The sequence below is a fragment of the Rahnella sp. JUb53 genome, from assembly GCF_004346065.1.
Lineage (GTDB): Bacteria > Pseudomonadota > Gammaproteobacteria > Enterobacterales > Enterobacteriaceae > Rahnella > Rahnella variigena.
The window spans coordinates 230,687-461,372 of record NZ_SLYT01000001.1; the positions used below are offsets into that span (position 1 = coordinate 230,687).

Below are 230,686 nucleotides of genomic sequence, written 5' to 3' on the forward strand. Positions count from 1 at the left end.
ATCAGCCAACGTCCTGCGTGGTGTTCTGTAATACCAAGCGTGACTGTCAGGATGTTTGTGATGACCTGAAAGCGAAAGGCATCAGTGCGCTGGCGCTGAATGGCGATCTCGAACAGCGTGATCGCGATCGCGTGCTGGTGCGTTTCTCCAATGGCAGTTGCCGTGTGCTGGTAGCGACAGACGTGGCCGCGCGCGGGCTGGACATTAAACAGCTGGGACTTGTGATCAACTACGAGCTGTCTTTCGATCCGGAAGTTCACGTTCACCGCGTGGGTCGTACCGGCCGTGCAGGAACGAGCGGTCTGGCCGTCAGCCTGGTGACGCCGCAGGAAATGCCGCGTGTGACCGCGCTGGAAGATTATACCCGTCAGCGTTTCACCTGGCAGCCTGCTGCTCAGGCGCTGGCCGCAACGCCGGTGGCGCTGGATCCTGAAATGGCGACATTGTGTATTGATGGCGGCCGCAAAGCCAAAATCCGTCCCGGTGATATTCTCGGTGCGCTGACCGGCGATGCTGGGCTGACCGCTGCTGAAGTTGGTAAAATCGATATGTTCCCGGTTCACGCTTATGTGGCGATCCGCCAGAAAAGCGCGAAGAAAGCATTGCAGCGTTTGCAGGAAGGGAAAATCAAAGGCAAAAACTGTAAGGCCATCATTTTACGATAAAGGCTTTGCGCTGATAATTTTACGTTAACGGCTTATCTTTGAATTGAACGTCATATTGTTAATGTTGTGTTATTGCCTTGTTGAGGATTATATTATCTAACGCAAGCGATGACCTTGTAATTGGTGGGGCTATTATTTTTAAGGTCCACGGCTCCGGCAAGGTCAACTGGATGAACGACAAAGACTGGGAAGACGAACGATGAAAAAGGTAATCTTGGGCGTTGTGATGGCCGTTGCAGGAATGAGCAGCCTGAGCCAGGTCGCACAGGCTGATGAACCCGAAGTGAGAACGGCAACGGTGACACCGTGCGCCACGGCCACCAAAGATGACGTGGCCGCGCTGGTAAAACGTGATTTCCTCCAAAATCGTATTCCGCGCTGGGATGCGGATAAAAAAGTGCTCGGCACTCCCACGCCGGTCGCGTGGGTGGTGACCGACAGCATCAGCGGCAGTAATGCGAAATGGGATATCCCGCTGAAAGTGCGTGGTGATCACACCGATAAAACTTATCAGGTGACCCTTAACTGTCAGATTGGCGAAATCAGCTACAGCGCGCCGTTATAAGCACCGACTGCGTCCGTTAATTCCTTAGCGGACGCATTATTTCCCCGCATTGACGTCTCTTGGTTTCCCTGTCTAAACCTGTCACTCTTGTCAAACCGCAAAGAGGACAAAGAGATCCCGAGATGATGACACCTCCAAAGGCTGAAAAACGCCCGCAAACCCTGAGTATTCACGGTGATGACCGTGTCGATAATTATTACTGGCTGCGTGACGATGACCGCGCCGATCCTCAGGTTCTGGCCTATCTCACGGCTGAAAATGAATTTACAGAACAGGCCATGCAGCCACATCAGGCATTGCGTGAAACGCTGTACGGCGAAATGGTGGCGCGCATTGCGCAGCAGGATCATTCCGTTCCTTACGTGAAACACGGTTATCGTTATCAGACCCGTTATGAGCCGGGCAACGAATACGCCATCTATCTGCGCCAGCCTGCCGCCGGACAAGAAAACTGGAGCACGCTGATTGATGGCAATGAGCGCGCCAAAGACAGTGAGTTTTACACGCTGGGCGGTCTGGATATCAGCCCGGATAACAAACTCATGGCCGTGGCGGAAGACTTTCTTTCCCGCCGTCAGTACGATATCCGCATCAAAAAACTCGATGACGAAACCTGGACGGACGATCTGTTAAAAAACACCTCCGGCAGCAGCGAATGGGCTAACGATTCTCAGACGTTGTATTACGTGCGCAAACACAAGAAAACGTTGCTGCCGTATCAGGTTTATCGCCACGTGGTCGGCACGGATCCGAAAACCGACAAGCTGGTGTACGAAGAAAAAGACGACACGTTTTACGTCGGACTGGATAAAACCACGTCTGAAAAATACATTTTGATCCATCTCGACAGCACCACGACTTCCGAGATCCTGCTGCTGGATGCCGATGATCCGCAGGCCAAACCGCAGGTATTTCTTTCACGTCGTAAAGATCATGAATACGCCCTCGATCATTATCTTGGGCATTTCTACATTCGTTCCAATAAAGACGGCAAAAACTTCGGACTTTATAAGAGTGAAGATGGTGTGGAAGCCAGCTGGCAGACGCTTATTGCACCGCGCATCGAAGTGATGCTGGAAGGCTTCAGTCTGTTCCGTGACTGGCTGGTGGTGGAAGAACGTCACCAGGGGCTCACGCAGTTGCGCCAGATCCACTGGAAATCCGGTGAGGAAAAATCACTGGCGTTCGACGATCCGACGTATACCACCTGGCTGGCATACAATCCGGAACCGGATACGTCGTTACTGCGTTATGGCTATTCCTCGATGACCATGCCGAGCTCGTTGTTTGAACTGGATCTTGATACGCATGAACGTACCTTGCTTAAACAGCAGGAAGTGAAAGATTTCGATGCAGACAATTATCGCAGCGAACGTGTCTGGGTTACGGCGCGCGATGGTGTGAAAGTGCCGGTGTCGCTGGTTTATCGTCGTGAGTTGTTCAAGCTGAATGAAAATCCGCTGCTGGTGTACGGCTACGGTTCTTATGGCAGCAGCATGGATCCGGCGTTCAGCGGCAGTCGCCTGAGCTTGCTGGATCGCGGTTTTGTTTTTGCACTGGCGCATATCCGCGGCGGGGCAGAACTGGGTCAGCAATGGTACGACGACGGTAAGCTGTTCAATAAACTCAACACTTTCCATGATTTCATCGATGTGACCAAAGAGCTGGTGGCTGAAGGCTACGGCGATGCCGGACAGGTGTATGCGATGGGAGGGAGTGCGGGCGGCTTACTGATGGGCGCAATTATTAATCAGGCGCCGGAGTTGTATCACGGCATCGTGGCGCAGGTTCCGTTCGTTGATGTCGTGACAACTATGCTCGATGAGTCGATTCCGCTGACGACCGGTGAATACGACGAGTGGGGCAATCCGAACGACAAAGCCAGTTATGACTATATGCTGCAATACAGTCCGTACGATCAGGTCCGCGCGCAGGCCTATCCGCATATGCTGGTCACCACCGGTTTACATGATTCGCAGGTGCAATACTGGGAGCCGGCAAAATGGGTGGCGAAATTACGCGAGCTTAAAACCGATGATAACCAGTTGCTGATGCACACCGATATGGATTCCGGGCACGGTGGTAAATCCGGCCGCTTTAAAGCCTATGAAGATATCGCGCTGGAATACGCTTTTGTACTGGCGCTGGCGACGAAAAACTGAGTATCAGGCTTTTCCCCTAAATAATTCGAATTGCAGGCAGGCGGCAACTGAGCGAATCCCGATGAGCTGACATGGGTCAGTGATTCGGGTGAGTAAACGCCGCCAACGCACCTGCAATTTGAAGTATGACAGGGACATAAAAAAACCCGCTCTCGGCGGGTTTGATCTACGAAGTACATTGTTAAGCAGAAGCTTTCTTGGCTTTTTTATCAGCCTTTTTTTCGGCCGGCGTTTTCAATGGCTTTTTCTTCGCATTCTTTTTGCTATCCATTCCTTTACTCATAATTGCCTCTCTTAAAGCGGGTGGATTGGGTTGCTCACCTATTTACTGCTTAATTCAGGTCAGTTGCAAGCACCTTCGCGTTTCCCACAATACTTTACAGAGGAGTGACATTTCATCAGCTGGCATGTGAGGCAATCAAATTGCGTGATAAGTATGCGAACGGCATGCAAAACAACGGTTTTTGGAGATAACCACTTGTTGTAAGTGGGCCAATGCGCTGTTATTAAGATGTAAGCACATTTATCAATACACTGGCCGAATAGAACAGGAAATGTCATGCCAAAATTAAAAGGGTTGTATCCACCGCTGGAAGCTTATGCCAGTGGCATGCTTGATACGGGCGATGGTCACCAGATTTACTGGGAGCGCAGCGGAAACCCGGCGGGCAAACCGGCAGTATTTCTTCATGGTGGGCCTGGCGGCGGCTGTTCATCGGTTCACCGTCAGTTGTTCGATCCTAAAGATTATGACGTCATGCTGTTTGACCAGCGTGGCTGCGGACGCTCTAAACCTCACGCCAGTCTCGACAATAATACAACCTGGCATCTGGTCGATGATATTGAACGTTTGCGCAAAATGGCCGGTATCGATAAATGGCTGGTATTTGGTGGTTCGTGGGGCTCAACGCTGGCGCTGGCATACGCCCAGACTCACCCTGAGCACGTCAGCGAGATGGTACTGCGGGGCATTTTCACTCTGCGCAAACAGGAACTGACCTGGTATTACCAGGACGGCGCCTCCCGTTTCTTCCCTGAGAAATGGCAGCGTATTTTGTCGATCCTGTCGGAAGAAGAACGCAAAGACGTAATTGCTTCCTATCGCGCCCGTCTGACCTCCGATGACCGCGCTGTTCAGCTTGAAGCGGCTAAGATCTGGAGTTTGTGGGAAGGGGAGACCGTGACGTTGATGCCTGCGGAAGGAGCGGCATCATTTGGCGAAGATAATTTCGCGCTGGCTTTTGCCCGCATTGAAAATCACTACTTCACGTATATGGGCTTTTTAGAAACTGATGACCAGTTGCTGAAACATGTGGAACGCATCCGCCATATTCCGGCAGTGATTGTTCACGGCCGCTACGATATGGCCTGTCAGGTGCAAAACGCCTGGGATCTGGCGCAGGCCTGGCCGGAAGCAGAATTGCACATTATCGAAGGTGCAGGGCATTCTTTTGATGAGCCGGGCATTCTCGATCAGTTAATCCGCACCAACCAGCGTTTCGCCGCCCGGCGCTAACGTTTCCAGCTTTCCCGCTTACTTTTGCTTAGGCTCGTAAGGTAAGCGGGAGAACTTATGTGATTCCCCGCGATAAAACATCACCCGTTCACGAAAATAAGTGCGCAAATGCGCAGGCTGCTCGCGTTCTGCTATCTCCGCGACAACCGGCATGTTGTAGCGTTCTTTGAAAGCCACCGCTGAGGCGGCAAGATCGACGTTGATGCGATCCATTTCGTCTTTGCTGATTTCAGCCAGATTGATACTCATTGCTGCTTCCTGGTGATCCGTTTTGCCTCATTGTACCCGAGGCAGACGCTATCGTGAATGTTGTGATTTTACTTTTACACTATCCCTAAGAAGAGAATTGGCAGATTAATATTAAGAGTAAATAAGAACCATTCACAAATCTGAAGTGATAATTAACTTCAATAAGAACTCGCTAATTAATATCCTGAATAAGAATGATTCTTTTTAATATCCATCTATATGTTAATGATTATCATTGTTGTATATTTATAGAAATAAAATACTTCTATAAATCATAAGCTTAAATATATTTGTTATTTCTGTGAATATTAATGTGAATCGGGTGTTTTTATTTTGTATTGATGCGGGCATAATGCGGGTAATTAATTCAGCCCACCTGCCGTAATTTAAATCCGGAGCCGTACCATGCTTAAAAAAGAAATGATTGATCAGCTTAACGAACAGCTGAACCTCGAGTTTTATTCTGCCAATTTATATTTGCAGATGAGTGCATGGTGCAGCGATAAAGGCTACGAAGGTGCCGCCGCATTCCTGAAACAGCATTCAATGGAAGAAATGGATCACATGCATCGTCTGTTCAAATACGTCAGCGATACAGGTGCTCTGCCACTGCTGGGCGCCATTGCTGCTCCGCCGGTGTCTTTCGAATCGCTGACCGATTTGTTCAAGCAGACTTACGAACACGAACAACTGATCACTCAGAAAATCAACGAACTGGCAGATTTGTCCATGACGCTGAAAGATTATTCTTCCTTCAACTTCCTGCAATGGTACGTTGCAGAGCAGCATGAAGAAGAAACGTTGTTCAAATCTGTTCTGGATAAACTGGCTCTGGTAAGCAATACCGGCAACGGTTTGTTCTTCGTGGATAAAGATCTCAAAAATATGGTGGCCCAAGCTCCGGCTGGTTAATTTTCAGTTGTGTGAGCTTGCAAACAACGCAGAGTGCTTCGGCCTCTGCGTTTTTTATGTTTTTATGACAAACGTTTTAAGCGCGTTTGCGCTAAAGTGTCGGCGTTATAAATTCATCATCAAGCAAGCCAAGGAAATTATCGTGTTCAATAAAACCACTTCTCTTTGCCGTGCCCTGGCAGTCTCAGCCGTTTTGCTGAGCGGATTTATCTCACAGCAGGCTTCCGCTCATGCTCACCTCAAAACGGAAACTCCGGCGGCGGATGCGGTTCTTACAGCCAGTCCGACCGAATTATCGCTGGGTTTCAGTGAAGGTATCGAGCCAAATTTCAGTAAAATTAACCTGAAAGATGCCAGCCAGAAAACGGTGAAAACCGGGAAAATGACCCTGGCTGCGAACGATAATACGCAGGCCGTGCTGCCCCTTACCGATGCGCTTGCCGCCGGTAAATATGTCGTGACGTGGAATGTGGTTTCCGTTGATGGTCATAAAACAAACGGTCAGTACAGTTTCACTGTTAAATAAGCCATGAGCCTTACAGCACTTTTCGTCCTGTGCCGGTTCGTGCATTTTGTGTCACTGATGCAAATCTTCGGACTGAGCGTATTTTGCTCATTGCTGGCGCCTGACGGATTTTCAGCCATTTTACAGCGTAAAAATCAGACGCTGATGGTTTGGTCCGGGCTGCTTGCAGCAGTCACTTCTGTCGGAATGCTGGCTATTCAGGCAGCGCTGATGGGCAATGGCTGGGACGATATCCTCAACATTAACGTGTGGATACTGGTGTTAACCACCGCATTTGGCGAAGTCTGGAGCTGGCACTTATTACTGACCGCTGTGCTGTTACTGGTTCTGTTAATGGAGTGGATGCCCGGACGTCACGTCCTGCTGTTTCTGTGCTCGCTGGGTTTACTGATCACTCAGGCTTTGATTGGCCATGCGGCCATGCATCAGGGCTTACTGGGACTGGCACAGCGGACTAACCATGTGGTGCATTTGCTCAGCGCAGCCTACTGGTTCGGGTCTTTACTGCCTTTACTGACCTGCATGTTGTATGCCCGCGAGCCCTCTGCAAGACCCTACGCGATTGTGACGCTTATCCGTTTTTCTGTCTGGGGACATGCCGCGGTCTCGCTGGTGATCATCACCGGTGTCATCAATACCGCCATTGTTTTGCAGCGCTGGCCCACCGATATGACATCGCTTTATCAGTGTCTGCTGGTGGTCAAAGTGATACTGGTCGCGATGATGGCGGCAGTGGCTGTCTATAACCGTTACCGGCTGGTGCCCCTTATGGGTAAAGACCCGAAGAGGGCGCAGAGCCGTTTTATCACCATGACCTGGCTTGAATGGGGGCTGGCGCTTAGCGTTATATTGCTGGTGAGTTGGTTCGCGACACTTGCCCCGCGCTGAAACGGTCATCTGAAGATTACAAAGAATTTAATATCATCGAGGAAAAATCATGAGGAAAACACTGCTAGCCTGCGTGCTGCTTACCTTATCTGCCAGCAGTTTTGCCGCACCGCAACTGGAGACCATCAGCCGCCTGCAATACGGTAAGGACTGGGCCTTCACCCGTGAAGAAGTCATGCTGCAATGCCGTCCGGGCAATGCGCTGTATGTGATTAACGACAGTACGCTGGCGCAATATCCTCTGAATGACGTGGCAAAAGAGCAGGTTAAAAACCATCAGGTTCAGGCGGTGCCCCTGGAGAAAATCTGGCTGGATGACCCGCAGAATCCCGGACAAAAAATGAGTCTGGCACCTTTTATCGCCAAAGCTGAATCGCTCTGCTGAAGCGCCGTGCTGCCGGTAAATGGCTGATGTTAATCCCATGTTTTGCGTATGTTGTCACACAATGAAAATAATGCCTCATTGTTATTATCACTATGTTTCAAACTGGGTGGAAATTAGTCATCTGTCGTCTATTCTTTAAGTTGTACGGCTTAACCGCCTGCATTAATGCCAACTTTTAGCGCACGGCTCTCTCCCAAGAGCCATTTCCCTAGACCGAATATAGGAATCGTATTCGGTCTTTTTTTTGCCTGTTTTAAAATCAAAAAATTGCAATCCAAACAGTCAATTAGCCGATTTTCACTTACCTTCAGTACCACCAGTTTAGACTTTCTCACTCCACTGTAGCTATGATGTTTGCATACTCTATTTGTATGACCTGACAGGGCGAATTCTATGCTGATTTATAATGTTTTTGGTCGCCACCTTGCTGTTAAAAAGACTTCCGGTGGATGGCAAGTCTTCCGTGCGGATTTGGCAGAGAGAAAGTTCTCCAGACTTTATGACATCATCATTCCTGACGAGATGACCGAAGATGAAATTCCCGGCTGGCTGGGGGATATTTTTCATGAGGCGGCCAGTGAAAGGCATCCGGATGTCAGGCGGATGGAATAACCGGGCACGGCATTGCTGAATAGCGCTCTCAGATTTCAGTTTAAAAAAAAAGCCCGCTCGGGGCGGGCTGAAAGGGGTATTGCGAGGGTCTTACACACTATGAAGGACAGTTCACAGTGGACACAGGAGAAGAAACTTAGTCTTCGGGAATTAAAGTAACAAACTCAATGTCGATTTATGTCAAACCTTCGTAAGTTTATTTCCCTACTTGTAACTCTGTCAGAACATTATTTACTCAGGCGCTATACTCATAATATTACTCTCGATAAATCAAGGGACTGCTGCGGCACAACCGGGTAAGGAGCATTATGCGATATTGGGTTAGCCTGATTGTAATTTTAGCGGCAGCGTATTTCTGCGGTCCATGGGTAAGCCGCCATGTGCCTTCTGAATATAATCCTTTCACCCCGCTGGTTATCACTGACCCTCCGAATCTGATCACCCGGTACAAATTAAGAAAGCTGGATAATAATCCTCACGAATGTCTGGCCGCTCTTGAACGTGCTCAAACTGAAGGCGCTATTCAGTTCAGCAATGCAGGGAGTATGGGAGGAAAGTGTCCGCTGACTGATCCTGTTCGTGTTCGCGGTTTTGGGGATGTTGCACTCAGTTCGAGCTATCTGGCGAGCTGTCGCCTTGCCCTTAGCAGTGCGATGTTTGTCGGGCAGGTGGCGAAGCCTTTGGCTTCTCAGGAGTTAGGTTCACGGCTGGTAAAAATTGACCATCTGGGCAGTTATGCCTGCCGGAACGTTTACAATAAACCCGATGCACGGCTCAGTGAACATGCAACGGCTGAAGCTCTTGATATCGCAGGATTTGAGCTGGCGGATGGTCGCCATTTAACCGTGTTGAAGCAGTGGCCTCAGACGGGCATTGAAGCGCAGTATATTCATAGATTATTCACAGAGAGCTGTCCGTTTTTTGGAAACTCTATTGGTCCGGATTATAACGCAGCGCATGCGAATCACTTCCACTTAGGCATGCGCTGGTTCGGATTTTGCCGCTAAGCTGTTAGGTCGTTAATCTGCCAGATAACGCTCAACCAGTCGAGTCCAGTAGGCTGCGCCGAAGCTCAGACTCTCATCATTAAAGTCATAAGCCGGATTGTGCAAAACGGCGCTGTCCCCGTTACCCAAACGAAGGAAGCATCCCGGTTTTTGCTGCAGGAAATATGCAAAATCTTCACTGCCTGAAATGGGTGGCAGATTATCAATGACGTTGTCTTCACCCAGCAGTTCTTTTGCCACTTCGGTTGCAAACGCTGTTTCCTTGTCATGATTCACCAGCACCGGATAGCCGGGCACATATTGAATTTCTGCTCTTGCGCCGTATCCGGCTGCATGATTATCCACCAGCTGACAAATGCGCTGTTCGAGGGTTTTACGTACTTGCGGATCGAACGAGCGGACACTCATTTCCAGACGCGCTGTTTCCGGGATGACATTCGCCGCATGGCCTGAGTGCAATGAACCGATAGTGACCACTGCCGTTTCATTAGGGTCGATGTTGCGCGCAATGACCGACTGCAAGGCAACAACCAGACTGCCGGCAACCAGAATGGGGTCGACGGTCATGTGAGGGCGGGCGGCATGACCGCCTTTTCCATGGATAGTGATATTGACGGTGTCGCAGGCAGCCATAAACGGCCCTGATCGGAACATCATTTTCCCGACCGGATAGCCCGGGTGATTATGTAAGCCGTAAACGGCATCACAAGGGAATCGCTCAAAAAGTTGTTCAGCCAGCATGCGTTCAGCGCCGCTGTTGAAACCAATTTCTTCTGCAGGCTGGAAAATAAGATGTACGGTTCCAGAGAAGTTTTTGCTGCGCGCCAGCTGTTCGGCTGCACCAAGCAGCATCGTTGTGTGTCCGTCATGTCCGCACGCATGCATTTTGCCTGGATTCTGACTGGAGTAACTCACACCTGTTTGTTCAGTTATCGGCAAGGCGTCCATATCGGCACGAATACCGATACTGCGTGAACCGTTGCCAAGTGTCATTGTGCCGACGACGCCGAAGCCGCCAATGCCCGTTGCCACCTGATAGCCGAGAGATGCTAACCTTTCAGCCACGAGCGCAGCCGTTGCTGACTCTTCATTGGAGAGCTCCGGGTGTTGGTGCAAGTGTTGGCGAACTTTACGCAGCTCAGGAATAAGGTCGGCTACGTCAGCGATGGTGCAAAGTGATTTATTATTCATTTTTAGATATCTGTTTTTGCCTGAAAAAAATCCGGTGAACTGACCGGCGCCACGTCGTTACATCAGACAGAATGCAATGTGGAATCACCGCTTGCAATCAATTAATCAGGCCTGGAAAGAGGTTTTCAGATATGTGGAATGTTCAATTCAATAACGCTATGTAACTGATGTAACGAGCTAAAGTTTATTACGCGACGTTACGCAAGAATCAACTTTGACCGTGGACGGTATTCCCTGATGTCTGTAACTTCATCAGCTGCAAAACGTCGGATTGCGAGGTCTTAAGATCAGGCAAATGGTTTTCCATTCGCCTGAGCAAAATATTAAAAGAAATGAAGGCTTTTTTATAAGAAGGTGATCAGGCTGGCAGGTAGCTGATTGAATGCTCCAGAGAGTCGCATTTGGAATCGATGAGGACACTCCAGACACCTTTGTAGGGGATCCCTACATAAGCCGTATTCTGATCACTAACTGTCAAAATATCGCCGAAACCAGAGTGACGTCCTTTTCGCTCAACTTCACTTTCACACATCAGGTGTATGTGACATTTTTCTGAACAACGTATGACGACAGTGTCGCCACCAAACAGACTCAGTCTGGCTCGAACAATAGGCATGACTTTTCCCCAATTAGATAAAACACCTGAAATACGCTGTAACCGAACACTGCCAGGTTTTACGTCACCCAGACCGGGAGTGATATTGGTCACACAACGCTCATTTATCTATAAAACCAGACAAAAGCTGGGGAAATAATGACTTTAATCAAAAGTTATAAGAATCTTTCAGAGATTAATAATTCGCCATTTTTATGCCTGTAACCAAAAATGATCCTATTTTTAAGAAAGAAGTAAAAATGTAATTATGAGGTTAACGGAATGTGCTGAATCAAATCGGATGGTAACATCTGTAGGGTACCTTTCGGTGCAGTGATGAAGTGTATTCATTCGTTACAGAGTAATAAATTAGCTGCTTTTTCTTTCACAAGCTGACACCCTATAGGCGTATAACATGTGCGCGCGTTTGAAATTGATTATTATCGGATTTATTACCGTCTCACAGGCCCATTTTGCGGGTGATGAAGAAAAAGCGCGCGCAACACTTTCCTATTTTATCCAGTTATAAGGGCATCGGATGAATTGCTCCGAAAAATTTAAATACATCAGAAATTTCAGTGCGTTAACCCTGGTTCTGAATGCTTTTTTTACTATGCCGGCACATGCGGACGACGCGCAGTTACGGGCATGTGGCAATGCAAAAACCGCCAAAGACTGTCAGTTGCCTTTCCAGCAGGGGCTTTCGCCTGTTCAGGTCGGCCTTTCGCGTGAACCACAGTGGGGCTACGTGGATACCACCGGGCACATGGTCATCAAACCTGACTTCAGCGAAGCGCGGGGTTTTGTTAACGACCTGGCTGCGGTGAAAAAAGGCGACCAGTTCGGATATATCGATAAAAAAGGCCACTGGGTTATCGAGCCGCGCTTTACGCGTGCTACAGATTTTAACGCCCAAGGGACTGCGTTAGTGGTGACAGATAATCGTCTGGCGCTCATAGACAAAAAAGGCGCAGTGATTAAAACGCTGCCATTTGCCGTTGCACTCGACAGCCGTGGTTTTGCCGGCGGCCAGGCCCTGGCAAGTGTACAAACTCAGGTGTCACCTGCGTTGTGGAATGCCTCCACCGATCGCTCTCTTTCTTTACCTGATGATGTTATGGCGCTCGATTTGCCACAGTCAGGGTTAATCCCCGCCAAAAAACGTGATTCTTCAGAAGAAGGTTATTGGGGCTATCTCGATGAGAACGGTGACTGGGCGATAAACCCGATGGTGCTTAAAACGCGGGATGAACCACAACTTAATGGTGACGTAGTTGCGGTAAAAACCAAGAATCTTTGGTCATTTGTGGATCGTCAGGGTGTTGCGTTAAATAAAGAGCAATACAAATCTGTTCGACCGCTTGCTTCCGGCAGCTGGCTGGTGACGGGGAATGATAACAATAAACAGTTACTCAGCAGCAAGCTGGAGAAAGTGCAGGATATTCCTGCTGATCAGTCTGAAAACATTCTGGTCTGGGGAAAGGCAACATTGGGTACGGGTAGCAAAGGCATTGTTATCATCGGTGCGGATAATCAGATTGTTTCGCTGAAAGTGAATAAGCCGCAAGTGCTGCAGCAGGGAAATCATCTCTGGGTTATGCAAACTGAAGGCAAGGCGCCACAAGTCGCACAGATTTATGACAACAATGGTGTGGCGCTTCTCAATGATGCCACCCTTACTGCTCTCAAAGACTACCAACTACGGCCATTGGGCACAGTGGCGATCACAGATGATGTCACTGCACTGCCAGAAACAAACGGCGATGCGGCACACAGTCTCCCATGGGCGGTTCTGACCCCCGCGGATGCCAGCAAACCGCCTGCCATTCTTACCTCGCAAGGTAATGTTTTGTCTGATCCCCAATGGGCTTCAGTAGAAATCTCCGGTTCTCAGGCGCCGCTCATCATCCACACTCAAACTAAAAAAACGGGTGCTGTCGATGCTTCAGGTAAGTGGGTTATTCAGCCGGTGTATACCCAGATCACTCCGTTCGAGGGTGACTACACCTGGGCCGTAGAGAATGCCAATAATGCTGATGTTAAACATCTGATTGACCGAAACGGTAATGCAATCGAGGTACCGGCAGACATTCAGAAAAATGCTCAGCGTTTATCCTCAGGATTGATTTATTACACCGAGGGTGAAAAAGAAGCGCAGCGCTGGGGCTTGTGGGATATCGCGAGCAAAAGTATTAAGGCGGCACCACAGTTCACTGAAATCGATGCCTTCAATGAAGGTTATGCCCTGGCTAAAACGGATGAAGGATGGGGCGTTCTCAGCGCTAATGGCTCCTGGGCGATAGCCCCGGATGCGGAGCGAAGCGGTAAATTCCAATATATTGGTCAGGATGTGTTTACTCTTTCTGATAATGATCAGCCTGGAGAACGTGGTGCAATCGCCAGCCATTACAGTCTTTATAGTGCCCAAAGCGGGCTGGCGTTAGCGACGGATTTACTCGCCAGACCGCAAGCTGTCGGTCAGAACCATTGGCTGGTTCAACCTTCCGAAGGGGGCGTGGCCTTACTGGATAACGCCGGGCGTTCCCCTGTCAGTAAAGCCATTAATGCTTCATCGAGTTCTGTAGAAGGTGACTGGATTAAATTGAGTTTCGCGCCACATTACGGCGCGATTGACAGCCAGGGCCACTGGCAAATTCAGCCGCTTTACACGGCTGAATTTAATTTCATCGCACCTCTGAATCTAAGCCGTGCTGTCAGCGACGGGCGAACTATGCTGATAAGTGACCACGGCGCTTCGGCAGAGGGCTTCGAACAGGCGCAACCGCTTAATTCGATGATGCGTCTTGTCATGAATGATGACGAGAAAGGTGAAACCGTTCTGTATGACAACGACGGCAATGAAATCCAGCGCTTCGCCGGGCTTGACAGTCTGCAGGCCGACAAAGCCAGTTCAGGTGTTATTCCTATGCGTGATCAGAAAGGCCTTTATGGTTTTGTCGATCAGCAAGGCAAGAAGCTGATTGGTGCTTACTTCGATCAGGTGGGTGCGATGAGTAATAATTTTGCGACTGCCGTGAAAAAATCAACGTACGGAAACCTGCTGGGTTATATCAATACCACGGGCCGTTTCGCTGTTTTGCCTAAATTTGACTGGGCAACCGATTTTAGTGAGAAGCGTGCGTGGGCTGGTGGCAAGGGTGTGGTGAATTTGCTGAATGCCGACGGGAATGTACAGGCAAAAATTCAGGTGCGTTGTAATCAGCGCGTCATCGTGGATGCGAAAGGTGCTTATCTTTGGCCTGCTAAAGCACCCACTTGCGGTTCCGGGGGTAATTAATGATTGTCAGCAAACCTTTAAGGCTACGTCACGCACTCCGCTGCGCATTGAACACCGGTAGCACATTGGCCTTTTTGACGCTGACTGCCTCGGCTGTTGCGGCTGAACCTGTAATGGCTGAATCAGCACCGGGATGTTCGGCGCCATTGCCCGCTTCCAGAGCCGATATCCAGCTACGCGCTGCGCTGCCTTTAGTGCAAAATTTGTGTATCCGCGATGTGCGTGAAGGGCGTGCTGCCGTACTTTTATCCGCAGCTGACGCAACGGATGAGCGCTGGGGGTTTCTGGATAATCAGGGGCAGCTCGTTATCAAACCTGTTTTTGAGCAGGTCGGGGATTACCACTTCGGTGCCGCTGCCGCCATGCAGCAGGGAAAATGGGGCTATATCGATCTGACCGGCAACTGGATGATTCAGCCTTCCTTTGACAGCGTACAACCCTTTACAGAAGCCGGTCTGGCCGTTGTGAAGGTGGGCGGAAAATCCCAGATTATTGATCGTAAAGGTATTCAGGTCGGTAAAGCACTTGATGATTTGGTTGATGATGCTGTCCTGAGTAATGGCGTTCCTGCCCGCCTCAGCCTGACATTTAACAGCGTACTACTTTCACCAGACGGTGTACGCCATGTGGCGACGGACAAAATGGAAGTGGTTGAGCCGTTTGGTTCCGATGATCTGTTCATTGCGGTCGATGCCACAAAAGGCTATGGCATTGTGGATGGGAATCTGACCTGGCGTGTTCAGCCACAGTACACGTCCATCACCTTGGATCCCCGTAATCCTTCTGTCGCACTGGCGAAAAAAGCGGATGGAATGACTTTAATCCGCACTGACGGAAGTCAGGACGAGCAGAAATATCTTACTGTCAGCGAGGAAACTGGCGCCTTCTGGCTGGCGAAAACGGCCGATGGCGTCAAATTGCTGAATAATTCCGCCGCTGTGATTGCCACTTTCAATGAAGCCGGAGCGGCAGCACTTCGGGTTTCAGGGGATTATGTTTTAAATCCTGCCAGCAAAGACTCTCTGACTTTATATGTGCCGGGGCGAAAACAAGCCATTACGCTGCCTGCAGGCAGTGAGCCCTGGGAGCACAATACCGGTGAGTTCCTGATAACCACCAAAGGTGAGCAGAAAAAAGTGAATGCCATTGTTGCTCCTTCTGGCGGAGTCATTGGCGGGACTCAGAATGTTGGCTGGCTGGCGCAAATTTCCAGTGCTGAAGTTATCGAGCACCGTTTGTGGTTGCGCAATGATCAAGGTGATGTGGTGAATGTGGTTGATGCCACAGGCAAGGCATTGCTGAATCAGAAGAGTATCAGCACTCTGGAAGGCAGCCGTATCGAACCTCTGACTGCCAGTATTGATGCCCCTTCAGCTTCAGCGCCACAGGCACTTGCGCTGGTGCGCCCTGGTAATGCTGGCAGCAAAAATGGCGCGGGTTTCCTGCGCCCGGATGGCTCCCTTCAGCTTGAGACTAAATGGCAGGATATTGAACCTGCTGACATCAGCAATAACATCGGTCAGTTCATCGTGAGAACAGCCGATGGCACTGGCGTGGTGGATGTGCAGGGCAAGGTTATTATCCCGCTGACTGAAGATAATATTTCTCCTTTTGTGCAGGGTTACGCTCTGGACTATCTGAATGGAAAACTGACCGCACTTGATCACGCCGGTAAGCATTATGATTTGCCGAACGTGTTTGAGATTGAATCCCTCGGCAATGGCTGGTTCCGCTATCGTGAAACGGCAGCCGAGGGGGCGTTGTGGGGCATCTACGACGTCATCAGTCAGAAGACTGTCCTGCAACCGGCGTATCAGGATGTAGGCGATTACTCAGAGGGGCTGGCCGCATTCAAATCACCGGAGGGGCTGTGGGGGATACTCGACAGTCAGGGTAAAGTGGTTGTAACGCCGAAGTATGCTGAGGCCCGCCGCATTAACTCCGCCCTCTGGTTACTGACGCAACCTGCAACCGACGGACAATCTGAATCGTCTGTTCTGGCAGAAATCACAGGCAATGACGCGCAACCAAGAATTGCACCTGTCGCCGGACTCACCGTAAATCAGTTTAGTGACGGGCGTATTCTGGCTACTTCTGCGGCCGGTCAGTCCTGGCTTCTGGATGCTAAAGGTAATATTCAGCTTCATGAGCAGCAGACACGTATCAGTGCGCTCGGCGACTGGGTCAAATTATCGCGCCAGCCTCAGCAAGGATATCTGTCTGCGCAAGGCGAATGGCAAATTCAACCTGTGGGTGAAAGCCGGAGTTCTGCTTTTGTACGAGGGCGGGCCTTGCGCTCAACGCCAGCAGGCTATGAGCTAATTGATGACAAAGGTGTGCGCGTGGCAGCCATGCCGGAAGGGCAGTGGAGCATGCCGCCAGAGAGCGGCTGGTCTGTGTCCTATGATCCGCAGGACAACGAGCCTGCGACACGTTATGTCGATAATACCGGTAAACTGGTTCTCACGGTTCAGGGCCACGCCAGTCAGATGGTCGATGATCATGCCGTACTGACGCGTGCTGATGGGACAAAAACCTGGATTAACGGGCAGGGTAAACAGACTGATGGCGTCTCTTATGCTGATTTAGGTTTGCCTGTCGACGGGCTGGCATTCGCCAAAACTGACGGTAATTATGGTTATGTCGATGCGCAGGGCAACTTCGCGGTGGTGCCGGTGTTTAGCGCCGCGTCGCCGTTTGACAGCGGAGTGGCGGTCGTTTCCACACAGGCCATGTCGATGATGATCGACAAAACGGGTAAACCTCTGGCGCGTGTTGATAAGGAATGTGGTATTAGCGTCTTATACGGCGCCGGTAGCGCGCGTCAGTGGCCGGCGACAATGCCGGAAAACTGCAAACCTTAAGACACTTTTCCGGCTTGCAAAACCCGCTGCGGCGGGTTTTTTTGTGCTAATGTTTAACTGTAATGGCAGTGAACTATCTCAATTGAAAGGATAAATTATGATTCCGCAGATCCCACTCAAATACAGGGACGCAGAGCGCTGGTCGTTTGGTGATACTGAATCGTCAGCTGACGAACTGGCTAAGCGCGTTATTGCTGGCACAAAAACCGCCACCTGTTCAAATCTTGATGATGATCCTGAACCTGAGCCGGGCGAAATCTTTTTGGTAGTTGATGGCCGCAATAATCCGGTGTGTGCCGTGCAACTGACCGAAGTGAAACAAGTGCCTTTTGATCAGGTAACAGAACAACATGCCTGGGAAGAAGGAGAAGGTGACCGGACGCTGGCATACTGGCGCAAAGAGCACCAGCGTTTCTTTGAGGAATATGAAATGTTTGAACCGACTATGCCTCTGTTACTCATGAAGTTCCGGATGGTTGAAAAGTTCTAAACCCTTCCAGAGGCCTGATGCAGAAATCAGGCCTTTTCATTCGTCAGTGAAATGATCAACCTGATGTTTTCAGTGTTCGACCAGGAATACGTCATGTCCGTTAATCAGCCATCGTTTTCTGCTTCTTCCGCAGTCCCTTATTTTAACCAGTGGGAAGATCCTGACTGTGCGGCCGGGATTATTGCCGGAGATATCAAACTCAGTGATATCAGTTTGTGGCCTCAGTCCGGCGCATCAGATCAGCAGGAATTTATTGAGTGGGCAAACCATGTTTGCGGGATGTGTTGCCTGAAAATGGTGCTTGCCGCTGTTTCAGGCAAAGTAGTGCCTGTTTTGAAACTGACCTACCGCAGCTTGTCCTACGGGGCATATATTCGCGAGGGTGACAACATTAAGGGGCTGATATACGCGCCTTTTGTTGAATATGTCCGGCAGGAGTTGGGGCTTGAAGCTCAGGTAAAGGTAGATATCTCGGCACAAGAAATTGCCAGTCAACTGCAGGAACACCGGTTTTTTATGGCTTCGGTGCATCCTTCGGTTCGTATCCCGGACTCCACACCCCCGCACAAAGGCGGTCATCTGGTGCTGGTAACGCGAGCGGATGCTCAGACTGTGACCTTCCATAATCCTTCCGGTCACGATGTTTCTACCCAACAGGATGTCACGTTACCTGTGGAAACTTTCGCGCGCTTTTTTGCCGGGCGGGGTATTTCTCTGGTCAAAAAAACTCAACAGTGACTCACGCCGTCCGACCGCAAGCGGCGTGGCGAACTCAGTTCCGTTCGCCACGCTGTGTTACTCCAGTCGCATGATCCACTCATCTTTCTGTTCGTCGTACGTTTCTTTATACAACACAGAATGACGGCCATCGAGGACTGCCGGAACGCTGGTGTGGTCATCCCAGGCATCAAGCTGCATGCACAAATCAGGGTCTGATTTGCACGGAATATGCACCTTATCGCCGCCTTTTGCTTCAGGCGTTGAAAGATGTGCATCGTCAATTTCGTAACTGCCAATCCGGATAATCGATTTTCCCATCTGATACTCCTCGCCAGAGTGAAGTAAGCCATTTCAACAACATCAGGTATGACCAGTTGGTCTGCCTTATTTGAGAATAGTCGACAGCACAAAAAGCGCCACCCGAATTTTTGCGGATATTCTTTTTTATGGATGACGAGAAGAGGCAGGATTTTGAACCGGGTGTGGCGGTGTTAAAATGCCGGGAGCCGCCTTATGCTAAACGCAGCGGCTCGGAAAAGGATTAAAGCTGATTAAATCTTACTGACACAGGCATCGCGTTAATCTGGTTGCGGCCATTATTTTTGGACAGATACAAGGCCTCATCTGCGGCACTGACGATATCCGACTGATCTTCAATGCCTGGATCCTGGTCCGGCATATAAGTCGCAATCCCCTGACTGATGGTGACGCGGTTAAATTCGCTGAAGCTATGCTTGATGCCCAGCGATTCAATCGATTCCATAATGTGTTGTGCGACAATCCATGCGCCTTTCAGGTCAGTATCCGGCAGAATGGCAGCGAACTCTTCACCGCCAAAACGTGTCACGACGTCAGTGCTGCGTTTGAGTGATTTGCGCAAGGTGCGTGCGACTAAACGCAGGCAGGCATCGCCGGAAAGATGACCATAATGGTCGTTAAAGTGTTTGAAGTAGTCTATGTCGATCATCACCACGGTCAGCGGCGTGCGGTTCCGTTTGGCGCGCATGTATTCATGGCTTAGCACTTTTTTGAACTCGCGGCGGTTAGGCAGTTTGGTTAGTGAATCTGTGCGTGCCTGGATTTCCAACCGACGGTTGGCTTTGACCAGCTTCAGTTCCAGCAATTTGCGTTCATGAACGTCTTCGGCGGTACCGTACCAGCGTTGAATCGAGCCATCGGTGGCATAGCTGGCTGCTGCGCGGATACGCATCCAGTTCCAGCCACGATCTACGTGACAAAAGCGGACTTCAATATCCAGCGGCGCGCCTGTTTTCAGGCATTGTTCCCAGGTCTGAACGGCGGCGCGGCGGTCTTCCACATGCATACTCTGGATCCACTTGTCGGCCAGAATATCCTGCCGGGTCATGCCGGTTATCCGTTGAAAGCGTGAACTGACATCATTGAGCATCCCGCGCGGATCGGCTGTCCACGGGATTTGCGGGTTGAGCTCAACCATGTTGCGGTAATGCTCCTGGCTTTCGCGCAGGGCTCTTTCCATTCGTTTGAGGCTGGTAATGTCAGTCATCGCGACGGAAAGGCCATTCAGCTGATTCTGACCATCATAAGCCGCTTTAATACGCACGAAGAAAACCTGATTTTTTCCGGGAACGGAAAACTCACGATCGGGTGTTGTTTCGTTACGCTGGGCCAGTTCCAGCGCGTTATTCAGCAGAGGGGAAAGCCCTGGCAGGAAAACGCCGACTTTTCGGCCGATCGCTTCGTAGGGTTGCAGGCCGATAATAGTGGCCATTGCGTCATTGACCGTGACGTATCGCATCTGCAAATCAATGAAACACAGGCCAACCGGCGCATTGGAATAGATTGTTTCGAGCTGGAAGAGACGCTGACCCGGCGCCTGATCGAGGCTGGTCAGATTGCGATCAATCCCGCGATAGCCACGGAAATTCCCGTCATCATCAAAAAGCGGAACACCGCTGGTTTCGAGAATGACTTCAGTGCCGTCCGGGCGGATATTACGGTTCAGTAATCCACCGAAAGGGGCGCGACGCTCAACGATGGCAGCAAATTGCTCGCCAACGCGGCGGGCTTCATCCGGAGGCATAAAATCGAAAGGGGTTTTCCCTAATACTTTTTCAGGCGGAACGCCCAGGAACTCGATGCATTTGTTGGAGGAGAAAACATAACGCCCCTGCGCATCGACTTCCCAGATCCAGTCAGAATTGTTATCGATAATGTCTCGCAGGCTGGCCATTTGCTGTAAAAGCAGCCCATCTGCTGATTCGAGTTTCATTTCATCCGACATGATACTTCTCCGACTGGCAGGTCTTTACTCAACATCAGGCATTAAGATTTATATCTGAAAATGATATATCACTGACAATGTTATCTTGATGGCAATAATACATGCCACGATAGGATTATTCCTACTTATAATTCAATAAACCTTTCTTGATAATATAAGTCGCTATCCGATATATGAAGCATAAAATGCTCTGCTACTAATTGTTATATACACTTTGGCACCGTGATTTCACCTAAAAGTTCAGTTGCACAGTATTCACAGAAATGCCGTTATCAGGTGTTTTTGTCGGTATGAATGAAGGTTAAGCAGAATATTCTGCGCCGTCGGAATGCTCCTCTGGCACAGAAGATTGCGGGAAAGTTAAGTCTGATTAATCGTTCGGCAATGTCTGCGGACGTATCGCACCGTCTCTCACCAGTTCACGCGGCAGACTGTTTTTAATACGACTACCGATGCGTTTTGCCAATCCCAATGGCTGGCCAAGCCAGGTCACCAGACATTCATCAGCGGGTGGCGTGTCGTCCGGATAGATATCGACGCCACGGAACCAGCTTTGCGCCAGTTCATCATTTATCTCAAAGCGGTTTTTGGCATCTTTGACACTGAAAGCCACCACGGCTTCATGCTGCCAGCGAAATCCTTTCGGAAAACGCTCCGCCAGCCGCACGCCGATACGGGAAAAACGGACTTTGCTAAAAACAGGTTCCAGCACGGCAGGGAACAGCCAGATTTCTTTATCACGCTGCCATATTGTGTATTGTTTCTCAGGCCAGGAAAGCCCTGAAAGACCCGCAGCCTTGATAATTTCGGCGCTGTCCTGACGGGAAAGTGGCGAGAACGGGAAACGCCCCACTTTATATCCCGGGACTGGCAGACGCGGAACAGAATCGGTTTTACGAAAGCGCGCGACAAAGAAACCTTCGCTGTCATAAACCTGCGGAAATACGTGCAAATAGCCTTCCGGTGTGACGGCTTTACCGGCGTCTGTGAATAACTCAGCCAGCGACTCCACTTCAACCGCATCCCTGTAGGTATCGAGTAACCACTGACAGACCTGCTGGTTTTCCTGTGCGTTAAGGGTGCAGGTGGAGTAGACCAAAACACCGCCAGGTTTAAGCGCATGAAACGCGCTGTCGATCAGTTCACGCTGAGTCGAGGCAATTTCAGTCACGCTGTTTTCAGACCAGTTGCTCATGGCGTCAGGGTCTTTGCGGATAACGCCTTCGCCGGAGCAGGGCGCATCAAGCAGGATAGCGTCAAACGTTTCAGGCAGAGCAGCACCAAATACGCGTCCGTCAAAGTGAGTCAGCGCCGTATTACTGACGCCACAGCGGCTGATATTTGCGTGCAGCACTTTGACGCGGCTGGCGGAATATTCATTGGCAAGAATGCCACCCTGATTTTCCATCAGCGCCGCGATTTGCGTGGTTTTAGAGCCGGGTGCAGCAGCCACATCCATCACCAGAACCGGTTGGGTATCGTTGGCAAATAACGCCGTGACCGGCAACATGGAACTGGCTTCCTGAATATAGAAAAGGCCGGCCAGATGCGATAAGGCATTGCCCAGACGTGTATCGTCCAGGACGTTGCGGTTTATCCAGAAACCTTCCGCACACCAGGGCACAGGCTCCAAATCCCACTGATAATTGCCGGCAAGTTCAAGGAAATCCGTCACGCTTATTTTCAGGGTATTCACCCGCAGACTGGGGCGGAGAGGGCGCTGGCAGGCCGCAATAAAATCGTCCATGCTCAGTTCAGCGGGCATGACTGCGCGCGTGGCTTCCAGAAAAGCGGCGGGTAATTTATCAGTAAAAGTGCTGGCGGTAGTGAGCTTTGACAAAGGTGCGGTTCCAGAGCTGAAGAAGATTTTCTGCCGCGGAGTTTACCATATTTACCCGTGATGAGAGGGCTGCGCGCGTTGCCTGATAAAGAAAAGGCCACCCGAAGGTGGCCCTGATCAGCATAATGCCGGTTAATTTCTCGGGATTGCCGTTCCCCATTTCTGCCAGTCTTTTGGTGCTTCAGGATTGAGCAGGAAATGATTACCGTTGGCGGCTTTCGGCGCCAGTGGCGTGGTTGGCGGCGTTGCAAAGGCGATACCTCCGCGAATAAATTGCTGGAATGTGCCGCTTTTGAACACGCCACCGGTCAGACCGAATTGCAGGTCGTAACCAGAGGCCAGCCAGAACACGGAGTTTTCCCGCACCAGATATTGATATTTTTTACTGATACGAAGCGTCACATTCACCCGATCCGCCATGGCGCCCAGATAGAAGCCCGATACGGTACCGACTTCAATTCCGCGGAACAGCACCGGCGTGCCGATTTGCAATGAACCGACTTCGGCTGCATCGACCACGATACCCAGGCCATCCGTATAGCGCGAGTCGGTGATGGTGGAGTCCTGCAAATCAAAGTTGCGCGCTGGCGCGCCTTTGCCTGCTTCTACATTAATGTAGGGCTGGAGAAGCGTATCGAGATTGCTGACGCCACCGGCGGAAATTTCCGGTGAAACGATTGAGAACCGGGTGCCGCGACGGGCAAAGTTTTCAACGTATTCCGGATACAACACGGCTTTGGCGGAAACCTGATTCAGTTGCGGATCCAGTTTCAGCGACTCCACCTGACCGATGGTGATGCCCAGATAACGAATAGGCATGCCGGCGGAAAGCTTACTGGCATCATATGTATTCAGCGTTATCTGGCTGCCAACTGCGCGTGCCGAAGTTTCTGAATCATACAGAACACGCTTCGCCCCTTTGCTGGCGGTGACGCCATCAAGATTATCGAAGCTGATAGCGCCTTTAAGCGCGCGATCCAGCGGTGAGGCCTGAACGGTCAGCCCGCTGCCGTTGAGCTGTACTTTAGCGCCACCTTCTGCCCAGAAAATGGTCTTCTCTGTCAGCAGGTTGCGATATTGCGGCTGAATATAAACATCAACTTCAAATTCATTGGCTTTAGGACGGACATTGACTATCTGGCCTACCTGGAATTTCCGGTAAAGCACGACTGAACCTGTCTGAACATCAGGCAGGCTTTTAGCGGTCAGTGTCAGCGTGGCGCCCGGTTGCTCACCCTGAATGCCTTCGGCAGCTTTTTCGGCATTACTGTAAAGCGGATATTTTTGTGCAGGTGCGCCTTTGGTGCCTGGAATAATACGCACACCACCATCGACCCATTCCTGAGCGCTGGCACCAAGGACTTCCATACCATCGACACCCAGTTTCACATCAACCCGGCTGTTGACCACAAACTTGCTGTCTTTATGCAGCAAGTTTTTATATTCCGGCTTGATAGCAACATTAAACACAATGCCTTCATCTGTTAGCGTCCGGTCAATAATCGTACCGACGTTGAGGCCGTAAAGTTTAATGGGCTGTCCCGCATCAATACCGTAACTCTGCGGTGCAATCAGCTGAACTTTGAGTATGTCAGGGTTCTGCAACAATCGCTGATTACTGTCGAGCACCACAAAATGCTTTTGCGGCTCACCATCGCCGGGGATCAGTTCCAGCGTATTACCGGTCAGCAACTGGCTGAGATTGGCATTATTGAGGCTGATTTTCGGACTGTTCATTTCAATGCGCGTGCCGGTACGCATCATGTCGAGCACTGAAGGATCAACCGTCAGTTTACCGGTGACTTTATTATCCGGCTGTAATGTGATTTTGGTCAGCGTACCGACCTGTAAGCCCTGATACATCAGTGGTGTCTGGTCTTCGGATAGCCCGTTACCATCGGGTAAATCCAGATTGATTTCCACACCACGCTGGCTTTGCGCCAGATCCGGATAGAGCACGTATGACTGATCGGCTTTTGCCTGTTTCCCGTCATTCGGGGAATCCATAGCGATCGCGCCATTCACCAGTGCTGCCAGACTTTCCATCTGAACTTTCGCTCCGCTCAGACTCAAATCTGCCTTAAAGCCTGAAACGTTCCAGAAACGGGTATTTTCTTTGACCAGATTTGCAAAGCGTTTGTCGACCAGTACGTCGATCGTCACGCCTTCATTGCCACTTTCAATATCGTAATCATAAACCTTACCGACCGGAATTTTACGGTAATACACCAGCGAACCGGTGTTCAGTGAACCCAGATCTTTGGCATGCAGATGGACCATCAGTTCGCCGGTATTGAGACGGAATTTAGGCTGTGTATCGAGCGCCACAAAGTGGTCTTTCTCTTTTCCAGGCCCTGGCATCATGCCGATGTAGTTACCGCCCACCAGCGCATCAAGTCCTGAAACGCCCGCAAGTGACGCTTTCGGAGTGACCAGCCAGAACTGTGTGCCTTCACGCAGGGCATCAGACAAGTCACTTTTAATACTGACTTTCACCTGAATAGTGCGCAGGTCTTTCGTCAGGCTGATCGATTCCACCGTGCCAACTTCCACGCCCTGATAACGCACCGGCGTACGGCCAGCGACAATACCTGCCGCTGACTGGAAATCGATAGTCACAGTGTTTCCACGTTCCTGATAGTTGCTGTAAATCAACCATCCGGCGATCAGTAAAGCAATAAACGGCAGAAGCCAGAACGGCGAAATCCGGCGTCTGTGTTTAATACGTGCTTCAGTCGGTGTATTCGGCGTTTCCTGTTGCATGTGCATCCCAAATCAAGCGGCTATCAAGCCATTCAACGGCAAGAACGGTCAGAATTACGGCAGCGCCAAAGTAAAAGGCGGCCGGTCCCATCGTAAAAGACAAAAGCTGGTCTCGGTTAACCAGCGACATCATTAATGAAATAACAAACAAATCCAGCATCGACCAGCGTCCTATCCAGTGCACAAGACGGAAAAGGCGGATACGTGTTTTCAGTCCCTGAATCGCTTTGAAATGAATGCTGAGAAGCAGCGTCAGCATCACGATCACTTTTGTAAATGGCACCAGCACGCTGGCGATAAATACAATGGCGGCGATCGGTACGTTCCCCGATGTGGCGAGCGACACAACACCGGAAAATATAGTGTCCTTCAGCTGTTGCCCGTTGGCATAGATGATGGAAATGGGCAGTAAATTGGCCGGGATTAAAAAGACAATGGCGGCAATCAGAGCAGCCCAGGTTTTCTGCAAACTGTGCTTATAGCGCAGACGCATCGGAACATGGCAGCGCGGGCAGCGTCCGCGCTCATCCGGAATACCGGTAAATTTGCAGGCCAGACACAACCGCAATGAAGAGGGCAATCCTTTTGGCTGACGCTGCGGGTAAAACTCTTCCCATAACTGCTCGATGTTGAGATTTATCATGGTCAGCGTGACCATCAGCGTCATCATCAGATAGGCAGCAAGCGCAATACCGACGTTGATGTCGGCATATTCTTTAACTTTGATGCTGGCAACGGCCATTCCTACCAGATAAATATCCAGCATCACCCAGTCTTTGAGGCGATCGAGCATCAGCAGCACTGGTTTCAGATTCATCCCAAGCTTGCTGCCAAAATGCAGATAAAGAATGGAGACGGCGAGTGTCAGCGGCGCACCGATGGTACAAAAGGCCACCATGCTGGCGGTCACGGGATCACCCTGTTGCGACATCTGCCAGATACCTTCAAGCAAACTGGCGTCAATGCGTGTCCCCAGCAGACGAATGCTGATCAGCGGTTCGGTATACGCGAAAGGCATCAGCAATAATATGCTGATAGCCATCGTGATCAGTCGCGGCAGGGAACAAACCCTGCCTTTTTCAACTTTCGCGTTACAACGCGGACAATGAGCTGTCTGCGTGCGTTGCAGCGACGGAAGTGTGAAAAGCGTGTCACACTCGCTGCATCGCTGATAGCGAATCTGTGGTATCTGGGCTGAAATTGTGTGTATTTTCATAGTGCCTGAAATAGTAAAGAATACCTGTTGTTACAATTACGCATCCCGCGAAGGGGTCAGGCGAGGCCATCAGGCCAAGATCAGCCAGGTTTTTTTGACAAAATAACGTATTATGCGGTCGGCAAACAGTTATTGTAGGTGAGTCTTTTTGATGTCACACAGGATTAACCTTGTTCATATGGGCATTTAATGCTTATTTTATAGGGGTTAAGCACAACAGAATGGCTCAGTGCCCTTAGGTTATTATTGGTTACTACATGAATAAAGAAGCATTCTACACGGAATTAAAACGTGATTTGAGCGCGTTGATCGCCGGAGAAAACAATTTTATTGCGACTCTGTCGAATGCGAGTGCCTTACTTTTTGAACGTCTTGAAGGCGTTAACTGGGTAGGTTTTTATCTGATGGATGGCACAACGCTGGTGCTGGGACCATTCCAGGGTAAAATTGCCTGCGTGCGTATTCCGGTAGGAAAAGGTGTTTGCGGTACGGCAGTGGCGGAAAATACTGTGCAACGTGTGGGTGATGTTCATGCCTTCCCGGGCCATATCGCCTGTGACGCAGCAAGTAATGCCGAAATCGTTCTGCCAGTAACAGTAAATGGCAAAGTGATCGGCGTATTAGACATTGATAGCACCGTTTATCAACGCTTCGACGAAGCCGATGAACAGGGGCTGACAGAGTTAGTCAGCGGGCTTTGCCAGCATCTCGAAAACTGCGATGCTGAAAAATATGTCAATCTGATCGTAAGTTGATCGTCGGATAACGTGGCATTTAATAACGGCGTCATTATAATGACGCCTGTTCATGCCTGCGCCGGTTGGCAAACCCGTTGTAATCAGGAAATTTCATGGAAAATCAACCTAAGTTGAACAGTAGTAAAGAAGTCATCGCCTTTTTGGCTGAGCGGTTCCCGCTCTGTTTTACCGCCGAAGGCGAAGCACGCCCATTAAAGATCGGTATCTTTGCGGATTTGGTCGAGCGCGTGCAAGGTGAAGAGAATCTGAGCAAAACTCAGTTACGCTCTGCTCTGCGTCTGTATACCTCAAGCTGGCGCTATCTGTACGGCGTCAAAGTTGGCGCGGAACGCGTTGACCTTGATGGTAATTCATGTGGCGTTCTCGAAGAGCAGCACGTTGAACATGCCCGTAAACAGTTGGAAGAAGCAAAAGCCCGCGTTCAGGCACAACGTGCAGAACAACAGGCTAAACGTCGTGAAGCCGGTGAAACCACTGAGCCACGCCGTCCACGTCCGGCCGGTAAAAAACCCGCGCCGCGTCGTGAAAATGCGCCCGCTGCTGTAGCTGGTCAGGAAAATCGCAAACCACGTACACCTCGCCCACCGCGTGAGGAAAAACGTGAACCGCGTCAGGTGCCAGTAACAGACATTTCAAAACTGCAAATTGGCCAGGAAATCAAAGTCAGAGCAGGACAGAGTGCAATGGATGCAACCGTTTTGGAAATTGCCAAAGACGGTGTACGCGTTCAACTCTCTTCGGGTCTGGCGATGATCGTGCGCGCAGAACACTTGCAGTTCTGATACGGAGGCCAACTCAGGCATGAACAAATTTGTCAGATTAAGCGTTATTGCGGGTCTGTTAATGGCAGGAGCAGGGCTGGTGAACACCAGCTTTGCAGCGAACGAGAGTACACCGGTGACTCTCGCTCAACTCCCTAATTTAACTCAGGATCCTCAGGATGCAACGGTGAGCGAGCGTGTTACTGCTCGCTTTACCCGTTCACATTATCGTCAGTTCGACCTTAATGCAGATTTCTCAGCGAAAATCTTCGACCGTTACCTCAACATGCTCGATTATGGCCATAACGTATTAATGGCTTCCGATGTCGCACAGTTTACTGATAAACGTGCAACCTTGGGTGAGGAACTGAAAACCGGTCAGTTAACCACGCCATATGCTCTTTTCAATCTGGCTCAAAAACGCCGCTTTGAACGCTATGACTATGCGTTGAAAGTGCTTGAGCGCCCGATGGATTTCACGGGCAACGACACGATTGAACTTGATCGCACTAAAGCACCGTGGCCGAAAGACCGCGCTGAGCTGGACAAATTGTGGGATGCGAAAGTCAAATATGACGAGCTGAACCTCAAACTGACTGGCAAAAACGATCAGGAAATCCGTGACGTGCTCTCCAAGCGTTATCATTTTGCGATGAAACGCCTGACACAAAGTAACAGCGAAGATGTTTTCCAGCTGGTGATGAATGCCTTCGCGCATGAAATCGATCCGCACACCAACTATCTCTCGCCCCGCAGCACCGAGCAGTTTAATACCGAAATGAGCCTGTCTCTGGAAGGTATTGGTGCGGTATTGCAGGGCGACGACGATTACACAGTCATCAATTCGATGGTAGCTGGCGGCCCGGCGGCCAAAAGCAAAGCTATTGCAGTCGGTGACCGTATTGTCGGTGTAGGCCAGGTTCAGGCAGGAAAACAAACGCCAATTGTCGATGTGATTGGCTGGCGTCTTGATGACGTCGTCGCGCTCATCAAAGGGCCGAAAGGCAGCAAAGTCCGTCTGCAAATCTTGCCGGCCGGCAAGAATGCTAAAAACCACGTGATCACGCTGACTCGCGAGAAAATCCGTCTGGAAGACCGCGCAGTTAAAATGACCATTAAGAATGTTGGCGCTCAAAAAGTCGCTGTGATGGACATTCCTGGTTTCTACGTTGGCCTGACGGATGACGTAAAAGTTCAGTTGCAGAAAATGGCGAAGCAGAACGTCAACAGTCTGGTTATCGATCTCCGTACTAACGGCGGTGGTGCACTGACTGAAGCGGTTTCGTTGTCTGGTCTGTTTATTCCGAGTGGCCCGGTGGTTCAGGTTCGCGATAACAACGGCCGCATCCGTCAGGACAGCGATACCGATGGCGTCGTTTACTATAAAGGCCCGCTGGTGGTTCTGGTTGATCGCTTCAGTGCTTCTGCTTCCGAAATCTTTGCAGCCGCAATGCAGGATTACGGTCGTGCGCTGATTGTCGGTGAGCCAACCTTCGGTAAAGGTACCGTTCAGCAATACCGCTCGCTGAACCGTATTTATGACCAAATGCTGCGCCCGGAATGGCCTGCACTCGGTTCCGTGCAATACACTATCCAGAAGTTTTATCGTATCAACGGTGGCAGTACTCAGCGTAAAGGGGTGACCCCGGACATTCTGATGCCAACCGGTATTGAATCGATTGAAACCGGCGAGAAGTTCGAAGATAACGCACTTCCGTGGGATAGCATTAACGCGGCAACTTACACCAAATTAGGCGACATGAAACCGTTCCTGCCTGAATTGCTGAAAGACCATGAAGCCCGTATTGCGAAAGATCCAGAGTTCCAGTACATCCAGCAAGACATTGCCCATTACAAAGCGCTGAAAGACAAACGTAACATCGCCTCTCTGAATTACGCGCAGCGTGATAAAGAAGATAAAGAGGACGATGCCCTGCGTCTTAGCCGTCTGAATGAACGCTTCAAGCGTGAAGGTAAGAAGCCGCTTAAATCTCTCGACGATTTGCCGAAAGACTACGTTGCTCCGGATCCTTATCTCGATGAAGCTGACCATATTGCTGTTGATCTCGGCAAACTGGAAAAGGCTCAGGCCGACCAGACTGCTGCGAAATAAGCACGCAGTTGGACAAATAAGAAGCGCACTCCGGTGCGCTTTTTTTATGCGTGAATTATGAAAAATCTTCTAAATTTCAGGCTTGTCTGTGAAATAAAACGCTTCAAAATGTAAAGTATTGTGATTTTAGACCTTCAGAACGCACGGGCTCTTGAATCTTAGTAAGAAGCCCATAGGATCAGTACAGCCGGGTGTGCTATGTGCCGGTGGTTAAACTCTGCCAATAACAATGAAGTAACAATGAGGAAGTAAAATTTTATGATGCGTATAGCGTTGTTCCTGCTGACTAACCTGGCCGTTATGCTGGTATTCGGGCTGGTGCTTAGCCTGACTGGCATTCAGCACAGCAGCGTGCCGGGATTGATGATCATGGCCGGGCTGTTTGGCTTCGGTGGTGCAATTGTCTCGTTGCTGATGTCTAAATGGATGGCGTTACGCTCGGTGGGTGGTGAAGTTATCGAGCAACCTCGCAATGAAACTGAACGCTGGTTGATGGAAACCGTTCGTCGTCAGTCTCAGCAGGCGGGTATTGGTATGCCTCAGGTCGCGATTTATCACGCGCCAGATATTAATGCGTTCGCGACAGGCGCGCGCCGCGATGCCTCTCTGGTAGCTGTCAGCACCGGACTGCTGCAAAGCATGAGTCAGGATGAAGCCGAAGCGGTTATCGCCCACGAAATCAGCCACATTGCGAATGGCGATATGGTGACCATGACCCTGATCCAGGGTGTGGTGAACACCTTCGTTATCTTCATTTCACGTATTATCGCGCAGGTGGCTTCTGGTTTCCTTTCCGGCAACCGTGATGGCGAAGAGAGCAGTAACGGTAACCCGTTGATTTATTTCGCCGTGGCAACTGTGCTGGAACTGGTGTTCGGTATTCTGGCCAGCATTATCACCATGTGGTTCTCGCGTCACCGTGAATTCCATGCCGATGCGGGTTCTGCAAAACTGGTAGGTCGTGAGAAAATGATTGCTGCATTGCAGCGTCTGAAAACCAGCCATGAACCGCAGGAAGCGGGAAGCATGATGGCGTTCTGTATTAACGGTAAATCGAAATCATTCAGTGAGTTGTTTATGTCTCACCCGCCGCTGGATAAGCGTATTGAAGCATTGCGCAGCGGTGCATACATTAAATAAGACGCAAATAAGAAGCCAATAATCAGCCTCTGGCGATGATTGATTAATAGAAGCCCGGCCATTATAGCCGGGCTTTTTCATGCCTGAATTTTACAGCTTAGCGTTTTCTGCTTCACGCTGAGTGCTGGTTTTTTGCGTCATTCGCAGCAGACTGACCAGAGCGCCAGTGCCTGCGAGAGTTCCGGCGAGGATCAAAGAAGCGTGCGTACCGTGCTGAGGGAACAGGTTAAACATCAGTGCGACCATTGCCGCGCCGGTAGTTTGTCCCAGAAGGCGCGCTGTACCCAACAGGCCACTGGCTCCGCCACTGCGATTGCGCGGTGCTGAGCTGATAATTGTGTGGTTATTGGGTGACTGAAATAACCCGAAACCGGCTCCGCAGAGTAACATGCGCCAGATAATGTTCAGATGCGAAGGCTCGGGTGGCAGTAATGAAAGTGAAAACAATCCGAATGAAAAGACCACCAGACCAATTCCGCCCAGCATTCCCGGATGGAAACGCTCCACCAGACGGCCTGCAATCGGCGCCATCACCATCGTTGCCAGCGGCCACGGCGTCAGCAGAAGGCCGGTTTCAACTGAATTCAAACCCAATGTGTTTTGCAGGAAGAAGGGCAGGGAAACAAATGCCAGCATCTGTGCGCTGAAAGAGCACAGGGATGTCCCGAGCGACATACTGAAAATCGGAATACGCAGCAAATCAACCGGCAGCAGCGGGAAGGGTCTCGTCAGCTGACGGCGAACAAAGAACCAGCCAATGACCAGAAGGGCAATGACTTCGCCGAGGATCAGCATATGATTCATTCCTTGCGCAAACCCGCTGATGGCGCTGATCAGTAAACCAAAGGTCAGAGCGTTCATCACGCTGCTGGTAATATCAAAACGCTGCCCCTGACTGCGTGTCGAGTTCGCCGGAAGAAACTTCAGGCCCAGAATCAGAGCAACAATACCGATCGGCACGTTGATGGCAAACAGCCATTGCCAGGACGCGACAGAAAGGATGCCCGCAGCGATGGTCGGTCCGGCAGCAGCAGACACGGCCACAATCAGCGCATTGATGCCCACGCCGCGCCCTAAGAATCGCTGAGGATAAATAATCCGGATAAGCGCGGTGTTCACACTCATGATCGCGGCGGCGCCAAAACCTTGTAAAACGCGGGCGACCGTCAGTGTCAGCAGAGAATCTGAGAGGGCGCAAAAAAGTGAGGTGATACTAAACACCAACAGCCCGGTCTGATAAATGCGGCGGTAGCCGAAAATATCGCCAAGCGATGCCAGAGAAAGCAGCGAAATGGTAATCGCCAGCTGGTAGGCATTCACCACCCAGATTGACGTCGCCGGACTGGCATGGAAATCATTGGAAATTGTCGGGAGCGCGACGTTTGCGATCGCCCCGTCCAGCACAGAAACGGTGATCCCCAGCGCAATCGCCAGGATCGCGCCGTATCGTTGTGGAAGAGGTAAGCCATCAGTGGGTGTTGGAGTCATGAGTTCTGTCAGTGCGTAGTCATCAGTAAGGGGAATATTACTACGCTAATCAACTTAAAGTGACTATTGTCACATGATGAAATGAATTATTTATCTCTCCGCCGGGAATGAAACTGGCTTAACAGTTCTTACATTCTCAATCAATGGGTTGATTGCTTCTGTACAAGGCTTACCACTATAATAAAAACCACGTTCTATTTTTTTTGAAACAAAACCAACGCGAGCAGGTAACTCACCCTATGGCTATCGCAGATCTTGATAAGCAACCCGATTCCGTCTCATCTGTCCTGAAAGTTTTTGGTATTTTACAGGCGCTGGGCGAAGAACGTGAGATTGGTATTACTGAACTTTCTCAACGCGTTATGATGTCTAAAAGCACGGTATACCGTTTCCTTCAGACCATGAAGTCACTCGGCTATGTTGCACAGGAAGGTGAGTCGGAGAAATATTCACTGACTCTGAAATTGTTTGAACTTGGTGCTAAGGCACTGCAAAACGTCGATCTTATCCGCAGCGCTGATATTCAGATGCGCGAATTGTCCCGCCTGACCCGTGAAACTATTCACCTTGGCGCGCTGGATGAAGACGGCATCGTCTACATCCATAAAATTGATTCCATGTACAACCTGCGTATGCATTCACGCATTGGTCGCCGCAATCCCCTGCATACCACGGCGATTGGTAAAGTGCTGCTGGCATGGGGCGACAAAGCGGAAGTCAGTACGTTGTTGCAGGAAATTGAATTTACCCGCAGTACCGAAAATACCATCATGAATGCAGCCGATTTGCAGGCAGCATTGGTGCAGGTGCGTGAGCAAGGTTATGGCGAAGATAATGAAGAACAGGAACAAGGTCTGCGTTGTATCGCTGTTCCTGTTTTTGACCGCTTTGGCGTTGTGATTGCCGGGTTAAGCATTTCCTTCCCGACTATCCGTTTCTCTGAAGAAAGCAAAAGCCACTACGTCGAAATGCTGCATACCGCCGCGCGTAATATCTCTGAGCAGATTGGATTCCACGACTATCCGTTCTGAGTAAATGCGGAAATGTAGGCATAAAAAAACCGAAGCCAATGGCTTCGGTTTTTTGTTTTCCGCAATCTGAACTTAGCGGTGTGCCAGTTCTGCTGTTTCTTCTGAATTCATCACTTCTTTGTCGGTCTGTTTCAGTAACTGGCTGGTAATCGTACCGGCAGTCATTGATCCGCTGACGTTAAGCGCAGTACGCCCCATATCAATCAATGGCTCGACAGAGATAAGCAGTGCCACCAGCGTGACCGGCAGACCCATAGCAGGTAATACGATCAGCGCAGCAAAGGTCGCGCCGCCACCGACACCCGCCACACCGGCAGAGCTCAGTGTTACGATACCAACCAGCGTCGCAATCCATACTGGATCAAACGGGTTAATACCGACGGTTGGTGCAACCATCACGGCCAGCATTGTCGGGTACAGACCTGCGCATCCGTTCTGGCCGATAGTGGCACCAAAGGAAGCGGCAAAGCTTGCGATAGATTCCGGAATACCCAGACGACGCGTTTGCGCTTCAACACTCAGCGGAATGGTTGCCGCACTGGAACGACTGGTGAACGCGAAGGTCAGCACCGGCCAGACTTTACGGAAGAATTTCGCAGGATTCACGCCAGTGAAAGAAAGCAGTACGGCATGAACCACAAACATAATCCCCAGACCCAGATAAGACGCGACCACGAAGCTGCCGAGTTTAATGATGTCCTGAATGTTGGAACCGGCAACCACTTTGGTCATCAGCGCCAGAACACCGTACGGGGTCAGTTTCATGACCAGACGTACCAGTTTCATCACCCATGCCTGCAGGATATCGATGAAGACCAGAACACGAGGGCCTTTTTCTGCGTCATCTTTTACCAGCTGCAAGGCGGCAACACCCACGAAAGCAGCAAAGATAACGACGCTGATGATTGACGTCGGACTTGCGCCAGTCAGGTCAGCAAACGGGTTCTTAGGAATAAAGGAAAGGATTAACTGAGGCACGCTCAGGTCAGCCACTTTGCCTACATAGTTTGACTGAATCGCAGTCAGACGCGCGGTTTCCTGCGTACCTTGTACCAGACCCTCAGCGGTCAGACCAAACAGGCCGGTCACAAAGATACCCACCAGCGAGGCAATCAGCGTGGTGAAAAGCAGGGTACCGATGGTCAGGAAACTGATTTTGCCCAGCGAAGACGCGTTATGCAGTTTTGCTACCGCACTCAGAATCGAAACGAAGACCAGCGGCATGACAATCATTTGCAGCAACTGGACGTAGCCGTTACCGACAATGTTGAACCAGGTAATAGAGGTTTTCAGTACCGGATCGTCGGAACCGTAGATCAGCTGTAAAGCCAGACCAAACACAACACCCATGGCCAGACCGAGTAATACTTTTTTTGCCAGACTCCATTGCTTGTGGCGGGTTTGCGCCAGCAGCAACAGGAGAACAACGAAAACCACTACGTTAAGAACGAGCGGAAGATTCATACCGAACTCCAGACTTATAGTTTTGATATTTAAAACGGGTGTCCCCGACAGGGTTTGCACCATCCCAAAGCAATGGTGAGCAGAATATCAGTTTGGACACCTGAACATTTATATCCAAAAAGAATGCTTTATAACTTTTTGGGTTGATTCGTATCAAATATCGCCAAGTTGCGGGTGTTTTATGCCGGTCAGATGAACAATTTCAGGATGTGATTAAAAATATCAGGATTGATTGCACCAATGATGGGCGTCCAGTCGGGCCAGAACAGCGTTAACCCGACCAGCATCAGACACAACGTCCGTTCCAGCTGATTGCCTTTTTGACTGTTGATGATCGGCAGACGAAAGCGCCAGCGACATGGCCAAAGCAGGGGAACGCCAGCTGGCGTCAGCATATCCGCAAGAATGTGGCTCAGATAACCAATGATCATGGCGTGGAAAGCGTCTACCGGAATGACCCAGTCGTGCGGAAAATGCGTGCGCAAAAGGAAAATACCGCCCGCCACAGCCAGTAAACTGTGGGTAAAACCGCGGTGACCGAATGCCCGGGCGATTGGATGGGAAAGCCACTTCAGACGCTGACCTAGCACGGATTTCGGATGGTCGATGTCGGGCAATAAACAGGTAAGCAGGGACCCTGGAATAATATGCCACCAGTCGCCGTGCGCCAGCTCCGGAGAGAGCTGCGCCTTTTTGGCAAATACCGCACAGGCGATTGAGAAAATGAGATGGCCTTCCGCCGTCATGACGCGTCCGAACTGGATAACTGTTATTTTATCCAGTATAAGTGAAACTGTCACAATCTTGGAAGAGACACCCTGTAACTAATTGTCAACGGACTGATTAAAAAGAAAAAGGCGTATAAAAATACGCCTTTTGATTGTCACATTCTGAGCAGTTATCTCGCCAGCCAGCCGCCATCTACCGCAATCGTGTAACCGTTGACGTAATCGGAGGCTTTTGAGGCAAGAAACACTACCGGCCCCATGACATCTTCCGGTAAACCCCAGCGTCCGGCCGGGATCCTGTCGAGAATTTCTTTGCTGCGATCGCCATCGGCGCGAAGTTGCTCGGTGTTGTTGGTGGACATGTAACCCGGCGCAATGGCATTGACATTAACCTTATGCTTTGCCCATTCGTTAGCCATCAGCCGGGTAATCCCCATGACTGCGCTTTTAGATGCGGTATAGGAAGGAACGCGGATCCCGCCCTGATACGACAACATAGAGGCAATATTAATGATTTTGCCGCCATTGCCTTGTCTAATGAACTGCTTCGCTACAGCCTGAGACATAAAGAACAGCGTCTTACTGTTCACATTCATTACGTCGTCCCAGTTTTTCTCGCTGAACTCGATAGCATCTTCGCGGCGGATAATTCCAGCGTTATTGACCAGGATGTCGATATGGCCGAATTCAGAGACGGCTTTTTCGATAAGCTTCGGGATTTCTATAATACTGCTAAGGTCGGCGCGTAAATCGAGAAAGCGGCGGCCGGTGGCGATAATCTTTTGTTCTGTCTCTTCTGGCGCGGACTGGTTGATACCCACAATATCGCAACCCGCCTGAGCGAGACCCAACGCCATGCCCTGGCCAAGTCCGGTGTTACAACCGGTCACGATGGCGACTTTGCCGTTTAATTCAAACGAATCGAGGATCATATTCAGAGTCTCTTTTGCAACGGCATGTTCGCCATAAAAATTGAGTGGCTCCGCCTGCGGTGACAGAGCCAGAGAGTTAGCGCAGTTCGCTGACCTTGACGTGATCCATATCGTCGAATACCTGATTTTCTCCCACCATACCCCAGATGAAGGTGTAGTTTTTGGTCCCTACGCCCGCATGAATCGACCAGCTTGGGGAAATTACCGCCTGCTCGTTATGCACTAATAAATGACGGGTTTCCTGCGGCTGCCCCATCATGTGGAATACCGCAGTTTCCGCTTCCATGTTGAAGTAGAAATAGACTTCCATGCGGCGCTCGTGGGTGTGGCAAGGCATGGTATTCCACAGGCTACCTTCTTCAAGCTTGGTCAGTCCCATGGTCAGCTGGCAGGTTTCCAGTACGTCCGGCACGATAAATTTATTGATAGTGCGGCGGTTGCTGGTCGCTGCGTCGCCGATAGTTTGTGGTGAGGCTTCCGCCAGCGTGATCTTTTTGTTTGGAAAAGTGGTATGTGCAGGGGCGCTGTTATAGTAAAACTTGGCAGGTGTAGTCGCATTAACGCTACTGAATTCAACAAGTTTTGCTCCCTTGCCGACATACAGTGCTTCTTCATGACCAATTTCGTACGTCGTGCCATCAACCACAATAAGGCCTGGCCCGCCAATGTTGATCACGCCCAGTTCGCGACGTTCGAGGAAATAGCTCACGCCAAGTTGTTTGCCGACTTCATCGCCCACGGAAACCGTTTTTTCAGCAGGCATGACGCCGCCGACAATGATGCGGTCAATATGGCTGTAAGTCATGGTGTAGGCATTTTTTTCAAAGATTTTCTCGATGAGAAATTCGCGGCGTAATTCAGCGGTATCAAGCGTTTTTGCGTGGTCGCTGTGAATGCTTTGACGAACTTGCATGTCGGTGCCTCTCGTTGGATATCGGTGAAGGAGGACTTACCGGGCGAGTCTGACCGTTGCGTGGCAGTGACAGCGTACAGAAGCAGGAGAGCTCCCGGCTCGTCCTTGTTGCAGAAAGAATAGGTTCATTGGTATGCGAATTCAATAAAAATGAAATATCGTTTTATTTATTTTATGAGTCAGTTCAAGGTTTGCGAAATTAAACGCAGATTTGAAAATTGTGGCAGAGGGGGTAAGTAAAGAAGAAAGCTAAAACAGGAAGGGTGCGCAGCAACATGAGCGACTGCGCATAAATGTTAACTGATGTGTGTCACTCGTAATTCTTCAAGCGAAGAAAGTTTGACATCCGCCAGCGCCCAGCGGGGATCCGCGCTGTATTCATGGTCTGGCACAACAATCGAACGCATACGCGCGGCTTTGGTAGCGATCATGCCATTAAAGGAGTCTTCCAGCGTGACGCAGTTCAGCGGGTCGACCGCTAACTCGCCGGCAGCCAGCAGGTAAACTTCGGGATGGGGTTTGCTGTAAGGCAGTTTCTCGGCAGATACGCGAACCTGAAAATAGGATTGCAGATTGAACATTTCCAGCACGGTATCAAGCATGAATAAAGGTGACGCTGAGGCCAGGCCAATTTTCAGCCCCTGATCACGGCACAATTCCAGCGCGTGATTAACGCCAGGTAACAATGGCCGGGTTTGTTCTACCAGTTCAATGGTACGGGCAATGACCATTGAAGCGACTTCCTCCTGACCCGGCCCCTGCCACGGCAATACCTGATACCACATTCTGACAACCTGATCGATACGCAACCCAAGCGTGTCGGGCAGCAAATGTCGCTGAGAAATATCGACGCCAAGGCTGCTGAAAACGTCCAGTTCTGCCTGAACCCACAACCGTTCAGAATCAATTAACAGACCATCCATATCGAAAATTGCTGCATTAACAGGGCGGACATAAGCCATGAAAGCGGACTCCCTAACAGTGAATAGATCCTCACTTTAGCATTGGCTTTCGCGCGGACGAAATCCGTTCTACGGACAAATGGCATTGTTGCTGGCACTGAAGAGGTGCTAACTGATTAAAACATTGGGCGGAAAAACCTTTCTGTGGGTAAACTTAGCTATTGCTTAAGGTATCCTAACAAGGGGAATTCATGACGTACCAACAGGCCGGACGTGTGGCAGTGATTAAACGGATTGCAGGATGGATTATTTTTATCCCTGCGCTGCTTTCAACGCTGATCTCATTGCTAACCTTTATCAATGAGCATACTAAAACTGAGCAGGGCATCAACGCCGTTATGCTGGACTTTGTCCACGTGATGGTTGATATGATTAAGTTTAACACTTCATTTTTGAACGTTTTTTGGTACAACTCGCCGGTGCCGTCTCTCGGGCAGGGCGTGACAAGTGCGAATATCATGTTCTTCATCATCTACTGGCTTATCTTTGTGGGGCTGGCGCTTCAGGCATCCGGCGCAAGAATGTCCCGTCAGGTGAAACATGTTCGCGAGGGGATCCAGGATCAGCTTATCCTTGAGCAGGCGAAGGGCGCAGAAGGGCGGACTCGTCCTCAGATTGAAGAACGCATTGTGATACCCCGGCACACCATTTTGGTGCAGTATTTCCCGTTGTATATTTTGCCGATCATTATTGCAGTTATCGGATATTTCATTTTGAAATTATTAGGGTTAATTGCCGGATAGCTCATACAACATATTCATAACATTTCGTTGTTGAGTGATCGGTTGCCAACGATGTAAAATATTTAAATAAGGCCTGAATATTCACGTATTCAGGCCTTATTTTTTGACGCTAAAAGAGTGCTGCGTTAATTGATGTCATCGTGTAGCAGTCTGTCTACCGCGCGTTGAGCCACCACCAGATGTTGACCGCCGAATAAATTACTGCGGTTAAGTAAATAATATAACTGGTAGAGAGGCTGCCTTGAAATGAATCCGTCCGGTAAAGGCGTTTTACTCTGATAGCCATCATATAGCTGAGGTGGAACATTGGGATACAACGGCAACATGGCCAGATCACATTCTCTGTCGCCCCAGTAACAAGCTGGGTCGAAAATAACGGGACCATTATCAGATAACCCGCAGTTATGCGGCCATAAATCGCCATGTAATAGAGACGGCTGCGGCTGATGATTCTGTAAACGCGCATGTACTAATGCGGTGATATCTTCAATATTACCGAATGTCATGCCTTTCTCTGCCGCCAGTTGTAACTGCCAGCCAATCCGCTGCTCAGCAAAAAATGTGGCCCAACGCCGTTGCCAGCTATTAGGTTGCGGGAGTGTCGCGAGTTCATTATCGAAATCAAGACCAAATTGCAGCTGTTCACTCCATTGGTGCAAAGCGGCAAGTTGTTGCCCTAAAACATACGCATTGTGCGCATCCAGCGGTTTTTGCGGAATGTATTCAAGCAGAAGAAAGCTGTAATCACGGTCACTGCCCACTCCGTAAACTTCTGGTACCCGGACGGTCTGACTACGCGCAAGCAGGGCGAGTTGATCGGCTTCTGCGGCAAAAATAGGCAACATCTCGCGCGCATTGCATTTCACGAATACATCCCTGTCGCCATAGCTCAGCCGCCATGCCGGATGGATTTCACCTCCAGGCAGTTCAACACGTTCGCGGATTTCAGCACTGCCAAGGTGTTCACTCAACAAACGATTGACGGCTTGCCACATGGTATTACCCCTTCTGACTGGCCCGATAATTCATTAAGTTAGCGTTTTCTCTGTTTCAAAAACCCGATCCGGCGCACGGCTGAATCAGATGATGACGTTAATTTATGCAATTTACGATGTTGACGGAATGCGAGCGTAATCAATGAATCTGTTATTTTCAGAATATGTGACATAAAAGAGGTTTTATATGCAGAATTGTCTTATCGACATGTTCCTAACCCCCTTGTTTAACAAAACAATAATAATAATAGACTAAAAATATATTCAGGTGTGGAAAGAAGATGTATATGCTACATCTCGTCCCAGTCGCGAGAGAGATAACGTGAAACCAAACATTCTTTATTTGATGGCCGCGCTATTACTGGCGGGTTGCGCTAAAGAAACACCGGTTCAAACTACGCGTTTTTTGAATCCATCGCCGCCACCTCAGCGCGATACTTCATTAATGCACCCGGGGCCTTATGGTGATGTTATTCACCAGGCGGCAAATACTTACGGCGTCGACGAAACACTTGTTAAAGCAATCATTCAGGTCGAATCTGGATATAACCCAACCGTTGTCAGCAAATCGAATGCGATTGGGTTAATGCAGCTAAAGGCCTCAACGGCAGGACGCGATGCCTACCGGATGAAAGGACGTTACGGTCAGCCTACGCCACGTGATTTGAAAGATCCGGCAGTGAACATTGATCTGGGAACGGCGTATCTGAGTATCCTGCAGCAACAGCTGGCGGGCATTAACAACCCTGAAACCCGTCGTTACGCGACCACATTAGCCTATGTGAACGGGGCAGGGGCATTGCTTAGAACGTTTGCGAAAGATAAAACCTACGCCATTGCGAAGATTAATCTGATGTCGCCTGCTGAGTTTTCCCAGCATGTGCAGAAAAACCATCCTGCACCTCAGGCACCGCGTTATTTGTGGAAGGTGAACAACGCTTATCTTGCAATGCGATAAGCGTTGAAGTTACCGCCAGCAGTTCAGGCTGCCGGCGGTAATGTTTTGATGATTTCAAGGATCCCGTTAATCACAAACTGAACCCCCATACACACCAGTAAGAATCCCATCAGACGTGAAATCGCTTCAATCCCGCTCTTGCCGACCAGGCGCATAATCGCTCCTGAACTGCGCAGCGTTAACCATAAAATCAGTCCGACTAAAAAGAAAATAATCACCGGTGCAACGGTAATAACCCAGTGCGGGAAATCAGAATCCCGCACGGTAGATGCGCTGCTGATGATCATCGCAATCGTACCCGGGCCCGCCGTACTTGGCATCGCCAGCGGAACGAAGGCGATATTTGGCGATTCCTGTTTCCTCATTTCCTCGGTTTTATTCTCAATTAATACTCTTTCTTCCACATGGGGTTGTGGGAAAAGCATTCTGAAACCGATAAAAGTGACGATCAGACCCCCTGCAATTCGCAGGCCGGGAATAGAAATCCCAAACGTGTTCATAACCAGCTGCCCTGCGTAATACGCCACCATCATGATGATGAAGACATACACAGAGGCCATCAGCGATTGCTGGTTTCTTTCCTGCGTGGTCATTTTCCCTGAAAGGCCGAGCAACAGCGCCACGGTAGTCAGGGGATTTGCCAGCGGAAGGAGTACCACCAGGCCCAAACCTATTGCTTCAAATAACAGCCTGACTTCAGACATATGCTTCCCTTATCTCATGTTTCTCTGAATAGCTTATCTTGCAGGAGGGGATTACACGAAAAATATCCACATTAAGCAACACAGGTTGCTGGAAATTCGCACTTTACGGGTGTTAAACTCGTTGCCTGTTTTCACGTCGCATCCCGATACATTTACGTGATGTATTTCAGGGTGTCTATATTTGGCAAAGTAAAGCTGGATAGCGTGGATAACTACATGAAATTACACTCAAATATTTTTCTAGATGTGCTCTGTCGTGTGGGGCACCACTGTAGATTAAGGAATTAGCATGCCTGTCATTACTCTTCCTGATGGAAGCCAGCGCGTTTTTGATCGCCCCGTTTCTCCTCTTGATGTTGCGCTTGATATCGGTCCGGGTCTGGCGAAAGCCTGTATCGCGGGTCGCGTTAACGGCGAACTGGTTGATGCAACTGATTTGATTGAAACCGATGCACAACTGGCGATCATCACCGCTAAAGACGAAGCCGGTCTTGAAATCTTGCGCCACTCCTGTGCGCACCTTTTGGGTCATGCCATCAAGCAATTGTGGCCAGACACTAAAATGGCTATCGGTCCGGTTATCGATAATGGCTTCTACTACGACGTCGATTTAGATCGCACGTTGACTCAGGAAGACATCGAACTGCTTGAAAAGCGCATGCACGAACTGGCTGAAAAGAATTACGACGTTATTAAAAAGAAAGTCAGCTGGCAGGAAGCGCGCGATACCTTTGCAAGCCGTGGCGAAGAATACAAAGTGGCCATTCTGGATGAAAACATCAGTCATGATGATCGTCCGGGCTTGTACCACCATGAAGAATACGTCGATATGTGTCGTGGTCCGCACGTACCGAACATGCGTTTCTGCCATCATTTCAAACTGCAGAAAACATCCGGTGCTTACTGGCGTGGTAACAGCGACAACAAGATGCTGCAACGTATCTACGGCACCGCATGGGCAGATAAAAAGCAACTCAATGCCTATATTCAGCGTCTGGAAGAAGCCGGTAAACGAGACCACCGTAAAATTGGTAAGCAACTCGACCTGTATCACATGCAGGAAGAAGCGCCAGGTATGGTGTTCTGGCACAACGATGGCTGGACTATTTTCCGTGAGCTGGAAGCCTTCGTGCGCATGAAACTGAAGTCATACGATTATCAGGAAGTGAAAGGTCCGTTTATGATGGACCGCGTGCTGTGGGAAAAAACAGGTCACTGGGAAAACTACAAAGAAGCAATGTTCACTACTTCTTCTGAAAACCGTGAATACTGCATCAAACCTATGAACTGCCCGGGTCACGTTCAGATCTTTAACCAGGGTCTGAAATCCTACCGTGATCTGCCGCTGCGTATGGCGGAGTTCGGCAGCTGCCATCGTAATGAGCCGTCAGGTGCATTGCATGGTCTGATGCGCGTTCGTGGCTTCACTCAGGACGATGCCCACATCTTCTGTACTGAAGAGCAGGTACGTGATGAAGTGAACAGCTGTATCCGTATGGTTTACGACATGTACAGCACTTTTGGCTTCGAAAAGATTGTGGTGAAATTGTCCACTCGTCCTGAGAAGCGCATTGGTACTGACGAAATGTGGACTCGTGCTGAGGATGATCTGGCAGCTGCGCTGACTGAAAACGACATTCCGTTCGAATATCAGCCTGGTGAAGGGGCGTTCTACGGTCCGAAAATTGAATTTACCTTGCATGATTGTTTGGATCGTGCGTGGCAGTGTGGTACCGTGCAGCTCGACTTTTCATTACCTGGTCGCTTGAACGCCTCTTATATTGGCGAAAGCAACGACCGTCAGGTCCCGGTAATGATTCACCGTGCTATCCTGGGTTCAATGGAGCGTTTCATCGGTATTCTGACTGAAGAATACGCTGGCTTCTTCCCAACATGGATAGCTCCGGTCCAGGTAGTGATCATGAATATCACTGATTCACAAGCTACCTATGTCGAAGAATTAACTAAAAAACTGCAAGATGCAGGCATTCGCGTTAAAGCCGACTTGAGAAATGAGAAGATTGGCTTTAAAATTCGCGAACACACGCTACGCCGTGTTCCTTACATGTTAGTTTGTGGCGATAAAGAGGTCGAAGCAGGCAAAGTTGCTGTTCGTACCCGCCGCGGCAAAGACTTAGGAAGCATGGATGTTAGCGAAGTCGTTGACAAACTGCTGGCGGAAATCCGCAGCAGAAGTCTTCATCAACTGGAGGAATAAAGTATTAAAGGCGGAAAACGAGTTCAACCGGCGCGTCCTAATCGCATTAACAAAGAGATTCGCGCGCAAGAAGTTCGCCTCACAGGCGTCGATGGCGAGCAGATTGGTATTGTCAGTCTGAATGAAGCTCTTGAAAAAGCTGAGGAAGCGGGCGTCGATTTAGTAGAAATCAGTCCGAATGCCGAGCCGCCAGTTTGTCGAATCATGGATTACGGCAAATTCCTCTACGAGAAGAGCAAGTCGACTAAAGAGCAGAAAAAGAAACAAAAAGTTATTCAGGTTAAGGAAATCAAATTCCGACCTGGTACCGATGATGGCGACTATCAGGTCAAACTACGCAACCTGATTCGCTTTCTGGAAGATGGCGATAAAGCCAAAATCACCCTGCGTTTCCGTGGGCGTGAAATGGCGCACCAACAGATCGGTATGGAAGTGCTTAACCGCGTCCGTAAAGACCTGTGTGAAGATTCTGAACTGGCCGTTGTCGAATCCTTCCCTACGAAGATCGAAGGTCGTCAGATGATCATGGTGCTCGCACCTAAGAAGAAACAGTAAGGCTTCCAAGTAATCCTGCTGCGCGGTGTTCGCACCGCGCATGCTGGATTCGCCTTTCTGATTCATGTTAATAACAATGCGAAGTGGAATTTAAAATGCCAAAGATCAAAACAGTACGCGGCGCCGCTAAACGCTTCAAAAAAACCGCCAACGGTGGTTTTAAGCGTAAGCACGCAAACCTGCGTCATATTCTGACCAAAAAAGCTACTAAGCGTAAACGTCACTTGCGTCCAAAAGGCCTGGTATCCAAGAACGATTTGGGTCTGGTCTCTGCATGTCTGCCGTACGCATAAATACACTTTTTCATTTAGAATATAAAACTCAGGAGAGCATATGGCTCGCGTAAAACGTGGTGTGATTGCACGTGCACGTCACAAGAAAATCTTAAAACAGGCGAAAGGTTACTACGGTGCCCGTTCTCGCGTATATCGTGTTGCATTCCAGGCTGTTATCAAAGCTGGTCAATACGCTTACCGTGACCGTCGTCAAAAGAAACGTCAGTTCCGTCAGCTGTGGATCGCGCGTATCAACGCAGCAGCTCGTCAGAACGACATGTCTTACAGCAAATTCATTAACGGCTTGAAAAAAGCTTCTATTGAAATTGACCGTAAGATCTTGGCTGACATCGCAGTCTTCGACAAAGTGGTATTTGCCGCTCTGGTTGAGAAAGCGAAAGCAGCACTGGCGTAAGTCAGTTGAAAGAGGGAGCTTGCTCCCTCTTTTATATTTTGTGTTTAAAAACATTCTGTTTCGTTGTTTAATACCCTCTGTAGTGTCATCAGAACGTCAGCACAAAATTTACAACCGATAAGGTAACGCAAGCATGAATCCTGCTATTTTCCGTTTCTTTTTTTACTTTAGCGCCTGACTCAGGAAGGCTTTCGCGCGTAAGAGAAGAAACGAAAAGTAGCGCCTAAGCCTCCCTCGTGGAGGCTTTTTTGTATCTGTGCTTTATACACTAAGGTTCAGGGTCAAAATCGCGCCCCTGATTAATCACGGTTATTTTACATCGGGCCATATTGGCCAGAAGAAGAGGAAAGCAATGCCACATCTCGCAGAGCTGGTTGCCAATGCCAAGGCAGCCGTAGAGAGTGCTCAGGACATCGCCGCGCTGGATAACGTGCGTGTCGAATATCTGGGTAAGAAAGGCCACCTGACACTCCAGATGACAACACTCCGTGAATTACCTGCGGAAGAACGCCCGGCAGCGGGTGCGGTCATCAATGAAGCGAAAGCGCAGGTTCAGGAGGCCCTGAACGCGCGTAAAAATACGCTGGAGTCTGCTGAACTGAATGCGCGTCTGGCTGAAGAAACGATTGACGTTTCCCTGCCTGGTCGCCGCATCGAAAACGGTGGTCTGCACCCGGTGACCCGTACTATCGACCGCATTGAAACCTTCTTCGGTGAATTAGGCTTTACCGTGGAAACCGGCCCTGAAATCGAAGATGACTATCATAACTTCGATGCCCTGAATATTCCGGGACACCATCCGGCACGTGCTGATCACGATACATTCTGGTTTGATGCCAAGCGTTTGCTGCGCACACAGACTTCCGGTGTTCAGATCCGTACGATGAAAGATCAGCAGCCGCCGATTCGTATCATCGCGCCGGGCCGCGTATATCGTAACGATTACGACCAGACTCACACCCCGATGTTCCATCAGATGGAAGGCCTGATCGTTGATAAAGACATCAGCTTCTCCAACCTGAAAGGCACGCTGCACGATTTCCTGAACAACTTCTTTGAAGCTGATTTGCAGATCCGTTTCCGTCCTTCCTATTTCCCGTTCACAGAACCTTCTGCGGAAGTGGATGTAATGGGCAAAAATGGCAAGTGGCTGGAAGTGCTGGGTTGCGGCATGGTGCATCCGAATGTCCTGCGCAACGTCGGCATTGACCCAGAAGTGTATTCTGGTTTTGCCTTCGGAATGGGAATGGAACGTCTGACTATGTTGCGCTATGGCGTGACTGACCTGCGTGCATTTTTCGAAAATGATCTGCGTTTCCTCAAACAGTTTAAGTAAGGCGGGAATATCACATGAAATTCAGTGAACTCTGGTTGCGTGAGTGGGTAAACCCAGCCATCAGCAGCGAAGCATTATCAGACCAAATCACCATGGCTGGCCTTGAAGTCGATGGCGTTGATCCGGTTTCCGGCGCATTTAATGGCGTGGTTGTCGGCGAAGTTGTCGAATGTGGTCAGCACCCAAACGCAGACAAACTGCGTGTGACTAAAGTGAATGTCGGTGGCGATCGCCTGCTCGACATCGTTTGCGGCGCACCAAACTGCCGTCAGGGCCTTAAAGTTGCCGTCGCGACTGTCGGCGCGGTATTGCCGGGTGATTTCAAAATCAAAGCCGCCAAGCTGCGTGGCGAGCCTTCAGAAGGCATGTTGTGTTCTTTCTCTGAGCTGGGTATTTCGGAAGATCACGACGGTATCATTGAGCTGCCGCTTGATGCGCCAGTCGGGACTGATATCCGCGAATTCCTGAAGCTCGATGACACCATTATCGAAATCAGTGTGACGCCAAACCGTGCTGACTGTCTGGGTATCCTGGGCGTGGCACGTGATGTTGCGGTGATTAATCAGCTGCCGCTGGTCGAGCCGGAAATCAATCCGGTGAAAGCTAGCGTTGACGCCACAATCTCCATTGATGTGCAGGCGCCTCAGGCGTGTCCGCGTTATCTGGGCCGTGTGGTAAAAGGTATCAATGTTAAGGCCGCTACGCCGTTGTGGATGCGTGAAAAACTGCGCCGCTGCGGTATCCGTTCTATCGACGCCGTTGTGGATATCACCAACTTCGTGCTGCTGGAGCTCGGCCAGCCAATGCATGCGTTCGATCTGAATCGCATCAGCGGTGGCATTGTCGTGCGTATGGCGCAGAAAGACGAAGCATTAACGTTGCTTGATGGCACCAAAGCGAAACTGGCGGAAGACACGCTGGTCATCGCTGACCACCAGAAAGCGCTGGCGATGGCCGGTATCTTTGGTGGCGAACATTCCGGTGTGAATGATGAAACGCAGGATGTCCTGCTGGAATCTGCGTTCTTTGCTCCGCTGGCCATCACTGGCCGTGCACGCCGTCAGGGTCTGCACACAGACGCTTCACATCGCTATGAACGTGGTGTGGATCCAGAGCTGCAATTCAAAGCCATTGAGCGCGCAACTGCATTGCTGCTGAGCATTTGCGGTGGTGAAGCCGGTCCGGTCATCAACGCGACTTCAGAAGAGCATCTGCCAAAAGCGGCTACCATCACATTGCGTCGTGAAAAACTGGATCGTCTGATTGGCCACCATGTAGAAGATGCACAGGTAACCGATATTCTGACCCGTCTGGGCTGTCAGGTTGAGCATAAAGCCGACCACTGGGTGGCTGTCGCGCCAAGCTGGCGTTTCGATATGCAAATCGAAGAAGACCTGGTGGAAGAAGTGGCCCGTGTTTACGGCTACAACAACATTCCTGATGTGCCGGTGAAAGCCAGTCTGGTGATGACTAAACACCGTGAAGCGAATTTGTCGCTTAAACGTGTGAAAAATCTGCTGGTTGACCGTGGATTCCAGGAAGCGATCACCTACAGTTTTGTGGATCCAAAAGTTCAGGCTCTCCTGCACCCTGGTGAAGATGCGCTGATTTTGCCAAGCCCGATTTCGGTGGAAATGTCAGCAATGCGTCTTTCCCTGTGGTCTGGCCTGCTGACTGCGGTAGTAAATAACCAAAATCGTCAGCAAAGTCGCGTGCGTTTATTTGAAAGCGGCCTGCGCTTTGTCCCTGATACACAAGCCGATTTGGGTATCCGTCAGGACGTCATGCTGTCTGGTGTGATCTCGGGTACTAAAAATGAAGAGCATTGGGATCTGGCGCGTCAGACAGTTGACTACTACGATTTGAAAGGTGATCTTGAGGCTATTCTTGAGCTTACCGGCAAAATGAACGACGTACAGTTCAAGGTAGAAGCAAATCCTGCGCTGCATCCTGGGCAAAGCGCGGCGATTTATTTACGCGGCGAACGTATTGGTTTCATTGGTGTAGTACACCCTGAGCTGGAACGTAAACTCGATCTTAATGGTCGTACCGTGGTCTTCGAATTGTTATGGAACAAGGTCGCAGACCGCGTACTGCCTGATGCGAAAGAGATTTCTCGCTTCCCGGCGAACCGTCGTGACATCGCTGTGGTAGTGGCCGAAAACGTGCCCGCAGACGATATTTTGGCAGAGTGCAAGAAAGTTGGCGCAAATCAGGTAGTTGGCGTAAACTTGTTTGATGTGTACCGTGGCAAGGGCGTAGCTGAAGGTTACAAGAGCCTGGCTATCAGTCTGGTGTTGCAGGATACCGGCCGTACACTGGAAGAAGAGGAGATCGCCGCTACCGTTGCAAAATGTGTAGAGGCTCTAAAACAGCGATTCCAAGCATCCTTGAGGGATTGAACCTATGGCGCTTACTAAAGCTGAAATGTCAGAACACCTGTTTGAGAAGCTCGGGCTGAGCAAACGGGATGCCAAAGACCTTGTTGAGATATTTTTCGAAGAAGTACGTCGTGCTTTGGAAAATGGCGAGCAAGTAAAACTGTCTGGCTTTGGCAACTTTGATCTGCGTGACAAAAACCAACGTCCGGGACGTAACCCGAAAACCGGCGAAGATATTCCGATCACGGCGCGTCGTGTGGTGACTTTCCGTCCGGGACAGAAATTGAAAAGTCGTGTAGAGAATGCCACTCCGAAAGAATAAGTGAAAACATCAAAAAGGCCGCGAAAGCGGCCTTTTTTTTGGGCCGAATTTACGGTTCTCTGAAGGGAAATAATTTGCGTTAAATTGCGCAGGAAGTGAAAAGATTGCGTTAATGGGGTGGTTGTTTCAGGAATCGTCTGATAGATTAAATTTAACGCCAGGTCGAGGCGAAATAATATCTCCACCTTGCAGATTGTTAATTAAGGGCTGACTTTTTCATCAGTGCTGTTTTATTCGACTTTTTATGTGAGCCGCAATAAATACAATGGTTGCATAAAACAAAAAAGGGGCCGAAGCCCCTTGATGTTAAACACATTGGCAAATGTTTATATTCAGATTCGCAGTCAGTAAATAAACAAATGCAATGATGAAAATTCTTAATTAATATTAGCGCCAGTAATAATGTGGATGACCACCGCCATGGCCGCCACCGTGACCATATGGCCCCGGGAAGATACAGCCACTGAGGCTTACGACAACCAGAACAACACCAAACAAAGCGAGAATACGACGCATAAGAATGTCCTTTATTGGAATAAACAATTTTATTATAAATAAACGGCAGACGGATTATCGTCAGGCTTACGTTAAGATTTGTTAGTATCGTAATAAGAATTGAATAGTTAATAATCTTCATCCTGTTGATGTATTTCAAACAGGATATGTTTGTATTTTTATTGTAAGGTCACAGCAAGATATCCGAAAATACGCCGCACTCTTATATTCTCTGTCTTTCCTGCCTGATATAAAAAACACGTCATAAAAAATAAAGAAGGCGTGACTCTTATGAAAAAATCACTTTTATTGCTTTGTTGTGCACTGGCATTGCCTGTGATCGCGCAGGCAAATGTTTCTGTTGACGTTAACGTACCCGGCGTATCGGTTCATCTCGGGGATCAGGACCAGCGTGGCTATTACTGGGATGGTTACGACTGGCGTCCGCCGCAGTGGTGGCATGACCATCAGGGCCATCATTATGGTGAGCGCAATGAGCATGGTATGTACTGGCATGGCAACCGCTGGGATCCCAAACCGCCGCAGCGTGGTCATGGCAATCCGCCACACAATCCGCAACACGATCAGGGCCACCCGAACAACGGCAATCATCATGATAATGGTGATCACCATGATAATCGTGATCATCAGGGCGGGCAAAATGACAATCACGGGAAGGGTCAGCCGATCCCGCCAGATGGCCATCAGGGCCACTGATTCTCCCCTTCAATGAAGACTTTTCAGGCCGGTGCTTTGTCACCGGCTTTTTTGTTTCCTGTTTTTGTCATTATCCGGTTCACTCGCCAGAGCTAACTGACTAATATCGGTAGGATAGTCATCCACAGTGAGTCTCAGGAAACTGCCCTACATGCCCATTCCGCAGACCTATTCTGCTCTTGAACAACAACGTAAACGCCGTGACCGCCGCTGGCTGGTCGGGCTGAGCCTGTTGCTGGTAATAATCTGCGTATTCAGCCTGAGTGCGGGTGAAAACTGGTTATGGCCCAATCAGTGGCTGGGCAGTGAGGCGCGACTTTTTGTCTGGCAACTGCGGTTACCCCGGGCTATCGCGGTGATTCTAGTCGGCGCCAGTCTCGCGGTTGCTGGCGCAGTCATGCAGTCATTATTCGAAAACCCGCTCGCCGAACCCGGATTGCTCGGCGTTGCCAATGGTGCCGGTGTGGCGCTGGTATTGTGTGTCATGCTCGGCCACGGCATTTTACCTGTCTGGGTGATGAGTCTGGCGGCGATTGCAGGCGCACTGATTGTCACATTTTTCCTGTTAACGATTTCCCGTAAACGTTTGTTAACGAATGCCCGTATGCTGCTGGTGGGCGTAGCGATCGGTATCGTTTGCAGCGCTTTAATGACCTGGGCTATTTACTTCAGCAGTAATCTTGATTTGCGCCAGCTGATGTACTGGATGATGGGCGGGTTCGGCGGTGTCGACTGGAACCAGATCTGGCTGGCAATGCTGTTGTTGCCGGTATTATTGTGGCTGGTTTTTCAGGGCAACGCCCTTAATCTGCTGTCATTAGGTATCGTACAGGCGCAACAACTGGGGATATCTCTGACAACCTGGCGCTATGGGCTTGTTCTCGCAGTCGGCTGGATTGTCGGGCTGAGCGTGGCATTATCTGGCGTTATCGGCTTTATCGGGCTGGTTATCCCGCATATTCTGCGCCTTGCGGGTATCACCGATCAGCGCCGTTTACTGCCAGCCTGTGCGCTTGGTGGCGCCAGCGTGTTACTTCTCGCTGACGTGGTATCAAGAATTGGTCTGTATGCGGCTGAATTGCCCGTCGGCGTGGTTACCGCCACGCTGGGGGCTCCGGTCTTCATCTGGCTTCTGATCAGAGTCGGACAAATCCGCTGATTATTTACGGCGGGTCGTCTATGCTCTCCCTTTACCTACCTGCAACTATCAGGATAAAAACGATGAGTAATGACATTTTTGACATCTCCCTGAAAACCATTGATGGCGAAACCACAACGCTGGGTGCTTATAAAGGTTCTGTATTGCTGGTCGTTAACGTAGCGTCACAATGTGGCCTGACCAAACAATATGAAAGTCTGGAGAATATTTATCAGGCCTGGCAAGACCAGGGATTTGAGGTTCTGGGCTTCCCGTGTAATGAGTTTGGCGCGCAGGAACCGGGTACAGAAGAGGAAATCAAAACCTTCTGCACCACGAACTTTGGCGTGAAATTCCCTATGTTCAGCAAAATTAACGTCAATGGCGACAACCGCCACCCGCTGTATGCGGCGATGATTGCTGCCCGTCCTGCGGCGGTAAAACCAGAAGACAGTGCTTTCTACGAGCGTCTTGCGAGCAAAGGCCGTCAGCCTTTAAAACCCGATGACATCTTGTGGAACTTTGAGAAATTCCTGATCGGTCGCGATGGCACCGTTGTTCAGCGTTTCGCACCGGACATGACGCCGGAAGATCCTATTCTGATGGAAACTATTAAAGCAGCACTGGCAAAATAACTAAGTTATGGAAGCGCAGATGCTGGAATGTCGCGAAATTGCGGTTGAAGGGCGCCTTCAGGCGTTTAGTTCGCACATCACGCCCGGAAGCCGGATACATATTATCGGGCCGAACGGGGCAGGAAAGAGCACCTTACTGAACCGGCTGGCAGGCATGTCGGCCGGAAAAGGTGAGGTCAGTATCGACGGACAAAGGTTAGCTGAATTCTCAGGCCCGCGTCTGGCTCGTCTGCGCGCCTGGCTTTGCCAGCAACTGACACCGGCATCCCTGATGCCGGTTTTCCAATATCTGTCACTTCATCAGCCACAAAATTCCGATCCTGAAGTGCTGGAGCGCACAATTGCACGGTTGTCTGCTGCGCTGCATCTTGACGATAAACTTGCCCGTCCGGTCACACATCTTTCAGGTGGTGAATGGCAGCGGGTTCGCCTCGCGGCGGTCTTATTGCAGGTGTGGCCTGACGTTAATCCCGACAGCCGGCTTTTATTTCTCGACGAACCGATGAACAGTCTTGACGTGGCGCAGCAGCAGGCGCTGGATCAGTTGCTCACGGAATTCTGTGCAGCAGGGCGTTCAGTCGTGATAAGTGACCACGATCTTAATCATACTTTGCATTATGCACATGAGGTCTGGCTGATGTCGGCGGGTGAAGTCATTTCAGCGGGAAAATGTCCTGATGTCATGCAGCCGGAAACACTTTCTGCGGTTTATAAAGTGGTATTTCAGGGATATGAACTGGCTGGTCGACACTGGATAATGGCGGCGATGGCGTAACGTATTACTTAATCAATAGCCGGGTAACTATTTTATTATCAGCTGTTAGGTTTTTGAATGCCCATTTTCTGTTCATAAAAAGAACAGTGTTTTCTATTTCTAAATAAAGTTCATTTTTTAGTATTACATTAAATACAATTCAATGCATTGTTTTCAAGACGTTTTTTGGTATTAAGATAATTTCTTTTCTTCTGGTTTAGTTTCTATTTAGCTTCACAAAACTGGAAAATCCTTAAGGTTAAATTAAGATTAAACCGACATCATAAGATTCATAAATTCATGACAGTGTTTACCTGTTGTTAAATAAATGCGGTCTAAAGTTGGTATCAATTAATTACCTTTCGGGATAGCGTAATGGAAAACTTTTTGCCTTTCTCCCGTCCGTCTATGGGCGAAGAAGAGATTGCGGCTGTGGGGCAGGTTTTGCGCTCAGGGTGGATAACCACCGGACCGCAAACAAACCAGCTGGAACAGGATTTCTCTGCCGCTTTCGGTTGTAAACATGCTATCGCAGTCAGTTCCGCAACCGGTGGCATGCATGTTACGTTGATGGCGCTGGGCATAGGCCCCGGCGATGAAGTGATTACCCCTTCCCAGACCTGGGTTTCGACCATCAATATGATTGTTCTGCTGGGTGCAGAGCCGGTCATGATCGATGTTGACCCGGACACCCTGATGGTAAGCGCAGAAGCCATTGCTGCCGCCATCACGCCGAAAACCAAAGCGATTATCCCTGTGCATTACGCGGGCGCGCCTTTAGACCTTGACCCGATTTACGCTGTCGCCAACGAACACGGTATTCCTGTCGTAGAAGATGCCGCGCACGCGGCAGGTACCCGTTACCGTGACCGCTGGATTGGCGGGCAGGGAACGGCAATCTTCTCCTTCCACGCCATCAAAAATATGACCTGCGCCGAAGGTGGCCTGATAGCCACGGATGACGACGAGCTGGCGAATAAAGTCCGCGCGTTGAAATTCCACGGTCTGGCCGTTGATGCATTTGACCGTCAGGTACTGGGGCGCAAACCGCAGGCTGAGGTTGTCGAGCCCGGTTTTAAATACAATCTTTCCGATATTCACGCTTCTATTGCCGTCGTCCAGCTTAAACGCCTGCATGAGATCAATGCGCGCCGTACCGAACTGGCACAGCAATATCTGGATAAATTACAGGGCTCACCTTATTTGCCAATGAATGTACCGGCTTACCCGCACCTTCATGCGTGGCACTTATTCATGATCCGCGTGGATGAAGAACGTTGCGGTATCAGCCGTGACGCTCTGATGGAACGCCTGAAAGAGCAGGGGATCGGAACTGGTTTGCATTTCCGCGCCGCTCATACCCAAAAATATTACCGCGAGCGTTATCCGCATCTGAGCCTGCCAAACAGCGAATGGAATTCGGCACGTTTGTGCAGCCTGCCGCTGTTCCCTGATATGCAGGACAGTGATGTGGACCGTGTTGTCGCGGCTCTTTTTTCCCTTCTGGAGGCGCAGTAGTGGCGCAATACGAACCAATCCGTAAAGTCTCGGTGGTTATCCCGGTCTACAACGAAGAAGAAAGCTTGCCGGCATTGTTATCTCGTACGCAGGCAGCCTGTAAGCAATTAACCCAACAGTACGAAATAATTCTGGTGGATGACGGCAGTTCTGACAGCTCCGGTGACATGCTCGCTGCCGCTGCAGAACAACCGGACAGCCATGTTATTGCCGTTTTGCTCAACCGTAATTACGGCCAGCATTCCGCCATTATGGCCGGTTTTAGCCATGTGACAGGTGATCTGGTCATTACACTTGACGCTGACCTGCAAAATCCACCGGAAGAAATCCCGCGCCTGGTCGCCACGGCCGATGAAGGCTATGACGTTGTCGGCACCGTACGTGCAAACCGCCGCGATTCCTGGTTCCGTAAATCAGCCTCGAAAATGATCAACATGATGATCCAGCGCGCTACCGGCAAATCGATGGGCGATTACGGTTGCATGTTACGTGCCTACCGCCGCCACATTATCGAAGCCATGCTACATTGCCATGAGCGCAGTACCTTTATCCCGATTCTGGCAAACACCTTCGCGCGCAAAACGATTGAAATCCCGGTTCAGCATTCTGAGCGCGAATTCGGTGATTCCAAATACAGCCTGATGAAACTCATCAACCTGATGTATGACCTGATTACCTGCCTGACAACGACGCCGCTGAGAATGCTTAGCGTGGTGGGCAGTGCGATCGCCATTTTCGGTTTTGTGCTGGCGGTGTTTCTGATTTTAATGCGCCTCATCAACGGTCCTGCCTGGGCTGCGGATGGCGTATTTACGTTATTTGCATTGTTATTCATGTTTATCGGTGCGCAGTTTGTGGGCATGGGGTTACTCGGTGAATACATCGGGCGTATCTACAATGATGTCCGTGCGCGTCCCCGTTATTTTGTTCAAAAAGTCGTCGGCGTTCGTTCCGAAGATAACAGTCAGGAAGAAGAGTGATGAAAGCGATTGTATTTGCCTACCATGATATTGGTTGTGTTGGTTTACAGGCTCTGGTTGATGCCGGTTATGACGTACAGGCAGTCTTTACGCATACCGATGCCCCGAATGAAAACCAGTTCTTTTCATCTGTTGCCCGTCAGGGTGCTGAACTGAATCTGCCGGTTTATGCCCCGGAAGATGTTAACCATCCATTGTGGGTCGACCGCATCCGTGCTTTACAGCCTGATGTCATTTTCTCTTTCTACTATCGCAACATGCTGAGCGAAGAGATTTTATCTCTGGCGCCACGCGGCGGTTTTAATCTGCATGGTTCATTGCTGCCACGCTACCGTGGTCGCGCACCGGTTAACTGGGCGCTGCTGAATGGCGAAACCGAAACCGGCGTTACCCTGCATAAAATGGTTAAACGGCCTGATGCGGGTGATATCGTGGGGCAGCGTAAAGTCGCTATCGCCGCCGATGACACTGCACTGAAATTACACGCCAAAGTCCGTGATGCAGCTAAAGCGCTTCTGACAGATGTTCTGCCGGAAATGAAAGCCGGTAAGATCACGCTGACTCCGCAAGACGAGTCTCAGGCAAGCTACTTTGGACGTCGCACTGCTGCCGATGGTGAAATTCACTGGCATAAATCTGCCACTGAAATTAACAACCTGATCCGTGCTGTGACTGAACCTTACCCGGGTGCATTCTCTTATCTGGGTCAGCGTAAACTGACCGTCTGGCGCGCCCGTCCGCTGGATACTCAGCATGACAAACAACCGGGCACCGTACTTTCTTCTGATCCGCTGACTATCGCCTGTGGCGAAGGCGCACTGGAAATTCTGGCAGGGCAGAGTGAAAACGGCCTGTATGTTCAGGGTTCCCGTCTGGCGCTTGAACTGGGCATCATGCCGGATATGCGCGTGGCGACATTGCCAACCGCCGTTATGAAGCGTCGTACACGCGTGCTGATTCTGGGTGTGAACGGTTTCATCGGTAACCACCTGAGTGAACGCCTGCTGCGTGAAGACCGTTATGAAATTTATGGTCTGGATATCAGCTCTGACGCGGTCAGCCGCTTCATGGATAACCCGCATTTCCACTTCGTTGAAGGCGATATCAGCATCCATTCTGAGTGGATCGAATACCACATCAAAAAATGTGATGTCGTTCTGCCGCTGGTGGCTATCGCCACGCCAATTGAATACACCCGTAATCCGCTGCGTGTGTTCGAACTGGATTTCGAAGAAAACCTGAAAATCGTTCGCGACTGTGTGAAATACAAAAAACGCATCATCTTCCCGTCGACCTCTGAAGTTTACGGTATGTGTGATGACAAAGAATTCGATGAGGACCATTCCCGTCTGATCGTTGGCCCGATTAACAAACAGCGCTGGATTTACTCTGTTTCTAAACAGCTGCTGGACCGTGTTATCTGGGCATATGGCGCGAAAGAAGGTCTGAAATTCACACTGTTCCGTCCGTTTAACTGGATGGGACCACGTCTGGATAACCTGGATGCTGCGCGTATCGGCAGTTCCCGTGCGATCACTCAGCTGATCCTGAATCTGGTAGAAGGTTCACCGATCAAACTGGTCGATGGCGGCGAGCAGAAACGTTGCTTCACCGACATCAACGACGGTATCGAAGCGTTGTTCCGCATCATCGAGAACCGCGACAACTTGTGTGACGGTCAGATCATCAACATCGGTAACCCGACGAACGAAGCAAGCATCCGTCAGCTGGCAGAAATGCTACTGAAAAGCTTTGAGGCTCACCCGCTTCGCGCCCAGTTCCCGCCGTTTGCCGGTTTCAATCTGGTCGAAAGCAGCACTTACTACGGTAAAGGCTACCAGGACGTTGAGCACCGTACGCCGAGCATCAAAAATGCCCGTCGTCTGCTGGACTGGAAACCTGAAATTGGCATGGATAAAACCGTCGCCGACACGCTGGATTTCTTCCTGCGTTCTGTAAACACTGACGCTGACAAAGCCTGATACGGTGCCAGACATGAAGAAAGTGGGTCTGCGCATTGATGTGGATACCTGGAGCGGCACCCGGGAGGGTGTCCCTCAGCTTCTGCAAACCCTTGCAAAACATAAAATCACCGCCAGTTTCTTCTTCAGCGTTGGCCCGGATAACATGGGGCGCCACTTGTGGCGCCTGCTTAAACCGCGCTTTCTGTGGAAAATGCTGCGCTCTAACGCTGCCTCCCTTTATGGCTGGGATATCCTGCTGGCGGGTACCGCCTGGCCGGGTAAACCCATCGCCCGTGACCTCGGGTATCTGATGAAAGAAACCGCAAAACGGGGCCACGAAGTCGGACTGCACGCCTGGGACCATCAGGGCTGGCAGGCGAAAGTCGGTAAATGGTCTGAGAAACAGCTGGAAGAACAAATCCGGCTGGGGCTGGATGCACTGGAAAAAAGCCTGGGTCATGACGTCGAATGTTCGGCAGTGGCTGGCTGGCGCGCTGATGAACGCGTCATAGAAGTGAAAGAGCGTTTTCATTTCTATTACAACAGTGATTGTCGCGGAACCCATCCTTTCCTGCCGGTGCTGGAAAATGGAACCCCGGGAACCGTACAAATTCCGGTGACGCTGCCGACTTACGATGAAGTGGCGGGCGGCGAAATTACGGCGGATAACTTCAACGATTTTATTCTTGATGCTATCGCCAAGGATACCGGCGTGCCGGTGTATACCATCCACGCCGAAGTTGAAGGAATGTCGCTGGCAACGCAATTTGACGAGTTACTGACCCGTGCTGCTGCACAGGGTATCCGGTTTTGCGCGCTGGGCGAGTTACTGCCGCAAGATCTCAGTACGTTGCCAAAAGGCAAAGTGGTTCGCGCCAGTTTCCCCGGTCGGGAAGGTTGGTTAGGCTGTCAGCAAGAAGGTTTGTCCTGATGTCAAAAACAATTAAAGGCGTATGGAGCACCATGATCCTGGTGTTCTTCGCGCTCGTTTATCTTGTTCCTCTTAATACCCGCCTGTTATGGCAACCAGATGAAACCCGATATGCCGAAATCAGCCGCGAAATGCTTCAGCGCGGCGACTGGGTTGTGCCTCATCTTCTCGGATTGCGCTATTTTGAAAAACCGGTGGCAGGTTACTGGTTTAACAATATCAGCCAGATGATTTTCGGTGACAGCAACTTTGCGGTGCGTTTTGGTTCAGTATTCAGCACTATGCTGAGCGCCATTCTGGTGTTCTGGCTGGCAAATCTGATGTGGCGTAATCGTCAGACCGCTTACACTGCCGTGTTGATCTACCTTTCCACCTTGCTGGTGTTCAGTATCGGTACCTACAGCGTTCTTGATCCGATGATCACGCTTTGGATGACTGCGGCTATGGTAGCGACCTGGTTCTGCCTGCGGGTTTCGCGTACACCGCAAAAAGCCATGAGCTGGATAGCGCTTGGACTGGCCTGCGGTATGGGCTTTATGACCAAAGGGTTTCTGGCGCTGGCGCTGCCGGTGATTGCAGTTCTGCCGATTGTCTGGCGTGAAAAACGCTTCAAAACCCTGTTTGGCTGGGGACCGCTGGCGGTTCTCAGTGCTGTGGTTCTCAGCCTGCCGTGGGTGCTGGCGATTGCGCGGCATGAACCTGATTTCTGGAATTACTTCTTCTGGGTCGAGCATATTCAGCGATTTGCAGAATCGGATGCCCAACATAAAGCGCCGTTCTGGTTCTATTTGCCGGTGATCTGTCTGGGCGTTCTGCCGTGGCTCGGTCTGTTGCCGGGTGCGCTGCGCCAGGGCTGGACTCAGCGCGTCATGCGCCCGGAGCTGTTCTTCCTGCTGAGCTGGGCGATTATGCCGCTGATCTTCTTCAGCATCGCTAAAGGTAAACTGCCGACTTACATTCTGCCGTGCATAGCGCCGATTGCCTTGCTGATGGCCGATCATCTTGAACAAATCCGGCAGTCAGGGAAGTTACGCGCACTGAAAGCGAATGGCGTCATTAACATCATTTTTGGTGTTCTGATGGCAGTTGCTGTACTGGTGATATCCGGCATTCTGCCGTTCCACGTTAAAGCCGTCTTTACCCGTACGGAGTTACCCCGCGCTCTGATCGGTATTCTCTGTTTTGCCGTGTGGGCGCTGGCAGGGGCAATGTCACTGACCGATGTGAAAAAACGCTGGTACTGGGGCGCTATCTGTCCGCTGGTATTGGCGCTGCTGGTCGGGCAGGCTATGCCGCAGAAAATTATAGATTCAAAACAACCTCAGGACTTTTTACAGCAGCACAACGACCTGTTGCAGGACAGCCGTTTTATCCTGGCAGATAATGTCGGCGTAGCCACTGCGGTTGCCTGGTCGCTGAAGCGCAGTGATATCCTGATGTTTGATGAAAAAGGCGAGCTGCAATACGGATTAAGTTATCCTGATGCTAAAGATAACTTTATTGATGCGGCTGGCTTCCCGGCATGGCTGCAGAAAGCCCGTCAGGAAGGAAATGTTTCTGTGATCCTCAGACTTGACCGCAATGCGCATGTGAAATCAACAATGCCGGCTGCTGACCAAACAGTGAAGTTTGATCGTCAGGCGATACTGTTCTACAAAAAACTGCCATGACCGGATTCCTTCTGGTTTTGGCAGTTAGTGTGATCACCTGTGCCGGCCAGCTTTGTCAGAAGCAGGCCGCTCAGGTGTCCGCTGACGGTCTGGCGCGCGTTCTGCGCTGGCTTGGGCTAGCGGTGCTTTTGCTTGGCATCGGCATGCTCTTGTGGCTGCGGGTGTTACAACTGCTGCCGCTGAGTCTGGCGTATCCGATGCTCAGTCTGAATTTTGTTCTGATCACATTGTGTGCCCGCTGGTTTTTCCATGAATACGTCGACGGACGCCACTGGTGTGGCGTCGCGTTAATCATGTCAGGGATTGCACTGATGAGTGTCAGCTTATGAAAGGCTATTTGTGGGGCGGGGCCAGCGTCTTACTGGTAACAGCAGCGCAGTTGCTGATGAAATGGGGGATGGTGCAGATCCCGTGGATTGCTCTGTCTGCCATTGACACCTCGTTTATTCTTAGCCATTTAAGCGCACTGACTGCCGTGTTTTTGGGGTTATGCGGGTATGTATTATCGATGGGCTGCTGGTTCTTTGCCTTACGACATTTGCCGCTCAACCGCGCTTATACCTTACTGAGTCTGAGTTATGCGCTGGTGTATATCGCGGCGGTCACCTTGCCCTGGTTCAATGAAAGCATCAGCTTAACCAAAACACTGGGCGGTTTACTTATCTTGTCCGGTGTCTGCCTGATCCACAGTAAACCTGTCAAAAAGTCTCAATGAATTCATTCTGAAACGATAAAAATCATCACAAAAGATTGGATGACGGATAAAATAGCGCTAAATTCTATTAGTTCTTAGATAACGGCGACTTATCCGGCCCGCGCAAACCTTCGTGTTCCGGTGATGCCGTGACGCTATTGAGGAAGGAATGCACTATGCGCTGGTCATCCGTATCCATGTATTCCCTGCTGGCTGTTGCCGCGTTAATTCTTAACGGTTGCAGCAGCCACGCGCCACCGCCAAGTGGCCGGTTCGCTGATTCTATAACCGTGGTTGCCGAGCTCAATGATCAGCTTAGTCAATGGCACGGTGCGCCTTATCGCTATGGTGGTTTACAACCCAGCGGCGTGGATTGCTCGGGCTTTGTCTTTCGTACTTATCGCGATCGTTTTGGTGTGGTTTTGCCAAGAACGACGGCCGATCAAACGAAAATTGGCACAAAAGTTTCCCGTGATGAACTGCTTCCCGGCGATTTGGTTTTCTTTAAAACCGGCAGCGGGGAGAACGGCTTGCACGTCGGGATTTATGATACTGCAGATCAGTTTATTCACGCCTCAACCAGTCAGGGCGTCACGCGATCTTCGCTCGATAACATCTACTGGCGCAAAGTGTACTGGCAGGCTCGTCGTATCTGATACGGTATAAAACCCATTCCCCCTGATTTCACTGCGTATTTCATCCTGTTTTTTGCTGTTATTATCAGAGCAGACTCATTCAGGATGAATATGCGATGAAACCTCTCAGACTGTTACTTTCCGATTCTTATGATCCCTGGTTCAACCTTGCCGTAGAAGATTGCATTTTCCGCGAAATGACCACTCAGCGGGTGTTATTCCTCTGGCGTAATGCCGAAACCGTGGTGATCGGGCAGGCGCAAAATCCCTGGAAAGAATGTAATACCCGGAGAATGGAAGAAGACGGCATTCGCCTGGCGCGCCGCAGCAGCGGCGGTGGTGCGGTGTTTCATGATCTGGGCAATACCTGCTTTACGTTTATGGCGGGTAAACCGGAATATGATAAAAGTGTCTCGACCAACATTATCCTCAATGCCTTAAAACGTTTGGGGATAGATGCCAGCGCCTCCGGTCGCAACGATCTGGTGGTTCAGACCACGGAAGGGGAGCGGAAAATCTCGGGGTCAGCGTACCGTGAAACAGCAGATCGCGGGTTTCATCACGGTACTTTATTGCTCAATGCGGACCTGAGCCGTCTGGCAAACTATCTCAATCCTGATGTCAAAAAGCTGCAGGCGAAGGGAATTACGTCAGTGCGCTCAAGGGTGGCGAATCTCAGTGAATTTGTACCGGACATCAACCACGAGCAGATTTGCGAAGCCGTTATTGCCGCTTTCTTTGATTGGTACGGGGCAAGTGTGGAACCGGAAATCATCTCACCGGATGTCTTCCCTGATATTCCGGGCTTCGCGGAGCGATTTGCTAAACAAAGCAGCTGGGAATGGAATTTTGGCAAGGCACCAGCGTTCAGCCATCTGCTGAACGAGCGTTTTATCTGGGGCGGCGTGGATATTCACTTTGACGTTGAAAAAGGCAGTATCAGCCGGGCGCAGATTTTCACAGACAGCCTGCACCCTGCGCCGTTACTGGCCTTAGCCGATGCGCTGGTCGGTACGCGCTATCATGCGCAGGATGTGGGGCAAACGTGCCAGGAAATCATTGAGCAGAATCCCGCGATGCGGGCAGAACTGACCGAACTGCAATCCTGGCTGATGCGTTGTATTAAGTAGTTTTGAATCCCGGAGATGGCCCTTCTTGTGCGTTTCCGGGAAATATTTTAGCCACGGCTCAGCTTGTGTTGCAGGCTTCTTTTCACCATTAGCCATTCATGGTCAATGATGGAAAACACCACGGTGTCACGATAGCTGCCGTCAGCATTTTTGCTGTGATTGCGTAAGACGCCATCCTGTTTAGCCCCCAGGCGGGTAATTGCTGCACGTGATTTATGATTATGCCAGTGAGTCCTGAATTCGACGGCAATCGCCTGAAGTTGTTCAAACGCATACTCCAGCATCAGTGCCTTACATTCGGTATTCACAGAGGTTCGCTGGAAACGTTGCGCATACCAGGTAAACCCAATTTCCAGCCGGTGATTTTTCACATCGGCGTTGGAAAATCGCGTCGTGCCGATGACTTTCCGGGTTTCGTTATGGACAACAACGAACGGCAAAGCGCGTCCTGCCGCCTGTTCATTCAGGGCATCATCAATATACTTTCCAACCGTATCCGGGCGCGGGACTGAGGTAAACCACAGTTCCCATAATTCGCCATCGGCAGCGGCTTCAGCCAGTGCATTTGCATGGTCATGACGTAAGGGATGCAAACTGATTGTACGGCTTTTCAGAACCGTTTCTTTTAACCATAACGCGACTGACATTTTATAATAACCTCTGGTTTTTTACTGGATTAGAGGAGTGACAGAGTCTGGAGTAGAGACTTCAATTGCAGGCGGATGGCTTGCGCCATATCTCTTAAGACACTATAACCATTAACTAAAATAGTTGAATACGACTCCCCCCGGACAATAGCGCAATGTGTGACCGTTAATTTGTCTAAATATGTCTGATAGCACTCATGGTGCACGTTGCGTGTTTTCCCTGCTGACGATAAGATTAGTCTGAACCCCCTGTATTGACTGACATATCCCTCAAATTAGAAGGTGAGAAAGGGGAGTCACATCTTGCAACGCTTTATTACGCAGTTATCAGCACCCTGGTCGCTTTTTACTGACAACCGGGCTGGCTCTTTCTTGATATCAATTTCTCTGACGTTTCGGTTACGCCTCGGGGCTCCGGCATCTTTATGATCTGATTGATAGTCAAAAAGGTTATTAATCAATTAGCAGTGCCGTTGATGTTTTGGATAAAAATGAAAATACAATTCGATACGGCCTTTAACAGTAGCTATCTGTGTCAGCCGGTCTACACCATTGAAGGGAAATTGCTTGCCGTAGAATTAATTTGCCGCTTTTCCAGTGCAGACAGCAAGCTGGTTATGCCCACAGAACTGGTGTTAAACCTTCTCACACCACAGCAATTACTGCGTTTTCTCAATGAACAGCAAGTCTGGGCGGATCAGCATGCCCAATGGTTTAACGATAATCAGGTTATTTTGAATATCAGTGTTGAAGAAAAGCAGGTGGCTTTATTACTCGCGGATGAAAATCTCCGTGAGGCTTTTAAAGCACACCCCTTTATTCATCTCAATCTGAGTGAATCATTTCCGCAGCTTTCTCAGGGCAGAAACAACATTCAACTGGTTGCACTAAAACAAGATTTTACCCTGTGGCTGGAGAACTTTGGTTCCGGGAATATTACGATGGCGCCGATTTTCGATCATCTTTTTCAGTGGGTGAAACTGGATAAAAACCTCTTCTGGCAACTTTATGAAGGTGAACATTTTACGATCGTGATGCCGGCATTAATCCGCAATGTAAACCGTTTTTGCCGCAATATTGTGGTGGACGGGCTGGACAGTCAGGAGTATTTCGATGCATTGCATAAAAAGGATATAAAGGGCGTAAAAGGCCTGTTGTGGCCAGGCGTTGATCCCGCTGAGATGGACAGCCTGCTTAACCGGCCTGTTCAATTTCACTCATCGTCACTGCCGTCTTGATATTCAGGATCCCGGTCAGCACCTGCTGTATCGGGATTTTTCATCCCGGGCGTCGGTAATCTCCCTGCATTTACTCCGTGTTAATCACGACGGAGCAGACCTACACTAAAGAAAAGGGGGATTTATGCCACAATTCGAACACCATTATGCAGACCAACTGCCCGGTTTTTACACCGCGCTGCAACCGACGCCACTGAAAGGTGCGCGTCTGCTTTACCATAGCGAGTCGCTGGCACAAGAACTGGGGCTGGATGCATCTCTTTTCGGCGCTGACCACCGCGAATACTGGTGCGGTGAGAAAATCTTTCCGGGCATGCTGCCTTTGGCGCAGGTCTACAGCGGGCATCAGTTTGGTGTCTGGGCTGGGCAGCTGGGTGACGGGCGTGGCATTCTGCTCGGGGAACAGGTTTTGCCTGGCGGAAAGCGTTTTGACTGGCACCTGAAGGGCGCCGGACTGACGCCGTATTCGCGCATGGGTGATGGTCGCGCAGTATTACGGTCCGTCGTCCGTGAGTTTCTGGCTTCAGAAGCGCTGCATCATTTATCGATTCCAACCACCCGCGCATTGACGATTGCAACAAGCGATGAGCCTGTATTTCGCGAACAGCCGGAGCGCGGTGCGATGCTGGTCCGCGTGGCTGAAAGCCATATTCGTTTCGGGCATTTCGAGCATTTCTATTACCGTAAACAGCCGGAACAGGTGAAGCAACTGGCCGATTATGTCATTGCTCATCATTGGCCGGAATTGCTGGAAAGTGAACCAGTTGAATCTTTGCGTTATCAGCGCTGGTTTACGGAAGTAGTGGAACGCACCGCCAGTTTGATGGCGCAATGGCAAAGCGTTGGATTCGCTCACGGTGTGATGAATACCGACAATATGTCTATTCTCGGGCTGACTATCGATTATGGTCCGTTCGGCTTTCTGGATGATTATCATCCAGGTTACATCTGTAATCATTCTGACCATCAGGGGCGTTACAGCTACGATAATCAACCTGCCGTAGCCTACTGGAATTTGCACCGGTTGGCGCAGACGCTGTCCGGTCTGATGACTACGGAACAGTTACAGGCGGCGCTCGGTGAGTATGAACCGGCGCTGATGAAAACGTACGGTACACTGATGCGAGGAAAGCTGGGCTTCTTTACCGAGAATAAACAGGACAACGACCTGCTGACCGGTCTGCTGAGCCTGATGGCGAAAGAGGGCAGGGATTTCACCCAAACCTTCAGGTTGTTAAGTCATACTGAGCAACAACAGGCCCGCTCGCCGCTGCGGGATGAATTTATTGATCGTGAGGCTTTCGACAGCTGGTATCAGGCTTATCGCCAGCGCCTGCTGACGGAGGAAGTGGCTGACTCGACGCGCCAGGACGCGATGAAACAGTGTAATCCGAGAATTATTTTAAGGAATTATCTGGCGCAGCAGGCCATTGACCGTGCCGAAAAAGATGACATCAGTGCGCTGACTCAACTGCATCAGGCGTTGCGCGATCCATACAGTGACGCGCCGCAATATGACGCGATGGCGGCACTGCCGCCGGACTGGGGAAAGCATCTGGAAATATCCTGCTCGAGCTGACAAAAAAAGCCACAAAGCAACATGCCTTGTGGCTTTTCATTTCTGCAGGGCACTTACTGGCGCAGGAAAACCTGAGGCAACGCGGTGTCCGGATGCGGACAGACGTTTAAATCGGCCTGATACCAGCGACTCAGCGTTTCTTCGCTCAGCACCTGAGCCGGTGTCCCGCTGGCGACCACTTTCCCGCTGTGCAACAAAATAACCCGGTCGGCATACAATGCGGCAAGATTTAGATCGTGCAAGACACAGCATACGGCCAGCGGTGTCTGTTGGGTCAGATGACGTAACAGGCGCAGCGCATGTTGCTGATGATATAAATCGAGCGCTGAAGTCGGTTCATCGAGAAACAGCCAGCGCGGGGCAGGCTCAGGTTGCCACAGCTGGATTAATACCCGTGCCAGCTGAACGCGCTGTTGTTCACCGCCGGATAGCTGGCGATAGTCACGCTCCGCCAGATTCAGACAGTCTGTCTGCGCCATCACCTCTGCCAGCGCGCGCTGCATATTTTGCTGGCCGTGGGGCGAACGTCCAAGTGTCAGCACTTCGCGGACACTAAATCCGAAAGCCAGCGTACTGTTCTGGCGCATTACCGCACGTGTGCGTGCCAGTTCTTGTGGCTGCCAGTCGTTCAGCGGTTTGCCCATCATCGAACATTGTCCCGACTGGGGTGACAGATAACCGGTCAACATCCGCATCAGGGTCGATTTACCGGCACCGTTTGGCCCGATCAGCGCCACCATTTCGCCGCTTTCCAGACTCATCGAAACGTCATCAATCAAACGCCGGCCGTTGACAGAATACGTCAGGTTTTCAGCCATCATAGATGAGGAAATATCAGACATTGCGTGGCACTCCCGGACGCAGGATCAGCCAGAGAAAATACGGACCGCCGATCAAACTGGTCAGCAGTCCCACCGGCATTTCTGCGGGAGCAACCAGTGTACGCGCGAGCGTGTCCGCCAGTAATAACAGGCAGGCTCCGGCCATGGCAGAACCGGGCAACAGCCAGCGGTGATCGGCACCAATACGCATTCGTAAAAGGTGCGGGATAACCAGCCCGATAAAGCCGATAACCCCCGAAACCGCCACCGCCGCACCCACCAGCAATGCGCTCAGCAGCAACAACTGCAACTGGGTACGGCGGACATTCACGCCCAGATAATGCGCATCTTCCTCCCCCAGTTGCAGAATGTTCAGACGGCGTGCCATGAACAATGCGGCAATGCAGGCTGGCAGGATCAGCGAAGAAGCAACGGCCAGCGTTGGCCATTGTGCTTGTCCCAGACTGCCCATGCTCCAGAGCGAGAACTGACGCAACTGCTGATCATCACTGACATAAGTCAGCACGCCTACGGCTGCGCCGCACAGTGCATTGATGGCGATCCCCGCCAGTAATAAACGCGATAACCCGCCATGCCCGAAACGGCTCAGGGTGAAGACAATAGCTGAAATCGCCAGACTGCCGAAGAAGGCGCTGATCATATGGCTGTAGAGAGCCAGCAGCGGCGGCAGGGCAAGCGGCATGACAATCGTTAGTGCAACCGCCAGGGCTGCACCGCTGCTGATCCCAAGTAATCCGGGATCTGCGAGGGGATTGCGAAAAAGCCCCTGCATTACCGCACCGGAGCTGGCGAGCGCACAGCCGACCACCACAGCCAGTAACACTCTTGGCAAGCGTATGCTCAGCCAGACCTGCCAAAGGTCATCGTCAAAAGGACGCGAAATTAACGTCCTGAGAGACAATGCCATCGCGCCGGTATTGGCCGCCAGAATAGCCAGTACCAGCAGAGCACCGCCGAGTCCGATCAGCGCCCAAACCGGCGAGCGGCGTCGTGATGGCATTGGGGGGCTCATGCTGCTCATTTCGCTTGTTCCGCCGCCTGACGAAGTTGTGCCATCACGGCCGGAGTTTGCAGACCAAAGCCCAGCAGCGACATATCATCAAGTACTAAAACGCGTTTGTTCTTGCCCGCAGGCGTCATCGCCACACCCGGTAATTTCCACACCTGATCCAGCCCGCCGAGCGTTTTGACACCGTCTGCGGTCAGCAGAAGAATATCCGGCGCACTTGCAATCACCCCTTCCTGAGAAAGCGGGCGGTAGCGGCTAAATCCCTGCATGGCGTTTTTTGCGCCAACGGACGTGATCATCGCATCCGCCGCGGTATTTTGTCCCGCCGCCATGGAAGACATGCCACCGTGGCTCATTACAAACAACATTTTCACCGGCAGCGCATCATGACGAATGGTCGAAAGCTGTGAACGATAAGTGGTGATCAGTTTCTCCCCTTCAGCCTGACGGTTGAGGGCTGCGGCGATTACTTCAATTTTCTCAGGCACGGTATTGATAGAAGGGGTACCCGGCACACGGACAACTTTCACGCCATTTTGTGATAACTGTTGCAACACCAGCGAAGGTTCAGCCAGTTCACTGCTCAGTACCATTGAAGGATGCATTGATAAAATGCCTTCGGTATTTAGCTGGCGCATATAACCCACATCCGGCAGCGCCAGAACTGCCTTCGGCCGCAGACTGGTGCTGTCTCGCGCCACCAGTTCATTGCCAGCGCCGAGGGCGTAAACAATTTCAGTGACGTCTCCGCCGATAGTGACCAGTTTTTCGGCCGCATGTAGCAAAGGTGTTGCCAGCAAAGTGCTGGCAGCTAACAGGGCTTTCAGCGAGAGTTTCATGCTGCAACGCCTTCGCCACTGAGCTGAGCCAGCTGCTCGCGCCACTGAGTCTGTTCAGGCGTGCCTTCGGTACGCTGTCCGTAAAGCTGGGCAATCTGGGTACCATCGGCAGCAAACAACTCCAGACTGGTGACGAAACCGTCTTTGGTTGGCTTACGGGTTATCCAGCTTTGTGCGATGGCGCTTTCCACCAGATGCAGCGTGAAGCGTTCATTGAACACGTTGATCCACTCACCGTGCGGCATCACTTTTTCAATCTGGCCGGTGAAGATCTGCACACAGCCACGGTTGCCGACGAAAATCATAATTTCGTTTTGGTCTTCTTTGGCGATATTCAGCAAACGGGTCAGGGAACCATTTTCCACGCGCCATGCCAGGTCATCGCCGACCGCTTCAAAGGCCTGCTGACGGCTGATGTCATGGCGTTTCAGCAACTGGAAGAACTGATGAACGTCAGTCATAGCGCGCCAGTCTGCATCGATAGCACTGGCATCAGCCGCTTTCTGGGCGGGAGTCGATGGCGCAGCTTCAATCTGCAATTGCGGATTGACGTCGGTTTTGTATTGCGCAATCAGCGCGTCCCATGCCGCCATATCGGTTTCATCGGTGTTATAGACTTTATGCACTGCATCGCCGTGAGCATCAAAAAACTGAATACTGTGGCGAACGCCACGAGCCGTGTTTTCAGACATACTGAAAATATGCTGCCAGTGTTGCAGGAACAGGCGCAAATCCAGTGCGCGCGGGTTCAGAATCAGGCCAGCATGACCACTCAGATGCTGGTTCTCATAACGACCTTTTTGTTCATGAACGGCAAAATCATTGCGGGTAATCGATTTTGTTCCACCGACATTTTCCAGAGCAGCCAGCAATGTGCGGGCATCAACATCAAGTCGTGCGGCATCATGGGAAACACGTAATGCAGTTAATTCTGCCTCACTGATAGCCAAAATTTCCGCCAGATCGCGGGCATATTTACCCGGGTTCGCGTCTTTAGCCTGTAAATAATCCTGATAGTGAACTGAATGCATTGCTGTCTCCTCGTTAGCCTAAGTCACCCGCCCGCTGGCTGGTAAAAACTCGCGATGTTATGTGAATGATTTGTAATAAAATTCGGGTCAGTAGCCCGTTAACTTACACTTGGTAATGGGAATTAATATCAATTTGATAATCATTATCAAATCATTGCAAGAACACATCAAGAAAATTTTTGTTGATGGAATGTAATTTTTGCCAGGTAACCCTTTAATGTAAGAGGGATAGTGCAGTATTTACAGAGTGAAAAACGCAGGGGTCAGGAAGACGCGGCGAACCGCAGGCATAAAAAAGGGCAACGAAGTTGCCCCTGGAAAGGTTGCCAGAAAGTGATCAGAACCGGCTGTCAGTGGCCTCAGCCAGCATCGACAACAGGTTTTCAGTATCTTCCCAGCTCAGGCAAGGGTCAGTTACTGATTTGCCATAAACCAGCGGTTTACCAGGATGAATCGCCTGAGTGCCTTCTATCAGGAAACTTTCCGCCATAATACCGGCAATCGCTGAAGAACCACTGCGGATCTGCTGGCAAATATCTTCTGCCACATCCAGCTGACGGCGGTGCTGTTTCTGACAGTTGCCGTGGCTGAAGTCGACCACCAGACGCTGCGGTAAATCAAACTCAGCCAGATTCTGGCAAGCCTGCTCCAGATCCTCTGCATGATAGTTGGGCTTTTTACCGCCACGCATGATCACGTGGCCATAAGGGTTGCCTGCGGTGCGATAAATAGTCATCTGACCGCTTTTATCCGGTGACAGGAACATGTGGCTGGTACGTGAAGAACGAATGGCATCAATGGCGATACGCGTATTGCCGTCGGTACCATTTTTAAAGCCAACAGGGCACGACAGCGCTGATGCCATCTCACGGTGGATCTGGCTTTCTGTGGTGCGTGCGCCTATCGCGCCCCAGCTGATGAGGTCAGCGATATACTGTCCGATCACCATATCCAGGAATTCGGTGGCAGTCGGAATACCCAGCTCATTGACGGCCAGCAGGACTTTGCGCGCCAGCTCGATACCGTCATTAACACGGCACGAACCGTTAAGCTCAGGATCAGAAATTAATCCTTTCCAGCCGACAACGGTACGAGGTTTCTCAAAATAGGTGCGCATCACGATTTCAAGGCGATCCTGATACTTGTCACGTAATACGCGTAGTTTTCCCGCGTAATCAATCGCCGCTTCAATATCGTGGATAGAGCAGGGACCGACGACAACCAGCAAGCGCTGATCTTCGCCACTGACAATTTTTTCAATCCGTTTACGTGATTCCATCACGTGTTGTGCGACCGACGGGGAAATTGGCAATTTGTCTGCCAGTGCCTGAGGCGTAATCAGGCTGTCGATGCGCGTCGTACGCAGTTCATCTGTTTGTGACATGGTGCTCTCGAAAATTTGTTTCTTCGCTGCGGCAGGAATACCGGGAAGTGATGTCGATCACAATAACCCAAAAACAGATGAATTCAACCACTGTCAGCAGGATATGCCACCCAAATCAGGAAATGGATTCAGAACATACGACGGCTCATACCGAAGCTGTCCATAATCTTCGCTGATATCTCCTCAACGGAATAATTCGTACTGTTGAGATAGCGTATTTTGTTCTTGCGAAACAGCGCCTCAACTTCCGACACTTCCATCCTGCACTGGCGTAAGGAGGCATAACGGCTGTTTTCAACGCGCTCTTGCCGGATAGCGGTCAGACGCTCCGGATCAATCGTCAGGCCAAAAAGTTTATGCATATGCGGTTTTAGTGCTGCTGGCAACTGGATGTTGTCCATATCGTCAGCAGTAAAAGGGTAGTTAGCCGCCCGGATCCCAAACTGAAGCGCAAGGTACAGGCTGGTCGGAGTTTTACCGCAGCGGGAGACGCCCAGCAAAATCACCTGTGCCTGATCGAGATTACGCAGGGAAATGCCATCGTCGTGTGCCAGCGTGTAATCAATAGCGGCAATACGCGCATCGTACTTGGTGATGTTGCTGGCCGTCAGACCGTGGGTTCTGTTGGCAATGGGCGTGGGGTCGACACCCAGCTCATTTTGCAGAGGCGCCACCAGCGACTGCACTATATCCTGGCAGAATCCTTCACTGCCCTGAATGATATCGCGGATGTTGGGGGAAATAATCGAGTAAAACACCAGCGGACGGGCTCCGGTTTTCTCAAAAATTTCATTGATCTGTTTGCAGACAGCTCTCGCACGTTCCTCACTTTCTACAAAAGGTAACGAGTAAGTGGTCGCATTGACAGGGAATTGAGAAAGCACCGCATGGCCCAAAACCTCTGCTGTAATCGCAGTACCATCGGAAATGTAAAACACGCATCTGTCCACAAATGACTCCTGAATTAAATCACTTCATTTTATTTATTAGCGTCGATCTCTTGGTGCTTATTAAGTAATAACCAGAATTGAAGGAAATAAAAAGAGTAATTCCTCCGCATTTCCATCTTATCTTCATTGCTGCGAGATACTGCGCAAAATGGCTGTAATAAATGAAATGCCATTTTAAATTTTCCGCGATACCTCGCAGGTTTTTGATTTGCTTCAGCACAACTTCAGCAGCCCTGTTAGCATGAATCACAGACCGGAGGCAGAGATAACTTCTTCATGATTCATAAGGAATAATGCTAATTTTCCCTCAGTAACAAAAATGCTGACGCTGGATTTTTCCTAAACAAAAATAGTTTGATTTGCTGGAACGATTCATCTGTCCATCTTCTATGGATCATTATGCTAGTCTCAAAAAGACAGCGTTGTTTAATGGCACAAAAAGTGTTTCAGGCAACCGTTGAATAACCGGTTTTACACTCCTGTTGACTATTACTGTAAATAAATAAGAAAGGATTGTTTCATGGCTCATCTCGATCCCGATTTACGCAATGTTATCTGGTACAACCAACTGGGTATGAACGACGTTGATAAAGTCGGGGGCAAGAACGCATCCCTCGGGGAAATGATCACCAATTTGTCCGATTTGGGTGTTTCCGTTCCGAACGGTTTTGCAACGACGTCTCAGGCATTTAATGATTTTCTCGATCAGAGCGGCGTAAACCACCGTATCCATGAATTGCTGGATAAAACGGATGTGGACGACATCGCGCAACTGACCAAAGCGGGCACGCAAATCCGTCAGTGGATCATTGAGACGCCGTTCCAGCCAGAACTCGAGCAGGCTATCCGCGAGGCTTATCAGCAGCTTTCTGAGGGCGAGCCGGAGGCTTCTTTCGCTGTGCGTTCATCGGCAACGGCCGAAGATATGCCCGATGCGTCTTTTGCCGGGCAGCAGGAAACTTTCCTGAACGTTCAGGGATTTGATGCAGTCATGACTGCCGTGAAACATGTTTATGCTTCTCTCTTCAACGACCGCGCCATTTCTTATCGTGTGCATCAGGGCTACGACCACCGCGGTGTGGCGTTATCTGCCGGTGTCCAGCGTATGGTGCGTTCAGACCTCGCCGCAGCTGGCGTGATGTTTACAATCGATACTGAATCGGGTTTTGATCAGGTGGTCTTTATCACTTCTGCCTACGGCCTGGGTGAAATGGTGGTGCAGGGGGCGGTGAATCCCGACGAGTTCTATGTACATAAGCCGACGCTCGACAAGAAAAAACCGTCGATCGTTCGTCGCACCATGGGCTCAAAGAAAATCCGCATGGTTTATGCACCAAGTCAGGAGCACGGCAAGCAAGTCCAGATTGAAGATGTGCCAGCCGAACTGAGCACCCGATTCTCCCTGACTGATGAAGAAGTGCAGGCGCTGGCGCGTCAGGCGATACTGATCGAAAAACATTATGGCCGCCCGATGGATATCGAATGGGCTAAAGATGGTCATAACGGCAAACTCTATATTGTGCAGGCGCGTCCTGAGACCGTACGTTCAAACGGTCAGGTGATGGAACGTTACCAGCTCAATGGCAGCAGCAAAGTGTTGGTGGAAGGACGTGCAATTGGTCACCGCATCGGTGCGGGGCCCGTTAAGATCATCCACGACATCAGCGAAATGCATCACGTTAAGGCAGGCGACATCCTGGTGACCGATATGACGGATCCCGATTGGGAGCCGATCATGAAAAAGGCATCAGCCATCGTGACTAACCGCGGCGGTCGTACCTGTCACGCTGCGATTATTGCCCGTGAACTGGGCATCCCTGCTGTTGTCGGTTGCGGAGACGCCACTGAGAAACTCACCGAAAATCAGAAAGTCACGGTTTCCTGTTCAGAAGGTGATACCGGATATGTGTATCAGGATGAACTGGATTTCAGTGTACAAAGTTCTGAAATCGATGAGCTGCCAAAATTACCGCTGAAAATCATGATGAATATCGGTAATCCGGATCGTGCTTTTGATTTCGCCTGCTTACCGAATGAAGGAGTCGGGCTGGCGCGTCTGGAATTTATCATCAACCGCATGATTGGCGTGCACCCAAAAGCCTTGCTGGAGTTTGACCAGCAGCCGGCTGAATTGCAGGAAACCATCAATAAGATGATCCAGGGCTATGACAGCCCACGCGAATATTATGTGGCACGCCTGACGGAAGGGATCGCGACGCTCGGCGCGGCTTTCTGGCCAAAACGCGTCATTGTTCGTTTGTCTGATTTCAAATCAAACGAGTATGCCAATCTGGTAGGCGGCGAGAAGTATGAACCGCATGAAGAAAACCCGATGCTCGGTTTCCGCGGTGCTGGCCGTTATGTATCAGACAATTTCCGCGATTGTTTTGCACTGGAATGCGAGGCAATGAAGCGCGTGCGTAATGACATGGATCTCACTAACGTTGAGGTGATGATTCCGTTTGTACGCACGGTGGCGCAGGCGGAAGCCGTGGTCGCCGAACTGGCAAATCAGGGACTTAAGCGCGGCGAAAACGGGCTGAAAGTTATCATGATGTGCGAAATTCCGTCGAATGCTTTACTGGCGGATCAGTTCCTCGAACACTTTGATGGATTCTCGATTGGCTCGAATGACATGACTCAGCTTGCTCTGGGGCTGGATCGTGATTCCGGAGTGGTTTCTGAACTCTTTGATGAGCGAAATGACGCCGTCAAAGCGTTGCTGTCGATGGCAATCAAAGCCGCGAAAAAGCAGGGCAAGTATGTCGGCATCTGCGGGCAGGGCCCCTCAGATCATCAGGACTTTGCGCAATGGCTGATGGATGAGGGAATCGACAGTCTGTCGCTGAATCCGGATACAGTTGTACAAACCTGGCTGGCGTTAGCAGAAAAGTAAATCGATTCATAAAGCAATTCCTAACACATAAAATAAAGGCTGTCACTCATGGGTGATGGCCTTTTCATTTTGTGCAAAAGGACTGAAAAATATTTATATCAGGAAGGAGAAAACAGAAAAACGAAGGTTTTTAGCGGGTGGTTTTATCAGGTAATAATTAAAAATCACAGGAGAATGAAGTTAGCGGACAATAAATAAAAAAAAGGCCCGTCATAAGACAGGCAAAGACTACACACAGCAATTTGGGGTATACCGGCTCAGGGGGAAGCCTGTATATAAATCAGTGAGTTGACATCCGAACTGTTAATAATACTAAGTTTCTCAAGGTATTTAGTCTGTAAGAATTCTCCTAATAGAGTTCATTCTCATACTATTTAGTGAGGGCAGTTATTGAGGAGCGGATAGAGGGTAAAATAGGGAGCAGAGGAAAGGAATAAAATAACGGCGCTGCCACATTCAATTTTATGGGCAACGCCGTCAGAAAGTTACTTAATGAAGAGTTTATTCATCCAGTGCTTTTAAAGCTTCTTCCGGATCCATCTCTGGTTCAGGGGCTTCATGTACCCAGAGGGAAATCAGGCGATACGATACGGCCAGTACCACTGGTCCGATGAACAGCCCGATCATACCGAAGGCAAACAATCCCCCGATAACACCAGAGAGAATCAGCAACATGGGTAAATCTGCACCCATGCGGATCAGAACGGGACGCAGTACGTTATCAAGTGACCCGACCACGCAGCTCCAGACCAGAAGCACGGTGCCCCAGGTATTGTCGCCGGACCAGTAAAGCCAGATGATTGCCGGTATCAGTATGAGCAACGGACCTATTTGCGCAACGCAGCAAACGAACATCACAACGGTGAGCACGGTAGCATAAGGGATGCCCGCAATCGCCAGCCCGATACCGCCGAGAATTGACTGCACAATGGCGGTTACGACTACGCCTAAAGCCACAGCGCGGATGGCCTGACCGGCCAGAATAACGGCAGCGTCACCGCGTTCCGCGGCCAGACGAATGGCAAAGTGGCGGATCCCTAAAGCAACCTGTTCGCCACGGCTGTACAGCAAGGCACTGAACAACAGCATCAGCGAACAGTGGACAATAAACCGACCAAGATGACCGGCCTGAGTGACAAACCACGCGGCGGTTTGTCCGACGTAAGGCTGAACTTTAGTCACCAGCGCATTACCGCCGCCATTAATCAGGGCGTGCCAGCCGGTATACAGCTTATGGCCCACCAGCGGAATGGAATTGAGCCAGTGGAAATCAGGCATATGCAATGAGGAAGGATGACTGGCGATTTCAACCAGAGGCGCTCCATTCTCAATTGCACTGCTGACCAGCATCGCAATAGGCAGAACGAATAATAAAATCAGTAACAAAGTCATGATGATGACGGCAAGGAACCTGCGTCCCCAAAGCAGCCGCTGGAGCTTGATCATCAGCGGCCATGTCGCGATAACCACCATGCCTGCCCAGACAAACCCAAGAATAAAGGGCTGAACGATCCAGATACTGGCGATGGTCATCAGTGCAATAAACAACACCCCAAACATAATCTGAGGTAAATCGTAACGTTTAATTGGGAGATTCATTCATGTTTCTCAATGTGATAAACGAAGTAAGGCACGAACCCTGTGCCTCCATACTTTGTATTTCAAACGCGGGATATTAAATCCAGGGTAGTCAAAATTCAGTGTGCGCATGATCCCGCGTGTCCATGATCAGTGTGTTCAAAATCCAGCCTGTCTGAAATAAGCATGGAACATCCGGCTGCTTTTGGATAGCTCGCCGCAAGATTAGTTGCAACGCGTTGTGCTGATACGCGATTTTTGCGATTCATCATGAAAGTAATGCAACAAACGGCAACCAGACGGAGCGCGGAAAAACGAAGTATGTTAGTTTTTATTCTGGGTAAATAACAGGTGGATCTGCAACTCAGATCCGGCAGGTCGCCTCGGGCCCGCCAGGCATACAACAAAGACAGAGTCATAATTCAATGATCCCACAGATTTCTCAGGCGCCGGGTGTCATCCAGCTGGTGCTCGATTTTTTGGAAGCGTTAAAAAAGAACGGTTTTACGGGTGATGTCACAACAACTTATGCAGATCGGCTGACGATGGCGACAGATAACAGCGTCTATCAGTTGTTGCCGGATGCTGTCTTATTCCCGATCGCCACGTCAGACGTTGCACTGATTGCCCGTCTTGCAGGGCAGGAACGTTTTAAAACGCTGGTATTCACTCCGCGCGGTGGCGGTACCGGTACCAACGGTCAGTCGCTGAACCGCGGCATTGTGGTTGATATGTCCCGTCATATGAACCGCATTCTCGATATCAATACAAAGCAGGGTTGGGTAAAAGTTGAAGCCGGTGTGATTAAAGATCAGCTCAATGATTATCTGCGTCCGTTGGGTTATTTCTTCTCTCCGGAACTCTCGACCAGTAACCGCGCCACGCTCGGCGGGATGATCAATACCGATGCCTCCGGGCAGGGCTCGCTGGTGTACGGTAAAACCTCAGATCACGTGCTTGGCGTCCGGGCCATTGTGCTTGGCGGCGACATGCTGGATACCACAGCGATCCCGACAGAGCTTGCAGATAAACTGGGCGAAGAGGATTCAGTTATCGGGCGGATTTACCGCACGGTGCTCGACAGCTGCCGCGACAACCGTGCGCTGGTAATAGAGAAATTCCCAAAACTTAACCGTTTCCTGACCGGATACGATTTGCGTCATGTGCTGAGTGATGACCTGCAAACCTTCAATCTGACACGAATTTTGACCGGCTCAGAAGGCTCGCTGGCCTTTATTACTGAAGCCCGTCTGAACATCACACCAATCCCGAAAGTGCGTCGCCTGGTCAACATCAAGTATGACTCTTTCAACTCGGCCCTGCGCAACGCACCTTTTATGGTGGAAGCGAAAGCTCTTTCAGTAGAAACCGTTGACTCAAAAGTGCTGAATCTGGCACGTGAGGATATTGTCTGGCACAGCGTACGTGACTACATCACGGATGTTGAAGGCAAAGATATGCAGGGGCTTAACATTGTTGAGTTCGCCGGCGATGATGCTGATCTCATCGAAAGCCAGGTGAGCGCATTGTGTGAGCGTCTCGACGGGCTGATGAGTGACAAAGAAGGCGGTGTGATTGGTTATCAGATTTGCGCCGATCTGCCTGGTATAGAGCGCATCTATAACATGCGTAAAAAAGCCGTCGGGCTGCTGGGCAATGCGAAAGGGCAGGCTAAACCATTGCCATTTGCCGAAGACACTTGTGTTCCGCCTCAGCATCTGGCGGATTACATCGTCGAATTTCGGGCGCTGCTCGACAGCCATCATCTGAGCTACGGAATGTTTGGTCACGTGGATGCGGGCGTATTACACGTACGTCCGGCGCTGGATATGTGCGATCCGCAGCAGGAAATGTTGCTCAAGCAAATTTCCGATGAAGTTGTCGCACTGACGGCAAAATATGGCGGGCTGCTGTGGGGCGAGCATGGAAAGGGTTTCCGTGCCGAATACAGTCCGGCCTTCTTTGGTGAAGAGTTGTTCCATGAGTTACGCCGGATCAAAACCGTGTTTGACCCGGACAACCGCCTCAACCCAGGTAAGATCTGTGCGCCGCTGGATTGCGATGAACCGATGATGAAAGTGGACGCGGCGAAACGCGGCACACTGGATCGCCGTATTCCGCTGGAAGTTCGTCAGTCATTCCGCGGTGCGATGGAATGTAACGGCAACGGGTTATGTTTCAATTTCGATGTGAAAAGCCCGATGTGCCCGTCGATGAAAATCACCGGCAGCCGCATTCATTCGCCTAAAGGTCGCGCTGGTCTGGTACGCGAATGGTTGCGCCTGCTGTCAGAACAGGGGGTTGATCCGCTGGCGCTGGAAAATGCGCTGCCTGAAAAAGGGCTAAGTTTCCGTACCCTGATTGACCGCACGCGTAACACCTGGCACGCCAATAAAGGCGAATATGATTTTTCGCATGAAGTGAAAGAGGCGATGTCAGGCTGTCTGGCCTGCAAAGCCTGTTCCACACAGTGTCCGATTAAAATTGATGTTCCCGGGTTCCGATCGCGGTTCCTGCAGCTTTATCACACACGATATCTGCGTCCTGCTCGTGATCACTTTGTGGCCGGCGTGGAAAGCTACGCACCGCTGATGGCAAAAGCACCGAAGTTGTTTAATTTCTTCCTCAAACAACCCTGGGTGCGTGAAATGAGCCGGAAAAGTATTGGCATGGTAGATTTGCCTTTACTCTCTTCTCCGACATTGCGCGAGCAGCTACTTGGACATCGCGCCAGTACGATGACGCTTGAGCAACTTGAAGCCATTTCTCCTGCGCAGCGTGGCGAATACGTGCTGGTAGTTCAGGATCCGTTCACCAGTTTCTATGATGCGCAGGTGGTGGCTGATTTTGTCCGGCTGATTGAGAAACTTGGCCTCAAACCTGTTCTGTTGCCATTCTCTCCGAACGGTAAAGCGCAGCACATTAAAGGCTTCCTCACTCGTTTTGCGAAAACAGCGAAGAAAACGTCGCTGTTCCTCAACCGTGTTTCGCAATTAGGAATGCCGATGGTCGGCGTCGATCCGGCGCTGGTGCTGTGTTATCGCGATGAATATAAGGAGATCCTGGGCGAGTCGCGTGGCTCATTCCAGGTACAACTGGTGCATGAATGGCTTGATGCGTGGCTGGCTGAACGCCCGGCACAGCAGCAAAGCGGCGAATCCTGGTATCTGTTTGGTCACTGTACGGAAAGTACGGCGTTGCCAAACAGCGGCAAGCAATGGGGTGATATTTTTGCCCGCTATGGCGCGAAGCTGGAAAACGTCAGTGTCGGCTGCTGCGGAATGGCCGGGACGTACGGCCATGAAACTAAAAATCTTGAGAATTCTCTGGGGATTTACGAGCTATCCTGGCATACCTCTTTGCAGCGGTTGCCGCGCCAGCGCTGTCTGGCAACCGGTTATTCATGCCGTAGTCAGGTTAAGCGTATTGAGGGTAACGGTGTCCGCCATCCGTTACAGGCCTTGCTGGAAATCATTCCCTGACCATTAAGGAAGCTTTATGTCACTCTGGAAACGCAGTACCACGCTGGACGCGCTGAATGAGCGCAGTCAGGGATGTATGGTCGGGCATGTGGGGATAGAATTTACCCAGCTGGGCGAGGATTTTCTCGAGGCGACCATGCCCGTGGACAGCCGCACGACACAACCTTTTGGCCTGCTGCATGGCGGGGCATCGGTGGTTCTGGCGGAAACCATGGGATCGATGGCAGGCTATTTGTGTTGCGAAGGCAGCCAGACGGTGGTCGGCGTGGAGATTAACGCCAGCCATATGCACTCAGCACGCGAGGGACATGTGCGCGGTGTGTGTCATGCATTGCGCGCCGGGCGCCGCAGCCAGGTCTGGCAAATCGAAATTTTTGATGAGAAAGGAAATCTTTGCTGCGTGTCGAGGCTGACCACGATGGTGATTGATCACTGAGACAGGCCCTGTCAGTTATCTTGATTCCTCAGTTATCTTGAGTCGTGTTTCAGAGAAGGGCGGATACATTAATCATGTGTCCGCCTTTTTATTTGGCTTAAAAATGGCGTAACACATTGAAATTAAGTCAAAGCTGGAAAGGGACGCGTTTCGCAAAGTCAGTTTGAAATGCCGTTGCTTTTTCCCAGATGCCCATCATGGCATAATACTGACAAATGAGTTTTAACGTATGCCGCGCAAAATGATAACTCTGAACACGAAAGAGCTCACAGCGGACAACACTGTTGATTTCCAGAATCAGGCGGTTGTGCAATTTGCATAGCGCATGCAGATAGCTGTGATCATCGCCGTTTTGCAGGCACAGGTTAGCCATTTCCAGACAAATGTTGTTGAAGCGTTTGAGCTGACATAAATGTGCATCAGGACGTCGTAAGGCCGCATCAGCCATGTAGAAATCCACTGTGGCATCGCGGACATTCGATTTGTATTCGTCGATCTTGCCTTGCAACCACGCATTTACCGATTGAGCCATTCTCAGTATTCCGGGTTATCTGAATGATAATCATTATCAAAGAATGACCATCATATTGGCAAAAAATGACCGGATCAACGTTTTCATCGGGTTTTTTTCATTTTGTTGTGCGAAAGCAGATAAGCAAAAAGAGCTTTAATTTTTTCGGTTGTGGCGAATTCATAAATAGGCATTTCCGATGAATGTTTTATAATAGAAACAATGAAAGCTATTAACCCGCAATGTTTATAAGGTTAATTTTAATTTTTAACAAAAAATTGACAATTTATTCAATCAGTTGATGGTTGCGGTGTTCAAGACCCGCCAGCGACCAGGTGTTAACCCGATGCACATTGAGCGACTTTCCTCATGGGCAATCGCTATACCCTCTTAAAACAAGAGGTTGAAGTGGTACCTGTTATCACTAGAATAGAGACAATAGGTCTTGTCTATGACCGTAAAATTACGAGGTAAGACAGATGCAAACTGAAACTGTCGGCTCTTTCTCTTTAGACGACAACGTATGGCAAGGTGTGAGCCTGACTGATTCTGCCGCAAAACAGATTAATACTCTGATGGCGCAGGATCCTGACGTTAAAGGTCTCCAGCTCTCGGTGAAACAATCGGGCTGTGCCGGCTTTGGCTACGTTCTGGATTTAACCAAACAACCAGCCAGTGATGATCTGGTGTTTGAACATGACGGCGCTTTGCTGTTTGTTCCGCTGAAGGCCATGCCTTTCATCGACGGAACTGAGGTAGATTTTGTCCGTGAAGGACTGAATCAGATATTTAAATTCAATAATCCTAAAGCTCAGCATGCCTGCGGGTGTGGCGAAAGTTTCGGCCTGTAAGAAACGGCTTTCAGTTTTTAAGATTATTGTAAACAAAGCGATGTAACCAACATGTCACGAAGCAACGTAGAAATTCCAGATGATGTGCAGTCTTGGGTCGGCGAGGGAACGAACTATAAAGAAGGGTTCTTTACCCAGCTTGCAACCGATGAATTAGCATCAGGCATCAACGAAGATGTGGTGCGTGCCATTTCCGCGAAGCGTAATGAGCCTGAGTGGATGCTGGAGTTCCGTCTGCAGGCTTATCATGCCTGGTTGAAAATGGAAGAACCGCACTGGCTCAAAGCGTATTACACGCCTCTTGATTACCAGGATTACAGCTATTATTCCGCGCCATCATGTGGCAGCTGCGATGATACCTGTGGTTCTCAGCCTGGCGCCACACAGCAGCCTCCGGAAAATTCTCACAGCATTCCTGCGCTTGACGGCGCTCTTGACAATAAAAACTACCTCACCAGTGAAGTAGAAAAAGCCTTTGAGCAGCTGGGTGTTCCGGTTCGTGAAGGTAAAGAAGTGGCGGTCGATGCAATTTTTGACTCCGTTTCTGTCTCCACGACTTACCGTGAAAAGCTGGCGGAATCAGGCGTGATTTTCTGCTCATTCGGCGAAGCCATTCACGAATACCCTGATCTGGTGCGCAAATACCTCGGTACTGTGGTGCCTGCGCAGGATAACTTCTTCGCCGCACTGAATGCTGCCGTTGCTTCTGATGGTACCTTTGTCTATGTGCCAAAAGGCGTGCGTTGTCCGATGGAACTGTCGACTTATTTCCGTATCAACGCGGCGAAAACCGGCCAGTTTGAACGTACTATCCTGATTGCCGATGAAGGCAGTTACGTGAGTTACATCGAAGGGTGTTCGGCGCCAGTTCGTGATACCTACCAGCTGCACGCCGCGGTTGTGGAAGTGATTCTGCACAAAGACGCGGAAGTGAAATATTCCACTGTCCAGAACTGGTTCTCCGGCAGCAAAGACAGCAGCGGCGGTATTCTGAACTTCGTGACCAAACGCGCATTGTGCGAAGGCGCGGGTTCGAAAATGTCCTGGACGCAGTCTGAAACCGGCTCAGCGATCACCTGGAAATACCCAAGCGTTATTCTCAAAGGCGATAACTCTATCGGTGAATTTTTCTCGGTTGCACTGACCAGCGGCAAACAGCAGGCGGATACCGGCACCAAAATGATCCACATTGGTAAAAATACCAAGTCGACCATCATCTCTAAAGGTATCTCTGCGGGTCACAGCCAGAACAGCTATCGCGGTCTGGTTAAGATCCTGCCAAGTGCAGAAAATGCGCGTAACTTTACGCAGTGTGACTCGATGCTGATTGGCGCGGACAGCGCAGCGCATACCTTCCCGTATGTCGAAGTGCGTAACAATACTGCGCAGCTGGAACACGAAGCCACAACGTCAAAAATCGGCGATGACCAGCTGTTCTACTGTCTGCAACGTGGTATCAGCGAAGATGACGCGATTTCCATGATTGTTAACGGTTTCTGTAAAGATGTCTTTTCCGAGCTGCCGCTGGAGTTCGCTGTCGAAGCACAGAAACTGCTGGCCATCAGTCTTGAACATAGCGTCGGTTAATTCGCCGACGTTTTTCCTGCCGGTGTAGCGTGGTGTGACGTCAGCACCGGGCAGGTTTTAGTTCAGCACAGTCAAAGCATAAACAGAATTAAGAGCGCGCTGGCGCAAACTCAAGGATACGTATGTTAAGCATTAAGAATTTGAAGGTCCGTGTCGAAGAAAAGGAAATTCTGAAAGGCCTTGATCTGGAGATCAAACCGGGTGAAGTACACGCCATCATGGGCCCGAACGGCTCAGGTAAAAGTACGCTCTCCGCGACACTGGCTGGCCGCGAAGATTACGAAGTCACCGACGGCTCCGTAATCTTCAACGGTAAAGATTTGCTGGAACTCGCTCCGGAAGACCGCGCTGGTGAAGGCGTCTTTATGGCTTTCCAGTATCCGGTGGAAATTCCCGGTGTGACTAACCATTTCTTCCTGCAAACTGCGGTAAATGCAGTGCGTAAATACCGCGGACAGGAACCAATGGACCGTTTTGACTTCGCTGATTTCATCGAAGAAAAAATCGAAATGCTGAAAATGCCTGCCGATTTGCTGACCCGTTCAGTGAACGTTGGTTTCTCCGGCGGTGAGAAAAAGCGTAACGACATTCTGCAAATGGCAGCCCTTGAGCCAAATCTGTGCATCCTGGATGAAACCGACTCCGGTCTGGATATCGATGCCCTGAAAATCGTTTCTGACGGTGTTAACACACTGCGTGACGGTAAACGTTCATTCGTTATCGTAACCCACTACCAGCGTATCCTCGACTACATCAAGCCTGACTACGTGCACGTTCTGTATCAGGGCCGCATTGTTAAATCCGGCGATTTCACCTTGGTTAAACAGTTAGAGGAGCAGGGTTATGGCTGGCTTACCGACGAAGAGTAATGCACCTGCGGCGGGCAGTTCGCACGCCATGCAGCAGCTTTACCGTCTTTTTGAAAGCCGTGGCGGTGAACAATCCACTCACGCTCATGCACACTGGCAACAGGTGCTGCGCCTGGGTTTCCCGCACGCAAAACTGGAAGACTGGAAGTACACTCCGGTTTCTTCACTGCTGGGTAATCAGTTCTTTGCTCCGCAGCAACAGGCACTGACTGTTGAACAGGTTAAATCGCTGGCGCTGCCAGTGGATTGCTACCGTCTGGTATTCATTGATGGCCGTTTCGATGCGGATCTCAGTGATTCAGATACCGGTGCTTTTGAAATTGAAAAACTGAGCCCGGCGGCGCAACAGACGTTGCCTGATCCGATTCAGTCAGAAGTGTTTTTGCACCTGACCGAAAGTCTGGCGCAAGATTCCCTATCTGTACGTTTGCCCGCGGGCAAGCAGGCCGAGAAGCCGCTGTATCTTTTACATCTGAGCAGCGGTCGTGACCAGTCACGCGAAATGAACACCGTGCATCATCGCTATCATCTGGCGATTGAGGGCGGTGCGAATGCAGAAGTGATCGAACATTATCTCAGCCTGAACGATCACGGCCATTTCACCGGCGCACGTATGACGGTGAATGTGGGCGATAATGCCGATTTCACGCATTACAAACTGGCCTTTGAAAGCCAGGCAAGTTTCCATTTCTCGCATAACGATCTGGTTATTGGTCGCGATGCGCGTGTTGCCAGCCACAGTTTCCTGCTGGGAGCGGGTCTGACCCGTAATAACACCAGTGCGCAGCTGAACGGTGAAAACAGCGAACTCAACATTAACAGTCTGGTTCTGCCGGTTGATTCTGAGATTGCTGATACCCGTACTTATCTGGAACACAACAAAGGTTATTGCAACAGCAACCAGTTGCATAAAGTGATCGTGAACGATCGTGCTAAAGCGATTTTCAACGGCATGATCAAAGTGGCGCAGCACGCACTGAAAACCGACGGCAAAATGACCAACAACAACTTGTTGCTGGGCAAACACACTGAGGTTGATACCAAACCGCAGCTGGAAATTTATGCCGATGATGTGAAGTGCAGCCACGGTGCTACTGTGGGTCGTATCGACGACGAACAGCTTTTCTATCTGCGTACCCGTGGGATCAGCGGTCAGGATGCTCAGCAAATGATCATCTTTGCTTTTGCCGCTGAACTGACGGAAGCCATTGAGAATGAAACCCTGCGTGAAGTCGTCATTGCCCGTATTGCAGGCCGGCTAAATCGAGGTAAGTAATGAGTTTTCCACTGGAAAGAGTACGTAGCGATTTCCCTGTGCTGAGCCGTGAAGTTAACGGCCAGCCGCTGGCCTACCTTGACAGCGCGGCCAGCGCACAGAAACCGCGTCAGGTCATTCAACGTGAAATGTCTTTCTTCGAGCAAGGTTATGCTGCGGTTCACCGCGGCATTCATACCATGAGCGCGGAAGCCACCGAGCAGATGGAAAACGTCCGCACGCAGGCCGCACAATTCATGAATGCTGCGTCGGCAGAAGAAATTGTCTTCGTGAAAGGTTCCACGGAAGCCATTAACCTGGTCGCCAATACCTGGGGGCGTGAGTTTTTACAGCCCGGCGACCATATCATTCTGACCGAAATGGAACACCACGCGAACATCGTGCCATGGCAGATGTTGGCGAAAGAACGTGATCTGCACATTGATGTCTGGCACCTGACGCCGCAAGGCGAACTGGATTTTTCGCAGCTTGAATCCCTGATCACGCCGCGCACTAAATTGCTGACGCTGGCGCATGTTTCTAACGTGCTGGGCACCGTTAACCCGATCGAAAAAATCATTCCTCAGGCGAAAGCCGCAGGGCTGACCGTTCTGGTGGATGGCGCGCAGGCGGTGATGCATCACGCGGTTGACGTTCAGGCGCTGGGTTGTGATTTCTATGTCTGGTCCGGGCACAAACTTTACGGACCTACCGGTATCGGTATTCTTTACGGTCGCAAAGCGTTGCTGGATCAAATGCCACCCTGGGAAGGCGGCGGCTCGATGATCAAGCATGTCAGTCTGACCGAAGGGACGACCTTTGCCGCTGCTCCTTGGCGCTTTGAAGCGGGTACCCCAAACACCGGCGGTATCATGGGGCTGGGCGCCGCCATTGAATATGTGACTGAACTGGGTCTTGAGAATATCCACGCTTATGAACAGGAACTGATGGCTTACGCGCTGAAAGCGATGGAGCAGGTGCCGGATATTCAGATTTATGGCCCGGCGACGCGTGCTGGAGTGATTGCGTTCAATCTGGGTAAACACCATGCCTATGATGTCGGCAGCTTCCTTGACCAATATGGTATTGCCATTCGCACCGGTCATCACTGTGCGATGCCGTTAATGTCCTTCTACGGTGTGCCGGCTATGTGCCGCGCATCGCTCGCGATGTACAATACCCGTGAAGAAGTCGACCGTCTGGTCGCAGGACTGCAACGTATTCACCGGCTGTTGGGGTAATCCCGCCAGCCTTGATCAGGATGTTGTTATGGCTTTGCCCGATAAAAATAAGTTAGTCAAAAACTTTTCCCGGTGCCCGAACTGGGAAGAGAAGTATCTCTACGTGATCGAACTGGGTGGCCAGTTACCGGCTTTGGCGGAAGAACATCGTCAGGATAAAAACCTGATTTCCGGTTGCCAGAGCCAGGTGTGGATTGTGATGCGTACCGATGAAAATGGTGCGCTGACTTTTGAGGGTGACAGTGATGCTGCCATCGTGAAAGGTCTGGTGGCGATCGTGTTCAGCCTTTATCAGGGTCTGACTCCGCGTGATGTGGTAGAGCTGGATGTGCGTCCGTTCTTCACGGAGCTGGAACTGAGCCAGCATCTGACGCCTTCACGCTCGCAAGGGTTAGAAGCGATGATCCGCTCGATTCGCGCTAAGGCTGCTGAGCTGTCTTAATTCAGCCCCTGCAGTGCTGCTTTGCTCATTAGGAATTGTCTGCTAATGAGCAAAGCAAATTCTCCGTTCTGCCTTTTGCTATTCATTTTTAGCCTGATTTTTCAATTCACTATCTTTGTCGTTTTCGCCTGACTCCCTTTCGGTAACTTTCTGATTTTCTGTGGTTTGATTGCCACAGGATTCTGCGCTGCTAGTATTACCAGACGAGATAATGTCTTGCCTCAGATTGTCTGAGCGCAGGCCGAAAAAGGACTGAGTATGAGACGCGCATTACCCCTTCTGGCAATGTTAGTTGGCACGTTTGTGGCAACCCATTCCATGACCGCAAGTGCAGCAGAATACCCTTTGCCGCCGGATAATAGCCGCCTGATTGGCGAAAACACGACTTATGTGGTGCCAAATGACGGCAAACCGCTGGAAGACGTGGCAGCCAAATATCAGATTGGCCTGATCGCTATGCTGGAAGCCAATCCCGGCACGGATCCTTATCTGCCGAAAGCGGGAACCGTACTGACTATCCCTTCACAGATGCTGTTACCTGACACGAAACGTGAAGGCATCGTGGTGAATCTGGCAGAGCTGCGTCTGTACTACTATCCGAAAGGCGAGGATAAAGTCATCGTCTATCCGATTGGTATTGGCCAGCTGGGTCGTAATACGCCTGAAATGGTCACCTCCGTTAGCCAGAAAATCCCTAACCCTACGTGGACGCCGACGGCCAACATCCGCAAAGCGTATCTGAAAGACGGCATTACGTTGCCGGGAATGGTACCTGCTGGTCCGGATAACCCGATGGGACTTTTTGCGATGCGTCTGTCGGCCGGAACAGGGCAGTATCTGATCCACGGTACCAATGCCAACTTTGGTATTGGAATGCGCGTGAGTTCCGGCTGTATTCGTCTGCGTCCGGACGATATCGAAGCGCTGTTTAACTCAGTCCCAAAAGGAACCCGCGTGCAGATTGTGAATCAGCCAATCAAATATGACGTGGAGCCGGACGGTAAGCGTTACATCGAAGTGCATCAACCTTTGTCGCATACAGAAAAGGATGATCCGCAGACTAAACCGATTCCGCTGACTGCAGCAATGAAGAAATTCATCAGGAACGATGAGACTAATGCTGCAATGGTGAAAGAGGCGATTACCCGCCGCTCCGGTATGCCTGTCGTGGTGAGTGTGGGTGATAAAGCAACAGATACGCCATCACCTGTTAATGAGCCGCAGACGGCAGCTTCAGCACAACAATCTGATGTGACAACCGCAAGCGCGCAGTAAACGTTACAAAAACGTTTCAGAAGCGATCTTCACTGAAGGAGCCATCATGGCTCCTTTTTTTATGTCAGTCGTTCGGAGGTGCCATAGAGAGTGTTTTAGGAATGAGTGTTGATGAAGGGTAGGTGCGTTGAAAGAAGGTAGGGGCGGATAAAATTGCAGGCAAAAAAAATGGCGCACTGAGTGCGCCATTGAACTAGAGAAGTAAATATTACTTCTTGTAAGCGTGAGCTTGGTTGTCAAGACGTTGGTTAGCGCGAGCTGCATCGTCTTTAGCTGCTTGAACGTCAGAACGCATTGCGTTCACGTCGTTGCTCAGTTGGTCAACTTTAGAGTTCAGAGTAGAAACGTCTGAAGACAGTTGGTCGATTTTAGCATTGCTTGAACAACCAGCCAGCATAGTTGAAGCCAAGATTACAGCGCCCAGTACCAGTTTAGTGCGATTCATTATAAAACCCTCTAGATTAAGTTAATCTCCATGTAGCGTTACAAGTATTACACAAACTATTTTCTAATGAGAATAATTTTTTGTCGGTAAACGCTATATTTTGATCGTTCGCTCAAAGAAGCATCTTTTTTTTCGAAAAAGTTAAAAATTGCAGCGAAAACAGCTGTATTCCATGGGACTTATCCCAATTATGCTACTACCGCTTTTCGCACTTTTTATGAAGCAAGATACTTTTTGAATAAATAAACGCCACTTATCGCGGCGTTCATTAATGCTTCTGGTCACGTTTTTAATTAAACAACATGCACCGATGAAGTATTTGTTGTGCCGCTCTGAACCAGTGCGCCAGAAACCATCACTACGATGTCGCCTTTCTGAGCCAGACCACTTTCGATAGCGGCTTCTTTACCGATACGGTAGAAATCATCAGTAGAGGCAATTTCTTTCACCAACTGAGTCACAACACCTTTGGTCAGGATTAACTGACGTGCTGTGATTTCATTGGTGGTCAGAGCCAGGATAGTGGCATGCGGGAAGTATTTACGCACAGCTTTAGCAGATTTACCACCGCTGGTTGCAACAACGATAAGTGGCGCATCCAGTTTCTCAGCAGTTTCTACCGCACCGCGGCAAACGGCTTCAGTAATACGCAGTTTGCGGTTGTCGTTCTGACCATCGATGCGGCTTTGCATTACGCGGTCAGTACGGTCACAAATGGTGGCCATGATAGTCACAGCTTCCAGCGGGTATTTACCTTTCGCACTTTCACCAGACAGCATGACAGCGTCGGTGCCGTCGATGATGGCGTTAGCGACGTCGCCTGCTTCAGCGCGGGTAGGGCGTGGGTTTTTGATCATGGAATCGAGCATTTGCGTAGCGGTGATAACCACTTTGCGTGCACGGTTACATTTCTCAATCATCATCTTCTGCGCGAAGATAACTTCTTCAACCGGGATTTCTACGCCCAGGTCGCCACGGGCAACCATGATGCCGTCAGAAGCTTCGAGGATTTCGTCGAAGTTGTTCAGGCCTTCCTGGTTTTCAATTTTGGAGATGATCTGGATGTGCTCGCCACCGTGTGCTTTCAGGTGTTCGCGGATTTCCAGAACGTCAGAACGTTTACGGATGAAGGAAGCCGCGACGAAGTCAACGCCTTGCTCACAACCGAAGATCAGGTCACGTTTGTCTTTTTCTGCCAGCGCTGGCAGGGCGATAGAAACGCCAGGCAGGTTAACGCCTTTGTTCTCGCCCAGGTCACCGTTGTTCAGCACTTTACAGGTCACTTCGGTTTCAGTGACGTTAGTCACTTCCATACCGATCAGGCCGTCATCGACCAGAATGGTGTTGCCGATTTTCAGGTCAGCTGCGAAGCCCTGATAGGTCACGGCTACGCGCTGGGTGTTACCGATAACGCTTTGATCAGTGGTGAAGGTATACGTCTGACCCGCAACCAGAGAAGCGTCTTTGCCGCCTTCCAGTTTCATGGTGCGGATTTCAGGACCTTTGGTGTCCAGCAGAATTGCCGCTTTGTGACCGGTCTTCGCCATCACGTTGCGGATATTTTGGATGCGCTGACCGTGCTCTTCATAATCACCGTGGGAGAAGTTCAGACGCATAACGTTCATGCCTGCATCAAGCAGTTTGGTCAGCATTTCTTCGGATTCGGTTTTCGGGCCGATGGTACAAACAATTTTGGTCTTTTTCATGACGATTTTATCTACAAGTTGTGATGGAATGGAAAAGTGTTTGCCTGACAGCAGAGCTGCCCGCGCGGAATTGAGATGGTGCCTGGTTGAATCAAATCATTACTAAGCGTAGAAGACTGTGAAAGGAATGGTGTAGTAAGTTCAGCCAAAGCATAGCGATTTGTGCGATTTATCATCGCTACTGGAGTAGTCACGCTTTTATTGGGGCGATATCGACAGATCAAGGGGCTGAAACCATTCAATCGAAGAGACGATGCGTATTATAGAGGGGAACGGGTTGGGAAACCAAATAAAAAACGTGATGTTGCGCAAGCTTAGGAGAGATATCGGAACGTTGTTTTGAATTCAATCAATGCGGGCAGCGTATCAGTCAGCAGGTCACAACATTTTTTTCACCGCGCGATCGCAAATAACACAAGTAACAAATAATCGTAAAAAAATACAAACACATGTCATCGAAGAGCACTGAAGAAAAGCAGGCAGAACGTTCAGGGATTTTAGTGTTGGGAGGCGAATCAGGTTTACATCAGGTAGGAAAGAGAGAACGTTGCTTTGGTGCGTCCGAGTGGACTCGAACCACCGACCCCCACCATGTCAAGGTGGTGCTCTAACCAACTGAGCTACGGACGCACATCATGCAACGGTACTGCGAGAAAATTGGTGCGTCCGAGTGGACTCGAACCACCGACCCCCACCATGTCAAGGTGGTGCTCTAACCAACTGAGCTACGGACGCATCGTTTTTCTGTTTGTCAGCCAGTGTTGGCGACGGGGACGAATATTAACGACCTCTCTGAATACTGGCAAGGGAAAAAAGACATTTTCCTGTCATATTGTGCGTGACTGTCGAGCTAATGCGCATTGCGTTGTTTTTTTAGGCATAACAGCCACTATGCAGACCCTAAAAACCACGCGCTTCCAGGAGATAATTTCAGCGCGTGGGCAAGAGCAGAGGATCAGCGACCGGCTTTTTGCAAAATTGTGTAGGACGGTTGCTTCTGCAACCAGCGCATGCGCAAGGTCATCATTAGCGCCGCAAAGGTCAGTCCCAGAATAAATCCGCACCAGAAACCACTTGGTCCCATTCTCGGCACCAGCAAATCGGTAAGGCCCAGCATGTAACCGACCGGCAGTCCCAGCACCCAATAGGCGATGAACGTAATATAGAAGATAGAGCGTGTATCTTTATAGCCGCGCAGAATGCCGCTGCCAATCACCTGGATGGCGTCTGAAATCTGGAATAACGCCGCAAAAATAAGCAGGTGCGAGGCCAGCATCACCACTTCCGGGCTGTCGTTATACAGCGCGGCAATGTGTTCACGGAACAAAATCGCCGTCGTCGCGGTGCAACAGGCCATGAGAATACCGGTCACGATACTGGTATAAGCGGCGACTTTCGCACCTTCAACGGAAGATTCCCCAAGCTTTGAACCCACCCGAATTGTCGCTGCCACACCGAGTGAAAGTGGTACGACAAACATCAGTGAGCCGACGTTAAGGGCTATCTGATGGCTGGCCACGGCCACGATCCCCAGCGGAGAAACCAGCAGGGCCACGATAGCGAACAGCGTGACTTCGAAGAATAATGCCAGTGCAATCGGCAGGCCGAGTTGTGAAAGACGGCGTAGTGTCGCCCAGTCGGGTTTGGCAAAACGCGAAACAGGCTGAGTGTCACGCAGGGCACGGTTATGACGGACATAAAATCGCATCATAAAGAACATTACCCAGTAGACGGTGCCCGTGGCGACGCCGCAGCCGACACCGCCAAGGGCAGGCGCGCCGAATTTACCGTAGATGAAAATATAGTTAACGGGAATATTCACCAGTAAACCGATAAAGCCAAATACCATCCCCGGCTTGGTTTTGGACAAGCCTTCACACTGGTCGCGCAGCACCTGGAAGAACAAATAACCCGGAGCGCCCCACATGATGGCATGCAAATAACCGACAGCCTTTTCTTTCAGCTCCGGATCAATATTGTGCATCAGGCCGAGGATATGGTCGCACTGATAGAGTACGGCGATGACCAGCACGGACACGCCGGAGGCCAGCCAGAATCCCTGCTGAACCTGATGACCAATTTTGTCGCGACGACCGGCACCGTTTAAGTGCGCGATGGTTGGCGTCAGGGACAGTAACAAACCATGTCCGAATAAGATCGCGGGCAACCAGATGGAGGTCCCGACGGCGACGGCGGCCATGTCCGTGGCACTGACCGAACCGGCCATTATGGTGTCGACAACGCCCATGGAAGTCTGAGCGATTTGCGCAAGGATGACCGGAATGGCAAGCGCTAATAAAATCCGCGCCTCTGCAAGGTACTTCTGCACAGATACACCTTTTTTCGTTGATTATACTGAATAAAAAACGCCACGAAGGGTGGCAATAAAGAGTGGGAAATAGTCCGAAGATTGTACATTGTCGGTATTTTTAAGCAAATAAAGCTGTTAACAAGCGGTTAAATAATGAAATGAAAGCAGAGGGTGCTATTTCTGCCCGTGAAGATTTGGCTTTCCATTAAATCTGCGGCAAACTGACAAGAGTTTCGTTTTTAATACAGCAGACTTATGAATTGAGGAAAGACTATGTTTACCGGAATTGTTCAGGGAACCGGAACGGTCGTATCGATCGACGAAAAACCTAATTTCAGAACCCACGTTGTTCGCATGCCGGAAGATATGCTCGACAATTTGGAACTGGGCGCTTCTGTTTCACATAATGGTTGCTGCCTGACGGTGACAGAGGTCAATGGCGACCTGGTCAGCTTCGACCTGATCAAAGAAACGCTTCGTCTGACCAATTTGGATGATCTCAACGTCGGCGACTCTGTGAATCTGGAACGTGCTGCGCGTTTCAATGATGAAATCGGCGGCCATCTGATGTCGGGACATATTATTTGTACCGCAGAAGTGGCGAAGATTTTGACGTCAGAAAATAACCGGCAGATCTGGTTCCGTATGCCACATGAAGATCTGATGAAGTATGTATTACATAAAGGTTATATCGGCATTGATGGTATTAGTCTGACCGTCGGCGAAGTCACCCGTACCCGTTTCTGCGTACATTTAATTCCGGAAACGTTGCAACGCACCACGCTGGGGACTAAACGTCTGGGCGATAAAATCAATATCGAAATCGACCCGCAGACTCAGGCCATTGTCGATACGGTCGAACGCGTTCTGGCCAGCCGTGAAGCTGCAATTGCTACCGCGCAAGCCATGATCGAGAAGTCTGAATAACATCATTTCCATCCAGATTTCGCAGAGACTGCAAAAAGAAAAACCGGACTTTCAGGTCCGGTTTTTTTATGTCGTTCAGTTGCTGTCAAAGGGGATTAACGTGGAACGCGCATTCCGCCGTCAACGCCTTCAGGACTGAATACCACTTGCCAGAGCTGAATATCACGAGCCCTGAATGCCCCTGCGCAGGCATTGAGATAATACGTGAACATGCGGTGGAAACGATCGCCATATTTTTCTGCCAGTTCAGGCCAGTGTTTCTGGAAACGTTCATGCCACGCCATCAGTGTACGGTCATAATCCGCGCCGATATTGTGCCAGTCTTCCATGACAAACAAAGATTCGCTGGTTTGCGCAATTTGCTGAACAGAAGGCAGGCAGCCGTTCGGGAAGATATATTTATCAATCCACGGGTCGACGTTAAGATCTGTTTTGTTAGAACCAATAGTGTGCAGCAGGAAAATGCCGTCAGGTTTGATATTACGTTTGGCGACATTAAAGTATGTCTGGTAATTCTTCGGACCGACATGCTCGAACATCCCGACCGAGACAATCCGGTCAAACTGATCGTTGAGGTCACGGTAATCCTGTAGGAGGATGGTGACATCCAGTCCTTCACATCTTTTTTGCGCGAGCTTTTGTTGTTCTGCGGAAATAGTGACACCAACGACACTGACACCATAATTGCGTGCCGCAAACTCTGACAATCCACCCCAGCCGCAACCAATATCGAGCAAACGCTGCCCCGGTTTTAATTGCAGTTTATCGCAGATCATTTTGAGTTTTGCTTCCTGCGCTTCTTCCAGCGTTGTTGCTTCTTTCCAGTAGCCACAGGAATATTGCATATACGGGTCGAGCATCAGTGTGAATAAATCGTTGCCCAGATCATAATGCTCTTTGCCGACAATCCATGCACGTTTACGCGATTGCAAATTGGTCAGGCGTGCCGCGGCTACCCGCAGAGTGTCTTTAAAATGGTGGGGCAGTTTATTTTCCAAACCTGCACGGAGAACACGCTGGAAAAAAATATCAAGGCGGTCGCATTCCCACCAACCATCCATATAGCTTTCACCCAGACCCAGAGAACCTTCCTGTAAAACACGCTTAAAAAAGTCAGTGTTTTTTACTTTAAGGTCGAAAGGGCGATTACCATTTACCTGGATGTCTGCCATTGCCAGCATTTCACTGGCTATCCGATACCACTGATTATCCTGAATGCTTAGGTCTTCTATACACGATGAACTCATAGCTTCTCCATCACTTTCTCTTCTGATTTATTAACCTGCCGGGAAAAGCAAAGGCTATTTTTTGCAGGTCTTTATGAGAACAGACGACTAGCGCCTCGTCCGATATCCGACACCAACAGAGGAAATTTAGAAGAACGCCTGCGGGCACAAGTCGCGCAGGAAAATCATCCTTGAAAAACGTACTAGGAAAAATAGTGTGACGCATTCCTCGCGTCCGGCTTAAGTATGTAATAAAAGTTTTGTAAAAATGCTATTTTATTGGGTTTTGTTGAGTATAGGCTCGCCCGCAGGCATTCTCAATAGTTAATCGTCATGAATGAAAATGACCATTAAGTGATTGTAACTTATGGTCATTATAACGATTAACTTTCAAAGCTTGCTCAGGCTTCCTGCTCCGACTTTTGCTCAGTATATTGCGGATTTTTGTGTCGCACAGACATCCACCGGCCCAAAACTACCAACAATAGTGTAGACAGCATGGTGGTGACTGTCGCTATTAATGGTTGCGCAATAAATGCGGAAACCAGCAAACTGGCGAGGAAACACAATCCCAATTGCAGGGTATTTTGCAACGCAGCCGCTTTCCCTGTATTAGCAGGAAATGGCATTAATGCATTTGCCACAACAATTGGATAGATTGCGCCATTCACCAGAGCCATGAAACAGAACGGGATCAACAAGCTCACCAACCCGGCATCAGTGAACATGGCGACACAGAACAGACCCGCAACACTCAGGCCATACCCTGTCAGCAGCCAGGGTAAAATTTTATTCCCATCTAACTTGCTGATGAGCAACCTGCAGCCGAAGCCTCCAAGCAGGAAAGCGATGGTCTGCGGAACATAGCTCAGGCCAATCACGCCCGGCGAATAGCCCATATCGCTCAGAATAAACGGCGACCCCGTCAGCCAGGCAAAGAAACCGGCGGAGCAGGCGGCGTAAATCATGACATTACCGCTGTAAACGCGCGATTTCAGCAACGTGCCAAAGCCCGCTTTGTCGGCAGATTTGTGTTCTGCCGGCTTATTTTCCCGCAGCGTGAAGGTGGCGATAAGCAACAAGGCGGCCACTGCAGTCAGCAGGGCAAATATCGCTTCCCAGTCAAAATGGTTGAGCACCCAGGCGCCAAGCAAAGGCGCCAGCGCCGGCGAAAGTGCCACTAAAGGCATAATGCTGGCGAAGGTTTTTTTAGCGACATCCGCTGAAAAACGGTCCACCACGATTGCCTGCCAGGTCACTGCGGCTGCACAGACGCCCATGGCCTGTAAGAAACGCAGCGCCAGAAGGGCGCGCACGTTCTCGACCCAAATCACGCCCAGACAGCCGACGGCAAACAGCATCAGACCGAGCAGTAAAACCGGTTTGCGGCCAATGCGGTCTGACAGCGGTCCCCACAGCAATTGTCCGATGGCGAATCCGCCGAGAAAAATACTCAGGCTGGCGCTGATCATTCCCGGACTGGTCATCAGGCTGGTTTGCATTGCGCTGAACGCAGGGAGGTACATATCTGTGGCTAAAAAGCCGAGCATGCTCAGGCCAGCCAGATAGAGCATAAATCCAAAGGAGGGTTTCATTATTATCTCGTTAATTTATTTATTGCAGATGATTTGATGCAGGGATCTGTTCGGAGGCAGATTTTAACGCTTTGATAACAGCGTTGTGAAACGTTAATATTTGCACTCTGCTATCAAAAATATTGAAGGCTAAAATATGTGGTCAGAATACGCTCTGGAAGTCGTTGATGCGGTGGCAAGAACCGGAAGCTTCAGTGCGGCGGCACAGGATCTACATCGGGTGCCTTCTGCCATCAGCTACACCGTTCGTCAGCTCGAACAATGGCTGGCGGTGCCCTTGTTTGAACGTCGACACCGTGACGTCGTTTTAACGCCAGCGGGCAAAGTTTTCGTGGATGAAGCGCGGGTTCTGATAAAAAAAATGATAGCTACACGACGCCAGTGTCAGCAGGTTGCCAACGGCTGGCGGGGCGAGTTACGTATTGCTGTCGACAGAATTGTTAAACCGGCAAGAACCCGGCGACTGGTGCTGGATTTCTATCGTCATTTTCCTGATACGGAACTGATTATTCATTCCGAAGTGTTTAATGGTGTGTGGGACGCACTGGTTGACGGACGTGCTGATGTGGCAATCGGTGCGACGCGGGCGATACCGGTTGGTGGTCGTTTCAGTTTTCGCGACATGGGGTTTATGGACTGGCACTGCGTGGTCAGCCCGCAGCATCCGCTGGCGCAGTTACCGGGTGCGCTCAGTGATGACCAGCTCAGGCCTTATCCCGCATTGTGTCTTGAAGATACCTCGCGGACGTTGCCCAAGCGTGATACCTGGACGCTTGATAACCAGCGGCGTCTGGTTGTGCCGGACTGGACCTGCGCGCTTGAATGTCTGAGTGAAGGTTTATGCGTAGGAATGATGCCGGTACATCGCGTGAGCCACCACATTGAACAGCAGACATTGCAGGTTCTGGCGCTGGAGAATACCTTCCCTGACAGCCCATGTTGCCTGACGTGGGACCAGAGCAATCCGTCACCTTCACTGGCGTGGTTGCTGGAATATATGGGTGATACAGAAACGATGAACCGTGAATGGCTGCGGGACTGAGAAATTAAACGCCTGCAAAAGCAGGCGTTATGTAAGATTAAAGGCAAGCATTAACGGCGATAGTCGCGGTACGGGCCATCGGCCACCGAACGACGTTCAACCAGTTTCGGATGCACCTCGATGGTCTGTGATTCTTCACGTTTGCTGACGATGCGGTCGAGCAACATAGTAAAGGCCATCTCACCCAACCGTTCTTTCGGCTGATGCACGGTCGTCAGTGCCGGAGAGAAGTACCGCGCATTACGCACGTTATCGTAACCAATCACCGAAATATCCTGCGGGACGCGCAATCCGAGCTCATCAGCGGCGCAAATTGCGCCCATTGCCATGACATCGCCCCCGCAGAAGACGGCGGTGGGGCGTTGTTTCTGCATCAGAATCTTATGCATCGCCTGATAACCTGACTCCGGCTCGAAATCGCCCTGAACCACCCATTCTTCGCGAAGCGGGATATTGGCTTCCGTCAGCGCTTTGACAAAACCCTGGAAACGACCGCCGCCGGTGTTACGCGCCAGCTGTCCCGGGATCACGCCAATATCACGATGCCCGCGTTCGATCAGATAGCGTCCGGCCATATAACCGCCTTCGAAAGCATTATCGATAATGCTGTCGGTGAAGTTTTTACGCGCTTCGCCCCAGTCCATCACCACCATCGGAATCGAACGATACTCTTCAAGCATATTGAGTAATTCGTCAGGGTATTCCGCGCACATGACCAGCAGACCATCGACGCGTTTTTGCGCCAGCATCTGCAGATAGGCCTGTTGTTTTTCCAGATTGTTGTGCGAGTTACACAAGATCAGCGTATAGCCTTTGGAGAAGCAGCTGTTCTCGACGGCTTCAATCACCTCGGCAAAATAGGGCGCTTCACTGGAGGTTGCCAGCAGACCAATCGTCTTGGTGTTATTCACTTTAAGACTACGGGCTACGGCGCTCGGAGAATAATGTAGCTCTTTAATGGCAAGCAGCACCGCTTCCCTGGTTTCTTCGGCGACGAAACGTGTTTTATTGATGACGTGCGACACGGTTGTAGTGGAAACGCCAGCGCGCTTTGCGACATCTTTAATCGTTGCCATGTAAAGAATGACTCCTGAACTTCCGTGCTTCAGCACGTTAGCATTATGTTAATCGTTTGCTTGCGTTGATTACACTGCGGACATCTAAAAGGGCAGTGTAATCATTGGGTGGATTCTTCAGAATGAGGCGTGAAATGCTCTCGGGTGAAATCGACCGGCACACAGGCGTGTTAACCGACAATTTTCTCTTATAATGCATGAAAGTGGAAGTAAAATTGTCATGTTCACATTTTCATTCAGCAGAGGATTTTAAAAGTGAATTATGCGAAAATGCGTTGGCACACATTTAGTGTGGCTAAAAGAAACGCCACAACTTGATCCGAAAGGGGGTTTGATGGACAGCAACCTGAAATTATCGTTGATCACCACGGTATGCGCTTTGCTCATGATTATCGCTTTCAGCTTCACGGCAGTGATGAACTAATCTGGCAGTGAGACAGTAGTGAGACGCAACAAAAAAGGGCGATACCTTTCACAGGAATCGCCCTTTTCAATTTTACGCAGTGACCGTTACCGCCGATACTCTTCCCTGCAGAAACTCTTCGTTAAGTGCTATTCAATGGCTGATTAGCGAAACCTCAGACTTAACGAATTGTTTATTATCGGATTGTTTTTGGGGTCATCACCCGACGTGCGCCAACATAGTGGTCTTGCCAGTAATCGTCGCCCAGTGAGGTGATTTTGATGTCTTCACCGGTTCTTGGCGACTGGATGAATTTGCCGTTGCCAACATAAACACCCACATGATCCGCTGCGCCGCGGTTGTTGATTCTGAAGAACACCAGATCACCGCTTTCAAGTTCGCCACGTTTCACCGGCGCTGCATCGCGCAGGTGGTACATCTCGTTTGCCGTGCGCGGCATTTTAATGCGGATCAAATCTTTGTAAGCGTAATAGACCAGACCGCTGCAATCAAAACCGGTATTCGGAGAAGTTCCTCCCCAGCGATAAGGTTTGCCGACCTGGTGCATCAGCTTAGTCATCGCCGTTTGTTGTGCATGCTGATAGCGTTTTTTATGTGTCGCACTCAGCGTAATAGGTTTGGTGTCTTCTTCGCGTAACTTCTTGCCTTTGCGGTGTCGGCCATACGCTTCTTTCTTGCTGATTTTTTCACTGCTGTTTTTGGCAAGCGCTCGTGATTTAGTGGCTTTATCTGTCTTTTTCTCGGCCCGCGTTGTCCTGAGTGTTTTTTCTTTTTTGCTTTCGGCCCGGGTCGTTTTTACGCTTTTCTCAGAAGTTGTCTTGCGTTTGACCAGTTCGGTGCTGCTGACCTTCTTCGATTTTGATGCTTTTTCCTGAGTCTTTTTCTCTGTCACCGGTGCGACTTTTGTTTTTTTACTGGTTTTCGCCGCCACTGTCTTTCGCTTTCGCCGTTCTTCCGGCGTCACGGAATTAACATGACTCTTCCGCTGATCGGCAGAGACGCGGGTCTGTGGCGATGCATGAGCCATATTAAGAAACAGCTGGGTAAAGAGCAGCACAAAAAGCGTGAACAGTAAGCGCATAGCTTCGTTACCATGAGTGGTTGGGTTAAACATCAGGGATGTCAGAGTATTGCTTAAAAGAACCCGACAAAAAAGCACGAATTGACTCGATTCTAGATCATATTGTGAGAAAAAGTTAATAGCTTTTTTTATGTCGAAATAAGCGCCATTTTAAGTAAAAAAAATGACCATTTTTCATCAGCTTAATATTTGAGATAAAGAATACGATTTTGCAAATCTGACATTATCGTCGTACGGCAAAAATGTTATTCTCGATGAATCTTTAAATATGTGATGTTCAGCGCAGCCGCCAAAAATTGTTTAATAAAATGCCAGTATTGAGAAAGACCCCACAAAAAATGGCGTTTTTATCTGATGGCTGGCGTCGTTACAATAGAAAGTATTATGTTTGCGCACCGTTTTTGGGTGCCGCGCGTGAAGAGTAATGACCGTGACAGCCTGTACCGGCTTGAGGAAGCAAGAAATGACCACTCCAACTATTGAAAAAATTCAGAAGCAAGTTTCTGAAAACCCGATCCTGCTTTACATGAAAGGTTCTCCTAAACTGCCAAGCTGCGGTTTTTCCGCTCAGGCTGTTCAGGCGCTTTCAGCCTGCGGCGAACGTTTTGCTTACGTTGATATTTTGCAGAACCCGGATATCCGCGCAGAAATGCCAAAGTTTGCTAACTGGCCAACTTTCCCGCAGCTGTGGGTTGATGGTGAACTGGTCGGCGGTTGTGACATCGTGGTTGAGATGTTTCAGCGCGGCGAACTGCAGCAGCTGATTAAAGAAACTGCTGAAAAATATAAATCTTCTGAAGAGTAATTCTAAGAAGGCCGCCGTCCTTTGAGGAGGGTGAAAACAAAAAGAGCGACATTGCGTCGCTCTTTTTTTATCTCTGGATCCAGCCAGCCGTACGGATTACTGCTGATTTTCCTGCTGCGCGGTTTCGTCTTCCGCTTCTTCTGCGGTCAGGGGCAACGGCCAGCCGCCAAGACGCTTCCAGCGGTTCACCAGCTCACAGAACAGCTCAGCAGTGCGTTCTGTGTCATACAGTGCAGAGTGAGCCTGACTGCTGTCAAACACCATTCCCGCGCTGATACAGGCTTTTGCCAGCACCGTTTGCCCGAGCACCAGTCCGCTTAACGCCGCAGTATCAAATGTGGCGAAAGGGTGGAACGGATTACGTTTCAACCCGGCGCGCTCGGCTGCCGCCATCAGAAAACTGTGATCGAAATTCGCGTTATGCGCCACGATGATTGCGCGGTTACAGTTTTGCTCTTTCATCCCTTTGCGGATGACTTTAAAAATCTCGTGGAGGGCTTCATATTCACTGACTGCGCCGCGCAACGGGTTGGTCGGATCGATACCGTTAAACGCCAGCGCTTCCGGCACCAGTACCGAACCTTCAAAAGGTTCTACGTGGAAATGCACGGTCTCATCGCTTTGCAGCCAGCCGTCCTCATCCATCTTCAATGTGATTGCTGCAATTTCCAGCAGCGCATCGGTTTGGGCATTAAATCCGGCAGTCTCAACATCAATGACTACCGGATAAAAACCACGAAAACGGCCTCTCAGGGCGTTAATGTCACTATTCTCGGCCATTAGTTTCTTATCTTCATCGAATTCAGCGCGCATTATGACAAATTTTGCCGTCCGTTGCAGGGCTGCGGCAAAAATTGGGCAATAAAAAAGGGCGCATTTGCGCCCCTTTCAGCATTCAGGGGGATCAGTTGCCCAGACCCTGGCCCGCATGTTTGGATTCGATAAGCTCGATTTTGTAACCGTCCGGATCTTCAACGAAGGCGATAATGGTGGAGCCGCCTTTAACCGGACCGGCTTCACGGGTCACTTTGCCACCCGCATTGCGGATGTCATCACAGGTTTGTGCCACGTTATCGACACCCAGAGCGATGTGCCCGTAAGCGGTGCCGATGTCGTAGCTGTCAACGCCCCAGTTGTAGGTCAGTTCAATGACTGCGCCTTCGCTTTCATCGGTGTAACCGACGAATGCCAGAGAGTATTTGTATTCAGTGTTTTCGCTGGTGCGCAGCAGGCGCATGCCTAACACATCGGTATAGAAGCTGATTGCGCGTTGCAGATCGCCAACACGAAGCATGGTATGGAGTAAACGCATAGGTTCCTCTTTATTTGCAGGATGAGAATTATCGATTCAAGCCTAACTGATAGAGACCAGTTTGTCTGTAAAACGACGCTCGGTTGCTGAAGGCCTGAACAAAAAAAGCAGCAGAAGGAGGGCCTCTTCTGCTGCAAGGATGGTGTTACTCTTTTTTAATCATTACAGCGTCGGGTAGTCGGTGTAACCCTGAGCACCGCCGCCGTAGAAGGTTTCTGGTTGTGGATCGTTAAGCGGAGCGTGGGATCTCAGGCGTTCAACCAGATCCGGGTTAGCGATATAGCTGCGACCGAAAGCCACAGCGTCGATGTAACCCTTTTCGATAAGTTCTTCGCCTTTTTCAGCGGTATAAGCGCCGGCCCCGACAATCACGCCCTGATAATGAGCACGGATCACCGCGCGGAATTCAGCCGAGTACGGTTTGCCGCCTGCCCAGTCAGGTTCAGAAATATGCAGATAAGCGAGTTTACGTTTGTTCAGCTCATCCAGCAGATAGATAGCTGCCTGCTCCTGATCTTCACCGTTATCCAGCCCGTTAAACGGACCCATTGGTGAAATACGGATACCCACGCGGTCTGCGCCGATAGCGCCGATAGCGGCATCGACCACTTCCAGCGTCAGGCGGGTACGGTTTTCAATGCTGCCGCCGTATTCGTCTTCACGCAGGTTAGATGCCGGAGACATGAACTGGTGCAACAGGTAACCGTGCGCCGCATGCAGCTCAATGTAATCAAAACCAGCCTCGGCAGAACATTCTGCTGCGTGGCGGAAATCGTTGATGATCCCCGGGATTTCGCTCAGTTCCAGTGCGCGCGGTGTCGGGCAATCGACACGAATGGCGTGGCCTTGCTCATCGCGCAGGCTGGTGCGTGTTTCAGGGTTCACAGCAGAAGGCGCAACCGGCGTCTGGTTATCCGGCTGAACGCTGTTATGAGAAATTCGGCCTGTGTGCCAAAGCTGAACCGCAATGTGGCCATTTTTCTGATGCACGCCTGCGACGATTTTTTTCCACGCAGCCACTTGTTCTGGCGTGTGCAGACCCGGCGCACCGGCATAGCCTTTCGCCTGGAAGGAAACCTGAGTAGCTTCGGTAATGATCAGGCCGGAACTGTGGCGCTGCGCGTAATATTCGCCCATCAGCGGGGTAGGGATGTCACCTGGTTCGATGCTGCGAAGGCGGGTAAGGGGCGCCATAAAAACACGGTTAGGCAATGTATTTTTGCCGACAACAATGGGGGTGAAAAGCTTGGTCATTTGAATAACTCCGGATTTAATGGACTGATCGTTATGGCATTAAGGAACATAATTCCCGCTCCACGATCGTTTCGCAATGCCTCTTTCTATCGTATCTGGCCTCTGCCTGACTACGCGCCCTGTGCCTTTTTGCAGATCCTCTTGCAGGATGTGCAGAAAACGTCTTGAATAAAAGTTCACCGTTATTTGCGGAGGGCGCGTGGCCCAGCAACTTGAATTTTTCGAAATCCCCAGTCCGTGCCGTGGCATATGTCAGGCCGATGAACGCGGTTATTGTCGCGGTTGCCTGCGCAGCCGTGAGGAACGTTTCGGCTGGATGAAAATGACGGATACGGAAAAACGTCATGTCCTGCGTTTATGTCAGCAGCGCCTTTTACGTCAGCAGCGGGCCGGAAAGCAACCCGATGAACCTTTGCCGGAACAACCGGAATTGTTCTGATTTTCCATCCCGGCCGCCAGCGTCGTGACGGCTGTCTGCTTCTTTGTAATTCTTACGCTCCGCATCAATACAGCGCCGCAGGCGTTGTGTATTCTGTCGGTCGAAAATCAAAAACTTAAGGGATTCAAAATGGAAGCGCGTACCCCGATTTCTCCTCAAGGTCCGGTATTCTCAAAACTGATTTGCGGTTACTGGCGTCTGATGGAATGGAACATGACGCCGCAACAGATTCTGGCCTTCATGGAACAGCATATTGAGCTGGGCATCACCACGGCCGATCATGCGGATATTTACGGTGATTATCAGTGCGAAGCCGCGTTCGGCGAGGCTTTGCGACTCAAGCCTTCCCTTCGCGAAAAAATGCAACTGGTCAGTAAATGTGGCATAGCGACGCGAGCCAATCCTGATAACAAAATCGGTCACTACATTACAGATACAAAGTACATCGTGGAACGTGCCGAGAAATCGCTAAGTAATCTGCATACCGATTATCTGGATTTGCTGCTGATCCATCGCCCTGATCCACTGATGGATGCCGATGAAGTGGCTGAGGCATTCACGCAACTGCATAAAAGCGGCAAAGTGAAACATTTCGGCGTGTCCAACTTTACTCCGGCTCAGTTCAGCCTGTTGCAGTCACGCCTGCCGTTCCAGCTGGCGACGAATCAGGTGGAAATTTCCCCGATCCATCAGCCGGCGATCCTCGATGGCACCTTAGATCTCTGCCAGCAATTGCGTATTAAACCGATGGCGTGGTCCTCTCTGGGTGGCGGTCGTTTGTTCAGCGACGCAGAGTTCCAGCCGCTGCGCGATGAGCTTCAGGCGGTGGCAAACGAAATCGGTGCCGATACGATCGAACAGGTGGTTTACGCCTGGGTGATGCGTCTGCCATCTCAGCCTCTGCCGATTATCGGTTCGGGTAAAATTGAACGTGTGAAATCAGCCTGTAAATCATTGTCACTGGACATGACCCGTCAGCAATGGTTCCGCATTCGTAAAGCCGCTCTGGGCTACGACGTTCCTTAATCGCGTCTGCTTCAGGCTGCATATCCGCAGCCTGAAGCATTAAGCACGGAAAGGTCAGGCAGGTTTGGTGGCAGTGACCACCGGCGCTGCAGGACCCTCATCTGAAGAAATGGCCTGCTGCAATTGCGACAGTGAGCAATAGAGACGCCAGATAACACCTGCAAGTTCCCGCGCCGCCGGTTCAGGGTGATGCGCCAGTGAATTGCTCATCCGCAGTAGCTCCGTCAGCGTAGCATCCAGATTTTCGTGGCTGACCCCGCGTTCTGTCATGACGCCTTTCAGGCAATGAATACACACGTCACGCACCGCGGAAAGCGGATCCGAACGGGTTTCCCATTCACGTAACTGCCAGACAATGTGGCTGCAATTGAGCAGCACTACGCCCCAGCGCAGCAGCCAGGTGCGGGAGAGCTGATCTTTACTTTGACTGAGCTGATTCATCCGGTGGTAAATCAGCGATTCAAACTGGAAATGGCTTAGCGAAGGTTTGCGGCTGAGCTGATCCATAAAATCGCGGCGCAGGGCGCGGATGATGCGGCGACTTTTACGCTTATCCGAACTTGGCCTCAGGACCTGAAACGCGATACCCGCCAGCATCACACCGGCAATCTTGGCTACGCCGTCGTTCATAAAGGACTGATAGTCGAAATCCGGCGGGTTAGTGACCGCTAAAAACGATCCCATGAAGACAATCATTTGTCCCCACAAACCGGCATAACGTTTGTACTGTAATTTCATCATCTGCATCGTGACCAGCATCGGCAGGAAGAAAGCGCAGAATACCCAAAAGTTGTCGATCTGAACCATCAGCCCGAACTTGAGCAGAAAACAGCCGACAAACAGTAAGCCCAGCGATTTAATTAACAGAGTGACGCTGCTGATAGGGGAGGCCGTCGAAGAATAAAGCACGCAACTGACTGCGGTCAGCGCCACCGCCCCCGCGCCTGAATCCCACTGTGTGCTCATCCAGAAGGCGCAGCCAATCACAATACACAAAAAGGTGCGCAGGCCGTTATAAGCGGCTTCCAGCGTATCGGTGTGCTGTGCAAGATGGCTGATTTTGGGCGGCTGGAGTGTTTCAGCTTCCGCCACATTGGCATTTTCCACACGGCGCAGCCAGCGTTCACTGCGCAGATACAGCCAGCAAAAGTCACGTAACCGCTGCCAGAATGCCTGATGACGAAAATCCGAGGTGTCGTGAGGTTTAATGTGCTGGAGAATTTTCGACAGTTTGTATTTATCTGTATCGGGCTTGCGCAATTCATCGAGCAAAACGCTCAGCACTTCGGTCAGATTTTCCGGCGGAGTCGGCCAGTTAAGCAACATGCGACGCAGGCTGGAAATATAACTGGTCATGCGCAACTGCTGATGAAGCAGATAATTGAGCACATTGTTCTGACGACGCAGGCGGTAATGGCTCCAGACGGCCTGAATGCGTAACAGATTCATGGTGAGGATTTGCCCGATCAAACCTTCGTGCGAGGTGCGGATCTGGTCGGAGATTTCTGTGCGCCATAACAGCTGCGCATGTTCCAGTAACTGGGTATGCATTTTACGCAATGAGGTGAGCAGTGCGTCGCCGTCCGAGGTGCTGGGCAGCACCATCATCATAAAACCACCGCACAAAATACCGGTGACGACTTCTCCCACACGGGCCTGAGCGATATCAAAAATCTGCGTCGGATCTGTGACATCTACCGTTGAGAACGCAATGATGGCGGCTGTATATCCCGCCAGAGCAAACGCGTAAGAAACGTTGTTCTGATAATGATTGGAGACATAAGTACAAATCCCCAGCCAGGCCGCGATGGCGAAAGTGAACAGCCATGGCTCGTTCAGACAATGTCCGGCAATAAATACCGCGCCCATGGCACCCAGCAAACTGCCGATAATCCTGCCGATACTTTTACTGATGACGCCACCCACGGTCGGGAAACTGACCACGGCGGCGGACGTCAGCGCCCAGTAAGGTTCGTCCATCTGGAATTCAAACGCGATATACAGCGCGAGTATCATCGCAATGGAGTTGCGCAAGGCATACCGCCATTGGCCGCCGGTGGCTTTTCCCCACGGCGTGTTTTTCCATTCGAGCCAGGAAATATTCACGACGCAACCTTAATTACGCACGGAAATCGTACAGGTCGTTCCGGCTACCAGAACAACATGCTCTGGTACATTTTCAAGCTTAATTCTCACCGGTATTCTCTGCGCAAGACGCACCCACGGTACATTCGGTTTTACGTTCATCAGTAAATCTTCCTGAGTATCGAGGCTCTGGTCATAAATCGCACGGCCAATACTTTCCACGCGCCCCTGCAACGGAATATTGCCGTTAAAGAGGGTAATATCCGCCATATTTCCCTCACGAATATTTTTAAGTTTGGTTTCTTCGAAATAGCCGAGAACATAAAACGAATGGATATCCACCAGCCCGACCAGCGGCGTACCGGTGGTGGCATAGTTGCCTCTGCGGGTTTGCAGATTGGTGATATAACCGTCAGTCGGCGCGACAATAGTCGTTTTGCTCAGATTCCACTTCGCCTGTTCTAATGACGCCTGCGCAGCCTGATATTGTGCCTGCATCGCTTTGGCGCTGATATTTGATTCATCTAAGGATTCAGCGGAAATAACGTTGGTGCCGAGCCCGCGACGTCGCTGGGCTTCATGATTGGCTTTGGCTAAATCAGCAGCTGCTTTCGCCACTTCAGCTTCGGCATTATCGACGGCGATTTTAAACGGCACAGGATCGAGACTGAACAGCCGACCGCCACTTTTAACAAACTGATTGTCGTGGATATTTATTTCCGTGATCCGCCCGGAGACTTCCGGTGTGATATCCACAATTTCGGCACGTACTTTGCCATCCCGCGTCCAGGGCGACTGCATATAATAATTCCACATCCACCAACCGGCGCAAATTGCGACGGCGAAAACCAGCACTGTCGAGAAATATTTGAGGGTCTTGAATTTCATTTCAGAGGTTCACCATAAGTATCAGTGCGGCACAAATAGAGATAACGAAAAGAGATAAATCCATCAGGGTGGGATGCCAGACTTCACCAGAATAAATCCAGTCGCGCAGCAGTCGGTGTATCAGAAGCCAGAATACCAGCCCCAGTAAAAGCGCTTTGAACATCGGGGGGAAATAAAGTGAGGCACCCAGGACCAGATCCGGTAGCGGGAAGCCTGAGTGAAACATTTGCGCATTCACAATATTAATCTCTGCCGGTGATTGTGTTATAAACAAGATTAAATCTGAAAGCGGGGATTCCGCTCCCGGATGCAATAGTACCTACCATTATATATAGAATTGTAATTTCTCGATTAAAGTTCCTAAAACTAAGCTAAACTCTGGGGAGTTATCTTAGCATGCTAATTATAAGGAGGGGATAATTGGAATCGAATCTGGGGTCAGATCTAGCACGATTAGTTCGTGCCTGGCGTGCGTTGATTGACGATCGGTTAAAGCCGTTGGAACTCACGCAAACACACTGGGTAACACTGCACAATATCAACATGTTGCCTCCGGAGCAGTCTCAAATTCAGCTGGCAAAAGCCATCGGGATTGAGCAGCCGTCTCTGGTGCGTACACTGGATCAACTGGAAGAAAAGAAACTGATTACCCGTCAGACTTGTGCGAGCGATCGCCGTGCTAAGCGCATCAAGCTGACTGAAGAAGCCGCGCCAATCATTAATGAAATGGAGTCGGTTATCGATTCCACGCGCAAAGAAATTTTGTCTGGCATGTCTTCTTCAGAAATCGAACAACTGGGCGGGATGTTATCCCGGCTGGAAAAAAATATTGCTGCATTGCAAAGCAAATCATAAGAACAGGTTTTTATCTATTTTTGTCACACAGCGTCATATTTGCTCTACACAAAAAAAACCGAAGCCAGTGGCTTCGGTTTTTTGTTTGCGCTTCAGTTATTTGCTAGCAGAACGCATCAGGCGCTTGGGGAAACGGTAATGGTGCTGCCGCTGCTCGCCATGCTGACACGCTGACCTACGCTGAATTTGGTCGCGCCAGCTTTCTGAACAACCTGAATGGTTGTGCCGTCATCACGACGGATTTGCAGTTCTACACCGTTAGAACGGTTAAGAGAACTCTGCACGCCCTGACCTGCGACGCCACCGGCAACTGCGCCCGCAGCCGTTGCCAGACTACGACCCGTACCGCCGCCAACCGTGTTACCCAGGAAACCACCCAGTACTGCACCACCAAGTGCGCCGACGATGTTTGAATCATCGCCGCCCTGGATTTGTACCGCACGTGTAGAAACGATAGTCCCGTAAGTCACTTGTTGAATTTGTTTCGCCTGAGACGAGGAGTAAACGTCGCCAGACAGTGAGTTATCGCTGACGCAGCCAGTAAGAGAAATGCCAGCAAGTGCGACGACGAGTAAACGCTTAATCATAAATAGCTCCTTTTTTATGCTGCTGTACGGCTTTCAGACTAGCCACAACAACAGAGAAAAAACAGTACACAGTTCAACATCAGTGTCGAGGGTGGTCGTATACCATAGTTACTTCACTTTCTCCAAGTATACAGGAGGCGTGTTCAACTAATAATAAACGCAGGTTTAAGTTTTAGACAGCAGTGAGTGCGATCAAATATCTTCACCTTGAATGTTGTTATTGGCCGATTTATCGCCAGCCTGTTTTTAAAAATTAAAATTCGTAACAAGAAAAACACGAAGCCATCACAGGGTGTAATAAAAACTGAGTAACTCATGGCGCAATGCTTCCTATACCGATTACTCTGTCACTATTACTTTTTGTCGGATGTTTTCCGGGAGTTGAGGATGTTATCTATGAAGTCAGGTCGTTATATCGGCGTGATGTCCGGCACCAGTCTTGATGGCGTGGATGTTGTGCTGGCTGCCATCGACGAGCGTCTGGTCGCGCAACAGGCCAGTTACTCGCATCCCATTCCCATTGCATTAAAAAACGCCATTCTTGGCATGTGCCAGGGACAGCAGGTGACGCTGGAAGAGGTCGGCAAGCTCGATACTCAGCTGGGAATATTATTTGGTGAGGCTATTTTAGGGCTGCTGAAAAGCGCCGATATTTCACCGGAAGAAGTCACCGCGATTGGCTGCCACGGGCAAACGGTCTGGCATCAGCCTAAAGGCGATACTACGTTTTCGATGCAACTGGGCGATAACAACCGCATTGCCGCCATGACCGGCATTACTACTGTCGGAGATTTCCGCCGTCGCGATATGGCGTGGGGCGGGCAGGGGGCACCGCTGGTTCCGGCCTTCCATCAGGCCCTGCTGTCTGATCCGGCTGAGCGCAGAATGATCCTTAATATCGGCGGCATTGCGAACTTGTCCATGTTACTGCCGGGACAGCCGGTGCGCGGCTACGACACCGGGCCGGGCAATATGCTGATGGATGCGTGGATCTGGCGTCATAAAGCGCAGCCTTATGATAAAGGCGCGGAGTGGGCGAATGAGGGGCGGGTGAATTTACGGCTGTTGCAGCAAATGTTGTCCGACCCGTACTTTGCGGAACCGGCACCAAAAAGCACCGGTCGTGAATACTTCAATATGGCGTGGCTGGAAAAGCAGCTGGCGCGTTCAGCGGAAATTTCTCCTGCCGATGTGCAGGCCACGCTGGCTGAACTCACGGCAGTCAGTATCGCCGAGCAGGTTCAATTAGCTGGCGGATGCGACCGTCTGATGGTCTGTGGCGGTGGTGCGCGTAATCCTCTGCTGATGACGCGCATGTCAGCCATGCTTCCCGGCACGGAAGTGTGTACTACGGACTCCTGCGGGATCAGCGGTGATGATATGGAAGCGCTGGCGTTTGCCTGGCTGGCTTTCAGAACCTTATCGGGTCAGTCAGGTAATCTGCCTTCCGTCACAGGTGCCAGCCGTGAAACCTTGCTCGGGGCGATTTATCCGGTGGTTTCAACCCGCGCCTGACGCGTTCTCGGTTTTATCTCAATGTGTTGTGCAACCTGTCATGGTACATAACAGATAAACCGAGAACACTCAGGGAGTTCAGAATGAAAAAGGCGATCATCGCTTCTCTTGCAGGATTAACGCTGGCCGGATGTAGCCAGTTCAGTCACCAGACCGAAAGCCCGAGGCAGGAATTGCACTACCAGTGCGGGACATTGCCGCTGACCGTCACGCTGGATAAACCGGCACAGCAGGTCAATATGGTGATGGACGGCGAGCAGCTGAAACTGAAACAAGTTGAGGCAGCTTCCGGCACGAAATACAGCGATGGCCGTTACACGTTCTGGTCGAAAGGTAATCAGGCTTTCGTCCAGCGTGGTGAAAACGTCATCATCGACGATTGCATTCAAAAATAAACCTACCCGTCATACTTCGAACTGCAAATGTGTTGGCTGCGTTTGCTCACCCCGGTCACATAGTTATCTATGCTCCCGGGGATCCCCTCACTTGCCGCCTTTGCATCTCGAATTACTTTGGGTAGCTTCATTTTTCATAATTTCTCTTTCCAAACCCCGCGTCAGGAACGTTGAGATCCTGACGCGGGGGGTGCACAATGCGTCTACCTTCCTTTGATACGCAATTGATCCATATGGCTGATAATAAAGAATTTGATATTGCGGACTCGCGCCGTGAATACACCCGGGGCGGATTACGTCGCGCTGATTTAACGCCGGAACCGCTGCCGCTGTTTGAGCGCTGGCTGAAACAGGCGTGTGATGCCCGTCTGGCCGATCCGACGGCGATGGTGGTCGCGACGGTGGATGAAAACGGACAGCCTTTCCAGCGCATTGTGCTGCTTAAACATTATGATGAAAAAGGGCTGGTGTTTTACACCAACCTCGGCAGCCGTAAGGCGCAGCAGCTGGCGGGCAATTCCCGTATCAGCCTGTTATTCCCCTGGCATATGCTCGACAGACAAGTCAACGTTCTCGGTCAGGCAGAGCGTTTATCCACGCTGGAAGTCATGAAATACTTCACCAGTCGTCCGAAAGACAGCCAGATTGGCGCGTGGGTTTCTCAGCAATCCACCCGCATTTCGGCGCGTGGCGTGCTGGAAAGTAAATTCCTCGAACTGAAACAGAAATTCAGTAATGGTGAAGTGCCGTTGCCAAGTTTCTGGGGTGGTTTTCGCGTCAAAGTGGATTCAATGGAATTCTGGCAGGGCGGCGAACATCGTCTGCACGACCGGTTCATTTATCAGCGTGATGAAGCTGAGACAGAAACTGGCTGGAAAATAGACCGCCTCGCACCTTAACCACGAAAAAACACGTGATTCCCTAGCGCTCGGGCGACGAGCGCTTTATTCTATGTCGTTCCCCGAAAGGTGAGAGAAAGGGCACATGCGCGGCATGATGTCAGACATGAATCTGCACACATTCAGTACATATTTCTAAGTACAAACAAACGGAGTCTTTGATGGCGAGCAGCAACCTGATTAAACAACTGCAAGAGCGGGGCCTCATTGCCCAGGTAACGGATGAAGAAGCGTTAGCAGAGCGACTGGCGCAAGGGCCAATTGCACTCTATTGCGGTTTCGATCCTACCGCAGACAGCTTGCATTTGGGACATCTGGTGCCTTTGCTTTGCCTGAAACGCTTCCAGCTGAACGGCCACAAGCCAGTGGCGCTGGTCGGTGGCGCAACCGGTCTTATCGGTGATCCGAGCTTTAAAGCAACCGAGCGTAAGCTGAACACCAATGAAACCGTGAATGAGTGGGTGGAAAAAATCCGTCAGCAGGTTTCTCCGTTCCTGGATTTCAGCTGTGGCGATAACAGCGCGATCACCGCGAACAACTACGACTGGTTCGGCGGCATGAACGTGCTGACCTTCCTGCGTGATATCGGTAAACACTTCTCTGTTAACCAGATGATCAACAAAGAAGCGGTGAAACAGCGTCTGAACCGCGATGACAGCGGCATCTCCTTCACCGAATTCTCGTACAACCTGCTGCAAGGTTATGATTTTGCGTCCCTTTACGATCTGCACAACGTTGAGCTGCAAATCGGTGGTTCCGACCAGTGGGGCAACATCACCTCAGGTATCGATCTGACCCGTCGTCTGCACCAGAAACAAGTGTTCGGTCTGACCGTTCCGTTGATCACCAAATCTGATGGCACCAAATTCGGTAAGACCGAAGGCGGCGCAGTCTGGCTGGATCCGAAGAAAACCAGCCCGTACAAATTCTACCAGTTCTGGATCAACACAGCGGATGCCGACGTTTACCGCTTCCTGAAATTCTTCACCTTCATGAGCATTGAAGACATCAATGCGCTGGAAGAAGAAGACAAAACCAGCGGCAAAGCGCCTCGCGCGCAGTACGTTCTGGCGGAAGAAGTAACCGGTATGGTTCACGGCGCAGAAGGTCTGGCGGCAGCGAAACGTATCACGCAGAGCCTGTTCTCCGGTTCCCTGAGTGAAATGACAGAAGTCGATTTCGGTCAGCTGGCGCAGGATGGTCTGGAACTGTTTGAAGTACCACGCGACACAGACCTGCAACAGGCTCTGGTGATTGCAGGTATGGCGCCGTCGAAAGGTCAGGCGCGTACCATGATTTCTTCCAACGCGGTTTCCGTAAACGGCGAAAAACAGACTGACACTGAATACAGCTTCACTGACAGCGATCGTCTGTTTGGTCGTTATACCTTGCTGCGTCGCGGTAAAAAGAACTACACCCTGTTGCTCTGGGCATAAGTTTTAGGCAAGCAGAACGGGGGGCCGAATGGCCTCCCGTTTTTGTTCACAGATATCAGTTATTCCGCCATCTCCCGATGACGTTGCAATCGGAAATTCCTCATGAAAAGCATTCTTTCTATCCAGTCACACACGGTATTTGGTCACGCGGGTAACAGCGCGGCGGAATTCCCTATGCGTCGTATGGGCGCAAACGTTTGGCCGCTGAATACCGTTCAGTTCTCCAATCATACTCAGTATGGTCACTGGACTGGCTGTGTAATGCCCGCCACACATCTGACTGAAATCGCGCAGGGGATTGCGGAGATTGACCGTCTGAAGGATTGTGATGCGGTGCTGAGCGGCTATATCGGTTCGCCGGAGCAGGGACAGAGCATTCTGGAGATTGTCCGCCTGGTGAAAGCGGCGAATCCGGATGCATGGTATTTTTGCGACCCGGTCATGGGGCATCCTGAAAAGGGCTGTATCGTGGCACCGGGCGTTGCCGAGTTCCATTGCAATCAGGCGCTGGTTAACTGCGACATTATTGCCCCGAACCTGCTGGAGCTGGAATTACTCAGCGGCCATGCGGTGGCAAGTGTTGAAGAAGCGGTGGCGACGGCGCGTGAGCTAATCAGTAAAGGCCCGAAAATTGTGCTGGTGAAACATTTAAGCCGCGCCGGTTATCAGAGCGATCGCTTTGAAATGCTGCTGGTAACGGCAGATGAAGCCTGGCATATCGACCGTCCGCTGGTTGATTTTGGCGTGCGTCAGCCGGTCGGGGTCGGTGACCTGACCAGCGGTTTGCTGCTGGTCAATCTGCTCAAAGGCGAAGCGCTGGATAAAGCGCTGGAACACGTCACTGCGGCGGTTTACGAAGTCATGCTGACCACTCACGCGATGGGTGAGTATGAGCTGCAAATCGTGGCTGCGCAGGACAAAATGGTCAAACCAGAGCACCATTTCCCGGCGGTCAAACTCTAGATTTTATCTCCATAAAAAACGCCCCGTGCTGTGACAGCCGGGGCGTTTTTATTTATGCCTGTCTGTACAGACGTATCAGGCGCAGGAAATTACTTCAGGCCTTCCGCCGTCAGTGCAGCATCAACGGCAGGGCGCGCAGCCACACGATCCAGATACGCATTCAGTTCGGTCAGTGCGCTCAGGTCAAACTTCAGTGCTTTTGCCCAACCCATCACGGTGAACAGATACGCATCCGCCACGCTGAAACGGGCACCCAGCAGGAACTGATTGTCTTTCAGTGATTCATTCACGTAAGCAAATTTTTTGCTCAGTGCTTCGCGGGTCACGGCTTTGAAATCATCCGGCGTTTTTGGGTTGAACAGCGGAGAGAAGCCTTTATGCAGCTCAGTCGCAATATAGTTCAGCCATTCCAGCGCATGATAGCGAGCCAGCGTACCTTGTTCCGGCATCAGCTGACGATCAGGTTTCTGATCGGCCAGATACTGCACGATAGCCACGCCTTCGGTGAGAATGCTGCCATCATTGAGCAACAGTGTCGGGATCTGCCCTTTCGGGTTCACTGCGAGGAAGTCATCACCGGTTTCGGTTTTCTTGGTCGCCAGATCAACTTTTTCAATGCTGAAGTCCAGACCTGCTTCACGAAGAACGATGTGCGGGGAGAGGGAACAGGCACCGGATTTATAATACAGTTTCATAAACACTCCATTGGATGAGCAACCCGCCTGATCCGTAAAACACAAGCGTTTCACGGGACAGCGATTCGGCTATATAAAAACTGCTTCTATCCTAGAACCGGCGGGAGCAAATGTCAGTGTTTTAATTGTGACAGTGAGCCTGACTGCTCATATTCTGCTGTGCCTCAGGTTTTTAACGCGAATGCTGATTCAGGAAATCACGGACGGCCACTTCAACATTTTCCGGCGCAGGGAGCATCGGTGAACGCAGCTCATTTTTCATCAGGCCGTCGAGTGATAAGGCGTATTTAATCGCCGCCGGATTCGGCGCAGAGAACATCAGCCGGATCATTGGCAGCAGGCCGAAAAATGTTTTACGCGCCGCTGCAATATCCTGCTCTTTGAACTGACGGATAAGCTGAACAAACTCTTCCGGAAAAATATGTGAAGAAGCGGCAATGGCACCGGCGCCGCCCAGACTCAGCGTCGAGAAAATCTGCACGTCTTCGCCGCACAGCACATCCAGTTCGCCGTCAGCGAGAAGTGAAAGCGTCAGATCAATGCTGCCGCCACAATCTTTGACTGCGCTGATTTGCGGATGTTTAGCCAGCTGGCGGAATGTTTCCAGCTCCATCTGCACGCCGGTACGGTAAGGAATATTGTAAAGCACCACCGGCACGGTGGAATGGTCGGCAATCTCAGTAAACCAGGCCACCAGTGCGGCCTGAGAAGGGCGGATATAATAAGGTGCGGGGATCAGAAGGCCTGCGACAGGTCGCTGAAGGATCGCACCCTGCATTTCGCGGATAACCGGCATGTGGGTGCCGGAAAGCCCCATAATGATCTGATGGCCGGGTACCACTTCCAGCACGGCATCCAGAACCTGAAGCTGTTCTTCTTTGGTGAGCATCGGCGCTTCGCCGGTGGTTCCGCAGACGACAACGCCATCAACGCCCCGTTTGAGCAGCCGGGTGCACAGAGATTTCAGTGCAATAAAGTCGATCTCACCCTCATGGAAAGGTGTGACCAGCGGGACCCAGATACCTGAAAACGATGACATGATGTATTTCCTTAAACGGCGTGATTTATCAGTCTCGGATCATGTCAGTAAAACAGGGACGAGCGCCAATTGAATGAATTAATAAGGTGTTTTGAGTTATCTATGAAGCTTATGTATCAGCGTTTCAGATACTGGCTGACATATTCATTTCAGTCGTCAGCAACGTTGATAATACTTCAACCGGTACGGGCCTTGAGAAAAGATAACCTTGTAGATGCGAGCAACCCGCTGATACTAAAAAGGATTTTTGAAGCTGGTTTTCCACGCCTTCGGCTATCACATTAAGATGCATTTTATTGCCGAGCTGGGAGACGGCAGAAACGATGGCGGCAGTATCGTTCACTTCTGTGACGTACTGCACAAACGAACGGTCGATTTTTACGCTGTCCACCGAAATATCTTTCAGCAAACTGAGACTGGAATAACCCGTACCGAAATCATCGAGAGAAATTTTCACACCGGCTTTGCGCAGTTTCGCCAGATGACTGAGACTGGTGGCATTGGCGTTCATCACTGATGTTTCTGTCAGCTCGAGTTCCAGACGTGAAGGTGGGAAATTCTCTTCTGCAAGAACGGCCAGAATTCGCGGCCCGAAATCAGGTTCTCCCAGTTGTACCGCGGAGACGTTAATCGCCAGATTCAACTGGGAGAAGTTCTTAATATCGCGGCAGGCCCGGCGCAGAACGATTTCTCCGAGCTGGATCACCAGTCCGGTTTCTTCTGCCAGAGCAATAAACTGCACCGGCGAGACCTGCCCGAGCACCCCGTGATTCCAGCGGGCGAGCGCTTCCACGCAAACGACCTTTTCATCACGACTGCGCAAAATCGGCTGATATACGCAGGAAAGATCGCCTTCTTTAGCCAGCGATTCAGCCAGCGCTTTCACCATAATGCGTTTACTGACGCTGCTGGCGTCCAGCAATTCAGAGTAAAAAGAGAACATATTCTTGCCGCGTTGCTTGGCTTCCAGCAGCGCGGTATTCCCGCGACGCATAATTTCACCAGCAGTAATATTTTCGGCGCCAAACATCACGATACCGAAAGAAATAGTCATCATCGGGTTAGCGCGCGTCAGCGTGAAAGGCTGGCGCATCATCACCAGAATTTCCAGCGCCAGATTGTTGGCTACTTCGCTGGTCGGATTATTACGCAAGATAATAGAGAACTCATCGCCGCCGATGCGTGAAACCGTTCCGCTGCTACCGACTTCATTACGCAAACGCTGGCCGAATTCACACAAAATCGCATCACCGGCCTGATAACCATAGGTATCGTTGATATAGTTGAAATCATTAAGATTAAGCAGGATAAGCGCGTAGGGTTCAGGACGATACATCCGCTGCGCCGCAATCTGGCTGAGTTCTTCACTTAGCGCCGTGCGGTTAGGCAGACCGGTCAGTACATCATGGCGGGCAAGATAACGGATTTGCGCTTCGGAACTGCGCAGCAGGGAGATATCCATAATGGAGGTCAGAATAAAATGCCGCGTCTCAAGCGTGACGCGTGACTTACGCACCAGCACATTGCGCCGCTTTCCTGAAGGATCTACCAGTGTTTCTTCGTTAACCGTTTTTTCACCGGTTATCAGCACTTCGATATCACGTTCCCGCTGACGGGCAGCCTGTTCGGGTTCGGTAAAAAAGGAAACATCCTGACCAATCAACTCTTCACGCGGACGGCCATAAAACTCACTGGCTTTCTGATTGAGAAATACCAATTTACGGCTGTCGTCTTTCAGCACCGTTGCCTCGGGAAGCGCATCAAGAACTGCCTGGCATATCGCAAAATCAGTAAGCATGAATTAACTACCCCGAACAGAATATGAGTGTGATGTGGCGCAGTGTCTAAGCCGGTGACTCATCAGGTTGTTTTTGCAATTATTACTCACAATTGGATGAGAATATTACCGTTGTTTTTAAATTCTAAAATTCAATCGGTTATCATGCCCTAAGTAAGGTATTCGATATTTTGTTCGGGTGAATAACGATCAACTCAGCTCAATGCGGTTTTTACCGGCAGATTTAGCCCGATACAAAGCATGATCTGCCTGGATTAACAAATGCGAGATTGAGTCCTGATCGGGTTCACTAAAAGCCATTCCTACGCTGACCGTCATCGGAATATTATGCTGCGAATTCTGCGCCAGCTGAGAACGGATATTCTCTGCCATACGTATTGCCTGTTCTCTCGGGCGGGTGGTCAGGCAGGCAAATTCTTCTCCGCCAATCCGGGCAAAAATATCTTTTTGCTCCAGGGAAGAATTCACCACATTGCAAAAGAATACCAGGGCCGAATCGCCGCCGGCATGGCCATACTGGTCGTTGAGCCGTTTAAAATTATCCAGATCAAATAAAATCAGCTGCACAGGAAAAGTATTGTTTTTACGCTTCCTGATAAGCTCGTTGCCGCGCTCAAGAAACGCCCTGCGGTTGCCCACGCCTGTCAGCGGATCAGACAACGAGGCCTGTTTATAACCCAGCTGACCGCGCTCATACACCATGGCTAAAATAATGAAAGACAGGCAGATAGCGTACAAAATCGCTTCAAAAATCAGTATAGCGAAGAAACCGCTGCTATGACCCCCCGCCATCTCAGCATACGGCAAGCCGTTATCAAAGAAAGGACGCGCCAGATAGAAACAGGCGTGGAAAAAACTCAGCGGCAGCGCGGGCCAGTAAGTCACATGCAGTTGCCTGCGCGCATGCCAAAGCTCCAGTGTCGTCAGCAAGGTATAAGCCGCCGTTAACAATGAGGTCAGGAAAATCCGCTGCTCAAGACTGTGGTAAAAGGCCGGATAAAGACAGAACAGGAGCCAGATAACGGGCCCGGAAAATATCACCGGCAGTAATACCCTGCGGCCTGTAAACATTCTTAATGCGGCCCACATCATTCCGTAACAGAGCAAAATCATCATGTTACTGAAGACCACGGGAATTATTTCGCTCACGCCTGAACGCATGCTGCTGAGCAAAGTACCTGCGGTAGAGAATGCCAGCATCAGGGCAGTGAGCCCGAGCGTCGGATCTCTGCGACCCCCGATCCATGCGAACAGCATGACGGCAGTGAGCAGGATGAGAATAAAAAGCTCAAATATAAATAACGTGTAAACGTCGAGATGCATAAATTTTATAATTTGTTATTTGCGGGTATGCCTGAGGTTATTTTGACTGATTATCCGCACAGGACAGAAACACTTTTATCAAATTTAGGAATTTCTTTATGGTGGGAATGCTTAAACGAGACAAAGGGGCAGTGAAAACGCTCAGGGATGTTTTTTAGTGCCGAATTTTTGATCCCATTCACGACGATAACTGCGGGATTGTTTGCGGCCTTTAAGCCACAGGACGGTACAGACGATGCAAACGCCGGCTGAGAAAACGATATTACGCATGTCCTGATCATAAAAAATAACCAGAACGCAATCGAGGGCGGCCACGATGGCAAACCATTTGTGCATGTGCGATTGCCTGCGGGTTTCCGCATTCATACGCTTGAGCTGACGTCCTTCATCCAGGACCTTTCTTTTTTCCATGGGCATTTCCTGGCGACGGTTGGGTGAAAATGGATCGTGTTTTTTTAAGAATAGCAAATCACGAAAGCGAGGATCTTCAATACGATATTAACCGATCCCAAAATAATTATCGCGGATAACCTGACACATCAATTGGCCGATTAGCGACCTTTACTCCCTGATTTTACAAAACTTTGCGCCATATATACCGCCTTCGAAAATATAAGAATCCCGGAAAAAAGTATTGCCAATTGCTGCTACGCATTGATTTATCAGTAGGAGGTAGATTATCGTTTCGGAATTATCTTAATTTTCGGTGAGAAAATGAGCGATTCATCTTCACGAAAGATAGTAGACGGTGCCAATATCTATCAGGATTTCGAGACCCGTTTCTATGAATGGGAAGACGGGATGTCCAGTGCAGGCTTCAAGCTTGAGCTGCCCGATCGTCACAGGGATGAATTTGACTGGGGTGTAACCGGATACAATTTCGGGCGTGTGATCGGCGGCGTTCTGACCGTCAGCGAGCACGACATTAACCGTCAGTATGGCAATCTGTTTTCCATGCCCGATCACATCGTCATTTTCATCATTATCATCGGCGGAATGGAATGCCAGTGTTTTGGCGAGCGTTTCACGCTGGTTCAGGGCGATATCCTGATTCAGGATATGTCGCAGCCGATCAAAATTCACGTTTATCCGGGAGATCAGAAACCGCGTCTGGGCTCCTACCAGTACATAATTATGCCCAAACACAGCCTGCATTTTAATGTCGATATCGCATCCCTGCACGGCAAGCGCATTCCTGCAACGTCGCCGGTCAACATCATTCTGCGCAATCATTTTGCTACGATGGTGCAGGTGTTTGATCAGATGACCGATCAGGAGGTTCTGAGCACCGGCGAAGGTGCGGCGTCTGTTTTCCTGCAAACTCTGCATCTGGTTGCGGGCAAGAAAGTTGAGCATCCGTTTGAGCAAAGTGCCCGTCTGGAACGTATTTGTCTGTACATAGAAAAACACCTCAGTCAGCCGGTGAGCGTCGATGTGCTGTGTAAAAACTTTGCCATCTCGCGCTCGGGTTTATACCGGCTATTTGAGCCACTGGGCGGCATTGCTCAGTTCATCCGCAGCCGCCGTCTGTTACTCGCAAAACGTTTGCTGCGTACATCATCAATGTCTGATCAGAGCCTGGCCGTCATCGCCCGTCAGTGCGGGCTTGAACCGGGTGCGCTCCGCCGTTACTTCCTTGAGTTCTATGGCGCTACGCCGTCAGAAATGCGGCAGAAATACCGTCGTGACGCAGAACAATCTGATCAGGTCGATGCCACGCATGTGAATTGGGTAAGTTCGCTTTAACCGTTGATTTGCTGCTATTTGTGCAAATCCTGTTAATTGAATACGTTTTTTGTGATCTGTCACTATTCTGATTTTTGCCCGGCAAAGGCGGAATGAGAGCCGGTTTTCCGTTTAAACGCAGTAGACTTGATGACATATTCACCCGTCATCACTGAGAGTACATTATGTTAGTCCCTCAACAGGCAGTTGATGAACAGGCTCGGCTTGCGATACTGGCTTCTCTGGGCATCTTAGATTCCCCCAGAATTGAGGAGATCGACCGTATCACCCGCATGGCTGCGCGCCAGTTTCAGGCCAAAGCCGTCGTTGTTTCACTGATTGACGCCGACCGGCAGTGGTTTTTGTCCCATACCGGCATTGATATCAATCAGGCCCCACGCGATACCTCATTCTGCGGTCATACCATTCTTGAATCCGGCCCTCTGGTTGTCAGAGATGCCCGCCTGGATTTGCGGTTTCACGATAATCCTCTGGTTACCGGCGCGCCGCATATCGTGTTTTATGCTGGTTGTGCCCTGCATTCCCAGCAGGGCATTGCACTGGGCGCGTTATGCCTGATTGATGACCGGACGAGAGAGTGGAGCGAGGAAGACGGGCAAACGCTGCTGGACATGACCGCGCTGGTGCAAAGCTACATTTTTCATCTGGAAAACCGGCAGTACACGGCGCGCGTTGAGGATAATTTGGCGAAAAGCGAAGCCTTATTTGAGCAGACATTTGCTCATGCCGCCGTCGGATTTTCTCTGGTCGGGCTCGACTGGCGCTGGCTGCGTATTAACCCTCAGGTATGTAACATGCTGGGCTACGCCGAATACCAGCTACGCAGCTGCCTGCTTCATGACGTTACCCATCCTGACGATCTGTATGCAGAAAATATTTTGATCCCCCGTTTGCTCTCGGGTGAAATCAACAGTTTTAGCGTTGAGAAACTGCTTCAGCGATCCAATGGCAGCACGCTGTGGGTGACGCTGACCGCTTCTCTGGTGCGTAACGCAACCGGTGAGGCGCATCACTATATTGTGGTGATCAGTGACATCACTGAGCGTAAAAACATTGAACAAACGTTGTATTCGTTGCAGGGCGATCTGGAACGTCGGGTGGCTGCGCGCACCAATGAACTGCAGGTTGCGATGGATCAGTTGCATCAGGAAATTGCACAACGCCTGAACCGCGAGCGGGAACTGACGGAAAGCAAGAACCGGCTGCGGGCGATTACCGACAATATTCCGGCACTGATCTGCCATGTTGATGCGAATGAAGAATACATTTTTGTGAACCACTTTCATGCCAGCTGGTACGGCGTGGCCGAAGATAAAGTGCGTGGGCGGCAGGTGAAGGATTTGGTGGGGCATGAGACGTACCAGCAAATCGAGCCCTATATTCGCCAGGTGTTGCAAGGCGTCGCCGTCAGTTATGACATTGAGTTACCGGGTTATTCCCGTAACGGAAAAGGGGGCGTTTTGCACACCACGCTTATCCCCTGTGATGACAGCGGTCATGGCTACTATGGTCTTTCGACTGACATCAGCGAGATTAAAGAACTGCAGGCACAACTGGAATTCGAGGCCAATCATGATTCGCTGACCGGACTTCCTAACCGGCGGGCATTCCAGCAATCCCTGATTTATGCGGCCAGACAACAAGAAAAAGCAGACAAAGACATAGCCTTACTTTTTTTAGATATTGATAACTTTAAAGCTTACAACGACACCTACGGGCACGAATTTGGCGATCTGATCCTGAAGTTTTTCGGACATACTTTGCGCGATAATCTGCGTTCACAGGACGTGGTTGCACGTCTGGCGGGGGATGAGTTTACCGTCCTGCTGGGGCATTTAGTCAATACGGAAAGCGACGTCAGCCGGATTTGTATCAGTCTGATGAACGCTTTCCGTAGTGTTGAACACGTGTCCGGGGTACCGGTTTCGCTGTCAGCAAGTATTGGCGTGGCGGTGGGGCGTGCGCGTCAGCCGTTGTTACCTGATACGCTGATGGCGCGTGCTGATGCTGCTATGTACCGTGCAAAACAAAGCGGGAAAGGGCGTTATTATCTCGGGTGAATCTTGAGGCTCGGGTGAACCCTGAAGTGAATCCTGGGATAACTTTTCGGCCATAAAGAGCGTCATCATAAAAAACGCGCCATGAAACGTGGCCAAAAAAAACGCCTCCAGGAGGAGGCGTTCGTCAACCATCGAGAAAGACGTTCTGCGTTTACTGAGCAGCAGAAGCCAGTTCAGGTTGCTTTTCGTCAGTGTCGCGATCCAGCGTCATGCGGTGCAGCTTAGATGCAGTGATCAGCATCAGCACAGCAATCACAGCGGTCGCAATACCAATCTGCAGGAACACGTGGCTGTAAATTGCCAGAGAGGCGTGCGCGTCTTCAATGTCTGAAGGCACTGCCGTCAGGTTCGCCACATAGCCCGCGATAATCGCCGCCGCTGCGGTAGTCAGGAACCATGCGCCCATGATGAAGCCCATCAGACGCTGTGGTACCAGCTGTGCAACCATCGCCAGACCCAGACCGGAAATCATCAGCTCACCGATACTTTGCAGTGCATAGCTCAGCACCAGCCAGTTAACAGAAACGATACCCTGTTCATTTGCCAGACTTGCACCCCATGGCAGAACCAGGAACGCGCCTGAACACAGCACCATACCAATGGCAAACTTGTGCGGCATAGGCATACGGTCGCCAACTTTGGTGTAAACAGCGGCCAGAATCGGGCTGGCAACCATGATCCAGAATGGGTTCAGAGCCTGGAACTGCTCAGGCTGGAAGCTGATACCCAGCAGGTCATGGCCGACGTTGTGAATAGCAAAGAAGTTCAGGGACGTCGGCATCTGGCTGTACAGCACGAAGAACACGACGGCTTCCATCATCAGCAGGAACGCCACAATCATCTTACGACGGGCAATACCCTTCATAGAGAAGGTTTCTTTCGCAAAGACAATAATGATACCCACAGAAACCACGCCCAGCACCATACGTGCGATAGTTTGGTTATGCAGCAACCAGCTGGACAGGAAGACCAGTGCAACCACACCGACCAGAACCATCAGCAGCTTTTTGAACTGCAGCGGGGCAAAGTCTGGTTTAGAACCCTGACGTTTTACCCATTTGCGGCAGAACATGAAGTTCACGATGGTGATCAGCATACCGACTACGCTCAGAGAGAACGCGACGCTCCAGCCATACTGCGCGGCAAGCCATGGCGTTGCCAGCATGGAGAAGAATGAGCCGATATTGACCGACATGTAATACATGGTGAATGCGCCATCAAGACGCGGGTCATCTTTTTCGTAGCAGGTAGAAAGCAATGAGGATGGATTTGCTTTAAACAAGCCACTACCGACGGCGATAGTCGCCATACCCAGATAAACCCAGAACACTTCGTGGCCGGAATAGGCAACGAAGGAATAACCTAACGCCAGAACTATCGCGCCGAGCACGATCACGCGTTTTGAGCCCAGAACTTTATCCCCTAACCAGCCGCCGATGGCCACGAAGCCGTAAACCAGCGCACTGAAAGAGGAGAACAGGGTGATGGAGTCAGCTTCACTCAGGCCAAGCATTTTGACCAGGTAAACCGCCATGATCCCTTGCAGGCCGTAATAACCGAAACGTTCCCACAATTCGATGGAGAAGATCAGATAAAACGCTTTTGGCTGTTTGAAGGCGTTCAGACTCACGCTTTCATTATTGGGTGTTTTGTTTGCAGTTGACACTCGTACCTCTGTTTATTCCTTCTGCCTGTGATAGAGCAGAAACGCATAAGTGGCGCGAAATAAGCACCCTTTGCATTGTTATAAGATGGGATGACGGCTGGTAATGTTCACTATCTTCGTAAATGAGGCAAGGAGTTTGACATATGCCGTTACATTTAACTTATCCGGCCTGATTAAACTGTGTTCGAAATGTTATGCAGAATTAACGTTTATGTTTTCTAAATAGACGATGTGAATATGTTGTATAAATAATATTCCACATTCTGAAATTGTTATTGTTTTTCTGAAAAAGTCTTAACTGGATTATTCCCCCATTCAGCGGTGAATAAACAGTGAATACGTCTGGGTTGTGACGCTATTTACGGGGTTTTGTGAAACGGAAAAACAACGCTGCGCAGGTATTCAGAACGATGCATAGTCTAGTGTGATCTGCATCCCGTTTTAACACTAAATTTCCGATTGAAAATAAGATTAGTACGACTTGTGGCGGTTAGGGGGGCGGGGGCATTTACATTTGGCTTGTCCGGCAGGGGAAAATCCTGCCGGAATGAAACGGAACAGCATGAAGCGTAATGCGGGCAAACTTACCGGTTAAGGGTATCCCCCAGCGTCTGGATCAGACGGTTTGACCAGCTGAACAGCGCGGCAGTCAGCAGGATATCCAGAGATTGTGTTGCCGAATAACCGGCATCTGATAATCCGTGCAACTGGCGTGCATCAAAACGTTCCGGTGTGCGGGTCAGCGTAATCACGGCATCCAGCAGTGCGGCTTCTTTTCTGTCGGACAGCGTTTTCGACAATGCATCAACTGCATCGTCGCGATGATTTTCTTCGAACAAGGAACCGATAATGGCTTCGTTGCCGTTAGCTTCCAGATACAGACGACCGTGGATCCCTGCGCAATACAGGCAGCCATTTAACTGCGAGGTCGCCACGGCAGACAGCTCGCGCCAGGCCGCTTTCGGGCGCTCACCGGCCTGCATCACGTGATTAAAGACGGCTGAGAATTCACTCAGCGCGTCGGCATCATGCACCAGCAGCGTATAAAAAGATGAAGACCGCGCATCGGGCGCGATCAAATCCAGAACATCCTGCTGATGCTTGCTGGCGGTTTCCGGTGCCACTTCCGGCAGCCTCGATTTCCATTGCAGCATGGCCAGAGAAAACCCTTTCTGCTCGCAGCCTTCAGGCGCAGGGAAGCCAGGGAGCACGGCGGCGGCACGCCCGCGTAGACCATTCACGACGGCCAGTACTCGCGCCTGATAACTGACAAAACCGATCAGCTGCGTAAATGTCACAATATCCCGCGTACTGAATCCGACGTGGCTGAGCTGATCCAGCATGGACGGCGTGATAAGCGTAGGCTGAGTGGCGAGTAACCGGGCGAACTGAGTGATATGAGTCTGGCGGATATTACTTTCACGGGAGGCATCAGGGCTGGAGAGCGGGGCGAGGCGGGCGGCGTAGTGGCTACAAAGTGATTGTACGCCGGTCACCTGCGCAACGGTCAGCGCACTGCTCAGACGGTCATATAAAGAAAGCGTTTCTGTACGCGATACGCTCAGATTATCCGGGAAAAGCACCTCGTAGCAGGCGCGGGAAGCACGCAGAAGTTTCTGGCGTTCGTTGAGCAGCTGTCGAAGTGTCGGATCAAGCTGATTATCCAGCCCGAGCAGAAAGCGATCCTGAACTAACGCAGCATGGGGATCAAGCGGCAGGTGACCATACTGGCTGGATTGTGTTTCATGATACCAGCCGCTGTGCGCGGCCTTGCGTTGTTGTTCCATGAACGGGTCCTTTGCTTCAAGCCTGGCATCCAGGCAAATTATCAGACCCTATCCTTGCCGATACTGTTGTCGATATAAAATAATGTTAAGCGATAAATCATATCTAAAAGGAATAGAAAACGGCAAATATGCCAGAGGAACGGGTTTGGTCGCGAATTTCATCGGCAATTTACCCGATTGCAAAGATAAAAAACGGCGCCCGTTTCAGGCACCGTTTGGTATTCAGTCAGTTAATCGCCGCTTCTGCTACGCGCTAATTTCCATCGCGCCGCCAGGCATCTGCCGTGAGTGCTTCACCAAAGTGACTGGCGATCAGCCTTTTAGTCAGGTCATGCAGCGGTGCCGCCAGCACTTCGGCGGTATTGCCACGTTCGACCACTTCACCTTCATGCATCACCAAAACCTGATCACTGATGTGTTTCATCATGCCAAGGTGCTGGGTGACATAGATGTATGAAATGCCTTGTTTTTCCTGCAACTCCAGCATCATGTTGATGATTTGCGAACGCATGGACATATCCAGAGACGCCAGCGCCTCATCGGCAACAATCACTTTGGGTTGCAGGATCAGTGCGCGCGCCAGGGCAACGCTCTGCTTCTGACCGGACGCCAGCATGTGCGGATAATAATTCGCGTGGTCCGGCAGCATACCGACCAGCCGCAGGGTCTGGTTGATGCGTTGTTCACGCTGCTGCGCGTCCATTTCACTGTTGAGGCGTAATGGCGCTTCGAGCAACTGACCAATTCGCTGACGTGGATTGAGCGATGTGCTGGGATCCTGAAAAATCATACGGATTTGCTGGCTGCGGAAACGGTAATCGCGAAACGCCAGCGGATGATCATCAATCAGAATTTCGCCGCCGCTTGGTTCAACCATGCCGGAGAGCATTTTCGCCAGTGTCGATTTTCCTGAGCCGTTTTCACCGATGATCGCCAGCGTTTGTTTTTCACGCAGGGTAAAGCTGACCGGTTTCACCGCATCCAGATTCATCCTACGGAACAAACCGGTGCGATAACGGAACGTTTTGCTCAGATTACGGACTTCGAGCAGGGTTTCGCCCATTATTGCTCCTCCATGTTCAGCGGGAAGTGGCAGGCGTAAGCATGTGTTTTTGCCAGACGCAGGCGCGGCGTTTCGATGCACTTTTTCTGCGCGTAAGGGCAGCGTGGCCCCAGGCGACAGCCAATCGGCAGATGTTCCAGTGAAGGTATCGCCCCCGGCAGCGTATTCAGCCGGCTTTTATGTGGCAGGGAACGACCAAAATCAGGCATCGCGCGGATCAGTGCCTGCGTGTAAGGATGATGCGGTGCAGACAGCAGTTCTTCACACACCGCGCTCTCAACGGTCTGACCGCAATACAACACGTTTATGCGGTTCGCCCATTTACTCATCATTTGCAGGTCGTGGCTGATCAGCAAAATCGTGGTGTTATTGTTCTGATTCAGCCGGGACAGCAGGCGGAAAATCTGCGCCTGTGTGGTCGGCTCCATGGCATTTGTGGGCTCATCGGCAATCAGTAAACGCGGCTGATTCGCCAGGGCGATGGCGATCATCACTTTCTGGCATTCACCTTCAGTCAGTTCGTACGGATAACTGGCCATGATGTCTTTGTGATCTTTAATCCCGACGCGGTGCAGCAGCTCAATGGCGCGTTTCTTGCGCCACTTCCAGCGCTGATACCAGCGGCCTTTATAGGTCCAGCCGGGGATTGCCTGAATTAACTGACGGCCAATACTCTCGGAGGGATCGAGACAGGATTGTGGCTCCTGAAAAATCATCGACACGTTTTGCCCGACCAGTTTGCGCCGCTCGCGTGGCGACAGCTGCAACAGGTCGATGTTATCAAAGCGCATACGGTCTGCCGTCACGCGCCAGTTATCTTTGGTTACGCCGCAGATAGCTTTGGCAATCAGGCTTTTACCCGAACCAGATTCACCCACCAGCCCGCGGATTTCACCGGCATTCAGCGTCATGCTGACGCGGTCAACCGCTTTGACCGGCCCGTCGGCAGTCATAAATTCAATGGTCAGATTGCGGATATCGAGTAAAGGCATTATTCCACTCCCGCATTAATCGCCCGACGCACACCGTCACCCAGCAGGTTGATCAGCAACACGCTGATGAGAATGGCGGCACCCGGCAGCATGACGGTCCACGGCGCGACATACACCAGTTCAAGTGAATCGCCGAGCATCGCTCCCCATTCCGGAGAAGGTAATTGTGCGCCCAAATCCAGAAAGCCTAATGCGGCAATATCCAGAATCGCCATCGACAAGGCGCGGGTAAATTCTGTTGCCAGCACCGCCACAATATTGGGCAATACGGCATAACGCAGAATCTGCCACGTCGATGCGCCGTCAAGACGTACCGCAACCACATATTCTTTTTCCAGCTCGTCATGCACCGCGCTGTAAATGGTGCGTGAAATGCGTGGCAACAGCGCCAGCCAGACGGCCAGCATCGCGTGCTCGAGTTTCGGGCCGATAAAGGCCACCACCACAATCGCCAGCAGCAGGGAAGGGATTGAAAGCAGGGTATCCAGAATATGGTTGAGAATGGCTGATTTCAGCCCGCGGGTGATGCCCGCCAGCACGCCAATAATAACGCCACACAGCGACGCCGCGAGGGTAATCACCAGCGCACCACCGATAGTCGGTGCCGCACCCGTTAACATCCGGCTGAGTAAATCCCGGCCCAGATCGTCCGTGCCGAGGAAGAATGACACGTTGCCGTAGCGCGACCATGAAGGCGGCAGCAACTGGTAGCCGAGGAATTGCTGGTCGAGCGCGTATGGCGCCAGCAGATGGCCGAAAATACACAAAAACAACAGTCCGAGCACGCCATAAAAGCCGATCATTGACAGCGTGTCGCGATAGAAAATCCCCCACGTGTGGCGCAGAGGACTGGGTACTTGTTTTTCGCGGTATACATTATCGAAGGGCATACCATTCCTTATGTTTCAATGGATTCATCAATGCACCGAGAATGTCAGAAAGCACGTTAACCACAATCACCAGCGAGCCGACCACCATCACGCCTGCGGAAATCGCGGCGTAGTCCTGCTGGCGGATAGCATTAATCAGCCAGCGGCCAATCCCCGGCCAGTTAAAGACCACTTCGGTGATCATCGCCAGCGTCAGCATGGTCGAAAATTGCAGACCAAGTTTAGGAATGATTGGCGGCAGCGCGTTGTGCAGCACATGACGGCGGATAATCGTAAACCGTGACAAACCGCGCGTGGCGGCGGCTTTCACGTAGTTTTTCGCCAGCACATCGTCGGTGGAAATTCGCATCAGACGGATAACCTCCGTCGTCGGCGCAACGGCCAGCGCAGCAATCGGCAAAATCATGTGGCGGATGGCGCTCATGATCATCTCATGGCGATAAGGTGAATCAGACAGCCATGCATCCACCAGCGTCAGGCCGGTAACGGTTTTCAGCTGATAGAGTAAATCAAGGCGACCGGATACCGGCAACCAGCCGAGTTGCATCGAGAAAAACAGCATCAGTAATACGGCCAGCCAGAATACCGGAATGGAAAAGCCGAGAAGGGCGAGGCTGCTGATCGCCACATCCGGCCATTTCCCGCGCATGACACCCGCGAGAATACCCAGCGGAATTCCCACTATTAACGCCAGCGCAAAAGCCAGCACGCACAGTTCCATGGTCGCCGGGAATACGGCTTTGAGCTGATAGGTAATACTTTCGCCGTTAATACTCGACACGCCAAAATCAAACTGGCAGATGCCCATAAAATAGAAACGGTAAGCATCCCATAATGACGCACCGCGCAACGGCGCGTTGGGCGTAAAATAGCTCAGGCTGAACGCCACCAGGCTGAGGAAGAACAGCGTGGCGATCAGCAGCAATATGCGACGTAACGTGAAGATAATCATGGGGCTTTCCTTCCTTCGTCATCACGGCTTTTCTCATTTTCACGGAAGACGCCAGCAAACGAGGAGTTACCAAACGGGCTCAGTACCAGTCCTTTGATGTCGTAACGGTAAGCCTGAAGCCGCAGGGAAGAGGCCAGCGGTAACACCGGCAGTTGCTGCTCAAGGATTTTTTGCGCATGCTGATAAAACTCAATGCGCTGTGAAAGTTGCTGTGACAAAAGCCCCTGACGCAGCAATTCATCAAATTCAGGGTTACACCAGTGAGCATAGTTTGTCTGCGAGTGGATCGCCGCACAACTGAGCATCGGGCGGAAGAAACTGTCTGGATCGTTACTGTCCGTTGACCAGCCTGTGAGCGTCAAATCATGATTCATTTCCATCAGCTTCGCCTCCTGGAAACGCCCTTCGACCGGCACAATGGACACTTTAATCCCGACCTGCGCTAAATCGGCCTGGATCAGTTCGGCAGTTTTTAGCGGACTTGGGTTAAATGACTGGGACGCCGTCGGTACCCACAAATGCAGATTGAGTTTCTCCTGACCGAGATCTTTCAGTATTTGCTTCGCTTTTTCAGGATTGTATTCCGTGACCTGTGCATTGCTGTCATAAGCCCATGACGCACGTGGCAAAATCGATGCGGCGGTTTCTGCCGTACCGTAATAAATCGACTGCATCAGGCGCTGATTATTGATAGACAGCGCCACCGCCTGACGGATTCGCGGATCGTTAAGCGGCGCTTTATTGGTATTAAAGGCCAGATACGCGACGTTCATACCCGGACGCAGGGAAAGACGCAAACGCGGATCTTCACGCAAAATCGACAGCTGGCTGGCCGCTGGATACGCCAGCACATCACATTCGCCAGTCAGTAATTTTGACAAACGTCCGGTGCCGCCGACGCCCATATCAATCACCACCTGCGACATACGCGGCGTGCCTTTCCAGTATTGCCCGTTACGTGCCAGACGCACGTACTGACCGGTGCGGTATTCACCCAGCTGGAACGGGCCTGTGCCCACCGGCTGGCGATCAATTTCTTCTTCATTACCGGATTTGGTGAGATTCGCAGCATATTCCGCCGAAAGCACCGGCGCGTAGTGCGTTGCAAGATGCCAGAGGAAAGAAGCGTCAGGATTATTGAGACGAAACTCGACCGTGTAGTCGTCGAGTTTTTTGATGCTTTTCACTGCGCGGGCAAATTGCAGGCTGTCGAAATACGGATATTCCTCGCCGTTCACCGCGTGATAGTGATTTTTCGGATCCACGATGCGCTGGAAGCTGAATAACACGTCATCAGCGTTCATTTTGCGCGACGGCGTAAACCAGCCGGTTTTCTGGAAAGGCGCGTCTTTGCGCAAATGGAAACGGTAGGTCGCACCGTCATCCAGCACTTCCCAGCTTTGCGCCAGTTCGGGGATCAGGCGATAGGTATACGGGTCAACGTCCAGCAGACGGTCATATAACTGCGCGGCAAGTGTGTCGATAATCAGCCCGCTGCTGGCTTTTTGCGGGTTAAAGGTATTGACCATGCCATTCACGCAATAGACAAAGCCGCTCTGGCGAATATCTTTCACCGGCGCAGTGACTGCCGTCGGGCTGGCGTGTGTTGGGGCAGTCTCAGCAAAAACTGCTGTGGACAAGCCGCTCAGTAAAAGCATCCACAAAGTTAGACGACGCATAAAGGCTTCAAAGTTAAGGTGCAATAGCCTAAGTGTACCGTACTCTGCGAGGTACCCCAATCCATTGAGCAAATCAGCGTGTAGTACTGCGGCACTTCGCGCAAAAACCGTTCGTTTTCGACAAAAAAGTGGCGTTGAAAATAAAACCCTTGAATTTGGATTGTCGTTGTTATGTTATATTATAACAATAATCGCAGGCGAAGTATTCCTGCACTGTCCTTCGAAAAGAGGTTAACGATGTCCTTACTCCCCGTTACCGTGTTGTCCGGCTTTCTCGGCGCCGGTAAAACGACCGTTCTCAACCATATTCTGAATAACCGCCAGGGATTACGCGTGGCGGTGATCGTCAATGACATGAGCGAGGTGAACATTGACGCCGCGCTGGTGGCCAGTGAAATTACCCTCGACCGCCAGCAGGAAAAACTGGTGGAAATGAGCAACGGTTGCATCTGCTGCACTCTGCGGGAAGATTTGCTGATTTCCGTGCGTGAGCTGGCGCAGGCCGGACGTTTTGATTATCTGCTGATTGAATCAAGCGGGATTTCGGAACCGCTGCCGGTGGCGGAAACCTTCACCTTTGAGGATGAAAATGGCGAAAGCCTGTCGCAGTTTGCGCGCCTCGACACGCTGGTGACCGTCGTCGATGGCGTTAACTTTATGCAGCAATATCAGGAAGCGCGCAGCGTGCAGGAAGCCGGTGAAAGTCTGGGTGATGACGATACGCGCAGTGTGACGGATTTACTCATCGACCAGATTGAATTCTGTAATGTACTGCTGGTCAGCAAAACCGATCTGCTCGACAGCCAGCAGCAGCGCGAAGTGATAGCGCTGTTGCGGAGTCTGAACCCCGATGCGCATATCATCCCGATTTGTCCCGGCAGCCTGCCGGTTGATGCCGTACTGAATACGCACCGTTTTGATTTTGCTAAGGCGCAACTTGCGCCGGGATGGCTGAAAGAGCTGCGTGGCGAGCACACGCCGGAAACCGAAGAGTACGGCATCAGCAGCTTTGTCTACACCGCGCGCAGGCCGTTTGATCCGGATAAGTTTTACTGCGTGGTGCATGGCGACTGGGGTGGCGGCACCTTACTGCGGTCGAAAGGTTTCTTCTGGCTGGCGACGCGTCCGCGTTTTGCCGGGCAATGGAGTCAGGCGGGGGGCATTGCGCGTTATGGTATGGCGGGGGTTTTCTGGCGGGCGCTGCCGGAAAGTGACTGGCCACAGGACGAGGAGACCCGCGAGCATATTATGGAAAAATGGCTGGAGCCGTTCGGCGATATGCGTCAGGAGCTGGTGTTTATTGGTCAGCATCTGCATAAAGCAGAGATTACACGGCGCCTGGATGCGTGCCTGTTAAGCGAAGAACAGATGGCGGAAGGCATCGAAAGCTGGGTGGCGATGGCCGATCCGTTCCCAGAATGGTAGTCCTTAATGACGTTAAGTGTGTTCAATAAGTAGCCATAACGTCATTGTGGTAATGAGAAATATTCTCAACAAAATGCTTTACAGACGATACTGAGAACCATTATCATTCTTTTCACCGGACGAGAGGCGACCCGCCAGGGCGTTAATCGCGAGGTACGACATTGCTCACATTGCTTCCAGTATTACTTAGCCAGCTCGGGTGCTGGCTTTTTTTTGCCTGTTATTCAGGCGCTTCCTGTGCATTCACCTGTATCCCATGCTTCTTCAACATTCCGCGCAACTGGTGATACGTCACGTTCAGCAGTTCGGCTGCCTTGCGCTGATTAAACCGCGCCTGCCGTAAAGCCTGTTCAATCAGATTTTTTTCCTGCTCCGTCACCCACTGTTTGAGATCTAACGGTAACGCCGGCAGATTGTCGTGCTGACGGGTATCTGCGGGCTCCGTGGCAGAAGTGCGCTGTGCAAACGGATTCAGGATAATGTTATCGAGCGGAAAATCGCTGGTGCCATGGCGGTACATCGAGCGTTCGACGACGTTTTTCAGCTCGCGGATATTGCCCGGCCAGCGGTAGGCCATCAGCGTCTCACGCGCATATTCCGTAAATCCGGGGAATAAGGGCAGCGAAAGTTCCCGGCACATTTGAATGGCGAAATGTTCCGCCAGCAACATGATGTCCTGCTGACGTTCGCGCAGCGGCGGCAACTGCACCACATCAAATGCCAGCCGGTCGAGCAGGTCGGCGCGGAACTTTCCTTGTGCCGCCAGTTGCGGTAAATCATCGTTAGTTGCGCACACCAGACGCACATCCACCTGCAACGGCTGGCTGCCGCCGACGCGCTCCAGATGGCCGTATTCAATCACGCGCAGCAGTTTTTCCTGCACCAGCATTGGCGCGGTCGCCAGTTCATCGAGAAATAACGTGCCGCCGTCCGCGCGTTCAAATCGTCCGAGATGGCGTTTCTGCGCGCCGGTAAATGCGCCCGCTTCGTGGCCGAACAGCTCGGAATCGAGCAGGTTTTCATTCAGCGCCGCACAGTTGAGCGAAATAAACGGCCCCTGCCAGCGGGGCGACAGATAATGCAGACGGTGCGCGATCAGTTCTTTACCGCTGCCGCGTTCGCCGGTGACCAGCACGGGCTTGTTTAGCTTCGCCAGTTGAGAGACCTGTTCCAGCACTTCTATAAAGGCGTTGGCTTCGCCGAGCAAATTGTCTGTGTTATCCGTCATTTGGCATTCCTTGTGTGGTGAAACACACTAACTCTTAGTGAAAATAATCATCTCTAAAAACAAGCATAGCAGAGACGCAAATAAAAAATTCAATTTATTCATGGAGATAATGATTTTAAAAAGTTGGCACGGATCCTGATATAGGTTTATCGCCGCAGTTGAAAATTTTCCTGCGGATTTGACCGGTAATCATTTGGCCGGAAACCAAACAGAAACAAAGGGGAATTTCGATTATGGGTATTTTTTCTCGCTTCGCTGACATCATTAACGCCAACATCAACACCTTGCTGGATAAAGCTGAAGATCCGCAAAAACTGGTTCGTCTGATGATTCAGGAAATGGAAGACACGCTGGTGGAACTGCGTTCGACCTCCGCCCGTGCGCTGGCAGAAAAGAAACAACTGATCCGCCGTATCGATCAGGGTGAAGCCCAGCAAAATGAATGGCAGGACAAAGCCGAACTGGCGCTGCGTAAAGATAAAGACGATCTGGCCCGTGCGGCGCTGATCGAAAAGCAAAAGCTTTCCGAGCTGGTCACTACGCTGAAAAACGAAGTGACTGTCGTAGAAGAAACGCTGGATCGCATGAAGTCAGAGATTGGTGAGCTGGAAAGCAAACTGACCGAAACCCGTGCGCGTCAGCAGGCGCTGACCTTACGTCATCAGGCTGCGGCCTCTTCACGTGACGTTCGTCGCCAGCTCGACAGCGGTAAAATTGATGAAGCGATGGCGCGTTTTGAGCAGTTCGAACGCCGCATCGACCATATGGAAGCGGAAGCTGAAAGCGTCAGCATCGGCAAAAAGAAATCGCTGGATCAGCAATTTGCTGAACTGAAAGCTGATGATGAAATCAGCGCACAAATTGCTGCCCTGAAAGCTAAAATGAACGGCAACCAGGACGCATAATGTTTGCCATTAAACCTGCCTGTTCGCAGGCAGGTTGTTGCAGGATAAACGCCGTAACCGGTAATAAAAAAGACTCATAAGGAGAGACAATGAGCTTCCTGTTTTTAGCTATTCCGCTGACCATTTTTGTTTTATTCGTGGCGCCCGTCTGGTTGTGGCTTCACTACAGCAATCGCCAGCAAAATGGCAGTCAGCTTAGTCAGCATGAGATGCAAAATCTCACCAGTCTGACCCATGAAGCGCAACGTATGCGCGAACGTATTCAGGCGCTGGAAGAAATTCTCGACGCCGAACATCCGGGCTGGAGGCAATCATAATGGCGACCCGTCTGTCTGAGAAAAAACTCTATCGCGTGCCGGAAGAGGGCGTGGTTAAAGGCGTACTGGCCGGGCTGGCGCACTATCTGGGCGTGCCGGTAAAACTGCTGCGAATCATGGCCGTGCTGTCGATTTTCTTCGGTTTATTCATGTTCACCGTCGTGGCGTACATCATTCTCAGCTACGTGCTGGATCCGGTACCGGCCAGCGAATATGAAGATGAAAATGCGCCATTGCCGCGTAACTTGCTGGAAGAAGCCGACCGCGAACTGAAGGCCAGCGAGCAGCGTTTACGTCAGGTAGAGCGCTACGTCACCTCGGAAACTTTTGGCGTACGCAGCCGGTTCCGTCAGCTTTAATTCTTTACCTGCAATTCTTATCAACCACTTTGCCTCTGGCTGCCGGACGTTGTTCCGGCTGCTATTTTCTTTCTCACCTCCCGCTTAAGGAATCTTTATGACCCGTTACCTGAATTCCTCGCTGCCGGGTAAGCGCAGCCTGTTTTCGAAAATACTGAACATCGCGTTGACGCTGGCGCTCACGTTCGGCCCTGCCGGACTGGCAGCACGCGTGCTGGGCGTGGTGGGAAAAGGGCCACTTCGGTATGTTTTAGCACTATTATTAGAACCGTTATTCAAACGTATTCTTACCGCGCTGTTTGGGCGCTACGCCAGGGAGAGCAATGAAAAGACTACAAGATGAGTTTAATTCACTGATCAATCGCGGCATGGACAGGCATCTGCGGCTGGCCGTCACTGGTTTAAGCCGCAGCGGAAAAACCGCTTTCATCACCGCCTTCGTTAACCAGCTTTTACATATGCACAGCGGCGCACGTCTGCCGCTGTTTTCGGCTGCCCGCGAGGAGCGCCTGCTCGGCGTAAAGCGCGTTCCCCAGCGTGATCTGGGCGTGTCGCGCTTTGCCTATGACGAAGGGCTTGCGTCGCTTTATGGCACGCCGCCCGCGTGGCCGACGCCAACCCGTGGTGTCAGCGAAATCCGCCTGGCATTGCGTTACCGTTCCAACGATTCCCTGCTGCGTCACTTCAAAGATACCTCCACGTTGTACCTGGAAATTGTCGATTATCCCGGTGAATGGCTGCTGGATTTGCCGATGCTGGAGCAAAATTATCTCGACTGGTCACGCCAGATGGCGGGGCTGTTGCAGGGCGATCGTGCAGAATGGGCAAAGCCGTGGCTGACGCTGTGCGAACAATGCGATCCGCTGGCACCGGCTGATGAAAATCTGCTGGGCACGATTTCACAGGCGTATACCGATTATCTGGTGCGCTGCAAAACCGAAGGGTTGCACTTTATCCAGCCGGGGCGTTTTGTTCTGCCGGGAGATATGGCCGGTGCGCCCGCGCTGCAGTTCTTCCCCTGGCCGGAGCTGAACCGCTATTCTGATGCCCAACTGGCGCAGGCGGATAAAAACAGCAATCTCGGCATGCTGCGTGCGCGTTTCGACTATTACTGTCAGCACATCGTGAAAGGGTTTTACAAAGATCACTTTGTGAAATTTGACCGCCAGATTGTGCTGGTGGATTGCCTGCAACCGCTCAACAGCGGTCCGCAGGCTTTCAACGATATGCGCCTCGCGCTGACACAACTGATGCAAAGTTTCCACTACGGCAAACGCACGTTGTTCCGCCGTTTGTTTAATCCGTGCATCGACAAACTGATGTTTGCCGCCACTAAAGCCGACCACATCACCGGCGATCAGCACGCCAGTCTGGTGTCTCTGTTGCAGCAACTGGTGCAGGAAGCCTGGCAGAACGCCGCTTTCGAAGGCATCAGCATGGACTGCGCCGGTCTGGCGTCGGTTCAGGCGACGGAAACCGGCATGGTGGAATATCAGGGGCAAAGCTTACCCGCGCTGAAAGGCCACCGGTTGCAGGATGGCGCGCCGCTGACGGTGTTCCCCGGCGAGGTGCCTGCGCGTCTGCCGGGACATGCGTTCTGGCAAAAACAGGGATTCCATTTTGATGAGTTTCGTCCGCGTGAAATGAGCGTGGATACGCCGTTGCCGCACATCCGTCTGGACGCGGTGATGGAGTTTTTACTGGGAGATAAAATGCGATGAGCGAACCTATAAGACCGCGTATCGATTTTGAAACGGAATTAAAAGCCCCGGCCGATCCGGTGATCAAACCGGCGCTGGCGTTTGACGAACAGATTTCAGAACGCTTTATTCCGGTCACCGCTGAAACCGACGAACAGCAAGAAGAAGGCGAAGCCGAAGCAGTGCTTAACCGTGCGCTGAAACCGCGCCGCAGTTTGTGGGGTAAAATTGTTCGGTTAGGCGTGGCGGTGCTGGGGATCAGCGTGGTCGCGCAGGGCGTGCAATGGGTTCACGAGGCGTGGATCCAGCAAGACTGGGTGGCGCTGGGTGCCTGCACAGCGGGCGGGCTGATTATCCTCGCCGGTATCGGTTCGGTGGCTACCGAATGGCGGCGCTTGTACCGCCTGCGTCAGCGCGCCGATGAGCGTGATGAGGCACGTGAATTAATGCACAGTCATGGTTTAGGGCAGGGGCGCGCATTTTGCGAAAAACTGGCAGCGCAAGCCGGACTGGATAACAGCCATCCGGCGTTACAACGCTGGAAGGCGTCATTGCACGAAACGCAGAATGACCGTGAAGTGGTCGAGCTTTACGCGCGGTTAGTTCAGCCGGTGCTCGACGCACAGGCACGGCGTGAAATCAGCCATTCGGCAGCAGAATCGGCGCTGATGATCGCCGTCAGCCCGCTGGCGCTGGTGGATATGGCCTTTATCGCCTGGCGCAACCTGCGTCTGGTCAACCGCATCGCCGTGCTTTACGGCATTGAACTGGGTTATTACAGCCGCATCCGTTTGTTCCGCCTGGTGCTGCTGAATATGGCATTCGCCGGCGCGTCTGAGCTGGTACGCGAAGTCGGGATGGACTGGATGTCGCAGGATCTGGCGGCGCGTCTTTCCGCCCGTGCGGCACAAGGTATTGGTGCCGGATTGCTGACTGCCCGTCTGGGTATCAAAACCATGGAACTCTGCCGTCCATTACCATGGCTGGATGGCGATAAGCCAAAACTGGGTGATTTTCGCCGCGAGCTTATCGGCAAGTTGAAAAACAGCATGGTGAAGAGCGATAAAACGAAAGCGGGTATTTGATTTCTCCCTGCTAAAAGTTTTCCTCGGTTGTAAATTTTCGACTGATACATCCAATGATAAAAAAAGCCCCGCGTCAGCGGGGCTTGTATTACTCTGATTAACCTTTAAAGACTAAAAACTAGGTTGTCAGATAGTTCTGTGCTTTAGCAAGACCATCGGAAATTTGTGAATACGCTTTGTTCACCGCATTACTGGTGTCACTTACCGCGTCCTGACCAAAGTTTGATAGGCGATCGGCAACTTTATTTACATCTTCCGACCAACCCGCACCATTAACCATTTTAATATCATGTTCTGTTAATTGTTTCATCTTAGGCCTTCCTTTTAATCTGTTAAAGCAAGTCCCCTAAAAAACCGGGGGCGATGAAAACATTGAGTAATGCTATGGAGATAATTTCTACGCAATGTCTTCACGGGGATTAAGCCTAGAGCACTGGCGGCGGAATTTGACTAGGAATAATCTCCTATGTGAAATTTTATGTATAACCCATTGTTTTTAAATTAAATTAAGAGTTAATAAAATCTGGTTTATTAATTTCACGTATAAAAAATAATCGCTTACTCAGGCGGAGGATTATTTATGCGTCAGATCTGCGTCAAAAGGTAAATTAATATGACGGAGTAACAGTTGCTATGCGGAAATACCTGCCTGCGATGTTTCAGAGTAATCGCGGTGGCAGGAGATTTTATGGCTGCTATCTTTCAAAGATTCTGTTTTTACAGCCAGTTTTTCCGGAACAAAAAATATGCTCTTTCGTAAAGAGGTCAATGAACATCAGCAAAACCACTGGACGGGTAAGGCGTTATTACTCGCCGGCTGGCCCATATGGATTGTGACGTCACTGACCGCTGTTTTTATTATTTCTTTACTGATATTCCTAATCTTCACCAATTACACCCGGCGTATTAATGTCAGCGGTGAAATTATCACCCAGCCACACAGTATTAATTTGTTCAGCCCGGAACAGGGCGTGATCACCAAACTGTATGTCGATACCGGCAAACCGGTCAAAAAAGGGCAGCCGCTGTATGAAATTGACGTCAGCCGCGTGACGCAGGCGGGTAACGTCAGCACTACCACGCTTGCCGCCATCAAAAAACAACGAGAGCAAATTGATTCGATCGTTGCTCAGCTTGAGCACAATAAGCAGGAGACGCTGCAAAACCTGCAACAGCAGTTAGAGCAATATGAGAAAGCGCATCAGGTTTCGCAAAGCATGGTGGCTTCCGCTCAGGAAGGGCTGGATGCCATGAAGAAAAGCATGCAGAACTACGGCGCTTATCAGAAGAAAGGTCTCATCAATACCGACCAGCTGAACAATCAGCGTTACCTGTTTTATCAGCAGCAGACGTCGTTTCAGAGTCTGAACACTCAGGCGATTCAGGAAGCGTTACAAATCACCAATCTGCGCAGCGAACTGGTGACCCGCGCCGCCGAGTTTGATAATCAGATTTCGCAGTACGGCTACCAGCGTAACGACCTCGAGCGTCAGCTGGCTCAGGCCGATGCCAAAGGTTCCTTGCTGATCACCGCGCCGACCTCCGGCAAAATCTCCTCGCTGAGCGTCACGCCCGGACAGATGGTCAACGCCGGAGACAGCCTCGCGCAACTGGTGCCTGCCAGTAATTCCCCGTTCTTCCTTGTTGCCTGGCTGCCTAATGAAAGCGTGCCTTACGTAAAAGCTGGTGAACACATTAATATCCGTTACGAAGCCTATCCGTTTGAAAAGTATGGCCAGTTCCCCGGCAAGGTGGAATCGATTTCCTCTGCGCCTGTTTCTGAACAGGAGCTGAATTCCTACGCCAGCGCACCGCGAACGGCCAACGGCACGGTCAGCGGGCCGTATTACAAAGTGATTGTTTCACTGGATAAAAAAGCGATGGACTGGCACGGCGAGACGCTGAATTTATCCAGCGGTATGAAAGCCGAATCAACATTATTCCTGGAGAAAAGGCCGCTGTATCAGTGGATGTTGTCTCCGTATTACAGCATGAAGAAAAGCGTGGTGGGGCCAATTAATGAATCTCGATAACGTACGGGAGCTGGCTGACCGCCTGCACTTTAGCTGGCGCCACCGGGTGCCGCAGATTATTCAAACCGAAGCCGCCGAATGCGGGCTGGCCAGTCTGGCGATGGTCTTTGGCTATCACGGTAAACATGTCGATTTGCAGAGTCTGCGCCAGCATTACGGCATTTCCTCGCGCGGTGCGACGCTGCGCACGCTGATGGATATCGCCGCAGCGAATGAGATGAAATCCCGCGCCCTGAAGCTGGATATTGATGAGCTGAACGCGCTGAAAACACCCTGCATTTTGCACTGGGATCTCAACCATTTCGTGGTACTGGTCGGCGTTAAGCAGGGCAAAGTGATTATTCACGATCCGGCCTTCGGGCGTCGCTCGCTGGGCATGCGCGAAGTCTCCGAGCATTTCACCGGCGTGGCGCTCGAGCTGTGGCCGGACAATGGTTTTACCTCCGAAAAGCCGCGCGTGCGGCTCAATTTGCGCAAGATGATGGGAAACGTCAGCGGACTGATCCCGGCGCTGACCAAAATCTTCTGCCTGTCGCTGATGATTGAATCGGTGAATCTGCTGCTGCCGGTCGGAATGCAGCTGGTAATGGACCACGTGATCCCGGCGAAAGACCCCGATTTGCTGACCCTGATTTGCCTCGGTTTGCTGTTCTTCATCATTTTCCGCACCGGCGTCAGTATGCTGCGCGCCTGGACATCGCTGGTGATGAGTACGCTGATTGACGTGCAGTGGAAAGCGCGGCTGTTTGATCATCTTATGAAGCTGCCGCTCGATTACTTTGAGAAGCGCAAACTGGGTGATATCCAGTCGCGTTTTACCTCGCTCGACACACTGCGTACGACGCTGACCACCAATGTGGTGAACAGTATTATCGACGGTATTATGTCGGTCGGATTGATCGTGATGATGGTGCTGTACGGCGGCTGGCTGATTTGGGTGATCCTTGGCTTTACAGCGATCTACGTGGTGTTCCGTCTGACCACATACAACGCCTATCGTCAGGTTTCGGAGGAACAAATCGTCAAAGGTGCCCGTGCCGGTTCGCACTTTATGGAAACGCTGTACGGCATCAGCACGCTGAAAGCACTCGGTTTATCGAAAGCACGCGCCAATTTTTGGCTGAATCTGAACATTGATAACGCCAATGCGACAGTGCGTAAAACCAAGTTTGAAATGATGTTTACCGGCGGTAACACACTGATTGCCACACTCGATCAGGTGGCGCTGCTGTGGCTCGGCGCGACGCAGGTCATCGACGGCCATATGACGCTCGGGATGTTCGTGGCGTTCAATACCTATCGCGGGCAGTTTTCCGAACGTGCGGCCAATCTGCTGAATATGGTGTTGCAACTGCGGATGCTTTCCCTGCACCGCGACCGTATCGCGGATATCGCGCTGACCGACACCGAAAAATCGCTGCCGGAGCGTGAATTGCTGCGGGCGGGCGAAGCGGCGTCGCTGGATGTCCGGGATCTGGTGTTTCAGTACGACAGCCTTTCCGCGCCGCTGATCAACGGCCTGAATCTCTCGGTCGCGGCGGGAGAAAGTGTGGCAATCACCGGACCGTCGGGGCAGGGCAAAACCACGCTGATGAAAATCATGACCGGTCTGCTGACGCCAACTGAAGGCCGCATTCTGATCAACGGCATGGATATCACCACCGCCGGGCTGAACAATTACCGCAGCTGCATTGCCTGTGTGTTACAGGATGATACGTTGTTCGCCGGTTCCATTGCCGAGAACATTGCCAGCTTTGATGAGCAGAAAGACGAAGCGCGGATTATCGACTGCGCCCGCCGTTGTAACATCCACGACGATATCGAACGCATGCCGATGGGTTACGAAACGCTGATCAGCGAACTGGGCGGCAGTTTGTCCGGCGGGCAGAAACAGCGGGTGCTGATTGCGCGTGCGCTGTACCGCCGTCCGGCAATTCTGTTCCTCGATGAGGCCACCAGCCATCTGGATCTGGACAACGAAATGCGCATCAATCAGGCGATCAGCGAACTGGATATAACGCGGATATTTATCGCCCACCGTCCGTCTACGATTGCCTCAGCAGATCGCGAGATCAAGCTCGGTTAAATCCTTCCTTCAGGCGATCCCTGTTCCGGGATCGCCTTTCCAAAATGCGGCCTCTGTTACATCTCCTCACGGAAAGTTCATCATTTGTTTAAAAGTTATTATAAAATGCTGCCTCCATCGTCTGACGGCGCTGCCATGCCTCCTGCCGTCTGAACTGTCTGCACTCCTGTTTCTTAAAAAATTTCAGTGCAACAGACTAATTTTTAGGAGTTTTCATGTCGAATCAGTTCCCGAGCTCACGCCTTCGCCGCCTGAGACAGTCCGAATCCCTGCGCACTCTTTTTCAGGAAACTGAATTTAGCGTCAACGATCTGGTACTGCCGATTTTCGTAGAAGAAGAGACCTCTGAATACGTACCGATCGAAGCTATGCCCGGCGTGCTGCGCATTCCCGAATCCCGCCTGGCGTTTGAAATCGAACGTTACGCCCGCGCCGGTATCCGCTCGGTCATGACTTTTGGTATTTCGCATCATATGGATGCCACCGGCAGTGACACCTGGAACGAAAACGGTCTGGTCGCACGTATGGCACGTATCTGTAAAGACACCGTGCCTGAAATGATCGTCATGTCCGACACCTGTTTCTGCGAATACACCTCGCATGGCCATTGCGGCGTGCTGCACGACCATGGCGTAGATAACGACGCGACGCTGATTAACCTCGGCAAACAGGCCGTAGTTGCTGCCGCAGCAGGTGCAGATTTCATTGCGCCATCCGCTGCACAGGACGGTCAGGTACAGGCCATTCGCAGCGCGCTGGACGAAGCCGGTTTCATCGATACCTCGATCATGGCCTACTCCACTAAGTTTGCGTCATCCATGTACGGGCCATTCCGTGAAGCGGGCGGCAGCGTGCTGAAAGGCAACCGTAAGCAATATCAGATGAACCCGATGAACCGCCGCGAAGCCGTGCGCGAATCACTGATGGATGAGCACGAAGGCGCCGATGCGCTGATGGTGAAACCCGCTGGCGCGTATCTGGATGTGATCCGCGATATCCGTGAAGCCTCCCGTCTGCCACTGGCGGCGTATCAGGTCAGCGGCGAATACGCGATGATCAAGTTCGCGGCACAAGCCGGTGCCATTGATGAGCGCGCCGTGGTGCGTGAAAGCCTGGGTGCGATCAAACGTGCGGGTGCAGATATTATCCTGACCTATTTCGCCATGGATATTGCTGAAAACGGGCTGTAATCCCCTTCATCCTTCAAACCACCTTGCTGCGACTCGAATGTTTTCGGGTTTGAGAACGGTGTTCAAAGCATAAGAAACCGGGCCTTCGCCCGGTTTTTTTATGCCCACGCCGCTGAACCTGACGTTGCGCGGTATATGCGCAGACCACATCTTCATTATTTAATAACAGCAGCACATTAAAATAATACTTTCTTAAAATGAATCACTTCACCATTAATACGCAAAGTTTAAGCAATTAAGTTTTCATACAAAGAATAAGGTTTTATTGCTGTTAAATTACCGACTTATGTAACTTAAGAAAATGAGTTTTCCATTAATTAATTTTTATAGCCTGCCGATACTCCATGTGCTTCACATACAACTGTTTTTATAAAAATAATGGAGAGCCATGAAAATGTTTATGAAATATTTTGAAAATCTAAAAGTCGGGAAAAAATTAGCATTTGGTTTCGGACTTATCTTATTGCTAAGCATTGCAGTTACTTTATGCGGTATTAAAAATCTGAATGATATTTCCATCCGGGCAGACAAAATAAGCCAGCTGAAAGTAATAACTGACCAGTTTGCTATGGCAAAAGCTGAAAGACTGGAATATGTGAAAACGCATGATGAAAAATACATCGCCATGAATGAGATGAACTTGCAGCAGGTTGATAAGAAAATTGAAAGTCTCAGGTCGCTTCAATGGGATACAAAGCACCTGGAGATGCTTAATGACATGTCAGAAGTCATGAAGACGTATCGCGATAAACGTGCTCAAACTGTCCGCGAGACACAGCAACGTGATCTTGTTGTCAGTCGTTTTGTGCTGACCCGTGAAGAGTCAACAATCAAAAGTTTGGCGCAGTCCTACGCACAAGATCCGACGCGCGCAGCCACCGCGACAGCATTAGCTGATATTGTCCGTCACATCGACGGTGTGGCGACGCGTGTGAAACTTCTCCAGTTTGAGAATACTGATGAGTCACTTAACGCTTTAACAGGTTTTATGATTGAATCGATTCAGCAAATGAATGCCGTCAAATCCCAGCTAAATCCGGCGGATGTCAGCGCACTTGAAGACGTTGAACGCTCGGTCTCGGCTAAAAAGGAGAGTGCCAGTGATTACCTGCGTTCCTATATTGCTGAGCAGGAAGCGACTCAGCTGCTTGCAAAAGCAGGCGGCAAGCTGACGACCCTGAGTGACAATATCTTTGAATCGGAACTGAGTGCGGCTCATGACGATATTAGAAAGGCAGTGATATGGATGGCTTCACTTTTGGGGGCCGCCGTCTTGTTAAGTATTGGCATTGCGCTGATCATTTCCCGCCAGATTGTGAAGCCTCTGGCTGACACGCTTGAGGTTGCGCGACAGATAGCGCGCGGTGATTTAAGAGCTCATCTCAATACCACGCGTCGTGATGAACTGGGCGAACTGATGCAAGCAGTAGATGAGATGAACACCGATCTTCGCCGTATCATCGGTGATATTCGTGCCGGCGTGACGCAGGTAAGCCATGCCTCCGCAGAAATTGCGGCAGGAAATAATGATTTATCCGCACGTACTGAGGAACAGGCGGCTGCGCTTGAAGAAACGGCGGCCAGCATGGAGCAGTTAACGGCGACGGTTAAACAGAACGTAGACAATATTCATCACACCAGCCAACTGGCGGGCAGTACTTCGGAAACGGCGAACAAAGGCGGGCAACTGGTCTCTCATGTGGTGAAAACGATGAATGAAATCACGGCGAGCTCAGCAAAAATTGCTGACATTACAACGGTAATTAACAGCATCGCTTTTCAGACCAATATTCTGGCTCTCAATGCGGCCGTTGAAGCGGCGCGTGCAGGAGAACAGGGGCGGGGATTTGCTGTGGTGGCAAGTGAAGTGAGAAGTCTGGCGCAACGTAGTGCTCAGGCTGCAAAAGAGATAGAAGGTTTAATTGGTGAATCGGTAGAGCGAATTAATGCAGGGTCAGAGCTGGTAGAACAGGCGGGAACCACCATGCATGACATTGTGACTAAAGTGGCTAACGTTACCGAAATACTTAATGAAATTACGCAGGCATCGGATGAACAGAACAGGGGAATATCTCAGGTAGGGCAAGCCATAGTGGAGATGGACAGCGTGACTCAGCAAAACGCGGCCCTGGTGGAAGAGTCTTCTGCTGCTGCTAATGCGCTGCGGGATCAGGCACAAAATCTGGCGTCGTCTGTTTCGCGTTTTATTACTGAGTAATTTTATCCTCAAAACAGTCGTGTTATTACGGGCCGTTCAGGTACCTATAGCATGACTGTTTTATTCAGCCCGCCGTGTAATTCATCGGTCGGGCTGTCGAAAAAATGTAATTCCCATCGGTCACGCCTACTTCTTCACAATGCCCGCGATATCATTGGTGTTCATCAGATGATAATCGCCGTTCATGTCGGTGTAGCTGGTCATGCCGGTATCGCGGTCACGGTCGGGTTCACCGTGGGCGAAAAACTGGTCGCCCGCTTTGGTGTTGATCACATAATCACTGGCACAGCCTGATAATCCCATGGCCAGCACAATCGCCGTCAGGCAGGATAATTTCTTCATTGTTCAGTCGTTTCCTGTTGCAATCATCTGACCGCATTACAAAACAACCCGCCGAAAGAAGCAAAGAAAAAATATATCAACGGATTAGCCGTGGGGCACTTAACGTTACATTTTGGTGCAGGGCGTTCCGGTATCGTTATTTTCCTATTCTTTTCAGCACCAGTGCGGTGCGATGTGATCCCGTCGTTGTTTCTGCGAGTTCTCCGCAACGCCTGACAGGCGCTATCTATACTCACATAACCGTAACAATCACAGACGTCGGGTAACACTGGCAGATATTTTGCTTAAGTTTCTTACCTTTGATGTTGTCCGCCAGCGGTGGACAAACGGGATCTCCCCTCCATTGGCTTGTGCTTTAAATTTCAGATTTTCAGATTACGACTTTGCGTTGGTGTTTTTGCTGCATGCGTTGCCCATAACCCGTTTGCATAAACTCAGTCCTAAGGATCATGATGATGTCGATGAAATTTATGAAAAGTCCTCTCTCTCTTTTACTGGCTGGTTGTCTGGTCACGGCCTTCTCCGCGCGTGCGGATATTGTGATTGGGGTTGCCGGTCCGTTCACCGGTCCGAATGCCACTTATGGTGATCAGTACTGGCATGGGGCGACTCAGGCCGCCGAAGACATTAATGCCGCAGGCGGGATCAACGGCGAGAAAATCAAACTGGTTCAGGGTGATGATGCCTGCGAGCCAAAACAAGCCGTCGCGGTGGCTAACCGGCTGGTGGATCAGGATAAAGTGCAGGCAGTGGTCGGACATTTCTGTTCATCCTCTACCATGCCAGCGTCTGAGGTGTATAACGACGCCGGGATTATCGCCATCACGCCGGGCTCAACTAACCCGCAGATCACTGAACGCGGCATGAGCGATATGTTCCGTATGTGTGGGCGCGATGACCAGCAGGGGCTGGTGGCCAGCGATTACATCATCGACAAACTGAAAGCCAAAAAAGTGGTCATCATTCACGACAAAGATACCTACGGACAGGGGCTGGCAGATGCCACCAAAGCAGCGCTTAACAAACGCGGCGTGAAAGAAGTGATGTATGAAGGACTGTCGCGCGGCGAAAAAGACTTTAATGCGCTGGTTACCAAAATCAGTGCGCAGAAACCAGATGTGGTGTTCTTTGGCGGCTGCCATCCGGAAGCCGGTCCGTTAGTTCGCCAGATGCGTGAGCAGGGCGTTCAGGCGACGTTCTTCTCCGGTGACTGTATCGTCAACGAAGAAATGGTCACCGCTGCCGGCGGTCCGCAATACACCAATGGCATTCTGATGACCTTCGGCAAAGACCCGCGTCTGATCCCGGACGGCAAAGCCGTCATCGATAAATTCCGCGCTAATAAATTCGAGCCGGAAGGTTACACCCTCTATTCCTACGCGTCCGTGCAGGCCATTGCCGCCGCCTTCAAAGCCACCGGCGGCAGCGATTCTGCCAAAGCCAGCGCGTGGCTTAAAGCCAACAGTGTCGATACCGTCATGGGTAAAAAGGCCTGGGACAGCAAAGGCGACCTGAAAGTCTCTGATTACGTGGTTTATAAGTGGGATGACAAAGGCAAATATCAGGAAGTTAAGGAATAACTCATTTTGATTTGCCAGTTCTAATCTGTGTCAGACCGCGCCCTTAGCCAGGCGCGGTCACAAAAAGAGACTGCGTATTTATGGATTCATTCTTCCTGCAACAACTGTTTAATGGCATTACGCTCGGTGCTGTCTACGGTCTCATCGCCATCGGCTACACCATGGTTTACGGCATTATCGGCATGATCAACTTTGCTCACGGCGAAGTGTATATGATTTCGGCTTACCTCTGCGCTATCGCGCTGGCGCTGCTTTCCTTCTTCGGGCTGCACTCTTTTCCGCTGCTGATCCTCGGCACACTGGTGTTCACCATCGTGGTGACCGGCGTTTACGGCTGGGCGATTGAGCGCATTGCCTACAAACCTCTGCGAAATTCCACGCGCCTTGCACCGCTGATTTCTGCTATCGGCATGTCGCTGATTTTGCAGAACTACGCACAAATCAGTCAGGGACCGCGACAGCAGGGCATTCCTACGATGTTTGATGGCGCGCTGCGTTTTCATATCGGAGACAGCTTTGTCCAGATGACCTACACCAAACTGTTCATTCTGGTGGCGTCCCTTGTCGGCATGTTGGTTTTGTCGTGGATTATCAGCAACACCAAACTCGGTCGTATGTGTCGCGCGGTACAGCAGGACAGAAAAATGGCCTCAATTCTCGGCATCAACACCGATCGCATTATCTCGCTGGTCTTTATGATCGGCGCGGCGATGGCGGGGCTGGCAGGTGTACTGGTCACCATGAACTACGGCACTTTTGATTTCTATGCCGGATTTATCATCGGCATCAAAGCCTTTACCGCAGCGGTACTCGGCGGGATCGGATCGTTACCGGGCGCGATGCTCGGCGGCCTGATACTGGGTATCGCCGAAGCGCAGTTCTCGGGCATGGTGAATTCCGATTACAAAGACGTGTTCTCTTTTGGATTGCTGGTGGTGATCCTTATTTTCCGCCCTCAGGGCCTGCTGGGCCGTCCGGTCGTGACGAAAGTGTGAGGGAAATAAAATGACGACACAAACTGCTGTGAGCGGCGGATTTTCGCTTAAACGCTGCCTGCTGGATGCCATTTTCGCCGGACTGGTGGCGTTGATTATTTTCGGACCTGTGGTCGGCGTGGTGCTGGACGGCTATAGCTTTAACTTTCATTCCCAGCGTCTGATCTGGATTATCGCCGCTGTCATGCTCGGACGTTTTTTGCTTAGCGCTTTTCTGGAAACCGCAGCCGGACAGAAAACGCGTGCGCGCTTCGAATCCGACAGCGCGGGTGTATACGTCCGTCCGCCGGATCACAAAAGCAACCTGCGCTGGATATTGCCTCTGCTGATTGTGCTGGCGATTTTCTTTCCGTTTGTTGCCACCAAATACATTCTGACCGTCGCTATTCTGGGGCTGATTTACGTGCTGCTTGGCCTCGGGCTGAATATCGTGGTTGGTCTGGCCGGGCTACTGGATCTGGGATACGTGGCCTTTTACGCCATCGGCGCCTACGGACTGGCGCTGGGATATCAGTATCTCGGCCTCGGATTCTGGTCGATGCTGCCGCTGGCCGCCGTGATGGCCGCACTGGCCGGGGCTTTGCTGGGCTTTCCGGTGCTGCGTATGCATGGCGATTATCTGGCGATTGTGACGCTCGGCTTTGGCGAAATCATCCGGCTGGTGCTGACTAACTGGTTGTCGTTCACCGGCGGCCCGAATGGCGTTTCCGCGCCACCTCCGACGTTTTTCGGTCTGGAGTTTGGCCGACGGGCGAAAGAGGGCGGCGTGCCGTTCCACGAGTTTTTCCATCTGACTTACAACCCGAATATGAAATTTATTTTCATCTACGCGGTGCTGGTTCTGGTGGTGTTGCTGGTGCTGTTTATCAAACACCGCCTGACCCGCATGCCGATTGGCCGCGCGTGGGAAGCATTGCGCGAAGATGAAATCGCCTGCCGCGCAATGGGTCTTAATCACGTACTGGTTAAGCTTTCGGCGTTTACACTTGGCGCTTCTACTGCCGGTATCGCGGGCGTGTTTTTCGCTACCTATCAGGGATTTGTCAACCCGACGTCTTTCACCTTCTTCGAATCTGCGCTGATCCTCGCCATTGTGGTGCTGGGTGGGATGGGCTCGACCATCGGCGTGGTGCTGGCGGCATTTGTACTGACCGTCGCGCCGGAACTGCTGCGCAGTTTTGCCGAATACCGCGTGCTGCTGTTCGGGGTGTTAATGGTGGTGATGATGATCTGGCGACCACGCGGGTTAATCCGCATCAGCCGCAGCGGGTTTGCCGCGCGTAAAGGAGTCGCGCCATGAGCGAAGCGTTAGCGGATAACAATATTCTGAGTGTCGAACATTTGCGTATGCATTTTGGCGGGATTAAGGCGCTGAACGATGTGAACCTGGCGGTAAAACGCGGCTCGATTACCGCGCTGATCGGCCCGAACGGCGCAGGGAAAACCACGGTATTTAATTGCCTGACCGGTTTCTATAAAGCGTCCGGCGGCAATATTCTGCTCAATACCCGCCGCCGCACTACCAACGTCATTCAGGTGCTCGGTCAGAAATTCCAGCCGGATGACTGGATAAAACCGGCACAGCTGGGAAAACGAATTTTCTACAAAATGTTTGGCGGAACACATCTGGTGAACCGCGCCGGACTGGCGCGTACTTTCCAGAACATCCGGTTGTTTCGTGAAATGTCGGTGATTGAAAACTTGCTGGTCGCGCAACACATGCAAACCAACCGCAATCTGATCGCCGGTGTGCTCAATACTCCCGCTTATCGCCGTGCGGAAAATCAGGCGCTGGACCGGGCATTTTACTGGCTGGAAGTGGTGGAACTGGTGGATTGCGCCAACCGGCTGGCGGGCGAGATGTCTTACGGTCAGCAACGGCGTCTGGAAATTGCGCGGGCGATGTGTACCGCGCCGGAGATGATTTGCCTCGATGAACCGGCTGCCGGTCTTAATCCGGTAGAGACGCGAACGCTGAGTAAAATCATCCGTTTTCTGCGCGATCACCACGACATTACCGTCCTGCTGATTGAACACGATATGGGCATGGTGATGGAAATATCCGACCATATTATCGTGCTCGATCACGGCGATGTAATTGCCGAAGGCTTGCCCCATGCCATTCAAAATGATGAGAAAGTCATTGCCGCCTATCTCGGTGCTGATGAAGACGACGAGGTCAGTTTATGAGTGACGCGATGCTGGAGTTTCGCGATGTGAATGTGTATTACGGGGCGATTCAGGCGTTGCAGCAGGTTTCGCTGCAGGTGAATCAGGGAGAAACCGTGGCGCTGATTGGCGCGAACGGAGCCGGAAAATCCACCTTGCTGATGTCGATATTTGGCCAGCCGCGCGTGCAGAGCGGACAGATTTTATTTCGTGGCGAAGATATCAGCCGTAAATCGACGCACTTTGTGGCCTCTGCGGGTATTGCGCAGTCGCCGGAAGGGCGGCGGGTTTTTCCGGACATGAGCGTCGAGGAAAATCTGCTGATGGGCACCATTCCCATCGGCAACAAATATGCCGCGGAAGATCTGCAAACCATGTTTGACCTCTTTCCGCGTCTTAAAGAGCGGCGAAAGCAACGGGCGATGACCATGTCCGGCGGTGAACAGCAAATGCTGGCGATTGCCCGTGCGCTGATGAGCCGCCCCAAATTGCTGTTGCTCGACGAGCCCAGTCTGGGGCTGGCGCCGATCATCGTAAAACAGATTTTTCAGACCCTGCGCGAACTGGCGCAAAGCGGGATGACTATCTTTCTTGTGGAGCAAAATGCGCATCATGCACTGAAGCTGTCTGATCGCGGATACGTCATGGTTAACGGGCAGATCCGCCTCAGCGGTACGGGGGATGAACTTTTGCATAATCAGGAAGTGCGTAAAGCCTATCTGGGAGGAATCTGATTTTTCATTATCAAAGCCCGCAATACCGTGTATCGCGGGCTTTCCCGCCAACTATTTTTCGCATTTTCAATCTCCCTCCACATTTCGCTCATACTAATCGGCTATCATGCAATTCTTACCGAAAAGTGACGGCGCCGTTAAATTTCTGAGTTATCATCCGCAGCCGGTCGTCAATAGTTTGTAAAAAGTCAGTTTTTTAGGACAAATCAGTGACCTGACGCAGTGTTAAGGCGTTGACCCTCTCAGGGCAACAGGCTATATAGCGCTATCCGTTTTTGGCATGACATTTTCCTGTCTCAGGGATGAAGTGAATGACAACTCAGTCATTCGCTCGATGAGTTGAACCGTCGGCGCTGCCCGTAAAGCGGCAGAGAAGGGTCGCAGAGTTTATTGTTTTAATCAGACAGGGTGCTGAAATGGCTTCTGAGATAATTTCATTTATTTTATTTCTTTCCTCAATTTTCCTCTACGTCACAAGGGCGTCGGCCAGCCGCGTCTGGTTTTCGCTGGTGCTGTTTTTCCTCGGCCTTTACGTCATCCTGAATGTCATTCTGATTGGCAGTAATTACTTCACGGGTGAAGGCATTACGGATGCGGTGTTATATACCGTCACCAGCAGCCTGAAGGGCGCAGGCCTGAATAAATATATCCTGCCATTCATTGGCTTACTGACCGGACTGATTGCTGTTTTCGCATTACTGGCATGGGGACTCAAACAGCGCCGTGCCAAAAACAGCAGCGTCATGTACAGCGTGCTGGCCGTAGTGCTTGCCGTGTTCTCAGTCGGTTCAACTCAGGCATTCCAGAATATCTCCCGCCTGGTAAAAACGCAGATCTCCGGTCATGGCGCCGATTTCGATACTTATTACAAAGTGCCGGAAAAAATCGTTAAAGGCGCAAAAAAACCAAACCTGGTTTATATCTATGGCGAAAGCCTCGAACGGACCTATTTTGACGACAAAGTGTTCCCGGGGCTGACGACTGAATTAAGCCAGCATAAAGCGCAAAGTATTGATTTTACGAATACCAAACAGGTGCCGGGTACCGGTTATACCATCGCCGGCATGGTCGCTTCACAATGTGGTATCCCACTTTTTGCGCCTTTCGATGGCAATGCCTCCAGCGCGCTGGCGACCTTCTACCCCGAAAACGTCTGTATTGGTGATGTGCTGAAAGGCGCGGGATACACTAACTATTTCTATCAGGGCGCAGAACTGGCGTTTGCCGGTAAAGGCACCTTCCTGAAATCTCACGGCTTTGACCATCTTTATGGTTACAACGAATTGCGTCCGACCGTCGCTGACCCGTCTTATAAAAATGACTGGGGCTGGTATGACGATACGTTGCTGGAAGAGGTTTACAAAAAATTCGTGACGCTGAGCAAGGAAGGCAAGCCTTTCTCGCTGTTTACGCTGACTGTCGATACCCACCATCCGGACGGCTTTATTTCGCGCGGTTGTACCCGCAATGAATATAAAGTGAACGGTAAGGCTAACCAGTCGCTGAGCGCGGTTTCCTGTAGTCAGGAACTGATTGCGGCCTTTATCGATAAAATTAAAAAATCTGGTTATTACGATAACACCATCATTGTGGTGTCTTCCGATCATCTGGCGATGAACAATACGGCGTATAACATTCTCACCAAACAGAATCGTAAAGACCTGTTCTTCGTGATGGACGGACGTCATCCGGCAGCTGCCGATCAGAATGCGGCGAAACGCAGCACGCTGGATAACGGCGCTACCGTGCTTGATATCATGGGCGGTGATAACTTTATCGGCCTCGGGCGCAGCGGCATTTCGGCCACTTCGATGACCGCGCAGTTCCTCAACATTGATGACAAAGTGAATGCCTGGAAACCGGCGGTTATCAAACAGTGGGGCTTCCCGAACAGCATTAAAAATTACGCAGTGAACACCAAAGACAATACCTTCACATTCTCCGGCATGACCATCAAAACGCCGTTTATCCTGAAGGTCACCGGCGACAAAATTGAACCCATGTTTGACGTTTATCTTTCCACGCCGCTGAAAAAACAACTGGCGGGGCTGGCGACCAGTGACAACTTTGTCTGGGTGGATAAATGCTACGAAATGGGGCGCGTCTGGGCACCGGAGTTGTCGCTAAACACCGGTCTGTGCGTGGCGTCCGGTAACCTCGGAGCGAAGCCGTCTATCGTGCAGGTCACCGGTGCTACCTTCAAAGGGAAAGTCGATTTTGCAAAAGACACGTCAGGCAGCAATGCAATTTATCAGCAAACGCTGAAAACCCTGAATATTGATGATGAAGCGACGCGATACCAGTCTCCGGCCATTGCCTTTATGGTGCCGGGTTTACCAGAGCAGGTGAAAGCGATTACCGGTGTTTCGACAGTAGAAAACTGGGGACGCTGGTCGGATGCTAATCTGGCACCTTCGGTGAAAATTGATTACGTCAAACCGCTGCCAACCACATTTGACGTAGTGATCCGCGCACGTGCTTACGGCAATAACATTGATAAACCGGTCTCCGTGCGCGTGGGCGATCAGGAACAGTTTGTCACCTTCGGCGATCAGGACGGCATCGTGAAAGTGCAATTCACTAACCCTGAAGCGGCGCAGAGTATTGTCATCACGCCACCGGCACCGACCGAGCCCACCGAAGGCACCAGCGGCGGCTTCCAGCCACGTAAACTGGGCATCGGGATGGTGTCTCTGGAAGTCCAGCCGGTTGAAGAGCCGCAATCTTAAAACGCGCTTGTGATGCCTTTCTGCTGAACATGAAAACCCGCCTCGGCGGGTTTTTTATTGCCAATGTTCTGTCCTTGCGTCTAAAGCTTTTTTATCGATTTACTATCCCATTTCAGTTATTCATTTTCAGAATAACCTTCGCTAAAACAATATTATAAAGAAATAAGCCGATGGGTATACTCGCCAAATTCCTGCACTGAAACACAGCTGTGTGCAGGCCTCTCATCACACTTTTGGGGATACTCTATGCGCAAGACATTTAACAACTCTAAGACCCGTATTAACCGTGCATTTTTGCTGGCCGCGACTTCAGCCGCCATTCTTTCCGCCAGCGTTCTGGCGCCGCTGAGCGCAGCACATGCCGCCGACAAAACGACCATTAAAGTCGGTATTATCAGCGGAGAAGATGAAGATGTCTGGCGCGAAGTGGTTAAACAGGCAGCCGCGAAAGGGCTGACCGTCAAACCGGTTATTTTCAATGATTACAATCAGCCGAACGAAGCGCTGCAAAACGGGGAAGTGGATGCCAACGCCTTCCAGCATCAGCCTTTCCTCGACAATCAGATCAAAGTAAATCACTACAATATCGTGCGCGTGGGCGATACCGCCGTGTGGCCAATCGGTTTGTATTCCAAAAAAGTAAAATCAGCCGACGAACTGAAAGAAGGCTCGGTGATTGGTGTGCCGAACGATCCGTCGAACGAAGCGCGCGGGCTGATCCTGCTCCAGCAATCTGGCGTCATTAAGCTCAAACCCGGTGCCGGTATTTTCGCGACAACCGCGGACATCACTGAGAACCCGCGCCATGTGGTCATCAAAGAGCTGGATTCCGGCATTATTGGCCGTTCCGTACCTGATTTAGACGCGGCAATTGTCAACACCGACTGGGCGCTGAAAAGTGGCCTGACGCCTGCGGACCGTATCGCGCAGGAGCCGGTAAAAGGTAACCCTTACAATAACTTCATCGCGGTGAAAACAGAAAATGTTAACGAGCCATGGGTGAAAACGCTGGTCAGTGCTTACCAGAATGATGCCGTCAAACAGGAGTTTGATAAGGTTTATAAAGGCACCGGCTTGACGGCCTGGTAAGGATGTAAAGCATGACGATCCTCTCTGAAACCGGCGCGCAATTTACCGCGACGCCTTCAGATAACGACGATGCCCGCCCGGTGAACGCCGGGCTGTTTACAGACACCGGCAGGGACGTGGCGCACGCAGGCACGGAGAATGTCGTGCGTCTGCACCGCGTCAGCCGCCAGTTTGGTACGACGCAGGCGCTGAAAGAGGTTTCGCTGACGGTCCGGCGGGGCGAAATCCTCGGCATTATCGGACGAAGCGGAGCGGGTAAATCGACGCTGATCCGCTGCCTTAACGGCCTCGAGCAGCCTGATGAAGGCGTGATTGAAATCGAAGGGCGTCCGATTACCGGCCTCAGCGAAAAAGCCTTGCAGGCTGTGCGGAGCCGCGTCGGAATGGTATTTCAGCACTTCAATTTGCTCTCAGCCAAAACCGTTGAGCAAAACGTTGCGTTGCCGCTGAAAATTGCCGGATACGATAAGGCACGGCGTCAGGCGCGCGTCGCCGAATTGCTGGCGCTGGTCGGGCTGGAGGACAAAGCTAAAAACTATCCGGCGGCTTTATCCGGCGGGCAGAAACAGCGTGTCGGTATAGCCCGCGCGCTGGCAGCCAATCCGGCGCTTTTGCTCTGCGATGAAGCGACGTCTGCGCTGGATCCTGAAACGACGCGTTCGATTCTGGCACTGCTGCAATCGCTTAATCAGAAACTCGGTATCACCATTTTGCTGATCACACATGAGATGGAAGTGATCAAAAAAATAGCGCATCGCGTGGCGGTGATTAATGTCGGCGAAATTATCGAGGAAGGGCCGGTGTGGCAGGTATTTGCGCATCCGCAATCCCCGCTGACCCGAACGTTGTTGCAGGGTTTGCTGCCACAACTGCCGGAAGCGCTGGCCGAACGCTTGTCAGCGGTACGTCAGGGCGAGGCGATTTATAGCGTTCAGTATGCCGAACAGGGCAGGCAGGGCGAAATCCTCACGCAGATGGCGACCGCTTTACCGGGCAAATTTCGCCTGATTCAGGGCGGTGTCGATCATATCCAGCATTACGCCGTCGTGCGTTTCTTCTTCTCAGTGCCGGCGAACGATTCGGCGTCTGAGCAGGTTGTTTTAGACTGGCTGCAACAGCACCAGGCCACTGTGGAGCTGACAGGTTATGTCTCCGGTAATGATTGATTTGCTGATTAACGCCATCGAAGAAACGTTATTGATGACCGCTATATCCGGGCTGTTTTCACTGATAGCCGGTTTGCCGCTGGGTCTGATTCTGGTGATGAGCAGTCCCGGTGGAATTGCCGAAAATCGCTGGGTTAACCGCTCGCTCGGTCTGGTCATTAACGGATTCCGTTCGCTGCCATTTATCATTTTGCTGGTAGCACTGATCCCGGTTACCCGTTTTCTGGTCGGTACGTCTCTCGGTACCTGGGCGGCGATTGTGCCGTTGTCGATCACGGCAACGCCGTATTTCGCCCGTGTGGCTGAAGTTTCGTTGCGGGATGTCGATCGCGGTCTGATTGACGCGGTTCGCGCGATGGGAGCCAGCAAATTGCGTATTGTCTGGGATGTGCTGATCCCTGAAGCGTTGCCGGGGATATTGTCCGGATTTGTCGTCACGCTGGTGGCGCTGATTGGTGCTTCGGCGATGGCGGGAGCTATCGGCGCTGGCGGACTGGGCGACCTGGCAATCCGTTACGGCTATCAGCGTTTTGAAACGGTGGTGATGATTGAAGTGATCGTCGTACTGATTGTGATGGTGTGTGGCATTCAGTGGCTGGGAGATCGTGTTGTGGCGCGCGTCGACAAGCGTCATTAACAAAGCCGGTCGTCAGCGTATGGCGACCGGCAGGTTCAGGGTTTACATTTCAGTGCGTGAGCGCCAGCGTTCACGAGCCATAAAGCCTTTCACTCCGGCATCCAGGAACGGGCGCGGCGGCAAATAACTGGCGCGCCCGATGCCCTGCATATCGGCCAGCAGCGGATTATCCTCTCCCAGCGCATACTCTGCCAGCAATCGCCCGAACGCGCTTTGCTTGGAACTACCCGAGCCATTGCAGCCCGCCGACGAATAAACGTTCGGCCCAATATTCCCCCATACCGGCGCGCCGTTGCGCGTAATACTGATCAACCCCGACCAGGTGTAGGCCATATTGATGTCCTGCAACTGCGGATAAATGCGGGCAAATAATTCCTGATGGCGGCGTGCATGACGGCCAGTTTCGACCGCACTGGTCACCAGACCCGGCGTAAAGTTAACGTGTTCGCGGATCAGGAAACGGTGGTCAGCGGTATAACGCAACGTTGCGCCCGCCAGCGCATTCACCGGCGTCGAGCCCCACGGCGCTATATCGCCAATACGTGCGCGTTGTTCCGGCGTGAGCGGTTCGGTCAATGTGGCAAAGGTCGACATGGCAAAAACGTTGCCTTTGAACAAGGGTAACCCGCGTGCCGCACCGTTGATCGCCAGCATCAGTTTACCCGCGCGTACTTCGCCATGCGGCGTTTCTGCGCGGATACTGCCCTGTGTGTCAATCTGCAACGCGGGCGAGTTAGCGTAAACCGTGACGTTCGGGGGCAACGTTGCTACCAGACCACTGATCAGCGCCGCCGGATTCACCAGAATACAGTTGGGCGTATACACCGCGCTGCGGTAGAAATCTGTGCCCAGACGCTGGCGCAGTGCGGCTCTGTCCAGCAGCTCAAAGCTTTCGCCGAGCGTAGTGAGTTCCTGCTGATAATGCGCTATTTCACCGTCAAACTGCTCGCTGACGGCGCAATGATATTTCCCCGAATTCAGCCAGTCGCACGCAATGTCATGCTTATCGACGGTCTCTTTCAGATGATGCAGACCGTACTGCAACAGACGCCGGTACGCATTGGCGTGTTCCAGCTCAGCCGATGTGCTGCCGACGGTATGCGGTAAATCAATCACAAAGCCTGAATTGCGCGCCGAGGCGTTATCGGCGACGTCCAGCGCCTCAAGCACCACGACATGCTCATGCGGACGAAGCTCGGCAATGCGACGTGCAAACGCCAGCCCGGCGAAACCGGCGCCGATCACCAGCCAGTCAGCCGTCACTGCGCCACGTAAAGCAGGATGACGGGGTATGTTCCCGCGCAGTGCCGCCCAGCCATTAATATTTTGATCAAGAGGTAAATGTTTAATTTTCATCGTTATGTAAGGTCGTTATCCCAGGTGGTTCGATCCTAAGGGATAGCCGTTTAGATGTCTAATGCGGATTGATGATAAGGATATATTGCAGAAAGCGCAGGGGTGGGGATTCCGATGAAAATTAGGACAGAGTGCAGCCAGGTTGACGAGATTTTGTACAGCGGGAGCTGCTAGAATGCGTGCGGGTGCTTGAGGCTTATTCGGCTTGAGCAGAAAGACATAATAGTTGTTCAAGGCATAATAAGACGAAAGCCCCGAGGAGATTTTTAAATCAACCCGAGGCTATCACTACTTGTCTAAGCAACAGCAGGATAGCCTCTTAAAAGCAGAAATGCAACGGAGGGCAAGATGTCGCGAAAGCTTGTGTTACACGGACTCATCGTGGTTTGTTTCACATTGCTGGCCTGGACCTGGATGGTGCGTGACTCGCTCTGCGAGTTACATATCAAACAGGGTTTGACAGAGATTGCGGCAGTCTTAAGCTACGAAATTAAGAGCTAACCGTAAGGTGGGGTTCGCCCCACCTTTTTGGTTGTTGACGAAGCATGTTGGTCTCAGGCACCCATTCTTATTATCTGCTCCGTCCGAATTTTGTCTTCATCGCCCGAATTTCTGGAAGACGTCTTCCGTATTTATACCTTCCGCCTTGTGACGATACCCTCCGGGCAGTACCTTTCGATTATAGTATTTGACCTATATAGCTTTTAACCTATAATCGACAAGGAGTCGCTGTGTGGATAATTAGTACGACAGAAAGATTTGATGGCTGGTTTGATGGTCTCGATGATGTTGAGCAGGCGAGTGTACTGGCTTTGGCGATCGTCTTAAAAGATAAAGGCCCTGCATTATCCAGGCCTTACGCGGATACAGTGAATAACTCCTGTCATCGTAATATGAAAGAACTGCGTATACAGAGTAAAGGCGAACCCATCCGGGCATTTTTTGCTTTTGACCCTTTACGCAGAGGTATATTGCTTTGCGCTGGACACAAAGCCGGAAATGAAAAACGATTTTATGATGTCATGATACCGGTTGCCGATAATGAATTTTCCCGGCACCTGAATACGATAATAGAAAAGGAATTACCTTAATGAGCAGAACCCTTGAACAGTTACTGGCATCGGTAAAACCTGAGGTCGCCGCGCAGGCACAGGCAATGGCCGCCGATATTTTGATTACCATTGAGCTGGCCGAACTGCGTGAAAGAATGAATAAAACTCAATGTGAGATGGCTGAAACGTTGGGCATTAAACAGCCGACGGTTGCGGGTATAGAAAAGCCGGGCCGTGACCTGAAATTATCGACGTTGAAGCGGTATGTAGAAGCGGCCGGTGGCAAGCTACGTTTGGAAATCGATCTGCCGGACGGCAGCCATTTCGGATTTGCTATGTAAGGGCGGGGTATTACGCTAACCGTTCCGGTCATGCAATCAGAAAGCAAAAAGCCCGCTTAAGTTTCCTTAAGCGGGCTTTTCTAATTTGGCTCCTCTGACTGGACTCGAACCAGTGACATACGGATTAACAGTCCGCCGTTCTACCGACTGAACTACAGAGGAATCGTTTGAACGGGGCGAATAATAGCGACTGCCCCGAAGCATGTCAAAGGGTTAACGCAAAAAGTTGCCCAACTGCTGCCTTAATATTCAACTTGTTGAGTATTAAGGCAAAGTGATTAAAACCTCTGCCAGTTATTCCCCTCTTCGCGCCATTTCACTGACGGATTGCACTAAAAGCAAACACAAGTTGCCTGATTGTTGTGCAGCCGTTATCGACAAGTTTGATTCTGGCCGAGCTTCTGCACGTTTTTTGCCAGGAACCTGCCATAAAAACGTCATAAATGCAGATCTGCTGCACAAATTTCACTCATTTACAGCAACTGGCACACCCCGTGCATTGTTATTTCACTAACAGCAGCTAGTTTTTTGACAATGAAGCAACAAAGGATTAACCGATGCAGCCAGCGCAGGATGTGATCGAGCAACTCGAAGCCTCGTTCGCCGGACAGACACCAACGGGTAAACGCATTGCCAGTTATTTGCTGGCCAATCTGTCGCAGATCCCTTTTGAAACTGCGGACAGCATTGCTCGCAGTGCGGCGACCAGCGGGATTTCTGTCGGGCGTTATCTGCGCAGCCTCGGTTATCGCAATCTGGATCATTTCAAGCAAACGTTGCGTCTGCAAAGCGGCACCTCTTATCAGCCGTGGGTGGTCACCGATCGTCTTGGCGCGTATCGCGAACGCAGTAAACAGCCGCAACAGGAAAAGCTGCAACAGTCACTGGCGCTCGAGCTGGAAGCCATTAATCACGTGTACCAGCTGGCGCAGACGGACAGTTTTGCCCTGGTCAGCCGCCGTCTGGCCGATGCGGAGGCGGTGTTTATTCTCGGCATTCAGTCGGTGCGGGGTATCGCGAATAACTTTTCCAGCTATCTCGAGTATTTACGGCCAAAAGTGTATTTCGCTGACGGACTTTCAGGCACCTACGTCGAATCCCTGAATTCAGAATTTGCACAGCCGTATCTGGTGGTGACCGACACCCGCGCGTATTCGAAGATGGCGCAAACCTATTGCGAAGCGGCCTGCGAACGCGGGCTGAACGTGGCACTGATCACCGACATTTATTGTCCGTGGGCGCGCGATTATCCGGTGGATTTGTTGCAGGTGAAGACTGACACCGGCCAGTTCTGGGATTCAATGGCGCCGCTAAGCTGCCTGTTCAATCTGCTGTGTTCCGCTGTACTCGAACTGCGCGGCAATGAGGTGGAACAGCGTCTGGCCAGCAACCGGATCCTGCAAAAACAGCTTGGACAATTTGAATCCTGAACTTCTAACCCAGCGGAAAGATTTATTGATGAATACGAAAACACCTGATGTTGTCCTGGTCGATCTGGCTGAAATTCTGCCCGATGCAGTGATCGACCTGAAATATGCCACCGCCGATAACCTGACCGGTCAGCCGATTTATCGCGAATCCCGCTGCCTGTTACATCCTGATGCGGCCGCCGCGCTGAGGCGTTGTAACGACGTAGCGAAGCTGGCCGGATTCACGTTGAAAATCTATGACGCTTACCGGCCACAGGCGGCGCAGGCCTGTTTGTGGGCGGCGTTTCCTAATCCGGATTACGTCGTGGATATCAAACTCGGTTCGCACCACAGCCGCGGTGTGGCGGTGGATCTGACCTTGCTGGATGAGCAGGGTGACGTGGTGGATATGGGCGCGGGCTTTGATGAAATGACCGAAGTTTCTCATCCGTTTTATCCCGATTTACCGCCACAAATCCAGCGTAACCGCTTGTTGCTCAATGCCGTGATGGCAGCGGGCGGCTTTAAGGGGATCACCAGCGAGTGGTGGCACTTTGAATTACCGGATGCCAAAACGTATCCGTTGTTGGAAGAGCGGTTCGGCTGTTATCCGCCGGTGAATGCCGCGTAATTATTGCACGTCTCTTATCACTTTTTGACAGAGCCAGGAGTTCTCCGATGAGCAACACAGCAATCAACACGTTCCGCAAAAATACGAAAACCCAGGTCGCCGGTGCCATTTTTCTCGCCTTGTCAGGCTTAAGCTTTGCCGCGCAGGCTGCCGTGCCAAAAGACATGCTGGTGATTGGTAAAGCGGCGGATCCGCAAACGCTGGATCCTGCGGTGACTATCGACAACAACGACTGGACGGTCACGTATCCGGCGTATCAGCGTCTGGTGCAGTACAAAACCGAAGACGGCAAAGGTTCGACGCAGGTGGAAGGGGATCTGGCGGCGAGCTGGACGGCGTCACCGGACCAACTGGTCTGGACGTTCAAACTCAAACCGGGCGCTAAATTTGATGACGGTTCCGACGTCAATGCCGACGCGGTGAAATGGTCGTTTGGGCGTCTGATGAAGATCGGTCAGGGGCCGTCGGAAGCTTTCCCGAAAGACATGACGGTCACGGTGGTCGATCCGATGACGGTGACCTTTACGCTGAAAACGCCGTTCGCGCCATTCCTCTACACGCTGGCAAATGACGGCGCTGGCATCGTCAATCCGGCAATTGCCAAAGCCAATCCTGCTGATGAAGGCAAGGCGTGGCTGGCGGGTCATACTGCCGGTTCCGGCCCTTATAAACTGGATCGCTGGCAGAAAGGTCAGCAACTGGTGCTGGTGCCGAATCCGCATTACAACGGCACGAAACCGGCGTTTAAACGTGTGACCGTGAAAATTATCGGTGAAAGTGCTACCCGCCGCCTGCAACTGTCGCGCGGGGATCTGGATATCGCCGATTCCCTGCCGATGGATCAGCTGGCTGCGCTCAAGAAAGAGGACAAAGTTGCGGTTGAAGAATTCCCTTCATTGCGCGTGACCTATCTGTATCTCAATAACGCCAAAGCGCCGCTGAATCAGGTGGATTTACGTCGCGCGATTTCTTCTGCCGTGGATTATCAGGGCATGGTGAAAGGCATTCTTGGCGGTAATGCTAAGCAAATGCGCGGGCCAATCCCTGAGGGGATGTGGGGTTTCGACCCGGGGGCGAAACAATACACTTTAGATCTCACGCAGGCCAAAGCTGACCTCGGGAAAGTCAAAGACAAGCCGCAAACGCTGGACTTCCTGTATTCCGACAACGATCCGAACTGGGAATCCATCGCGCTTGCCGTGCAGGCCAGCCTTGGTCAGGCCGGTATCAACGTGAAGCTGGAAAAACTGGCTAACGCCACCATGCGCGACCGTATCGGGCAGGGCGATTACGACATCTCGATTGGTAACTGGAGCCCGGATTTCGCCGATCCGTACATGTTCATGAATTACTGGTTCGAGTCCGATAAAAAAGGCCTGCCGGGTAACCGTTCCTTCTACTCAAATCCTGACGTGGATGCGTTGCTGAAAAAGGCCGTTTCAGTCACCGATCAGAAACAGCGCACTGACTACTACCAGCAGGCGCAGAAAATAGTCATTGATGAAGCGGCGTACGTTTACCTGTTCCAGAAAAACTATCAGGTGGCGATGAACAAAGACGTTAAAGGCTTTGTTTTCAACCCGATGCTGGAGCAGGTGTTTAACGTTTCACAAATGAGTAAAAAATAAATCCCCGTCATACTTCGAACTGCAGATGCGTTGGCTGCACTCATTCGCCCCGGTCACATGGTATATCCATGCTCCCGGGGACTTGTGAGCTTGCCGCCTTCCTGCAGCCCGGATTATTTAGGGGATTGGCTGGGGGGTAGGATGACTTTTTGGACTCTGATTCGACAAAGATGCTGGGGTTTGATTTTGGTGATGGCAGGCGTTTGCGTAATCACTTTTATCATCTCGCATATGATCCCGGGTGACCCGGCGCGCCTGCTGGCGGGCGACCGTGCCAGTAATGAAATGGTCGAACATATCCGTGAGCAACTGGGGCTGAATCAGCCACTGTACGTGCAGTTTTTCCGCTACGTCAGTGATTTGCTGCACGGCGATTTAGGCACGTCGATCCGTACCGGCCGTCCGGTGCTGGAAGACCTGAAAGCGTTCTTCCCGGCGACGCTTGAACTGGCGGTCAGTGCGCTGTTTCTGGCGATTGTGCTCGGCATTCCGCTTGGCGTGCTGTCGGCGGTGTATCGCAATAAATTCCCGGATCATCTGGTGCGTTTGCTTTCCGTGCTGGGGATATCCACGCCTGCATTCTGGCTGGGGCTGGGCGTTATCATCCTGTTCTACGGTCATCTGAACCTGCTGCCGGGTGGCGGAAGGCTGGATGACTGGATGGATCCGCCGGCCAATATCACCGGTTTTTATGTCCTCGATTCCCTGCTGACTGGTAACTGGGACGCCTTCTGGAACAGTCTGCAACATCTGGCGATGCCTGCGCTGACGCTGGCGTTTGTCCACATGGGTATCGTGGCGCGGCAAATTCGCTCGGCGATGCTTGAGCAACTGAGCGAAGACTACATCCGCACGGCGCGCGCTAACGGGCTTTCCCGCTGGCGGGTGATCCTGAGCCACGCGTTGCCGAATGCGCTGATCCCGTCGGTCACCGTGCTCGGGCTGGCGATGGGTGATTTACTCTACGGGGCGGTGCTGACCGAAACCGTATTTGCCTGGCCGGGCATGGGCGCGTACGTGGTGAACTCGATTCAGGCGCTGGATTTCCCGGCGGTGATGGGCTTTGCGGTGGTGGTGTCGTTCGCGTACGTCATCGTCAATTTATGTGTGGATTTACTGTATGTGTGGATCGATCCGCGCATTGGCCGTGAGGGGTGAGGCATGTCAGTGATTGAACCGGGCGTCAATAACCACCGGGCCGAGATTGTGGCACCGGACATCAAACCGCGTTTCGCCAGCTGGCGGCGCACATTCCATTTACTGAGCCGCAGTCCGCTGACCATGCTTGGGCTGGCGATCATGTTGATCGTGTTGTTTATCATGATTTTTTCGCCGTGGCTGGTGCCGCATGACCCGAATGCCATCAGCCTCACCGACCGGTTGCAGGCGCCTTCCGCGCTGCACTGGTTTGGTACTGATGAAGTCGGAAGGGATCTGTTCAGCCGCGTTCTTATTGGCAGCCAGCAGTCGGTGGCCGCAGGGCTGGCGGTGGTCATTATCGCGGGCACGACTGGCTCGCTGCTCGGTTGTTTCTCCGGCGTGGTCGGCGGCGTGGTTGACGCGCTGATCATGCGCTGCATGGACATCATGCTGTCGGTACCGTCACTGGTCTTAACGATGGCACTGGCTGCCGCGCTCGGGCCGAGTTTATTTAACGCCATGCTGGCAATCGCCGTGGTGCGTATTCCTTTTTATGTGCGGCTGGCGCGCGGGCAGACGCTGATGTTACGGCATCAGGCGTATATGCAGGCCACGCGGACGTTCGGCGCATCGCGCTGGCATCTGATTACCTGGCACGTTTTACGAAACGTAATGCCGCCGTTAGTGGTGCAGGCTTCTCTGGATATCGGCACCTCGATTCTGATGGCCGCGACGCTCGGCTTCATCGGCCTTGGCGCGCAACAACCGACCGCAGAATGGGGCGCGATGGTGTCTAATGGCCGCAATTATATTCTCGACCAGTGGTGGTATTCGGCGTTTCCGGGCGTGGCGATACTGATCACGGCCACCGGTTTTAACCTGTTCGGCGACGGTCTGCGCGACCTGCTGGATCCTAAAAGCAGAGGGCGCTGAAATGACTGAACTAACCCAGGCGCCGGTACTGAAAATCGACAATCTGCAACTGGTCTTTCCGGTGTACGGCGGCGAAGTCAGCGCACTGAATCAGGTGTCCCTGTCTGTGAACGCCGGTGAAATCGTCGGCGTGGTGGGCGAATCCGGCTCAGGCAAATCGGTCACGGCGATGATGGCGATGCGCCTGCTGCCACCCGATGGTTTCACTGTCACGGGCGGCGCGTTACACATGCTCGGCACCGATGTGGTTCATGCCAGTGAAGAACAGATGCGCGCCTTACGTGGCGCTCGCGTGGCGATGATTTTTCAGGAGCCAATGAATGCCCTGAACCCGACACGCAAAATTGGCCGTCAGATGTGCGAAGTCATTTGTCTGCATCAGAAGCTCAGTAAGGCGCAGGCGTGGCAAAAAGCCATCGGGCTGCTTGATGATATGCAGATTGCCGATGCAGAACAGGTGATGTCGCGCTATCCGTTTGAGCTTTCCGGCGGGATGCGCCAGCGGGTATTAATCGCAATGGCTTTTTCCTGCGAGCCGGAACTGATCATCGCCGACGAACCGACGACCGCACTGGACGTTACCGTGCAGCGTCAGGTATTACGCTTGCTACAGCGTAAAGCCCGCGCCAGCGGCACCGCCGTGTTATTCATCACCCATGATATGGCGGTGGTGTCGCAGCTTTGCGACCGTGTTTATGTGATGTACGCCGGGCATGTGATTGAAAGCGGCAACACGGCTGACGTGATCGACACGCCGTCGCATCCGTATTCCATCGGCTTATTGCAGGCCGCGCCGGAGAATGGTGAGCCACGTAGCCTGCTGAAAGCCATTCCCGGTACGGTGCCGAATCTGGCAAAACTGCCGCAAGGCTGTGCATTTCGCGGGCGCTGCAATCACGCCGACGAGCGTTGTCTGATCACCCCTGTGTTGTCACCGCTGACTCAGTTTCCGCTACAGTCCGTCGCCTGCTGGCATCCGCAGCGTCATGCTGCTGAAATCCACATTCAAGACATTGAGGAGCATTCCTGATGATTGCTGAAGCATTGGTCGAGTTGCAGGATGTGCGCGTGCGGTTCCCGGCCAGTTATAACTGGCGCGGTAAACCTACCGGTTATGTCCATGCGCTGAACGGGCTTGATCTCAATATTATCCGCGGCGAGACGTTAGGGATTGTTGGCGAATCCGGTTGTGGGAAAAGCACGCTGGCACAATTGCTGATGGGATTACAAAAACCGAGCAGCGGAGAAATCCACCGTGCCCGCCATGATAATTCCTGGTTTGGTTCCGGTATGCAGATGGTATTTCAGGACCCACAATCGTCGCTTGATCCGCGCCTGCCGGTCTGGCGAATCATCACTGAGCCGGTATATGTGCAGAAACACAACAGCAGCCGCGAACGCCGTGAACTGGCTGCCACACTGGCGGAACAGGTGGGTATTCGCAAAGAATACCTCGACCGTCTCCCGCATGAATTTTCCGGCGGCCAGCGTCAGCGTATTTCCATTGCCCGCGCACTGTCTTCCGAACCAGACATCATCGTGCTGGATGAACCGACCTCAGCGCTGGATATTTCAGTGCAGGCGCAAATTCTCAATCTGCTGGTTGAACTGCAGCGCCAGCGTAATCTGACCTACGTGCTGATTTCCCATAACGTGTCCGTTGTGCGCCACATGAGTGACCGCGTGGCGGTGATGTATCTGGGGCAAATCGTTGAACTGGGCGCGGCGGAAAAAGTGCTGTCCGAGCCGCAGCATCCGTACACCCGTTTGCTGCTCGATTCCGTTCCCCGTGCCGGACGCGCTCTGGATGAGGGGATCGTTGATAAAAAGGGCGAGCTTCCCAGCAACCGCAATTTGCCGATGGGCTGTTATTTTCGCGAACGCTGTCCGCTGGCCGGTGACGGCTGTCAGATGCCACAGGAGCTTGTCTGCGGGGCAGGTGGGGTGTTAGCGAGGTGTCATCGGGTTATGCCGGAGCGGGCATAAAGTCGCTTTTTTTTAATTTCAAGCTCAAGGTCAAGGTCGTGGGCGTCGGCCCACACCGACCAGAGACCCGGTAACGCGCGGGCCTCTGGACTCCGCGCTTTTTTCACTGCGCGCTATCGCTCGCTGGCTATGTTTCAGTTGCCGCAGCGACAGGCTGGAAATCTCGCCGCTGCGCGGTGCCTTCTCTCGGTCCTGAAGCCTTCGGTCTTCAGGCCGCTCCGTTCAGCAAGATTTCTGAATCGCCCGCAGCTTTTTTAAAAAATTAAGATAGTGAGGTTGTGAAGTATAAGCCTGAGGCCGGTTCCAAAATTCCGCCGGAGGAGAGGTGGAAAACCGCGCGTCTTTTTGCGCGGGTTGTAACCCGAACGGAGGGAACCGCGTAGCGGCGGGATTTTGCGGCTATCGCTGTGGTTGATGAAACATAGTCAGCGAGCGATAGCGCGCAGTAAAAGAGCCGGAGATTCTTAAGAGGCGCGGCGATAGGCGCCTCTTAAGGCCAGTGTGGGTGGCAACCCACGACGTTGACCTTAAGGCCAGCATGGGTGGCAACCCACGACGTTGACCTTAAGGCCAGCATGGGTGGCAACCCACGACGTTGACCTTAAGGCCAGCATGGGTGGCAACCCAAGGTCTTGATTTTAATGTTAAGTCGTCACGATGTCCGACCCGACATCAACAGATCCACTGTTTTCCACCAGTCAAACGGCTCCAGATCCGTATACCTGATCCCCTTCGCCGCCAGCGCATCCACCAGCCCCTGCTGGGCGATCACCGTACCGGAGCTCATATTCGGCGCGACGCCGACATCTTCGAGCGTTTTCACAACTTCACGCATTTCCTCGGCGCGGCGTTTGCCATGTTCCGCAATCCGGCTGATGAGATAGTGCGGAAACTGCGCGTTCCAGCCGAGTGAGGGGAAACTGGCATGCAGCGAAGCCAGCACTTCTTTTTCGACACCGTACTGGCGTGCGGCACTCAGGCATTCGGCGGTCAGCGCCTCCAGACCTTTGATCATCACGCTGCGGCACATTTTGATCGCCGAGGCTTCTCCAACGGTGTTGCTGTGAACGTTGCTGTTAAATCCGTGTTCATTCAGCCATTCGCTGATGGCGTAAACATGCGTACCGCCAAGCAGCAGCGGGGTTTTCAGGCGTGCGGGCGGATAGGGCGCCATCACCGCGACGTCGATATAATTGCCGCCTGCCTGTTCAATTAACGCCATCGCTTCGCGTTTGGTGTGGGGTGAAACGGAATTCAGATCGAGAAAGAACTGTCCGGGGGCGAGGTGCCGGGCGACGGCATCGGCCACTTTCAGCGATTCAGCGGCGGTCACGGCTGAGAATATGATCTGACTGTTTTTCACGGCGTCTTCGACAGACAGCGCAAAGTTCACTCCCGCACCACGGGCGCGCTGACGGATAACCGGGGAATCGGTCTGCTTATCAAATGCTGCAACGTCCAGCGCCGGATGTTGCTTTTTCAGATCCGTTGCCAGAATGGTGCCGACTTCGCCGAGGCCAATTAAGGTAATGCGGGTCACATTATTCATGATGGGGTTCCTGGTGATCGTCCTGATTGCCGTCCCAGATGCTGGCGGGGATCGCGACGCGGCCTTCAAAAATCAGGCGGGCGGTGCGTAATAGTGCGCAGCCTTTCAGGCGATCTGCACCGGTTTTTGTCGGATCAAGTTGTAATTCCACGCTGAATTCGCCGGTCGGATGTTCCACGCTGATTAACGGCGTGTTGCCCGTTGGCGCATGTGCCAGCCCTTCGGTGATGCTGCCGGGGATCAGGCAGGCGCTGGCGACGCTGACCGCGCCGAGCACGCCAATCGATGCGTGACAGCGGTGTGGGATAAACGTCCTGCTGGAGATAGCGCCACCGTTTCGCGGCTCGGCAATCAGGGTCATTTTCGGCACGGTACGCTGCGAGACATCGCCGAGATTCATTTTCGGGCCCGCCTGTAAACGGATCGACTCGAGGCGTTTTTTCAGTTCTGTATCCGCATCCAGCTGTTCGCGGGTCTCATAACCACTGCGCCCGAAATCCGCAGCACTCAGCAGAATCACCGGCATGCCGTTGTCGATGCAGGTGACGTTGATACCATCGAACGTGTCGCGGGCGTTGCCCGTCGGCAGCAGTGCGCCGCAACTGGAACCGGCGATATCGGCAAATTCCACGCTGATTTTGGCCGCAGTGCCGGGTACGCCGTCAATGCGCAAATCGCCCTGATAGCAAACCTGACCGTCTTCTACGGGCACATGAGCGGTCGCAATCTGGCCTGTGTTTTCCATGAAGATCCGCACCGGTGTCATCCCTTCGCTCGCGCTGACCAGCTGGCGCTCGAGGGCGAACGGGCCGACGGCGGCCAGGATATTGCCGCAGTTTTGCCCGTAATCCACCACCGCTTTATCGACATTCACCTGCGCAAAAAGGTAATCGACGTCGGCATCAGGGCGCGCAGAGGGGCGGACAATCGCCACTTTGCTGGTCAGCGGATCGGCGCCGCCGAGGCCGTCAATCTGGCGAGGATCGGGTGAGCCCATCACCGCCAGCAGCACGTTATCGCGTAAGGTCTGGTCTGCCGGCAAATCATCCGCCAGAAAGAATGCGCCTTTCGACGTGCCGCCGCGCATCAGCAGGCAGGGAATTCGGGTCTGCGGCATATCGGCTCCTCAGCGCTTTTCGGCTTGCTCTAATTCTTCGGTGGAATCGAAATACTTCAGGCCTTTTTCAGCCAGTCGCGGACGCATATTGTAGATATCCAGCCCGAGTTCGCCGTCTGCCATTCTTGCGCGTTTACTTTCTTCCAGCGTTTCACGCTCACGGCTGGCCTGCGCCACTTGCGCGACCTCTTCGCGGCGGACGACCACCACACCGTCATCATCGGCCACGATGGCATCGCCCGGATATACCAGCTGTCCGGCGCAAACCACCGGCACGTTCACGGAGCCGAGCGTTTCCTTGATGGTGCCCTGCGCATGAACCGCACGCGACCAGACGCGGAATCCCATATCGCGCAAAGTTTTGGTATCACGCACGCCGAGATCGGCAACCAGTCCCACCACGCCGCGCGCTTTAAGCGATGTTGCCAGTAAATCGCCGAAGAAGCCGTCGGAACAGGGGGAAGTTGGCGCCACAACCAGAATATCGCCCGGCTGACATTGTTCGACGGCGACGTGGAACATCCAGTTATCGCCCGGTGCGGTCAGCACAGTGACTGCGCTGCCTGAAATCGCACAATCCTGTTGAATCGGACGAATGCCTGCCTCCAGCAACCCCTTGCGCCCCTGCGCTTCATGTACGGTGGCGACGCCAAAGGCTGCGAGAGCAGTCACGTCCGCTTTATTTGCCCGTGGAATATGGCGAACCACGACGCCTTTTTTGCCGACCAGACTCATGCTAAATCCTCCGTTACGCGCGGGAAGATGCTCTGATAGCCTTCGCCGTAAACGATGTTTTTGGCGCTGGTGATCCCGACATTTCGTTTGGCCTGCACGCCGCGCTGCTGGGCGACGCGGGTATAGTATTCCCACAAATGTTCCTGACCGGCCATGCACTGAATGGCCTGATATTTCTTGTCCCAGACGTCGGTGATGTCGAGCAGAACATCGGGTTTCCAGTCGCACTGTTCCGGCTGATGTGGTTCAAAACAGTAAACCGGCGGCGCGCCGACGATGGTTTCGCCCGGTTTATAGCCTTCGGCCTGCGCGATAATCCGCGCTTCCTGCGCCAGATGTGTCGCCATCGGATGATCGTAGTTGTACGGGTCTTTCAGCGAATGGGTCAGCACGAAATGCGGCTGCACGCGGCGGTAAACATCGGCCAGGCGGAACAGCGATTCTTTATCGGCACGCAGCGGATAATCGCCCATATCGAAAAACTCAACGGTGGCACCGAGAATTTCAGCGGCCGCCATGGCTTCTTCGCGACGCGACGCTTTCACGATTTCTTCCGTCATGCTGTCTTTACGCCACAGTTTGGCGGATTCACCGCGCTCGCCGAAAGACAGACAAACGATGTGGACGGCATAACCGGCCTGGGTATGTTTGGCGATGGCACCGCCCGCACGCCAGACGAAATCGGCGGAGTGGGCGCTGACGACTAATGCACTTTTAGAATCATCTTTTTTTGGCTGAGTCATGAGGGTGTCCTTGGTTTTATTGTTCTCAAAATGTCTGAGTTCCATGCTGTCAGCCTGCGCCCGTGACGGGTAATTCATTTGAGCGCAGGAGGTATGCATTTTATTTATATAACCGTCATACTTCACATTGCGGATGCGTTGGCTGCGCTCAATCTCCCGAATCACTTACTTATGTAAGCTCATCGGGTGCTCTCGCTTGCCGCCTTCCCGTAACGTGAATTATTTAGGTTATAGTGCTGAGGGATGTCACTGAAAGAAACTGACAGGAGAAGGGGATGGCAGAGTCTGAGATGCTGAGTAACCTGATGCAAATACGGGCATTTTGTCAGGTTGTCGATCAGGGAAGCGTATCCCGTGCGGCCGATGAGCTTTACCGCACGCAGTCGGCGGTCACGCGGGCGATCCGCGATCTGGAACAGGCGCTCGATGTCCCGCTGTTTGAACGTCACGCCAACGGCATGTTGCTGACCGATTTCGGTAAATGCGTGCTGCCACGTGCGCGGAGGGCGATTGGCGAGCTGCATCAGATCCCCTCGCAGCTGGCGAAATTACAGGGCAAAAGCGGGCAAAGGCGCGGTGATACCGAACCGCTGTATCTGTTCAACGTCCGGCGTTTACAAATTTTTATCTCGCTGTGCAAGACGCGGCATATGCAGACGGTCGCGACGTTGCTCGGCCTCAGCCAGCCCGCGGTCAGTGCCGCCCTGAAAGTGCTGGAAAACGGCGCCGGTCTGGCGCTGCTCGAACGCACGCCTCACGGCATGATGCCGTCGCTGGCCGGGCAGGAGATCGTGCCGAACCTGCGCCGCGCGCTCAACGAACTGCGGCACATTCCCGCTGATATTGCCGCCCGCCGTGGCGTGCTGGAAGGCACAGTGCAGGTCGGCGCGTTGCCACTCGGGCGCACGCGGTTACTGCCACAGGCGATTATCGGTCTGACGCAGCGCTACAGTGGCGTAAAAGTGGTGACCAACGAAAGTGCGTTCAGCGCACTGGCATCGGAACTGCGTTCCGGCGAAGTGGATTTTATTTTTGGCGCGCTGCGTTCCAGTGATTACGCGGCGGATATGACAACTGAAACGCTGTTTACCGAAAGCATGGTAATACTGGCGAGAAAAGGGCATCCGTTGCTGAGCGGCGCAGTGACGAAGGCGCAGTTGCGCGAGGCCCGCTGGGTATTGCCCCGCGCCGAAACGCCCGCCCGACGGTTGCTGGACAACAGTTTTGCCGCAATGAACATGCCGCCACCCGATCCGGTGGTTGAAAGCGGTGATCTGGGAATTGTACGCGGGCTGTTGCTGGGTTCTGACATGCTGGCAGCGGTATCAGCCCGCCAGCTGGAGCACGAGCTTGAGTCCGGTGAACTGGTCAAACTGCCGCTGGATCTGGCCGATACGCACCGCGCTATCGGCCTGACATTCCGCGCCGGGAGTTTGCTGTCACCGGCGGCACAAGCACTGGTGGCAGAGATCCGGAAGGTTTGCAGCTAAATCACTTATTCAAATTCACCACCGCCTGTCTGATCGCGTACTCGTAGCCCTGAATACCGAACCCGCAGATCACACCGACGGAAACGTCGGAAAGAAAGGAGTGATGGCGAAAGGCGTCGCGTTTATGCACGTTGGTGATGTGGACTTCGTACAGCGGCAGGCTGACGGCGGTCACGGCGTCACGGATGGCGACGGAGGTGTGCGTCCACGCGGCGGCGTTCAGCACGATCGCGTCCACCGTTCCACGGCAGGCCTGAATACGGTCAATCAGATCGCCTTCGTGATTGGTCTGGAAGAATTCGATGGTTGCGCCGCAGCTTTCGCCGGTCTGATGACATAACTTTTCGATGGTCGCCAGCGTGTCGTGGCCGTAGGTTTCCGGTTCACGGGTGCCCAGCAGATTGAGATTCGGGCCGTTAAAGACGGCAATTTTGTAATTCATGGTCTTTCCTTTCTTTAGTAATCCGTAAATCCAAACAAATCTTTCGGCGTCTGCCATAAAATCTGCTGACGGATTTTTTCGTCAGGGAATAATTGTTCGACCAGCATCAGCAACGTGCCGAGATCCATCCGGTGCTCCGCCCGCAGGAACGGCCAGTCGGAACCCCACATGCAATGCTCTGCGCCGAACGCATTGAGCAGCGCATGCTGATAAGCGTGCCCGTCCTGATAAGGGAAGGGCTGGTGGCTGAATTTCGCCAGACCCGACAGTTTTACCCAAGTTCTTTGCTGGTCAGCGAGACTGAGCAGAGCCTGAAACGCCGGTTGTTGCAGGCCCTTCGTGACGTCAGGGCGTCCGGAGTGATCAATCAGCAGCCGCGTTTTGCTGCGGCTGATCAGTGGCAACAATGCCAGAAGCTGATCGTTCTGCACCTGAATGGCAGCGAACATATCCAGTTCGGCAAGACGCCCCATCAGGCTGCCGAGATGCATAAAAGGTTCCGTGCCGAGCATCGCAACATTCATCGCAATGCCGACCACACCGGCCTGTTTCAGGCTGGCAAGCCGCTCAGTGCTGATATCAAACGGGACGACAGCGATACCTTTGAAGCGGCCGTTGCCCTTTTCCAGCGCATCCAGCAAACATGTACTGTCAGTGTTGTAACCCGACGTCGGGCCGACAATCAGCGAGTGGCGGATGTTATACGCCTGCATCACGGCGCGGTAATAATCGGTGGTGCCAATCTCGTGTCCTTCCGGACGATAAGGCGTGTCCGGAAGGTACGGGAAGCGCGCCGGATCAAACACGTGGTGATGTGTGTCGATCTTGGGTTGCTCAAAAATCGTCATGCTTTCGCTTTACCTGCTACTGAATAGAGAACTTGTTGATTGCGGGTTTTTTGGAATTCTTCCAGCGTTTCGCCACGCATCGCGGAATAAATATGTAAATTGGAGACACCGACTACTGCGCCGAGTTTTTCCAGCAGGAAGAAGCTGACGCCGTAATGGATCATGCCGCGCCAGTCGAGTTCACGCAGCAGCTTTTGTTCCTCGTCCGTCAGTTTGTTTTCAGCAAACATAGCCTTCTGATCGGTAAGGAAACGCTCGCGCCATGCAGGTTGGATCAGACGGTGCAGGAACCGGTTAATACGCAGCGCTTTCAGGCTGCGCGCCTGAGTGAACGGGTAGGTGCCCGGCAGTTTTTCGACGCCCGCCATTTGCTGCGCGATTTTGTCACGCTGGCGCTGCTGCACGTCGTACGGCGCTTCACGTGACTGATTTTCGAGGATCAGCGTGGCGATGCCGGTCATCGACGGCAGGTAATAGGCCTGATGCAGTTTCTTCACATTGGCCGACAGCGCGCCGCGCATCACCAGCCACATAATGACTTCCGCACCTTCCATGCCGCCCTGCGTGGCAAATTCAGCCAGCGTCATTTCGGTCAGACGTTCCGGGTCGTTGACGATCATATCGACAAACTGCTCATCCCAGTCCGGATTGTTAAACCCGCAACGTTCGCCGTGAACCTGATGCGACACGCCGCCGGTGGCGACAATCGCTACGTTCAGATCTTCCGGGAAACTTTCAATCGCACGGCGCAGTGCCTGACCGAGTTTGTAGCAGCGGCGGGCAGTCGGAATAGGGAACTGTAAAACGCCGATTTGCAGCGGAACGATTTGTGTCGGCCAGCCGCCTTCATGCGGGAGCAGGGCGGAAAGCGGCGAGAACAAACCGTGATCCAAAGGCTTATCCTGGAAGAAAGACATATCGAATTCATCCGCCATCAGGCTGGCACCGATATGCTGCGACAGTGCCGCATGGCCTTTGACCGCAGGCAGGTCACGCGGGCCGCCGCCTTCATCGGCTACTTCATACTGCTCGTCGATACCCAGCGTAAAGGCGGAATAATGATCGAAGAAAAATGAGGTCACATGGTCGTTGAAAATGTAAACCAGCACGTCCGGTTTTTTCTCATCCAGCCATTTTTGCATCGGTGCAAAGCTTTCGAAAATCGGCGCCCAGGCGCTTTCTTCCTGCTTGTTATGGTCAACCGCAAAACCGATGGTAGGGGTATGTGAAACTGCTAAACCGCCTATGATTTTCGCCATCTTAAATCCTCAGTGCTTTTGTAGGGTAATCGCGGCGCGAAGGTCGTGCCGCGTTCTATTTCTATATATGAACAGGTAGATGAACAGGTAGATGAATAGGTTGATGAATATATTGCTCAATAGGTTTCTAATTATAAGGTGGCTAATCCAGAGACTAGCGGATATTCATGGTGCGCGACAACTCCGGGATGTCAGTAATATCAACGCCTTTGATCATCTCGGCCGGGTGCGCCGCACGGTGTAAAAGAATGCTCAGCCCCGCCAGCAATGCAGGCAACGCCAGAATAATAAAGATCATGTTTTGGCCGGAGAAAACGCCCAGCAGGACGCCGCCCATTGAAGAGCTGATAATCGCGCCGCTGCGGCCGATTCCGTGCATCCAGCAGACGCCGGTGGCACGCATTTCTGTCGGATAGAAGGCCGGAGAAAACGCCTGCAAACCAGTTTGTGCGCCGTTAATACACACGCCGCTGATGAACACCAGCAGGGCAAGAATATCTGGGCCGAAGTTACCGATACCCTGTGATAACAGGCTGACCACGCCCATCATGTAGAAACCGGCAATCACCCGTTTGGCGATGAATCTGTCCATCAGGCCGCCGACCATCAGCCCGCCGAAAGTGCCGCCTAACTGGAACAAACCGGCGACGATGGCCGCACGTTCCAGTGAGAAACCGCCGTTACGCATAATGGTTGGCAGCCAGCCGTTGAGCAGATAGATCACGAACAGTCCCATGAAATAAGTGACCCACAGCACAATCGTGCCTTTGGCGTAACCGTTGGTGAAAAGCTGGAAGACCTTGGCTTTTTTCTGAATCACCGGCGCTTTCAGCACAAACTTGGTACCTTCGCTGAATACGCCACCGGCGCGGGTGAGCACTTTGGCGATTTTCTCTTTCGCCACTTCGCGCACCACCATATACATGGCGGATTCCGGCAGGATCCACAGCAGCAAGGGCAGCATCAGCAGGGGCACAATCCCGCCCGCGAAAATGACCGATTTCCAGCCGTAGTGCGGCAGTAAACCCGCGGCGACAAAACCTCCTGCGCCGGAACCGACGTTAAAGCCGCTGTACATCACGGTGATCATCAGGCTGCGGCGGCGTTCGGGCATGTATTCCGACACCAGCGTCACGGTATTGGGCATCACCGCGCCTAAACCGAGGCCGGTGAGAAAACGCAGGATCGCCATTTCCATCGGCGTGCGGGCAAAGGTGCTCAGCAGGCTGAACAGTGCGAAGCACAGAATCGACCACATCAGCACCCGTTTGCGACCAAAGCGATCCGCGTTCGGTCCGGCAATCAGCGCGCCAATAGCCACGCCAAACATCGCAGCACCCAGGATCGGGCCCATTTCTGCACGGCTGATACCCCAGTCTTCGATCAGCGCCGGGGCGATGAAGCCCATCACTGCGGCGTCATAACCGTCGAACATGATGATGATGAAACACAGGGATAAAACCACCCATTGATATTTCGATATCGGGCGTTCGTCTATCCACGCTTTCACGTCCACGATGGTGTTGTTGCTCATAGGGTACGCTCTCTGTTTTTTTTATTAATATGTGATCGGATTAAAACTTTGAACAAAATTTCACTGACCGGCTTAGCACGAAGAACGGTCGTGAAGGGTTTTTATTAAGATTATTTTATTTATTAAACAATGAGTTGTTCATTCATTGTTGTGCTTCCTGATAACCAACTTAGGGGCTGTAAAGCGCGCTGTCTGCCATAAAATCATTATGCAGGTATGAGTTTTATTTATGATGAGGTGTTTAAAATTACGGCAGTCGGGCTGCCGTAATCAAAAGAGGACGCTGGAAGAGAAGGGAATAAAGCATTCAAAAGGCGAAGGGAGTTACGCCGTCATATCCCAGAAACAGTCATTATCGAGGGTGATGGTGGCGATTTTCTGCACCGGGCCGCGCATGTTGACCTGAAAATCACCGCTGAAACTGATGGCAAGTTTTCCACCCGGCATATGCACCGTGACATTTTCATCCACCAGTCCCAGTTTGCGCATCGCGCTGGCGGCCGCACAACTGCTGCTGCCGGAGGCCAGCGTATAGCCTGCGCCACGTTCCCAGATGCCGATCGTGATGTTGTTTCTGTCCAGCACCTGCGCGAACTGCACGTTGGTACGCTTCGGGAAAATCGCCAGTGTTTCGATTTCAGAACCCAGTTGTTTCACCAGCCCTAAATCCAGTTCATCCACTCGGATCACGCAGTGCGGATTGCCCATCGACACCAGCGTCGCACTGAGGCTGTGTCCGCCCGCGACCAGTGGCAATGCAAGGGCTTCGTCACCTTCAACGCTGGCAGGTAACGCCGCCGGAGAAAACTTTGCCTGACCCATATCGACAATCACCTGATGCGCACCTTCGGTCACTTCGCAACGCACCTGCCCGCCGGGGGTCTTCACCTGAAACGGTTCGTGCGCTACGCGGCCAATATCAAACAGATAGCGGGCGTAAATCCGCAGGCCGTTGCCGCTTTTTTCGGCCTCTGAACCGTCGGGATTGATAATGCGCAGGGAAGGAATGTCGGCGTCGTCATGGTCAATCAGCAAACCGTCGGACCCGATGCCATAATGGCGGTCGCAGAGTCGCTGAATTTGCTCATTACTGAGCAGGGAGGCTACGCTCTGATGACAGACCAGATAATCATTACCCAGCCCGTGATAGCGGTGAAAAATCATGTTGATGCTTCCTTTGGCAATTCCTGCTCGTTCATAATTGATATGAATAGCTTTAATAGGAAATCTTGCCTGTTTCAATAGCGCCACGTAAATTCAAAATAATCAGTACGAAATTGCTGAGCTGATGTCCCTGAGATCCCGCCATAAACAAGGCGTTACTGATGGAAGCTTTTACTGTTTCTGTGGCTGTTCCGCCGCTGGAAGAGGGACACTGGCTGCGGGAATCCCGCCTCCAGACTACGGCGTTGAAGTCAGGGTGAGTCAGACGGGGCGTTAGCTTTCCGTTGACCCTGGCAAAAAAAATCCCCGGCGTATAGAGTTCGCCGGGGAAGAGATGAATGTGCTTATTTGGACGTCGGGGTGTAGTTATCAATAAAGCCAGCGATTTTCCTGCCCACTAAGGTGAGGAGGGGGCCGGCAAATACCCCGCCCAAACCGGCGACGATCATTAACCGGTCATCGCTTGCATCCCGCGAAAGAACGAAAATACTCACCAACATCCCGGTGAAACAAGAAACGACAATCTGCAGAAAACAGGCTTTCAGCTCTTCTATGAACGGCTTACTTTTTCTCAGCATGATATAGCGGACAAGCCCGCCCCACGCCGACATCCCTACAATTGCAAGTATGATACCGTGCTCCATTAGCACGATATCTCTGGCTTGTGCTGCACCAATCATGAAGTTGTCCTCATAAGTTAAAATTAAACCGATATAAAACTGATGCGGTCAAATTATCACCAGAGGCTGTGGAGCGAAAATCACAAGGCAACACATTTCACTGTGAGGTGTCAGGCTGTCATCACAGGGACATAAAAAAATTAAAAGACGTTATATTTTAAGTCATTGTAAGCGACTGCTCTGGGCCTGACATGCCTCAGGCCATACTGACTGCAAGGCAAGAACGCATAAGCAACTCCTTCCTCAGGCGAGAGGAAGGAGCAAAACACTAAAACCGTCAGTTAACCGGGGAGGATAAACCGGGGGGTCAGCAAGGGCATTTGCCCATTTTCCCGCCCTCGCTCGGGAATCTCGCCTCCAGACAACGGCGGTGGAATTCCCGCTCCGTCATCGGCGTGCTGCCCGGATGCCTTACCTGCATATGCCGGACATAATTCTGATAATCCTGCACGCCGACCATTAGCCGGAAACTCTGGGCGGTACGCTTTATGGCCAGTTTCAGCCACCCGGCGACGTCGTGTGGTTTCGGTTGTGGCACAAATAACGGCTGGCAGCGCGTCACCTTAAATGCGCCTAACCGTGGCGTCTTAAATAATGCGCGTGATTCAGACATGGCGGGCCTCGCGACGGTTAACAACGGCAGTTTCATGCACGGTTGGCGTAGCGGATTTCAGCGCGCGGCGGATAACAAAGAAGGCGGAAATCAGCATGGTCACCGCCACCAGCATGAAGAAACCACACAGGATGGCGTTAATCTGATTGTTCAGCACGATAGTGTGCATATCTGCCAGCGTTTTCGCCGGTTTGATGATTTCACCACTGTCGATGCCCGCGTTAAATTTCTTCGCCTGCGCCAGAAAACCAATCGACGGTTTTTCATGGAAAATCTTCTGCCAGCCTGCGGTCATCGAGGTAATGAACAGCCAGATAGTCGGCAAAATCGTCACCCACGCGTAACGCTGTTTCTTCATTTTGAACAGCACCACCGTACCCAGGATCAGCGCCATTGAGGCCAGCATCTGGTTACCGATACCAAACAGCGGCCACAGCGTATTGATGCCGCCAAGCGGATCCACCACGCCCTGATACACGAAGAAACCCCAGCCCGCGACCGCGACGGTGGTACCGGCAAATGTGCCGATCCAGGAACGGTTATTCGCCAGCGACGGAACGGCGACGCCCACCAGATCCTGCACCATAAAACGGCAGGCGCGGGTACCGGCATCTACGGCGGTCAGGATAAATAAGGCTTCAAACAGAATGGCGAAGTGATACCAGAAAGCCATCATCGCCCGGCTGTTGAACACCTCGGTGATGATGTGCGCCATGCCGACCGCAAAGGTCGGTGCGCCACCGGCACGGGAAAGAATCGACTGCTCGCCGACGTCTTTGGCGATTTGCGTCAGAACGTCCGGCGTGATGATAAAGCCCCAGCCGTTAATCACCTGTGAAGCGCTTTCCACCGTGGTGCCAATCAGCGCCGCCGGTGAGTTCATCGCAAAATACACGCCCGGATCGATAACAGACGCACATATCAGCGCCATGATCGCCACGAACGACTCCATCAGCATTGCGCCGTAACCGATAAAACGGATATGGCTTTCGCGCTCAATCAGTTTCGGCGTCGTGCCGCTGGAAACCAGCGCATGGAAACCGGAAATCGACCCGCAGGCAATGGTGATAAACAGGAACGGGAACAGGCTGCCGGAGAATACCGGACCGCTGCCGTCAATAAAGCGTGAGACGGCAGGCATTTTCATTTCCGGCATGGCGAAGACGATACCCACCGCCAGACCGGCAATCACGCCGATTTTCAAAAACGTCGAGAGATAATCGCGCGGCGCCAGCAGCAGCCAGACCGGCAATACCGAGGCAATAAAACCGTAAATCACCAGCACCCAGGTTAGCGTGGTGCCGTGCAGCGTAAAGAACGGGCCCCAGTAGGGATCTGCCGCTACGTTGCCGCCGTACACAATCGCCAGCATCATCAGCACGAAACCAATCACCGACACTTCAGCAATTTTTCCCGGACGCAGAAAACGCATGTAGATGCCCATAAACAGGGCGATTGGGATGGTGGCGGCGATGGTGAACAGTCCCCACGGACTGTCGGCGAGTGCTTTGACCACCACCAGCGCCAGTGCGGAAAGAATGATGATCATCACGCCAAGCGCGCCGAGCATAGTGATCACTCCGGCAAAATCGCCCAGTTCCTGTTTTGCCATTTCACCTAATGAACGCCCGTCGCGGCGGGTGGAGATGAACAGGATCAGGAAATCCTGCACTGCGCCCGCCAGCATCACACCCACTAAAATCCAGATAGTGCCCGGCAGGAAGCCCATTTGTGCGGCAAGGATCGGGCCGACCAGCGGACCGGCTCCGGCGATGGCCGCGAAATGGTGGCCGAACAGTACCCATTTGTTGGTCGGCACGTAATCCAGCCCGTCATTGTGACGCTCAGCCGGAGTCATGCGTTTGTCGTCCAGTTCAAAGACTTTTTCAGCGATAAACAAGCTGTAAAATCGGTAGGCAATGCTGTAACAGGCAATAGCGGCGACCACCAGCCACAGGGCGTTAACGTGTTCGCCGCGGCTCAGGGCCAGCATTCCAAAGGCAAAAGCCCCGATTAACGCCACCACCAGCCAGGTAATCCCGGACTTGACGCTTTTCATGATGTACAACTCCTTATGAATGGTCCTGCTCAGGCAGGCCACTATTTTTATTCAGAGAGTGTGATGTAGAGGTACGATGCGCAGAGGCGCATCAGGTTGCAATATTGTGAAAATTACGTTTAAAAATAGTGTTTTTAAACGGAAAAGTTTGAAGTTAAAGATGAAATTGTGATGGGGTTGACGCTTTAGGCAGAGAAGGCTGGTCGGATGACATCAAAGTTGTGGCGCAGAAGAAAGAATGCAAAAAAAAACCGGCCCGTGAGGGGCCGGTTATGCAGGCTATCAGACGCTATTATTCAGCGGCAGCGGGTTTTGCTTCACCTGGTTTGTGGTCACGCATCTGCTCCATTTTGGCAGCGCGTTTCTGGTAGTTCTCGTTGAACTGTTTTTTCTGCTCTGGCGTCAGCAGGTTATACATTTTGTTCTCAGCACGTGCGCGTTCCAGCATACGGTCGGACTGTGCTTTGGTGATGGTATCAATCTGCGATTTCACTTTTGATTCATCGAAGCTGTCGGACGCCACCAGGCTGTGCATCTGATCCATCTGCGCTTTCATTGCTGCGCGGTCAGGACGCGGGCCGCTGTCTTTCATGATCTCTTTCATCTGAGTTTTCTGCTGCTCAGTCAGGTTCAGACCGGCAAACGGGTTCATATGATGCGGGCCTTTATGGTGCATCATTTTACCGTGTGGCGCGGTGGTTGCATCAGTTGCAGGAGCAGCGGTCGTTTCAGCAGCAAACGCGAAAGAAGCAGAGCTCAGAGCCAGAGTTGAAGCCACAATCATTGCGGTAAGTTTACGCATAATTAAATTCCTCATTGAATATTCAGGCACGTCGCCCGTTTTGTTTCGACGTAAACAAGTCTACTCATTCCAATGAATAGTAATGCGAGGAAGATGTAAAAGAGTGAAAGCCAAAATGTCATTTATCCGGCAATCGTGGAGAAAATGTTTAGAAAGCGTAAGGTTGCGCGAACAGGCATGAACGGGAGGTCAGATAAATCTGAGTAATGCGGTGTATTCACACATTAACATGGTGAATGTTTCGCCGCCAGACCTCACTGGTAAACATTGATGACGGTTGATGAGCAGTTTACTTCACAGATAAAAGCTAAAAACAGGCATAATAGTTATCATTTGATTAACACTTCCTATAACAGTGCAGATGAATTATGGCCGAATCCCGTTATGAAACGCTGGCGCGTACCTTACGCCGACAAATAGATACGCAGGTCTGGCTGCCCGGCGACCGTCTGCCTTCGTTGCGCGATACCTGTAAACAGTCGGGCCTGAGCCTGATGACGGTATTGCAGGCTTATCAGCTGCTGGAAAGTCAGGGTGTAATTGTTTCCCGCCCGCAATCCGGTTATTACGTGGCGGCAGGCACACAGCGCCCGGTGCGTCATTCGCCTGATGAACGCCTGCACGCCGCCGAGCAGGTGGACGTCAACGACGCTATTTTCGATATTCTCAAAGCCGGGCAAGATCCCGCCGTGGTGCCGCTGGGTTCCGCGTTTCCTGATCCGACGCTTTTTCCCCAGCCACGGCTGGCGCGTTCGCTGGCCAGCGCCGTCCGCCGGATGTCGCCACACAGCGCGATTGCTAATCTGCCGCCAGGTAATGAAGAGCTGCGCCGCAGTATTGCGCAGCGTTACGCACAAAACGGGATTGAAGTGGCTCCTGATGAAATTGTGATTACGTCGGGGGCGATGGAATCGCTCGGATTAAGTTTGCAGGTGGTGACAGAACCGGGTGACTGGGTCGCCATCGAATCGCCCGCTTTTTACGGCGTATTGCAGGCCATTGAGCGCCGCAAATTAAAAGCCGTCGCTATTCCGACGGATGTGCGTTACGGCATGGATCCCGATGCACTGGAGAAGGCGCTGGAGATCTACCCGGTAAAAGCCTGCTGGCTGATGTCGAGTTTTCAGAACCCGCTCGGATGCAGTCTGCCACCAGAAAATAAGGCACGGCTGGTGGGAATTCTGCAGGCGCATAAGGTGGCGCTGATTGAGGATGACGTATACAGCGAACTCTATTTCGGCAGCGAACGGACGGTGCCGCTTAAAGCGTCAGATTACCGCAGTGAAATTCTGCACTGTTCGTCTTTTTCAAAATGTCTGGCGCCGGGATTTCGTGTCGGCTGGGTGGCAGCGGGGGCTTATGCCGAACGTATCCAGCGTCTGCAACTGATGAGCACATTATCGGCCAGCGTGCCGGTTCAGCTGGCGTTAGCGGATTATTTGCAGGGCGCGCAGCAGGGCGGCTACGACACGCATTTACGACGTTTACGGCGCCAGCTCGAACAACGGCAAATGGCGATGCGCCACGCCATTATTCGGGAATTCCCGCCGCAGGTTTCAGTCTCGCAACCTGCGGGAGGCTATTTCCTGTGGCTGGATTTGGGCGATAACGTGGATGCGGCACGCGTCTATCAGCGCGCGCTGGCAAAAGGCGTCAGCGTCGCGCCCGGCACCATGTTCTCGGCCGATGAACGATTCCGCCACTGTTTGCGTCTGAACACCTCATTCGAATGGGGGCCGCACACCGCCCGCGCTATCTCAATTCTGGCGGCGCTGGTGGCGGAAGAAATCGAAAAGGGGAGTTAACCTTCCGGGGAGTAGCGGGTTCGCTAATTGTCTGATGCCAGGTAAAGGAATATTGTAACCCCTCACTCTAATAAGGGGTTTATAACCATGGCAATACCCGTTTACTTATGGCTCAAGGATGACGGAGGTGCAGACATTAAAGGTTCTGAGGATGTACGTGATCGCGAAGGAAGTATTGAAGTCGTTTCATTTAATCACGGGCTTCATATTCCGACAGATAACAATACCGGAAAAATAACCGGCACGAGGATCCATGCACCGCTGACATTTGAAAAAGAGTTCGATAGTTCGTCCCCATACTTTTATAAAGCTGTAGCTCAAGGCCAGACTTTAAAATCGGCAGAATATAAGTGGTATCGGATAAACGATGCTGGACAAGAAGTGGAATATTTCAATATGTTGCTGGAGAACGTGAAAGTCGTCGCTATAAGTCCGGTGATGTATAATGTTAAAACTTGTGAGAAAACCAATCATATGGAAAATATTGAACTGCGATATGAAAGGATTACATGGAAATATTGTGACGGAAACGTACAGTTCACCGATGCATGGAATGAACGTGTAACAGCCTGAAGATGAGAGGGGATTATCCCCTCTTTTCACTAATCATAAAGCCATCGTCCCGCCTCAGCAGAGTTAATGAACATCTGAACTGTTAAATCTGGCTTCTTTATCCATTTATCTTTTTTTCTGAGAATCCAGTCCAAAATGCCGATTTCTAAATAGGGAAAATAGGCATTCCAATCAAGAGTGCTCATATCAATACTGAATTCATCGCCAAATCTCTCAATTATTTCAGCCAGATAGTAAGGTTCATCTTCGAAATCCTGTAGTGCTGAGTCGATCTCGATAGGAATTCTTCTAGAACTGAACAGAACCTTTTGGTCCGGTATTTCTCGCTTAAAAAAAGCCACCACCCTCTCCTCAATACTCATAATATCACCTTAAAATATCCGGTCTTGGGGATGGGCAATGATGTTGTATTTATTAACAGATTTACAGGCAATACTTGAGACATCGTAAGCAATCAGAATTGCCCCCAGCACTGGAATTGTGCGGCCAACAAAGGTTGATAATTTTTTAACCATCACAATTTTCATCTTAGGTGGGAAGTAACCTATTATCGTAGGTAACTTTATGGGCATCATTTTTCCACGAAGATATTTTCTGATAGTTTTCGAAGCCCTTGATGTCCCCGGAGTGGCATCGGAGGGTTTACCTGGCACATCGATATTATTTTTTCCTGAATATAGGAGTGAAACACCCACTACATCATTTACACCGAAATGATCAAGTGTTTCATCAACCATAATCCAGAAAAATAGTTCGCAGGCAGTAAGATTGGAGGTTCCATCGTAGAAATAAGTTCCATTTAGTTCTTCAACCGTATCCATCGTAAAAAACTCCCTTTATGAATGAGGAGTTACGTTATGCCTTTGAACTATAATAAACAATTATCGATGGTTATTTAACGAGATTTTCAGAAAGTTATTATGGATAAATATTCATTAGCGGAATCCCTATTATCACGATTTCAAACATCCTTCTCCCGCAACGTCTTGCCGACATTTCCGCCCGGATGGACTTTCAGCAAACGCTGCTGGTCGAAACCGTTGCGCAGCATAATGTTGCCGCATAACGCATCGAACACTGCCAGCACCAGCACGATAGACGTCGTGGCCAGCATATTGAGGGGGTCGATTTCGCGCTGAATGTGCGTTTTCACCACGAGCGTGGCGGCGCGGGCAATCGCCGAATCCAGATTCTCTGTCACGCTGATGATTGCCACGCCTTTAGCTTTCAGTGTCGGCAGCAGGCGCGTCAGCTCTTCAGAGTTGCCGCCGCGGGAAATCAAAATCATCAGGTCATTGCTGCGCATAAAACCTAAGTCGCCGTGAGCCGCATCGGTGGCACTTAAATACACCGCAGGCTGTTCGACGCACGCCAGCATATGCGCGATTTTCCGCGCTGCAATGCCCGATGTGCCCACGCCGGTGACGGCAATCTTGCCCTTACAGCCGGTCACCAGCGTCAGCAACTGCTGCCAGACATCCGCATCGAGATTGTGCTGCAATGCCAGCAGTTCCTGGCTGTAGGTCTGCCAGCCCTGACACGCCAGCAAGAATTCTTCCTGCGCATTCATTCAGTTTCCCCCTGCATCAGGCGGCGGTATTTCATGCTGTCGTGGTACATCTCATGGAATACGCGATATTTACGGTCGTAATACTCTTTGATTTTATTGGTTTGCGGCGTAACGGTTTTGCCGATACGGCTCATGGCGGCCATCGCTTCCGGCAAAGAATCGTATGCGCCTGCCGCGACGGTGCCCATCATGGCGCTGCCAAGCAACATCGCTTCGCTTTCTTCCGGCAATAACATCGCGCAGCCGGTGGCGTTGGAATGTTCCTGCACAAATACCGGGTTTTTGGTGCCGCCGCCGCTGGCCATCATGGTATCAATGCGGTAACCGCTCTGGTTCATGGTCTCGATAATGTGACGGGTGCCGAGCGCCAGTGCCTGAATGGTCGCCAGATAATGCAGGGCCATGTCTTCCGGTGTGCGCGACAGTTTCAGGCCGGTCAGCGTACCGGTCAGCGTAGGATTGGCACGCGGCGAGCGGTTGCCGTGGAAATACGGCAGCATATGAATGTCTTTGGTCAGGAAGGCGATATTCTCCGGTTCACCGGCCATTTTTCGCAGAATGCCGTTGAGCACTTCGTAAATGGTTTTGCCGCTGTCTTTGCCCTGTTTCAGCAAATCCTGATAACAGGGATGCGACTGGATCACGTGGTCTATCAGCGCGCCTGTGGTAGATTGCCCGCCTTCATTCAGCCAGTAGTCCGGCAGAATGGCTGAGTAATAAGGCCCCCAGATGCCGCCGATATAACGTGCGCTGCGCGACATCGCCATATGCGCCGTAGACGTGCCGCCAATCAGCGCGATGCGGTTGTCGAAATCCGCTGATTCACCGGAGGCGCCGCTGGCACCGAGAATACCGAGGCTGCCGGCGTGGGCATCAATAATCGAAACGCTGACTGCCGTGCCAGCCATCAGCCCCATTTCGGCGGCGGCGCGCTGGGTCAGACCGTGTCCGAGCGGTTCACCCATGGTTTTCACTTCACTGCCAATTTTCGCCGCGTTGTTTTCCAGCAAATCTTCCAGCCCGATCTGGCGGAAATAGCTTGGATCCCAGCGGTCTTCATGGCCGATATAGGTCCATTTGCAGACGGTGGAACACAGCGAGCGGGTGGTGTCCTGCGTGGCGCGCCAGGTCAGGAAATCAGGCAGATCAAACAGGTGACCAACGTTGTTCCAGGTAGTTGGCATGTGTTGTTTCAGCCACAGCAATTTCGGTGTCTGCATTTCCGGTGAAATAATCCCGCCGACGAATTCCAGCACGCGGTGACCGGTGGCATTGATACGCTCGGCCTGAGTGATGGCGCGGTGATCCATCCACACAATAATGTTCTGCTCGCTGCGCCCGGACGGACTGACGGTCAGCGGTTTGCCTTCTTTATCCAGCACCACCAGCGAACAGGTGGCGTCGAACCCGATACCTTTCACCTGAATCGGGTTGATGTCTGCCTGATTCACCGCGTCTTTCACGGCGTTGCAAACGGACTGCCAGATTTCATCGGAAGACTGTTCGACGAAATCGGCTTTCGGGCGGTACAACGTGATTTCACGGCTGGCCTGGCCGACCATGCGGCCGGTCATGTCGAAGACGCCCGCGCGGGCGCTGCCGGTTCCTACGTCAACTCCAATAAAATAACTCGCCATGTTCTTTCCCTTCGGTAAAAAGCTTTCGCTTAAGATTTTCTGTTTTGCAGAGCGATAAACAGGATCAGGACGCCGCCCCAAAGCGCCATTGTCAGGTAACTGCTGACGCCCATCAGGTTCAGGCCGCTTTCCAGCATTTGCAGGACGATCAGTGCCAGTACCAGCCCGATGACCCGACCGAAACCGCCGTCGGGGTTAATCCCGCCGAGCACCGAGGCCAGAATGGTCACCAGTAAATACGAATCGCCGTAGCCTGCTTTCGCCGAGTTAAATTTAGACATCATCAGCAGTGCCGCGCCCCAGCCCAGCAGGGCGGAAAGCACGTAAACCGCGATAGTCACTTTGTGGGTGTTGATGCCGCTGAACCTTGTGGCCTGTTCATTGGACCCCATCAGATACAGGCTGCGGCCGAGCGTGGTGTGCTCCAGCAAAACCCATAACAGCAGCGCCACCAGCAGGAATAACAGCAGGGCGACCGGAATGCCCAGCAGACTGCCGTTACTGAGATACTGAATCGCCGCCGGGAAGCCGGAAATCACCGCGCCGTTGGTCAGCAGAATGTTCAGTCCGGCAATCAGCGTCATGGTGCCGAGCGTTGCCAGAATCGGCGAGACACCAATGTACGCAATCAGCGCGCCGTTTAGCACGCCAGTCACCACCGCCACAGCGAGACCGGCAAGCATCGCCAGCACGAAATATTGTGGCTGATCAGGATGCGCTACCAGAATCGCCGCCATTGCCAGCGAACAGGCGTTAGCTCCGGCAATCACTGAAAGGTTGATGCCGCCGGTGAGCATGGTGATGCCCATGCCCAGCGCCAGCATGCCCAGAATCGGCAACTGCGAGGAAATCGACTGGAAATTGCCGATGCTGTAAAAACTGCCGCCCAGCGTGAAAGAGAACAACACGGCCACGGCAACGATGATCAGCAACTGCAAACGGATGATGCGGTCGCCGGGGAAGAATCGGTTTAAGGTTGTCATGTCACATCCCCTTTGCCAGTTTGCGTTTTTCATTCCACGCGGTGCTGCTGATGCTGACCAGAATGATCACGCCGCTGAAAACCTGATGCCAGTAAGAAGAAATACTCAGCAGGGTCAGACCGTTTTGCAGGAAGGCCAGCAGCATCACACCGAGAATGGTGCCGGTAAGCGAGCCGCGACCGCCGGTCATGCTGGTGCCGCCTAACACCACCGCTGCCAGCACCGTCAGCTCATAACCGAGCAGGGAATTCGGTGCGACAGACTGAGTGATTTGCGCCTGAACCACGGCAGCGATACCCGCCAGTAATCCCATAAATCCGTAGACGTAAAAATGCAGCCGCAGGATGTTCAGACCGAGGCGCGACGCGGCGTCACGGTTGCTGCCCATGGCGTAAATCTGACGCCCCACGCGGGTGCGGTTCATCAGCACGCCGGTGGCGATGATGACGCCCAGCAGGCTGAGTAACGGCAATGTCAGGCCATAGTCATAACCGTCAGCAGCGGTAAAGGAGAACCAGTTAATGCCGTTCATAAACCAGTCGGGGAAGCCGTACAGCCAGGTGCCGTTGGTCAGATACACCAGCAACCCGTAGAACAGGTTCAGCGTGGCGATGGTAATAATGATGGCCGGAACGCGCAGCCAGTACACCAGGAAACCGTTGACCAGCCCGAGCAGCAAACCGGTGCTCATCGACATGGCAAACGCCAGCGGGAAACTGCCGCCGTGGTGGATGATGTAGCTTGCCATCACGTACTGACCGATGGAGGTCACCGCCGGGAAGGAGATGTCGATACCACCGGCGATCAGCACCACAAACAGGCCGCAGGCCAGAATACCGAGAATGGCGTAACTGGTGGCGACGTCGGTCAGGTTGCCGAGCGTCATAAATTCATTGGTGCTGATGCTCAGGCCGATGACCAAAAGCAGTACCAGTAATCCCAGCCAGAATTCGTGCTGAGAAAACAGTTTCGAGAGAGATTTGTTATCCATTGATCGCCTCCGCAATCTGCGCTTCGCTGCTCTGGTGCGGCGCGAATTCCGCCACCAGCTGGCCTTTGCGCATCACCAGCACGCGGTGACTGTTGTAATAAGCTTCCGGAATTTCATCGCAAATCATCAGCACTGCCATGCCGGACTCCGCCAGATCGCGGGCGATGCGGTAAATCCCTTCTTTGTTGGCAATATCCACACCGACGGTTGGAGAATCGAGGATCAGGATATGTGGCTGCGTCGCGACCCATTTGGCGATGGCGATACGTTGCGCATTACCGCCGGAAAGCGTCTTCACGGGTAAGCCGCTGTCAGAAACTTTAATGTTCAGGTCACGGATCAGGTCTTTCACCACGGACGCCGCTTTGCGGTGATCCATCAGCCCGGTGCCGGTGTGCAGCTTGTCGAAAATCGACACCAGCGTGTTGTCGTAAATGGATTGCTCCATGATCAGCCCCTGCGTCAGACGGTCTTCTGACACATAAGCGATACCGTGGCGGATGGCGTCGCGGTTGCTGTGAAATTTAACCGCATTGCCGTTAACGCGGATTTCACCGCTGTCCGGCTGGCTCATGCCAAACAGGCTCAGACATAGCTCGGTGCGCCCCGAACCGAGCAGGCCGATAATTGACGTAATTTCGCCCTGGCGCAGTGACAGCGAAATATCCTGATACTGGCCTTTGCGGCTCAGATGGCTGACTTCCAGCAGCGGCGTCACGTCGGCGGGCGCGCGGTGAGGCAGGTGACTGTAGGTAAAACGTTGTCCGGTCATCAGGAATGCCAGCTCATTGCTGTCGAGTTCACTGGCCGGATAGGTGCCGACCAGTTTGCCGTCGCGCATCACGCTGATACGGTCGGCAACTTCCATCACCTCATCGAGACGGTGGCTGACAAAAACCACGCAAATCCCCGCAGCTTTCAGCTCATTCACCACCCGCAGCAGGCCGTTTACCTCGGTACGGGTCAGTGACGCGGTCGGTTCATCCATGATAACCAGGCTGGCGTCAGCGGCGATTGCGCGGCATATTGCCACTAACTGACGGTCGGCGATCGAGAGTTTTTCGACTTTACGGTCCGGATCGAGAGAAACTCCGACCCGTTGCATCGCTGCGACAGCTTTTTTGCGCATTGCCTCGCGATGTACCCAAAAATCACCGCCTGGTAAATAACGGTGAATGGCAATATTTTCGGCCACCGATAAATTCGGGAATAAAGACAAGTCCTGATAAATAACCTGAATACCGTAATAAGATGAAAGTTGCGGCGTCAGGGTATGAAAGAGTTTTCCGTCGAGCGTAATCGCCGCGCCTTTTTCCGGCTGATACACGCCGGAAATCACTTTAATGATGGTGCTTTTTCCGCAACCATTCTGACCGGCAAGACAATGCACTTCGCCTTTATTCAGCGTCAGGCTGACATTATCCAGCGCTAATACGCCGGGGAATTTTTTACTGATTTTTTCGAGGCTGATAAAGGCCTCAGCAGGGGCAGGGGACGTGCTGAGAGTATTCATCGCAATCCTTACAACATACCCTTCATACTTCGTGCTGTGGATGCGTTGGCTGCACTCGCTCACCCGAATCACTTACTTATGTAAGCTCATCGGGATTTACTCATTTGCCGCCTTCCCACAGCCCGAATTATTTAGGGTATAAGTTTCAATGTCTGATTAGAAATTCAGATACGGCACAGCAAACATCGCCGTATCTGTTTCTATTTGCCTGGTGTGGCGCTGGAGATAAATGTATCTCCGGTAAATATCTGGTAAATAAAAGAATTAAAAAGCTAAATCAAAAGCCGAGTGATTTCGCATTCTCTGGTGTCACTTCCAGAATTTTATTAAAACGAATCACGTGTTTATCCATATCCACATCGGCTTTGCCTAAACCTTCGATGCTCAGGTCTTTGGTCACTTCTTTACCCTGCAACAGCTGGTCGGCGACGGTAACTAAGGCGTAACCGGCATCTTTCGGATCCCACAGCAGCACTTTCTTCACATCACCGCGCATCAGGTATGGCGCAGCCTGTGCAGGCATAGCGATACCGACAACGGCTATTTTGTTTTTCGCTCGTTTCTGCTGAACGGCCTGACCGGCACCAATCGGGCCGAGGGAACCGAAACCGATAATCCCTTTCAGATCAGGATAGGTTTTCATTAAATCGAGCGTGGTGGAGTAAGACTTATCGATGTTTTCTGCAACCGGCAGACGTGAAGTCACTTCATGCATATCCGGGTATTTTTCTTTCTGATATTTAATCGCCGCATCTGCCCAGGCGTTATGCAATGGCACGGTCAGGGAACCGACATAAATGGCATAACCGCCTTTGCCGCCCATATCTTTCGCCAGCTCATCCATATTCGCTTGCGCATATTTCTGGCTGTCGATGGTTTCAATATCCCACTGACCAATCTGCTGATCGGGTGATTCATGCGTTAACACCACGATGCCCTGGTCGCGCGCTTTTTTCAGCACCGGCTCCAGTACCTTAGCGTCGTTCGGCACAACGATAATGGCGTCGACTTTTTTGGCAATCAGATCTTCAATCACTTTGACCTGCTGGGCAGGATCCGGCGTGGAAGCGCCCACCTGATAGGCGTTAACGTCGAGTTTTTGCGCGGCTTCTTTTACGCCGACTTCCATGCGGGTGAACCAGGGAATGCCGGTGACTTTGGCGACGACAGCGATGTCGTAAGGCTTGGCGGCGAATGACGGTGTTGTGAATAACATGCATGCTGAAACCACACATGCACTGACTAATGCGAGGTTAAATTTCATGTCGGTACCTTTCTTATGATGTTCTGTTCTTGTGTAGGGGAACGGGCAGTGGTCATTTATTCCACATTCAGAGATTAACTTAACGGGAAAGCGCTTTTCGCGTGGTCGTGAACGGAATGTGATCAAAGTCCTTAATTGTTAACATTTGTGATTTTAAATGTTAAATTAAGGTTAATTAAATCCGGCGATTATACCGGAGTCCGGCTGGGAGGCAGACGTTACCGATAACAATGAAACAAATTTAGATCAAATAATTAACATATAAGACATATTGGAAAATCTATACGCGGATTTTTCAGAAAGAAAGGCGGGGCACTGTTTTTTATTTGCGCAGAGTGTGAACAGGGTCACGGGGCACAGATGCGCCAGAACGGTGCGACATTGCACCTTCATCGGGCGCTGCACCTGAAACAGGCAGGAACGATACGCGCCGGATCACAATCCTGCATAAAACATTGTGGCTGAAATGAAATTATTTCCCTGCATAGTCATTCTTCATCACCCGTTGCTGCAAAAGGGGATTTTTTCTTTTATTCATTTATTATGCAATTAAAGTGAATAACGGACGGTATTAAGTGGTTGTTTTTTCTCGATGTCACTTTTTCTATTCACTTTTTCCCTTTGCTGGCATGAAGACTGCACTCTATTATGTGACTGAGTGAGATTATTTATTAACTTTTAAATAACAAACCAATAACCAAGTTTCCTGCCGGTATGGGGGGCAGGCTCCTGCACCCTGAATTCAGCCAGTCACTGGCCTTACATTAAGAGGTTTATATGGAACACCAACAGCAGCCACAAAACGTCAGCCGCCAGAACTTTGATGACTGGATGGTGCCGGTATATGCCCCTGCGGCGTTTATTCCCGTGCGTGGTGAAGGATCCTGGCTGTGGGATCAGGCGGGCAAAGATTATGTCGATTTTGCGGGCGGCATTGCCGTGAATGCGCTGGGTCATGCGCACCCGGAAATCCGTAAAACGCTGCACGAACAGGCGGATAAAGTCTGGCATCTGGGTAACGGTTACACCAACGAACCGGTGCTGCGTCTGGCCAGGCAACTGATCGACGCCACCTTTGCTGACAAAGTCTTTTTCTGTAACTCCGGCGCGGAAGCTAACGAGGCGGCGCTCAAACTGGCCAGGCTGTACGGCAATAAAGCTGGTGGTGAAAAGAATGAAATCGTCGCTTTCAAAAATGCCTTCCATGGCCGCACGCTGTTTACCGTGACGACCGGCGGTCAGCCTAAATATTCCGAAGATTTTGCGCCATTACCGCAAGCGATTACCCATCTGCCGTTTAACGATCTGGCCGCTGTCGCCAGCCATATTTCTTCCCGCACTTGCGCAGTGATTGTTGAGCCTATTCAGGGCGAAGGCGGGGTGGTGCCGGCTGACGCTGAATTCCTGCAAGGACTGCGTGAGCTGTGTGACAGGCATCAGGCAGTGCTGATTTTCGATGAAGTGCAGACCGGCGTCGGGCGTACCGGCGAGTTGTATGCCTATCAGCATTACGGCGTGGTGCCGGACATTCTGACCAGTGCCAAGGCGCTGGGCGGTGGTTTCCCGATTGGCGCGATGCTGACCACCGACCGTTATGCCGCGCTATTCCAGCCGGGCACCCACGGCACTACTTATGGCGGTAATCCGCTGGCGACGGCGGTGGCGGGTAAGGTGTTTGAGCTGATTAACACGCCGGAAGTGTTAGCCGGAGTCACTAAACGACATGACTGGTTTATCGCCGGGCTTAAACGCATTAACGACCGATATCAGGTGTTCAGCGAAGTGCGCGGCCAGGGTTTGCTGATCGGCGCTGTAATGAGCGAGCGTTATAAAGATCAGGCCAAACAGCTGAATACGCTGGCGGCGGAAGAAGGGCTGATTGCGCTGATTGCCGGACCTAACGTGCTGCGCTTTGCGCCATCGCTGATTATTCCGGGTGCGGATATTGAAGAAGGGCTGAACCGCCTTGAGCGAGCTGTCGCGCGCCTGTGCGTGTGATTAATTGGGTAAAATGAGGTAGAGCATCATGATGTTGATTAGACCTGTGCGGCCCGGCGATCTCGCCGATATTCTGCAGTTATCAGGCAAAACCGGCATCGGTTTAACGTCTTTGCCCAAGGATGAAGCGCATTTACGCGGGCGGATTGAGCGATCGGTAGCGACCTGGGAAGGTCGTCTGGATAAAGGCGAGCAGGGCTATCTGTTCGTGCTCGAAGACACCGAAAAGCAAAAAGTAGTCGGCGTGAGTGCCATTGAAGTGGCGGTCGGATTGAGTGAGCCGTGGTACAACTTTCGCCTCGGTACACTGGTCCATGCCTCCAAAAGCCTGAACATTTACAAACCGGTGCCGACGTTGTTTCTCAGCAACGATCACACCGGTTATACCGAGCTTTGCACGCTGTTTCTTGATGCGGATTACCGCAACGGTAAAAACGGTCAGCTGCTGGCAAAAGTGCGTTTCCTGTTTCTCGCGGCGTTCCGCGAATACTTCTCGCGCAAGGTGATCGCTGAAATGCGCGGAGTCTCCGACGACAATGGGCATTCTCCATTCTGGGACAGCGTCGGGCGGCACTTCTTTGGTATGGAATTCGCCGAAGCCGATCGTCTGACCGGCATGGGGCAGAAATCCTTTATCGCCGAACTGATGCCGAAACATCCTTTATATACCGAACTGCTCAGTCATGAAGCCCGTGAAGTGATCGGCGAAGTGCATCCGCAAACTGCACCGGCGCGTGCAGTGCTTGAAGGCGAAGGGCTGCGCTACGAAGGTTATGTGGATATTTTCGATGCCGGTCCGACGCTCGAGGGCGAAATAGATCAGTTACGCGCGGTGAAAGAAAGCCGCCTGCTGCCGGTGCGACTGGCGGAAGAACGCAGCGGTGACGATGAGCCGCTGTATCTGGTCGCTAATGAGCAGTATCAGAACTTCCGTGCCCTGCTGGTTCCGGGAGGTGACACCCCGGAAAACCTGTCACTTAACGCCGCCGAAGCCGAAATACTCGGCCTGCGCGAAGGCGATTCGTTGCGTGCCGTGGCACTTTTTCCCGGCAGCTCCGTTACTCCCGCAACCCAAAATCTCAAAAAGGAAAGTCTCGCATGATGCAACCTGCACTTTTTATTCAGGGCCAGTGGCGCAGCGGACAAGGCGCGCAGCTCAACAAAACCAATCCGGCGGATAACACGTTGTTATGGTCGGCGCTGAGCGCCAATGCAGAAGATGTCGACGCCGCCTGTGCGGCAGCGCGCACGGCATTCCCGGCATGGGCGCGTAAAACCCTGGCCGAACGCGCGGAAGTGATTCAACGTTTCGCGGATTTACTGACTGAACACAAAACCCGGCTGGCAGAGATCATCAGCCAGGAAACCAGCAAACCACGCTGGGAAACGCTGACCGAAATTCAGGCAATGATTGGCAAAGTGGCGATTTCACTGGAAGCTAATCAGCACCGTACTGGCGAAAAACACACCGCTATGCCCGACGGCGAAGCGGTTCTGCGCCACCGGCCCCACGGCGTGCTGGCCGTTTTCGGCCCGTATAACTTCCCCGGCCATCTGCCGAACGGACATATTGTTCCTGCCTTGCTGGCGGGCAATACGCTGGTCTTCAAACCGAGTGAACTGACGCCGAAAACCGCCGAAGAAACCGTGAAGTTGTGGCAACAGGCAGGGCTGCCGGAAGGTGTGCTGAATCTGGTGCAGGGCGGTCGTTCCACCGGCGAAGCGCTGGCGGCCTGCGGCAATATCGACGGGTTGTTGTTTACCGGCAGCGCGGGCACCGGTTACCAGTTGCATCGACAACTGGCCGGGCAGCCTGAAAAAATTCTGGCGCTGGAAATGGGCGGTAACAATGCGCTGATTGTCGAGCCGGCAGAAGACATTGATGCGGCGGTTAACCTGACCATTCAGTCGGCCTTTATTTCTGCCGGACAGCGTTGTACCTGTGCGCGCCGCCTGCTGGTGAAAGAGGGCGCGGCGGGGGATGCGTTTATCGCCCGTTTGCTGGACGTGACCATGCAGTTGCGTGTGGGCGGCTGGAATGACGATCCGCAGCCATTTATGGGGGGCGTTATTTCTGACGCTGCGGCTCGCAATATGCTGAAAGCGCAGGACGAACTGCTGGCGCTGGGCGGAAAGCCCTTGCTGTTGCTGACTCGTCCGGATCCGCTCAATACCGTGCTGACGCCGGGGATCATCGATCTGACCGGCGTGGCGGGCATTCCTGATGAAGAATATTTTGGTCCGTTGCTGGGCATTTATCGCTACAGCGATTTCGATCATGCCATCGCCCTCGCCAATCAGACACGCTTCGGCCTGGCAACCGGACTGATCTCTGCTGAGCGCTCTCAGTTTGAGCAGCTATTATTGGAAGCAAGAGCAGGCATTGTTAACTGGAACAAACCGCTGACCGGCGCATCAAGCAACGCGCCTTTCGGTGGCATCGGCGCTTCAGGCAACCACCGTCCGAGTGCTTATTATGCGGCGGATTATTGTGCCTGGCCGATGGCCTCGCTGGAAACAGACAAGCTGGAACTCCCTGCGACGTTGTCGCCTGGTATTGATTTCCGTACAACCTGAGGAGACAGGAATGTCTGGATGTGAAGCAAATTTCGACGGATTAGTCGGGCCAACGCACCATTATGCGGGGCTGTCGTTTGGCAACGAAGCCTCGACCAAAAATCAGAATGCAGTCGCCAATCCGCGTCTGGCGGCGAAACAGGGCCTGCTGAAAATGAAAGCGCTGGCTGACCTGGGTTTTGCGCAAGGGATTTTGCCACCGCATGAGCGTCCGCATCTGAGCACATTGCGTAAAATGGGTTTTGGTGGCAGCGACCGTGAGGTGCTGACCAAAGCTCAGGCGTATTCGCCACGTTTGCTGTCATCGCTGAGTTCGGCGTCTGCCATGTGGGTCGCGAATGCAGCAACCGTTTCGCCTTCAGCGGACAGCGCCGACGGGCGCGTGCATTTCACCGTCGCGAACCTGAACAATAAATTCCATCGTGCAATCGAGGCTGAAACCACATCTGCAATTTTGCGTGCCACATTCCACGCGGATAAATATTTTGCCCATCACGACGCATTGCCTCAGGTGGCGGCGCTGGGAGACGAGGGCGCCGCCAATCACAACCGTTTATGCGGCGCATACGATAAACCCGGCGTGCAGGTGTTTGTTTATGGCCGTGACGGGCTGGTGAACGACGGGAATGAACCGCTACGTTATCCGGCACGTCAGACCCGTTTGGCCAGTGACGCCGTGGCGCGTTTACATCAGCTTGATGAAAAGCGAACGGTGTTTATCCAGCAAAATCCGCACGCCATCGACAGCGGCGTTTTTCATAACGACGTGATTTCTGTCAGCAACGGCAACGTGCTTTTCCATCATGAACAGGCGTTTGTGAATTCAGATAAAGCACTGGCCGAAATCCGCAAAAAGATGGCGGCGCTTGAGCTGGATTTTCAGCCGATTGAAGTGCCGCAGTCGAAAGTGTCGCTCGATGATGCGGTGGCGACCTATCTGTTTAACAGCCAGTTACTGAGCAAAACGGACGGAAAAATGATGCTGGTGGTGCCGGAAGAGTCTCGCCAGCACGCGGGTGTGTGGGCTTATTTGTCGGCGCTGAAAGACAGCGGCGGCCCTGTCGACCAGGTTGAAGTGTTTGATCTGCGGGAAAGTATGCGTAACGGCGGTGGTCCGGCGTGTCTGCGCCTGCGTGTGGCGCTCAACCGCAACGAACTGAACGCCGTGAACGTGGCCTCGCTGATGAGCGACAGTCAGTTTACCCGGCTCAATACCTGGGTAGATACGCATTACCGTGACCGGATGCAGGCGAAAGATCTGGCCGATCCGCAGCTTCTGACCGAAGTGCGTACTGCGCTTGACGAACTGACCAATATTCTGGGGCTGGGTGCGATTTATCCGTTCCAGCGCTGAACCTCAAAGGAGTGAGATATGTTTGATTTACTGGCGACGACGCTTTCCGGCGATGCTCTGACAGAGCCTGCCGGACAAACCGAAACGCTGGACTGGCAGTGGCGCGGTGAGGGCATTCTCGAGCTGTCACCGCGTCAGCCCTGCGAAGCGGCAGTGGTCATTTCTGCCGGTATCCACGGCAATGAAACCGCGCCGGTTGAGTTGCTGAATCAGCTGGTCAGTGAGTTGCTTTCAGGCGAACGGCAGCTGCGCGTCAGGTTGCTGGTTTTGCTGGGCAATCCGCCTTCCATGCGCATCAACAAGCGGTTTGTCGATGCGGACATGAACCGCATGTTCGGCGGGCGTCATGCGCGTTATACGCCGAATGATGAAACCCGACGGACGCAAGAACTCGAACAGGTGATGGCGCTGTTTTACCGCAGTGCTGCGGCTGCGGGAGCCATGCAGCGATACCATTATGATTTGCACACGGCGATCCGCGGATCACAACATGTCCGTTTTGGTTTATTGCCGCTTCAGGCGCGCCGGAAAAGCGAAGCGATGCTGGCGTGGCTGGATGCCGCCGGGCTGGATGCGCTGGTGCATCACCGGTCGCCGGGCGGTACTTTTACGCATTTCAGCAGCGATGTGTTTAAGGCTGACAGTTGCACGCTGGAATTGGGCAAGGCGCTGCCGTTTGGCAGTAACGATCATACGCAATTCACCGGTATCCGCCGCGCGCTGGAATCGCTGGTCAGCGGTGAACCGTTGCCCGTCCGTGAAGCTGCCGCGCCGCTGGTGCATTACCGCGTGGTGCAGGATGTGATCCGCTCACAGGAAGATTTTGAGCTGTATGTCCCGCCCGATGCCCTGAATTTTACGGCGTTCAGCAAAGGTTTTGTTATCGCGCAGGAAAGCGGCAAAACCTACCAGGTCGAAGCAGACGAGGAGGTTGTGTTGTTTCCCAATCCGAATGTCGCATTAGGATTAAGGGCAGGACTGATGCTGGTGAAGATGTGATTTTTTGCGAGATGTCTTCCTGAATTGTTCATACAGTATTGCAAGTTAGCGACCTTGTGCGTACTTTATGCTCATCGGATTCGGCATGATGTTGAATTCATTGCATGTTTTTGTAACGTGAAAACGTTATAAAAACGGCTCAGGGAGGATCATATGAACATGATGTATGACGAATACGATTGGTTTTAAAAGAGACTGATCTCAATAAGGCGGGGAATCCCGCCTTTTTCATGGATGAAAATCATGAAATTTGACGCGTTAGAACTGCAACTCATCAGCAATATCATTCTGCTTATCGGCGTCTTTGTCGCTATAGGCACGATTGTTTATAACGTCCGTATTGCAAAAAGAACTCAGACAGCCGTTTTTCTTTTTGAAAGTCGAACAGATACCCGCTATGCCCAGTCATTGAAAGTACTGAAAAAGGTACATAGTTCAGGAAAGTCTTTCCGCTCATTTGTATTTCCACCGGAAGCTTCACCGCTTACTGAAGAGGAAATCCGTGAGTGTAGTAAGTTCCAATACATTCTTAATTTTTATGAGCGTGTTGCGGTGACCATTCAGAGCGGTATTTATGATGAAGATATGATTAAACGCACTTCTTATTCGACCGTGATCGACACCTGGAACATTGCTGAGCCTTTAATTAAAGCTCTGCGGGAAGAACTGAAATCGGATAATACTTATCAGGAATTTGAATGGCTCGCCGGGCGATGGAGAAATCAGCCACTGAATGCCAAAAGAAGCCGGTTTATCCGCTGAGTACATGATCTTTACCAAAAGAAAAAGGGTCCTGATTTTCATCAGGACCCTTTTTCTTTAATTTGGCGGTGAGAGAGGGGTTCGAACCCTCGATACGATTTCTCGTATACACACTTTCCAGGCGTGCTCCTTCAGCCACTCAGACACCTCACCGTGTTCGTTACAGCGCATGCGTTGCAACGGGGCGCTACTATAGGGAGACAGCCGCGAAGGGTCAAGAAAATTTTCGGGGTTTTGTGCCAGCCGCTCAGACTCTATGCAGCATCAGCCTGCTGAATCTCCACTCTGTGAAGCACCTCAATAGTCATTATCCCTCAGTGCCATTATCGGGAACTGCTGGCAGGCAGGGAAAGGTTTCCTTTTGCCTGTTTTTTATACTCAATCCGCGTCCCTTCCTAACAATAATTTTAAATCAGGATACAGCGGAAATGACTTCAACCTCATCACCTGCCTTTGAAAACCCGTCAGAAATGTCGAAAGTTGTCTTTGGTATGCCCGTCAAACTTTTCTGGGGCTATATCGCCATTGCTATATTTATGACCGGCGATGGCGTCGAACTGGCCTTTTTATCGAAATACATCATTGATATCGGATTTAACGTTTCGCAAAGCGCAATGGTATTCACCGTTTATGCCATCACTGCCGCCATTGCCAGCTGGCTGTCCGGTGGCATCAGCGAGATTTACGGCCCGCGCAAAATCATGGCGCTGGGCGTAGTCTGGTGGGTCGTGTTCCATGTGCTGTTTATCCACTTTGGACTCGCTGCCAAAAACTATCCCCTGATTCTGGTGTTCTATGCGCTGCGCGGTTTCGCTTATCCGCTGTTCTTCTACGCATTCTATGTGCTGGTAGTACAAAGAACACCTTCACACAGGCTGGCGTCGGCGACGGGCTGGATCTGGTCGATGTTCACCATCGGTTACGGCATCATTGCGTCGTTTCTGCCGAGCGTGACTATTCCTCTGTGGGGGTTCCTCACCACATTGTGGATGTCACTGGCGTGGGTGATCGTCGGGGGCGCAATAGCATTGTTAACGCTGAAAGAGCTGCCCTCGCAAAATAAAACGGCGATGCCGGGCGCGGCGAAACTGCTGGAAATCAGCCGTGGTATTACCCTGATATTTGCCAACAGAGATATTTGTCTGGCGCTGATTATCCGCATTCTCTGTAACCTCGCGTTGTTTGGATTTCCTATCTTTATGCCGCTGCACTACACCTCACAAAACGTCGGTTTTACTCCTGAACAATGGATGCGTATCTGGGGCATATTTTTCCTGGTTCAGCCGGTGACTAATGTGCTGTGGGGGATTATCGGTGACCGTATTGGCTGGCTGTTCCAGATGCGCTGGGTTGGCTTCTTCGGTTGCACCATCACCACATTGCTGTTTTATTTCATGCCTTTATATTTCCCGGCAAATCTTGGTATGGCCATTTTCTTCGGGCTGCTGCTGGCCTTCACGATTACCTCTTTTGTGCCGATGGGCGCGATTTTCCCGATGCTGGCACCTGAGCATAAAGGCGCGGCGATCTCTGTGCAGAATCTCGGCGGTGGTATCGGCAATTTTATTGGTCCGGCTATCGCTACGGTGCTGTTCAGTGCCTCGTTTGATATCAAAACGGTGGTGATCTGCTACTCGGCGCTCTATTTCATCGGCGGCGTTCTGACCTGGTTTATCCGCAATCCACAGCCCGCACGGGTTCCGGCAAAGACAGAAACGGACCTGACCTCTCTCACACTGAAGGAAGAAAAATGAACATCAACGAATTTTTTGGCATTAAAGGTAAAATTGCCGTCGTGACAGGCGCATCGGCAGGGATCGGACTGGCAATCACTGAACTGATGATCCAGCTCGGCGCAACCGTCGTGATGGTGGATAAGGATCCGCAGGTTGTTGCCCAGGCAGAGAAACTGACCGGTGACGGGTTCGGTATCGCGGCTGACTTGTCAGACATTGCCGCCATTCCCGCGCTGATTGAGCAGGTTATCGGCCGTTACGGACGGATTGATATTCTGGTGAACAACGCCGGAATAGGCATTCTCGAAGCGGCTTCTGAGGTGAAAAAAGAGAGCTGGGATGCCACGTTGTTAGTGAATCTGACCGCACCTTATTTTCTTTCGCAGGCTGCCGGAAAGTACATGATTGCTCAGCAATACGGGCGCATTGTGAATATCGCCTCGCAGGCGAGTGTTATTGCGCTGGAGAATCATGCGGCGTATTGCACCAGCAAGGCCGGTCTGGTGATCGCGTCAAAAGTGCTGGCGGCGGAGTGGGGGCAATTTGGCATTACCGTTAATACGATTTCACCGACGGTGGTGGAAACGGAATTAGGTAAACGCTACTGGCAGGGTGAAAGAGCGGTGGCCATGACGGCAAAAATTCCCGCAGGTCGATTTGCGATGCCGGATGAAATTGCCGGCGCAGTAGCCTATCTGGTCAGCGAAAAGGCCGGGATGATCACCGGCGAAAATCTTATCGTCGACGGCGGCTATACGATTATCTGAGTTGCTTGTGCGGATTGTCTGAAGCAAAAAAAAGGTCCTGATTTTCATCAGAACCTTTTTTCTTTAATGTGGTGGAGAGAGAGGGGTTCGAACCCTCGATACGATTGCTCATATACACACTTTCCAGGCGTGCTCCTTCAGCCACTCAGACACCTCTCCAGTCGTCGGCTGCACCGCAGTGCTGCTGACCGGCGCTAATGTAGGGAAAAGTGAGCTCAGCGTCAACCCTCTTTTGCAGGATCCGTGCCGATTAGACAAACTTAGAGCAATCTGATGATTTACAGAACAAAAAGCGCGTGAAGGATGAACAACGGTTATCTGGTTGCCGGGCGTGATTAAAATTGCTTATCAGAATGCATAAGTAATTAGAGGTTTTGCATAAAAGCACAATTATCCGGCAAACACTTTTTGTTACGGCGAAATAGCAAGATATGTTGTGGTAATCGCGGGTGGTAGCGGTATAACAATGCACTGTTAAAAAATGCTTCGCATAAGAACTGTACAAGTCACCGATTGAAGCAGAGTTTGTTTATCACATAAGGGCAGGGGTTATTCTTGAGTCAGTCAAATAACGCGACGACGTCGCAACACCGGACGGCAATACCTGCCGGGGCGGGCACATTATTCTTCGTTCAGACATTCGCGACGCTCGGTTTTGCGGTGCTGTATTCCACGCTGGTTTTATACGCCACCAAAAAACTCGGCTTCAGTGAAGATAACGCCAACGCCATCATGGGCGTATTCGGCGCATTCAACTACGGGTTGCATATGTTCGGCGGCTATCTTGGCGGACGTTATCTCAGCAACCGTAATCTGTTCGTGCTCGGCATGGTGTTGCAGGTGTTTGGCTGCGCGCTGATTGCGATGGAAGGCGTGACGGGGCTGTACTGGGGGCTGGCGATGTTCCTGACCGGCAGCGGGCTGAACGTTACCTGCCTGAACATGATGCTGACACAGCGCTTTGCACCAGATGATGACCGTCGCGAATCGGCCTTCCTGTGGAATTACGCCGGGATGAACCTCGGCTTCTTTATTGGTTTCGCGGTGGCCGGTTATTTCCAGCTGAGTGAAAACTATCGCGCGCTGTTCCTGTTCGCCACGCTGGGTAATGTGGCTGCCATTGTCGTGACGCTTTCCCGCTGGTCAATTCTGGCTGACATCAGTACACCGCTCAAAGAGGTCAGCCGCAGTCAGTGGTTGCGCCGGCTGGCGGTGGGTATTGCCATTCTGATCGTGCTGGTGCCGGTGATCCGCATGTTGCTGACCCACGCAGAATTCAGCAGTTACTTCGTGGTGGCACTGGGTATTGTGATTTTCGCGCTAATGACGGTGGTGACGTTCCGCCATCGTAATGCCGATGAGCGTCGCCGCATGAAAGCCTATCTGCTGCTGGCGCTGGGCTCACTGGTGTTCTGGATGTTGTATCAGCTCGCGCCGATGGGGCTGATGCTGTTCTCCGAAAATAACATCAACCTGAATGTGTACGGTATTCGCGTCGCACCGCAGTGGATCCAGAACATTAATACCGTGGTGATCGTCATCGGCGGGCCGCTGATGGCGCTGTGGTTTAACCGTCTGCGTCAGCGCGGCTGGAACATTGATATTCCGGCGCAGTTCTCGGCCTCTCTTTTCTGCATGGGGTTAGGCATGCTGGTGCTGCCGTTGGGTATTCATCTCGCGGGCGGTGACGGGCTGGTGGCGTTTAAATGGATTGCCATCAGCTATGTATTGCAAAGTATCGGCGAACTGCTGATTTCACCTATCGGTTACGCGATGATCGGCAAACTGGCTCCGCCGCGTTACCAGGGCGTGATGATGGGCTGCTGGATGATGGTGACCGGCGTGGCGTCGGTGCTGGCAAGCTACATTTCCGGACTGATGCCGCAAAATGCCGGCAGTACGCCGTTGCTGACCAATCCGGGATACAGTCAGGTGTTTAACGCACTGGGCTGGGGTTCTGTTGCGACAGGTGTTGTGCTGCTCATTCTTATTCCGCTGCTGCGCCGGATGATCCACCGCGAGCCTTCTGTGGCCTGATTTTTGTCATCACAGCACATCATTTAACAAGCCCCGTTCTTCGGGGCTTGTTCTTTTTTGCGTCACAGGGTTGCATCCCGATGATATTCAGGGAAATCTATCCGCTCACAGGAGGCTTTCCCGATGAACATTATTTTCTACCACCCTACATCTGATGCAAAACCCTGGATTGACGGAATAACGAAAAGATTACCGCAGGCCAACGTGCGCGCGTGGAATGCTAATGATCATGAACCGGCAGATTACGCCCTGGTCTGGCGGCCGCCGTACGCCATGCTCGCGCCGCGCACTGCGCTGAAAGGCATTTTCGCGCTGGGGGCGGGCGTCGATGCCATTCTCACGCAGGAACAGCGTCAGCCGGGCACATTGCCTGCCGGTGTGCCATTACTGCGCCTTGAAGATACCGGCATGGCATTACAGATGCAGGAATATGCGCTCGCCAGCGTACTGCGTTATTTCCGGCGGATGGACGAGTATCAGCTGTTCCAGCAACAAAAACAGTGGCGTCCGCTTTCGCCGCATTCCCGCAGTGAATTCACCATCGGTATTCTCGGTGCTGGCGTACTCGGCAGCAGCGTGGCGCAGCCGCTGGTGGATATGCAGTTTACCGTGCGCAGCTGGAGCCGCAGCGCCAAGTCGCAGGAAGGCGTACAGAGTTTCTATGGCAACGATCAACTGGCGGCTTTTGCCAGTGACTGCAAGGTGCTGATTAATCTGTTGCCAAATACGCCACACACCGCCGGTATTCTCAATCATCAACTGTTCACAAATCTTTCGCATAATGCGTATCTGATTAACCTTGGCCGGGGCGGACATCTGGTGGAAGGCGATTTGCTGCGTGCGCTCGACAGCGGACAAATAGTGGCTGCCGCGCTTGACGTTTTCGTCGAAGAGCCGCTGCCGGGTATGCACCCGTTCTGGTCGCATCCGCGCGTGAGTATTACGCCGCACGTCGCTGCTGATACGCTGCCGGAAGAAGCCATGGACAGCATCGTCAGCAATATTCTGGCGATAGAAGCGGGGCGCGAGCCGAAAGGACGCGTCGATCTCGGTCGGGGTTACTGACATTCATCTGCTAACATTATACATGCTGCGGTTATTTCGCCGCAGCGGAAGACTTCAAGGAGAGCACATGCCGTACCCGGTTGATTTACATATGCATACTGTTGCCAGCACACACGCCTACAGCACGTTACATGATTACATTGATGAGGCAGCGGAAAAGGGCATTAAGCTGTTTGCCATCACCGATCATGGCCCTGATATGGCCGATGCACCGCACTACTGGCACTTTATGAATATGCGGGTCTGGCCGCGTCTGGTGAACGGAATCGGCATTCTGCGCGGCATTGAATCGAATATCAAAAACATCAACGGTGATATCGACTGTACCGGCCCGATGCTCAAAGAAATTGACGTCATAATTGCTGGTTTCCATGAGCCGGTGATGCAACCGGTTGATAAAGAAACCCATACTGCGGCGGTCATTGCGGCAATGGCGGGCGGTGAAGTGCATATTATTTCGCATCCCGGTAACCCGAAATACCCGATTGATATTCCTGCTGTGGCGGCCGCTGCCGCAAAATATAACGTCGCGCTGGAGCTGAATAACTCCTCGTTTATTCATTCCCGCGTGGGCAGCGAGCCTAACTGCCGCGCCATTGCGCTGGCAGTCAAAGAAGCCGGTGGCTGGCTGGCGCTGGGATCAGATTCGCACATTGCTTACTCGCTCGGCGGCTTTGAACATTGCGAACGTATCCTGCGTGAAATTGATTTCCCGGAAGAACGTATCCTTAACGTCAGCCCGCGTCGTTTTCTCGATTTTCTTGAAACACGTGGCCGCGCGCCCATTGCTGAATTAAGCGAACTGTGACATTGTCGCGACCAAATTGCGGGTGATTAACCCTTTTCATTGTCTTATCAGGTTACTGTTATGAATGAATTTTCGATTGTCTGCCGCGTGCTGGGCACCTTGTTTTACCGTCAGCCGCAGGATCCGTTACTGGTTCCGCTGTTTGGTCTGATTCAGGACGGCAAGCTGCGCGAACACTGGCCGCTGGAACAGGATGCGCTACTGGTCCGTTTGCAGGAAAGCGCCAATCCCGAAGCACTGGCCGCTGAATTTAACCGTCTTTTTGTCGGCTCAGAATGCGCGGTTTCGCCGTTCCGCAGTGATTATGTTGACGGTGCAAATGAAATGGATGTGCGTACATTCCTGCAACAGCGCGGAATGCCTTTGGGTGAAACGCCTGCCGATCATTTTGGCGGTATGCTACTGGCAGCTTCCTGGCTGGAAGATCAATCGAAGGAAGATGAAGTCAGCGCGCAGATCACCCTGTTTGATGAATTCCTGTTCCCGTGGTGCGGCAAATTCCTTGGTAAAGTTGAGGCCCATGCCACCAGCGGTTTCTACCGCACACTGTCTGAAATCAGTCGTGAAGCTTTGCAGGCGATGCGCGACGAACTGGAAGAGCAGCTGCCGCCAGAGCTGGATGATGCTGAAGAAGACGACCAGTAATCCGGACGACAGAACGTAAAAAGCCCGGCGGTGAGCAATCACGCCGGGCTTTTTATTATCGGTTGACTCAGACTAGTCAGTAAAAGGTATCACTAACTGCCCCGGTTTCACTTCAATGCCTTTCGCCAGTTTCTTCGCCATCGCTTCGCCTTTGCTGTGATCGCCATTGAGCACATAAGCCGGACGCTGGTTGAAATAGGTGTTCAGTGAGTTGTTCAGATAAGGCATCAGGCCTTTCATCACGTTATCCATTTTTTCCGGCTTGATGGTGTAATCCACCACCTGCATATCACGCAGGAAAATGGCGCCTTTCTCACGGTCATACGTCGGATGCGCTTTCAGGGTCAGGCGCATATCGGCTTTTTGCGGACCGAACAATGAAGAGATATCAACATGCGCGTCGCCGGTCAAGGTCACGATGCCGGGTTCTGCGCGGCCAATCTGGCTGCTGAGATTGGTCAGGATCAGTTTTGCATCTACCAGTCCGGGAACACCCAACTGTTTCTCGAAGTTGTTGTTCTTTTGCAGGTAATCATTCACCTGCTGCTCGCTGATGGTGTACTGCGTCAGCTGATTGCAACCGGCCAGTAAACTGGCACATATCAGGACTGCGGCACCCAGAAATCGCTTTGTCATTCTTCCCTCATTACGTAAATGCTATTTTGTCAGCATGACCCGAAAGCGTCATGGCTCCAATCAGACAACGCTGATTAGCCTAAGTGCCGGAGGCAGGGAAGAAAAGGGAAAATTGCCGGAAGCGCACTTCCGGCAGCTAAGTAAGATGTGCTTAGCTCGCGAGGCGAGTTAGCAGATTGACCTGCGTTTGCTTCGCCATATTGTCGCGATAGTCCTGCACGCGCGAAGGCCAGTCAATGCCTTGTACAATTGTCAGCGAACGCAGCAGCGGCCACAGATTAATATCATCCTCGGAAAGCTCGCCGTTCACCGCATTCGGCTCGACGATCAGTTTGTCGAGTGCGCGCAAATCCTGACTGATCTTCTTCACCAGACCTTCGGAATGTTGCAGATGCTCTGCGAAACTGCCGCTGGCGGCCTGTTTTTTATCGGAGAAGTATTTACGCGCTTCCGGCGTGGAAAATTCTTCCAATGGTGCGGCAGCAAAACGCGGCAGCAGAAGACGTCCGGTATATTCAGAAACCTGACGCAACCACGCGGCAATTGACGCATTCAGCGGACCGGTCAGCAGCGGCTTGCCGTCGCTTTTGTCGATGTAATGCACGATATCCATGCTCTCAGGCATGAAGCCGCCATCGGCTTTTTGCAGGACAGGCACCATCTTTTTGCCCACCATCGAAACCGGCGTCTTTTCGTCGTCATTGAGCAGCACTTTGATTTCAACCGGGAGGTTCTTCAAACCGAAAATCATGCGTGCTTTCACGCAGAAAGGGCAATGTTCGTAAACGTAAAGTCTCATAGTTCGTAGCTCCTGTTGTCGCCGGCGGTGACCTGTAGGGTGCATGAAAACTGCCGGATGTAGGTTCGGATTTTATCTAACGCTATGATTCAGTATGGGTATAGATGCGGGTGAGATCAAACCTGCCCGTCATGCTTGTCGCTGTCACTGTGTTGGCTACGCTCGTTTACCCGAATCACTGACCTTTGTCAGCTCATCGGGGTTCACTCGCTTGCCGCCTTGTTACAACGCCAATCATTTTGGGTATTAAAAAAATGAGTAAGAGATCAGCCCCCGCTGAGCATGGCCGGTTCGATACGGCGCAGATTGAATTGCCAGTACAAACCGGTGAGGGTGATAAAGCCGACAACGGCGAGCAGAAACCACGGTAACTGAGGCAGTTGCAGTGCCCGGCCTGTGTCGTACATCCAGCCGCCGCCGGTGTAACCAATCACACCGCCGAGTGCCAGACCGAGACGGCTGAAGCCCATATAACTGCCGCGTGCGCGGGAATCCGCCAGTGATGCGCTGAGGGTTTCACGCGCCGGTTCGGCAATGATGGAACCGATATAGAAGAAGCCAATCAGCAGTAATAACGGATTGATTGAGGTAACCAGACCGACCGGTAACAGGCTGAGTGTCATGATCAGCAATCCAAACATCAGGCGCTGCTCGAGGCGGAAGCGTTTTTCGCTCCAGCGGGCAATCGGATATAAAAATGCCAGTGACAGCACGGCTTCGATGGCGTACATCCATTTCACCGCAGACGGACTGCCCGCGACATCATTGACCGCGATAGGCAACATCAGCATCACCTGCACGGTCAGCATGTAATAGCCGGTGAGCGTCAGGACATAAGCCAGAAAACGGCGGTCGCGCAACACGCGCATCATGCCTTCGCGCATCGGGGTACGCATGGTGGAAATACGGTAAGCAGGTAACAGCCAGGCGTTACAGGCTGCGGCAAGACAGAAAATGGCTGCGCCGGCCCAGCAGACGTAATGAAAATCGTACTGCAACAGCCAGCTGCCGATCAGTGCGCCAATCACAGCACCGGCACTGTCCTGCATCATCATCAGGGAGAAGAAACGGCTGCGCTCGTGGGGACGGGTCAGTTTGATCACCAGCGCGGTACGTGGCGGATCAAACAACGTGCCACCGAGGCCGGAGAGAATACAGGAGCCGACCAGGATCCACGGCTGATCGGCCATCGCCATGGTGGCGAAGCCCGCCGCACGCAATAACATGCCAGTGATAATCATCGGTTTTGCGCCGAACCGGTCAGCAATCGCTCCGCCAAAAATGCCTAATCCCTGTTGCGTAAGCTGACGAACGCCAAGCGCCAGACCGACGGCCATCGCTGCCCAGCCAAGCTGATCGACAAATCGGATCGAGATCAACGGAAAAACCACGAAAAAGCCTAAAATAACCAGCGCGTTGTCTAATAACAGAAAATACTTACCCAAGCTCCGAGCTTGTGATACCAGAGACATGCTTCACCATGAGCGATTATTTGTATCCTGTCCGGTAGATACAGAAAGGAGAAAAGACGCTCCCAGTCTGAACCGGAAACAGGCATTTAGATAGGGCGCTATTGATAATATTTTTTTATCGTCAAGCCGCGTTCTGACTGGCAGAATTAGCGATGATCTGTCGTTTCCTATAAATTCTATTTATCGACCCATGCGGGATGTGGAGGGAAGGGATGTTTGGCTACAAATCTGCCGTGCCAAAGGTGCGGCTTACCACTGACCGGATGGTTCTGCGCCTGGTTCATGACCGTGATGCGCACCGGCTGGCTGAATACTACGCCGAGAATCGTGCGTTTCTGAAACCCTGGGAGCCGGTCAGGGATGAAAGCCATTGTTATCCCTCCGGATGGCAGGCTCGCCTCGGGCTGATTACCGAGATGCAAAAGCAGGGCAGCGCCTATTACTTTATTTTGCTCGATCCCGATGAAAACCGGGTGATGGGTGTGGCGAATTTCAGCAACGTACTGCGTGGCTCTTTTCATGCCTGTTTCCTCGGGTATTCGCTCGGTCAGGAATGGCAGGGCAAAGGCCTGATGCACGAAGCGTTGCAGACGCTCATCCGCTATATGCAGCGCCAGCAAAAGATGCACCGCATCATGGCGAATTACATGCCGCACAATAAACGCAGTGGTCAGTTGCTGGAGCGTCTGGGTTTTGAACGTGAAGGCTACGCGAAAGACTATTTGCTGATCGACGGCAAGTGGCAGGATCACGTGCTGACAGCACTAACCTGGCAAGAATGGACACCCCCGTCCCGATAAGGAGAGCAGTATGAAACACGAACTCAGCGCCCGGGAGGCCCGTGTCGTGGGCTGTTTGCTTGAAAAACAACTCACCACGCCAGAACAATATCCGATGACCCTCAACGGCCTGACCACGGCCTGCAATCAGAAAACCAACCGCGAACCGGTGATGGAACTGAGCGAGAGTGAGGTGCAGCAGACGCTGGATTTACTGCTGCGCAAGCACATCATCCGCACCCTGAGCGGCTCGCGCACCATGAAGTACGAGCATCGTTTCTGTAATTCCGAGTTCGGTAATCTCAAATTTTCCCCGCAGGAAGTGGCGGTGGTCACCACGCTGTTGCTGCGTGGCGCACAGACGCCCGGTGAACTGCGAACCCGCACCAACCGTTTGCATGATTTCTCCGATGTTGCCGAAGTAGAACAAACCCTGACTGAACTGACGAACCGTGAAGACGGCCCGTTCTGTGTGCGTCTGGCCCGCGAGCCGGGTAAACGCGAGAGCCGGTTTATGCATCTTTTCAGCGGAGAAGTCAGCAACGTTGCCGGTGCCGCTGAAGAGCCATTATTCAGTTCAGCGCCGGAAAGTGCAGATCTGGCTGCGCGAGTAGAAACGCTGGAAGCAGAAGTCGCTGAGCTGAAACAGCGTCTGGAAAATTTGTTGCAACACCTGGCTGATTAAAAGGAGCGGGTTGTGAGTAAATTACGAATTGGTGTAATCGGGCTTGGCGGAATTGCGCAGAAAGCGTATCTGCCAGTGCTGAGCCACGCTGAAAACTGGACGCTGGCAGGCGGATTTTCTCCGAATCAGCAAAAAGCACAGGCCGTTTGTGACAGTTACCGCATGGCCTGTTTTTCCCGTATAGATGAACTGGCCAGTCAGTGTGATGCGGTTTTCGTTCACAGCAGCACCGCCAGCCATTACGAGGTGGTCGGGCAGTTGCTGGCGCAGGGCGTGCATGTGTATGTCGATAAACCACTGGCGGCAGAACTTGGTCAGGCTGAACAGCTGGTAGAACAGGCGCAAAAGGCAGGTAAAGCGCTGATGGTCGGGTTTAACCGCCGTTTCGCGCCGTTGTATCGCCAGCTTAAAGAGAACATGCAAGATGCGGCGTCATTACGCATGGATAAACACCGGACCAACAGCGTCGGACCAAACGATCTGCGTTTCACCTTGCTGGACGATTATCTGCACGTGGTTGATACCGCGCTGTGGCTGGCGGGCGGAAATGCCACTCTGGAAAGCGGTCTGCTTCAGATTAACGAAGCAGACCAGATGCTCTACGGCGAACACCATTTCCTGTGTGGCGAAACGCTGGTGACGACATCGATGCATCGCCGTGCGGGAACTGCCCGTGAGAGTATTCAGGCGGTAACGGAAGGCGCGGTGTATCAGCTGGACAATATGCAAAACTGGCGCGAGGAACAGCAGGATATTCTGACGCAACTGCCGGTGCCGGGCTGGCAAAGTACGCTGGCACAGCGCGGATTTGTCGGAGCGATTGAACACTTTGTCGATTGTGTGAACAATCAAACTGCGCCGGAAACCAGCGGTGAGCAGGCGATTTATGCGCAGGCGATGATCGAGAAAATTCTGAATTCTTAAGCTGAGTTCGCAACAGACACGCTTTGCGGGATGGCACGGTTAACACTCTATAACAACATAAAACAACTGCCGGTGGCTATTGCATGGCGGATGCGTAGACTAAGCGCATCTTTGAGCCATGCCGGTTCATCTTTCACGCCTGCTGATGCAGGCGTGGTTGTTTAACTGACTCATTTATCAGCTAACCGGTAAACAAGAAAAGTGACATGAATCTACTTAAATCTTTGGCAGCCGTCAGTTCCATGACGATGTTTTCACGTGTATTAGGTTTTGCCCGCGATGCCATTGTGGCACGTGTATTTGGCGCCGGAATGGTCACAGACGCCTTTTTTGTGGCGTTTAAACTTCCCAACTTGCTGCGCCGTATTTTTGCCGAAGGCGCATTTTCTCAGGCTTTCGTGCCGATCCTGGCTGAGTACAAAACCCAGCAGGGCGAAGAAGCCACCCGCACCTTTATCGCTTACGTTTCCGGCTTACTGACGCTGGTTCTGGCGATTGTCACCGTTCTGGGCATGATTGCCGCGCCGTGGGTGATTTATATTACGGCGCCGGGCTTTGTTGATTCACCGGATAAATTTGCGCTAACCAGTTCGCTGCTGCGTATTACTTTCCCGTATATCCTGCTGATTTCACTGGCATCGCTGGTCGGTGCGATACTCAATACCTGGAACCGTTTCTCGATACCGGCGTTTGCGCCGACGTTCCTGAACGTCAGCATGATCGGTTTTGCGTTGTTTGCTGCTCCGTACTTCCATCCGCCGGTGCTGGCGCTGGCCTGGGCGGTGGTGGCTGGTGGTTTGCTGCAACTCGGTTATCAGCTGCCGCATCTGAAGAAAATCGGCATGCTGGTGCTGCCACGTCTGAATCTGAAAGACGCCGGTGTGTGGCGTGTGATGCGCCAGATGGGACCCGCGATTTTGGGCGTTTCCGTCAGCCAGATTTCCCTGATCATCAACACGATCTTCGCGTCATTTCTGGTGTCCGGTTCCGTTTCATGGATGTATTACGCTGACCGCCTGATGGAGTTTCCTTCCGGCGTGCTGGGCGTGGCGCTGGGCACCATCCTGCTGCCGTCGCTGGCACGCAGTTTCTCCAGCGGTAATCATGGCGAATACAACCGCCTGATGGACTGGGGCTTGCGTCTGTGCTTCCTGCTGGCGCTGCCAAGCTCTGTCGCACTGGGCATTCTGGCGAAACCACTGACGGTCGCCTTGTTCCAGTACGGCAAATTCAGTGCGTTTGATGCCTCGATGACGCAACGTGCGCTGGTAGCGTATTCCGTCGGCCTGATGGGTCTTATCGTCGTGAAAGTGCTGGCACCGGGCTTCTATTCCCGTCAGGACATCAAAACGCCGGTGAAAATTGCCATCATTACCTTGCTGATGACGCAGGTGATGAACCTGGCCTTTATCGGACCGCTGAAACACGCGGGACTTTCCCTGTCGATTGGTCTGGCAGCTTGCCTGAATGCTTCGCTGCTGTACTGGCAACTGCGCAAGCAGGATATCTTTCAGCCTCAACCGGGCTGGAGAACGTTCCTGATCAAACTGTTTGTGGCAGTGATTGCGATGTCAGCGGCACTGCTGGGCATGATGTACGTGATGCCAGCGTGGGACGTGGGCGGTATGGCATATCGTCTGGCGCGTCTGGCAGCGGTGGTCGCGGTGGGCGTGGTGGCGTATTTTGCAGTACTCGGACTGCTGGGCTTCCGCGTGAAAGAATTTGCGAGACGTCTGGATTGATGACTTTCTTATTCAGCAAATAAATAAGAAAAAACCCGCTATATCTCGGCGGGTTTTTCTTTATGCGATCAAGATAACTTTATTCTTCGCTGGTATTACTTTCTCTATCGGAATATTCCTGCGTATTTTTAGGATTTATCGCGGCCATATCTCGTGTGTTTTTCTGCACAGCAGTAGCCCCAAATAAGCACATAAAAAATGTCACGCCGTAAAATCCTTTTTCGCTCATCGCTAGTTCTGCATTCCATAAGCCTATGCACATTAAGGCAACGGCGATAGCAAATGCGGCCCAGCATAAGTTTGCATACAATGTCGTGGTTGGCAGGCCTTCCAGCTTGTCACGAACATGTTTTTGCAGGGAAACAGAAGAGAATAATCCGAGTATCAGTACAGCGAAATAATAGCCTTTTTCATTAAGCTGCATCTGAGCGTTGTTGAGTCCAATCAGAAAAATGATAAAGCCGCCTAATAATGCGATCCAGGATGCAAAGATAAAAGCCGTAGAGGGTTTGTTTTGAAAATTGTTCATTACTATTCCTTTAAATGAAAATCTATTTTTCAGTTTGAAGATCGCTTTCCTAAGCGATTAAATGCGTTGAGAATATTACGGTATAAACAGAATTTGAGGAATAGTATTTTTGTTGGAAACTCCGGAAACACAAAAGGGCGCCTGAGCGCCCTTTTTTAATATCGAAATACTGCGAATTACATACGTTCTACAGTTTCGATACCCAGTGTATCCAGACCGGTTTTCAGCGTGCGTTGTGTCAGCAATGCCAGTTTCAGACGGCTGTTGCGGCTGGTTTCGTCTTCTGCGTTGAGGATAGGGCAATGCTCGTAGAAGCTGGAGAACAGGCCTGCCACGTCGTACAGGTACGCACACATGGTGTGTGGCGTGCCTTCACGGGCGACGACAGTCAGCACTTCTTCGAACTGCAACAGGCGGGTTGCCAGCGCGGCTTCGCGCTCTTCACTCAGCACAACTGGCTGGGTCAGGCTGTTCACGTCGATTTCTGCACGTTTGAAGATGGAAGCCACGCGGGTATAAGCATATTGCATGTACGGCGCGGTGTTACCTTCGAACGCCAGCATGTTATCCCAGTCGAAGACGTAATCGGTGGTACGGCTTTTTGACAGGTCAGCGTATTTGATTGCGCCGATACCGACAGCATTCACCAGTTTTTCCAGTTCAGCAGCGTCTTTCATTTCCGGATTTTTTTCGGTGATCAGCTTACGTGCGCGATCAATTGCTTCATCCAGCAGATCAGACAGTTTCACTGTGCCGCCGGAGCGGGTTTTGAACGGCTTGCCGTCTTTGCCCAGCATCATGCCGAACATATGGTGTTCCAGCGCCACAGAATCCGGCACGTAACCGGCTTTACGCGCAATGGTCCACGCCTGCATCAGATGCTGGTGCTGACGGGAATCGATGTAATACAGAACGCGGTCGGCACCGAGTGTTTCGTAGCGGTATTTCGCGCAGGCGATGTCGGTGGTGGTGTACAGGTAGCCGCCATCTTTTTTACGGATGATAACGCCCATAGGGTCGCCGTCTTTGTTTTTGTATTCATCCAGATAAACGACCACGGCGCCTTCACTGTCGACTGCCAGCCCTTTGGCCTGCAGGTCGGAGACAATGCCAGGCAGCATGCTGTTGTACAGGCTTTCACCCATCACATCATCTTCTGTCAGGGTCACGTTCAGGCGGTTATACGTCAGCTGGTTTTGCTTCATGGTCACGTCAACCAGTTTGCGCCACATTTGCAGGCAGTATTCGTCGCCGCCTTGCAATTTAACCACGTAACCACGTGCGCGCTCGGCGAAGGCTTCGTCTTCGTCGTAGTTTTTCTTGGCTGCGCGGTAGAACTCTTCCAGATCCGCCAGATTCATGTCACCGGCATTTTCGTTCTGCACTTTTTCCAGATAAGCAATCAGCATCCCGAACTGCGTGCCCCAGTCGCCGACGTGGTTAGCGCGGATCACTTTATGGCCGAGGAATTCATTGGTGCGCACGGCGGCGTCACCGATGATGGTGGAACGGATGTGGCCGACGTGCATTTCCTTCGCCACGTTTGGCGCGGAATAGTCGATAACGATGGTTTGCGGTTCAACCGGCGTGATGCCCAGCTTTTCGCCGTTCAGAGCGCTGTCAACGTGCGCGCCAACAAACGCAGGATCGAGGAAAATGTTGATGAATCCCGGACCGGCGATTTCGACTTTATTTGCGATACCGTTCAGATCTAACAGTTCAACCACTTTCTCTGCCAGTTGTCGTGGTGGCATACCCAGTTTTTTTGCCACGGACATTACGCCATTTGCCTGATAGTCGCCGAACTGCGCTTTGGCGGACTGACGGACTTGCGCTTCGCTGTCGGCGGAGGCGCCTGCTGCGATCAGCGCCTGGCTGACTTTTTCTGAAAGAAGTGACTGAATATTCACCGAAGTACCTTTATTTAGGAATGGAGTTGTTTGCTGTTCATCCCAATGCGGATGAACCTAAAATGATGCGTGTTTATATCATATTAGCCCTGCGACGTCAGTATCGCCGCACGCCTGACGGCAATGAAAACGCGATTCTGCGGCGCGTCTCTGGCAACCGGATGAAAGGCTGTGTAAATTACCCGACCCTGAAGATAAGCAAACTGAAATGAGATAGGATACCTGCCATGAACCAAGTGCCTGAGTTACAGGATTTAGTCGACGATATGCCGCGGTTTGTCAGCGTATTGACGGCGTTTGCCGCAAAATTGCAGATCAAACTGGGCGAGTTTCATGCGGATCATATTTCAGTGCGCTGTCACCAGAATACGACAGCGGACCGGTGGCGCGCCGGGCTGGAAAAATGCGGGCAACTGCTTAATGAAACGATGATTAACGGCAGGCCGATTTGCTTGTTTACCCTCAATCAGCCGCTGGTTGTCGGGCCGCTGAGTATCGATCTGGTGGAATTGCCATATCCCGGCGATAAGCGCTATCCGCATGAAGGCTGGGAGCACATTGAGATTGTCCTGGAAGGTGACGAGGACGATTTGTATACGCGGGCGCTGGCACTGATTGCCGACGAAGCGCTGATGACGCCCGGTATAAAACTGAAACAAAGTGCGCCAAAGGGCGAGAATGAGCGATTGCCTAACCCGACGCTGGCGATCACCGACGGGTCAGTGACCATTAAATTCCATCCCCACAGCTTGCGCGATATTGTTGCCAGCGAGAAGGCTGAAGGCTAACGTTCGAGCGACTGCAAGGCGGCCTCCATGCGGTCCATTGCCTTTTCCAGCAATGCCCGCTGGCAACCGAAATTGATGCGCACAAAACCGGGAGCACCAAATGCTGCGCCGCCGGAAAATCCGACGCCAGCTTCTACAAAGAACCGGTACGGATCCTGAACCGGCAATGCGCTGGCATCAATCCAGCCGAGATACGTGCCTTCCGGTGGCAGCATGCGTAATCCCGGCATGGCGTTGATTCTGGCTGTCACTAATTCCCGGTTTACGCGCAAATAGTCGAGTTGTGCGCTGAGCCATTCTTCTCCATCACGGTAAGCGGCGGTCGCAGCGACATAGGCCAGAATATTGACGTGCGGAACGATGCCTTCGCTGGTATCGAGAAAGTTTTTCCGTAACTGAGGATTAGGGATGATGGCCATTGAGGCGCCGAGACCGGCCAGATTGAAGGTTTTCGACGGCGACAGCAGGGTAATGGAACGCTGTTCTGCATCGGCATTGAGCGAGGCAAACGGGATATGTTTCAGCCCCGGTTCGAGGATCAGGTCGCAGTGAATTTCATCGCAGCACACCACTAAGTTGTGGCGTCGGGCGAACTCCTGCTGTTCCAGCAACTCTTCGCGGCGATATACCGTTCCGCCCGGATTATACGGGTTGCATAACATCAACAACTTTTCGCTGCCATCCATTTGATTTTCGGCAGCGGCGAAATCGGCCACCCAACGCTGATTCTGCTCAATTACATTAACCGATTTAAAGTGACGCCCTTCGGATTGCGCTGCCTGCATAAACGGCGGGTAAATCGGCGCGGGCATCAGGCTGGTCTCATGCTGACTCACGTTGGCGCGCACGGCGACGTTTAATCCGCACACCAGCCCTGGTAACCAGACAATCCATTCGGGCTCAATAGCCCAGCCATAACGTTCTGCCAGACGTTTTACCACTAAATCAATCAGTTCCGGCGGCGTAAAACCATAACCGAACACGCCTTCTGCCACGCGTTGCTGCAACTCTTTGATAACCTGAGGCGGAGAAGTGAAGTCGGTATCGGCGACCCAAAGTGGAATGACATCCTGATTATTGTATTTATTCCACTTAACGCTATCACTGTGACTGCGGTCTACCCATAAATCAAAATTGAGTGTCATAGTTAGCTTTCCTAAGCAAGCAGGTTGGGCGGGGATGCTCATCTCAAAGCCTACGCGACATGGCCGGTTACAGACAAGTGTTGTAGCATAATGCCGTAATCAGGAGAGATCACATGACTAAATTAGAAGTGTGTTGTTACAGCGTAGACTGTGCGTTGACAGCAGAACAAGCCGGAGCCGATCGCGTCGAATTATGTGCGAGTCAGGCTGACGGCGGGATTACGCCGAGTTACGGTACCCTTAAACTGGCGAGGGAAAAAGTGACAATCCCGGTACATCCGATTGTACGTCCAAGGGGGGGGGACTTTTGCTATAGCCAGAGCGAATTTGATGTGCTGAAAAGTGACATCGCCTGCATTCGTGATCTCGGTTTTCCGGGACTGGTCGTCGGTATGCTGGATGCGGAAGGGCATATCGATATGCCGAGAATGTGGGAAGTCATGGCGCTGTGCGGCGATATGGCCGTGACATTCCATCGCGCGTTCGATATGTGTCTCAATCCGAAGATTGCGTTAGAGCAGTTGACTCAGTTAGGGGTGGCGCGCATTCTGACTTCCGGACAGCAACAAAATGCAGAAGTAGGTTTACCGATGCTTCGGGAACTCAACCAGCTGACGCGTGGTCCAATCATTATGGCTGGCGCGGGCGTGCGACTGACCAATCTGCAAAAGTTTGTGGATATCGGGCTGACTGAATTGCACAGCTCGGCTGGACGTCAGGTGCCTTCTTCTATGCGTTACCGCAAAGCCGGTGTCACGATGAGTTCTGACACCGATTTTGATGAATTCAGTCGTTATTGCGTGGACGGCGATATTGTTGCCGCAATGAAAAGAACATTGCAGTTCGACGATGAAGTATCCCGCTCGGCGTAATAACTCTAAAGTTTAACCGGGTCACACGACCCTTATTGCGTCGCCCTGCGCAAGTACCAGGCCCCGTCACTTTGGCGGGGCTTTTTTTATTCTTCGTTCTTTATAAGTGCGGGATAACTGCGGGAGATTACAGTCGTCATTAACCGGAATGACTTCTCAGCCCCAGGTCAGCAATGCCACGCCAAACATCCCTGCTTTAACGACCAGACACATGACAAAAAGACCTAAAACAATAACGGCGCGGTCCATGAGGAAACGAATTCTTCTGCGCATTGATTTCTCCGCGAAATAATCGCGTACGGATAAATTGGTTGGCCGAATTTATACACGAAAAACTATCAATCAATCCAATGTTATAACGTCAAAACGCGAAGCTTTACAAAGGGCTTTGACAGAAGAGGGGAACCGCTACTTTTCGTAGAAGTTTTTAATCCTGATCGCGACGTCAATATTGGCCCAGTGTAATTCGTCCTCTTTATGCAGACTGCTGCTGCCATCTTCCCAGGAAACGAAATAGGACACGGTGCCTGTCTGTGATTCGAAGGTATTCATAATGCGACCTTTGATATCTCCGGATCTGTGTTTAACGATGCTGCCTTTAGGGAATTTCATACTTCCTCCCAATACGTTAACGACGATCTCTGTCAGAACAAACAGATAGCTTCAATAAAGGTTAGACCTTTTTACGGCGCGATGTACAGAGCCATGTGGCTGAAAGTGAGGGTAAAGTGTGAGCAATAAATTCCGCCAGACCGGAGGATGTCTGGCGGAGGAAGAGGGAGTTAAGGCTTGCGGGCGATAAGCAGGGCGCGACGCGGTGCCGGATAACCTTCGATGGTTTTGGTCGGGTCATTCGGATCGAGGAATTCAGCCAGTGACTCACTGGTCATCCAGTCAGTACGGCGTTGTTCTTCCAGCGTGGTGACGCTGACATCCGCAATGCGTACATCAACAAAGCCGCATTTGATCAGCCAGTTTTTCAGTGCTGCTGCAGAAGGGATGAAATAGATATTCCCCATCTGCGCGTAACGGTCGCCCGGTACCAGTACCTGCTCGCTGTCGCCTTCAATCACTAAGGTTTCCAGCACCAGTTCGCCTCCGCTGACCAGCTGATTTTTCAGCTGCAGAAGGTGATCCAGCGGCGAACGACGGTGATACAAAACGCCCATCGAGAACACCGTATCGAAAGCGTTCAGCTCAGGTAATTGTTCGATACCCAGCGGCAAAAGGTGCGCGCGTTGATCGCCGCCCAGTAATTTACGCACGGCCTCGAACTGGCACAGGAACAGCTGCATCGGGTCGATACCCACGGCCAGATGCGCGCCTGCGCCAATCATGCGCCACATGTGGTATCCGCTGCCGCAGCCAACATCAAGAATAGTGCGGCCTGCCAGCGAAGAGATATGCGGCAGTACGCGATCCCATTTCCAGTCAGAACGCCATTCGGTATTGATTTCAACGTCGTACAGCGAAAATGGCCCTTTACGCCATGGCATCATATTGCGCAGCAGATTTTCAATCCCTTCGCGCTGACCGGCTGGCAAAGGCACTTCCATATTTGCGCTGACGCTATGCAGCAAATCCAGACGTTCTGGCTGCAACAGTGGCAAACGATCGACGGAGTTAAACCACAGTTTGAACTTGCCGTGCAGCGATTCTTTCTGCCATGCAGTCAGTTGCGATGGCAGGGTATTAAGCCACGGGCTCAGCGGCCCTTTGGCGATAACGCGATAAAAATCACCGAAATCAATCATTCTGCTTCTCCGGCTTTCAGCGCAATCAGTGAGCCGAAGTTAAAGCACTGGAACCAGACTTCTGTGTGCTGGAACCCGGCCTGGTGCAGGCGGGCTTTGTGAGTTTCAACCGAATCGGTCAGCATTACATTTTCGAGCATGCTGCGTTTCTGGCTGATTTCCAGCTCGCTGTAGCCGTTCGCACGTTTGAAATCGTGATGCATATTGAACAGCAGTTCGCCGACGTCTTTATCTTCAAAGCTGAATTTTTCAGACAGTACCAGCGCAGCACCCGGACGCATGCCCTGATACACCTGATTCAGCAAGCGCTGACGGTCAGCCGGTTCAAGGAATTGCAGCGTAAAGTTAAGCACCACCATCGAGGCATTTTTCAGCTCGATATCCAGAATGTCGGATTCAATCACGTTAACCGGCGTATCGGCACGGAAAGCATCAATGTGGCGGCGGCAGCGTTCCACCATGGCGGGGGAGTTATCGACAGCAATGATTTCGCAGCCCGGAACCTTGATGTTGCGACGCATCGAAAGCGTGGCAGCACCCAGCGAGCAGCCCAGATCGTAGACATTCGAGTCGGGCTGAACGAAGCGCTCGGCGAGCATACCAATCATCGAAATAATGTTGGAATAGCCCGGAACTGAGCGTTGGATCATGTCAGGGAAAACTTCAGCAACGCGTTCGTCGAACGTCCAGTCGCCCAGCTTATCTATTGGTGCAGAAAACAGCGTATCGTGGTTTGCCATAGCGGTGAGTCAGGCCAAAAAGAGTGTGGGTAAAAAGTTGAGGGCAGATTTTAGCAGATACTGGCGCAGGCAGATACCTGCGCGCTCGGGAGTTGTTTCAAAACTGCATCAAAACAGCCTGGGAAAAGCGGGGCGATCAGTCGAAGTTCAGAAATTGTGACCATGGCAGATAGATAATATTCACCACGACCATCAGCACCAGCGAGATATACGTCGCACCCATGCCGTTGCGGCGCCAGGCAAATTCGCGGTTCTTCAGCCCGTAATAATGGAATAACCGGCCCAGAATCAACAACAAACCGCAGGCGTGGACTGTCCAGATGGGCGAACCGTTCATTTCCATATACAGCAGCAGTAAACAGCCGATGGGCAGATATTCTACGGCGTTACCGTGGACACGGATGGCGGTTTGTAATTCATAGGAACCGCCGTCGCCGGTGGCAATGCGGTATTGCATCCGCAGGCGGACAACATCGAAAGAGAGTTTGATCAAAAGTATGGCAGCAAGCACGACATATAACGCGCTAATCATGATGACTTCCTTGGTTAATCCCTGTTTTCTGGCGGAACTAATGCCTTCCGCTTCGCCGCTATGATAACGGGCTGCCGTAAGACTGTCGTCAGAAAATCCTGAATATTCTCAGAACAAGGTGTCCTGTTCTGGCCAGTCAGGTGCGGGCTGAACAGAGGGCATCTGCCGGTGCAAATCCTGCCACAGGCTGCGCGCCTGCTGCGGAGCATCTGTGCAGTCAGGCGTATGAATAAACAGATACGGTGATAATCCCTGAGATTGCCAGTCGTCGAGTTTTTTAATCCACTGTCCGAACAGCGGACGGTTAGCGTCCAGACTGTCGCCGCCGATAAAACGCACAATGGGCCGGGATGATGTCGCCAGCGCGTGCAGCGGCAGAATCGGTTTTTTGCGTTTAGCTTCGAGCACTGCTTCAGTTGTGGATTTCGAACTGTGAACCGGACGGCTGTCGAGAATGGCGCGGTTAATTCCACGCTGATGTAAGCCCTGATTCAGCGCACGTTCTTCCCCGCCTTTGTTGAAAAAATCTTGATGGCGCACTTCAACGCCGTAATCGAAACCCGCGGGAAGGGCATCCAGAAATTGCCACAGTCGGTCAAGGTGAACGGGGGCAAACGTGGCAGGAAGTTGCAGCCAGAGCTGACCAATGCGTTCACCGAGCGGTTCGAGCGTGCGGTAAAACAAATCGACGTTTTCCTGACAATTCGTCAGTGCCGCTTTATGGCTGATGTCCGATGGGAATTTGAAACAAAAACGGAAAGATTCCGGCGTCATGTCGCGCCAGCGCATCACCACTTCCTGTTTGGGCAGGGCGTAAAAGGTGGTATTGCCTTCGACGCAATTGAAATACCGCGCGTAATCGGCCAGATCACGCAAACCGATTTTTGCCCAGGCGTTGTGGTGCCATTGCGGTAAACCAATATACATAATCATGCTCCCTGTTTTCTGAGCCGGAATTCCCAAATAAAACGCCGCCTCAGCGGGCGGCGTTCAGGCAAGAAATTCAGGGTAACGTTACTCCGGCAGAGCGGCAAGCACTTCGGCAGTTGAACGTACGCGACTGATACGCGGGAAGATAAATTGCACGCTGGACTGATGATGGTCATTGTTGTGCGCGCTGCAGGCGTCTTCAGCAATGACCAGTTCATAGCCGTGTTCCCAGGCGTTACGCGCAGTGGATTCCACGCCGATGTTAGTGGAGATACCGGCCAGCACGATGCTTTTGATGCCACGACGACGCAGTTGCAGATCCAGATCGGTGCCGTAGAACGCGCCCCACTGGCGCTTAATCACCAGCAGATCGCTGTCGGTGACGCCCAGCTGTTCCGGGAATTCCCACCAGCTTGCGGGTAAACCGCCTTCCGGTGCAGCCGCAGGGATATCAACCGGTTGTTTCAGCGCTTCGTCAAAAGAATTTGACCAGCCCACGCGAACCATGACGACCGGCGCGCCCAGTTTACGAAAACGATTTGCCAGTTCAGTAGCATTATCCAGCACCTGCTGTGCGGTGTGCGGTCCACCAGCGAACGGTAAAATCCCTTTCTGTAAGTCGATCAATACCAGTGCGGTAGTTTTTGGGTCAAGTTTCATGTGTAGCTCCCGGTTTTCAATAGGGGTAATGAGAGAAAGGAATTATTTACTGCGTGTACAAAGGGGATGGCGCGAGTCTATTCTAACGGGCAGACTGAAATGAGATAATTTTGTTAAATTATGTGTAGCTTGCAACACGAATGAATTTCCGCGTCAGCGTTGACGTGTTCGTACTTATCCTTCGCCGGAAATTCCTTTATAATAGCCGCCTTTTTTCGACCTGAATAAAACCCATTCCGAGCGCTGCTGAGTTTTGCGGCGAGCGACCAGAGTCAATAACCGTTTCTGTGCCTGTGCGCCATGAGGCCGGGTAGTGGGATCAAAAGGATACCGTTATGCGTACTGTATATTGTGGAAAACTGAATGCGTCCAATGTGGGCCAGGAAGTAACATTGTGTGGCTGGGTTAACCGTCGCCGCGATTTGGGTGGTTTGATTTTCATCGATATGCGTGACCGCGAAGGCATCGTTCAGGTTTTCTTCGACCCGGATCAGGCTGAAGCCTACAAACTGGCGTCTGAACTGCGTAACGAATTCTGTATTCAGCTGACCGGTACCGTGCGTGCGCGTCCTGAAAGTCAGTTCAACAAAGACATGGCGACCGGCGAAGTGGAAGTGTTCGCCAGCAATCTGAACATCATCAACCGTTCTGAATCGCTGCCGCTGGACTCCAACCACGTCAACACTGAAGAAGCGCGTCTGAAATACCGCTATCTGGATCTGCGTCGTCCTGAAATGGCTAACCGCCTGAAAGCGCGTGCAAAAATTACCAGTTTTGTGCGCCGTTTCATGGACAGCCATGACTTCCTCGACATCGAAACTCCGATGCTCACCAAAGCCACGCCGGAAGGTGCGCGTGACTATCTGGTGCCGAGCCGTGTGCATAAAGGCAAGTTCTACGCCTTACCGCAGTCTCCTCAGCTGTTCAAACAGCTGCTGATGATGTCCGGTTTTGACCGTTACTATCAGATTGTTAAATGCTTCCGTGACGAAGATTTACGTGCTGACCGCCAGCCTGAATTCACCCAGATCGACGTGGAAACCTCCTTCATGAGCGCTGAACAAGTGCGTGAAGTGATGGAAAAACTGGCCCGCGAACTGTGGCAGGAAGTGAAAGGCGTGGATCTGGGCGATTTCCCGATCATGACTTTTGCAGAGGCTATGCGTCGTTTCGGCTCTGATAAACCGGACCTGCGTAACCCGATGGAAATGGTCGATGTGGCCGACCTGATGAAAAACATCGAGTTCAAAGTGTTTGCTGATCCGGCTAACGATCCAAAAGGCCGCGTGGCTGCGCTGCGTGTTCCGGGTGGTGCCTCCCTGAGCCGTAAGCAAATTGACGAATACGCAAAATTCATCGAAATCTACGGCGCGAAAGGTCTGGCATACATCAAAGTGAATGAAGTGGCGAAAGGTCTGGAAGGTATCCAGAGCCCGGTCGCGAAATTCCTTAACGAAGAACTGCTGGCAGCCCTGATCGAACGTACCGGTGCGCAAGATGGCGACATGATCTTCTTCGGCGCAGCCAGCGCGAAGATTGTGACTGATGCGATTGGCGCACTGCGTCTGAAAGTTGGCCGTGACCTGAAAATCACTAAAGAAGACATGTGGGCACCGCTGTGGGTTATTGACTTCCCGATGTTTGAAGACACCGACGAAGGCGGCCTGAGCGCCATGCACCACCCGTTCACTGCGCCAAAAGACATGACGGCAGAAGAACTGGCGGCTAACCCGGTTTCCGCTATCGCAAACGCCTACGACATGGTGATCAACGGCTACGAAGTGGGCGGCGGTTCTGTGCGTATTCACCGCAGCGAAATGCAGCAAACCGTGTTCAGCATTCTGGGTATTAACGAGCACGAACAGCGCGAGAAATTTGGCTTCCTGCTCGACGCCCTGAAATACGGTACGCCTCCGCATGCGGGTCTGGCATTTGGTCTGGATCGCCTGGTGATGTTGCTGACCGGTACCGACAATATCCGTGACGTGATCGCCTTCCCGAAAACTACCGCGGCTGCGTGTCTGATGACCGAAGCGCCAAGCTTTGCCAACCCGGCTTCACTGCTGGAACTGGGCATCGCAGTGGTGGCGAAAAAAGAAGTGACGCCAGACACAAATACAGAGAATAACTAATGAGCTATAAGCGTCCTGAGTCGATACTGTGCGTCATCTACGCCAGAAACACCGGCAGGGTGCTGATGCTCCAACGAAAGGATGACCCAAATTTCTGGCAGTCGGTGACCGGCAGTCTGGAAGGCGGGGAATCCCCGAATCAAACCACGCAGCGTGAAGTCATGGAAGAGGTCGGTATCGACATTGCAGGTGAAAACCTGACTCTGCAGGATTGCCAGCGCTGCGAGGACTTTGAAATATTTGCGCATTTGCGCCATCGCTATGCTCCCGGCGTGACCCGTAACAAAGAACATTGGTTCTGTCTGGCGTTACCCGACGAGCGTGATGTGGTTCTTACAGAACATCATGCGTACCGGTGGCTCGATAAATCCGCAGCGGCTGCGCTGACGGTGTCTCCGAGCAACCAGCAGGCGATTGAAGAATTTGTAAACTATTCGGTCTGTTAAGACTTTAGACTTTTTGGAGATATTTATGGCAGGTCACAGTAAGTGGGCCAACACCAAGCACCGCAAAGCGGCGCAAGATTCTAAACGCGGCAAAATTTTTACAAAAATCATTCGTGAGCTGGTGACAGCTGCACGTCTGGGCGGCGGCGATGCGGGTTCAAACCCACGTCTGCGTGCGGCAATTGATAAAGCGCTGTCGAACAACATGACCCGCGATACCCTCAACCGTGCTATCGCACGTGGCGTGGGCGGTGACGAAGACACCAACATGGAAACCATCATTTATGAAGGTTACGGTCCGGGTGGCTCAGCCATCATGGTTGAATGTCTGAGTGATAACCGCAACCGTACCGTGGCAGAAGTGCGTCATGCCTTCACCAAAACCGGTGGCAATCTGGGTACCGACGGTTCCGTGGCTTACCTGTTCTCCAAAAAAGGCGTGATCACTTTCGCTCCTGGCCTGGATGAAGACGTGCTGATGGAAGCCGCGCTGGAAGCGGGCGCTGAAGACATCATTTCTTACGATGACGGCGCTATTGATGTCTTCACTGCCTGGGAAAATCTGGGCGAAGTGAAAGATGCGCTGGAAGCTGCCGGTTACAAAGCTGATTCCGCTGAAGTTACCATGATCCCATCGACCAAAGCCGACATGGATGCAGAAACTGCACCTAAACTGTTGCGCCTGATCGACATGCTGGAAGATTGTGACGATGTGCAGGAGGTTTACCACAACGGTGAAATCTCCGACGAGATCGCAGAAACTCTGTAATCTCAGTGCCGCCGGTGGCTACCACCGGCTGGCTATCCTGTTGTGCCTCAGCAGTTTATACTCTCCCCCAACTTTCCAAAAAAACGACAACACAAGGCGTTGACTGGCTATGGCTATTATTCTGGGGATCGACCCCGGTTCGCGTATTACCGGCTATGGCATTATCCGCCAGACAGGGCGTCAGCTCAGCTATCTCGGCAGCGGGTGCATCCGCACGGTGGTGGACGATATGCCGGGACGTCTGAAACTGATTTACGCCGGTGTGTCGGAAATCATTACCCAGTTTCAGCCTGATTTTTTTGCCATCGAATCGGTGTTTATGGCGAAGAATGCCGACTCGGCTTTAAAGCTCGGGCAGGCGCGTGGCGCGGCGATCGTGGCAGCGGTGAATCAGGATTTGCCGGTGTTTGAATACGCGGCGAGGCAGGTGAAACAGACTGTCGTGGGTACCGGTGCGGCTGAAAAATCGCAGGTTCAGCATATGGTGCGTTCAATCCTGAAATTACCGGCCAATCCCCAGGCGGATGCCGCCGATGCGCTGGCGATTGCGATTACACATTGCCACATGAGCCAGAACGCCATTCGTCTGAGCTCAGACAAATTACAGATGGCTCGCGGACGTATGCGATAGACGCCGCAAGTCCATTAGGCTGGATATTCATCCAGCCTTTTTTATGATATAAACATCGCTGCTTTTGACCTGATAAGGAAAATGAACGTGATAGGCAGACTACGAGGCATTATTCTGGAAAAACA

General features: G+C 51.7%; 212 protein-coding genes, 5 tRNA genes and 1 other annotated feature (2 of these 218 cut by a window edge). Of the genes, 124 read left to right on the top strand and 93 right to left on the bottom strand.

Translation table 11 applies throughout. From position 1 onward, the window contains the following. The 4 genes from dbpA to pip all read left to right on the top strand — a co-directional run. On the top strand, positions 1 to 665 hold the 3' portion of the coding sequence (gene dbpA / locus EC840_RS01165) for an ATP-dependent RNA helicase DbpA (protein ID WP_120160697.1). Its footprint begins 718 nt before the window's first position; the window shows 665 of its 1,383 coding nt (coding positions 719-1,383); the start codon falls outside the window, past its left edge; it ends in the stop codon at positions 663 to 665. Positions 666 to 864: 199 nt separating this feature from the next. Next, entirely contained in the window at positions 865 to 1,230 is a 366-nt protein-coding gene (yebF, locus tag EC840_RS01170) for a protein YebF (protein WP_132963801.1), read from the top strand. 122 nt (positions 1,231 to 1,352) lie between these two features. After that, entirely contained in the window at positions 1,353 to 3,392 is a 2,040-nt protein-coding gene (locus EC840_RS01175) for a prolyl oligopeptidase family serine peptidase (protein WP_132963802.1), read from the top strand. Between the two features lie 559 nt (positions 3,393 to 3,951). Next, positions 3,952 to 4,908, top strand: coding sequence for a prolyl aminopeptidase (pip, locus tag EC840_RS01180; RefSeq protein ID WP_129638521.1), 957 nt, complete (start codon positions 3,952 to 3,954; stop codon positions 4,906 to 4,908). 18 nt (positions 4,909 to 4,926) lie between these two features. Here the strand turns inward: pip and EC840_RS01185 are convergent, their stop codons facing one another. Beyond that, the gene (locus EC840_RS01185) at positions 4,927 to 5,157 is read right to left on the bottom strand and encodes a DNA polymerase III subunit theta (protein ID WP_112291033.1); all 231 of its coding nucleotides are present in this window, start codon (positions 5,155 to 5,157) and stop codon (positions 4,927 to 4,929) included. 405 nt (positions 5,158 to 5,562) lie between these two features. Here EC840_RS01185 and ftnA point away from each other — a divergent pair, with 405 nt between their 5' ends. The 6 genes from ftnA to EC840_RS01220 all read left to right on the top strand — a co-directional run bounded on the left by ftnA (position 5,563) and on the right by EC840_RS01220 (position 9,487). Further along, positions 5,563 to 6,069 (top strand): non-heme ferritin, encoded by a 507-nt coding sequence (gene ftnA, locus EC840_RS01190; RefSeq protein WP_095921401.1) that lies wholly within the window; start codon positions 5,563 to 5,565, stop codon positions 6,067 to 6,069. Between the two features lie 175 nt (positions 6,070 to 6,244). Beyond that, positions 6,245 to 6,595 (top strand): copper homeostasis periplasmic binding protein CopC, encoded by a 351-nt coding sequence (gene copC / locus EC840_RS01195; protein ID WP_243701010.1) that lies wholly within the window; start codon positions 6,245 to 6,247, stop codon positions 6,593 to 6,595. Positions 6,596 to 6,598: 3 nt separating this feature from the next. After that, a complete protein-coding gene (gene copD, locus EC840_RS01200) occupies positions 6,599 to 7,483 on the top strand; it encodes a copper homeostasis membrane protein CopD (protein WP_129638522.1) in 885 nt (294 codons plus the stop codon). 46 nt (positions 7,484 to 7,529) lie between these two features. Further along, complete coding sequence (locus EC840_RS01205; protein WP_232829845.1) at positions 7,530 to 7,868, top strand: YebY family protein; 339 nt, start codon at positions 7,530 to 7,532, stop codon at positions 7,866 to 7,868. A 393-nt stretch (positions 7,869 to 8,261) separates the two neighbouring features. After that, the gene (locus tag EC840_RS01215) at positions 8,262 to 8,480 is read left to right on the top strand and encodes a hypothetical protein (RefSeq protein ID WP_129638524.1); all 219 of its coding nucleotides are present in this window, start codon (positions 8,262 to 8,264) and stop codon (positions 8,478 to 8,480) included. A gap of 308 nt (positions 8,481 to 8,788) precedes the next feature. Continuing rightward, positions 8,789 to 9,487 carry an extensin family protein gene (locus tag EC840_RS01220; protein WP_129638525.1) on the top strand — a complete coding sequence of 233 codons (699 nt, stop codon included), beginning with the start codon at positions 8,789 to 8,791 and terminating at the stop codon, positions 9,485 to 9,487. A gap of 12 nt (positions 9,488 to 9,499) precedes the next feature. Here the strand turns inward: EC840_RS01220 and EC840_RS01225 are convergent, their stop codons facing one another. Both EC840_RS01225 and EC840_RS01230 read right to left on the bottom strand, forming a co-directional pair. Next, on the bottom strand, positions 9,500 to 10,678 hold the full coding sequence (locus tag EC840_RS01225) for a M20 aminoacylase family protein (RefSeq protein WP_129638526.1): 1,179 nt from the start codon (positions 10,676 to 10,678) through the stop codon (positions 9,500 to 9,502). Between the two features lie 358 nt (positions 10,679 to 11,036). Continuing rightward, positions 11,037 to 11,294, bottom strand: coding sequence for a DUF1883 domain-containing protein (locus tag EC840_RS01230; protein ID WP_132964094.1), 258 nt, complete (start codon positions 11,292 to 11,294; stop codon positions 11,037 to 11,039). Between the two features lie 592 nt (positions 11,295 to 11,886). Between EC840_RS01230 and EC840_RS01235 the strand changes: the two genes are divergently transcribed. The 4 genes from EC840_RS01235 to EC840_RS01250 all read left to right on the top strand — a co-directional run bounded on the left by EC840_RS01235 (position 11,887) and on the right by EC840_RS01250 (position 18,663). Beyond that, on the top strand, positions 11,887 to 14,571 hold the full coding sequence (locus EC840_RS01235; protein ID WP_243700997.1) for a WG repeat-containing protein: 2,685 nt from the start codon (positions 11,887 to 11,889) through the stop codon (positions 14,569 to 14,571). A gap of 113 nt (positions 14,572 to 14,684) precedes the next feature. After that, the gene (locus EC840_RS01240) at positions 14,685 to 17,435 is read left to right on the top strand and encodes a WG repeat-containing protein (RefSeq protein WP_243700998.1); all 2,751 of its coding nucleotides are present in this window, start codon (positions 14,685 to 14,687) and stop codon (positions 17,433 to 17,435) included. 100 nt (positions 17,436 to 17,535) lie between these two features. After that, complete coding sequence (locus EC840_RS01245; RefSeq protein WP_207914734.1) at positions 17,536 to 17,925, top strand: ASCH domain-containing protein; 390 nt, start codon at positions 17,536 to 17,538, stop codon at positions 17,923 to 17,925. Between the two features lie 93 nt (positions 17,926 to 18,018). Then, positions 18,019 to 18,663, top strand: a complete 645-nt coding sequence (locus EC840_RS01250; RefSeq protein WP_165928999.1) for a C39 family peptidase — start codon at positions 18,019 to 18,021, stop codon at positions 18,661 to 18,663. A 57-nt stretch (positions 18,664 to 18,720) separates the two neighbouring features. On the opposite strand, the gene EC840_RS01255 is transcribed toward EC840_RS01250, so the two are convergent. From EC840_RS01255 to yebS, 5 genes are all read right to left on the bottom strand, one after another. Beyond that, complete coding sequence (locus tag EC840_RS01255) at positions 18,721 to 18,963, bottom strand: DUF1480 family protein (RefSeq protein WP_132963808.1); 243 nt, start codon at positions 18,961 to 18,963, stop codon at positions 18,721 to 18,723. 223 nt (positions 18,964 to 19,186) lie between these two features. Continuing rightward, positions 19,187 to 20,908, bottom strand: coding sequence for a diguanylate cyclase (locus EC840_RS01260; RefSeq protein WP_129638530.1), 1,722 nt, complete (start codon positions 20,906 to 20,908; stop codon positions 19,187 to 19,189). Between the two features lie 370 nt (positions 20,909 to 21,278). Beyond that, on the bottom strand, positions 21,279 to 22,673 hold the full coding sequence (gene rsmF / locus EC840_RS01265) for a 16S rRNA (cytosine(1407)-C(5))-methyltransferase RsmF (protein ID WP_165929006.1): 1,395 nt from the start codon (positions 22,671 to 22,673) through the stop codon (positions 21,279 to 21,281). A gap of 207 nt (positions 22,674 to 22,880) precedes the next feature. Next, positions 22,881 to 25,511 (bottom strand): PqiB family protein, encoded by a 2,631-nt coding sequence (locus tag EC840_RS01270; RefSeq protein WP_112287993.1) that lies wholly within the window; start codon positions 25,509 to 25,511, stop codon positions 22,881 to 22,883. After that, positions 25,480 to 26,727, bottom strand: a complete 1,248-nt coding sequence (yebS, locus tag EC840_RS01275) for a membrane integrity lipid transport subunit YebS (RefSeq protein ID WP_112287992.1) — start codon at positions 26,725 to 26,727, stop codon at positions 25,480 to 25,482. The genes EC840_RS01270 and yebS overlap by 32 nt, the downstream gene beginning before the upstream one ends. A gap of 257 nt (positions 26,728 to 26,984) precedes the next feature. On the opposite strand from yebS, the gene EC840_RS01280 reads away from it, so the two are divergent. The 4 genes from EC840_RS01280 to htpX all read left to right on the top strand — a co-directional run bounded on the left by EC840_RS01280 (position 26,985) and on the right by htpX (position 31,499). Next, positions 26,985 to 27,482, top strand: coding sequence for a GAF domain-containing protein (locus tag EC840_RS01280; RefSeq protein WP_112287991.1), 498 nt, complete (start codon positions 26,985 to 26,987; stop codon positions 27,480 to 27,482). A gap of 95 nt (positions 27,483 to 27,577) precedes the next feature. Next, entirely contained in the window at positions 27,578 to 28,267 is a 690-nt protein-coding gene (gene proQ / locus EC840_RS01285; protein ID WP_112287990.1) for an RNA chaperone ProQ, read from the top strand. A gap of 19 nt (positions 28,268 to 28,286) precedes the next feature. Next, positions 28,287 to 30,359, top strand: coding sequence for a carboxy terminal-processing peptidase (gene prc / locus EC840_RS01290; protein WP_112287989.1), 2,073 nt, complete (start codon positions 28,287 to 28,289; stop codon positions 30,357 to 30,359). Positions 30,360 to 30,617: 258 nt separating this feature from the next. Then, a complete protein-coding gene (gene htpX / locus EC840_RS01295; protein ID WP_112287988.1) occupies positions 30,618 to 31,499 on the top strand; it encodes a protease HtpX in 882 nt (293 codons plus the stop codon). A 90-nt stretch (positions 31,500 to 31,589) separates the two neighbouring features. Here htpX and EC840_RS01300 read toward each other — a convergent pair whose 3' ends face one another. Beyond that, positions 31,590 to 32,987 (bottom strand): MFS transporter, encoded by a 1,398-nt coding sequence (locus EC840_RS01300; protein WP_132963809.1) that lies wholly within the window; start codon positions 32,985 to 32,987, stop codon positions 31,590 to 31,592. 239 nt (positions 32,988 to 33,226) lie between these two features. Between EC840_RS01300 and kdgR the strand changes: the two genes are divergently transcribed. Next, positions 33,227 to 34,018, top strand: a complete 792-nt coding sequence (gene kdgR, locus EC840_RS01305; protein ID WP_112287986.1) for a DNA-binding transcriptional regulator KdgR — start codon at positions 33,227 to 33,229, stop codon at positions 34,016 to 34,018. Between the two features lie 72 nt (positions 34,019 to 34,090). On the opposite strand, the gene EC840_RS01310 is transcribed toward kdgR, so the two are convergent. From EC840_RS01310 to hxpB, 5 genes are all read right to left on the bottom strand, one after another. After that, entirely contained in the window at positions 34,091 to 35,482 is a 1,392-nt protein-coding gene (locus tag EC840_RS01310) for an L-cystine transporter (RefSeq protein ID WP_129638532.1), read from the bottom strand. A 188-nt stretch (positions 35,483 to 35,670) separates the two neighbouring features. Next, complete coding sequence (locus EC840_RS01315) at positions 35,671 to 36,228, bottom strand: metal-dependent hydrolase (RefSeq protein WP_120161759.1); 558 nt, start codon at positions 36,226 to 36,228, stop codon at positions 35,671 to 35,673. 152 nt (positions 36,229 to 36,380) lie between these two features. Further along, complete coding sequence (gene kduD / locus EC840_RS01320) at positions 36,381 to 37,142, bottom strand: 2-dehydro-3-deoxy-D-gluconate 5-dehydrogenase KduD (protein ID WP_132963810.1); 762 nt, start codon at positions 37,140 to 37,142, stop codon at positions 36,381 to 36,383. Positions 37,143 to 37,218: 76 nt separating this feature from the next. Further along, the gene (gene kduI / locus EC840_RS01325; protein ID WP_112287982.1) at positions 37,219 to 38,055 is read right to left on the bottom strand and encodes a 5-dehydro-4-deoxy-D-glucuronate isomerase; all 837 of its coding nucleotides are present in this window, start codon (positions 38,053 to 38,055) and stop codon (positions 37,219 to 37,221) included. A 296-nt stretch (positions 38,056 to 38,351) separates the two neighbouring features. Beyond that, positions 38,352 to 39,017, bottom strand: a complete 666-nt coding sequence (hxpB, locus tag EC840_RS01330; protein ID WP_132963811.1) for a hexitol phosphatase HxpB — start codon at positions 39,015 to 39,017, stop codon at positions 38,352 to 38,354. Positions 39,018 to 39,208: 191 nt separating this feature from the next. Here hxpB and EC840_RS01335 point away from each other — a divergent pair, with 191 nt between their 5' ends. Then, a complete protein-coding gene (locus EC840_RS01335) occupies positions 39,209 to 39,760 on the top strand; it encodes a YniB family protein (RefSeq protein ID WP_112287980.1) in 552 nt (183 codons plus the stop codon). 125 nt (positions 39,761 to 39,885) lie between these two features. Here EC840_RS01335 and EC840_RS01340 read toward each other — a convergent pair whose 3' ends face one another. Continuing rightward, on the bottom strand, positions 39,886 to 40,755 hold the full coding sequence (locus tag EC840_RS01340) for a fructosamine kinase family protein (protein ID WP_112287979.1): 870 nt from the start codon (positions 40,753 to 40,755) through the stop codon (positions 39,886 to 39,888). Between the two features lie 346 nt (positions 40,756 to 41,101). Between EC840_RS01340 and EC840_RS01345 the strand changes: the two genes are divergently transcribed. Next, the gene (locus EC840_RS01345; RefSeq protein WP_181955522.1) at positions 41,102 to 41,713 is read left to right on the top strand and encodes a transglycosylase SLT domain-containing protein; all 612 of its coding nucleotides are present in this window, start codon (positions 41,102 to 41,104) and stop codon (positions 41,711 to 41,713) included. 23 nt (positions 41,714 to 41,736) lie between these two features. On the opposite strand, the gene EC840_RS01350 is transcribed toward EC840_RS01345, so the two are convergent. Beyond that, positions 41,737 to 42,417, bottom strand: coding sequence for a MarC family NAAT transporter (locus EC840_RS01350; RefSeq protein ID WP_120161764.1), 681 nt, complete (start codon positions 42,415 to 42,417; stop codon positions 41,737 to 41,739). 289 nt (positions 42,418 to 42,706) lie between these two features. Here EC840_RS01350 and thrS point away from each other — a divergent pair, with 289 nt between their 5' ends. The 21 genes from thrS to EC840_RS01455 all read left to right on the top strand — a co-directional run bounded on the left by thrS (position 42,707) and on the right by EC840_RS01455 (position 63,180). Next, the gene (gene thrS, locus EC840_RS01355; protein ID WP_120161765.1) at positions 42,707 to 44,635 is read left to right on the top strand and encodes a threonine--tRNA ligase; all 1,929 of its coding nucleotides are present in this window, start codon (positions 42,707 to 42,709) and stop codon (positions 44,633 to 44,635) included. 3 nt (positions 44,636 to 44,638) lie between these two features. Continuing rightward, complete coding sequence (infC, locus tag EC840_RS01360; protein ID WP_013576136.1) at positions 44,639 to 45,190, top strand: translation initiation factor IF-3; 552 nt, start codon at positions 44,639 to 44,641, stop codon at positions 45,188 to 45,190. Positions 45,191 to 45,285: 95 nt separating this feature from the next. Then, positions 45,286 to 45,483, top strand: a complete 198-nt coding sequence (gene rpmI, locus EC840_RS01365; protein ID WP_013576135.1) for a 50S ribosomal protein L35 — start codon at positions 45,286 to 45,288, stop codon at positions 45,481 to 45,483. Between the two features lie 40 nt (positions 45,484 to 45,523). Further along, entirely contained in the window at positions 45,524 to 45,880 is a 357-nt protein-coding gene (gene rplT, locus EC840_RS01370; RefSeq protein WP_056773451.1) for a 50S ribosomal protein L20, read from the top strand. Between the two features lie 128 nt (positions 45,881 to 46,008). Further along, positions 46,009 to 46,133: a sequence feature (Phe leader region), on the top strand. Next, positions 46,014 to 46,058, top strand: coding sequence for a pheST operon leader peptide PheM (gene pheM / locus EC840_RS25210; RefSeq protein WP_134389264.1), 45 nt, complete (start codon positions 46,014 to 46,016; stop codon positions 46,056 to 46,058). It overlaps the preceding feature by 45 nt. A 99-nt stretch (positions 46,134 to 46,232) precedes the next feature. Further along, entirely contained in the window at positions 46,233 to 47,216 is a 984-nt protein-coding gene (gene pheS / locus EC840_RS01380) for a phenylalanine--tRNA ligase subunit alpha (RefSeq protein WP_112287976.1), read from the top strand. Positions 47,217 to 47,230: 14 nt separating this feature from the next. Beyond that, entirely contained in the window at positions 47,231 to 49,618 is a 2,388-nt protein-coding gene (pheT, locus tag EC840_RS01385; protein ID WP_132963812.1) for a phenylalanine--tRNA ligase subunit beta, read from the top strand. A 4-nt stretch (positions 49,619 to 49,622) separates the two neighbouring features. Continuing rightward, positions 49,623 to 49,919, top strand: a complete 297-nt coding sequence (gene ihfA, locus EC840_RS01390; RefSeq protein WP_004089944.1) for an integration host factor subunit alpha — start codon at positions 49,623 to 49,625, stop codon at positions 49,917 to 49,919. 786 nt (positions 49,920 to 50,705) lie between these two features. Then, a complete protein-coding gene (locus tag EC840_RS01395; RefSeq protein ID WP_132963813.1) occupies positions 50,706 to 51,131 on the top strand; it encodes a DUF2502 domain-containing protein in 426 nt (141 codons plus the stop codon). Between the two features lie 151 nt (positions 51,132 to 51,282). Then, positions 51,283 to 52,290 carry a vitamin B12 ABC transporter permease BtuC gene (btuC, locus tag EC840_RS01400; protein WP_132963814.1) on the top strand — a complete coding sequence of 336 codons (1,008 nt, stop codon included), beginning with the start codon at positions 51,283 to 51,285 and terminating at the stop codon, positions 52,288 to 52,290. Positions 52,291 to 52,352: 62 nt separating this feature from the next. After that, on the top strand, positions 52,353 to 52,904 hold the full coding sequence (locus EC840_RS01405) for a glutathione peroxidase (RefSeq protein WP_129638538.1): 552 nt from the start codon (positions 52,353 to 52,355) through the stop codon (positions 52,902 to 52,904). 19 nt (positions 52,905 to 52,923) lie between these two features. Then, the gene (gene btuD, locus EC840_RS01410; RefSeq protein WP_132963815.1) at positions 52,924 to 53,679 is read left to right on the top strand and encodes a vitamin B12 ABC transporter ATP-binding protein BtuD; all 756 of its coding nucleotides are present in this window, start codon (positions 52,924 to 52,926) and stop codon (positions 53,677 to 53,679) included. A 354-nt stretch (positions 53,680 to 54,033) separates the two neighbouring features. Continuing rightward, entirely contained in the window at positions 54,034 to 55,176 is a 1,143-nt protein-coding gene (arnB, locus tag EC840_RS01415) for a UDP-4-amino-4-deoxy-L-arabinose aminotransferase (RefSeq protein ID WP_132963816.1), read from the top strand. Next, a complete protein-coding gene (arnC, locus tag EC840_RS01420) occupies positions 55,176 to 56,156 on the top strand; it encodes an undecaprenyl-phosphate 4-deoxy-4-formamido-L-arabinose transferase (protein WP_112287970.1) in 981 nt (326 codons plus the stop codon). Before arnB ends, arnC begins: the two co-directional genes overlap by 1 nt. Next, complete coding sequence (arnA, locus tag EC840_RS01425) at positions 56,156 to 58,138, top strand: bifunctional UDP-4-amino-4-deoxy-L-arabinose formyltransferase/UDP-glucuronic acid oxidase ArnA (protein WP_112287969.1); 1,983 nt, start codon at positions 56,156 to 56,158, stop codon at positions 58,136 to 58,138. Before arnC ends, arnA begins: the two co-directional genes overlap by 1 nt. Before the next feature lie 13 nt (positions 58,139 to 58,151). Beyond that, positions 58,152 to 59,051 (top strand): 4-deoxy-4-formamido-L-arabinose-phosphoundecaprenol deformylase, encoded by a 900-nt coding sequence (arnD, locus tag EC840_RS01430; protein WP_112287968.1) that lies wholly within the window; start codon positions 58,152 to 58,154, stop codon positions 59,049 to 59,051. Continuing rightward, positions 59,051 to 60,721 carry a lipid IV(A) 4-amino-4-deoxy-L-arabinosyltransferase gene (gene arnT / locus EC840_RS01435; protein WP_129638541.1) on the top strand — a complete coding sequence of 557 codons (1,671 nt, stop codon included), beginning with the start codon at positions 59,051 to 59,053 and terminating at the stop codon, positions 60,719 to 60,721. Before arnD ends, arnT begins: the two co-directional genes overlap by 1 nt. Continuing rightward, complete coding sequence (gene arnE / locus EC840_RS01440; protein ID WP_132963817.1) at positions 60,718 to 61,050, top strand: 4-amino-4-deoxy-L-arabinose-phosphoundecaprenol flippase subunit ArnE; 333 nt, start codon at positions 60,718 to 60,720, stop codon at positions 61,048 to 61,050. The genes arnT and arnE overlap by 4 nt, the downstream gene beginning before the upstream one ends. Then, positions 61,047 to 61,436, top strand: a complete 390-nt coding sequence (gene arnF, locus EC840_RS01445) for a 4-amino-4-deoxy-L-arabinose-phosphoundecaprenol flippase subunit ArnF (RefSeq protein ID WP_129638543.1) — start codon at positions 61,047 to 61,049, stop codon at positions 61,434 to 61,436. Before arnE ends, arnF begins: the two co-directional genes overlap by 4 nt. A 155-nt stretch (positions 61,437 to 61,591) precedes the next feature. Beyond that, a complete protein-coding gene (locus tag EC840_RS01450; RefSeq protein ID WP_132963818.1) occupies positions 61,592 to 62,071 on the top strand; it encodes an NlpC/P60 family protein in 480 nt (159 codons plus the stop codon). Positions 62,072 to 62,166: 95 nt separating this feature from the next. Beyond that, entirely contained in the window at positions 62,167 to 63,180 is a 1,014-nt protein-coding gene (locus EC840_RS01455; protein WP_132963819.1) for a lipoate--protein ligase, read from the top strand. 47 nt (positions 63,181 to 63,227) lie between these two features. Here the strand turns inward: EC840_RS01455 and EC840_RS01460 are convergent, their stop codons facing one another. Then, positions 63,228 to 63,827, bottom strand: coding sequence for a GNAT family protein (locus tag EC840_RS01460; RefSeq protein ID WP_129638545.1), 600 nt, complete (start codon positions 63,825 to 63,827; stop codon positions 63,228 to 63,230). A gap of 434 nt (positions 63,828 to 64,261) precedes the next feature. On the opposite strand from EC840_RS01460, the gene EC840_RS01465 reads away from it, so the two are divergent. Beyond that, entirely contained in the window at positions 64,262 to 65,065 is an 804-nt protein-coding gene (locus EC840_RS01465) for an EAL domain-containing protein (RefSeq protein WP_240783298.1), read from the top strand. 124 nt (positions 65,066 to 65,189) lie between these two features. After that, positions 65,190 to 66,644, top strand: coding sequence for a protein adenylyltransferase SelO (locus EC840_RS01470; protein WP_129638546.1), 1,455 nt, complete (start codon positions 65,190 to 65,192; stop codon positions 66,642 to 66,644). A 53-nt stretch (positions 66,645 to 66,697) separates the two neighbouring features. Here EC840_RS01470 and EC840_RS01475 read toward each other — a convergent pair whose 3' ends face one another. The 6 genes from EC840_RS01475 to EC840_RS01500 form a co-directional block, all read right to left on the bottom strand. After that, a complete protein-coding gene (locus tag EC840_RS01475; protein ID WP_129638547.1) occupies positions 66,698 to 67,486 on the bottom strand; it encodes a heme ABC transporter ATP-binding protein in 789 nt (262 codons plus the stop codon). Further along, entirely contained in the window at positions 67,479 to 68,486 is a 1,008-nt protein-coding gene (locus EC840_RS01480) for an iron ABC transporter permease (RefSeq protein ID WP_132963820.1), read from the bottom strand. Before EC840_RS01480 ends, EC840_RS01475 begins: the two co-directional genes overlap by 8 nt. A 17-nt stretch (positions 68,487 to 68,503) precedes the next feature. Continuing rightward, complete coding sequence (locus tag EC840_RS01485) at positions 68,504 to 69,334, bottom strand: ABC transporter substrate-binding protein (RefSeq protein WP_132963821.1); 831 nt, start codon at positions 69,332 to 69,334, stop codon at positions 68,504 to 68,506. Beyond that, entirely contained in the window at positions 69,331 to 70,365 is a 1,035-nt protein-coding gene (locus EC840_RS01490; protein WP_132963822.1) for a ChuX/HutX family heme-like substrate-binding protein, read from the bottom strand. The genes EC840_RS01485 and EC840_RS01490 overlap by 4 nt, the downstream gene beginning before the upstream one ends. 337 nt (positions 70,366 to 70,702) lie before the next feature. Then, positions 70,703 to 71,749: a 3-deoxy-7-phosphoheptulonate synthase gene (locus tag EC840_RS01495; RefSeq protein ID WP_132963823.1), complete on the bottom strand. Its 1,047-nt coding sequence runs from the start codon at positions 71,747 to 71,749 to the stop codon at positions 70,703 to 70,705. Positions 71,750 to 71,877: 128 nt separating this feature from the next. Beyond that, the gene (locus tag EC840_RS01500; RefSeq protein ID WP_112287956.1) at positions 71,878 to 72,699 is read right to left on the bottom strand and encodes a pyruvate, water dikinase regulatory protein; all 822 of its coding nucleotides are present in this window, start codon (positions 72,697 to 72,699) and stop codon (positions 71,878 to 71,880) included. Positions 72,700 to 73,219: 520 nt separating this feature from the next. On the opposite strand from EC840_RS01500, the gene ppsA reads away from it, so the two are divergent. Then, on the top strand, positions 73,220 to 75,595 hold the full coding sequence (ppsA, locus tag EC840_RS01505) for a phosphoenolpyruvate synthase (RefSeq protein WP_132963824.1): 2,376 nt from the start codon (positions 73,220 to 73,222) through the stop codon (positions 75,593 to 75,595). Positions 75,596 to 76,096: 501 nt separating this feature from the next. Here the strand turns inward: ppsA and ydiK are convergent. Next, positions 76,097 to 77,194, bottom strand: coding sequence for an AI-2E family transporter YdiK (gene ydiK, locus EC840_RS01510; RefSeq protein WP_112287953.1), 1,098 nt, complete (start codon positions 77,192 to 77,194; stop codon positions 76,097 to 76,099). Positions 77,195 to 77,598: 404 nt separating this feature from the next. Here ydiK and EC840_RS01515 point away from each other — a divergent pair, with 404 nt between their 5' ends. Together EC840_RS01515 and EC840_RS01520 are read left to right on the top strand one after the other, a co-directional pair. Continuing rightward, a complete protein-coding gene (locus EC840_RS01515) occupies positions 77,599 to 80,655 on the top strand; it encodes an FAD-binding and (Fe-S)-binding domain-containing protein (protein ID WP_112287952.1) in 3,057 nt (1,018 codons plus the stop codon). A gap of 16 nt (positions 80,656 to 80,671) precedes the next feature. Further along, a complete protein-coding gene (locus tag EC840_RS01520) occupies positions 80,672 to 81,091 on the top strand; it encodes a hotdog fold thioesterase (RefSeq protein WP_132963825.1) in 420 nt (139 codons plus the stop codon). A gap of 127 nt (positions 81,092 to 81,218) precedes the next feature. On the opposite strand, the gene EC840_RS01525 is transcribed toward EC840_RS01520, so the two are convergent. After that, positions 81,219 to 81,623, bottom strand: a complete 405-nt coding sequence (locus tag EC840_RS01525) for a hypothetical protein (protein ID WP_112287950.1) — start codon at positions 81,621 to 81,623, stop codon at positions 81,219 to 81,221. A gap of 458 nt (positions 81,624 to 82,081) precedes the next feature. On the opposite strand from EC840_RS01525, the gene sufA reads away from it, so the two are divergent. The 7 genes from sufA (at position 82,082) to EC840_RS01560 (ending at position 89,122) form a co-directional block, all read left to right on the top strand. Further along, positions 82,082 to 82,453: a Fe-S cluster assembly scaffold SufA gene (gene sufA / locus EC840_RS01530; protein ID WP_129638556.1), complete on the top strand. Its 372-nt coding sequence runs from the start codon at positions 82,082 to 82,084 to the stop codon at positions 82,451 to 82,453. Between the two features lie 51 nt (positions 82,454 to 82,504). Then, the gene (gene sufB, locus EC840_RS01535; RefSeq protein ID WP_120161788.1) at positions 82,505 to 84,040 is read left to right on the top strand and encodes a Fe-S cluster assembly protein SufB; all 1,536 of its coding nucleotides are present in this window, start codon (positions 82,505 to 82,507) and stop codon (positions 84,038 to 84,040) included. Positions 84,041 to 84,162: 122 nt separating this feature from the next. Next, positions 84,163 to 84,909: a Fe-S cluster assembly ATPase SufC gene (sufC, locus tag EC840_RS01540; RefSeq protein ID WP_112287948.1), complete on the top strand. Its 747-nt coding sequence runs from the start codon at positions 84,163 to 84,165 to the stop codon at positions 84,907 to 84,909. Next, on the top strand, positions 84,884 to 86,185 hold the full coding sequence (gene sufD / locus EC840_RS01545) for a Fe-S cluster assembly protein SufD (protein WP_120161789.1): 1,302 nt from the start codon (positions 84,884 to 84,886) through the stop codon (positions 86,183 to 86,185). Before sufC ends, sufD begins: the two co-directional genes overlap by 26 nt. Then, positions 86,185 to 87,405 (top strand): cysteine desulfurase SufS, encoded by a 1,221-nt coding sequence (gene sufS, locus EC840_RS01550; RefSeq protein WP_132963826.1) that lies wholly within the window; start codon positions 86,185 to 86,187, stop codon positions 87,403 to 87,405. Before sufD ends, sufS begins: the two co-directional genes overlap by 1 nt. A gap of 28 nt (positions 87,406 to 87,433) precedes the next feature. Continuing rightward, the gene (sufE, locus tag EC840_RS01555; protein WP_129638559.1) at positions 87,434 to 87,847 is read left to right on the top strand and encodes a cysteine desulfuration protein SufE; all 414 of its coding nucleotides are present in this window, start codon (positions 87,434 to 87,436) and stop codon (positions 87,845 to 87,847) included. 258 nt (positions 87,848 to 88,105) lie between these two features. Then, positions 88,106 to 89,122, top strand: coding sequence for a L,D-transpeptidase family protein (locus EC840_RS01560; RefSeq protein WP_112287944.1), 1,017 nt, complete (start codon positions 88,106 to 88,108; stop codon positions 89,120 to 89,122). A gap of 208 nt (positions 89,123 to 89,330) precedes the next feature. On the opposite strand, the gene EC840_RS01565 is transcribed toward EC840_RS01560, so the two are convergent. The 5 genes from EC840_RS01565 to EC840_RS01585 all read right to left on the bottom strand — a co-directional run bounded on the left by EC840_RS01565 (position 89,331) and on the right by EC840_RS01585 (position 93,602). After that, complete coding sequence (locus EC840_RS01565; RefSeq protein ID WP_056773575.1) at positions 89,331 to 89,567, bottom strand: major outer membrane lipoprotein; 237 nt, start codon at positions 89,565 to 89,567, stop codon at positions 89,331 to 89,333. 293 nt (positions 89,568 to 89,860) lie between these two features. Then, the gene (pykF, locus tag EC840_RS01570) at positions 89,861 to 91,273 is read right to left on the bottom strand and encodes a pyruvate kinase PykF (RefSeq protein WP_112287943.1); all 1,413 of its coding nucleotides are present in this window, start codon (positions 91,271 to 91,273) and stop codon (positions 89,861 to 89,863) included. Positions 91,274 to 91,826: 553 nt separating this feature from the next. Continuing rightward, a tRNA-Val gene (locus EC840_RS01575) sits at positions 91,827 to 91,903 on the bottom strand. 28 nt (positions 91,904 to 91,931) lie between these two features. Then, positions 91,932 to 92,008 (bottom strand) — tRNA-Val (locus EC840_RS01580). A gap of 220 nt (positions 92,009 to 92,228) precedes the next feature. Beyond that, complete coding sequence (locus tag EC840_RS01585; RefSeq protein WP_112287942.1) at positions 92,229 to 93,602, bottom strand: MATE family efflux transporter; 1,374 nt, start codon at positions 93,600 to 93,602, stop codon at positions 92,229 to 92,231. 255 nt (positions 93,603 to 93,857) lie between these two features. Here EC840_RS01585 and EC840_RS01590 point away from each other — a divergent pair, with 255 nt between their 5' ends. Continuing rightward, positions 93,858 to 94,511: a riboflavin synthase subunit alpha gene (locus tag EC840_RS01590; protein WP_129638560.1), complete on the top strand. Its 654-nt coding sequence runs from the start codon at positions 93,858 to 93,860 to the stop codon at positions 94,509 to 94,511. A gap of 95 nt (positions 94,512 to 94,606) precedes the next feature. Here the strand turns inward: EC840_RS01590 and cfa are convergent, their stop codons facing one another. Both cfa and punC read right to left on the bottom strand, forming a co-directional pair. Next, the gene (gene cfa / locus EC840_RS01595; RefSeq protein ID WP_120161795.1) at positions 94,607 to 95,758 is read right to left on the bottom strand and encodes a cyclopropane fatty acyl phospholipid synthase; all 1,152 of its coding nucleotides are present in this window, start codon (positions 95,756 to 95,758) and stop codon (positions 94,607 to 94,609) included. A 380-nt stretch (positions 95,759 to 96,138) separates the two neighbouring features. Then, positions 96,139 to 97,332, bottom strand: coding sequence for a purine nucleoside transporter PunC (gene punC / locus EC840_RS01600; RefSeq protein WP_129638561.1), 1,194 nt, complete (start codon positions 97,330 to 97,332; stop codon positions 96,139 to 96,141). 136 nt (positions 97,333 to 97,468) lie between these two features. Here punC and punR point away from each other — a divergent pair, with 136 nt between their 5' ends. Further along, positions 97,469 to 98,374, top strand: a complete 906-nt coding sequence (gene punR, locus EC840_RS01605) for a DNA-binding transcriptional activator PunR (protein WP_132963827.1) — start codon at positions 97,469 to 97,471, stop codon at positions 98,372 to 98,374. A gap of 50 nt (positions 98,375 to 98,424) precedes the next feature. Here punR and purR read toward each other — a convergent pair whose 3' ends face one another. Further along, complete coding sequence (gene purR, locus EC840_RS01610) at positions 98,425 to 99,450, bottom strand: HTH-type transcriptional repressor PurR (protein ID WP_112287937.1); 1,026 nt, start codon at positions 99,448 to 99,450, stop codon at positions 98,425 to 98,427. A 599-nt stretch (positions 99,451 to 100,049) separates the two neighbouring features. After that, complete coding sequence (locus tag EC840_RS01620; protein WP_132964096.1) at positions 100,050 to 100,955, bottom strand: C40 family peptidase; 906 nt, start codon at positions 100,953 to 100,955, stop codon at positions 100,050 to 100,052. A 463-nt stretch (positions 100,956 to 101,418) separates the two neighbouring features. Between EC840_RS01620 and EC840_RS01625 the strand changes: the two genes are divergently transcribed. Beyond that, positions 101,419 to 101,760: a Grx4 family monothiol glutaredoxin gene (locus tag EC840_RS01625; RefSeq protein ID WP_015697793.1), complete on the top strand. Its 342-nt coding sequence runs from the start codon at positions 101,419 to 101,421 to the stop codon at positions 101,758 to 101,760. 96 nt (positions 101,761 to 101,856) lie between these two features. Here EC840_RS01625 and rnt read toward each other — a convergent pair whose 3' ends face one another. The 3 genes from rnt to EC840_RS01640 all read right to left on the bottom strand — a co-directional run bounded on the left by rnt (position 101,857) and on the right by EC840_RS01640 (position 104,332). Continuing rightward, entirely contained in the window at positions 101,857 to 102,573 is a 717-nt protein-coding gene (gene rnt, locus EC840_RS01630) for a ribonuclease T (protein ID WP_132963828.1), read from the bottom strand. A 91-nt stretch (positions 102,574 to 102,664) separates the two neighbouring features. Further along, positions 102,665 to 103,072 (bottom strand): lactoylglutathione lyase, encoded by a 408-nt coding sequence (gloA, locus tag EC840_RS01635; RefSeq protein ID WP_112287933.1) that lies wholly within the window; start codon positions 103,070 to 103,072, stop codon positions 102,665 to 102,667. A 162-nt stretch (positions 103,073 to 103,234) separates the two neighbouring features. Then, entirely contained in the window at positions 103,235 to 104,332 is a 1,098-nt protein-coding gene (locus EC840_RS01640; RefSeq protein ID WP_129638564.1) for an alkene reductase, read from the bottom strand. A 193-nt stretch (positions 104,333 to 104,525) separates the two neighbouring features. Between EC840_RS01640 and EC840_RS01645 the strand changes: the two genes are divergently transcribed. Further along, complete coding sequence (locus EC840_RS01645; RefSeq protein WP_112287932.1) at positions 104,526 to 104,765, top strand: DUF1289 domain-containing protein; 240 nt, start codon at positions 104,526 to 104,528, stop codon at positions 104,763 to 104,765. Positions 104,766 to 104,894: 129 nt separating this feature from the next. After that, the gene (locus EC840_RS01650; protein ID WP_132963829.1) at positions 104,895 to 105,791 is read left to right on the top strand and encodes an aldo/keto reductase family oxidoreductase; all 897 of its coding nucleotides are present in this window, start codon (positions 104,895 to 104,897) and stop codon (positions 105,789 to 105,791) included. Between the two features lie 54 nt (positions 105,792 to 105,845). Here EC840_RS01650 and EC840_RS01655 read toward each other — a convergent pair whose 3' ends face one another. From EC840_RS01655 to EC840_RS01665, 3 genes are read right to left on the bottom strand one after another with little or no spacing between them, the layout of a single operon-like run. Then, positions 105,846 to 107,897 carry an FUSC family protein gene (locus EC840_RS01655; protein WP_132963830.1) on the bottom strand — a complete coding sequence of 684 codons (2,052 nt, stop codon included), beginning with the start codon at positions 107,895 to 107,897 and terminating at the stop codon, positions 105,846 to 105,848. Positions 107,898 to 107,906: 9 nt separating this feature from the next. Next, entirely contained in the window at positions 107,907 to 108,764 is an 858-nt protein-coding gene (locus EC840_RS01660; RefSeq protein ID WP_132963831.1) for an HlyD family secretion protein, read from the bottom strand. A 1-nt stretch (position 108,765) separates the two neighbouring features. Continuing rightward, entirely contained in the window at positions 108,766 to 108,990 is a 225-nt protein-coding gene (locus EC840_RS01665) for a DUF1656 domain-containing protein (protein WP_112288005.1), read from the bottom strand. 194 nt (positions 108,991 to 109,184) lie between these two features. On the opposite strand from EC840_RS01665, the gene slyA reads away from it, so the two are divergent. Further along, positions 109,185 to 109,619 carry a transcriptional regulator SlyA gene (gene slyA / locus EC840_RS01670; protein WP_112287928.1) on the top strand — a complete coding sequence of 145 codons (435 nt, stop codon included), beginning with the start codon at positions 109,185 to 109,187 and terminating at the stop codon, positions 109,617 to 109,619. Positions 109,620 to 109,735: 116 nt separating this feature from the next. On the opposite strand, the gene EC840_RS01675 is transcribed toward slyA, so the two are convergent. Next, a complete protein-coding gene (locus EC840_RS01675; RefSeq protein WP_112287927.1) occupies positions 109,736 to 110,206 on the bottom strand; it encodes a glycine zipper 2TM domain-containing protein in 471 nt (156 codons plus the stop codon). A 396-nt stretch (positions 110,207 to 110,602) separates the two neighbouring features. Here EC840_RS01675 and anmK point away from each other — a divergent pair, with 396 nt between their 5' ends. The 5 genes from anmK (at position 110,603) to pdxY (ending at position 115,414) form a co-directional block, all read left to right on the top strand. Beyond that, the gene (gene anmK / locus EC840_RS01680) at positions 110,603 to 111,721 is read left to right on the top strand and encodes an anhydro-N-acetylmuramic acid kinase (protein WP_132963832.1); all 1,119 of its coding nucleotides are present in this window, start codon (positions 110,603 to 110,605) and stop codon (positions 111,719 to 111,721) included. Positions 111,722 to 111,804: 83 nt separating this feature from the next. Beyond that, positions 111,805 to 112,116, top strand: coding sequence for an MliC family protein (locus EC840_RS01685; RefSeq protein ID WP_129638568.1), 312 nt, complete (start codon positions 111,805 to 111,807; stop codon positions 112,114 to 112,116). Positions 112,117 to 112,349: 233 nt separating this feature from the next. After that, positions 112,350 to 113,015, top strand: coding sequence for a pyridoxamine 5'-phosphate oxidase (gene pdxH / locus EC840_RS01690; RefSeq protein WP_112288004.1), 666 nt, complete (start codon positions 112,350 to 112,352; stop codon positions 113,013 to 113,015). A 161-nt stretch (positions 113,016 to 113,176) separates the two neighbouring features. Then, positions 113,177 to 114,451, top strand: a complete 1,275-nt coding sequence (gene tyrS, locus EC840_RS01695) for a tyrosine--tRNA ligase (protein WP_129638569.1) — start codon at positions 113,177 to 113,179, stop codon at positions 114,449 to 114,451. 102 nt (positions 114,452 to 114,553) lie between these two features. Continuing rightward, positions 114,554 to 115,414 (top strand): pyridoxal kinase PdxY, encoded by an 861-nt coding sequence (gene pdxY / locus EC840_RS01700; RefSeq protein ID WP_132963833.1) that lies wholly within the window; start codon positions 114,554 to 114,556, stop codon positions 115,412 to 115,414. Positions 115,415 to 115,503: 89 nt separating this feature from the next. Here the strand turns inward: pdxY and gstA are convergent, their stop codons facing one another. The 5 genes from gstA to EC840_RS01725 all read right to left on the bottom strand — a co-directional run bounded on the left by gstA (position 115,504) and on the right by EC840_RS01725 (position 120,680). Continuing rightward, positions 115,504 to 116,109: a glutathione transferase GstA gene (gstA, locus tag EC840_RS01705; RefSeq protein ID WP_112287921.1), complete on the bottom strand. Its 606-nt coding sequence runs from the start codon at positions 116,107 to 116,109 to the stop codon at positions 115,504 to 115,506. Positions 116,110 to 116,281: 172 nt separating this feature from the next. Beyond that, entirely contained in the window at positions 116,282 to 117,148 is an 867-nt protein-coding gene (dapA, locus tag EC840_RS01710) for a 4-hydroxy-tetrahydrodipicolinate synthase (protein WP_132963834.1), read from the bottom strand. Between the two features lie 124 nt (positions 117,149 to 117,272). Beyond that, a complete protein-coding gene (locus tag EC840_RS01715; RefSeq protein ID WP_132963835.1) occupies positions 117,273 to 118,946 on the bottom strand; it encodes a GGDEF domain-containing phosphodiesterase in 1,674 nt (557 codons plus the stop codon). Positions 118,947 to 119,135: 189 nt separating this feature from the next. Beyond that, the gene (locus tag EC840_RS01720) at positions 119,136 to 120,203 is read right to left on the bottom strand and encodes a diguanylate cyclase (RefSeq protein ID WP_159281526.1); all 1,068 of its coding nucleotides are present in this window, start codon (positions 120,201 to 120,203) and stop codon (positions 119,136 to 119,138) included. A 207-nt stretch (positions 120,204 to 120,410) separates the two neighbouring features. Continuing rightward, entirely contained in the window at positions 120,411 to 120,680 is a 270-nt protein-coding gene (locus tag EC840_RS01725) for a hypothetical protein (protein WP_112287915.1), read from the bottom strand. A 303-nt stretch (positions 120,681 to 120,983) separates the two neighbouring features. On the opposite strand from EC840_RS01725, the gene EC840_RS01730 reads away from it, so the two are divergent. Further along, a complete protein-coding gene (locus EC840_RS01730; RefSeq protein WP_129638574.1) occupies positions 120,984 to 122,015 on the top strand; it encodes an AraC family transcriptional regulator in 1,032 nt (343 codons plus the stop codon). A 164-nt stretch (positions 122,016 to 122,179) separates the two neighbouring features. Continuing rightward, a complete protein-coding gene (locus EC840_RS01735; RefSeq protein WP_132963837.1) occupies positions 122,180 to 124,075 on the top strand; it encodes a diguanylate cyclase in 1,896 nt (631 codons plus the stop codon). A 151-nt stretch (positions 124,076 to 124,226) separates the two neighbouring features. On the opposite strand, the gene dtpA is transcribed toward EC840_RS01735, so the two are convergent. The 7 genes from dtpA to sapA form a co-directional block, all read right to left on the bottom strand. Continuing rightward, positions 124,227 to 125,741, bottom strand: a complete 1,515-nt coding sequence (dtpA, locus tag EC840_RS01740) for a dipeptide/tripeptide permease DtpA (protein ID WP_129638576.1) — start codon at positions 125,739 to 125,741, stop codon at positions 124,227 to 124,229. Positions 125,742 to 126,325: 584 nt separating this feature from the next. Next, a complete protein-coding gene (locus EC840_RS01745) occupies positions 126,326 to 127,528 on the bottom strand; it encodes a peroxidase-related enzyme (RefSeq protein WP_132963838.1) in 1,203 nt (400 codons plus the stop codon). Between the two features lie 253 nt (positions 127,529 to 127,781). Beyond that, the gene (gene sapF / locus EC840_RS01750) at positions 127,782 to 128,591 is read right to left on the bottom strand and encodes a putrescine export ABC transporter ATP-binding protein SapF (protein WP_112287907.1); all 810 of its coding nucleotides are present in this window, start codon (positions 128,589 to 128,591) and stop codon (positions 127,782 to 127,784) included. Next, positions 128,591 to 129,583 carry a putrescine export ABC transporter ATP-binding protein SapD gene (gene sapD / locus EC840_RS01755; protein WP_120161812.1) on the bottom strand — a complete coding sequence of 331 codons (993 nt, stop codon included), beginning with the start codon at positions 129,581 to 129,583 and terminating at the stop codon, positions 128,591 to 128,593. The genes sapF and sapD overlap by 1 nt, the downstream gene beginning before the upstream one ends. After that, entirely contained in the window at positions 129,583 to 130,473 is an 891-nt protein-coding gene (gene sapC, locus EC840_RS01760) for a putrescine export ABC transporter permease SapC (protein ID WP_112287903.1), read from the bottom strand. Before sapC ends, sapD begins: the two co-directional genes overlap by 1 nt. Continuing rightward, entirely contained in the window at positions 130,460 to 131,425 is a 966-nt protein-coding gene (gene sapB, locus EC840_RS01765) for a putrescine export ABC transporter permease SapB (RefSeq protein WP_129638577.1), read from the bottom strand. The genes sapC and sapB overlap by 14 nt, the downstream gene beginning before the upstream one ends. Beyond that, positions 131,422 to 133,104 carry an ABC transporter substrate-binding protein SapA gene (sapA, locus tag EC840_RS01770; RefSeq protein ID WP_132963839.1) on the bottom strand — a complete coding sequence of 561 codons (1,683 nt, stop codon included), beginning with the start codon at positions 133,102 to 133,104 and terminating at the stop codon, positions 131,422 to 131,424. Before sapA ends, sapB begins: the two co-directional genes overlap by 4 nt. A 237-nt stretch (positions 133,105 to 133,341) precedes the next feature. Between sapA and zigA the strand changes: the two genes are divergently transcribed. Further along, positions 133,342 to 134,529, top strand: coding sequence for a zinc metallochaperone GTPase ZigA (gene zigA, locus EC840_RS01775; RefSeq protein ID WP_132963840.1), 1,188 nt, complete (start codon positions 133,342 to 133,344; stop codon positions 134,527 to 134,529). Between the two features lie 220 nt (positions 134,530 to 134,749). Here zigA and pspF read toward each other — a convergent pair whose 3' ends face one another. Beyond that, positions 134,750 to 135,757 carry a phage shock protein operon transcriptional activator gene (gene pspF / locus EC840_RS01780; protein WP_112287898.1) on the bottom strand — a complete coding sequence of 336 codons (1,008 nt, stop codon included), beginning with the start codon at positions 135,755 to 135,757 and terminating at the stop codon, positions 134,750 to 134,752. Positions 135,758 to 135,990: 233 nt separating this feature from the next. Here pspF and pspA point away from each other — a divergent pair, with 233 nt between their 5' ends. From pspA to EC840_RS01810, 6 genes are all read left to right on the top strand, one after another. Then, on the top strand, positions 135,991 to 136,662 hold the full coding sequence (gene pspA / locus EC840_RS01785) for a phage shock protein PspA (RefSeq protein ID WP_112287897.1): 672 nt from the start codon (positions 135,991 to 135,993) through the stop codon (positions 136,660 to 136,662). Between the two features lie 89 nt (positions 136,663 to 136,751). Next, the gene (gene pspB / locus EC840_RS01790; RefSeq protein WP_013576050.1) at positions 136,752 to 136,979 is read left to right on the top strand and encodes an envelope stress response membrane protein PspB; all 228 of its coding nucleotides are present in this window, start codon (positions 136,752 to 136,754) and stop codon (positions 136,977 to 136,979) included. Then, entirely contained in the window at positions 136,979 to 137,338 is a 360-nt protein-coding gene (pspC, locus tag EC840_RS01795; protein WP_132963841.1) for an envelope stress response membrane protein PspC, read from the top strand. The genes pspB and pspC overlap by 1 nt, the downstream gene beginning before the upstream one ends. 97 nt (positions 137,339 to 137,435) lie before the next feature. Further along, the gene (locus EC840_RS01800) at positions 137,436 to 137,681 is read left to right on the top strand and encodes a phage shock protein PspD (RefSeq protein ID WP_120161818.1); all 246 of its coding nucleotides are present in this window, start codon (positions 137,436 to 137,438) and stop codon (positions 137,679 to 137,681) included. Next, positions 137,662 to 139,059 (top strand): YcjX family protein, encoded by a 1,398-nt coding sequence (locus tag EC840_RS01805; RefSeq protein ID WP_132963842.1) that lies wholly within the window; start codon positions 137,662 to 137,664, stop codon positions 139,057 to 139,059. The genes EC840_RS01800 and EC840_RS01805 overlap by 20 nt, the downstream gene beginning before the upstream one ends. Beyond that, positions 139,056 to 140,123, top strand: a complete 1,068-nt coding sequence (locus EC840_RS01810) for a YcjF family protein (protein WP_132963843.1) — start codon at positions 139,056 to 139,058, stop codon at positions 140,121 to 140,123. Before EC840_RS01805 ends, EC840_RS01810 begins: the two co-directional genes overlap by 4 nt. Before the next feature lie 118 nt (positions 140,124 to 140,241). Here EC840_RS01810 and EC840_RS01815 read toward each other — a convergent pair whose 3' ends face one another. Further along, a complete protein-coding gene (locus EC840_RS01815) occupies positions 140,242 to 140,433 on the bottom strand; it encodes a chemotaxis protein (RefSeq protein WP_132963844.1) in 192 nt (63 codons plus the stop codon). A gap of 436 nt (positions 140,434 to 140,869) precedes the next feature. On the opposite strand from EC840_RS01815, the gene EC840_RS01820 reads away from it, so the two are divergent. The 4 genes from EC840_RS01820 to EC840_RS01835 all read left to right on the top strand — a co-directional run bounded on the left by EC840_RS01820 (position 140,870) and on the right by EC840_RS01835 (position 147,650). Continuing rightward, positions 140,870 to 142,156, top strand: a complete 1,287-nt coding sequence (locus tag EC840_RS01820) for an HlyD family secretion protein (RefSeq protein WP_120161822.1) — start codon at positions 140,870 to 140,872, stop codon at positions 142,154 to 142,156. Next, entirely contained in the window at positions 142,143 to 144,242 is a 2,100-nt protein-coding gene (locus tag EC840_RS01825) for a peptidase domain-containing ABC transporter (protein ID WP_129638584.1), read from the top strand. The genes EC840_RS01820 and EC840_RS01825 overlap by 14 nt, the downstream gene beginning before the upstream one ends. A 215-nt stretch (positions 144,243 to 144,457) precedes the next feature. Next, positions 144,458 to 145,432, top strand: coding sequence for a porphobilinogen synthase (hemB, locus tag EC840_RS01830; protein ID WP_112290678.1), 975 nt, complete (start codon positions 144,458 to 144,460; stop codon positions 145,430 to 145,432). Between the two features lie 388 nt (positions 145,433 to 145,820). Next, positions 145,821 to 147,650, top strand: a complete 1,830-nt coding sequence (locus EC840_RS01835) for a methyl-accepting chemotaxis protein (protein WP_132963845.1) — start codon at positions 145,821 to 145,823, stop codon at positions 147,648 to 147,650. A gap of 126 nt (positions 147,651 to 147,776) precedes the next feature. Here the strand turns inward: EC840_RS01835 and EC840_RS01840 are convergent, their stop codons facing one another. After that, the gene (locus EC840_RS01840; RefSeq protein ID WP_129638586.1) at positions 147,777 to 147,992 is read right to left on the bottom strand and encodes a YgdI/YgdR family lipoprotein; all 216 of its coding nucleotides are present in this window, start codon (positions 147,990 to 147,992) and stop codon (positions 147,777 to 147,779) included. 455 nt (positions 147,993 to 148,447) lie between these two features. Here EC840_RS01840 and EC840_RS01845 point away from each other — a divergent pair, with 455 nt between their 5' ends. The 9 genes from EC840_RS01845 (at position 148,448) to EC840_RS01885 (ending at position 159,091) form a co-directional block, all read left to right on the top strand. Then, a complete protein-coding gene (locus EC840_RS01845) occupies positions 148,448 to 149,572 on the top strand; it encodes a branched-chain amino acid ABC transporter substrate-binding protein (protein WP_120161825.1) in 1,125 nt (374 codons plus the stop codon). An 80-nt stretch (positions 149,573 to 149,652) separates the two neighbouring features. Further along, positions 149,653 to 150,567, top strand: coding sequence for a branched-chain amino acid ABC transporter permease LivH (locus tag EC840_RS01850; RefSeq protein ID WP_120161826.1), 915 nt, complete (start codon positions 149,653 to 149,655; stop codon positions 150,565 to 150,567). A gap of 10 nt (positions 150,568 to 150,577) precedes the next feature. After that, on the top strand, positions 150,578 to 151,867 hold the full coding sequence (livM, locus tag EC840_RS01855) for a high-affinity branched-chain amino acid ABC transporter permease LivM (RefSeq protein ID WP_132963846.1): 1,290 nt from the start codon (positions 150,578 to 150,580) through the stop codon (positions 151,865 to 151,867). After that, positions 151,864 to 152,757 carry an ATP-binding cassette domain-containing protein gene (locus EC840_RS01860; RefSeq protein ID WP_129638588.1) on the top strand — a complete coding sequence of 298 codons (894 nt, stop codon included), beginning with the start codon at positions 151,864 to 151,866 and terminating at the stop codon, positions 152,755 to 152,757. The genes livM and EC840_RS01860 overlap by 4 nt, the downstream gene beginning before the upstream one ends. Then, a complete protein-coding gene (locus EC840_RS01865) occupies positions 152,754 to 153,470 on the top strand; it encodes an ABC transporter ATP-binding protein (protein ID WP_132963847.1) in 717 nt (238 codons plus the stop codon). The genes EC840_RS01860 and EC840_RS01865 overlap by 4 nt, the downstream gene beginning before the upstream one ends. Before the next feature lie 416 nt (positions 153,471 to 153,886). Continuing rightward, positions 153,887 to 156,199 (top strand): phosphatidylglycerol--membrane-oligosaccharide glycerophosphotransferase, encoded by a 2,313-nt coding sequence (opgB, locus tag EC840_RS01870; RefSeq protein WP_129638590.1) that lies wholly within the window; start codon positions 153,887 to 153,889, stop codon positions 156,197 to 156,199. Positions 156,200 to 156,445: 246 nt separating this feature from the next. Then, the gene (locus EC840_RS01875) at positions 156,446 to 157,288 is read left to right on the top strand and encodes a MetQ/NlpA family ABC transporter substrate-binding protein (RefSeq protein WP_132963848.1); all 843 of its coding nucleotides are present in this window, start codon (positions 156,446 to 156,448) and stop codon (positions 157,286 to 157,288) included. An 11-nt stretch (positions 157,289 to 157,299) separates the two neighbouring features. After that, positions 157,300 to 158,454 carry a methionine ABC transporter ATP-binding protein gene (locus EC840_RS01880; RefSeq protein WP_132963849.1) on the top strand — a complete coding sequence of 385 codons (1,155 nt, stop codon included), beginning with the start codon at positions 157,300 to 157,302 and terminating at the stop codon, positions 158,452 to 158,454. Next, positions 158,435 to 159,091 carry a methionine ABC transporter permease gene (locus tag EC840_RS01885; RefSeq protein WP_120161833.1) on the top strand — a complete coding sequence of 219 codons (657 nt, stop codon included), beginning with the start codon at positions 158,435 to 158,437 and terminating at the stop codon, positions 159,089 to 159,091. Before EC840_RS01880 ends, EC840_RS01885 begins: the two co-directional genes overlap by 20 nt. Positions 159,092 to 159,133: 42 nt before the next feature. On the opposite strand, the gene EC840_RS01890 is transcribed toward EC840_RS01885, so the two are convergent. Further along, complete coding sequence (locus tag EC840_RS01890; protein ID WP_129638594.1) at positions 159,134 to 160,447, bottom strand: FAD-binding oxidoreductase; 1,314 nt, start codon at positions 160,445 to 160,447, stop codon at positions 159,134 to 159,136. 348 nt (positions 160,448 to 160,795) lie between these two features. On the opposite strand from EC840_RS01890, the gene EC840_RS01895 reads away from it, so the two are divergent. The 3 genes from EC840_RS01895 (at position 160,796) to EC840_RS01905 (ending at position 161,840) form a co-directional block, all read left to right on the top strand. Next, positions 160,796 to 160,948, top strand: coding sequence for a Hok/Gef family protein (locus EC840_RS01895; protein WP_132963850.1), 153 nt, complete (start codon positions 160,796 to 160,798; stop codon positions 160,946 to 160,948). A 230-nt stretch (positions 160,949 to 161,178) separates the two neighbouring features. After that, the gene (locus tag EC840_RS01900) at positions 161,179 to 161,538 is read left to right on the top strand and encodes a type II toxin-antitoxin system RelE/ParE family toxin (protein ID WP_129638595.1); all 360 of its coding nucleotides are present in this window, start codon (positions 161,179 to 161,181) and stop codon (positions 161,536 to 161,538) included. Continuing rightward, on the top strand, positions 161,538 to 161,840 hold the full coding sequence (locus tag EC840_RS01905) for a helix-turn-helix transcriptional regulator (RefSeq protein ID WP_120161836.1): 303 nt from the start codon (positions 161,538 to 161,540) through the stop codon (positions 161,838 to 161,840). The genes EC840_RS01900 and EC840_RS01905 overlap by 1 nt, the downstream gene beginning before the upstream one ends. An 86-nt stretch (positions 161,841 to 161,926) precedes the next feature. Here the strand turns inward: EC840_RS01905 and EC840_RS01910 are convergent. Beyond that, positions 161,927 to 162,002, bottom strand: a tRNA-Asn gene (locus tag EC840_RS01910). A 395-nt stretch (positions 162,003 to 162,397) separates the two neighbouring features. Here EC840_RS01910 and EC840_RS01915 point away from each other — a divergent pair. From EC840_RS01915 to EC840_RS01945, 7 genes are all read left to right on the top strand, one after another. Continuing rightward, on the top strand, positions 162,398 to 163,270 hold the full coding sequence (locus EC840_RS01915) for a MurR/RpiR family transcriptional regulator (RefSeq protein ID WP_129638596.1): 873 nt from the start codon (positions 162,398 to 162,400) through the stop codon (positions 163,268 to 163,270). A gap of 28 nt (positions 163,271 to 163,298) precedes the next feature. Continuing rightward, entirely contained in the window at positions 163,299 to 163,880 is a 582-nt protein-coding gene (gene ddpX / locus EC840_RS01920) for a D-alanyl-D-alanine dipeptidase (protein WP_129638597.1), read from the top strand. Positions 163,881 to 163,927: 47 nt separating this feature from the next. Beyond that, a complete protein-coding gene (locus EC840_RS01925; RefSeq protein WP_132963851.1) occupies positions 163,928 to 165,508 on the top strand; it encodes an ABC transporter substrate-binding protein in 1,581 nt (526 codons plus the stop codon). A 141-nt stretch (positions 165,509 to 165,649) separates the two neighbouring features. Further along, positions 165,650 to 166,666: an ABC transporter permease gene (locus EC840_RS01930; protein WP_120161840.1), complete on the top strand. Its 1,017-nt coding sequence runs from the start codon at positions 165,650 to 165,652 to the stop codon at positions 166,664 to 166,666. A gap of 3 nt (positions 166,667 to 166,669) precedes the next feature. After that, positions 166,670 to 167,581 carry a D,D-dipeptide ABC transporter permease gene (gene ddpC / locus EC840_RS01935; protein ID WP_132963852.1) on the top strand — a complete coding sequence of 304 codons (912 nt, stop codon included), beginning with the start codon at positions 166,670 to 166,672 and terminating at the stop codon, positions 167,579 to 167,581. Position 167,582: 1 nt separating this feature from the next. Further along, entirely contained in the window at positions 167,583 to 168,611 is a 1,029-nt protein-coding gene (locus EC840_RS01940; RefSeq protein ID WP_132963853.1) for an ABC transporter ATP-binding protein, read from the top strand. Beyond that, complete coding sequence (locus EC840_RS01945; protein WP_132963854.1) at positions 168,611 to 169,567, top strand: ABC transporter ATP-binding protein; 957 nt, start codon at positions 168,611 to 168,613, stop codon at positions 169,565 to 169,567. The genes EC840_RS01940 and EC840_RS01945 overlap by 1 nt, the downstream gene beginning before the upstream one ends. A 652-nt stretch (positions 169,568 to 170,219) precedes the next feature. Here the strand turns inward: EC840_RS01945 and EC840_RS01950 are convergent. The 4 genes from EC840_RS01950 to galB are packed head-to-tail and all read right to left on the bottom strand — an operon-like array spanning position 170,220 to position 173,711. Next, positions 170,220 to 171,116: a DUF1932 domain-containing protein gene (locus EC840_RS01950; RefSeq protein ID WP_132963855.1), complete on the bottom strand. Its 897-nt coding sequence runs from the start codon at positions 171,114 to 171,116 to the stop codon at positions 170,220 to 170,222. Then, positions 171,109 to 172,233, bottom strand: a complete 1,125-nt coding sequence (locus EC840_RS01955) for a 4-oxalomesaconate tautomerase (RefSeq protein ID WP_132963856.1) — start codon at positions 172,231 to 172,233, stop codon at positions 171,109 to 171,111. The genes EC840_RS01950 and EC840_RS01955 overlap by 8 nt, the downstream gene beginning before the upstream one ends. 9 nt (positions 172,234 to 172,242) lie before the next feature. After that, the gene (locus EC840_RS01960) at positions 172,243 to 172,968 is read right to left on the bottom strand and encodes a 4-carboxy-4-hydroxy-2-oxoadipate aldolase/oxaloacetate decarboxylase (protein ID WP_112290643.1); all 726 of its coding nucleotides are present in this window, start codon (positions 172,966 to 172,968) and stop codon (positions 172,243 to 172,245) included. After that, positions 172,965 to 173,711 (bottom strand): 4-oxalmesaconate hydratase, encoded by a 747-nt coding sequence (galB, locus tag EC840_RS01965; protein ID WP_132963857.1) that lies wholly within the window; start codon positions 173,709 to 173,711, stop codon positions 172,965 to 172,967. The genes EC840_RS01960 and galB overlap by 4 nt, the downstream gene beginning before the upstream one ends. A gap of 275 nt (positions 173,712 to 173,986) precedes the next feature. On the opposite strand from galB, the gene EC840_RS01970 reads away from it, so the two are divergent. Next, a complete protein-coding gene (locus tag EC840_RS01970) occupies positions 173,987 to 175,201 on the top strand; it encodes a LysR family transcriptional regulator (RefSeq protein ID WP_129638606.1) in 1,215 nt (404 codons plus the stop codon). Position 175,202: 1 nt separating this feature from the next. Here the strand turns inward: EC840_RS01970 and aroQ are convergent, their stop codons facing one another. From aroQ to spy, 9 genes are all read right to left on the bottom strand, one after another. Beyond that, positions 175,203 to 175,643 (bottom strand): type II 3-dehydroquinate dehydratase, encoded by a 441-nt coding sequence (gene aroQ / locus EC840_RS01975; RefSeq protein ID WP_132963858.1) that lies wholly within the window; start codon positions 175,641 to 175,643, stop codon positions 175,203 to 175,205. 14 nt (positions 175,644 to 175,657) lie between these two features. After that, the gene (locus tag EC840_RS01980) at positions 175,658 to 176,491 is read right to left on the bottom strand and encodes an amidohydrolase family protein (RefSeq protein ID WP_132963859.1); all 834 of its coding nucleotides are present in this window, start codon (positions 176,489 to 176,491) and stop codon (positions 175,658 to 175,660) included. Continuing rightward, entirely contained in the window at positions 176,488 to 177,750 is a 1,263-nt protein-coding gene (locus EC840_RS01985) for a gallate dioxygenase (protein WP_129638609.1), read from the bottom strand. The genes EC840_RS01980 and EC840_RS01985 overlap by 4 nt, the downstream gene beginning before the upstream one ends. 154 nt (positions 177,751 to 177,904) lie before the next feature. Next, positions 177,905 to 179,284, bottom strand: a complete 1,380-nt coding sequence (locus EC840_RS01990; RefSeq protein ID WP_129638610.1) for an aromatic acid/H+ symport family MFS transporter — start codon at positions 179,282 to 179,284, stop codon at positions 177,905 to 177,907. Positions 179,285 to 179,608: 324 nt separating this feature from the next. Continuing rightward, positions 179,609 to 180,448: a diaminopimelate epimerase gene (gene dapF, locus EC840_RS01995; RefSeq protein ID WP_132963860.1), complete on the bottom strand. Its 840-nt coding sequence runs from the start codon at positions 180,446 to 180,448 to the stop codon at positions 179,609 to 179,611. 344 nt (positions 180,449 to 180,792) lie between these two features. Further along, positions 180,793 to 181,128: a phage holin family protein gene (locus tag EC840_RS02000; protein WP_240783299.1), complete on the bottom strand. Its 336-nt coding sequence runs from the start codon at positions 181,126 to 181,128 to the stop codon at positions 180,793 to 180,795. Positions 181,129 to 181,435: 307 nt separating this feature from the next. Beyond that, entirely contained in the window at positions 181,436 to 181,741 is a 306-nt protein-coding gene (locus EC840_RS02005; RefSeq protein ID WP_129638612.1) for a CstA-like transporter-associated (seleno)protein, read from the bottom strand. Next, entirely contained in the window at positions 181,734 to 183,800 is a 2,067-nt protein-coding gene (locus EC840_RS02010; protein ID WP_129638613.1) for a carbon starvation CstA family protein, read from the bottom strand. Before EC840_RS02010 ends, EC840_RS02005 begins: the two co-directional genes overlap by 8 nt. A 292-nt stretch (positions 183,801 to 184,092) precedes the next feature. Further along, the gene (spy, locus tag EC840_RS02015; RefSeq protein ID WP_120161856.1) at positions 184,093 to 184,602 is read right to left on the bottom strand and encodes an ATP-independent periplasmic protein-refolding chaperone Spy; all 510 of its coding nucleotides are present in this window, start codon (positions 184,600 to 184,602) and stop codon (positions 184,093 to 184,095) included. Positions 184,603 to 184,970: 368 nt separating this feature from the next. Here spy and EC840_RS02020 point away from each other — a divergent pair, with 368 nt between their 5' ends. Continuing rightward, on the top strand, positions 184,971 to 186,407 hold the full coding sequence (locus EC840_RS02020) for a PLP-dependent aminotransferase family protein (RefSeq protein WP_129638614.1): 1,437 nt from the start codon (positions 184,971 to 184,973) through the stop codon (positions 186,405 to 186,407). A gap of 87 nt (positions 186,408 to 186,494) precedes the next feature. After that, a complete protein-coding gene (locus EC840_RS02025; protein WP_132963861.1) occupies positions 186,495 to 186,980 on the top strand; it encodes an Hcp family type VI secretion system effector in 486 nt (161 codons plus the stop codon). Between the two features lie 29 nt (positions 186,981 to 187,009). Here the strand turns inward: EC840_RS02025 and EC840_RS02030 are convergent, their stop codons facing one another. The 8 genes from EC840_RS02030 to EC840_RS02065 form a co-directional block, all read right to left on the bottom strand. Then, positions 187,010 to 187,342 carry a DUF1493 family protein gene (locus tag EC840_RS02030; RefSeq protein WP_132963862.1) on the bottom strand — a complete coding sequence of 111 codons (333 nt, stop codon included), beginning with the start codon at positions 187,340 to 187,342 and terminating at the stop codon, positions 187,010 to 187,012. Between the two features lie 9 nt (positions 187,343 to 187,351). After that, complete coding sequence (locus tag EC840_RS02035; RefSeq protein ID WP_112288268.1) at positions 187,352 to 187,801, bottom strand: STM2901 family protein; 450 nt, start codon at positions 187,799 to 187,801, stop codon at positions 187,352 to 187,354. 140 nt (positions 187,802 to 187,941) lie between these two features. Then, complete coding sequence (locus EC840_RS02040; protein ID WP_132963863.1) at positions 187,942 to 188,550, bottom strand: SIS domain-containing protein; 609 nt, start codon at positions 188,548 to 188,550, stop codon at positions 187,942 to 187,944. Further along, positions 188,547 to 190,187: an FGGY-family carbohydrate kinase gene (locus EC840_RS02045; protein WP_120133457.1), complete on the bottom strand. Its 1,641-nt coding sequence runs from the start codon at positions 190,185 to 190,187 to the stop codon at positions 188,547 to 188,549. Before EC840_RS02045 ends, EC840_RS02040 begins: the two co-directional genes overlap by 4 nt. Positions 190,188 to 190,216: 29 nt before the next feature. Continuing rightward, positions 190,217 to 191,170 carry an ABC transporter permease gene (locus tag EC840_RS02050; protein ID WP_132963864.1) on the bottom strand — a complete coding sequence of 318 codons (954 nt, stop codon included), beginning with the start codon at positions 191,168 to 191,170 and terminating at the stop codon, positions 190,217 to 190,219. 1 nt (position 191,171) lies between these two features. Beyond that, complete coding sequence (locus EC840_RS02055; RefSeq protein ID WP_132963865.1) at positions 191,172 to 192,161, bottom strand: ABC transporter permease; 990 nt, start codon at positions 192,159 to 192,161, stop codon at positions 191,172 to 191,174. Next, a complete protein-coding gene (locus EC840_RS02060; RefSeq protein WP_132963866.1) occupies positions 192,154 to 193,674 on the bottom strand; it encodes a sugar ABC transporter ATP-binding protein in 1,521 nt (506 codons plus the stop codon). Before EC840_RS02060 ends, EC840_RS02055 begins: the two co-directional genes overlap by 8 nt. Before the next feature lie 277 nt (positions 193,675 to 193,951). Then, positions 193,952 to 194,938 (bottom strand): autoinducer 2 ABC transporter substrate-binding protein, encoded by a 987-nt coding sequence (locus EC840_RS02065; protein ID WP_112288262.1) that lies wholly within the window; start codon positions 194,936 to 194,938, stop codon positions 193,952 to 193,954. Between the two features lie 777 nt (positions 194,939 to 195,715). Between EC840_RS02065 and EC840_RS02070 the strand changes: the two genes are divergently transcribed. From EC840_RS02070 to EC840_RS02095, 6 genes are all read left to right on the top strand, one after another. Next, entirely contained in the window at positions 195,716 to 196,936 is a 1,221-nt protein-coding gene (locus tag EC840_RS02070; RefSeq protein ID WP_132963867.1) for an aspartate aminotransferase family protein, read from the top strand. 28 nt (positions 196,937 to 196,964) lie between these two features. Next, positions 196,965 to 198,038: an arginine N-succinyltransferase gene (gene astA, locus EC840_RS02075; protein WP_132963868.1), complete on the top strand. Its 1,074-nt coding sequence runs from the start codon at positions 196,965 to 196,967 to the stop codon at positions 198,036 to 198,038. Then, positions 198,035 to 199,513 carry a succinylglutamate-semialdehyde dehydrogenase gene (gene astD, locus EC840_RS02080; RefSeq protein WP_132963869.1) on the top strand — a complete coding sequence of 493 codons (1,479 nt, stop codon included), beginning with the start codon at positions 198,035 to 198,037 and terminating at the stop codon, positions 199,511 to 199,513. Before astA ends, astD begins: the two co-directional genes overlap by 4 nt. A gap of 10 nt (positions 199,514 to 199,523) precedes the next feature. Next, complete coding sequence (gene astB / locus EC840_RS02085; protein WP_132963870.1) at positions 199,524 to 200,867, top strand: N-succinylarginine dihydrolase; 1,344 nt, start codon at positions 199,524 to 199,526, stop codon at positions 200,865 to 200,867. A gap of 18 nt (positions 200,868 to 200,885) precedes the next feature. After that, positions 200,886 to 201,866, top strand: a complete 981-nt coding sequence (astE, locus tag EC840_RS02090) for a succinylglutamate desuccinylase (RefSeq protein ID WP_132963871.1) — start codon at positions 200,886 to 200,888, stop codon at positions 201,864 to 201,866. A gap of 243 nt (positions 201,867 to 202,109) precedes the next feature. Next, positions 202,110 to 202,628 (top strand): DUF4760 domain-containing protein, encoded by a 519-nt coding sequence (locus tag EC840_RS02095; RefSeq protein WP_129638624.1) that lies wholly within the window; start codon positions 202,110 to 202,112, stop codon positions 202,626 to 202,628. Between the two features lie 63 nt (positions 202,629 to 202,691). Here the strand turns inward: EC840_RS02095 and EC840_RS02100 are convergent. Further along, positions 202,692 to 202,781 (bottom strand) — tRNA-Ser (locus EC840_RS02100). Between the two features lie 275 nt (positions 202,782 to 203,056). On the opposite strand from EC840_RS02100, the gene EC840_RS02105 reads away from it, so the two are divergent. Both EC840_RS02105 and EC840_RS02110 read left to right on the top strand, forming a co-directional pair. Then, positions 203,057 to 204,382, top strand: coding sequence for an MFS transporter (locus EC840_RS02105; RefSeq protein ID WP_132963872.1), 1,326 nt, complete (start codon positions 203,057 to 203,059; stop codon positions 204,380 to 204,382). Beyond that, a complete protein-coding gene (locus EC840_RS02110; RefSeq protein ID WP_132963873.1) occupies positions 204,379 to 205,131 on the top strand; it encodes a GolD/DthD family dehydrogenase in 753 nt (250 codons plus the stop codon). Before EC840_RS02105 ends, EC840_RS02110 begins: the two co-directional genes overlap by 4 nt. Positions 205,132 to 205,200: 69 nt before the next feature. Here EC840_RS02110 and EC840_RS02115 read toward each other — a convergent pair. After that, a tRNA-Ser gene (locus tag EC840_RS02115) sits at positions 205,201 to 205,290 on the bottom strand. 396 nt (positions 205,291 to 205,686) lie between these two features. On the opposite strand from EC840_RS02115, the gene EC840_RS02120 reads away from it, so the two are divergent. The 4 genes from EC840_RS02120 (at position 205,687) to EC840_RS02135 (ending at position 209,686) form a co-directional block, all read left to right on the top strand. Further along, positions 205,687 to 207,168, top strand: a complete 1,482-nt coding sequence (locus EC840_RS02120; RefSeq protein WP_129638627.1) for an oligopeptide:H+ symporter — start codon at positions 205,687 to 205,689, stop codon at positions 207,166 to 207,168. Between the two features lie 123 nt (positions 207,169 to 207,291). After that, on the top strand, positions 207,292 to 208,233 hold the full coding sequence (gene ghrA, locus EC840_RS02125; protein ID WP_132963874.1) for a glyoxylate/hydroxypyruvate reductase GhrA: 942 nt from the start codon (positions 207,292 to 207,294) through the stop codon (positions 208,231 to 208,233). Positions 208,234 to 208,300: 67 nt separating this feature from the next. Continuing rightward, positions 208,301 to 209,041, top strand: coding sequence for a phosphatase (locus tag EC840_RS02130; RefSeq protein WP_112288252.1), 741 nt, complete (start codon positions 208,301 to 208,303; stop codon positions 209,039 to 209,041). Positions 209,042 to 209,101: 60 nt separating this feature from the next. Beyond that, positions 209,102 to 209,686 (top strand): molecular chaperone, encoded by a 585-nt coding sequence (locus EC840_RS02135; RefSeq protein WP_112288251.1) that lies wholly within the window; start codon positions 209,102 to 209,104, stop codon positions 209,684 to 209,686. 72 nt (positions 209,687 to 209,758) lie between these two features. On the opposite strand, the gene EC840_RS02140 is transcribed toward EC840_RS02135, so the two are convergent. From EC840_RS02140 to mdtH, 3 genes are all read right to left on the bottom strand, one after another. Next, positions 209,759 to 210,322, bottom strand: a complete 564-nt coding sequence (locus EC840_RS02140; RefSeq protein WP_120162656.1) for a lipoprotein — start codon at positions 210,320 to 210,322, stop codon at positions 209,759 to 209,761. 151 nt (positions 210,323 to 210,473) lie between these two features. Beyond that, positions 210,474 to 211,121 (bottom strand): glutaredoxin 2, encoded by a 648-nt coding sequence (gene grxB, locus EC840_RS02145; protein WP_129638629.1) that lies wholly within the window; start codon positions 211,119 to 211,121, stop codon positions 210,474 to 210,476. A 266-nt stretch (positions 211,122 to 211,387) separates the two neighbouring features. Further along, positions 211,388 to 212,593 (bottom strand): multidrug efflux MFS transporter MdtH, encoded by a 1,206-nt coding sequence (gene mdtH, locus EC840_RS02150; protein WP_112288248.1) that lies wholly within the window; start codon positions 212,591 to 212,593, stop codon positions 211,388 to 211,390. Positions 212,594 to 212,805: 212 nt separating this feature from the next. On the opposite strand from mdtH, the gene rimJ reads away from it, so the two are divergent. From rimJ to murJ, 4 genes are all read left to right on the top strand, one after another. After that, a complete protein-coding gene (gene rimJ, locus EC840_RS02155) occupies positions 212,806 to 213,393 on the top strand; it encodes a ribosomal protein S5-alanine N-acetyltransferase (RefSeq protein WP_132963875.1) in 588 nt (195 codons plus the stop codon). A 10-nt stretch (positions 213,394 to 213,403) separates the two neighbouring features. Further along, positions 213,404 to 214,057 carry a YceH family protein gene (locus EC840_RS02160; protein ID WP_132963876.1) on the top strand — a complete coding sequence of 218 codons (654 nt, stop codon included), beginning with the start codon at positions 213,404 to 213,406 and terminating at the stop codon, positions 214,055 to 214,057. A 12-nt stretch (positions 214,058 to 214,069) separates the two neighbouring features. Next, a complete protein-coding gene (locus EC840_RS02165) occupies positions 214,070 to 214,981 on the top strand; it encodes a Gfo/Idh/MocA family oxidoreductase (protein WP_132963877.1) in 912 nt (303 codons plus the stop codon). 206 nt (positions 214,982 to 215,187) lie between these two features. Then, positions 215,188 to 216,723 (top strand): murein biosynthesis integral membrane protein MurJ, encoded by a 1,536-nt coding sequence (gene murJ / locus EC840_RS02170; RefSeq protein WP_112288245.1) that lies wholly within the window; start codon positions 215,188 to 215,190, stop codon positions 216,721 to 216,723. 79 nt (positions 216,724 to 216,802) lie between these two features. Here murJ and yiaA read toward each other — a convergent pair whose 3' ends face one another. Beyond that, positions 216,803 to 217,252 (bottom strand): inner membrane protein YiaA, encoded by a 450-nt coding sequence (gene yiaA / locus EC840_RS02175; protein WP_129638633.1) that lies wholly within the window; start codon positions 217,250 to 217,252, stop codon positions 216,803 to 216,805. 176 nt (positions 217,253 to 217,428) lie between these two features. After that, on the bottom strand, positions 217,429 to 219,162 hold the full coding sequence (gene argS / locus EC840_RS02180) for an arginine--tRNA ligase (protein WP_132963878.1): 1,734 nt from the start codon (positions 219,160 to 219,162) through the stop codon (positions 217,429 to 217,431). 62 nt (positions 219,163 to 219,224) lie between these two features. Here argS and EC840_RS25335 point away from each other — a divergent pair, with 62 nt between their 5' ends. Together EC840_RS25335 and EC840_RS02185 are read left to right on the top strand one after the other, a co-directional pair. Then, positions 219,225 to 219,374, top strand: coding sequence for a hypothetical protein (locus tag EC840_RS25335; protein WP_207914728.1), 150 nt, complete (start codon positions 219,225 to 219,227; stop codon positions 219,372 to 219,374). 15 nt (positions 219,375 to 219,389) lie between these two features. Next, complete coding sequence (locus EC840_RS02185) at positions 219,390 to 219,950, top strand: VOC family protein (protein WP_132963879.1); 561 nt, start codon at positions 219,390 to 219,392, stop codon at positions 219,948 to 219,950. Here the strand turns inward: EC840_RS02185 and EC840_RS02190 are convergent. Further along, positions 219,947 to 221,095 carry a PatB family C-S lyase gene (locus EC840_RS02190; protein WP_129638636.1) on the bottom strand — a complete coding sequence of 383 codons (1,149 nt, stop codon included), beginning with the start codon at positions 221,093 to 221,095 and terminating at the stop codon, positions 219,947 to 219,949. The genes EC840_RS02185 and EC840_RS02190 overlap by 4 nt on opposite strands. Before the next feature lie 113 nt (positions 221,096 to 221,208). Between EC840_RS02190 and cutC the strand changes: the two genes are divergently transcribed. Then, on the top strand, positions 221,209 to 221,967 hold the full coding sequence (gene cutC / locus EC840_RS02195) for a copper homeostasis protein CutC (protein ID WP_112288240.1): 759 nt from the start codon (positions 221,209 to 221,211) through the stop codon (positions 221,965 to 221,967). Positions 221,968 to 222,375: 408 nt separating this feature from the next. Here cutC and EC840_RS02200 read toward each other — a convergent pair whose 3' ends face one another. The 6 genes from EC840_RS02200 to EC840_RS02225 all read right to left on the bottom strand — a co-directional run bounded on the left by EC840_RS02200 (position 222,376) and on the right by EC840_RS02225 (position 226,583). Further along, entirely contained in the window at positions 222,376 to 222,579 is a 204-nt protein-coding gene (locus EC840_RS02200) for a hypothetical protein (RefSeq protein WP_112288239.1), read from the bottom strand. A 170-nt stretch (positions 222,580 to 222,749) separates the two neighbouring features. Then, on the bottom strand, positions 222,750 to 223,721 hold the full coding sequence (gene cmoB / locus EC840_RS02205; RefSeq protein ID WP_112288238.1) for a tRNA 5-methoxyuridine(34)/uridine 5-oxyacetic acid(34) synthase CmoB: 972 nt from the start codon (positions 223,719 to 223,721) through the stop codon (positions 222,750 to 222,752). After that, positions 223,718 to 224,461: a carboxy-S-adenosyl-L-methionine synthase CmoA gene (gene cmoA, locus EC840_RS02210; protein WP_120162666.1), complete on the bottom strand. Its 744-nt coding sequence runs from the start codon at positions 224,459 to 224,461 to the stop codon at positions 223,718 to 223,720. Before cmoA ends, cmoB begins: the two co-directional genes overlap by 4 nt. Positions 224,462 to 224,597: 136 nt before the next feature. Beyond that, positions 224,598 to 224,993 (bottom strand): MAPEG family protein, encoded by a 396-nt coding sequence (locus EC840_RS02215; protein ID WP_129638638.1) that lies wholly within the window; start codon positions 224,991 to 224,993, stop codon positions 224,598 to 224,600. Positions 224,994 to 225,101: 108 nt separating this feature from the next. Next, the gene (locus EC840_RS02220) at positions 225,102 to 225,920 is read right to left on the bottom strand and encodes a DUF72 domain-containing protein (RefSeq protein ID WP_112288235.1); all 819 of its coding nucleotides are present in this window, start codon (positions 225,918 to 225,920) and stop codon (positions 225,102 to 225,104) included. Positions 225,921 to 226,007: 87 nt separating this feature from the next. Then, positions 226,008 to 226,583, bottom strand: a complete 576-nt coding sequence (locus EC840_RS02225) for a hydrolase (protein ID WP_129638639.1) — start codon at positions 226,581 to 226,583, stop codon at positions 226,008 to 226,010. A gap of 335 nt (positions 226,584 to 226,918) precedes the next feature. On the opposite strand from EC840_RS02225, the gene aspS reads away from it, so the two are divergent. The 5 genes from aspS to ruvA all read left to right on the top strand — a co-directional run. Next, entirely contained in the window at positions 226,919 to 228,715 is a 1,797-nt protein-coding gene (gene aspS / locus EC840_RS02230) for an aspartate--tRNA ligase (protein WP_112288233.1), read from the top strand. Beyond that, positions 228,715 to 229,161: a dihydroneopterin triphosphate diphosphatase gene (nudB, locus tag EC840_RS02235; protein WP_120162670.1), complete on the top strand. Its 447-nt coding sequence runs from the start codon at positions 228,715 to 228,717 to the stop codon at positions 229,159 to 229,161. The genes aspS and nudB overlap by 1 nt, the downstream gene beginning before the upstream one ends. A gap of 25 nt (positions 229,162 to 229,186) precedes the next feature. Further along, positions 229,187 to 229,930 (top strand): YebC/PmpR family DNA-binding transcriptional regulator, encoded by a 744-nt coding sequence (locus tag EC840_RS02240; protein ID WP_013575035.1) that lies wholly within the window; start codon positions 229,187 to 229,189, stop codon positions 229,928 to 229,930. A gap of 109 nt (positions 229,931 to 230,039) precedes the next feature. Beyond that, on the top strand, positions 230,040 to 230,561 hold the full coding sequence (ruvC, locus tag EC840_RS02245; RefSeq protein ID WP_015696865.1) for a crossover junction endodeoxyribonuclease RuvC: 522 nt from the start codon (positions 230,040 to 230,042) through the stop codon (positions 230,559 to 230,561). Between the two features lie 87 nt (positions 230,562 to 230,648). Further along, positions 230,649 to 230,686, top strand: partial view of a Holliday junction branch migration protein RuvA gene (ruvA, locus tag EC840_RS02250; RefSeq protein WP_013575037.1) — the start only. It continues 577 nt past the right edge of the window; the window shows 38 of its 615 coding nt (coding positions 1-38); the start codon lies at positions 230,649 to 230,651; its stop codon lies off the right edge, out of view.

What these genes read in the sequence shown, in the direction of transcription:
- EC840_RS01970 (WP_129638606.1), top strand. Translation starts at nt 173,987, where the DNA reads ATGGCAGAGTCTGAGATGCTGAGTAACCTGATGCAAATACGGGCATTT.
- EC840_RS01560 (WP_112287944.1), top strand. Translation starts at nt 88,106, where the DNA reads ATGAGACGCGCATTACCCCTTCTGGCAATGTTAGTTGGCACGTTTGTG.
- proQ (WP_112287990.1), top strand. Translation starts at nt 27,578, where the DNA reads ATGGAAAATCAACCTAAGTTGAACAGTAGTAAAGAAGTCATCGCCTTT.
- spy (WP_120161856.1), bottom strand. Translation starts at nt 184,602, where the DNA reads ATGCGTAAACTTACCGCAATGATTGTGGCTTCAACTCTGGCTCTGAGC.
- astA (WP_132963868.1), top strand. Translation starts at nt 196,965, where the DNA reads ATGATGTTGATTAGACCTGTGCGGCCCGGCGATCTCGCCGATATTCTG.
- EC840_RS01625 (WP_015697793.1), top strand. Translation starts at nt 101,419, where the DNA reads ATGACCACTCCAACTATTGAAAAAATTCAGAAGCAAGTTTCTGAAAAC.
- EC840_RS01875 (WP_132963848.1), top strand. Translation starts at nt 156,446, where the DNA reads ATGCGCAAGACATTTAACAACTCTAAGACCCGTATTAACCGTGCATTT.
- arnE (WP_132963817.1), top strand. Translation starts at nt 60,718, where the DNA reads ATGACCGGATTCCTTCTGGTTTTGGCAGTTAGTGTGATCACCTGTGCC.
- EC840_RS01300 (WP_132963809.1), bottom strand. Translation starts at nt 32,987, where the DNA reads ATGACTCCAACACCCACTGATGGCTTACCTCTTCCACAACGATACGGC.
- EC840_RS02140 (WP_120162656.1), bottom strand. Translation starts at nt 210,322, where the DNA reads ATGACAAAGCGATTTCTGGGTGCCGCAGTCCTGATATGTGCCAGTTTA.
- EC840_RS01860 (WP_129638588.1), top strand. Translation starts at nt 151,864, where the DNA reads ATGAGCGAAGCGTTAGCGGATAACAATATTCTGAGTGTCGAACATTTG.
- EC840_RS02220 (WP_112288235.1), bottom strand. Translation starts at nt 225,920, where the DNA reads ATGTATATTGGTTTACCGCAATGGCACCACAACGCCTGGGCAAAAATC.
- EC840_RS01665 (WP_112288005.1), bottom strand. Translation starts at nt 108,990, where the DNA reads ATGTTTCACTCAGGCTTCCCGCTACCGGATCTGGTCCTGGGTGCCTCA.
- EC840_RS01895 (WP_132963850.1), top strand. Translation starts at nt 160,796, where the DNA reads ATGTCGCGAAAGCTTGTGTTACACGGACTCATCGTGGTTTGTTTCACA.
- rsmF (WP_165929006.1), bottom strand. Translation starts at nt 22,673, where the DNA reads ATGCCCGCTGAACTGAGCATGGACGATTTTATTGCGGCCTGCCAGCGC.
- opgB (WP_129638590.1), top strand. Translation starts at nt 153,887, where the DNA reads ATGGCTTCTGAGATAATTTCATTTATTTTATTTCTTTCCTCAATTTTC.
- EC840_RS01850 (WP_120161826.1), top strand. Translation starts at nt 149,653, where the DNA reads ATGGATTCATTCTTCCTGCAACAACTGTTTAATGGCATTACGCTCGGT.
- btuD (WP_132963815.1), top strand. Translation starts at nt 52,924, where the DNA reads ATGCTGGAATGTCGCGAAATTGCGGTTGAAGGGCGCCTTCAGGCGTTT.
- EC840_RS01345 (WP_181955522.1), top strand. Translation starts at nt 41,102, where the DNA reads ATGGCCGCGCTATTACTGGCGGGTTGCGCTAAAGAAACACCGGTTCAA.
- EC840_RS01960 (WP_112290643.1), bottom strand. Translation starts at nt 172,968, where the DNA reads ATGAGTCTGGTCGGCAAAAAAGGCGTCGTGGTTCGCCATATTCCACGG.
- EC840_RS01240 (WP_243700998.1), top strand. Translation starts at nt 14,685, where the DNA reads ATGGCTGAATCAGCACCGGGATGTTCGGCGCCATTGCCCGCTTCCAGA.
- nudB (WP_120162670.1), top strand. Translation starts at nt 228,715, where the DNA reads ATGAGCTATAAGCGTCCTGAGTCGATACTGTGCGTCATCTACGCCAGA.
- EC840_RS01220 (WP_129638525.1), top strand. Translation starts at nt 8,789, where the DNA reads ATGCGATATTGGGTTAGCCTGATTGTAATTTTAGCGGCAGCGTATTTC.
- gstA (WP_112287921.1), bottom strand. Translation starts at nt 116,109, where the DNA reads ATGAAACTGTATTATAAATCCGGTGCCTGTTCCCTCTCCCCGCACATC.
- punC (WP_129638561.1), bottom strand. Translation starts at nt 97,332, where the DNA reads ATGAAACCCTCCTTTGGATTTATGCTCTATCTGGCTGGCCTGAGCATG.
- EC840_RS01950 (WP_132963855.1), bottom strand. Translation starts at nt 171,116, where the DNA reads ATGAATAATGTGACCCGCATTACCTTAATTGGCCTCGGCGAAGTCGGC.
- copD (WP_129638522.1), top strand. Translation starts at nt 6,599, where the DNA reads ATGAGCCTTACAGCACTTTTCGTCCTGTGCCGGTTCGTGCATTTTGTG.
- EC840_RS02050 (WP_132963864.1), bottom strand. Translation starts at nt 191,170, where the DNA reads ATGACAACCTTAAACCGATTCTTCCCCGGCGACCGCATCATCCGTTTG.
- kduD (WP_132963810.1), bottom strand. Translation starts at nt 37,142, where the DNA reads ATGATCCTCGATTCGTTTGAATTAAACGGCAAAGTCGCCATCGTGACC.
- EC840_RS01395 (WP_132963813.1), top strand. Translation starts at nt 50,706, where the DNA reads ATGAAAAAATCACTTTTATTGCTTTGTTGTGCACTGGCATTGCCTGTG.
- EC840_RS02000 (WP_240783299.1), bottom strand. Translation starts at nt 181,128, where the DNA reads ATGATTGGTGCAGCACAAGCCAGAGATATCGTGCTAATGGAGCACGGT.
- astB (WP_132963870.1), top strand. Translation starts at nt 199,524, where the DNA reads ATGTCTGGATGTGAAGCAAATTTCGACGGATTAGTCGGGCCAACGCAC.
- EC840_RS01885 (WP_120161833.1), top strand. Translation starts at nt 158,435, where the DNA reads ATGTCTCCGGTAATGATTGATTTGCTGATTAACGCCATCGAAGAAACG.
- sufA (WP_129638556.1), top strand. Translation starts at nt 82,082, where the DNA reads ATGCAAACTGAAACTGTCGGCTCTTTCTCTTTAGACGACAACGTATGG.
- EC840_RS01905 (WP_120161836.1), top strand. Translation starts at nt 161,538, where the DNA reads ATGAGCAGAACCCTTGAACAGTTACTGGCATCGGTAAAACCTGAGGTC.
- EC840_RS01930 (WP_120161840.1), top strand. Translation starts at nt 165,650, where the DNA reads ATGACTTTTTGGACTCTGATTCGACAAAGATGCTGGGGTTTGATTTTG.
- pdxH (WP_112288004.1), top strand. Translation starts at nt 112,350, where the DNA reads ATGGCTGATAATAAAGAATTTGATATTGCGGACTCGCGCCGTGAATAC.
- EC840_RS02225 (WP_129638639.1), bottom strand. Translation starts at nt 226,583, where the DNA reads ATGAAACTTGACCCAAAAACTACCGCACTGGTATTGATCGACTTACAG.
- sufB (WP_120161788.1), top strand. Translation starts at nt 82,505, where the DNA reads ATGTCACGAAGCAACGTAGAAATTCCAGATGATGTGCAGTCTTGGGTC.
- EC840_RS02070 (WP_132963867.1), top strand. Translation starts at nt 195,716, where the DNA reads ATGGAACACCAACAGCAGCCACAAAACGTCAGCCGCCAGAACTTTGAT.
- cutC (WP_112288240.1), top strand. Translation starts at nt 221,209, where the DNA reads ATGACTAAATTAGAAGTGTGTTGTTACAGCGTAGACTGTGCGTTGACA.
- EC840_RS01485 (WP_132963821.1), bottom strand. Translation starts at nt 69,334, where the DNA reads ATGAAACTCTCGCTGAAAGCCCTGTTAGCTGCCAGCACTTTGCTGGCA.
- ppsA (WP_132963824.1), top strand. Translation starts at nt 73,220, where the DNA reads ATGGCTCATCTCGATCCCGATTTACGCAATGTTATCTGGTACAACCAA.
- sufD (WP_120161789.1), top strand. Translation starts at nt 84,884, where the DNA reads ATGGCTGGCTTACCGACGAAGAGTAATGCACCTGCGGCGGGCAGTTCG.
- EC840_RS02185 (WP_132963879.1), top strand. Translation starts at nt 219,390, where the DNA reads ATGAACCAAGTGCCTGAGTTACAGGATTTAGTCGACGATATGCCGCGG.
- pheT (WP_132963812.1), top strand. Translation starts at nt 47,231, where the DNA reads ATGAAATTCAGTGAACTCTGGTTGCGTGAGTGGGTAAACCCAGCCATC.
- EC840_RS01815 (WP_132963844.1), bottom strand. Translation starts at nt 140,433, where the DNA reads ATGAAACAATTAACAGAACATGATATTAAAATGGTTAATGGTGCGGGT.
- EC840_RS01515 (WP_112287952.1), top strand. Translation starts at nt 77,599, where the DNA reads ATGATCCCACAGATTTCTCAGGCGCCGGGTGTCATCCAGCTGGTGCTC.
- kdgR (WP_112287986.1), top strand. Translation starts at nt 33,227, where the DNA reads ATGGCTATCGCAGATCTTGATAAGCAACCCGATTCCGTCTCATCTGTC.
- EC840_RS01925 (WP_132963851.1), top strand. Translation starts at nt 163,928, where the DNA reads ATGAGCAACACAGCAATCAACACGTTCCGCAAAAATACGAAAACCCAG.
- EC840_RS25335 (WP_207914728.1), top strand. Translation starts at nt 219,225, where the DNA reads ATGATGCGTGTTTATATCATATTAGCCCTGCGACGTCAGTATCGCCGC.
- ddpX (WP_129638597.1), top strand. Translation starts at nt 163,299, where the DNA reads ATGAATACGAAAACACCTGATGTTGTCCTGGTCGATCTGGCTGAAATT.
- btuC (WP_132963814.1), top strand. Translation starts at nt 51,283, where the DNA reads ATGCCCATTCCGCAGACCTATTCTGCTCTTGAACAACAACGTAAACGC.
- dapA (WP_132963834.1), bottom strand. Translation starts at nt 117,148, where the DNA reads ATGTCATCGTTTTCAGGTATCTGGGTCCCGCTGGTCACACCTTTCCAT.
- sapC (WP_112287903.1), bottom strand. Translation starts at nt 130,473, where the DNA reads ATGCCCTTCGATAATGTATACCGCGAAAAACAAGTACCCAGTCCTCTG.
- pspF (WP_112287898.1), bottom strand. Translation starts at nt 135,757, where the DNA reads ATGACGGATAACACAGACAATTTGCTCGGCGAAGCCAACGCCTTTATA.
- sapD (WP_120161812.1), bottom strand. Translation starts at nt 129,583, where the DNA reads ATGCCTTTACTCGATATCCGCAATCTGACCATTGAATTTATGACTGCC.
- EC840_RS01840 (WP_129638586.1), bottom strand. Translation starts at nt 147,992, where the DNA reads ATGAAGAAATTATCCTGCCTGACGGCGATTGTGCTGGCCATGGGATTA.
- EC840_RS01820 (WP_120161822.1), top strand. Translation starts at nt 140,870, where the DNA reads ATGCTCTTTCGTAAAGAGGTCAATGAACATCAGCAAAACCACTGGACG.
- EC840_RS01450 (WP_132963818.1), top strand. Translation starts at nt 61,592, where the DNA reads ATGCGCTGGTCATCCGTATCCATGTATTCCCTGCTGGCTGTTGCCGCG.
- prc (WP_112287989.1), top strand. Translation starts at nt 28,287, where the DNA reads ATGAACAAATTTGTCAGATTAAGCGTTATTGCGGGTCTGTTAATGGCA.
- arnB (WP_132963816.1), top strand. Translation starts at nt 54,034, where the DNA reads ATGGAAAACTTTTTGCCTTTCTCCCGTCCGTCTATGGGCGAAGAAGAG.
- EC840_RS02160 (WP_132963876.1), top strand. Translation starts at nt 213,404, where the DNA reads ATGAAACACGAACTCAGCGCCCGGGAGGCCCGTGTCGTGGGCTGTTTG.
- ddpC (WP_132963852.1), top strand. Translation starts at nt 166,670, where the DNA reads ATGTCAGTGATTGAACCGGGCGTCAATAACCACCGGGCCGAGATTGTG.
- EC840_RS01235 (WP_243700997.1), top strand. Translation starts at nt 11,887, where the DNA reads ATGCCGGCACATGCGGACGACGCGCAGTTACGGGCATGTGGCAATGCA.
- EC840_RS01525 (WP_112287950.1), bottom strand. Translation starts at nt 81,623, where the DNA reads ATGGCTCAATCGGTAAATGCGTGGTTGCAAGGCAAGATCGACGAATAC.
- EC840_RS01455 (WP_132963819.1), top strand. Translation starts at nt 62,167, where the DNA reads ATGAAACCTCTCAGACTGTTACTTTCCGATTCTTATGATCCCTGGTTC.
- EC840_RS01940 (WP_132963853.1), top strand. Translation starts at nt 167,583, where the DNA reads ATGACTGAACTAACCCAGGCGCCGGTACTGAAAATCGACAATCTGCAA.
- EC840_RS01250 (WP_165928999.1), top strand. Translation starts at nt 18,019, where the DNA reads ATGTCCGTTAATCAGCCATCGTTTTCTGCTTCTTCCGCAGTCCCTTAT.
- murJ (WP_112288245.1), top strand. Translation starts at nt 215,188, where the DNA reads ATGAATCTACTTAAATCTTTGGCAGCCGTCAGTTCCATGACGATGTTT.
- purR (WP_112287937.1), bottom strand. Translation starts at nt 99,450, where the DNA reads ATGGCAACGATTAAAGATGTCGCAAAGCGCGCTGGCGTTTCCACTACA.
- EC840_RS01230 (WP_132964094.1), bottom strand. Translation starts at nt 11,294, where the DNA reads ATGCCTATTGTTCGAGCCAGACTGAGTCTGTTTGGTGGCGACACTGTC.
- punR (WP_132963827.1), top strand. Translation starts at nt 97,469, where the DNA reads ATGTGGTCAGAATACGCTCTGGAAGTCGTTGATGCGGTGGCAAGAACC.
- EC840_RS02030 (WP_132963862.1), bottom strand. Translation starts at nt 187,342, where the DNA reads ATGAGTATTGAGGAGAGGGTGGTGGCTTTTTTTAAGCGAGAAATACCG.
- cmoB (WP_112288238.1), bottom strand. Translation starts at nt 223,721, where the DNA reads ATGATTGATTTCGGTGATTTTTATCGCGTTATCGCCAAAGGGCCGCTG.
- EC840_RS01590 (WP_129638560.1), top strand. Translation starts at nt 93,858, where the DNA reads ATGTTTACCGGAATTGTTCAGGGAACCGGAACGGTCGTATCGATCGAC.
- EC840_RS01475 (WP_129638547.1), bottom strand. Translation starts at nt 67,486, where the DNA reads ATGTCTGATATTTCCTCATCTATGATGGCTGAAAACCTGACGTATTCT.
- pspA (WP_112287897.1), top strand. Translation starts at nt 135,991, where the DNA reads ATGGGTATTTTTTCTCGCTTCGCTGACATCATTAACGCCAACATCAAC.
- mdtH (WP_112288248.1), bottom strand. Translation starts at nt 212,593, where the DNA reads ATGTCTCTGGTATCACAAGCTCGGAGCTTGGGTAAGTATTTTCTGTTA.
- yebS (WP_112287992.1), bottom strand. Translation starts at nt 26,727, where the DNA reads ATGAAAATACACACAATTTCAGCCCAGATACCACAGATTCGCTATCAG.
- htpX (WP_112287988.1), top strand. Translation starts at nt 30,618, where the DNA reads ATGATGCGTATAGCGTTGTTCCTGCTGACTAACCTGGCCGTTATGCTG.
- EC840_RS01825 (WP_129638584.1), top strand. Translation starts at nt 142,143, where the DNA reads ATGAATCTCGATAACGTACGGGAGCTGGCTGACCGCCTGCACTTTAGC.
- rpmI (WP_013576135.1), top strand. Translation starts at nt 45,286, where the DNA reads ATGCCAAAGATCAAAACAGTACGCGGCGCCGCTAAACGCTTCAAAAAA.
- livM (WP_132963846.1), top strand. Translation starts at nt 150,578, where the DNA reads ATGACGACACAAACTGCTGTGAGCGGCGGATTTTCGCTTAAACGCTGC.
- arnF (WP_129638543.1), top strand. Translation starts at nt 61,047, where the DNA reads ATGAAAGGCTATTTGTGGGGCGGGGCCAGCGTCTTACTGGTAACAGCA.
- ghrA (WP_132963874.1), top strand. Translation starts at nt 207,292, where the DNA reads ATGAACATTATTTTCTACCACCCTACATCTGATGCAAAACCCTGGATT.
- cmoA (WP_120162666.1), bottom strand. Translation starts at nt 224,461, where the DNA reads ATGGCAAACCACGATACGCTGTTTTCTGCACCAATAGATAAGCTGGGC.
- EC840_RS02025 (WP_132963861.1), top strand. Translation starts at nt 186,495, where the DNA reads ATGGCAATACCCGTTTACTTATGGCTCAAGGATGACGGAGGTGCAGAC.
- sufE (WP_129638559.1), top strand. Translation starts at nt 87,434, where the DNA reads ATGGCTTTGCCCGATAAAAATAAGTTAGTCAAAAACTTTTCCCGGTGC.
- gloA (WP_112287933.1), bottom strand. Translation starts at nt 103,072, where the DNA reads ATGCGTTTACTCCATACCATGCTTCGTGTTGGCGATCTGCAACGCGCA.
- EC840_RS02060 (WP_132963866.1), bottom strand. Translation starts at nt 193,674, where the DNA reads ATGAATACTCTCAGCACGTCCCCTGCCCCTGCTGAGGCCTTTATCAGC.
- EC840_RS01340 (WP_112287979.1), bottom strand. Translation starts at nt 40,755, where the DNA reads ATGTGGCAAGCCGTCAATCGTTTGTTGAGTGAACACCTTGGCAGTGCT.
- rimJ (WP_132963875.1), top strand. Translation starts at nt 212,806, where the DNA reads ATGTTTGGCTACAAATCTGCCGTGCCAAAGGTGCGGCTTACCACTGAC.
- aroQ (WP_132963858.1), bottom strand. Translation starts at nt 175,643, where the DNA reads ATGAATTACAAAATTGCCGTCTTTAACGGCCCGAATCTCAATCTGCTG.
- yebF (WP_132963801.1), top strand. Translation starts at nt 865, where the DNA reads ATGAAAAAGGTAATCTTGGGCGTTGTGATGGCCGTTGCAGGAATGAGC.
- EC840_RS01980 (WP_132963859.1), bottom strand. Translation starts at nt 176,491, where the DNA reads ATGACGATTTTTGAGCAACCCAAGATCGACACACATCACCACGTGTTT.
- tyrS (WP_129638569.1), top strand. Translation starts at nt 113,177, where the DNA reads ATGGCGAGCAGCAACCTGATTAAACAACTGCAAGAGCGGGGCCTCATT.
- pheS (WP_112287976.1), top strand. Translation starts at nt 46,233, where the DNA reads ATGCCACATCTCGCAGAGCTGGTTGCCAATGCCAAGGCAGCCGTAGAG.
- EC840_RS01225 (WP_129638526.1), bottom strand. Translation starts at nt 10,678, where the DNA reads ATGAATAATAAATCACTTTGCACCATCGCTGACGTAGCCGACCTTATT.
- arnT (WP_129638541.1), top strand. Translation starts at nt 59,051, where the DNA reads ATGTCAAAAACAATTAAAGGCGTATGGAGCACCATGATCCTGGTGTTC.
- EC840_RS01350 (WP_120161764.1), bottom strand. Translation starts at nt 42,417, where the DNA reads ATGTCTGAAGTCAGGCTGTTATTTGAAGCAATAGGTTTGGGCCTGGTG.
- EC840_RS01185 (WP_112291033.1), bottom strand. Translation starts at nt 5,157, where the DNA reads ATGAGTATCAATCTGGCTGAAATCAGCAAAGACGAAATGGATCGCATC.
- EC840_RS01955 (WP_132963856.1), bottom strand. Translation starts at nt 172,233, where the DNA reads ATGCCGCAGACCCGAATTCCCTGCCTGCTGATGCGCGGCGGCACGTCG.
- pip (WP_129638521.1), top strand. Translation starts at nt 3,952, where the DNA reads ATGCCAAAATTAAAAGGGTTGTATCCACCGCTGGAAGCTTATGCCAGT.
- EC840_RS01800 (WP_120161818.1), top strand. Translation starts at nt 137,436, where the DNA reads ATGACCCGTTACCTGAATTCCTCGCTGCCGGGTAAGCGCAGCCTGTTT.
- EC840_RS02095 (WP_129638624.1), top strand. Translation starts at nt 202,110, where the DNA reads ATGAAATTTGACGCGTTAGAACTGCAACTCATCAGCAATATCATTCTG.
- EC840_RS01480 (WP_132963820.1), bottom strand. Translation starts at nt 68,486, where the DNA reads ATGCCATCACGACGCCGCTCGCCGGTTTGGGCGCTGATCGGACTCGGC.
- EC840_RS01835 (WP_132963845.1), top strand. Translation starts at nt 145,821, where the DNA reads ATGAAAATGTTTATGAAATATTTTGAAAATCTAAAAGTCGGGAAAAAA.
- pspB (WP_013576050.1), top strand. Translation starts at nt 136,752, where the DNA reads ATGAGCTTCCTGTTTTTAGCTATTCCGCTGACCATTTTTGTTTTATTC.
- anmK (WP_132963832.1), top strand. Translation starts at nt 110,603, where the DNA reads ATGAAGTCAGGTCGTTATATCGGCGTGATGTCCGGCACCAGTCTTGAT.
- yiaA (WP_129638633.1), bottom strand. Translation starts at nt 217,252, where the DNA reads ATGAACAATTTTCAAAACAAACCCTCTACGGCTTTTATCTTTGCATCC.
- EC840_RS01660 (WP_132963831.1), bottom strand. Translation starts at nt 108,764, where the DNA reads ATGAAATTCAAGACCCTCAAATATTTCTCGACAGTGCTGGTTTTCGCC.
- rnt (WP_132963828.1), bottom strand. Translation starts at nt 102,573, where the DNA reads ATGCGCGCTGAATTCGATGAAGATAAGAAACTAATGGCCGAGAATAGT.
- EC840_RS02190 (WP_129638636.1), bottom strand. Translation starts at nt 221,095, where the DNA reads ATGACACTCAATTTTGATTTATGGGTAGACCGCAGTCACAGTGATAGC.
- EC840_RS02045 (WP_120133457.1), bottom strand. Translation starts at nt 190,187, where the DNA reads ATGGCGAGTTATTTTATTGGAGTTGACGTAGGAACCGGCAGCGCCCGC.
- sapA (WP_132963839.1), bottom strand. Translation starts at nt 133,104, where the DNA reads ATGCGTCGTCTAACTTTGTGGATGCTTTTACTGAGCGGCTTGTCCACA.
- EC840_RS01915 (WP_129638596.1), top strand. Translation starts at nt 162,398, where the DNA reads ATGCAGCCAGCGCAGGATGTGATCGAGCAACTCGAAGCCTCGTTCGCC.
- EC840_RS01985 (WP_129638609.1), bottom strand. Translation starts at nt 177,750, where the DNA reads ATGGCGAAAATCATAGGCGGTTTAGCAGTTTCACATACCCCTACCATC.
- EC840_RS02105 (WP_132963872.1), top strand. Translation starts at nt 203,057, where the DNA reads ATGACTTCAACCTCATCACCTGCCTTTGAAAACCCGTCAGAAATGTCG.
- sufC (WP_112287948.1), top strand. Translation starts at nt 84,163, where the DNA reads ATGTTAAGCATTAAGAATTTGAAGGTCCGTGTCGAAGAAAAGGAAATT.
- kduI (WP_112287982.1), bottom strand. Translation starts at nt 38,055, where the DNA reads ATGCAAGTTCGTCAAAGCATTCACAGCGACCACGCAAAAACGCTTGAT.
- EC840_RS01810 (WP_132963843.1), top strand. Translation starts at nt 139,056, where the DNA reads ATGAGCGAACCTATAAGACCGCGTATCGATTTTGAAACGGAATTAAAA.
- EC840_RS01865 (WP_132963847.1), top strand. Translation starts at nt 152,754, where the DNA reads ATGAGTGACGCGATGCTGGAGTTTCGCGATGTGAATGTGTATTACGGG.
- EC840_RS01495 (WP_132963823.1), bottom strand. Translation starts at nt 71,749, where the DNA reads ATGTCACAAACAGATGAACTGCGTACGACGCGCATCGACAGCCTGATT.
- EC840_RS02010 (WP_129638613.1), bottom strand. Translation starts at nt 183,800, where the DNA reads ATGAAAAGCGTCAAGTCCGGGATTACCTGGCTGGTGGTGGCGTTAATC.
- ihfA (WP_004089944.1), top strand. Translation starts at nt 49,623, where the DNA reads ATGGCGCTTACTAAAGCTGAAATGTCAGAACACCTGTTTGAGAAGCTC.
- sufS (WP_132963826.1), top strand. Translation starts at nt 86,185, where the DNA reads ATGAGTTTTCCACTGGAAAGAGTACGTAGCGATTTCCCTGTGCTGAGC.
- EC840_RS02215 (WP_129638638.1), bottom strand. Translation starts at nt 224,993, where the DNA reads ATGATTAGCGCGTTATATGTCGTGCTTGCTGCCATACTTTTGATCAAA.
- aspS (WP_112288233.1), top strand. Translation starts at nt 226,919, where the DNA reads ATGCGTACTGTATATTGTGGAAAACTGAATGCGTCCAATGTGGGCCAG.
- EC840_RS01715 (WP_132963835.1), bottom strand. Translation starts at nt 118,946, where the DNA reads ATGCTTACTGATTTTGCGATATGCCAGGCAGTTCTTGATGCGCTTCCC.
- rplT (WP_056773451.1), top strand. Translation starts at nt 45,524, where the DNA reads ATGGCTCGCGTAAAACGTGGTGTGATTGCACGTGCACGTCACAAGAAA.
- galB (WP_132963857.1), bottom strand. Translation starts at nt 173,711, where the DNA reads ATGACTCAGCCAAAAAAAGATGATTCTAAAAGTGCATTAGTCGTCAGC.
- EC840_RS02040 (WP_132963863.1), bottom strand. Translation starts at nt 188,550, where the DNA reads ATGAATGCGCAGGAAGAATTCTTGCTGGCGTGTCAGGGCTGGCAGACC.
- pdxY (WP_132963833.1), top strand. Translation starts at nt 114,554, where the DNA reads ATGAAAAGCATTCTTTCTATCCAGTCACACACGGTATTTGGTCACGCG.
- EC840_RS01745 (WP_132963838.1), bottom strand. Translation starts at nt 127,528, where the DNA reads ATGGAACAACAACGCAAGGCCGCGCACAGCGGCTGGTATCATGAAACA.
- EC840_RS01720 (WP_159281526.1), bottom strand. Translation starts at nt 120,203, where the DNA reads ATGCTGTTCGCATGGATCGGGGGTCGCAGAGATCCGACGCTCGGGCTC.
- EC840_RS01890 (WP_129638594.1), bottom strand. Translation starts at nt 160,447, where the DNA reads ATGAAAATTAAACATTTACCTCTTGATCAAAATATTAATGGCTGGGCG.
- EC840_RS01460 (WP_129638545.1), bottom strand. Translation starts at nt 63,827, where the DNA reads ATGTCAGTCGCGTTATGGTTAAAAGAAACGGTTCTGAAAAGCCGTACA.
- EC840_RS01805 (WP_132963842.1), top strand. Translation starts at nt 137,662, where the DNA reads ATGAAAAGACTACAAGATGAGTTTAATTCACTGATCAATCGCGGCATG.
- EC840_RS01255 (WP_132963808.1), bottom strand. Translation starts at nt 18,963, where the DNA reads ATGGGAAAATCGATTATCCGGATTGGCAGTTACGAAATTGACGATGCA.
- EC840_RS01270 (WP_112287993.1), bottom strand. Translation starts at nt 25,511, where the DNA reads ATGCAACAGGAAACGCCGAATACACCGACTGAAGCACGTATTAAACAC.
- sapF (WP_112287907.1), bottom strand. Translation starts at nt 128,591, where the DNA reads ATGGGCGAAACCCTGCTCGAAGTCCGTAATCTGAGCAAAACGTTCCGT.
- EC840_RS01735 (WP_132963837.1), top strand. Translation starts at nt 122,180, where the DNA reads ATGTTAGTCCCTCAACAGGCAGTTGATGAACAGGCTCGGCTTGCGATA.
- EC840_RS02005 (WP_129638612.1), bottom strand. Translation starts at nt 181,741, where the DNA reads ATGTCTGAATCACGCGCATTATTTAAGACGCCACGGTTAGGCGCATTT.
- EC840_RS01175 (WP_132963802.1), top strand. Translation starts at nt 1,353, where the DNA reads ATGATGACACCTCCAAAGGCTGAAAAACGCCCGCAAACCCTGAGTATT.
- arnD (WP_112287968.1), top strand. Translation starts at nt 58,152, where the DNA reads ATGAAGAAAGTGGGTCTGCGCATTGATGTGGATACCTGGAGCGGCACC.
- astD (WP_132963869.1), top strand. Translation starts at nt 198,035, where the DNA reads ATGATGCAACCTGCACTTTTTATTCAGGGCCAGTGGCGCAGCGGACAA.
- EC840_RS02135 (WP_112288251.1), top strand. Translation starts at nt 209,102, where the DNA reads ATGAATGAATTTTCGATTGTCTGCCGCGTGCTGGGCACCTTGTTTTAC.
- EC840_RS02065 (WP_112288262.1), bottom strand. Translation starts at nt 194,938, where the DNA reads ATGAAATTTAACCTCGCATTAGTCAGTGCATGTGTGGTTTCAGCATGC.
- EC840_RS02130 (WP_112288252.1), top strand. Translation starts at nt 208,301, where the DNA reads ATGCCGTACCCGGTTGATTTACATATGCATACTGTTGCCAGCACACAC.
- EC840_RS02110 (WP_132963873.1), top strand. Translation starts at nt 204,379, where the DNA reads ATGAACATCAACGAATTTTTTGGCATTAAAGGTAAAATTGCCGTCGTG.
- EC840_RS01650 (WP_132963829.1), top strand. Translation starts at nt 104,895, where the DNA reads ATGGAAGCGCGTACCCCGATTTCTCCTCAAGGTCCGGTATTCTCAAAA.
- EC840_RS01335 (WP_112287980.1), top strand. Translation starts at nt 39,209, where the DNA reads ATGACGTACCAACAGGCCGGACGTGTGGCAGTGATTAAACGGATTGCA.
- EC840_RS02020 (WP_129638614.1), top strand. Translation starts at nt 184,971, where the DNA reads ATGGCCGAATCCCGTTATGAAACGCTGGCGCGTACCTTACGCCGACAA.
- EC840_RS01280 (WP_112287991.1), top strand. Translation starts at nt 26,985, where the DNA reads ATGAATAAAGAAGCATTCTACACGGAATTAAAACGTGATTTGAGCGCG.
- EC840_RS02200 (WP_112288239.1), bottom strand. Translation starts at nt 222,579, where the DNA reads ATGAAATTCCCTAAAGGCAGCATCGTTAAACACAGATCCGGAGATATC.
- grxB (WP_129638629.1), bottom strand. Translation starts at nt 211,121, where the DNA reads ATGAGACTTTACGTTTACGAACATTGCCCTTTCTGCGTGAAAGCACGC.
- EC840_RS01990 (WP_129638610.1), bottom strand. Translation starts at nt 179,284, where the DNA reads ATGAGCAACAACACCATCGTGGACGTGAAAGCGTGGATAGACGAACGC.
- dapF (WP_132963860.1), bottom strand. Translation starts at nt 180,448, where the DNA reads ATGATTTTTCACCGCTATCACGGGCTGGGTAATGATTATCTGGTCTGT.
- ydiK (WP_112287953.1), bottom strand. Translation starts at nt 77,194, where the DNA reads ATGAATCTCCCAATTAAACGTTACGATTTACCTCAGATTATGTTTGGG.
- hxpB (WP_132963811.1), bottom strand. Translation starts at nt 39,017, where the DNA reads ATGGCTTATGTCCGCCCTGTTAATGCAGCAATTTTCGATATGGATGGT.
- EC840_RS01215 (WP_129638524.1), top strand. Translation starts at nt 8,262, where the DNA reads ATGCTGATTTATAATGTTTTTGGTCGCCACCTTGCTGTTAAAAAGACT.
- EC840_RS02055 (WP_132963865.1), bottom strand. Translation starts at nt 192,161, where the DNA reads ATGGATAACAAATCTCTCTCGAAACTGTTTTCTCAGCACGAATTCTGG.
- hemB (WP_112290678.1), top strand. Translation starts at nt 144,458, where the DNA reads ATGTCGAATCAGTTCCCGAGCTCACGCCTTCGCCGCCTGAGACAGTCC.
- EC840_RS01880 (WP_132963849.1), top strand. Translation starts at nt 157,300, where the DNA reads ATGACGATCCTCTCTGAAACCGGCGCGCAATTTACCGCGACGCCTTCA.
- zigA (WP_132963840.1), top strand. Translation starts at nt 133,342, where the DNA reads ATGTCCTTACTCCCCGTTACCGTGTTGTCCGGCTTTCTCGGCGCCGGT.
- EC840_RS01310 (WP_129638532.1), bottom strand. Translation starts at nt 35,482, where the DNA reads ATGAATCTTCCGCTCGTTCTTAACGTAGTGGTTTTCGTTGTTCTCCTG.
- EC840_RS01945 (WP_132963854.1), top strand. Translation starts at nt 168,611, where the DNA reads ATGATTGCTGAAGCATTGGTCGAGTTGCAGGATGTGCGCGTGCGGTTC.
- EC840_RS02240 (WP_013575035.1), top strand. Translation starts at nt 229,187, where the DNA reads ATGGCAGGTCACAGTAAGTGGGCCAACACCAAGCACCGCAAAGCGGCG.
- EC840_RS02035 (WP_112288268.1), bottom strand. Translation starts at nt 187,801, where the DNA reads ATGGATACGGTTGAAGAACTAAATGGAACTTATTTCTACGATGGAACC.
- pspC (WP_132963841.1), top strand. Translation starts at nt 136,979, where the DNA reads ATGGCGACCCGTCTGTCTGAGAAAAAACTCTATCGCGTGCCGGAAGAG.
- EC840_RS01620 (WP_132964096.1), bottom strand. Translation starts at nt 100,955, where the DNA reads ATGCGCTTACTGTTCACGCTTTTTGTGCTGCTCTTTACCCAGCTGTTT.
- astE (WP_132963871.1), top strand. Translation starts at nt 200,886, where the DNA reads ATGTTTGATTTACTGGCGACGACGCTTTCCGGCGATGCTCTGACAGAG.
- EC840_RS01725 (WP_112287915.1), bottom strand. Translation starts at nt 120,680, where the DNA reads ATGGAAAAAAGAAAGGTCCTGGATGAAGGACGTCAGCTCAAGCGTATG.
- EC840_RS01405 (WP_129638538.1), top strand. Translation starts at nt 52,353, where the DNA reads ATGAGTAATGACATTTTTGACATCTCCCTGAAAACCATTGATGGCGAA.
- EC840_RS01490 (WP_132963822.1), bottom strand. Translation starts at nt 70,365, where the DNA reads ATGCATTCAGTTCACTATCAGGATTATTTACAGGCTAAAGACGCGAAC.
- sapB (WP_129638577.1), bottom strand. Translation starts at nt 131,425, where the DNA reads ATGATTATCTTCACGTTACGTCGCATATTGCTGCTGATCGCCACGCTG.
- EC840_RS01845 (WP_120161825.1), top strand. Translation starts at nt 148,448, where the DNA reads ATGTCGATGAAATTTATGAAAAGTCCTCTCTCTCTTTTACTGGCTGGT.
- arnA (WP_112287969.1), top strand. Translation starts at nt 56,156, where the DNA reads ATGAAAGCGATTGTATTTGCCTACCATGATATTGGTTGTGTTGGTTTA.
- EC840_RS01315 (WP_120161759.1), bottom strand. Translation starts at nt 36,228, where the DNA reads ATGACGGCGGAAGGCCATCTCATTTTCTCAATCGCCTGTGCGGTATTT.
- EC840_RS01730 (WP_129638574.1), top strand. Translation starts at nt 120,984, where the DNA reads ATGAGCGATTCATCTTCACGAAAGATAGTAGACGGTGCCAATATCTAT.
- cfa (WP_120161795.1), bottom strand. Translation starts at nt 95,758, where the DNA reads ATGAGTTCATCGTGTATAGAAGACCTAAGCATTCAGGATAATCAGTGG.
- EC840_RS01520 (WP_132963825.1), top strand. Translation starts at nt 80,672, where the DNA reads ATGTCACTCTGGAAACGCAGTACCACGCTGGACGCGCTGAATGAGCGC.
- ruvC (WP_015696865.1), top strand. Translation starts at nt 230,040, where the DNA reads ATGGCTATTATTCTGGGGATCGACCCCGGTTCGCGTATTACCGGCTAT.
- EC840_RS01260 (WP_129638530.1), bottom strand. Translation starts at nt 20,908, where the DNA reads ATGTCGGATGAAATGAAACTCGAATCAGCAGATGGGCTGCTTTTACAG.
- EC840_RS01685 (WP_129638568.1), top strand. Translation starts at nt 111,805, where the DNA reads ATGAAAAAGGCGATCATCGCTTCTCTTGCAGGATTAACGCTGGCCGGA.
- EC840_RS01675 (WP_112287927.1), bottom strand. Translation starts at nt 110,206, where the DNA reads ATGATTAAGCGTTTACTCGTCGTCGCACTTGCTGGCATTTCTCTTACT.
- pykF (WP_112287943.1), bottom strand. Translation starts at nt 91,273, where the DNA reads ATGAAAAAGACCAAAATTGTTTGTACCATCGGCCCGAAAACCGAATCC.
- EC840_RS01565 (WP_056773575.1), bottom strand. Translation starts at nt 89,567, where the DNA reads ATGAATCGCACTAAACTGGTACTGGGCGCTGTAATCTTGGCTTCAACT.
- EC840_RS01470 (WP_129638546.1), top strand. Translation starts at nt 65,190, where the DNA reads ATGCCACAATTCGAACACCATTATGCAGACCAACTGCCCGGTTTTTAC.
- thrS (WP_120161765.1), top strand. Translation starts at nt 42,707, where the DNA reads ATGCCTGTCATTACTCTTCCTGATGGAAGCCAGCGCGTTTTTGATCGC.
- ftnA (WP_095921401.1), top strand. Translation starts at nt 5,563, where the DNA reads ATGCTTAAAAAAGAAATGATTGATCAGCTTAACGAACAGCTGAACCTC.